Origin of the sequence: Luteolibacter algae, assembly GCF_042683045.1 — a bacterium.
GTDB classification, from domain to species: domain Bacteria; phylum Verrucomicrobiota; class Verrucomicrobiia; order Verrucomicrobiales; family Akkermansiaceae; genus Luteolibacter; species Luteolibacter algae.
Genome location: NZ_JBHUIT010000002.1, coordinates 115343 through 346028 on the forward strand (window position 1 = coordinate 115343; position 230686 = coordinate 346028).

At 54.3% G+C, this 230686-nt stretch carries 186 protein-coding genes, 4 tRNA genes and 1 pseudogene (2 of these 191 cut by a window edge); 99 read left to right on the top strand and 92 right to left on the bottom strand.

The genetic code is table 11. From position 1 onward, the window contains the following. The 9 genes from ACFSSA_RS01805 to ACFSSA_RS01845 form a co-directional block, all read right to left on the bottom strand. Nucleotides 1-358 carry the 5' end (the start) of a fumarate reductase/succinate dehydrogenase flavoprotein subunit gene (locus tag ACFSSA_RS01805; protein ID WP_386818058.1) on the bottom strand. It extends 1613 nt beyond the left edge of the window, so the window shows 358 of its 1971 coding nt (coding positions 1-358); the start codon lies at nucleotides 356-358; the stop codon falls past the left edge of the window. Nucleotides 359-376: 18 nt separating this feature from the next. Further along, nucleotides 377-1087, bottom strand: a complete 711-nt coding sequence (locus ACFSSA_RS01810) for a succinate dehydrogenase cytochrome b subunit (RefSeq protein ID WP_386818059.1) — start codon at nucleotides 1085-1087, stop codon at nucleotides 377-379. 245 nt (nucleotides 1088-1332) lie between these two features. After that, nucleotides 1333-2043, bottom strand: coding sequence for a phosphate signaling complex protein PhoU (gene phoU / locus ACFSSA_RS01815; RefSeq protein WP_386818060.1), 711 nt, complete (start codon nucleotides 2041-2043; stop codon nucleotides 1333-1335). A gap of 14 nt (nucleotides 2044-2057) precedes the next feature. After that, nucleotides 2058-2837 carry a phosphate ABC transporter ATP-binding protein PstB gene (gene pstB, locus ACFSSA_RS01820; RefSeq protein ID WP_386818061.1) on the bottom strand — a complete coding sequence of 260 codons (780 nt, stop codon included), beginning with the start codon at nucleotides 2835-2837 and terminating at the stop codon, nucleotides 2058-2060. 1 nt (nucleotide 2838) lies between these two features. Beyond that, on the bottom strand, nucleotides 2839-3630 hold the full coding sequence (gene pstB, locus ACFSSA_RS01825; RefSeq protein ID WP_386818062.1) for a phosphate ABC transporter ATP-binding protein PstB: 792 nt from the start codon (nucleotides 3628-3630) through the stop codon (nucleotides 2839-2841). Between the two features lie 40 nt (nucleotides 3631-3670). Continuing rightward, nucleotides 3671-5308 (bottom strand): phosphate ABC transporter permease PstA, encoded by a 1638-nt coding sequence (pstA, locus tag ACFSSA_RS01830; protein ID WP_386818063.1) that lies wholly within the window; start codon nucleotides 5306-5308, stop codon nucleotides 3671-3673. Nucleotides 5309-5311: 3 nt separating this feature from the next. Continuing rightward, the gene (locus ACFSSA_RS01835) at nucleotides 5312-7582 is read right to left on the bottom strand and encodes an ABC transporter permease subunit (protein WP_386818064.1); all 2271 of its coding nucleotides are present in this window, start codon (nucleotides 7580-7582) and stop codon (nucleotides 5312-5314) included. Nucleotides 7583-8266: 684 nt separating this feature from the next. Continuing rightward, nucleotides 8267-9229, bottom strand: a complete 963-nt coding sequence (locus ACFSSA_RS01840) for a PstS family phosphate ABC transporter substrate-binding protein (RefSeq protein WP_386818065.1) — start codon at nucleotides 9227-9229, stop codon at nucleotides 8267-8269. 214 nt (nucleotides 9230-9443) lie between these two features. Beyond that, nucleotides 9444-11393, bottom strand: a complete 1950-nt coding sequence (locus tag ACFSSA_RS01845; protein ID WP_386818066.1) for an ankyrin repeat domain-containing protein — start codon at nucleotides 11391-11393, stop codon at nucleotides 9444-9446. Between the two features lie 132 nt (nucleotides 11394-11525). Here ACFSSA_RS01845 and ACFSSA_RS01850 point away from each other — a divergent pair, with 132 nt between their 5' ends. From ACFSSA_RS01850 to recA, 3 genes are all read left to right on the top strand, one after another. Continuing rightward, the gene (locus ACFSSA_RS01850; RefSeq protein WP_386818067.1) at nucleotides 11526-12233 is read left to right on the top strand and encodes a pseudouridine synthase; all 708 of its coding nucleotides are present in this window, start codon (nucleotides 11526-11528) and stop codon (nucleotides 12231-12233) included. Between the two features lie 80 nt (nucleotides 12234-12313). After that, on the top strand, nucleotides 12314-12805 hold the full coding sequence (locus tag ACFSSA_RS01855) for a redoxin domain-containing protein (protein WP_386818068.1): 492 nt from the start codon (nucleotides 12314-12316) through the stop codon (nucleotides 12803-12805). Nucleotides 12806-13114: 309 nt separating this feature from the next. Then, nucleotides 13115-14170, top strand: coding sequence for a recombinase RecA (gene recA / locus ACFSSA_RS01860; RefSeq protein ID WP_386818069.1), 1056 nt, complete (start codon nucleotides 13115-13117; stop codon nucleotides 14168-14170). Between the two features lie 134 nt (nucleotides 14171-14304). Here the strand turns inward: recA and secA are convergent, their stop codons facing one another. Further along, entirely contained in the window at nucleotides 14305-17499 is a 3195-nt protein-coding gene (secA, locus tag ACFSSA_RS01865; protein ID WP_386818070.1) for a preprotein translocase subunit SecA, read from the bottom strand. Nucleotides 17500-17582: 83 nt separating this feature from the next. Between secA and ACFSSA_RS01870 the strand changes: the two genes are divergently transcribed. Continuing rightward, entirely contained in the window at nucleotides 17583-18416 is an 834-nt protein-coding gene (locus ACFSSA_RS01870) for a TatD family hydrolase (RefSeq protein WP_386818071.1), read from the top strand. Here ACFSSA_RS01870 and ACFSSA_RS01875 read toward each other — a convergent pair whose 3' ends face one another. The 5 genes from ACFSSA_RS01875 to ACFSSA_RS01895 are packed head-to-tail and all read right to left on the bottom strand — an operon-like array spanning nucleotide 18417 to nucleotide 23643. Continuing rightward, a complete protein-coding gene (locus tag ACFSSA_RS01875) occupies nucleotides 18417-19070 on the bottom strand; it encodes a hypothetical protein (RefSeq protein WP_386818072.1) in 654 nt (217 codons plus the stop codon). After that, a complete protein-coding gene (locus ACFSSA_RS01880; RefSeq protein ID WP_386818073.1) occupies nucleotides 19054-21615 on the bottom strand; it encodes a hypothetical protein in 2562 nt (853 codons plus the stop codon). Before ACFSSA_RS01880 ends, ACFSSA_RS01875 begins: the two co-directional genes overlap by 17 nt. 38 nt (nucleotides 21616-21653) lie before the next feature. Further along, complete coding sequence (locus ACFSSA_RS01885; RefSeq protein ID WP_386818074.1) at nucleotides 21654-22418, bottom strand: PilW family protein; 765 nt, start codon at nucleotides 22416-22418, stop codon at nucleotides 21654-21656. Beyond that, nucleotides 22415-22948 carry a type IV pilus modification PilV family protein gene (locus tag ACFSSA_RS01890; protein ID WP_386818075.1) on the bottom strand — a complete coding sequence of 178 codons (534 nt, stop codon included), beginning with the start codon at nucleotides 22946-22948 and terminating at the stop codon, nucleotides 22415-22417. The genes ACFSSA_RS01885 and ACFSSA_RS01890 overlap by 4 nt, the downstream gene beginning before the upstream one ends. A 5-nt stretch (nucleotides 22949-22953) precedes the next feature. Further along, nucleotides 22954-23643 carry a pilus assembly FimT family protein gene (locus tag ACFSSA_RS01895; protein WP_386818076.1) on the bottom strand — a complete coding sequence of 230 codons (690 nt, stop codon included), beginning with the start codon at nucleotides 23641-23643 and terminating at the stop codon, nucleotides 22954-22956. Nucleotides 23644-24138: 495 nt separating this feature from the next. Here ACFSSA_RS01895 and ACFSSA_RS01900 point away from each other — a divergent pair, with 495 nt between their 5' ends. The 3 genes from ACFSSA_RS01900 to ACFSSA_RS01910 all read left to right on the top strand — a co-directional run bounded on the left by ACFSSA_RS01900 (nucleotide 24139) and on the right by ACFSSA_RS01910 (nucleotide 25507). Then, nucleotides 24139-24291: a hypothetical protein gene (locus tag ACFSSA_RS01900; protein ID WP_386818077.1), complete on the top strand. Its 153-nt coding sequence runs from the start codon at nucleotides 24139-24141 to the stop codon at nucleotides 24289-24291. Nucleotides 24292-24400: 109 nt separating this feature from the next. Then, the gene (locus tag ACFSSA_RS01905) at nucleotides 24401-25255 is read left to right on the top strand and encodes a prephenate dehydratase domain-containing protein (RefSeq protein WP_386818078.1); all 855 of its coding nucleotides are present in this window, start codon (nucleotides 24401-24403) and stop codon (nucleotides 25253-25255) included. Nucleotides 25256-25306: 51 nt separating this feature from the next. Next, nucleotides 25307-25507 carry a hypothetical protein gene (locus ACFSSA_RS01910; protein ID WP_386818079.1) on the top strand — a complete coding sequence of 67 codons (201 nt, stop codon included), beginning with the start codon at nucleotides 25307-25309 and terminating at the stop codon, nucleotides 25505-25507. Between the two features lie 614 nt (nucleotides 25508-26121). Here ACFSSA_RS01910 and ACFSSA_RS01915 read toward each other — a convergent pair. The 3 genes from ACFSSA_RS01915 to ACFSSA_RS01925 all read right to left on the bottom strand — a co-directional run bounded on the left by ACFSSA_RS01915 (nucleotide 26122) and on the right by ACFSSA_RS01925 (nucleotide 28549). Then, nucleotides 26122-26209: transfer RNA gene (locus ACFSSA_RS01915), tRNA-Ser, on the bottom strand. A gap of 84 nt (nucleotides 26210-26293) precedes the next feature. Next, entirely contained in the window at nucleotides 26294-27412 is a 1119-nt protein-coding gene (locus ACFSSA_RS01920; RefSeq protein WP_386818080.1) for an aldo/keto reductase, read from the bottom strand. 126 nt (nucleotides 27413-27538) lie between these two features. Next, nucleotides 27539-28549, bottom strand: a complete 1011-nt coding sequence (locus ACFSSA_RS01925; RefSeq protein ID WP_386818081.1) for a phosphotransferase enzyme family protein — start codon at nucleotides 28547-28549, stop codon at nucleotides 27539-27541. Nucleotides 28550-28612: 63 nt separating this feature from the next. Between ACFSSA_RS01925 and ACFSSA_RS01930 the strand changes: the two genes are divergently transcribed. Then, complete coding sequence (locus tag ACFSSA_RS01930; protein ID WP_386818082.1) at nucleotides 28613-29458, top strand: metallophosphoesterase; 846 nt, start codon at nucleotides 28613-28615, stop codon at nucleotides 29456-29458. Nucleotides 29459-29474: 16 nt separating this feature from the next. Here the strand turns inward: ACFSSA_RS01930 and ACFSSA_RS01935 are convergent, their stop codons facing one another. Both ACFSSA_RS01935 and ACFSSA_RS01940 read right to left on the bottom strand, forming a co-directional pair. Beyond that, a complete protein-coding gene (locus ACFSSA_RS01935; RefSeq protein ID WP_386818083.1) occupies nucleotides 29475-30542 on the bottom strand; it encodes a hypothetical protein in 1068 nt (355 codons plus the stop codon). Nucleotides 30543-30750: 208 nt separating this feature from the next. Beyond that, nucleotides 30751-30996 carry an RNA-binding protein gene (locus ACFSSA_RS01940; RefSeq protein ID WP_386818084.1) on the bottom strand — a complete coding sequence of 82 codons (246 nt, stop codon included), beginning with the start codon at nucleotides 30994-30996 and terminating at the stop codon, nucleotides 30751-30753. Nucleotides 30997-31041: 45 nt separating this feature from the next. Here ACFSSA_RS01940 and ACFSSA_RS01945 point away from each other — a divergent pair, with 45 nt between their 5' ends. Beyond that, a complete protein-coding gene (locus tag ACFSSA_RS01945; protein WP_386818085.1) occupies nucleotides 31042-32073 on the top strand; it encodes a tRNA-dihydrouridine synthase family protein in 1032 nt (343 codons plus the stop codon). A 94-nt stretch (nucleotides 32074-32167) separates the two neighbouring features. Here ACFSSA_RS01945 and ACFSSA_RS01950 read toward each other — a convergent pair whose 3' ends face one another. Beyond that, the gene (locus tag ACFSSA_RS01950) at nucleotides 32168-33520 is read right to left on the bottom strand and encodes a dihydrolipoamide acetyltransferase family protein (protein WP_386818086.1); all 1353 of its coding nucleotides are present in this window, start codon (nucleotides 33518-33520) and stop codon (nucleotides 32168-32170) included. Between the two features lie 144 nt (nucleotides 33521-33664). After that, nucleotides 33665-34069, bottom strand: a complete 405-nt coding sequence (locus tag ACFSSA_RS01955; RefSeq protein ID WP_386818087.1) for a hypothetical protein — start codon at nucleotides 34067-34069, stop codon at nucleotides 33665-33667. A gap of 218 nt (nucleotides 34070-34287) precedes the next feature. On the opposite strand from ACFSSA_RS01955, the gene ribD reads away from it, so the two are divergent. Both ribD and ACFSSA_RS01965 read left to right on the top strand, forming a co-directional pair. Next, on the top strand, nucleotides 34288-35316 hold the full coding sequence (ribD, locus tag ACFSSA_RS01960; RefSeq protein ID WP_386818088.1) for a bifunctional diaminohydroxyphosphoribosylaminopyrimidine deaminase/5-amino-6-(5-phosphoribosylamino)uracil reductase RibD: 1029 nt from the start codon (nucleotides 34288-34290) through the stop codon (nucleotides 35314-35316). 9 nt (nucleotides 35317-35325) lie between these two features. Beyond that, nucleotides 35326-36111 (top strand): ABC transporter ATP-binding protein, encoded by a 786-nt coding sequence (locus ACFSSA_RS01965; protein ID WP_386818089.1) that lies wholly within the window; start codon nucleotides 35326-35328, stop codon nucleotides 36109-36111. A 1-nt stretch (nucleotide 36112) separates the two neighbouring features. Here the strand turns inward: ACFSSA_RS01965 and yidD are convergent, their stop codons facing one another. From yidD to ACFSSA_RS01980, 3 genes are read right to left on the bottom strand one after another with little or no spacing between them, the layout of a single operon-like run. Continuing rightward, nucleotides 36113-36373, bottom strand: a complete 261-nt coding sequence (gene yidD, locus ACFSSA_RS01970; protein WP_386818090.1) for a membrane protein insertion efficiency factor YidD — start codon at nucleotides 36371-36373, stop codon at nucleotides 36113-36115. A gap of 12 nt (nucleotides 36374-36385) precedes the next feature. Further along, a complete protein-coding gene (locus ACFSSA_RS01975; protein ID WP_386818091.1) occupies nucleotides 36386-37228 on the bottom strand; it encodes a universal stress protein in 843 nt (280 codons plus the stop codon). A gap of 41 nt (nucleotides 37229-37269) precedes the next feature. Next, nucleotides 37270-38763, bottom strand: coding sequence for a SulP family inorganic anion transporter (locus ACFSSA_RS01980; RefSeq protein ID WP_386818092.1), 1494 nt, complete (start codon nucleotides 38761-38763; stop codon nucleotides 37270-37272). A gap of 141 nt (nucleotides 38764-38904) precedes the next feature. Here ACFSSA_RS01980 and ileS point away from each other — a divergent pair, with 141 nt between their 5' ends. Beyond that, complete coding sequence (gene ileS / locus ACFSSA_RS01985) at nucleotides 38905-41625, top strand: isoleucine--tRNA ligase (protein ID WP_386818093.1); 2721 nt, start codon at nucleotides 38905-38907, stop codon at nucleotides 41623-41625. A 96-nt stretch (nucleotides 41626-41721) separates the two neighbouring features. Here the strand turns inward: ileS and ACFSSA_RS01990 are convergent, their stop codons facing one another. Beyond that, nucleotides 41722-42543 (bottom strand): PEP-CTERM sorting domain-containing protein, encoded by an 822-nt coding sequence (locus ACFSSA_RS01990; RefSeq protein ID WP_386818094.1) that lies wholly within the window; start codon nucleotides 42541-42543, stop codon nucleotides 41722-41724. 278 nt (nucleotides 42544-42821) lie between these two features. Between ACFSSA_RS01990 and ACFSSA_RS01995 the strand changes: the two genes are divergently transcribed. Both ACFSSA_RS01995 and ACFSSA_RS02000 read left to right on the top strand, forming a co-directional pair. Then, complete coding sequence (locus ACFSSA_RS01995) at nucleotides 42822-44015, top strand: hypothetical protein (RefSeq protein WP_386818095.1); 1194 nt, start codon at nucleotides 42822-42824, stop codon at nucleotides 44013-44015. A 32-nt stretch (nucleotides 44016-44047) separates the two neighbouring features. Then, entirely contained in the window at nucleotides 44048-44215 is a 168-nt protein-coding gene (locus ACFSSA_RS02000; protein WP_386818096.1) for a hypothetical protein, read from the top strand. Nucleotides 44216-44224: 9 nt separating this feature from the next. On the opposite strand, the gene ACFSSA_RS02005 is transcribed toward ACFSSA_RS02000, so the two are convergent. Further along, nucleotides 44225-44830: a hypothetical protein gene (locus ACFSSA_RS02005; protein WP_386818097.1), complete on the bottom strand. Its 606-nt coding sequence runs from the start codon at nucleotides 44828-44830 to the stop codon at nucleotides 44225-44227. 169 nt (nucleotides 44831-44999) lie between these two features. Beyond that, a complete protein-coding gene (locus tag ACFSSA_RS02010) occupies nucleotides 45000-46013 on the bottom strand; it encodes a mechanosensitive ion channel family protein (protein WP_386818098.1) in 1014 nt (337 codons plus the stop codon). A 232-nt stretch (nucleotides 46014-46245) separates the two neighbouring features. Between ACFSSA_RS02010 and accD the strand changes: the two genes are divergently transcribed. Then, nucleotides 46246-47073 carry an acetyl-CoA carboxylase, carboxyltransferase subunit beta gene (accD, locus tag ACFSSA_RS02015; RefSeq protein ID WP_386818099.1) on the top strand — a complete coding sequence of 276 codons (828 nt, stop codon included), beginning with the start codon at nucleotides 46246-46248 and terminating at the stop codon, nucleotides 47071-47073. Nucleotides 47074-47183: 110 nt separating this feature from the next. On the opposite strand, the gene ACFSSA_RS02020 is transcribed toward accD, so the two are convergent. The 8 genes from ACFSSA_RS02020 to ACFSSA_RS02055 all read right to left on the bottom strand — a co-directional run bounded on the left by ACFSSA_RS02020 (nucleotide 47184) and on the right by ACFSSA_RS02055 (nucleotide 59554). Beyond that, a complete protein-coding gene (locus ACFSSA_RS02020; RefSeq protein WP_386818100.1) occupies nucleotides 47184-50600 on the bottom strand; it encodes an SbcC/MukB-like Walker B domain-containing protein in 3417 nt (1138 codons plus the stop codon). Continuing rightward, the gene (locus tag ACFSSA_RS02025; RefSeq protein ID WP_386818101.1) at nucleotides 50597-51349 is read right to left on the bottom strand and encodes a DUF4194 domain-containing protein; all 753 of its coding nucleotides are present in this window, start codon (nucleotides 51347-51349) and stop codon (nucleotides 50597-50599) included. The genes ACFSSA_RS02020 and ACFSSA_RS02025 overlap by 4 nt, the downstream gene beginning before the upstream one ends. A 206-nt stretch (nucleotides 51350-51555) precedes the next feature. After that, nucleotides 51556-52314: a PEP-CTERM sorting domain-containing protein gene (locus tag ACFSSA_RS02030; protein WP_386818102.1), complete on the bottom strand. Its 759-nt coding sequence runs from the start codon at nucleotides 52312-52314 to the stop codon at nucleotides 51556-51558. 278 nt (nucleotides 52315-52592) lie between these two features. Next, nucleotides 52593-54053, bottom strand: coding sequence for a Wadjet anti-phage system protein JetA family protein (locus tag ACFSSA_RS02035; protein ID WP_386818103.1), 1461 nt, complete (start codon nucleotides 54051-54053; stop codon nucleotides 52593-52595). A 15-nt stretch (nucleotides 54054-54068) separates the two neighbouring features. Then, nucleotides 54069-54815: an NlpC/P60 family protein gene (locus ACFSSA_RS02040; protein WP_386818104.1), complete on the bottom strand. Its 747-nt coding sequence runs from the start codon at nucleotides 54813-54815 to the stop codon at nucleotides 54069-54071. Between the two features lie 15 nt (nucleotides 54816-54830). Then, nucleotides 54831-55751, bottom strand: coding sequence for a thioredoxin fold domain-containing protein (locus ACFSSA_RS02045; RefSeq protein ID WP_386818105.1), 921 nt, complete (start codon nucleotides 55749-55751; stop codon nucleotides 54831-54833). A 3-nt stretch (nucleotides 55752-55754) separates the two neighbouring features. After that, on the bottom strand, nucleotides 55755-56843 hold the full coding sequence (locus ACFSSA_RS02050; protein WP_386818106.1) for a DUF4332 domain-containing protein: 1089 nt from the start codon (nucleotides 56841-56843) through the stop codon (nucleotides 55755-55757). 26 nt (nucleotides 56844-56869) lie between these two features. Beyond that, on the bottom strand, nucleotides 56870-59554 hold the full coding sequence (locus ACFSSA_RS02055; RefSeq protein ID WP_386818107.1) for a valine--tRNA ligase: 2685 nt from the start codon (nucleotides 59552-59554) through the stop codon (nucleotides 56870-56872). Between the two features lie 296 nt (nucleotides 59555-59850). Between ACFSSA_RS02055 and ACFSSA_RS02060 the strand changes: the two genes are divergently transcribed. Together ACFSSA_RS02060 and ACFSSA_RS02065 are read left to right on the top strand one after the other, a co-directional pair. Then, the gene (locus ACFSSA_RS02060; protein ID WP_386818108.1) at nucleotides 59851-62874 is read left to right on the top strand and encodes a PSD1 and planctomycete cytochrome C domain-containing protein; all 3024 of its coding nucleotides are present in this window, start codon (nucleotides 59851-59853) and stop codon (nucleotides 62872-62874) included. Nucleotides 62875-62889: 15 nt separating this feature from the next. Continuing rightward, nucleotides 62890-64356, top strand: coding sequence for a DUF1501 domain-containing protein (locus ACFSSA_RS02065; RefSeq protein ID WP_386818109.1), 1467 nt, complete (start codon nucleotides 62890-62892; stop codon nucleotides 64354-64356). A gap of 33 nt (nucleotides 64357-64389) precedes the next feature. On the opposite strand, the gene ACFSSA_RS02070 is transcribed toward ACFSSA_RS02065, so the two are convergent. Further along, nucleotides 64390-65097: a Crp/Fnr family transcriptional regulator gene (locus tag ACFSSA_RS02070; protein WP_386818110.1), complete on the bottom strand. Its 708-nt coding sequence runs from the start codon at nucleotides 65095-65097 to the stop codon at nucleotides 64390-64392. Between the two features lie 89 nt (nucleotides 65098-65186). Between ACFSSA_RS02070 and hmpA the strand changes: the two genes are divergently transcribed. Together hmpA and ACFSSA_RS02080 are read left to right on the top strand one after the other, a co-directional pair. Then, the gene (gene hmpA / locus ACFSSA_RS02075; RefSeq protein ID WP_386818111.1) at nucleotides 65187-66416 is read left to right on the top strand and encodes an NO-inducible flavohemoprotein; all 1230 of its coding nucleotides are present in this window, start codon (nucleotides 65187-65189) and stop codon (nucleotides 66414-66416) included. Nucleotides 66417-66481: 65 nt separating this feature from the next. Beyond that, nucleotides 66482-66853 carry a Dabb family protein gene (locus ACFSSA_RS02080; protein WP_386818112.1) on the top strand — a complete coding sequence of 124 codons (372 nt, stop codon included), beginning with the start codon at nucleotides 66482-66484 and terminating at the stop codon, nucleotides 66851-66853. Between the two features lie 39 nt (nucleotides 66854-66892). Here ACFSSA_RS02080 and ACFSSA_RS02085 read toward each other — a convergent pair whose 3' ends face one another. The 5 genes from ACFSSA_RS02085 to ACFSSA_RS02105 form a co-directional block, all read right to left on the bottom strand. After that, a complete protein-coding gene (locus ACFSSA_RS02085) occupies nucleotides 66893-67489 on the bottom strand; it encodes a signal peptidase II (RefSeq protein ID WP_386818113.1) in 597 nt (198 codons plus the stop codon). Nucleotides 67490-67564: 75 nt separating this feature from the next. Beyond that, entirely contained in the window at nucleotides 67565-70282 is a 2718-nt protein-coding gene (locus tag ACFSSA_RS02090) for an AAA family ATPase (protein ID WP_386818114.1), read from the bottom strand. A gap of 15 nt (nucleotides 70283-70297) precedes the next feature. Further along, the gene (locus ACFSSA_RS02095) at nucleotides 70298-71479 is read right to left on the bottom strand and encodes a metallophosphoesterase family protein (protein ID WP_386818115.1); all 1182 of its coding nucleotides are present in this window, start codon (nucleotides 71477-71479) and stop codon (nucleotides 70298-70300) included. A gap of 27 nt (nucleotides 71480-71506) precedes the next feature. Continuing rightward, nucleotides 71507-72493, bottom strand: a complete 987-nt coding sequence (locus ACFSSA_RS02100; RefSeq protein WP_386818116.1) for a hypothetical protein — start codon at nucleotides 72491-72493, stop codon at nucleotides 71507-71509. Nucleotides 72494-72505: 12 nt separating this feature from the next. After that, on the bottom strand, nucleotides 72506-76114 hold the full coding sequence (locus ACFSSA_RS02105; protein WP_386818117.1) for an ATP-binding cassette domain-containing protein: 3609 nt from the start codon (nucleotides 76112-76114) through the stop codon (nucleotides 72506-72508). Nucleotides 76115-76292: 178 nt separating this feature from the next. Here ACFSSA_RS02105 and ACFSSA_RS02110 point away from each other — a divergent pair, with 178 nt between their 5' ends. The 17 genes from ACFSSA_RS02110 (at nucleotide 76293) to ACFSSA_RS02190 (ending at nucleotide 101450) form a co-directional block, all read left to right on the top strand. Next, on the top strand, nucleotides 76293-76850 hold the full coding sequence (locus ACFSSA_RS02110; protein ID WP_386818118.1) for a hypothetical protein: 558 nt from the start codon (nucleotides 76293-76295) through the stop codon (nucleotides 76848-76850). Nucleotides 76851-77057: 207 nt separating this feature from the next. After that, nucleotides 77058-79508 (top strand): hypothetical protein, encoded by a 2451-nt coding sequence (locus tag ACFSSA_RS02115; protein WP_386818119.1) that lies wholly within the window; start codon nucleotides 77058-77060, stop codon nucleotides 79506-79508. 15 nt (nucleotides 79509-79523) lie between these two features. Then, complete coding sequence (locus tag ACFSSA_RS02120) at nucleotides 79524-81074, top strand: alkaline phosphatase D family protein (RefSeq protein WP_386818120.1); 1551 nt, start codon at nucleotides 79524-79526, stop codon at nucleotides 81072-81074. 288 nt (nucleotides 81075-81362) lie between these two features. Then, complete coding sequence (locus ACFSSA_RS02125; protein ID WP_386818121.1) at nucleotides 81363-83018, top strand: sulfatase-like hydrolase/transferase; 1656 nt, start codon at nucleotides 81363-81365, stop codon at nucleotides 83016-83018. A 20-nt stretch (nucleotides 83019-83038) separates the two neighbouring features. Beyond that, entirely contained in the window at nucleotides 83039-85228 is a 2190-nt protein-coding gene (locus tag ACFSSA_RS02130; RefSeq protein WP_386818122.1) for a sensor histidine kinase, read from the top strand. After that, complete coding sequence (locus tag ACFSSA_RS02135) at nucleotides 85225-85857, top strand: response regulator (RefSeq protein ID WP_386818123.1); 633 nt, start codon at nucleotides 85225-85227, stop codon at nucleotides 85855-85857. Before ACFSSA_RS02130 ends, ACFSSA_RS02135 begins: the two co-directional genes overlap by 4 nt. Nucleotides 85858-85991: 134 nt before the next feature. After that, entirely contained in the window at nucleotides 85992-86726 is a 735-nt protein-coding gene (locus tag ACFSSA_RS02140) for a PEP-CTERM sorting domain-containing protein (RefSeq protein ID WP_386818124.1), read from the top strand. Between the two features lie 96 nt (nucleotides 86727-86822). Then, on the top strand, nucleotides 86823-88640 hold the full coding sequence (locus ACFSSA_RS02145) for a sulfatase-like hydrolase/transferase (RefSeq protein WP_386818125.1): 1818 nt from the start codon (nucleotides 86823-86825) through the stop codon (nucleotides 88638-88640). A gap of 129 nt (nucleotides 88641-88769) precedes the next feature. After that, the gene (locus tag ACFSSA_RS02150; RefSeq protein ID WP_386818126.1) at nucleotides 88770-89663 is read left to right on the top strand and encodes a c-type cytochrome; all 894 of its coding nucleotides are present in this window, start codon (nucleotides 88770-88772) and stop codon (nucleotides 89661-89663) included. Beyond that, the gene (locus ACFSSA_RS02155) at nucleotides 89660-91765 is read left to right on the top strand and encodes a 3-keto-alpha-glucoside-1,2-lyase-like domain-containing protein (RefSeq protein WP_386818127.1); all 2106 of its coding nucleotides are present in this window, start codon (nucleotides 89660-89662) and stop codon (nucleotides 91763-91765) included. Before ACFSSA_RS02150 ends, ACFSSA_RS02155 begins: the two co-directional genes overlap by 4 nt. A 21-nt stretch (nucleotides 91766-91786) precedes the next feature. Further along, on the top strand, nucleotides 91787-92797 hold the full coding sequence (locus ACFSSA_RS02160) for a sulfatase-like hydrolase/transferase (protein ID WP_386818128.1): 1011 nt from the start codon (nucleotides 91787-91789) through the stop codon (nucleotides 92795-92797). An 18-nt stretch (nucleotides 92798-92815) separates the two neighbouring features. Beyond that, a complete protein-coding gene (locus ACFSSA_RS02165) occupies nucleotides 92816-93271 on the top strand; it encodes a sulfatase/phosphatase domain-containing protein (RefSeq protein ID WP_386818675.1) in 456 nt (151 codons plus the stop codon). A gap of 6 nt (nucleotides 93272-93277) precedes the next feature. Further along, complete coding sequence (locus ACFSSA_RS02170; RefSeq protein WP_386818129.1) at nucleotides 93278-94972, top strand: c-type cytochrome; 1695 nt, start codon at nucleotides 93278-93280, stop codon at nucleotides 94970-94972. A gap of 41 nt (nucleotides 94973-95013) precedes the next feature. Next, a complete protein-coding gene (locus ACFSSA_RS02175) occupies nucleotides 95014-96498 on the top strand; it encodes a hypothetical protein (protein WP_386818130.1) in 1485 nt (494 codons plus the stop codon). Nucleotides 96499-96553: 55 nt separating this feature from the next. Next, nucleotides 96554-98086: a sulfatase family protein gene (locus tag ACFSSA_RS02180; protein ID WP_386818131.1), complete on the top strand. Its 1533-nt coding sequence runs from the start codon at nucleotides 96554-96556 to the stop codon at nucleotides 98084-98086. A gap of 263 nt (nucleotides 98087-98349) precedes the next feature. After that, nucleotides 98350-100167 (top strand): sulfatase-like hydrolase/transferase, encoded by a 1818-nt coding sequence (locus ACFSSA_RS02185; protein ID WP_386818132.1) that lies wholly within the window; start codon nucleotides 98350-98352, stop codon nucleotides 100165-100167. 20 nt (nucleotides 100168-100187) lie between these two features. Next, nucleotides 100188-101450: a glycoside hydrolase family 117 protein gene (locus ACFSSA_RS02190; RefSeq protein ID WP_386818133.1), complete on the top strand. Its 1263-nt coding sequence runs from the start codon at nucleotides 100188-100190 to the stop codon at nucleotides 101448-101450. Between the two features lie 163 nt (nucleotides 101451-101613). Here ACFSSA_RS02190 and ACFSSA_RS02195 read toward each other — a convergent pair whose 3' ends face one another. The 7 genes from ACFSSA_RS02195 to ACFSSA_RS02225 form a co-directional block, all read right to left on the bottom strand. Then, nucleotides 101614-102000 (bottom strand): hypothetical protein, encoded by a 387-nt coding sequence (locus ACFSSA_RS02195; RefSeq protein ID WP_386818134.1) that lies wholly within the window; start codon nucleotides 101998-102000, stop codon nucleotides 101614-101616. Nucleotides 102001-102051: 51 nt separating this feature from the next. Then, nucleotides 102052-103629 carry a glycoside hydrolase family protein gene (locus ACFSSA_RS02200; protein ID WP_386818135.1) on the bottom strand — a complete coding sequence of 526 codons (1578 nt, stop codon included), beginning with the start codon at nucleotides 103627-103629 and terminating at the stop codon, nucleotides 102052-102054. A gap of 142 nt (nucleotides 103630-103771) precedes the next feature. Beyond that, nucleotides 103772-104461 carry a hypothetical protein gene (locus tag ACFSSA_RS02205; protein WP_386818136.1) on the bottom strand — a complete coding sequence of 230 codons (690 nt, stop codon included), beginning with the start codon at nucleotides 104459-104461 and terminating at the stop codon, nucleotides 103772-103774. A gap of 105 nt (nucleotides 104462-104566) precedes the next feature. Beyond that, nucleotides 104567-107812 (bottom strand): discoidin domain-containing protein, encoded by a 3246-nt coding sequence (locus ACFSSA_RS02210; protein ID WP_386818137.1) that lies wholly within the window; start codon nucleotides 107810-107812, stop codon nucleotides 104567-104569. Further along, a complete protein-coding gene (locus ACFSSA_RS02215) occupies nucleotides 107793-110990 on the bottom strand; it encodes a DUF5107 domain-containing protein (RefSeq protein ID WP_386818138.1) in 3198 nt (1065 codons plus the stop codon). The genes ACFSSA_RS02210 and ACFSSA_RS02215 overlap by 20 nt, the downstream gene beginning before the upstream one ends. After that, complete coding sequence (locus ACFSSA_RS02220) at nucleotides 110987-113503, bottom strand: glycosyl hydrolase family 95 catalytic domain-containing protein (RefSeq protein WP_386818139.1); 2517 nt, start codon at nucleotides 113501-113503, stop codon at nucleotides 110987-110989. Before ACFSSA_RS02220 ends, ACFSSA_RS02215 begins: the two co-directional genes overlap by 4 nt. Then, nucleotides 113493-114920 carry a sugar porter family MFS transporter gene (locus ACFSSA_RS02225; RefSeq protein ID WP_386818140.1) on the bottom strand — a complete coding sequence of 476 codons (1428 nt, stop codon included), beginning with the start codon at nucleotides 114918-114920 and terminating at the stop codon, nucleotides 113493-113495. Before ACFSSA_RS02225 ends, ACFSSA_RS02220 begins: the two co-directional genes overlap by 11 nt. Before the next feature lie 136 nt (nucleotides 114921-115056). On the opposite strand from ACFSSA_RS02225, the gene ACFSSA_RS02230 reads away from it, so the two are divergent. Then, a complete protein-coding gene (locus tag ACFSSA_RS02230) occupies nucleotides 115057-115977 on the top strand; it encodes an AraC family transcriptional regulator (RefSeq protein WP_386818141.1) in 921 nt (306 codons plus the stop codon). A gap of 100 nt (nucleotides 115978-116077) precedes the next feature. On the opposite strand, the pseudogene ACFSSA_RS02235 reads toward ACFSSA_RS02230, so the two are convergent. Further along, nucleotides 116078-117400 (bottom strand): annotated as a pseudogene (locus ACFSSA_RS02235) (MBL fold metallo-hydrolase); the annotation flags it as partial. Between the two features lie 128 nt (nucleotides 117401-117528). On the opposite strand from ACFSSA_RS02235, the gene ACFSSA_RS02240 reads away from it, so the two are divergent. Further along, nucleotides 117529-119088: a trypsin-like serine peptidase gene (locus tag ACFSSA_RS02240; protein WP_386818142.1), complete on the top strand. Its 1560-nt coding sequence runs from the start codon at nucleotides 117529-117531 to the stop codon at nucleotides 119086-119088. 14 nt (nucleotides 119089-119102) lie between these two features. On the opposite strand, the gene rlmN is transcribed toward ACFSSA_RS02240, so the two are convergent. Continuing rightward, nucleotides 119103-120203, bottom strand: a complete 1101-nt coding sequence (gene rlmN, locus ACFSSA_RS02245) for a dual-specificity RNA methyltransferase RlmN (protein ID WP_386818143.1) — start codon at nucleotides 120201-120203, stop codon at nucleotides 119103-119105. 18 nt (nucleotides 120204-120221) lie between these two features. After that, nucleotides 120222-121409 carry a hypothetical protein gene (locus tag ACFSSA_RS02250; RefSeq protein ID WP_386818144.1) on the bottom strand — a complete coding sequence of 396 codons (1188 nt, stop codon included), beginning with the start codon at nucleotides 121407-121409 and terminating at the stop codon, nucleotides 120222-120224. Between the two features lie 107 nt (nucleotides 121410-121516). Between ACFSSA_RS02250 and ACFSSA_RS02255 the strand changes: the two genes are divergently transcribed. Continuing rightward, nucleotides 121517-122374, top strand: a complete 858-nt coding sequence (locus ACFSSA_RS02255; protein ID WP_386818145.1) for a sugar phosphate isomerase/epimerase family protein — start codon at nucleotides 121517-121519, stop codon at nucleotides 122372-122374. A 13-nt stretch (nucleotides 122375-122387) separates the two neighbouring features. On the opposite strand, the gene ACFSSA_RS02260 is transcribed toward ACFSSA_RS02255, so the two are convergent. Continuing rightward, complete coding sequence (locus ACFSSA_RS02260; RefSeq protein WP_386818146.1) at nucleotides 122388-122891, bottom strand: 8-oxo-dGTP diphosphatase; 504 nt, start codon at nucleotides 122889-122891, stop codon at nucleotides 122388-122390. Nucleotides 122892-123225: 334 nt separating this feature from the next. On the opposite strand from ACFSSA_RS02260, the gene ACFSSA_RS02265 reads away from it, so the two are divergent. The 3 genes from ACFSSA_RS02265 to ACFSSA_RS02275 all read left to right on the top strand — a co-directional run bounded on the left by ACFSSA_RS02265 (nucleotide 123226) and on the right by ACFSSA_RS02275 (nucleotide 125928). Beyond that, the gene (locus ACFSSA_RS02265) at nucleotides 123226-123921 is read left to right on the top strand and encodes a PEP-CTERM sorting domain-containing protein (RefSeq protein ID WP_386818147.1); all 696 of its coding nucleotides are present in this window, start codon (nucleotides 123226-123228) and stop codon (nucleotides 123919-123921) included. Between the two features lie 235 nt (nucleotides 123922-124156). Next, a complete protein-coding gene (locus ACFSSA_RS02270) occupies nucleotides 124157-125278 on the top strand; it encodes an acyl-CoA desaturase (RefSeq protein ID WP_386818148.1) in 1122 nt (373 codons plus the stop codon). Nucleotides 125279-125397: 119 nt separating this feature from the next. Continuing rightward, a complete protein-coding gene (locus tag ACFSSA_RS02275; protein WP_386818149.1) occupies nucleotides 125398-125928 on the top strand; it encodes a hypothetical protein in 531 nt (176 codons plus the stop codon). Nucleotides 125929-125936: 8 nt separating this feature from the next. Here ACFSSA_RS02275 and ACFSSA_RS02280 read toward each other — a convergent pair whose 3' ends face one another. Genes ACFSSA_RS02280 through ACFSSA_RS02290 form a run of 3 tightly spaced genes read right to left on the bottom strand, consistent with a single transcriptional unit; the run spans nucleotide 125937 to nucleotide 129444 of the window. Beyond that, nucleotides 125937-126413: an MEKHLA domain-containing protein gene (locus tag ACFSSA_RS02280; RefSeq protein WP_386818150.1), complete on the bottom strand. Its 477-nt coding sequence runs from the start codon at nucleotides 126411-126413 to the stop codon at nucleotides 125937-125939. Between the two features lie 3 nt (nucleotides 126414-126416). After that, a complete protein-coding gene (locus ACFSSA_RS02285; RefSeq protein ID WP_386818151.1) occupies nucleotides 126417-127718 on the bottom strand; it encodes a type II secretion system F family protein in 1302 nt (433 codons plus the stop codon). A 10-nt stretch (nucleotides 127719-127728) separates the two neighbouring features. Next, complete coding sequence (locus ACFSSA_RS02290; protein ID WP_386818152.1) at nucleotides 127729-129444, bottom strand: GspE/PulE family protein; 1716 nt, start codon at nucleotides 129442-129444, stop codon at nucleotides 127729-127731. Between the two features lie 124 nt (nucleotides 129445-129568). Here ACFSSA_RS02290 and ACFSSA_RS02295 point away from each other — a divergent pair, with 124 nt between their 5' ends. Further along, complete coding sequence (locus tag ACFSSA_RS02295) at nucleotides 129569-130402, top strand: ABC transporter ATP-binding protein (protein WP_386818153.1); 834 nt, start codon at nucleotides 129569-129571, stop codon at nucleotides 130400-130402. Between the two features lie 129 nt (nucleotides 130403-130531). Further along, a complete protein-coding gene (locus tag ACFSSA_RS02300; RefSeq protein ID WP_386818154.1) occupies nucleotides 130532-131788 on the top strand; it encodes a hypothetical protein in 1257 nt (418 codons plus the stop codon). A 51-nt stretch (nucleotides 131789-131839) separates the two neighbouring features. On the opposite strand, the gene ACFSSA_RS02305 is transcribed toward ACFSSA_RS02300, so the two are convergent. Further along, on the bottom strand, nucleotides 131840-132058 hold the full coding sequence (locus tag ACFSSA_RS02305; RefSeq protein WP_386818155.1) for a hypothetical protein: 219 nt from the start codon (nucleotides 132056-132058) through the stop codon (nucleotides 131840-131842). A gap of 28 nt (nucleotides 132059-132086) precedes the next feature. Next, nucleotides 132087-133316: a Na/Pi symporter gene (locus ACFSSA_RS02310; protein WP_386818156.1), complete on the bottom strand. Its 1230-nt coding sequence runs from the start codon at nucleotides 133314-133316 to the stop codon at nucleotides 132087-132089. Between the two features lie 97 nt (nucleotides 133317-133413). Here ACFSSA_RS02310 and ppk2 point away from each other — a divergent pair, with 97 nt between their 5' ends. Next, nucleotides 133414-134325, top strand: coding sequence for a polyphosphate kinase 2 (gene ppk2, locus ACFSSA_RS02315; RefSeq protein ID WP_386818157.1), 912 nt, complete (start codon nucleotides 133414-133416; stop codon nucleotides 134323-134325). A 13-nt stretch (nucleotides 134326-134338) separates the two neighbouring features. Here ppk2 and ACFSSA_RS02320 read toward each other — a convergent pair whose 3' ends face one another. Together ACFSSA_RS02320 and ACFSSA_RS02325 are read right to left on the bottom strand one after the other, a co-directional pair. Then, nucleotides 134339-135664, bottom strand: coding sequence for an OmpA family protein (locus tag ACFSSA_RS02320; protein WP_386818158.1), 1326 nt, complete (start codon nucleotides 135662-135664; stop codon nucleotides 134339-134341). Between the two features lie 32 nt (nucleotides 135665-135696). Further along, nucleotides 135697-137208: a trypsin-like peptidase domain-containing protein gene (locus ACFSSA_RS02325; protein ID WP_386818159.1), complete on the bottom strand. Its 1512-nt coding sequence runs from the start codon at nucleotides 137206-137208 to the stop codon at nucleotides 135697-135699. Nucleotides 137209-137548: 340 nt separating this feature from the next. Here ACFSSA_RS02325 and ACFSSA_RS02330 point away from each other — a divergent pair, with 340 nt between their 5' ends. The 3 genes from ACFSSA_RS02330 (at nucleotide 137549) to ACFSSA_RS02340 (ending at nucleotide 139728) form a co-directional block, all read left to right on the top strand. Then, on the top strand, nucleotides 137549-138190 hold the full coding sequence (locus ACFSSA_RS02330; protein ID WP_386818160.1) for an SDR family NAD(P)-dependent oxidoreductase: 642 nt from the start codon (nucleotides 137549-137551) through the stop codon (nucleotides 138188-138190). Nucleotides 138191-138269: 79 nt separating this feature from the next. Beyond that, nucleotides 138270-138343, top strand: a tRNA-Arg gene (locus tag ACFSSA_RS02335). Between the two features lie 293 nt (nucleotides 138344-138636). Continuing rightward, on the top strand, nucleotides 138637-139728 hold the full coding sequence (locus tag ACFSSA_RS02340; protein WP_386818161.1) for a coiled-coil domain-containing protein: 1092 nt from the start codon (nucleotides 138637-138639) through the stop codon (nucleotides 139726-139728). Between the two features lie 119 nt (nucleotides 139729-139847). Here ACFSSA_RS02340 and ACFSSA_RS02345 read toward each other — a convergent pair whose 3' ends face one another. The 10 genes from ACFSSA_RS02345 to ACFSSA_RS02390 form a co-directional block, all read right to left on the bottom strand. Continuing rightward, complete coding sequence (locus tag ACFSSA_RS02345) at nucleotides 139848-140558, bottom strand: pseudouridine synthase (protein ID WP_386818162.1); 711 nt, start codon at nucleotides 140556-140558, stop codon at nucleotides 139848-139850. Nucleotides 140559-140621: 63 nt separating this feature from the next. Continuing rightward, on the bottom strand, nucleotides 140622-140777 hold the full coding sequence (locus ACFSSA_RS02350) for a small basic protein (RefSeq protein ID WP_386818163.1): 156 nt from the start codon (nucleotides 140775-140777) through the stop codon (nucleotides 140622-140624). Between the two features lie 187 nt (nucleotides 140778-140964). Next, nucleotides 140965-141693 (bottom strand): DUF6498-containing protein, encoded by a 729-nt coding sequence (locus tag ACFSSA_RS02355; protein ID WP_386818164.1) that lies wholly within the window; start codon nucleotides 141691-141693, stop codon nucleotides 140965-140967. Nucleotides 141694-141751: 58 nt separating this feature from the next. Then, nucleotides 141752-144169, bottom strand: a complete 2418-nt coding sequence (locus ACFSSA_RS02360; RefSeq protein WP_386818165.1) for a hypothetical protein — start codon at nucleotides 144167-144169, stop codon at nucleotides 141752-141754. Continuing rightward, nucleotides 144166-146991, bottom strand: a complete 2826-nt coding sequence (locus ACFSSA_RS02365) for a BatA domain-containing protein (protein ID WP_386818166.1) — start codon at nucleotides 146989-146991, stop codon at nucleotides 144166-144168. Before ACFSSA_RS02365 ends, ACFSSA_RS02360 begins: the two co-directional genes overlap by 4 nt. Nucleotides 146992-147016: 25 nt before the next feature. Continuing rightward, complete coding sequence (locus tag ACFSSA_RS02370) at nucleotides 147017-147946, bottom strand: DUF58 domain-containing protein (protein WP_386818167.1); 930 nt, start codon at nucleotides 147944-147946, stop codon at nucleotides 147017-147019. 15 nt (nucleotides 147947-147961) lie between these two features. Beyond that, nucleotides 147962-148969, bottom strand: a complete 1008-nt coding sequence (locus tag ACFSSA_RS02375; protein ID WP_386818168.1) for an AAA family ATPase — start codon at nucleotides 148967-148969, stop codon at nucleotides 147962-147964. A gap of 71 nt (nucleotides 148970-149040) precedes the next feature. Next, nucleotides 149041-150915: a tRNA uridine-5-carboxymethylaminomethyl(34) synthesis enzyme MnmG gene (gene mnmG, locus ACFSSA_RS02380; RefSeq protein ID WP_386818169.1), complete on the bottom strand. Its 1875-nt coding sequence runs from the start codon at nucleotides 150913-150915 to the stop codon at nucleotides 149041-149043. 114 nt (nucleotides 150916-151029) lie between these two features. After that, complete coding sequence (gene argF, locus ACFSSA_RS02385) at nucleotides 151030-151929, bottom strand: ornithine carbamoyltransferase (RefSeq protein WP_386818170.1); 900 nt, start codon at nucleotides 151927-151929, stop codon at nucleotides 151030-151032. A 19-nt stretch (nucleotides 151930-151948) separates the two neighbouring features. Continuing rightward, on the bottom strand, nucleotides 151949-153199 hold the full coding sequence (locus ACFSSA_RS02390) for an aspartate aminotransferase family protein (protein ID WP_386818171.1): 1251 nt from the start codon (nucleotides 153197-153199) through the stop codon (nucleotides 151949-151951). Nucleotides 153200-153393: 194 nt separating this feature from the next. Here ACFSSA_RS02390 and ACFSSA_RS02395 point away from each other — a divergent pair, with 194 nt between their 5' ends. The 12 genes from ACFSSA_RS02395 (at nucleotide 153394) to carB (ending at nucleotide 169950) form a co-directional block, all read left to right on the top strand. Beyond that, the gene (locus ACFSSA_RS02395) at nucleotides 153394-153858 is read left to right on the top strand and encodes a MauE/DoxX family redox-associated membrane protein (protein WP_386818677.1); all 465 of its coding nucleotides are present in this window, start codon (nucleotides 153394-153396) and stop codon (nucleotides 153856-153858) included. 54 nt (nucleotides 153859-153912) lie between these two features. Then, nucleotides 153913-154692 (top strand): orotidine-5'-phosphate decarboxylase, encoded by a 780-nt coding sequence (gene pyrF / locus ACFSSA_RS02400; protein ID WP_386818172.1) that lies wholly within the window; start codon nucleotides 153913-153915, stop codon nucleotides 154690-154692. Nucleotides 154693-154710: 18 nt separating this feature from the next. Next, nucleotides 154711-155613, top strand: a complete 903-nt coding sequence (locus ACFSSA_RS02405; protein WP_386818173.1) for an MBL fold metallo-hydrolase — start codon at nucleotides 154711-154713, stop codon at nucleotides 155611-155613. A 136-nt stretch (nucleotides 155614-155749) separates the two neighbouring features. After that, nucleotides 155750-156109: a helix-turn-helix domain-containing protein gene (locus ACFSSA_RS02410; protein WP_386818174.1), complete on the top strand. Its 360-nt coding sequence runs from the start codon at nucleotides 155750-155752 to the stop codon at nucleotides 156107-156109. Between the two features lie 191 nt (nucleotides 156110-156300). Continuing rightward, complete coding sequence (locus ACFSSA_RS02415; protein ID WP_386818175.1) at nucleotides 156301-158163, top strand: cation:proton antiporter; 1863 nt, start codon at nucleotides 156301-156303, stop codon at nucleotides 158161-158163. Nucleotides 158164-158414: 251 nt separating this feature from the next. After that, nucleotides 158415-159704: a MotA/TolQ/ExbB proton channel family protein gene (locus ACFSSA_RS02420; protein WP_386818176.1), complete on the top strand. Its 1290-nt coding sequence runs from the start codon at nucleotides 158415-158417 to the stop codon at nucleotides 159702-159704. Between the two features lie 65 nt (nucleotides 159705-159769). Next, nucleotides 159770-160537, top strand: coding sequence for a hypothetical protein (locus ACFSSA_RS02425; RefSeq protein ID WP_386818177.1), 768 nt, complete (start codon nucleotides 159770-159772; stop codon nucleotides 160535-160537). 3 nt (nucleotides 160538-160540) lie between these two features. Further along, nucleotides 160541-161650, top strand: a complete 1110-nt coding sequence (locus tag ACFSSA_RS02430; RefSeq protein ID WP_386818178.1) for a hypothetical protein — start codon at nucleotides 160541-160543, stop codon at nucleotides 161648-161650. A gap of 108 nt (nucleotides 161651-161758) precedes the next feature. Further along, on the top strand, nucleotides 161759-163618 hold the full coding sequence (locus tag ACFSSA_RS02435) for a sulfatase-like hydrolase/transferase (RefSeq protein ID WP_386818179.1): 1860 nt from the start codon (nucleotides 161759-161761) through the stop codon (nucleotides 163616-163618). 74 nt (nucleotides 163619-163692) lie between these two features. Continuing rightward, nucleotides 163693-165669, top strand: a complete 1977-nt coding sequence (gene acs / locus ACFSSA_RS02440) for an acetate--CoA ligase (RefSeq protein ID WP_386818180.1) — start codon at nucleotides 163693-163695, stop codon at nucleotides 165667-165669. Between the two features lie 72 nt (nucleotides 165670-165741). Continuing rightward, complete coding sequence (locus ACFSSA_RS02445; RefSeq protein ID WP_386818181.1) at nucleotides 165742-166542, top strand: hypothetical protein; 801 nt, start codon at nucleotides 165742-165744, stop codon at nucleotides 166540-166542. A gap of 114 nt (nucleotides 166543-166656) precedes the next feature. Continuing rightward, entirely contained in the window at nucleotides 166657-169950 is a 3294-nt protein-coding gene (gene carB, locus ACFSSA_RS02450) for a carbamoyl-phosphate synthase large subunit (RefSeq protein WP_386818182.1), read from the top strand. A gap of 75 nt (nucleotides 169951-170025) precedes the next feature. Here carB and ACFSSA_RS02455 read toward each other — a convergent pair whose 3' ends face one another. Continuing rightward, nucleotides 170026-170622, bottom strand: coding sequence for a hypothetical protein (locus ACFSSA_RS02455; RefSeq protein WP_386818183.1), 597 nt, complete (start codon nucleotides 170620-170622; stop codon nucleotides 170026-170028). 198 nt (nucleotides 170623-170820) lie between these two features. On the opposite strand from ACFSSA_RS02455, the gene ACFSSA_RS02460 reads away from it, so the two are divergent. Beyond that, the gene (locus ACFSSA_RS02460) at nucleotides 170821-171708 is read left to right on the top strand and encodes a hypothetical protein (RefSeq protein WP_386818184.1); all 888 of its coding nucleotides are present in this window, start codon (nucleotides 170821-170823) and stop codon (nucleotides 171706-171708) included. Here ACFSSA_RS02460 and ACFSSA_RS02465 read toward each other — a convergent pair. Further along, nucleotides 171705-172646, bottom strand: a complete 942-nt coding sequence (locus ACFSSA_RS02465; RefSeq protein WP_386818185.1) for a LysR family transcriptional regulator — start codon at nucleotides 172644-172646, stop codon at nucleotides 171705-171707. The genes ACFSSA_RS02460 and ACFSSA_RS02465 overlap by 4 nt on opposite strands. Nucleotides 172647-172824: 178 nt before the next feature. Between ACFSSA_RS02465 and urtA the strand changes: the two genes are divergently transcribed. The 8 genes from urtA to ACFSSA_RS02505 all read left to right on the top strand — a co-directional run bounded on the left by urtA (nucleotide 172825) and on the right by ACFSSA_RS02505 (nucleotide 180211). Then, a complete protein-coding gene (gene urtA / locus ACFSSA_RS02470; RefSeq protein ID WP_386818186.1) occupies nucleotides 172825-174048 on the top strand; it encodes an urea ABC transporter substrate-binding protein in 1224 nt (407 codons plus the stop codon). Nucleotides 174049-174182: 134 nt separating this feature from the next. Next, entirely contained in the window at nucleotides 174183-175109 is a 927-nt protein-coding gene (gene urtB, locus ACFSSA_RS02475; protein WP_386818187.1) for an urea ABC transporter permease subunit UrtB, read from the top strand. A gap of 34 nt (nucleotides 175110-175143) precedes the next feature. Next, nucleotides 175144-176298 (top strand): urea ABC transporter permease subunit UrtC, encoded by a 1155-nt coding sequence (gene urtC, locus ACFSSA_RS02480; RefSeq protein ID WP_386818188.1) that lies wholly within the window; start codon nucleotides 175144-175146, stop codon nucleotides 176296-176298. Continuing rightward, nucleotides 176288-177034, top strand: coding sequence for an urea ABC transporter ATP-binding protein UrtD (gene urtD / locus ACFSSA_RS02485; RefSeq protein WP_386818189.1), 747 nt, complete (start codon nucleotides 176288-176290; stop codon nucleotides 177032-177034). The genes urtC and urtD overlap by 11 nt, the downstream gene beginning before the upstream one ends. 11 nt (nucleotides 177035-177045) lie before the next feature. Beyond that, the gene (gene urtE, locus ACFSSA_RS02490) at nucleotides 177046-177735 is read left to right on the top strand and encodes an urea ABC transporter ATP-binding subunit UrtE (RefSeq protein WP_386818190.1); all 690 of its coding nucleotides are present in this window, start codon (nucleotides 177046-177048) and stop codon (nucleotides 177733-177735) included. A 49-nt stretch (nucleotides 177736-177784) separates the two neighbouring features. After that, on the top strand, nucleotides 177785-179011 hold the full coding sequence (gene fmdA, locus ACFSSA_RS02495) for a formamidase (RefSeq protein WP_386818191.1): 1227 nt from the start codon (nucleotides 177785-177787) through the stop codon (nucleotides 179009-179011). Between the two features lie 24 nt (nucleotides 179012-179035). Next, entirely contained in the window at nucleotides 179036-179371 is a 336-nt protein-coding gene (locus tag ACFSSA_RS02500; protein WP_386818192.1) for an FmdB family zinc ribbon protein, read from the top strand. A 132-nt stretch (nucleotides 179372-179503) separates the two neighbouring features. After that, nucleotides 179504-180211 (top strand): hypothetical protein, encoded by a 708-nt coding sequence (locus ACFSSA_RS02505; RefSeq protein WP_386818193.1) that lies wholly within the window; start codon nucleotides 179504-179506, stop codon nucleotides 180209-180211. 13 nt (nucleotides 180212-180224) lie between these two features. Here ACFSSA_RS02505 and ACFSSA_RS02510 read toward each other — a convergent pair whose 3' ends face one another. Continuing rightward, a complete protein-coding gene (locus ACFSSA_RS02510) occupies nucleotides 180225-182051 on the bottom strand; it encodes a hypothetical protein (RefSeq protein ID WP_386818194.1) in 1827 nt (608 codons plus the stop codon). Between the two features lie 85 nt (nucleotides 182052-182136). Here ACFSSA_RS02510 and ACFSSA_RS02515 point away from each other — a divergent pair, with 85 nt between their 5' ends. Further along, entirely contained in the window at nucleotides 182137-182532 is a 396-nt protein-coding gene (locus ACFSSA_RS02515; protein ID WP_386818195.1) for an acyl-CoA thioesterase, read from the top strand. 23 nt (nucleotides 182533-182555) lie between these two features. On the opposite strand, the gene ACFSSA_RS02520 is transcribed toward ACFSSA_RS02515, so the two are convergent. Both ACFSSA_RS02520 and ACFSSA_RS02525 read right to left on the bottom strand, forming a co-directional pair. Further along, nucleotides 182556-184220 (bottom strand): serine/threonine-protein kinase, encoded by a 1665-nt coding sequence (locus tag ACFSSA_RS02520; protein WP_386818196.1) that lies wholly within the window; start codon nucleotides 184218-184220, stop codon nucleotides 182556-182558. Between the two features lie 122 nt (nucleotides 184221-184342). Further along, nucleotides 184343-185617, bottom strand: coding sequence for a CPBP family intramembrane glutamic endopeptidase (locus ACFSSA_RS02525; RefSeq protein ID WP_386818197.1), 1275 nt, complete (start codon nucleotides 185615-185617; stop codon nucleotides 184343-184345). Nucleotides 185618-185862: 245 nt separating this feature from the next. Between ACFSSA_RS02525 and ACFSSA_RS02530 the strand changes: the two genes are divergently transcribed. Together ACFSSA_RS02530 and ACFSSA_RS02535 are read left to right on the top strand one after the other, a co-directional pair. Further along, on the top strand, nucleotides 185863-186624 hold the full coding sequence (locus ACFSSA_RS02530; protein ID WP_386818198.1) for a heavy metal-binding domain-containing protein: 762 nt from the start codon (nucleotides 185863-185865) through the stop codon (nucleotides 186622-186624). Nucleotides 186625-186825: 201 nt separating this feature from the next. Then, complete coding sequence (locus tag ACFSSA_RS02535; RefSeq protein WP_386818199.1) at nucleotides 186826-187698, top strand: hypothetical protein; 873 nt, start codon at nucleotides 186826-186828, stop codon at nucleotides 187696-187698. A gap of 386 nt (nucleotides 187699-188084) precedes the next feature. Here ACFSSA_RS02535 and ACFSSA_RS02540 read toward each other — a convergent pair. The 4 genes from ACFSSA_RS02540 to ACFSSA_RS02555 form a co-directional block, all read right to left on the bottom strand. Beyond that, nucleotides 188085-188175 (bottom strand) — tRNA-Ser (locus tag ACFSSA_RS02540). A gap of 97 nt (nucleotides 188176-188272) precedes the next feature. After that, complete coding sequence (locus ACFSSA_RS02545) at nucleotides 188273-188731, bottom strand: dihydrofolate reductase (RefSeq protein ID WP_386818200.1); 459 nt, start codon at nucleotides 188729-188731, stop codon at nucleotides 188273-188275. 4 nt (nucleotides 188732-188735) lie between these two features. Beyond that, the gene (locus ACFSSA_RS02550; protein ID WP_386818201.1) at nucleotides 188736-189548 is read right to left on the bottom strand and encodes a thymidylate synthase; all 813 of its coding nucleotides are present in this window, start codon (nucleotides 189546-189548) and stop codon (nucleotides 188736-188738) included. Between the two features lie 109 nt (nucleotides 189549-189657). Beyond that, on the bottom strand, nucleotides 189658-190452 hold the full coding sequence (locus ACFSSA_RS02555) for a histidinol-phosphatase (protein ID WP_386818202.1): 795 nt from the start codon (nucleotides 190450-190452) through the stop codon (nucleotides 189658-189660). A gap of 293 nt (nucleotides 190453-190745) precedes the next feature. On the opposite strand from ACFSSA_RS02555, the gene leuA reads away from it, so the two are divergent. Continuing rightward, the gene (leuA, locus tag ACFSSA_RS02560) at nucleotides 190746-192422 is read left to right on the top strand and encodes a 2-isopropylmalate synthase (RefSeq protein ID WP_386818203.1); all 1677 of its coding nucleotides are present in this window, start codon (nucleotides 190746-190748) and stop codon (nucleotides 192420-192422) included. 101 nt (nucleotides 192423-192523) lie between these two features. On the opposite strand, the gene ACFSSA_RS02565 is transcribed toward leuA, so the two are convergent. Both ACFSSA_RS02565 and ACFSSA_RS02570 read right to left on the bottom strand, forming a co-directional pair. After that, complete coding sequence (locus ACFSSA_RS02565) at nucleotides 192524-193915, bottom strand: permuted SH3 domain-containing protein (RefSeq protein ID WP_386818204.1); 1392 nt, start codon at nucleotides 193913-193915, stop codon at nucleotides 192524-192526. Between the two features lie 36 nt (nucleotides 193916-193951). Continuing rightward, nucleotides 193952-194626 (bottom strand): hypothetical protein, encoded by a 675-nt coding sequence (locus ACFSSA_RS02570; RefSeq protein ID WP_386818205.1) that lies wholly within the window; start codon nucleotides 194624-194626, stop codon nucleotides 193952-193954. 50 nt (nucleotides 194627-194676) lie between these two features. On the opposite strand from ACFSSA_RS02570, the gene ACFSSA_RS02575 reads away from it, so the two are divergent. Further along, entirely contained in the window at nucleotides 194677-194967 is a 291-nt protein-coding gene (locus tag ACFSSA_RS02575; protein WP_386818206.1) for a TM2 domain-containing protein, read from the top strand. Nucleotides 194968-195074: 107 nt separating this feature from the next. On the opposite strand, the gene ACFSSA_RS02580 is transcribed toward ACFSSA_RS02575, so the two are convergent. Further along, nucleotides 195075-195350, bottom strand: a complete 276-nt coding sequence (locus ACFSSA_RS02580) for an HU family DNA-binding protein (protein WP_386818207.1) — start codon at nucleotides 195348-195350, stop codon at nucleotides 195075-195077. Nucleotides 195351-195740: 390 nt separating this feature from the next. Between ACFSSA_RS02580 and atpB the strand changes: the two genes are divergently transcribed. The 8 genes from atpB to atpC all read left to right on the top strand — a co-directional run bounded on the left by atpB (nucleotide 195741) and on the right by atpC (nucleotide 202535). Then, nucleotides 195741-196643 carry a F0F1 ATP synthase subunit A gene (gene atpB, locus ACFSSA_RS02585; protein ID WP_386818208.1) on the top strand — a complete coding sequence of 301 codons (903 nt, stop codon included), beginning with the start codon at nucleotides 195741-195743 and terminating at the stop codon, nucleotides 196641-196643. A gap of 82 nt (nucleotides 196644-196725) precedes the next feature. Further along, nucleotides 196726-196953, top strand: coding sequence for an ATP synthase F0 subunit C (locus ACFSSA_RS02590; RefSeq protein ID WP_386818209.1), 228 nt, complete (start codon nucleotides 196726-196728; stop codon nucleotides 196951-196953). Nucleotides 196954-197043: 90 nt separating this feature from the next. After that, entirely contained in the window at nucleotides 197044-197601 is a 558-nt protein-coding gene (locus tag ACFSSA_RS02595) for a F0F1 ATP synthase subunit B family protein (RefSeq protein WP_386818210.1), read from the top strand. A 29-nt stretch (nucleotides 197602-197630) separates the two neighbouring features. Next, nucleotides 197631-198023, top strand: a complete 393-nt coding sequence (locus ACFSSA_RS02600) for a F0F1 ATP synthase subunit delta (protein ID WP_386818211.1) — start codon at nucleotides 197631-197633, stop codon at nucleotides 198021-198023. Nucleotides 198024-198065: 42 nt separating this feature from the next. Beyond that, the gene (gene atpA / locus ACFSSA_RS02605; protein WP_386818212.1) at nucleotides 198066-199607 is read left to right on the top strand and encodes a F0F1 ATP synthase subunit alpha; all 1542 of its coding nucleotides are present in this window, start codon (nucleotides 198066-198068) and stop codon (nucleotides 199605-199607) included. A 43-nt stretch (nucleotides 199608-199650) separates the two neighbouring features. Then, a complete protein-coding gene (gene atpG / locus ACFSSA_RS02610; RefSeq protein WP_386818213.1) occupies nucleotides 199651-200511 on the top strand; it encodes an ATP synthase F1 subunit gamma in 861 nt (286 codons plus the stop codon). A gap of 120 nt (nucleotides 200512-200631) precedes the next feature. After that, entirely contained in the window at nucleotides 200632-202098 is a 1467-nt protein-coding gene (gene atpD / locus ACFSSA_RS02615) for a F0F1 ATP synthase subunit beta (RefSeq protein WP_386818214.1), read from the top strand. A gap of 23 nt (nucleotides 202099-202121) precedes the next feature. After that, a complete protein-coding gene (gene atpC / locus ACFSSA_RS02620; protein ID WP_386818215.1) occupies nucleotides 202122-202535 on the top strand; it encodes an ATP synthase F1 subunit epsilon in 414 nt (137 codons plus the stop codon). A 109-nt stretch (nucleotides 202536-202644) separates the two neighbouring features. On the opposite strand, the gene ACFSSA_RS02625 is transcribed toward atpC, so the two are convergent. Continuing rightward, entirely contained in the window at nucleotides 202645-205656 is a 3012-nt protein-coding gene (locus ACFSSA_RS02625; protein WP_386818216.1) for a UvrD-helicase domain-containing protein, read from the bottom strand. Nucleotides 205657-205822: 166 nt separating this feature from the next. Between ACFSSA_RS02625 and ACFSSA_RS02630 the strand changes: the two genes are divergently transcribed. The 7 genes from ACFSSA_RS02630 to ACFSSA_RS02660 all read left to right on the top strand — a co-directional run bounded on the left by ACFSSA_RS02630 (nucleotide 205823) and on the right by ACFSSA_RS02660 (nucleotide 211052). After that, nucleotides 205823-206467 carry a hypothetical protein gene (locus ACFSSA_RS02630; RefSeq protein ID WP_386818217.1) on the top strand — a complete coding sequence of 215 codons (645 nt, stop codon included), beginning with the start codon at nucleotides 205823-205825 and terminating at the stop codon, nucleotides 206465-206467. Nucleotides 206468-206539: 72 nt separating this feature from the next. Continuing rightward, entirely contained in the window at nucleotides 206540-207145 is a 606-nt protein-coding gene (rlmB, locus tag ACFSSA_RS02635; RefSeq protein WP_386818218.1) for a 23S rRNA (guanosine(2251)-2'-O)-methyltransferase RlmB, read from the top strand. Beyond that, nucleotides 207145-207963: a metallophosphoesterase family protein gene (locus ACFSSA_RS02640; RefSeq protein ID WP_386818219.1), complete on the top strand. Its 819-nt coding sequence runs from the start codon at nucleotides 207145-207147 to the stop codon at nucleotides 207961-207963. The genes rlmB and ACFSSA_RS02640 overlap by 1 nt, the downstream gene beginning before the upstream one ends. Nucleotides 207964-208050: 87 nt before the next feature. Next, nucleotides 208051-208374, top strand: coding sequence for a hypothetical protein (locus ACFSSA_RS02645; RefSeq protein WP_386818220.1), 324 nt, complete (start codon nucleotides 208051-208053; stop codon nucleotides 208372-208374). Between the two features lie 118 nt (nucleotides 208375-208492). Next, nucleotides 208493-208864, top strand: coding sequence for an NADH-quinone oxidoreductase subunit A (locus ACFSSA_RS02650; RefSeq protein WP_386818221.1), 372 nt, complete (start codon nucleotides 208493-208495; stop codon nucleotides 208862-208864). A 26-nt stretch (nucleotides 208865-208890) separates the two neighbouring features. Then, nucleotides 208891-209208, top strand: coding sequence for a Dabb family protein (locus ACFSSA_RS02655; RefSeq protein WP_386818222.1), 318 nt, complete (start codon nucleotides 208891-208893; stop codon nucleotides 209206-209208). Between the two features lie 110 nt (nucleotides 209209-209318). Further along, nucleotides 209319-211052, top strand: a complete 1734-nt coding sequence (locus ACFSSA_RS02660) for a sulfite reductase subunit alpha (protein ID WP_386818223.1) — start codon at nucleotides 209319-209321, stop codon at nucleotides 211050-211052. Nucleotides 211053-211177: 125 nt separating this feature from the next. Here ACFSSA_RS02660 and gcvH read toward each other — a convergent pair whose 3' ends face one another. Continuing rightward, entirely contained in the window at nucleotides 211178-211564 is a 387-nt protein-coding gene (gene gcvH, locus ACFSSA_RS02665) for a glycine cleavage system protein GcvH (protein ID WP_386818224.1), read from the bottom strand. 16 nt (nucleotides 211565-211580) lie between these two features. Beyond that, on the bottom strand, nucleotides 211581-212660 hold the full coding sequence (gcvT, locus tag ACFSSA_RS02670; protein WP_386818225.1) for a glycine cleavage system aminomethyltransferase GcvT: 1080 nt from the start codon (nucleotides 212658-212660) through the stop codon (nucleotides 211581-211583). 101 nt (nucleotides 212661-212761) lie between these two features. Between gcvT and ACFSSA_RS02675 the strand changes: the two genes are divergently transcribed. Genes ACFSSA_RS02675 through ACFSSA_RS02685 form a run of 3 tightly spaced genes read left to right on the top strand, consistent with a single transcriptional unit; the run spans nucleotide 212762 to nucleotide 216498 of the window. Beyond that, nucleotides 212762-213505, top strand: a complete 744-nt coding sequence (locus ACFSSA_RS02675; protein ID WP_386818226.1) for a hypothetical protein — start codon at nucleotides 212762-212764, stop codon at nucleotides 213503-213505. Nucleotides 213506-213552: 47 nt separating this feature from the next. Next, on the top strand, nucleotides 213553-214239 hold the full coding sequence (locus ACFSSA_RS02680) for a tetratricopeptide repeat protein (protein WP_386818227.1): 687 nt from the start codon (nucleotides 213553-213555) through the stop codon (nucleotides 214237-214239). Nucleotides 214240-214293: 54 nt separating this feature from the next. Then, nucleotides 214294-216498, top strand: a complete 2205-nt coding sequence (locus ACFSSA_RS02685; protein ID WP_386818228.1) for a ComEC/Rec2 family competence protein — start codon at nucleotides 214294-214296, stop codon at nucleotides 216496-216498. Between the two features lie 6 nt (nucleotides 216499-216504). On the opposite strand, the gene ACFSSA_RS02690 is transcribed toward ACFSSA_RS02685, so the two are convergent. The 3 genes from ACFSSA_RS02690 to ACFSSA_RS02700 form a co-directional block, all read right to left on the bottom strand. After that, nucleotides 216505-217122, bottom strand: a complete 618-nt coding sequence (locus ACFSSA_RS02690) for a hypothetical protein (RefSeq protein WP_386818229.1) — start codon at nucleotides 217120-217122, stop codon at nucleotides 216505-216507. Nucleotides 217123-217250: 128 nt separating this feature from the next. After that, nucleotides 217251-220367 carry a hypothetical protein gene (locus tag ACFSSA_RS02695; RefSeq protein WP_386818230.1) on the bottom strand — a complete coding sequence of 1039 codons (3117 nt, stop codon included), beginning with the start codon at nucleotides 220365-220367 and terminating at the stop codon, nucleotides 217251-217253. After that, nucleotides 220294-220866, bottom strand: coding sequence for a pilus assembly PilX family protein (locus ACFSSA_RS02700; RefSeq protein WP_386818231.1), 573 nt, complete (start codon nucleotides 220864-220866; stop codon nucleotides 220294-220296). The genes ACFSSA_RS02695 and ACFSSA_RS02700 overlap by 74 nt, the downstream gene beginning before the upstream one ends. Nucleotides 220867-221218: 352 nt before the next feature. Here ACFSSA_RS02700 and ACFSSA_RS02705 point away from each other — a divergent pair, with 352 nt between their 5' ends. Then, the gene (locus ACFSSA_RS02705; protein ID WP_386818232.1) at nucleotides 221219-222076 is read left to right on the top strand and encodes a PEP-CTERM sorting domain-containing protein; all 858 of its coding nucleotides are present in this window, start codon (nucleotides 221219-221221) and stop codon (nucleotides 222074-222076) included. 86 nt (nucleotides 222077-222162) lie between these two features. Here the strand turns inward: ACFSSA_RS02705 and trmB are convergent, their stop codons facing one another. Further along, nucleotides 222163-222792 carry a tRNA (guanosine(46)-N7)-methyltransferase TrmB gene (trmB, locus tag ACFSSA_RS02710; RefSeq protein ID WP_386818233.1) on the bottom strand — a complete coding sequence of 210 codons (630 nt, stop codon included), beginning with the start codon at nucleotides 222790-222792 and terminating at the stop codon, nucleotides 222163-222165. A 27-nt stretch (nucleotides 222793-222819) separates the two neighbouring features. Then, nucleotides 222820-225333 (bottom strand): M16 family metallopeptidase, encoded by a 2514-nt coding sequence (locus tag ACFSSA_RS02715; RefSeq protein ID WP_386818234.1) that lies wholly within the window; start codon nucleotides 225331-225333, stop codon nucleotides 222820-222822. Nucleotides 225334-225392: 59 nt separating this feature from the next. On the opposite strand from ACFSSA_RS02715, the gene ACFSSA_RS02720 reads away from it, so the two are divergent. Next, on the top strand, nucleotides 225393-225860 hold the full coding sequence (locus tag ACFSSA_RS02720; protein WP_386818235.1) for a hypothetical protein: 468 nt from the start codon (nucleotides 225393-225395) through the stop codon (nucleotides 225858-225860). 93 nt (nucleotides 225861-225953) lie between these two features. On the opposite strand, the gene fbaA is transcribed toward ACFSSA_RS02720, so the two are convergent. Beyond that, nucleotides 225954-226985 (bottom strand): class II fructose-bisphosphate aldolase, encoded by a 1032-nt coding sequence (gene fbaA / locus ACFSSA_RS02725; RefSeq protein WP_386818236.1) that lies wholly within the window; start codon nucleotides 226983-226985, stop codon nucleotides 225954-225956. 119 nt (nucleotides 226986-227104) lie between these two features. Between fbaA and ACFSSA_RS02730 the strand changes: the two genes are divergently transcribed. Continuing rightward, nucleotides 227105-227176: transfer RNA gene (locus ACFSSA_RS02730), tRNA-Arg, on the top strand. 161 nt (nucleotides 227177-227337) lie between these two features. Here the strand turns inward: ACFSSA_RS02730 and ACFSSA_RS02735 are convergent. Next, nucleotides 227338-228606, bottom strand: a complete 1269-nt coding sequence (locus ACFSSA_RS02735) for an RNA polymerase sigma factor (protein WP_386818237.1) — start codon at nucleotides 228604-228606, stop codon at nucleotides 227338-227340. Nucleotides 228607-228949: 343 nt separating this feature from the next. Here ACFSSA_RS02735 and ACFSSA_RS02740 point away from each other — a divergent pair, with 343 nt between their 5' ends. The 4 genes in view from ACFSSA_RS02740 to ACFSSA_RS02755 are tightly spaced (at most 5 nt apart) and all read left to right on the top strand, a layout consistent with a single transcriptional unit that may run on beyond the window. Beyond that, the gene (locus ACFSSA_RS02740; protein WP_386818238.1) at nucleotides 228950-229363 is read left to right on the top strand and encodes a YciI family protein; all 414 of its coding nucleotides are present in this window, start codon (nucleotides 228950-228952) and stop codon (nucleotides 229361-229363) included. Continuing rightward, entirely contained in the window at nucleotides 229360-230241 is an 882-nt protein-coding gene (locus ACFSSA_RS02745; RefSeq protein ID WP_386818239.1) for an SRPBCC domain-containing protein, read from the top strand. Before ACFSSA_RS02740 ends, ACFSSA_RS02745 begins: the two co-directional genes overlap by 4 nt. 5 nt (nucleotides 230242-230246) lie before the next feature. Next, nucleotides 230247-230624: a VOC family protein gene (locus ACFSSA_RS02750; protein WP_386818240.1), complete on the top strand. Its 378-nt coding sequence runs from the start codon at nucleotides 230247-230249 to the stop codon at nucleotides 230622-230624. Nucleotides 230625-230628: 4 nt separating this feature from the next. Then, nucleotides 230629-230686, top strand: partial view of an SRPBCC family protein gene (locus tag ACFSSA_RS02755; protein WP_386818241.1) — the 5' end (the start) only. 485 nt of this gene lie beyond the right edge of the window; only the first 58 of its 543 coding nucleotides appear in the window; it begins with the start codon at nucleotides 230629-230631; its stop codon lies beyond the right edge, outside the window.

Here is a 230686-nt window from a genome sequence, read left to right on the forward strand (position 1 = left end):
AAACCTCCGCCAAGCGATAAACATTAGCCTCGCGGGAGCGGAAATCGCCTCCCTTGATGGTGTCGTAGAAGAGCCGGTAGACGGAATCGCCGTCGTTCCGGTAATTTTTCGCGGCATTGATGCCACCCTGTGCTGCGATGGAATGTGCACGGCGTGGAGAATCCTGATAGCAGAAGCACTTCACCTGATACCCGAGTTCTGCGAGGGTCGCAGCTGCAGCACCGCCAGCCAGTCCGGAGCCAACGACGAGAATCGTAAATTTCCGTTTGTTCGCGGGGTTGATGAGCTTGGAGTCCATCTTGTGCTTCGTCCACTTTTGCTCAAGTGGACCGGCCGGGATTTTGCTATCGAGTGACATGATGGTGTTTTAGGAAATTTATTTTACGATACCGAAAAAGATCGCGAGCGGGATGGAGATGAAGCCAGCCCAAATGACGATCGCGAAACCGACGGAAATTTTATGGATGAGCTCCCGGCTCTTCTTCGAGCGAAGGCCGAGTGTTTGAAAGATGGAGCCCACTCCATGGCTGAGATGAGAACAGAGAAGCGTCATGGCGATGATATAGAAAAGCACCACGAAGAAATTCAGGAAACCCGCCTCGAATCCGCGGATGACCATTCCATAGGCATCGAAGCGCTCGGGATCGAGGGGATCGACAAGCTCCGCATCATTATAGGTGACACGCACGGTGAAGTGGAGGAGATGGAAAATGACGAAGGCGAGGATCGTCGAGCCACTCCAGATCATGATTCTCGATGATTTGGACGCCTGAATGGTGGACTGGCATTCGTATTTATACTTACGCGCTGCTTTGTTTTCCCGGACGAGAAGAATCGTAGCCCAAACATGAAGCACAATGGCGACCAACAAACCGATGCGAGCCACCCAGATGAGTGCGCCGTGTCCGGCATCATGGAGGAACTCCGCGTATTCATTAAAAGCACCCCTACCGACGTAGATCAGTAGGTTTCCGGTGAGATGCCCTGCGAGGAAAAGCACCATGATCAGGCCGGTGACGGCGACGATCAGCTTTTTTCCGATGGAAGATTGCCAATAGGCGGCGGCACTGCGGGTAAGAGCATTCATTGTTTGGGAAAAATGGAGACGAGCTATTGTTGAGCGAGAACGTCAAAACCTCAAACTCTAATCGACAAACATCAAGGATGAATACCGTTTCCAACGGCATCCCGCTGCTTTTTCCCGCAACGCGCCGACGCTATTGCATTGATGGGAAATTCCCTTTTCGGAAAAAGCCACCGGGCAAAAAAATCCCCCGTTCCGAATCACGGGACGGAGGACATAGGAAAGATTAATCGAAGTAACCGGAGTGCCTAATCCTCGTCATCATCCATCGGAACCTCACGGTCGCCACGGCTGAGATGACGGAGATCCTTTGCATGCTCCAGGTATACCGCATCTTCGCCGATGTTTGCCGCCAGATCGCCAACGCGCTCCAAAGAGCGGACAATGAGAATCAGGTGAAGATATTCCTGGCTGCGGCCATCGGTATCCTCAATGCGGGCACCGAATTGTGCGGTTGCCTCCTTGTGCATCTGATCGAGTTCTTTATCACGGACGTGGAGCGATGCGCCAAGCTGCCCGTTACCATCGCTGAAGGCGGAAATCGCATCCCGCAGAAGGTGATCGGCCAGAGTGTAGAGCGGCTCGACGAGGGTGACATCGCCAAGCTCCGGCGTGGCCATGATTTTTTTTGCACGCTTGGCAATATTTGTGGCGTGATCGGAAATCCGCTCCAGGTTCATCGAGATTTTCATCGAAGAGACCACGAGGCGGAGATCCGTGGCGAGCGGATGATATTTGACCAAAATATCCATGCCCAGCTGGTCGATGGAGCGCTCCAGATCATCCACATCATCGTCATCAGCGATGACGGAGTTTGCGAGTTCCCGGTTACGTTCGAGCAAAGCCTGGATGGCACGTTCTAGGTTGTGCCGTGATTTTCCAGCCATTTTGAGGACTTCACTTTTCAGTGTGGTGATGGCGTGTTCGAAGTCACGGAGGATGTGTGGTGAGCTGTTCATAGCGGTAATTTTATTTAGCCAAATCTGCCTGTGATATATTCTTCGGTCTGCTTTTTCCCAGGATTGGAGAACATCTTAACCGTAGAGTCGTATTCGATCAACTCACCCATGTAGAAAAATCCCGTCTTGTCAGAGACACGGGTGGCTTGCTGCATGTTGTGGGTGACAATGACGATGGTGTAATTTTGTTTCAGCTCGTGGATCAGCTCTTCGACACGCGCGGTGGCGATGGGATCAAGTGCGGAGCAGGGCTCATCCATGAGAATAATGGATGGATCCACCGCGCAGGTGCGGGCGATGCACAGGCGCTGCTGCTGTCCGCCGGAAAGGCCAAAGGCGCTATCGTTGAGGCGATCCTTCACTTCGTCCCAGAGGGCCGAGCCGCGCAGCGCTTTCTCAACAATCTCATCGAGCTTGTTTTTGTCCTTCTCGCCCAGGATACGGGGGCCGTAAGCGACATTTTCGTAAATCGTGCGGGGAAACGGATTGGACTTCTGGAATACCATGCCGACCCGTCGGCGCAGCTCCACTCCATCGACTTCCGGATCATGAATCTCCATGCCTTCGATGTGGATGGTGCCCTTGGTGACCTTCGCACCCGGAATGAAATCGTTCATCCGGTTGAAACAGCGCAACAGTGTCGATTTTCCACAGCCTGAGGGGCCAATGAAAGCGGTCACTTCGTTACGTGCGATCTCCATGTTCACGGACTTGATCGCACGGGATTTCCCGTAGCTGAAATCGACATCCACACATTCGATGGCGTTTGTGGATAAATTGTTTTGCTCGCTCATATTAGCTGAACCTCCCTGTGATATAGGCTTCCGTCTCCTCCTGCCGGGGAGACTCGAAAATTTGCCGTGTTTTCCCGTATTCGATCAGTTTCCCCATGTATAGGAAAGCTGTGTTATCGGAGCAGCGGGTGGCTTGCTCCATATTGTGTGTCACGATGACGATGGTGAATTGCTTTTTCAGCTCTGTGATGAGCTCTTCGATTTTTAATGTGGCCAATGGATCAAGCGCGGCACAGGGCTCATCCATGAGCAGAATTTCCGGTTGATTTGCGATAGCCCGGGCGATGCAGAGGCGCTGTTGCTGCCCGCCGGAAAGGCCAAACGCACTATCGTGCAAGCGGTCCTTCACCTCATCCCACAGAGCCGCGCTCTTCAGCGAACGCTCCACGGTCTCATCCAGTTCCGCTTTCTTCGAGCGCCCTGCCACCCGTAGGCTGAAGACGACATTCTCATAGATGGATTTGGCAAACGGGTTGTATTTTTGGAAAACCATTCCGACGCGCTTCCGTAGCGAAATCACTTCTACCGAGGGATCGTAGAGACTCACGCCATCGATCCGGATGTCACCCTTATGGTGGACCCCGTCGATGAGATCGTTCATCCGGTTCATGTTCCGCAGCAGCGTGGATTTCCCACAGCCGGACGGGCCGATGAGTGCGGTCACCTGCTTTTCAGGGATCTGCATATCGATGCCGAATATGGCCTGCTTCTCTCCGTAGAAGAAGTTGAATTTATCCACCCGGATGAAGTCCGGGCAGCCGATGGTTTCGGGATTGGCGCTGGAGGCAGGCATGGAAAAAATGATTGATAAAAACTCCGGAAAACTAGGCGCATTAGAAGCTGCTGACGGCGAAACGTTTTTTAAGACGATTCCGAATCATGATTGCTGCCAGATTCAACGTAACGACAACGACAATGAGCAACAGAGCCGTGGCATAGACGAATGGCTTGGCCGCCTCCGCATCGGGAGATTGAAAGCCCAGATCATAGATATGGAAGCCTAGGTGCATGAACTTGCGCTCCGCATGGATGAATGGCGCGACATCATCGATGGGTAGCGATGGGGCGAGCTTGACCACACCCACGAGCATCAGAGGGGCGACCTCTCCCGCACCACGTGCCATCGCGAGAATCACCCCTGTCAGAATACCCGGCAAGGAAGCGGGAAGAACCACCCGCTGAATTGCCTGCCACTTGGACGCTCCACATGCCAGGGCTGCCTCCCGAACGCCGCGTGGCACCGCGGACAATGCCTCTTCCGTAGCTACAATCACCACCGGCAACGTCAGCAATGCCAGCGTGAGGGAGGCCCACAGAATGCCGGGAGTTCCAAACGTCGGAGTAGGCAGTTTCTCAGCGAAAAACGCCTTATCGACACCCGCGCCCACGAAGTAGACGAAGAACGCCAGACCAAACACGCCGAAAACGATCGACGGCACACCGGCAAGATTGTTTACGCAGATCCGGACGATACGCACCATCATCCCCTGCTTTGCGTATTCACGGAGATAGATCGCTGCGATTACGCCGAAGGGAGTCACGAAAAGGCTCATCACCAACGTCATCACAACGGTTCCGAAAATCGCAGGAAAGACTCCTCCTTCGGTGTTTGCCTCACGCGGGTCTTCCTTGAGGAACTTCCACACACGGTGGAGGGACTCCCCCAGCCGGCCGAAGAAGCCAGCCTGATTGGGCGCGAAAACGTCAAGCAACTGGCTCGCTGGAAGGGTTTTCTCACGGCCATCCGCCACGGTGTAGACCAGGCTGCTGGCAGCCATTTTTTCGTCGAGCTTCTCAGCCTCGCTCTTGAGTTTGTCGAATTCCGCCTGAAGCTCCGCCCGCTGTTCCGCCGCCTGATCTGCAGGAATTCGCCCAGATCTCTCTCCAAGCGAGATCTTCTCCATCGCCATGCTGATTTTACCAATTTCCTTGCGCTCGATGTGGAGAACCTTTTCACGGGTTTCCGCACTCTCGCTTAGCATGGTTTCCAGCTGCTCGGAGAAATTTGGATCGCCTGCTTCGATGCGTTTTCCATCCACCTCCATCGCGACCGCGGTGCCGATTGCCGGACCGTAGGTAAGCCGCTCCAACAGTAGGACATTCTCCTGAATTTCCCGCGAGAGAATATCGGAGGAATCCACATAGACGAAGGTCTCGCCGCTCAGATCCTTGTTGCCTCGGAAAATTTGCACCTCCTCGATCAGCTTGTCATCGCTGCCCTTCCGGCTTCTCGTTTGTGTGACATACCCGGAAATCAGTTCCGTGCCGCCATCCGCCTTTTTTACTCCGAAAAGCTCGATGTCCCTCGGCCAGAACGACGCAGCGCCCTTTACGAGTATCAGGAAGAATAGACCGAGCGCCATGACAACACCGATCGCCAGGCCAGCCGCAGTAAGCCAGACAAGTGGCTCGCCTCTACGCGACCGACCTGTGGTAGCAAAATGTTTGTTTGTGTTTGAAGGAATCGCCATATTCTAGACCACTTTATTTTTCTCACGCAGACGCTGACGGAGTATTTCCGCGATGGTGTTCATCACGAATGTCATTGCAAAAAGGACGACAGCGCCAAGGAAGAGCGTGCGGTAATGGGTGGAGCCTACGGGAGCCTCCGGCAGCTCCACGGCGATGTTTGCAGCCAGCGTGCGCATTCCCGAGAAGAGATTCCACTCCATGATCGGCGTGTTTCCCGTGGCCATCACCATGACCATCGTCTCGCCCACCGCGCGCCCGAAGCCGATCATCAGAGCGGAGAAAATACCGGAGGAGGCGACAGGTAACATCACGGTCCAGACCACCTGCCAGCGGTTCGCGCCAAGAGCGGCGGCTGCGGCTGTAAGGTTTTTCGGAACATTGGAAAGCGCATCTTCCGCGATAGTGAAAATGACCGGAATTACTGCAAAACCCATAATAAAGCCCAGCACCAGCGAGTTGCGCTGCTCAAAGTTTGTGCCCGTCACCTGCGGCCACCAGAGGCTGAAGTCCGCAATCTTTTCACCCGTATTCGGGTCCGTGTAGACAAAGAAGATCCTCTCGATCATCGGTCCGCTCCACCAGGCAATGAATCCAGCCAAGGCGAGAAAAGGAATAACGATCATCCACTCCGCCCCACCCTCGAAGCGATTCCTGAAGGCCAGTGGCATACGGCACCACAAATAGCCCACCAGAAGCGCGGTGGATGGGACGATGAGGATGATCATCATCACCGATGGCACTCTGTCATCGAGAATCGGAGCCAGCCAAAGACCGGCGAGGAAGCCCAATACCACGGATGGCAGCGAAGACATAATCTCCATGGTAGGCTTCACGACCCGCTTTACATTCGGCGGGAGAAAAGCTGCCGAAAAGACGGCTGCGAGCAGCGCAATTGGTATGGAAAAAATCAGCGCATACGCCGTTCCTTTCAAGGAACCAAAAATCAGCGGAATCAGCGATAACTTCGCCTCGAAATCGTCGGTGCCACCTGTGGATTGCCATTGGTAAACAGGGCCGTCACCACCCTCATACCAGACCTTTCCGAAAAAGGCTTTGAAACCTGCGTCCGGGTGATGGTCCTTCACGGCAAACTTACGTGCCTCACCGCTCTCGGAGGCAATCCAGAACGATTCACCCTTTGCATCCAGAATCGCTTTTGCCGGATCGATATCCACTTCCCCCTCCCAGCGCACTGCTCCGGAAGTGCTGTGCCGGATGGATAACTCGCGTCCGGACCCAGCCAGGAAAGTGCGATTGCGTTGGCTTTTTGCAAAAACCTTATGCCCCTCACCCACATTGGGAAACTCCTGGGTCATCCCGAAAAGTCGCTCGGACTGGCCCTCCGCGCGGTAAAGGCTCCATTGCTGCTGAGTGCCATCCTCAGCGGTAAGAATGGCTGAGACACCACCGAACAGAAAGTCCATCTGCGCCAGCTTGCCGCCGGCAAATGGGGAGAAAGACTGGCGCTTACTCGCCCCATCCGAATTCACCAGAAAATAAGAAATCTCCCCGGCATCGCTCGCGATGAGGACCATTTCGCCATTTTGGGATGCACGCATGAGCGCGACCTCTCCATTGATTTGTGGAGTGACGTCAATTTCATCGAGAAGTGAGAGTTTTTTCCCTCCGATTAGCCCACCCTTGAGCCCCAGACGCAGCATCTCAACGGTCTGTGTCTCACCACTTCCGCGTTTCACGGCGATCACACGGGAGCCGCCGCCATCCCCGTAGCTGAGATCCATAATAGCGCCTTCGCCTGCTTTCATCTCGAACCATGGCTCGGCAGTGATCTTTGGCTCCACTCCTTTGGCTTCTCCGTTTTCGAAAGCTCTTTTGTATTCCACCAAAAAGGAGCCAACCCGCCCGTCTTCCAAACCAAGTGCGACACGACGACTGACGGGGTCATAAGATGTCGCGGTCACATTCAGCCCTTCGAGGCCCGGGATTTGAAGCTCGGAGCGGGCACCGCTTTCTCCATCAATGAAAATCACCGTTTGCCCGCCGGAATAGAAAAACGGAAGCTTACCCCACTCATCCACGCCCAGAATCAATGGGCGGGTGCCACTGCTTGCGGAAGTCGTCTCGATGACTTCGCCCGGTTTGAACAACGGCACGACTTCTTTGCCGATGAAGTAGAAGATCCCGAAAACGGCAAGGATCACGCCGATACCGCCAAAACGAATAGCCCAGCCCATAAACCGATCGAACCACAAAGTGGCCTTTGATACTTCGAACCGCTTCGGATCCGGGCTGGAGGATGTTTCAGGCTTCATTGGATAAATTGGAGAAAATCAAACGCAGGCGGCTTTCCCGCAACGACGCCCGGTATATGCTTCCGATCCGGCATGGCGGGCAAATTGCCGTATGTGACAGAATCGTCACATAACCCCGTCGCGGACTATGTAGAATCGTCACAGCTCCACCAAACAAGAACCATTTCCTGTGACTTTTTCGTCAATGACGCTCCCCCCTTCATCAACATCGCAAACCGCATTCCCGTCTTCGAAAGGACCAATCCTGAATGAATCCACCAACTATTCGCAATACAGAAACTCCAAATAATATTAATATATTTTATTAAATAATTCATCATACCTTACCCTGGGTAAGACCCATTACCAAAGCTCCGGGTTTGCTCGTTTGGGACGTCCGACTGGCAAAATCACCTCATGCCCAGCCCATCCAAGCTGGTCATAATTCTCTCGGACTTTTTGTGGATTCCCCATGCCGGGACGCTATAAATAGGCATACATGGCGGAGAAGGTATAACAATAACTTTGATCGTAAAGCCAACAGCCGATGGCTGAGTATCCGTATCCCACGAAGCAGTGAGGCAGTCCACGAAGCCCTGCGACGAAGCCCTTGAGAATGCCAGGATCCTGATTCCAAAAAAGGGCGGGAACCTCACGGTCCCGCCCTCTGCGTTTCTTAAATTAACCTAACAACAACGTAGATAATTACTTGGAAAGCGCTTCAATCGTTTCGCTAGCAAGCTCGGTTGGCACCGGGTAGTAGCCATCTTTTTCAACAACCATCTGACCTTCTTTGGAAAGTGCGTATTTGAGGAACTCGAGCGTAAGCGTATCGAGAGCTTCGCCCGGCTTTTTGTTCACATAGACGATGAGGAAACGGGCAAGCGGATAGTCGCCGGAAAGCGCGTTCTCATAGGTCGCATCAAAGAATTCATCGCCTTCGGTGGAAAGCGGCAGAGCGCGAACCCCGGAAGTCTTGTAGCCAATGCCGGAGTAACCGAGCGCATACTGGTCACCGCCAACGCCTTGAACCACTGCGGAAGAACCCGGTTGCTCTTTGACTGTGGACTTGTAGTCGCCCTTGGAAAGCGCATGCTCCTGGAAGAATCCGTAGGTGCCGGAGGCCGAGTTACGGCCGAAAAGAGAGATCGCGCGGCCCTTCCAAGCGTCGAGACCGAGCTGACCCCAATCGCTGATTTCCTCACCACCTTTTTTGCGGGTGGACGAGAAAATGCTGTCAATTTGCTTCATGGAAAGCCCTTTCAGCGGGTTGTCCTTATGGGCAAAAACCGCGAGGGCATCAATGGCCACATTGATCTGGGTCGGCTTGTAGCCATACTTCTTCTCGAAAGCGTCGATTTCTTCCGCCTTCATCGGACGGGACATCGGGCCGAGCTGAGCGGTGCCTTCGATGAGCGCCGGAGGAGCAGTGGAGCTACCCTTTCCTTCGATCTGGATATTAACATTTGGATAAGCTTTTTTGAAACCTTCCGCCCAAAGAGTCATCAGATTGTTAAGAGAGTCGGAACCAATCGAGTTCAGGTTTCCGGACACGCCGCTAACCGTTTCGTAAGCAGGCATCGCAGGATCGATGTGCGATTCTTCTGCATTTGCGTTCATGGTGGCGAAGAGCGCTCCAAACAACATCCAACTTAGTTTTCTTTTCATAAAGTGTTCGTGTTACGTTTTTCCCTTTTGGAAGATTCCCTCCCAAAAGCTGCGTGCTTCATCCTCTTTTGTGTGACGATCAGCAAAAGGCCTTTTGTGACAGAGTCGTCACAATTCACCGGTCTATGACGATGAACCCAGGGCAAATTCCGCGGAATCAAGCGGTTTCTCGCGATGCGGAAAGCCATGACTGCGGTGGAAATACCGTCTGCATTTATGGCTCGATTGTCACACGATCTCCCACCTTTGTCATCGCGAAGAGTTTTTTAGCAGCACCCATCGGGAGCCTGATACACCCGTGGGAAGCCGGATAACCGGGAACATATCCGTAATGGAAACCGAAGTCGCTGCAGCTCAAGCGCTGGAAATACGGCATGGACGAGCCGTAGATGGACGAATTGTGATGGCGGTGTTTGTCCGTGATCACAAACTCGCCCTGTCTGGTCCGATAACCACTTTTCCCAGAGGAAACCTTCGTGGAGAACACTTCTTCTCCATCGGAATTGTAGACCCGCGCTCTCTGCTCCTTGAGCGACAGCACGATATGCCTCTCGGATTTATCAGGATCTTGCCCGAGCAACAGCCGCATCATTGGGACATCGCTGCGGCGTGAGGCAAAATTGATCGGCCAAGTGTAATTGACCTTGGTGTAGGTATTTTTCTGCGCCCCCGCATCCAGCAAGTAGCGGGCGGAAGCAAGCACGCCGGTATTTGCCGCCAGCATGAGCGGAGTAATATTTCTATCCCGGGTTAGATACCATTTCATGTCCCTGGAGCGGACGTGACGGAGAAACGTCTCACTGACGGGACGGATGACGGCCTCATTCGGATCAGCTCCCGCGGCGAGCAGCTCCCGGACGGTTTCCGCATTCCCCGTGACCAAGGCAAGATGCAGAGGTTTTTGATTTTCAGGCAGCCGGAGATTTGCTTTTGCGCCATGCCTCAGGAGCATGGATGCAATGCGGTCATAACCCTTCCTCATTGCCACGGAGAGCGCGGTATCAAGATAGGGCAGCATCGTAAAATCCGCCGGACAGCCACTTTCCAGGAGGAAATCCACCGTCAGCGTATCACCGGAATAGCTCGCGTAAAAAATGGACTTACCAAGCGGGTGCCCGTAATCGAGCAAAAGCTTCAACCAGCCGACCCTTTGCGAGATGGTCGCGACTTCAGTGAGTAGAAGGCCGGACTCTCCGGGAGAAAAGGCCCGTGCTCCCTTGTTCAAAAGCATCCGTGCCAGTTCTTTGTTGTTCTGTCTATAAGCCAGCCAGAGAGCAGGTTCCCACTCAGGCCCGTCCAGACTTTCGCCCGGACGAAGAAGCGCACGCAATGTCGGCAGGTGACCTGTTGCAATCGCCGCTTCCAATGGCGTCACACCGCCCGGCACAGTGGGGATCCTTACCGGATCCGCGCCTATCTTCATCAGCACGGGGATCAGCTTCGTGTCGTGCGCGGCGATCGCTCGCTCCAGAAGGGTGTGCCCCCTGGGATCGGGCAGATTCGGGTCAGCTCCAGCCACGGCCAGCTCCGGCAAGAGATGCATCCAGCGGTTTTTCGCGGCCAAGGCGAGCACCCCGCGCCCTTTCGCATCCGTGGCTCCGGGATCAGCTCCCAGTGAAATCAGGGTGGTGACCAGATCCAGGTGCCCTGCATTGACGGCAATATGCAAAAGCGGGTTTCCGGCGTCATCCTTCATGTGCGGATCCGCACCTTCCTTGAACATTGACCGAACGTATGCCAGGCGCCCATTGCGTATCGCCCATGGTAGGATTTTTTCGCCATTGGCCATTCTACCCGCGGGATTCGCACCGGCCTTGATGAGCTTTTCCACTACCGCGGAGTCGTTTTTCTCGATGGCCACCCCGAGGATATCGACTCCGTCCGGGCCCTTCGCATTCGGATTAGCCCCTTCTCCCAGGAGCATCACAGCGATATCCGGCGAATCATTCTCAACGGCGATCCGCAGCGGCGTATACCCTCTGGCATCCCGCTGCTCTATGTGAACGCGAACATCCAGCAGCCAGCGGACATGCTGCTTTTCATCCAGGGTTACTGCGTCTACCAGAGCCCTGCCGGATGGCTGGATTCCGTCCCGCACCAGTTGCCGGAGACTGTGCTCCTCCGGACTATCACAACATGGCACCAGAAATAATGCGGAAATCATCAGAAACCGCCTGCTCAGACCGAGGATGGGGGAGGGTCGGGACACTCCCGCGCAGGCTAAGGAAAATTTTATAAAAATCAAGCTATCAAGAAAGTAGTTAGCCTTTCCCATTTGTCTGTTACCTTCGCGCGGATGAAATTGGTGAAACTTTTGGCAAATCTCGGATACGGCTCCAGGAAGGAAGTCGACAAACTGATACGCAGCGGCGTGGTCACGGATCACGAGGGAAATATCCTCGGTCAAAAAGACTTTCCTGGTGCGGAAAATGTGCGGGTCGCCGGTGAGGAGCTGGATCCGCAAGCGCCCTTGGTAATCGTGATGAACAAGCCGGAAGGTTTTACCTGCAGCACCGAGGATCCCGGAGAAACCATCTATGACTTGCTCCCCCCGCGCTTCTCCAAACGCAATCCCGGGCTCAATCCCGTAGGCAGACTGGACAAGGAAACCCGTGGCATGCTGCTAATGAGCGACGATGGAAAATTTCTCCACAAAGTCATCCACCCGAAATCCGGATGCCTGAAAGTCTACCATGTCATCCTGGATCGCCCACTTGATGGCAGCGAAGGCGAGCTCTTCGGCTCAGGCGAATTTATGCTGGAGAGCGAGACCAAACCCCTTCTTCCCGCTGGCTTTGAGGCGCTTGGAGAAAAGGAAGCCCGTGTGACCCTCCACGAAGGCCGTTACCATCAGGTGCGCAGAATGTTCGCAGCCACAGGGAACCATGTGCTGAAACTGAAGCGCATTTCCATCGGCGGCCTCACACTTCCGGCCGAGCTGGAGGAAGGCGAATGGCGCTTTGTGACCGAAGAGGAAAAATGCGCTCTTTTCGCAAATGACTGAGAACGCATTGACCCCAGCTTTCTCACCCATAGAATGGAGTCCTCTTTTTCAAATTCAACCCCACATACCAATCAGATACCATGTCTATCAAAACAGGAGATAAAGCCCCGGATTTCACACTCGTCACCAAAACCGCGGATGGCCCACAACTCGTCAAACTCAGCGACGAGATCGGCAAGGCAAACATCGTCTTGCTCTTCGTCCCAATGGCCTTCACCGGTGTCTGCACTACGGAACTCTGCGACATTTCCTCCGGCATCAAGGATTACGAGGCTCTCAATGCAAAGGTTTTCGCCATCTCCGGAGATAACCCCTTCGCCCAGGAAATCTGGGCTCAGAAAGAAGGCATCACCGTCCCGCTTCTCAGCGACTACGAGCATAATGTCGCCAAGGCATACGGTGTTGCCTACGAGCAATTCCTGCCAGATGCGAACCTTATCATGGGCGGCGTAGCCAAGCGGTCCGCATTCGTTATCGACAAAGAAGGCACCATCCGTTTTGTGGATATCAAAGATCATCCCAAGGATCTCCCTGACTTCGATGCAGTGAAAGAGACTCTCGGCAGCCTCTGAATACCCGAAGACACTTAAGAAAACTTTATTATTTACAATCGGCGATAAGTTCATAGCTTGTCGCTGTCCTCTGCGCGAGTCAGCGCGATTGAGTCTTCCGGGGGGAAAGCTCAATTGCCATGATACAGCGAGGTTACTGTAAGGCGCGAATCCGAAATGGATTCGCGCCTTCGCTGTTTTTACCGCTTCGCTGGACTGAATGAAGCCACTTACGCCGTGTTGACTAAGGCAGCACCAAACTCTATTTTTTGTTCTGGCGAACAGCTTTTTTAACTTGCTCAAAACAAATCCAAGGAGCATGGTGAACCCATGGCTAGCAAATCATCCGCGGAATCCGCAGCAACCGACAAACTTCAAGAAGCCCGTAAGAGAAACCTCGATCTCGCGATCTCCAATATCCAAAAGGAATTTGGCGAAGCCGCCATCATGCGTATGGGCGATGAGCACCGGGTGGACGTGGATGTCATCCCCACTGGCAACCTTCTGATTGATCGCGCTCTTGGCGTGGGCGGCTTTCCCCGTGGCCGTATCGTGGAAGTCTATGGCCCGGAATCTTCCGGTAAAACCACTCTTACCCTCACCGCCATCGCGCAGGCGCAAAAGCGCGGAGGCCTTGCCGCATTCATTGACGTGGAACATGCGCTAGACCCGCAGTATGCTCGTAAACTTGGAGTCAATCTGGATGACCTTCTTGTCTCCCAGCCCTCTTCCGGAGAGGAAGCTCTTCAGATTTGTGAAGCTCTCGTTCGCTCAAATGCGATTGACGTGATCGTTCTCGATTCCGTAGCAGCCCTCGTCACCAAACAGGAATTGGACGGTGAAATCGGCGATTCCACCGTAGGTGCCCAAGCCCGTCTTATGAGCGCGGCAATGCGGAAGCTCACCTCCCTTATCTCCAAGGCAAAGACTGTTTGTATTTTCACAAACCAGATCCGTGAGAAAATCGGAGTCATGTTTGGCAGCCCGGAAACCACACCCGGTGGGCGCGCACTCAAATTCTTCTCCTCTGTCCGGATTGATATCCGCCGGATCGGCCAGATCAAGTCCTCGGATGGCTCGGTTATCGGAAGCCGGACGAAAATCAAGGTCGTGAAAAACAAGGTGGCACCACCTTTCACGGAAGCCGAATTCGACATCATGTATGACGAAGGTATCTCTTCCACCGGCTCCTTGCTTGATCTCGCACTGGAGCTTGAAATCGTGCAGAAGCGCGGTTCCTGGTTCTCTTACGAGGGTGCCCAGCTCGCTCAAGGAAGAGATGCGGCGAAGGATGCGCTTAGGGCTGATCAAGCTCTCTACGATGATATCGAGACTAAAGTCAAAGATGGTATGGAGGCGGCAAAGCTTGCAAAGAAGAAGCGCTAGCCCGTCTTTCAACCTACAATTAATCCAAGAAAAAGCCGGTGGCCTCGCAGCTACCGGCTTTCTCATTTGAAATGACGGAAGATTTCCAGTGAACCCTTTGTGCGGATAGTAGAAATCTTAGAACCAGGGAGTTGTTATTCCTCTGGAAGAGTTTCCTTCCCACAGCATTGTTTGTATTTCTTGCCGGAACCACATGGGCACGGCGCATTTCGACCGGAGTTTTCGATTGAAAAGCTAGGTTTACGTTTCGGTAGGTTTAGCTTCAGCTCAGTGCCTCGCGGCGATTCGATCATTGAGGGATCAATGTTCTCAAGGCTTCCACTGGAAGCAACATTCGCATGGCTTAGCTCAGGCTCGCCGCCTTGCAATTCCTGAGGCTGGCTGTGAAGCTGCTGCAAGAACTCCTCCAGGTTCGAAGCCGAGCGGAAAAGGTTGGTAAGAGCTTCCTGTTTGATCTGATCCATCAAAGTCACGAAGAGGTTGTAGGCTTCGTTCTTATACTCGATGAGCGGATCCTTCTGGCCTTGAGCCCGGAGACCGACACCCTCCCGGAGCGCATCCATATTGTAAAGATGCGCTTGCCATTGCTTATCGATTGCCACGAGAACCATGCGACGCTCTTCCTGATCAAGCACTTCGTAAGGCAGGTTACCGACTTTGATCTCGTAGGTCTCTTTTACTTTACCTACGAGGAATTCTGAAATTTGATCAGGGGTCTTGTTGATATCCAGCTCTTCGATTGTCAGGCTGATTGGCAAGGTCGAGTTCACCCAACCGAGCAACTCGGCATAATCAGGCGCATCGTGGTCGCGCTCCTCAAGATATTCGTGAACTTTCGCGGGGATCGTTTCTTCGATGATCTCGTTCACCAAATCGCGGGGAGATTCTGTGCTCAGGACCTCGTTACGGTATCCGTAGACCACCTCCCGCTGCTGGTTCATCACGTCATCAAAATCGAGCACGCGCTTCCGCCAGGTGTAATTTCGCTGCTCTACGCGTTTCTGTGCGGTTTCCACAGATTTGTTGAGCCATGAGTGCTCCAAAGCTTCCCCATCTTTCATGCCGAAGCGCTCCATCATGGCGGTCATCTTGTCCGCCGCGGCGAAGTTCCGCATCAGGTCATCTTCGAAAGAGATAAAGAATTGCGAGCGCCCGGGGTCTCCCTGACGTGCGCAACGGCCACGCAGCTGGCGGTCGACCCGGCGCGATTCATAGCGCTCCGTGCCAATTACGAAAAGCCCGCCCAACTCGGCGACGCCTTTGCCCAGCTTGATATCCGTTCCGCGTCCGGCCATGTTTGTGGATACGGTGACAGCGCCCGGCTGACCGGCCTGGGAAATGATTTCAGCCTCTTGCTCGTGAAATTTGGCATTGAGAACCGAATGTGGGATTTTCGCCCGCTGCAGCATCCGGGCAAGTGTCTGGGAAGACTCTACGGACGCGGTTCCACAAAGCACAGGCTGGCCCTTATCGTGGGCTTCCTGAATCTTCGCAATGACTGCGTTGAATTTCTCACGGCGTGTTTTGAAAACCTGATCGTTTTCATCGACACGCTGATTCGGACGGTTCGTCGGCATTGGCAGAACATCCAGTCGATAGATGTCGTGGAACTCCGCAGCCTCGGTCTCAGCCGTGCCGGTCATACCGGCAAGTTTTTCGTAGAGGCGGAAGTAATTCTGAATCGTAATGGTTGCAAAGGTTTGGGTTTCCTTCTCGATGGCAACGCCTTCCTTCGCCTCGACAGCCTGGTGCAGGCCATCCGACCAGCGGCGCCCCGGCATCTCCCGGCCGGTATTGTCATCGACGATGATCACCTTTCCTTCTTTCACCACATACTGGACATCGCGCTCATACACGCAGAACGCCTTGAGCAACTGGGAAATATTGTGGATTTTCTCCGCCTGGGTATCCATCCGTTGCTGGCATTGCTCTTTCGTAGCGATTTTCTGCTCCGGTGTGAGACTGAGATCTGTATCGATATCGGCAAAAAGGGTTCCCAAGTCCGGCAGCGTAAATGACTCCGGATCACCGGGAGATAGAAACTCACGCCCCATTTCCATGAGATCCGCATCGTTACCCTTCTCGTCAATCGTGAAGTAGAGCTCTTCCTTGAGGGCGAAAAGTTCTTTCTTTTGCGCATCCTGATAGAAGGAAAGCTCCGTCTTCTCCATGAGGCGGCGATTTTCCGGCTCTTCCATGAAACGCATCAGCATTCTGTTACGTGGCTGGCCGAGCTTGATTTTGAAAAGCAAACGTCCTGCACCATCGAGATCGCCAGCTTCCGCCAGCTTCTTCGCTTCTGCCGCAAGGTCATTGCAAAGCTGGGTCTGCTTTTTCACGAGAGAGTCCACCAGCGGCTTATATCTGTCGAACTGGTGTGAAGATTGGGCAGTCGGCCCGGAGATGATCAAAGGTGTCCGTGCTTCATCGATCAGAATGGAATCCACCTCGTCGATAATCGCAAAATAGTGGCCACGCTGGACCTGATCGTCCTTGGATGAGGCCATGCCATTGTCCCTGAGATAATCGAAGCCGAATTCGGCATTTGTCCCGTAGGTGATGTCACAGGCGTATTCATTCCGGCGGTCCCATGGAGCCATCTGGTTCTGGATACAGCCAACACTCAACCCGAGGAAACGGAACAGGGAGCCCATCCAGTCCGAATCACGTTTTGCAAGGTAGTCATTGACCGTGATGACGTGAACTCCGAGGCCGGTAAGCGCGTTGAGATAGACCGGTAGAGTCGCAACAAGGGTTTTGCCCTCACCCGTTTGCATTTCCGCGATCATTCCGCGGTGAAGGGCCACACCACCGATAAGCTGCACATCAAAGTGAACCATTTCCCATGTCAGTGGGTGATCGTTTACCAGAATCTCCCTACCGGACATGCGTCGCGCGCCATTTTTCACTACGGCGTAGGCTTCCGGTAGGATTTGCTCGAGATATTTTGCCCGGGCTTTGATGAAATCCGGCTCAATTTCATGGAAAGCTATTTTGGCAGCCTCGATAGCCTCGGGAGTGGCGCGGATGCTTGTAGGGAGCACTGGAAACTCGTCGCTCAGCGCTTTAAACCGCTGCTCCAGATCTGCGGCGGTCCGCGCGAGCTCTTCCTCTGGCATTCTTGCGATTGCAGGTTTTGCCGGGACATCCAGCGCATGATAGCGGGCCAGGTGTGCCTGCCATTTTGCAGTCATTTCCCGGAGTTTCTCCTCAGGCTCACGCTGCAAAGCCTCTTCGATTTCGTTGATACGGGCGACTGTCGGGCGAATTCGGCGCACTTCGCGCGTGTTTTTGCTACCGACGATTTTTTGAAGAATCCACTTAATCATGAGAAATTGGGCTGCACCCTTATTGGGCTAGGAGTTGGGTGGATACACTGTGAACCGCTGCTGCGCAAGTGTTGGAATTCACGTTGAAACCACCGCTATCTTGCAATACGCGGGATCTTCCCGATGCTTTACAAATGTTGTTCGATTCCCACAACCATCTACAAAGTCCCCGTTTCGGCGGAAATGCCGATGAATTGATCCGTGAGATGAAGGCAGTGGGCATCCAAGGCTGTGTCGTAAATGCAACCCGGGAGAACGACTGGGCAGATGTGGCACGGCTTGCCGAACGTTTCGAAGGCTTTGTTTTTCCCGCTTTCGGTATCCATCCGTGGTTCGCCCACACGGCTAAGCCCGGCTGGCAGGAAAGACTGCGGCGGCAACTGGAGCGATACCAGAATGCCACTTTGGGTGAGGCCGGTGTGGATGGCTGGGTAGATTCACCCTCCATGGATTTACAAATCGAGGTATTCCGGGATCAGTGGGATCTTGCGGCAGAGCTGAAACTACCTCTAACTGTTCATTGTCTCAAAGCATGGGAAGAGCTCTTCCACATCATTGATAGCAGTCAAAAAGCGCCGGATAAAATCCTCATGCATTCCTTTGGCGGCTCGCTGGAGATCGCCCAGCGGCTGCTGAAATACGATACCTGGTTTTCATTTTCCGGTTACTTCCTCCAGCCTCGGAAACGAAAGGTTCTAGAGGTATACAAGCAACTCCCCGCCGACAGAATCCTCTTGGAAACCGACGCTCCCGACATGGCTCCCCCGGAGGATTTGATCAGCAAACCCACGACCGGAGCCGTGAATCATCCTGCAAACCTTCGCTCTATCGCCGAGGCATTTGAACGAGAATTCCCGGGAGGCATCCTGGAACAGATCCATAAGAACACGGTTGAGTTTTGGGGATTCTGGAAGTGATCACCGCCGGAAGCCAAGCTGGTCGCAATTTGCCTTCGCCGCGAAATAATTCCCATGTCCGGCTGGCGCAATAAAGACGTAATAATTCGATCGCTGTCTATTGTGACGGATCTCACCCACGGCACGTCCCTTGTATTTTATATGGAAGCCAGCCCCGGCCCACTTCGGCAGCTCCACGATATCTGCTGGCTGCAAAACAAAATCTCCACCGCCGATCTCAAAAATTTTTTCCGATTTACACAAGGAAACCGCCTTCATGCAGGACTCCTCGTTATCGTAGACAGGAAAGCGCTTCATTCGGATCATTGGAGCCGCCAGTTTCCCATCCTTCTTTCTCTGTCTCGAAAATTCGAGATAGATCGCCAAAACGATCCCCTCCCCTTCCTCCAATGTTAGACCAACGGAGAGGTCTCTCGCACCCTCATGCTCGAATTCCAGATTCTTTTCTCCCGCCGGAAGTAAGAACCAGCCCGTTTCCGCCCCCGCCATCATCCCGTCCGGCAGCAGCTTCACCCCATCAATTTTCACCATACACCGGGAGTTTCCGGGTATCATATTTACCAGGTTAATCATGCCTCGCCCGGCTTCCGCAGCAGCGTTTGCCGCCAAACCGAAAAGCAAAATTATCGCGATCAAACTAATGAGATTTCTCATAATGCTTTATGAAACGAACTGGCTGATCCGGCAGAACAACCCCATCGACATCCCGGGTCGATTCTACCGAAACATGATATTCACGCGTGGCCCTACCGACGACTTTCCCGCTCTCACTCAAAACCTCGCCGGCGACGATTACGCGGAAAATTTTTGAACCAAAGCCAACCCGCTCCATAACCTTCCTGAAGAGCTCTTCTCTGCCCGCATCATCCCATGTTTCCGAAGGTGCTTTGGTCTGCGGATACGCTTCGCGCGAGCCGAAGAAGGGGATCAGCGCTTCATCATCTTCATTTTCCGCTTTCAGGGGGTGGCTACGAATTTGGTTGAGATCTGAAAAGCTCCTCAGCGGAAAAATCTGCCTCTGCGCGATCACATAATCCGCAAACACATCGCCAGTCTCAATATCAGACGGAGCTTCCAAATCGGGATTGGCAGGATCCGCTTCAAGAACTCCGGATACCAGAGCCCTTAGCACTTCTCGCGGAGCCGTATTGATATTCACCGGGAAATGCCTGTCTCCGCTCGGATGAGTTACTGAAAAAATATCCAGCAGCTGTGCGGCGCGCCACCCATCTTGATCAAAAGCGGCAAACTCCGGCCGACCAATCGCCAAGGTCTGCCCGCCACCAGCCTTCTTTTCTGCTTGTTTCAGATCCGGATCCTCCACATCAGACCACTGGGCGGGATCAAAAATATTGCCCAGCTCTGCCACAGAATCGTAACGCCCGGAATTTGAGATGAATGCTGGAGCCATCTCAGGTTGAGTCACGGGAAATGGCGTCCCATCATCAAGCGTCCCGGAAATTTCACCCGGAGAGGCTGCCGGACGCACTTTGTCATTGTCCGGCAGGATACCTGACAGCGAGCTACTCCCTTTATCCGGCCAATCGGTAAGCTTCACTTCATACGTGTGAGCTGTCTGAATCCCTGTTTTCACACTCCTCCCGCCCCAGTTGCTTCTCCTGTAGTTGTGGTTTCGTATCGCAGAGTCCACATAGTAATTAGCTCTCGGATCACCAAACTGGCTTTCATTCAAGTTATGTGCCGGAGATGCATTGCCTTTCCAGTTGTAGGTAAATTCATCATTGCCTCCCGGACTTGGCGCCGCATCAAGGAAACCCGAAGGTCGCTGGACTCCCCGTCTTGCACGATCTACCACACGACCGTTCCATTTCAGTTCGAAATTATTTCCGCTGAATGCCGTGAACTCCAACCGCGCCGGTATTCCGAAACTATGTGGGAAACTGTATTCCTTTTTCCCCAAATAGATCACGCCAAAGCCATTTGCCGGAAGCTCGATCTCGATAGCTGGAAAACTAGCATTGGAAAACTGATGATAAACACCTGGGGGCATCTTGAACCGCATCTTATTGATGTTGGTAAATTCGATAGTCCCTGCGATGTCCAGCTGGCACGGATTCCATAGTTCAATATAAGTTTCCACTGAAATCTCCGTGGCCTCATCACTCTGGCTGGTGATTTCATACCGATCATACATCTCATTGACAAAAGGATAGGAATCCACTCCCCGATAACCTTCTCCCACGGATGCATCGCTATCCGCATCCGCATAATCAATCATCGATGCGCAAAGTGTTTTGAGATAGTTTTCATCCTCCGGAAAGCCTCCCTTCCGGCTCTCGAATTCAGGCAATTGTTCTGCAATGTATTCCGCAAGCTCGTCCACAGCCCCAGCCTCGATAAGCTCATTCAAATCTGCAGGTTCGGTTCCTGCCGCAGCGTATCCGAAGCCGTGGGGGATCAACTGTATACCCCGCTCGGAATGACGGCAGTAATGAACATATGGCTCAATCCGCGCCGCACTTTCCTTTTCCAAAAGTGTCCGCAAGGAACCGGAAGTTCTTAGCTCCTTGTTTTTGAGAATCAAGCCTTCCGGCAGACCGGCTTCGGGCGCGTGACCGGGCTCCAGAATCGTCCGGATATCTATGGTTGGCTCATCGATCACAGATGCAGTCGTATTGATCCTGATCGCCCGGCTATCGATTCGCCCAGATAGATCCTCGACCCAAAAAGCATATCTCAATCTCTGTTCCTTTTCTCCAACCTCGGATATATCAACCCATTTCGCCCTTGGCACATACTGATCATGCACCGAAGGCGCAGCTAACGTCACACTTTCTCTCGATATATCCTCCAGGCTCTCCGCAAGCCTGAGCGCCTCGATTTTCCTCTCGCCAAGAAGCATCTCATCTCCGCCGCTGAATAACGGCACGCACTTCCAATGTCCATCTTCATACACGGCTCCGAAGGTGAAGAAACGCTCACGGTCCCCTCGCGGACGAGACGGGCTCCCCACCTCTGGCAATTCCTGGTCTTCGATACGGAAAACAATGCTATCATCATGTCTCGCTATCTCAGCAATTTCGGAAAGTGCCAACTCCAGGCCCGACTCCAACGCCATTTCCGCGCGGGTGGAATTCGAGTAAGCGCGCGCAGTCTTTCTCTCCATTTCCATCACAGTAATCAGACCGATCAGTAGCAGCGTTAAACCAGAAACTGCGAGTATCGTAATTGGGAGCACAAAGCCGTCCCGCCGATTAGGATCTGTCCCCTCCCCTTTCATTTTGATAGATACAAAGAGTGTTCAAAAATCCGGATCAACGCCAGTTCATGACTTTCCGGATTTGTGCTGAGTCGTTTCCAATCCGACTTATCCCGAAATCGTGCTGCGGTGGATTCCTCCAGATATGCCAGCTTGAAGTCTAGTTGTGTGGGCTGGTCAGGCAGCATTTCCATCGTCCATTCCCTGAGCTCCCCGGAGCTTTCGTCCCGATACAAAAGCTCCATACTAAAACCAACCACGTGATGAATCATAGGCTCGCTACCAGACACCTCGTAAGCAGGAAAACCGGTTTCCATTTCCTTTTCGCCAAGCAATCCTGAAATGGCCGGAGCAGTTAGCCTTTTCCGGTAAAGCACCGGACCCGATACCCCGGCATCGTCGTGGGGCCAGTGCACAAAATAGACACATCCCATCAGATCACCCGGATTCGATTCATCCTCTTCATAAGCATTCATCACTTTCAGAAACGCAATTTTATCAGAGTGAGGATCGTCCTCGCTTGAAATAATCAATGAGCTATCCGGTAAGCGTGTTGATAATTCATTATCGAAGAAATCAGCAAACGATCGAATCTGCGCGATCGAGTTTACAGCCCGTTGCGCTCTCGTGTAATCGGAGGTCGATTGCCCGATCAGAGAAACCAACGCGAGAATCACCACAGAGCTAACCGCCATCGCACAAAGAAGCTCGATGAGAGTAAACCCTCTATCTCTGGGCGATGATACTACAAACGCAGTATATTTGTCACCCTCCGACCTCAAAACGCACCTCCTCTGGAGCGCACATATTGATAACGGTAAACGTCCCGCGCGGACACGGCGGACTTAGCCGGGTGCGCAACCTCAATCCGCATCAACGAAAATCCCCCTTTGGGATGAACTCGTCGGTTCTCAACCTGCCCATACCTTTCCGCCGAGACTTTTACGACATACACCGCTTCGGTATTCTCCAATGATTTTTCAAATGCCTGATCATTTCCTTCTTCCAAAAATTTCCCTTCCTTATCAAACAGCAGGATGGCAGAAGACGTTTCTCCGGCGCCTTCCGGAAACTTGAAATCCGCTGAAATAAAACTCTTATGCATCGGCTCCGCCCATTTTGCCGAAATCTCCTGTTGGATCTTTCTTACAATCCAAGCACTTCGGGTATCGGCTTCCGCTTGGGATCGCGACCGACTGGTAACCCCGGTAGCAGCAATGATTATCGGCACAACGAATGCTACAACCGCTATCGCAATAACCACCTCCATCAAGGTCATCCCCTGCGCCCTGATGGAAAGGTATTTACGCACGATTTTCATCTCTGGCTGATCGATCGTGTTCTGCCCGTAAGTCGATTTACCCGCAGCAAACTAAATACAGATTTGCCGTTACTCTGGTGAGTGAACTGCAATCCGGCCCCTTTTCGCACTGCCTCCGCAATTCCGATATCAAGTGATTCCCCTTGTTTTGGAAAAACGATCTGACCATTCGAAGCGAAAACCATCAGGTGACAGAGAAAGCTGCCGTTCCCGGTTTCGACGGTTACCTTTTCAGCGGCATCCATCATTGTGTTCCTCGGTGGATCAAGATCTGCTCCCGGAACGAAGTGTAAATTTTTCGGTAAGGTTCGCCACCTTTGCAATAAAACCGCTTTTCCGTCGGATCCAACCACGGGGACGTAACCACTTTCTTTCCTCACGACGGACAGCAGTGAAATAGCTCTAGCGCCCACATCATCCCCACTCTCCAAAGTAGGTATGATGACAGCTGTGGCTATCCCACTGGATACGGCTTTTGCACGCGCCTGTCGTAGGTGAGCTTTAATAAGTTCCCGCGCCGATGTGCCCGCTGCATAGGAACTGTCCGTGAAAATCGGGGCAGCTGCAAAAATCAAAATGGATAGTAATGAAATAACCGCCAGCAGCTCTACAAAGGTAAAACCCGTGGACTTATTCGTCCCGAACCTTCTGTATTTTTTCTCTTCTAACTGTCCAGAATGCTTCATCTCAACTCCACCTTGATCGTAGAGAATGCTAAAATCTAACAGTCGAGTAAATAAGAAAACCTTTCCATCGGCACGGTAAGGTTCTGTCTCTTACCTATCTCACAATCAAGATGCAGATCATCATCTCTCTATGGATTGGAAATTCTCTCAGTCTCCCACTACCCCGCGGAGCAGTTAGGAATGAGATGACGGAGAGTAGGGTTCACTCTCAATCTAGGTTTTCCCCGATGACCTGACAGAGCTTTGCGCTCAGAATATTGCAGTTATGAATTCCTTCTAAGACGTTTAACTGGAAGAATTATATATAGGAACACGCGATTGATATCGCAGAACAAATCCTGGTTTCAGTGGAATCCCGTATTCAGAATTGATTGGAACGAAAATGTTCCCGGATCTCCTCCGAAAATCCAGGACACCCCCAAAAAGCGTCGGCGCTGGTATGAGTGGTCGTATAAGAATCGGAGTCCTTCAAAAGAGACCCTTACAGAGCAAAGGATGGCGCCACGCAAGACTAAGAAGGGCGATTACGGAATGCTTCTCATGCAGCACGGCGATGGCACCGCCCACCTCAAGCCCGAGCATTTCCTCGCCACACTTTACGGCAGGCAGAACGAGCCGGACTTCGCGACTGGCTCCTCCCGATGCTGATGAACGGGCAGGTGCGGATGGGTTAAACACCAATGGCAGAGCAGACCTCAGCTGCGGTTCAGGCTTGTTATTGTGAGATTAAAAAAATAAAATTTTGTTTGAAAGACCAATGCCCACACCAACCCAATTGATCGCATGCCTAGGACCAGAAGGAAGCTTTAGTCATGAATTCGCGATGAAGCATTTCGGCGAAGATTACCAGTTTCGCTGTGTTGATGGAGATTTTTCTGAGGTTGTTTCCTTAGTTGGAGAAGGGACATGCTCTTACGCGGTGATTCCTTTTCTGAATTCCAATGGAGTTGATGTCAGACCTGCTCAAATAGCTATCGGGCAAAGCAGGGACTGGATCTGGATCGAGGGTTGTTATTCTCATTTGGTAACCCACAACGTAGTCGTAACTCCACATTTCAAGGAGCTGAAGAAGGTGATATCGAAGGAGCAAGTTTTCCCACAGTGCACGACTTGGCTCCAACAATGGCAAGGGCTTGTCTGCGAGAATGCTCCAAGCACCTCTGCTGCTCTTCGGAATTTATTGAAAGCACCAATAGAGGAACAGAGAGTTTCTGGCGCGATTTGCAACTTATTGGCATATAAGCTCTACGGAGGAAAAATGCTGCATCCAAAAATCGAAAACCCCCGGAACACCACACTTTTTTTAGTGATCGCTAAGGAGAAGGTTCCACGCGATCAAGAACAGGTGCTAATTTGCCTCACCTGCCCGACTGAGCAGTGCTACAAACAGGCAATTTCTGAATTTGCAATAGCCAGGTTTCCACTAAAGTTTTCAAGCTTGAAGGGTGAATTTTCAGAACATATGCCGTGTTTTTTGCAGTTCGAAAATACGGGATCTCCAGACGAATTGGAGTTACTTCTAGCTAAACCCCACCGACATTTGATTGGTGCCTATGCTACGAAAAACAGTTTATCAACTTGCATTGCATCCTTTTTTGACGAAGATTATTGACGGAACTGGCCGACATGATTACTTCGTCGCAGATTTCAAACACACTACCCCATGAGCAATCGTAGCCAATTTTCCCTTGAAGTTGCCCAAATGGGCAAGGTCTGGGTAGCCTCGTTGTCGCTATTCGGGATCTCCGTTATCGGAGCGACTCAAGCAGCAGCGATCGAAGCTGTCATGGAAGCCTTTAAAACACACGCTCTAGCTGGAGATCCCAGCGATTACATTAGAGAGTCGTGCGAAGCCTGTAATTGATGAGTCTAGAATAATTTCTAGCCATAGGCGATAGCAGCTTCTGTGTCTCCGTCGCAGGCAAACAAACCGCGCCTTTGATATTCTCAAACAGAAGTTCTTCGGCGCCGGAGGCCGGGAAAAAGTTGGAGAAAACTACGAGGAATGGGGAATCAAGATGCCTCGATAACTCGCAGTAGAGTCAAAACCTCGAAAGCCTTTTCCGCATCACCATCCGTCAATCCAAGAGTGGGATTAGTGAACACACACTGTCTGCTACCAAGTATCGATTCGATTGCCATTCGTTTCGCCGTCGATCACCACCCATCGCACTACGTCTGGATTTGAATCTAGCCACGCCTTGATTTCCAGCCCCCCGACGGTAGAGAGGAGAAACAGTTGGATCTGTGCGAGTGTCAGCAGTTACATCCAAAGCCAGCGATTCGGGGAAACCGTTTTGCGCTAATTGTCGATTCCAGACGCGATTGGGTGCGGGGAAGGCGAGAACCCCGACCGAGACGAGGTAACCAAAAGGTAACCAGCCAAGAACGGCTATTCCCGCTTCTCACTGGCGCACATCGGGAGATTCACAAAAGCAGGCCTAAATTGCTGCAAGTTCTTTAACTATAAGGGAAAGATGGCGGAGGGGGTGGGATTCGAACCCACGGAACCTTTCGGCTCTCCAGTTTTCAAGACTGGCGCAATCGACCACTCTACCACCCCTCCGTTGGGATGTTCCGTGTGGAATCGGGAACCGATATGCAACGGGATTTGACGCGTTTCAAGTCAAATCCCGTTACTTTGTAATTTTTACCAATCCGTGCCGAGTCCCTTTGCTGCGGCGAGCTCCAAGAGCTCCGGGCGCATTGGCCACTCGTCGCAGCGCTCGCTTACAGCGTGGCGGTTGCTTGCACCTTTTAGCGTCATGCAGCCAGTGTTATCACCGATCTGGCGAATCGACTCCACTTCCTCTACGGTAAAGCGAACGTCTGGCATTTTGCCGAAGGCGCGGATTTTGTCCTCGATGAGGCGGGCATTTTCACCGGCTTCTTGAATAAAGGTCGGGACAACGCACTCGACCGGATTCTGGCTAAGATTCCAGATGCTGGCGAATTCGATCAGACTGAGGTTGTATTTCTCGGCAAGCGGTCGCATTTTCTCGACCTTTTCCATACCACGTTTCACCCAGCCTTCCGGGCGGTAGGTGCGGTGGTCACCCGGCTTGAACACGTGGTCCGGCCCGCCTAGATCGTCGTGGAATACACCGCCATAATCGACAACCCGGGTAAGGACTTTGATGTCTTTCTCGATACAGGTATCAAGCAGCAGATTCGATGGCCATGGCTCAAGGGGATTGAGAATCAGCATCGACCAATCAATCACCTCGCCGAATTTTTCAAAGAAATGCAGAAGATCGAGTGTAAAGCCGTTGGCCGGGCCGGGAGCCATGCCGAGCTGCTTGGTCACGCCAGCCTCCTTCGCGCCAGCCATTGCCTCCCAGAGTGTCCCGGAGGTGTAGCCGATGTTGTCCGGGTTGTGCAGCATGAGTAGATCGAAGTGATCGGTGCCACACCGTTCCAGAGAAAGAGAGGTGGCACGTTTCACAAACTCCTCGTAGCCCTCGGGACCGCGGAGCTCCGGATCTGTGAAGCGCGGATAACCCTGGCTACCTTTGCGTTGACCCTCGTAAAAATCGTGCCCGATCATCCCGACGAGAGCGTATTCCGAGCGGTCTATCCCTTTCAGTGCGACTCCCAGGAGCTCATCCGCTTTTCCATTTCCATACACGTCAGAGGTGACGAAGGTGCGGATACCGGACTCGAATGCCGTTTGTATGCAGCCGATGAAGCGTTCCTCCGAAAGGGTTTCTCCAAAGTGCATGAAGCGGCCTCCGCTCCAGGTTCCGTAGGCTGTATTCGTGATTTCCATAATAAATAATAATTTCTTACGAGTTGTTTCTGCGGGAGCTTCCACTTCGGAAGCCTATTTCCGCAAGTAGGAATCCAAGGCAGAGCAAATGAGGCGAAGATAATGCGAAAACGCGCAATGTGCAGATCACATGGATTCGAATAGTGCGAGCTGGTTGCGGGCGCGAATGAGATTGTGATCCGGATAAGTGGTTTTGAAATAAATGTCTCCGGCCAGATAATCGGCAAGAAAACGGCATGCGAGCTCCAGCGTGATGACTTTTACAGAATCCGGCAGTAGCTCTTTTTCCTTATCTGTGAGGAAACTGGAGGCTGTGGAAAGGTAGCCGGCGGTCAGGGCCTCGTTGAGAGCGGGATCGAGGAAGATCTTGTCGGAATCACTTTCATCTTCATCCGCGCTTGCTGCCGCAGAGCGGACAAGATCGCCAAAATCAAAAAGAGCGAGTCCCGGCATGACGGTATCGAGATCAATCACCACAGGAGCCAGCCCCGGATTGATAGGGAAAAGGATGTTCGAGATTTTTGTGTCGTTGTGGGTGACGCGTAGTGGGAGATCCGCATCGGTGAGGCGATGTGCCAATGATTCGTTGGCGAGGATCTTATCGAGTTCCGCGCGAGCCGCGGTCAGGCGGTTGGCGGGATCCTCCTTTGCCACCTTGATGAGTTTGGCCAGATAGGTCGGCGTATGATGGAAGGCCGGGATCGTTTCATGAAGCCGGGACGCATCCAGATCCACGAGGTCTGCTTGAAACTTCCCGAAGGCGGCCGCGGCACGGAATGCCAGCTCTGGAGAGTTGATTTTCATATACGACTCTGTGTTTTCCAGAAAAGGATAACAGCGCCAGAGCGCACCATCGCTTGTCGTCAGCCAATCCCTGCCGTCCTTTGTGGGGATGAGTGAGAGCTGGGTGCCGGGGTCACCTTGCTTTCCAGAAAGGTGGCTTGTAACGAGCCGGATATTTTCCATGACCTGCCCGGGTTGTTTGAAAACAAACGGATTGATCGCCTGAAGGATGAACCGCTCGCCACCGGCACAGGTCAGCAAATGGGTCGCATTGATCAAGCCTGTGGGAATTTCCTCGTGGGTGGATAAGTGACTGGGCAAGGCAAAACGGGAGGCGATTTCCGGCAGGTTCATGTATCGGTGGGAGAAATGAGTGGTTGAGCGGTGGCGTCGCAAAGCTTAGGCATAGGCAACGATATGAAACGAAAACTTTTCACACGCAGACGCCTTTTGCAGCTAGGTATCGGCGCGGTCGCGGCCGGTGGAGCGACTCTTGGCCACACTTTTTTTGTGGAACCGTTTTGGCTGGAAATAGTGGAGAGAAAGCTGCCTGTGAAGCGTTTGCCTGAGAATCTGAAAGGGAGAACCCTGGTTCAAATCAGCGATATTCATGCGTCAGGAAGAGTGTCCGGGGAATTTCTGCTGGAAAGCTTCAAAAAGGTTTCTGAAATGAAGCCGGACATCGTCGTCTACACAGGGGATTTCGTTACTCTGGATGAAGAGACCGAAAGGCAGATGGAGCGTATTTTCCCTCATTTACCGGTAGGCAGCATGGGCACAGCCGCGATTCTGGGGAACCATGATTATGGGGTGAATTGGCAGGAAGAAGCGTGGGCCCGGAAGATCATTTCCGCATTGGAGGCAAGGAATATTCCTGTCTTGCGCAATCAGGTTCTGGAGATTGCCGGCTTGCAGATCGTGGGAATAGATGATGTCTGGGCAGGAAAATTCCAACCAGAGAAAGCTTTCGCCGAAATGGAAAAGTCCCGGGCAGCTATCGTTCTTTCGCATAATCCCGACACCGTGGATACGGACGGCTGGGGAGATTACAGCGGGTGGATCCTGAGCGGGCACACTCATGGAGGACAATGCAAGCCGCCCTTTTTGCCGCCGCCGTTGCTGCCTGTTCTGAACCGGCGCTACACGGCTGGACATATTCCACTCAACGACGGGCGCGATCTCTATATCAACCGGGCACTGGGCTACCTGCACCAGGTTCGCTTCAACGTGCGTCCGGAAGTGACGGTTTTCGAGCTCTGCTAAATGCCGCGGGCTCCAGCTAATGCCCACTGCGCTCTGCAAAAATCAGGACGCCGCTAGCGGTTTGGAGCGTGGTAATAACCACCACATCGACAGAATTCCCTATCTCCGCCACTGCCTGGTTTACTACGATCATCGTGCCGTCTGGCAAATAGCCGACCGCTTGATGATCTTCTTTTCCCGGCCTGACGAGAGCCACACGGAGCCGGTCGCCCACCCCGACAGTCGGGCGCAACGCGAGATCAAGATCGTGGAGGTTAAGCACCGAAACGCCTTGGAGCTTCGCGACCTTTGTCAAACTATCGTCGAGAGTGAGTAGTCTTGCTCCAAAGAACTTCGCGGTTTCGATAAGCCTTGCGTGCAGCGTCACGGCACCCGGAGAGGTTTTTCCCTCGTGCAGGGATATCTGGATCTCGGGAGAAGCCTGCATCTTTTCCAGGTTTGCCAGGCCTCGCTCAGCCCGCTGCCGCAAACCATTTCCACCCTCGTTTGCCATCGTTTGAATCTCCTCGAGGACAAACTGGGCAACGATCAGGCGGGCGCTCAGAAAGCCCGAGCTGATAAGGCTCGTCACCCGCCCATCCATTACAGTTTCCGCATCGAGCACAATCGGCTGGCCGGAGCTGGCATCCTCACGAAAGCGGACATAGGGAATGATAAACGCGAAGTCGTCACGGTTGCCGCGCAGGGCCAGCACCGTGCCAAGAAAGCCGAGGCTTGCGAAAAGCGTTACATCCAGAGCAAGGCGGAGAGAATTGACCAAGGTCTCGCCATACTCCGTGCGCTCCACCTTATCCCTGAAAGCGAGCTCCAGGAGATTGGAGATATCTACCCGGGTGAGCAGCCACGCACAGAAAAGACCGACACCCAGGCCGAAAGTCGCAGTTGAGAACCCACGCAAGGTGAAGCTCTCCATCGTTTTCTCGATCCCGATGAAAATCACTCCAATTGCCAAGCCCACAAGTAAGCCTGCCGTGAGTGATAACTCAATGGTGGTGCCCTTGGTGCTTAGCGCGATAGCCACGCCCGCAGCCTGGCATACAAGCAGATAGATCAGGCGGGCGACATTGACGGATGGATTGGTCATTGGGGTCTGGTTATGCTCCCAACGGCGAGCCCCCTCGACAAGCTGAAACGGCAAGTAACTCCAGTAAGCCTCCAAATACTCCTCTAACGATCCGATGGGCTGATAGATAATAGAAGCAATCCCGCAGCTACCAATCGTCGCTCTCGCCGGCCGATAGCTTCTCCCGGTATTTTATTAATGAATGGCTCCCGGCCAAAATTAATAAACACTAAGCATCCTGCTCATCCACCGTATCCTTGATGTCCGTAAGCGCAGCAATGAAGTCTCCGAGAATTTCAGCAGGAACCATGATTGTATCCCGGTTTCCATTCACATCTTCTGTGATTTTAACCACCATTCCCCGGGAATTTTGCTTTAAATCCAAAAAGAAGGTTTTTCTATCCGATAAAATCTTTTCCGTATGCAATAAATCACTTTCCACTAGACTAAATTGGTTGTTATTCGCTCCCAGCATTGATCCGTGTGTTTGATTGTCAAACCAATTCCTGAGCCCATATATATGCGTGATTTTCTACCAGCCGATATCCCCGCCCTAGTTCTAGCGCCCATGCAGGATGTGACCGATCTGCCTTTCATGCGTGTGCTCGGTAGGCGGAGTTTGCCGGACTGGTTTGTGACTGAATATTTCCGCGTTCATCCAGACTCAAAATTGAATAAGTATATCCTGAGGTCGATATGTGAAAATGAGACGGACCGCCCCATATTTGCACAAATGATCGGACGGGATATCCCTAATCTTGTGCGCTCGGCAAAGGAGCTCTCCCAATACCCGATCGCGGGAATCGACCTGAATCTCGGTTGCCCGGCTCCTGTGGTTTGCCGTAAGGACGCAGGCGGTGGGTTGTTACGGCAACCGGAAAAAATCCGGGAAATTCTTGGGGCGCTCCGCGAAGCGATTCCGGGGCGTTTCACGGTCAAAACCCGGTTAGGTTATTATGACGCAGAGGAATTCCAGTCTCTACTGGAGATTTTCAGAAGTCATGAAATCGACGGCTTGACGATCCATGGCCGCACTGTGCTGGATCGATACCAGACTCCCGTCAGGCCTCCCGGGGTGAAACTCGCCGTCGATACGATGGCGTGTCCGGTGATTGCCAATGGAAACGTGGTCGATGTGGAAACCGGGCTATCCTTTCATCGTAAAACCAATGCCGCCGGCTTGATGGTGGGCCGTGGAGCTATAAGAAATCCATGGATCTTCGGCCAGCTACAAGCTGCTTTCCGTGGCGAGACATTCAAAACGATCACCCATCAGGATCTATCGGAATACATTGCGGAACTTTCCGAAGAGCTCGCGCGGGAGTCGGTTTCCTATGATCCGGTGCTGCACATTCAGCGGATGAAAAAAACGCTGATTTATATCAGCGAAGGTATTGATCCGGAATTCGAGCACGGAGTGCGCAGGATGAAAACCCAAACCGAATTCCAAGCGCTTTGCGATCAATATCTCAGCAACAAAAATCCGCTACCGATACTTCCTTCCCGTGATTCCAGAATTTTCTGCGGGTTTGGAGATCTGATTGATCACTGAGCAGGTGGTCATTGCCGGACCATTCTACAAAAAACGCGCGAAGTGAAGCCTCACCGCGCGCGTTTTCTGATGAAAATTCCGAAAAACTCCGGGATTAAAGAAGCATGAGAGCCGGGTTCTCGATGAGCTTCTTGACTTCCGCAAGGAAAGTTGCAGCTACGGCTCCATCGACCACACGGTGATCTGCGGAGAGGCCGATGTTCATACGCAAGCCCGGGACAATCTGGCCGTTTTTGACGACTGGCTTCTCAATCGCGCCGCCGACAGACAAGATAGCTGCTTGTGGTGGATTGACGATCGCATCAAAGGACTCGATTCCCCACGCGCCCAGATTGGAAACGGTGATCGTTCCACCGTCGAATTCCGCTGGCTTGAGTTTCTTCTCCTTCGCACGTCCGGCAAAGTCTTTGACGGCACGCGAGATGGCGAGGAGGGATTTGCTTTCAGCCTCTTTGATTACCGGTGTAACAAGGCCGTCTTCCACAGCGATGGCGACAGAAAGACCGACGTGCTTGAACTTGACGATGTGATCACCCGCGAATGACGCGTTGATAGCCGGAACAGTCCCAGCAGCATTGATGGTGGCTTTGAGAATGAAATCGTTGACCGAGTATTTGTTGCCATGGGTTTTCTCGGCTTGGTCGTTGACCTGTTTGCGGAGAGCCATAAGCGGCGCCGCATCAACTTCCACATGGAGGTAGAAGTGCGGAATAGTCGTTTTGGAAGTCAGCAAGCGAGAGGCGATAACTTTACGCATGGAGGAAAGCTCGATGCGCTCGTCCCCTTCTTTGGCAACTGGCTGAATGGCGGCTGCTGGAGCGGCAGCGGCCGGCGTGGATGCGGCGGCGCCCGATGTGCGGGCTTTGACTGCCTCCGAGAGCTTTGCTGCCGCGGTTGCCGCAGGAGAAGGAGATTTCGTCGCCGGGGCGTCGGAAGCAGCCTGCTTGACATCAGCTTCCACGATGCGACCCGCAGGACCTGTGCCGGATACATTGGCGAGATCCACGCCCAATTCGGCGGCGACTTTGCGGGCCAATGGTGAAGATTTTATCCGGCTTCCATCGGAAGACGCAGACGCAGGTGCGGCCGATTCCGAACGGGCTTCCACCCGCTCTTCGGAAGCCTGCTCTTGTGCGGCGGCAGGTTTTTCAGATGTTTCCGCAGCCGGAGCGGAGGATGATGACGAGCCACCGGAAGCAGCACCACTGCTATCGCCATCGAGAACGGCAAGAACACCGCCGATTACTGCTTTATCGCCTTCCTGAACGCGGATTTCTGTAAGTGTGCCTTCATCGAAAGCTTCCATTTCCATGGTGGCCTTGTCGGTTTCGACTTCTGCGAGAATATCGCCGATTTCAACGGTATCTCCGACTTGTTTGTGCCATTTGATGAGGGTGCCCTCGGTCATTGTGTCCGAGAGCTTGGGCATTTCGATGTTTACTGACATGATATGGGAAAAAGGTGGTTCTACGGGGAGAGAATGGGAGATGAGCCGGGGATTTCCAGCCCTTTTTGCAATATAGGGAAAACAATAAGGCGCGGAGGGCATGAGCCGTCCGCGCCTGAGAGTAAAGAATATGAAGCAGCCGCTTTATTCAGCGAGCTTTCTCATGGTTGGAACGAGGCCGATGTTCGGGCTGCCAACAGGGCCTTGGGCAGTCGCCATTTTAAGGAAAGCGTCGGAACTGGTGCCACAGCAGTCTTTCTTCGGGCAGTAATAGCGCACGCACTGGTTGCAACGGACGCGGACTTTCTTGGTCACCGTCTTATAGCGCGGAACCTTTTTTTCGATGGTCTGAACCATCCCGCCTTTTCCGCTTTTGGAATCGCCGGGAGTATAGACTTCCTCCACTACAGTGTCATAGCCACAGGTTTTTACCTGCTTGGTCTCAGTGCGATAACCAGCTGTGGAGCTAGGCATGCCGAACATGGAGCAGCATGAGGAGAACCCGAGGGAAAGGGCAACAAGGGTCAGGAGGCTAAGGAGTTTTTTCATCAGTGTGTGTTTTTAATTTGATCGGTATTAGAATAAGCAGCAGCAGGAGGCAGCGGCAAATGAGGCAATGGTCAGGATGGCTAGTGTGGCTATGCGTCGCAACATGATTACAGACTATGAAAAGGTCCGGCCTTGGCAATAGAATTTTATACCGAAGCCTATGGAAATGCTTGGTTACGCGCTGGACTGGGAGCGTCCCGTCATACATTTTTTAAAAAATGACGGATGAGGAATGGATGGAGCTGGCCTTGGCAGAGGCATGGAAAGGCGTGGGTAAAACTGCTCCCAATCCACCCGTGGGGGCGGTGATCGTAAAAGAAGGCATTTTGCTCGGTGCGGGGTGGCATCGTAAAGCCGGCCTTCCGCACGCCGAGGTCGAGGCCATATCCGATGCCACCGCAAAACATGGTAAAGCCGCGCTCCGGGGGGCGACAGCCTACGTCACTTTGGAGCCATGTTCCACGGTCGGGCGCACCCCTGCCTGCACTTCCGGGCTTATCGATGCCGGCATCTCACGCGTGGTCTATGCTTGTGAGGATCCTAATCCCGCACATGCGGGGGCTGCCGATGGAGTGCTGCGCGCGGCAGGGATCCGGGTAACCTCCGGCATTCTCAGGGAGAAATGCGAAATTGTCCTCAGGCCGTTTTCCAAGGTCCAGCGCTACGGATTGCCCTGGGTGATGTGGAAATGTGCGATGTCACTCGACGGAAAAATCACCCGTCCCGAGGGAGAAGGCCAATGGTTGAGCGGTGAGGAATCCCGCGCAGACGTCCAGAGACTAAGAAGCGGCGTGGACGCGATCCTCACCAGCGGCCAAACCGTCAGACGCGATAATCCGGCGCTCACCATCCGGCAGCCAGAGCTGCTGGAAGGGCGCGACCAGCCCTGGCGGGTGGTGGTGACCGATCAACCGGAAACCATGCCAGCGCACGCCCCCCTTTTTTCCGATCAATGGAAACAACGGACATTGATCCGGAGCCGTGCGGATCGGGAAGGCATGCTCCGCAGGTTGGTTACCGAGCAGGGGGTGATGTCTGTTATGCTGGAGGCCGGAGGGAAGTTCTCGGCATCGATGTTTTATGCAGGATTGGTCGATGAGGTGGTCATTTATTATGCGCCAATGCTATGTGGGGGGACGATTCCCGCCTTGGCTGGCGAGAGTTTTCCGAAATCCATTGCCGTTACCGATATTACCATCGAGAGCTTTGGCAGCGATTTCAGATTACGCGGATTGGTTAAAAAATAGAGGAATGATATGAGTGAAACTTTTTTTAAAATAAAGCATGCCAATGTATGGCGAGGCGATGTGCTGGCACTGCGGGATCTTTCCCTCTCCCTGGCCACAGATCAAAGCGTGGCGATCCTAGGTGCGAATGGCGCGGGAAAAAGCAGCCTTCTCAAGCTAATGACCGGAGAAGTGCGGGCGGAGGCCAGGCCGCAAACCTCCTGCGAACTCTTCGGCGAGCGCCAGTGGAACCTGGAAGAGCTAAGGCATCGGATCGGGCTCGTGATGCCCGAAGAGGTCGCGCGCTTTCTGCCGGATGAAATCGCCGCAGATGTGGTGCTTTCGGCCTTCCGTGGCGCCTATGGGCGGACTGGTGACATGCGTTTCAAAGCTGCGGAGAAGGCACGCGCGTCCCAGGCAATGGAAGACGTGGGAGTCACCGAGCTTGCAGGCCGATGCTTCGGCCAACTCTCTTCCGGGGAGAAACGGCGGTTCCTGATCGCTCGTTCCCTGGTTCACAGCCCGGAAGTTCTCGTTCTTGATGAGCCATCGACGGCGCTCGATTTTGCGGCAAGGCTGGCCATGCTTGAGCGCCTCCGGACCGTCGCACAAGGCTCGGGCACGATCGTTCTCGTGACACACGACCCGGGCGAAATCATGCCGGAGATTGAGCGGGTCATTCTTCTGCGGGCCGGCGAAATCATTGCAGACGGGCCGAAGCGACAGGTGCTGAAATCCGATGTGCTCAGCGAGCTCTATGGGATGAAACTCCGCCTCACTTGGTCGAAGGGCTGGGGCATCGTGCGCCCGGCTTGATCTACTCCGGGATTCCGGAATTTTTCCGTTTCTTATCAGGAACGGGATCGTAGCCATGTGTGCCCCACGGATGGCAGCGCAATAGGCGCCTCAATGTGAGCCAGCTACCCCGGACTGCCCCGTGGATTCTGATCGCTTCGATGCCATAGTGGCTACAGGTCGGATCATGCCGGCAGACCCCGTGGCCACCACTCGCCATTCTCAACCAAGGTGAAATAGCGAGCTGGTAGAAGCGGATCAGCTTTGTCAAAAGCCAAGACACGGGATTCGGGATTTAGCGGAAAAGGAGCACAGGCACCTGGCACGTGCGGATGAGTGTTGTCGTAGTGCTTCCGAGCAGCATCTGGCGGACGCGGGAGTGCCCGTAGGCACCCATCACCAATAGATCGCTGGCGGTATCCTTTACTTTGGAGGAAATCAACTCATCGGGATCTCCGGGCAGCAGCTCTGCGGTTAAAGAAAAGCCGGAGCCTCTTAATGCATCCACTGCCGTATCCAGAGAACGGGAGATTTCGGAATCCGGCTTTCCGATTGCCAGGATATGGCATTCCGCATCTTTCAATAGTGGCTGTGTGCCCAGGAAATGCACCGCCTTCAAAGCGCTCGGCCCACCATCAAAAGCGATGAGAAACCGTTTTACCGGACGGAATTCCCGCGCGGCGACCAGGACGGGAATATTTACCGTGCGGACTACCCGCTCCAGATTGCTACCTAGATGACCCTTGGCAAAATCCGCATGCTCGCCTCTTTTTCCGATGACTACCAGATCCACTTCCTTCTCGAACCCGACGACAGAGTCCACCAGAGAACCGTGCTCATGACTCGTCATGACCGTATACCCCTCCAGCTGCCTTCCCGCATCTTCCAAAATTGCTTTGCCGCGCAACCGGGCCACCCGGGCATGGGATTCGTCCAGACGCGCTAGTTCTTCCAAAAGCTCCGCATTGGCATGGAACCCGATGTTCCCGCTCAGGTCATGATTGGCAGGTGTTTCATCACGCTCGATGACATGCAGGACCCGGATTGAGCCACCCAGGCGGGAAGCAGCCCATGCGGCATGTTGATAAATGCTTGGCGCGTAGAGGGAGCCATCGGTGCAGGCGAGAATATTGGGCATGATAATAGCGGATTGGGAAAAAATTGGGGACGGAGGGTTTTTCAGTGATCAAGCATACGCTCAAGAGCGCCCGGCTTATCGTGCGTGCCGAGCTTGCCGACAATGGTAGCACTTGCTTCGTTCATACCAAGGATTTCCACTTCAGTGCCTTCACGACGGTATTTCAGAACCACTTTGTCGAGAGCGCCGACCGATGTCAGATCCCAGAAATGCGCATGGGAAACGTCGATCACAATCTTCGAGAGCACCTCCTTGAAGTCGAAGGCAGCTGCGAAAGTATCGGCGGAGGCGAAGAAAATTTGCCCGCGGACCGTGTAGGTCCGGGTATCGCCGGAGAGCTCGCTGGAGATCCCGAAGACCTGCGATACCTTATGTGCGAAGAAAATGCCGCTGAGGAGAACTCCCACACCCACGCCAATCGCAAGGTTGTGTGTGCCGACCACGGTGCCGACTGTTGCAAGCATCACAATGCTGGTCATTTTCGGCTGGATCTTGAGGTTTTTGAAGGTCGCCCAATTGAACGTTCCGATGGAAACCATGATCATCACCGCCACCAGAGCCGCCATCGGGATGTTTCCGACCTGGGTATTCATGACAAGCAACAGGACAAGCAGCACAACCCCTGAGGTAAGCGTGGAGAGCCTCCCGCGTCCGCCGGATTTCACGTTGATGACAGACTGGCCGATCATCGCACAGCCGGCAATGCCACCGAAGAGACTCGACGCGATGTTTGCGATACCTTGACCGCGGGCTTCCTTGTTTTTATCACTGGGCGTATCGGTGAACTCATCCAGGATCTGGGCGGTCATCAGAGATTCCAGAAGTCCGACCACTGAGAAGCTCAGGGATACCGGAAGAATGATCCAAAGCGTTTCCAGGGTGAGAGGAAGGAGCTTCCAGTTCTCGAAATCAAGATACGGCAAACCGGTCGGGAGAATGCCGAGGTCTTTCACCCGGCGGACATCCATTTCGAAAAAATTCGCGATGATGGAAATTACGATGATCGCAATCAACGGGGAAGGGACTGCTTTCGTGATGAGAGGGAAGAGATAAATGATCGCCAGACCTCCGGCAACCAGCGGAAAGGTAATCCACGCCCCCATACTCCCCGCGAGAAGAAGCTCCTGCGCCTGGGTAATCATATAAAGGATCGCCAGAGCATTGACGAAGCCAGTCATCACGGAGGCCGAAACAAACCGCATAACGCCCGCCACATTCACAAACCCCAGAATGAGCTGGATGACGCCTGTGAGCATTGATGCCGCCAACAAGTAGGAGAGCCCGTGTTCGCTCACCAGATTTCCCACCAGAAGTGCAATCGCTCCGGTGGAAGCGGAGATCATCGCGGGCCGCCCGCCGACGAAAGCAATGGTAACGGCGATCACCACCGAGGCGTAAAGGCAAACCTGCGGATCAACCTTTGCGATGACAGAGAAAGCGATCGATTCCGGAATCAGGGCGAGAGCAACTACGAGACCCGCAAGAAGATCAGCGCGGATATTCGAAAACCATGAGGCAGGGAGACGTGTGAACATAAAATGACGAAGGTAAAAGGAAGGCGACCCAGAGAGGAAAGCGCGCACCCTTTGGGCTACAGCCTCGAAGAGCAAGCGATTTTTATGCCGAAGGCACGGGGTTGACCCGCAGGCGGGAGGTTGCTAGCTTCCGCGCCCGCCATGAGTGCCGCCCCTAATTACAAAGATACGCTGACCCTTCCGCAGACGAGTTTTCCGATGCGCGGAGACCTTGTGAAAAACGAGCCTCAGCGCCTCGATATTTGGGAGAAATCCGGTTTGTATCAAAAAATTGTCTCCGCTCGCAAAGCCGCTGGAGCTCCGGATTTCATCCTTCACGACGGCCCTCCTTTCGCCAACGGCGATGTTCACATGGGCACCGCTCTCAATAAATTGCTGAAGGACATGGTCGTGAAATCCAAGACCATGGCCGGATTCCATGCCCCTTTCGTCCCTGGCTGGGACTGCCACGGCCTGCCGATCGAATTCAAAGTGGTGAAACAAGCCGCAGGTCTTGAGCCAGGAGAAATCCGCCGCCGCTGCACGGAATTTGCCGCCGGTTTCATCGATATCCAGCGCAAATCCTTCCGCCGCCTGGGAGTTTTCGGAGACTGGGAAAACCCTTATCTCACGATGGATCCTGCCTATGAGGCAAACATCCTCCGGGTTTTCGCAAAACTGGTGGAAAACGGCGCGATCTATCAATCAAAGAAGCCAGTCCAATGGTCCTACGGCGCCCAAACCGCACTCGCCGAGGCGGAAGTGGAATACGCGGATAAAACCAGCCCCGCCATCTTCGTGAAGTTCCCCATCGTCTCCGGGCAGTATGCGGGAAAAGCCAATATGGCGATCTGGACGACGACTCCGTGGACCCTGCCCGCCAACCTCGGCATCGCCCTACATCCGGAGTTCACTTATCTCATCGGAAAGTTCTCCAATGGAGAAAACGAAGAAAACTTTGTCATCGTGCGAGAGCTCCTGGAAACTTTTGCGGAGAAAACCGGCTACGCCCTGAAGGAAACACTCTCGGAAGTCAAAGGCAGGGATCTCGAAGGCGCTGAAGCGCAGCACCCTTTCCTCCCCCGCACCTCCAAGGTAATCCTGGCCAATTTCGTCACGACAGATACAGGAACAGGCGCCGTTCACATCGCTCCCGGTCACGGCGCGGACGACTATGTCGCAGGCCAGCAGAACGGGCTTGGCGTGCTATCCCCGGTGGACGATGAAGGTCATTTCACCGAAGAAGTCGGACTGCCGGAGCTGATCGGGAAACACGTTTTCAAATCCAACAACCGCATTATCGAAATACTTTCGGAAAGCGAGCACCTCCTCGGACAGGAAGAATACCGCCACTCTTATCCACATTGCTGGCGCTCCAAAACGCCGATCATCTTCCGTGCCGTGGAGCAGTTCTTTATCTCGCTCGACAATCTCCGTGGCGAGGCACTGACCGAGATCGATAAGGCAAAATGGATGCCCGCCTGGGGCAGGAACCGGATTTATGGAACCGTCGAATCCCGCCCGGACTGGTGCATCTCACGCCAGCGCACATGGGGCGTGCCACTTCCGGTTTTCTTCGATGCTGATAACAAGGCGGTCCTCTCTGCGGAGCTCGCCCTGAAAGTCGCCGATCTCGTGGAAAAAGAAGGAACCAATGTCTGGTTTGAGACTCCGGACGAAGAACTCACGGCAAAGCTCGGCCTTCCTTCGGGATTGAAAAAAGGCAAGGACACTCTGGATGTCTGGATTGATTCCGGCTGTTCCCATGCCGCCGTGCTCGATACCCATCCAGAGCTCCATTCTCCCGCCGATCTATATCTGGAGGCGACCGATCAGCACCGTGGCTGGTTCCAGAGCTCCCTGATGCTCTCTACCGCTTTCCGAGGTCACGCTCCATACAAGACAGTGATGACCCACGGCTTCGTGGTCGATAAGGACAAGAAGAAGCTCTCAAAATCAGAAGCGGAAAAAGCGGGTAAGCCGATCGATGCTGCCCACTTCTACAACCAATACGGCGCGGATATCGTCCGGCTTTGGGCGTCCAGCGTGGATTGGCAGAATGAGGTCCCCTTTGGTGAGGAACTTTTCAAACAGGTTGCGGAGCCATATCGCCGCCTGCGCAACACGCTGCGTATTCTTCTGGGAAATCTGGACGGCTTTTCTCCGGATAGCTCCGCATCCTACCAATACACCTTACTTGATACATGGATTCTCGAAAGACTCCACGAGGTGGTCAATGAATGCACCAAAGCCTACGAAGCCTTCGAATTCCGCAAGGTATTCAACGCGATCAATCAATTCTGCACTGCGGATCTTTCCGCGATCTATGTCGATGCATTGAAAGACCGCATGTATTGTGATGCGCCGGACTCCCCTCGCCGCCTGGCATCCCAAGCAGCGATGCACGAGGTATTCAGCAGCATTTCCCGTCTACTTGCACCGATCCTCGCTTACACCGCGGACGAGGCCTGGGAACACGCGGCCTTCACTGAAGGAAGTGTGCACGAACAGGATTTCCCCGTCGCCAACCCGGCATTTGCACCGGGACAGGTCAGCAAGGACGTGGAGCGCCTCTTCCAGATCAAAGCAGTGATGCAAGGCGCGATCGAAGCGAAAATCCAGGCCAAGGAATTCACCCGTAACAATGAAGCCGCTGTCGAACTAACGCTTCCCTCCGCGGATGCCAACCTCCTGGAGAAGCTCAACGATAGGGATTTCGCCACAGAGTTTTTCATCATCGCGGAGCTGGCTGTGAAAGAAGGCGAAGAACTCAGTGCGACAGCAGAAAAGACCGGGCTTCCGCTTTGCCCACGTTGTCGCAAGCACGAGCCTGTCCTGGAATCGGGTCTCTGCCAACGTTGTGACGATGTGATCTCGAAGTAGTCTGGATCGCCTTTCCTAGAGAAATCTATAAATAGAGAAAGCCGTGCAGTGGATCCACCGCACGGCTTTTTTTTGAGAAACGATCAATCGGACGGGCTACTTCCTTCTACGCCGTGCGAGAAGGCCAAGCGAGCCGAGTCCGACCAGACAAAGACTGCTAGGCTCTGGAACGGAAACCGAAACATTATCGATCAAAATTTGATTGGCTGGATTACCAGCAGTCGAGCTCAGCCAGAAATTGAATCCTGAAATTCCAGTGGAACCTGCCGTCCCGCCAAGATTCATCGCCGCATCGTTGAGCTTGTTTGTGCCATTGACAAAAACATCGACCGTCCCGGTGGCGAGAGTGGATGAAATCGAGCCAAAATCATACGAAAAGGAGCCTCCGCTCAGGTTCGCGACGATATCGAAGTGCACTACTTGATCGAAATTGAAATCCGTGCCTTCCTGAAGACCGGTGGTGTTTCCGATGTCGATATAGCGCAGACTGGAAGATGTATTGCTACCTACGGTTCCGTTTACGTCCCCTTCAGCGACGATTCGCAGATATCCATCGGCAGTCCAGTCGCCCGTGCCGAAATAGGCATCGAACGATAACATCGCCACACCCGCCAGAGGATCGGGTTGAGTATTGCCCAGGAAGTTGAATCCGCCGGAGGTGCGGGAATATTGGTAATATTTATTGCCTGCTCCGAAGGCCGAAGAGGTGTTCTGGATAGAACCTACGGAGGTATTAGACGCAGCGGAATCAGTCCATGGCACACCTGTCGCTGTGTTCAATGTATTGATTGCCGCGCCCACCGTGCCGCCCTCAAAGTTCTCCGTATAGATCGGAACTAGGCTAACCGCACTTGCGGATTGGGAAATAACGAAACACACACCGAGTGAGAGCAGGGCTCCTTTTGCTTTTGTTTTCATAATTTTTTGAAATATTTGGCTAATTTGATATATCTCCAAACAGGCCATACACTATCAGTCCCCAAGACACGGAAACATCGTCATTCTTATTAAAAACTTGTCTGATATTATCCTTGGGAGAGCGGAAGTCCCAGCTGGGCAATCTCGCTTCCGGCGCATAGCACTTCACTGGCACCGGATTTCTCAAAACGGTTTACTCCACAATTTCTCGAAGGATGAGCTGCCCCGGATAAATCGCTGGCTTGACGAAAGGCACGGGACGGGACGATGTTTAGAACATGGCATGGAGGCTAGACGATGCAATTGAGCACGGGTTGATCGACAACACTGTGGAAGGCATCACCACAGGCAAAATCTGGTTGGCGGGCCGGGACGAGCCGCTAATCCTATCACTGAATGGAGATTGCTGGCGGGATCTTGCCGGAAGTGTTTTGGAGTTTGAAAATCCCACCCCTAGGTTCAGCGCCGAGGCCAATGCGCTGGATACCGAGCAGACTGGAATCATCGGCGATATAACTGCTTCGCGAAAAGCGCGGATTCCTTCCATCTCCGATGCCGAAATATCAGAATACCACCGTAGCGGAAAGGAAGTCCCCTGCCAGTGGCGAAACACGCTATATCTGGAATGGTTCAGTGAGATCAACGGCAGAGTCCTGGTCGAGGCAGTCGGCTACAAGATGGAAGTTTCCGAGCGGGAATGGGACATGGATGAGGATGCGGAAGAGGCTCAGAAACTCGCCAATCTCAGCACGATGCGGGACTTCATGGCTCAGGTCATCAGCCGAATGACGCCGGAGGATGACGGGCCAAACCCTGGTTCCACAACGGTGAAAGGCGAGCTCAACGAGTTCGAATGGGAAGAACGACTGAAGGAGTCTGACAGGCTCACTGATGCGTATCAGGAAGTTTTGGAGAAATATTTGGAAGATCCGGATAGCGAACAGAAAGAAGCCTTTGTGATGGGATGGGACGCCCTGCTCGGGGCAATGGCGGAGCGCGATGAAAATGGCGAGGATTTCGATGCGGAGTTTGAATTCGAGGAAACTGATTTCTCCAACGACTGGCAATCTGCTGACGATGACGAAGAGGTGGATGACAGCTGGCTGGAGGAATCCCATCCTTTGCAAATCAAAGCCCGCGAAGTCGCAATCAGAGCCTTCGATATTGTAAGTCGTGACGAGGATCCTGAAAGCCCTTCCCAGCGGCTCGTTTCGAATGTCATGCAAGTAAGCGCGAAGCTTGCCGGAGTGCTCCATGGGCGCGGCAGCGGCTACGAGCCGGAGGCAGGCTTTACCCTGGCAGTCCTCAAGCGCTGCCTTAACTGGATCAATGAGGCGGTAGGTGCTTGCAACGACCTCACGGAAGATGAATCGGATAGCGATCAACTGGCGGCATTGAATCATCTGAAAGCAGACATTTTCGAGATCCGGGACGGCATTATCGTGCTCCGTAAAGAGCTAAAGCAAAGTTGACAACTCCTGTCGGCCACAGACATTCTTTCCCTATGAAACTGATTCTACTCAGCATCGCTGTCATTACTGCTTTCACCTCATGCAACACCACCATCGGTCTTGGCCGGGATATGCGGATCTTGGGAGAGAATATGGAAAAATCCGCAGAACAGCAATACAGTGGCGGATCCGCGGACACATCCGGTGCGCCCGTTTACTAACAAACAGCTTCAATAGCCACGCCAGAAAGCCAATGCGCAGATCAGCGTGGCCAAGCCATACGCCAGGCCTCCGAAGGAAAGTATACGCCAGCGAGACTGATCCGCTGTAGCCCAGGTGACCGCATCACGGAAAAGGTATGGCATCCCTACCCAAAAAAGTGATTTCGTAAGTAACGCGTAGGCAAATATCGGGATCAGAAGACGGCTCGCGGGATCTTTGAGAAAAGCTGAAGCGAGCAACGGCGCGGCAACCATCAGACCGAGCAAGCCAAGCGCTCTTACCGCAAGGAAATCTCGCACGCTAATCGAGACTGCGACCAATGCCGCTGGCACGAGCAGACGCAGAAGCGGCTTGGCATTGTTGAACTCGCCGAGATCCATTTGCAATGCGCTTAGCTTACCCATGTTATCGGGAGCCACCAGCAACCAGAACCATGCGAGTCCGATACCGAGGATGATCTGACCCGCCAAAGGATTCCGGGGAAACTTTTTCAGCCATCCCTGGACGAGCGCCGGACGGGCGATCATCAGTGCGTGCGAGCCAATGAGCCAAAGGGCTAGAATGATGCCGGCGGTGAAGAGCGGAATCTGCTCATAAGGGTGACGTGCGTCCATGCGGCACAGGGATTAGAGCCGGAGAGCACGTTATTCAAGCGGTATCTACTTTCCGGTTTATTTGAAACCCTTCGTTTCTCCCATCCTCCGGCGGCTCTTTGGCTTTCATTCGCCCTCCGGTTTATTTGAAACCCTTCGTTTCTCCCATCCTCCGGCGGCTCTTTGGCTTTCATTCGCCCTCCGGTTTCCGGAATTGTGCGGCCTGCACCTCCGCCTGGGCCTTCCAGCGAGGCTTTGTCTTTTCACTCTCCGGCGCCGGCCAACCTTCGCGCTGGGAGCCGCGCACTCCGTCCTCGGATTCGGTCTGATCATGGAAAAGATGAACCCGGGTATCATAGGGCATATCGATTTTCGCTTCATCCAGGGCTTTTTTCACAGCCATGATAACTCTTGAATGAGTGTGTGAGACATTCGTCCTCCGGCTATCGGTCCACCAACGGCCCCGCACCGTTACCCAGCTGGCGGCAAGATCCCATGGCAGAGCCTCCGGCTCGGGATCGCTTTCGACACCCTCTACGGAAAGCAGAGTTTTCCTTATCACCTCGCATGCTCGCTCCACGTCGTCCCCGTAGCCAATGCCGATATCGTATTCCGAGCGTCGTTTCTCATGCGCTGTGCGGACGAGAACCGCGTTCGTGTAAATATCGCTGTTTGGCACGACGATGCGCTGCCCGTCATAGGTTTTGATAATCGTCGCACGGGTCTCTATGCGCTCCACGGTGCCCTCGTGGCCATTCACGGAAATCTGATCGTTCACCTGAAACGGCTGGCGTAGCAAAATCAACAAACCGGCGAGCCAGTTTTGTAGAATATCCTTGAAGGCAAAGCCGATTGCCACGGAGCTCACACCCAATCCGGCAATAAGATCCCCGGGCTTCAGTGAAGGAATCACAATCGTCGCACAGAGCAAAAAGCCGACGACGAGGATCATCCATTTCAAAAGCCCCCCAAGCACCTCTCCTAGATTCTCCCGATCGTGCCTGTCGAACTGCTTGTGGACAATGGATTTTACCAGCCTCGCCACGAACCAGAGAATCGCGAACAATACCAACGCCACAATGAGATTTGGCAGCAACCGCATAAATCCATCCAGCCAGCTATCCACTCTCTCCAACGCACTTCCGGGATTTAAATCGATTTTCTGGGGAACATCTTTTGGAGGCGGAGGGGTCTGGGCAAGCATTCGCCAGTATACCCCGATTTCATCAAAGCCTCAAACTCTCAGTCCCTGATCACTCCGGGAGCGTAAAAACTTCTGAAAGTCTTCAGGGTCCTGCTTTGTCCTTGCCCATGGCAAATTTACAGTTTGCCAGATCACAGAAGAGAGATAAATCGGGGTTGTCGTGATGGCCTCCCGTAGGTAGGATTTCAAACCGTCCTCACTCCACACCAAACTTCCAATTCAGACAAACTCCATGGGCATTTTCAGTAAACCCCTTCTCCGTAGCCAGCAAAAGCGCGATGACATGCCCGAGGGCCTGTGGTCGAAATGCCCGGACTGCGGGGCGATGGTTCATACCCTTGAGCTAAAGCAGAACCTACAGGTCTGCCCGAATTGCTCCCACCACTTTCTTCTCGATTCAATGGACAGGGTGTTCCTCCTCGCGGATCCGGGAACCTTTGAGGAAACCGAGGCAGAGCTCTTCTCCGCCAATCCACTGGCCTTCAAGGGTTATGAGGAAAAGATCCAGGGCCTTCGCAACAAAACGAAGATGAATGATGCCGTCGTTACCGGGAAACTCAGCATTGCCGGAAAGCCAGCCATGATTGCCGTGATGGATTTCAAGTTCTTCGCTGGCTCCATGGGCTCTGTGGTAGGGGAAAAAATCACCCGCGCGATCGAAACCGCCATCGCGGAAAAACGCGGAATGATTATTGTCTCCGCCTCCTCTGGTGCGCGGATGCAGGAAGGCATGCTTTCCCTCATGCAGATGGCGAAGACCTGCGGCGCACTTGCAAGGTTAGCAGAAGCGAATCTTCCATATATTTCAGTGCTCACCCATCCCACCACGGGTGGCGTCACAGCCTCCTTCGCGACCATCGGTGACATCAATATCGCGGAGCCGAAATGCATGATTGGTTTTGCAGGACCTCGTGTGGTCAAGGAAACCACTCACCAGAATCTGCCACCAGGCTTCCAGACCGCGGAATTCATGCTGGAGCACGGCCTTATCGACGCCATCGTGCCAAGGCATCAAATGCGTGACCGCCTTGGCAAGTTGCTCAATTTCATGATGAAATAAGAGCGTCCGGCGCAAGACAGGTTTCTCTACAAAAACAGCCCGCTGGATTCCAGCGGGCTGTTTCATTTTAGATGATGCCGGTTTCCCGGTGAAAGATTCCCTTTTGTGGATCACTGGACGCTCTCTGCGAGGCCCGTCTCTTCGATCCATTTTTTCCCTTCCGGAGAGTCCCGGAAAAGCACCACGGGAACATTACGCGTGCCTACACGAGTGCCGCGACGCACTTCCTTGCGCGTAATGATGATGAGCTCATCACATTGACTGAAAGCATAGGGAATATTGCCGCTCGACATGGAGAACATCCCTTGCAAATCCAACTCCGCCATCGCTTGAAGACAGTTTTGGATACGCTCACCGGAAAGCTTCGAGAAAGCCTCATCAATGGGCACCAGGGCAAGAGATGGCTCCTTGCGGCGGGTTTCATGACGGTTGTAGGCATGTAGATAACTTGCAAGAATCGCGACGAAATAGGGGCTCTGGTTCTCACCGCCGCTCATTTTTCCACTTTGTTTATCGACGCTGACATGCTTCCCGTCCGGATCACGGACATCGGTGACAAGGAGGTCGTAATCGAAATACTGCCGGTAATCCAAGAGCCTTGCAGCTTCCGGGCTATTGGCATTTTTCACCAGTGTTGTCAGGAAAAGCTCAAGGGCATCCTTCAGCTCTCCATCCATATGGGAGTAGAAAAGCTCATCCTCGTGATGGAGAGAATTCAGATCGATCAGAGAGCGGTAGATATTGAAATCAGGATTCGGGCGGCGATCAATCTTGTATCGGTCGTGGCCGATCGGTCGCTTGAGCTGCTGATTGAGAAGCGAGATGATGTTCTCCACATTCTTGATCGCCTGCTGCATGCGGCTGAGCACCTGGGTGCGGAAAAGCGACTCCCAACGTTTCCGCTCATTGGCGGATTTTTTCTCAAATTTCGGAATATCCGCATCCTCGATAAGTGCCAGAATCCGCTCGTAAGGTGCGGTATCCGTGCCGTCCTCGGGAAGGTCATCAAACTTCGGATGGAAGGTTTTTTTGAACTCCATCATCGCCACCTTGAGATCACCGATGGTTTGGGTGGCCATCAATTCAGCCGCTGCCGCCGCCTTGGAGAACTCCCTGGCACGGACATCCGCCGCAGGAGTGTATTCCTCCGCCTCCGCTTTCCAGGCCACATAGCGCTCATGGTGCTTATGGATATCGATTCGCAGCTTCGCCCGGGAAAATTCATCTTCCCGGCGGGAAGCATCTTCCGTGCGTGCTTTGAGTTCTTCCTCCGCCTGCTTGATTTCCTTGTGACCGCCTTTCCGGAGAATCTCTTTCTCCTCCACCGCCCACGAGGCCATTTGCTCTTTGAGTATATCGATTTTCTCCTCCAATGAGGCAAGCTCATCGGTGGAAATCGCGTGCAGCTGGGCCATGAGCTCTTCCTGATCCGCTTGCTTGCGGGGTAGGTCTTCCACCCGGATCAATTCCCGCGAAACTTCCGAGTGATCTGGAATCGCCTGCTCGCGGGCAGCCAGCAAGCGCTCGACTTCCCGCTCCAGCGGCTCCAGCCGGCGGAGCTTTGCGTCTATCTTGTCCAGGCGCGCGCGCTTGATTTCCAGCTGACGTTTCAAGCCGTTTTCACCGATGAACGGAACTCCATCGTAGGGGAAAGGACGGGAGATGATTCCGCCGCGTTTCATCAATCCATCGGCACGAATCGCAAACGGAGCTTCCGACATCCCATCAAGATCATCGGCACGTAGAATATGGCCAAACTCCCGATCGATATACGCACGGGCGATAGGATCGCTGGTTTCAAAGATATCCGCGAAGGAGTTTTTGATCCGATCGGTCTTTCCTGAAAGCAACTGATCCGGATCCACCAGGCTCTGTGGGCCGGCTTCGGCCATGTCACGCTCGCTGATCTGATCCAGGATTTTCGCCGCTTGTTCCTGATGCTGCGGCGGCACCACGACCGCGAATTTTTCAGAAAATGAAACCTCGGCCGCCGGACGCCAAGTTTCGTCTTTGATCTCGCAGAGCTCGCGCAAGGCACGCGGCTCGGCCTCCCCCGGAAGCTGCGGTAGCGCCTCGCGCAATGCGGTGAGGAATGGTTGTGAAACCGGTGGCAGGCCACGTCTCAAAGACTCGATCTGGCTTTCCAATTTCGTTCTTTCCTCACGCAAGTCCCGTAAATCCTCAGAGTCCTCGCGGAAACGATCGCGCAGCTGTCGGCAGAGCTTGTCTGCGGCATCCGCAAGCATGGAAAGACTGTGGGAGGTTTCCTCGCGTTCACAGGAATCGAGCACTCCGATTGCCTCTTCCATTGCCGTTGTGAAAACTTTCGGCTCCACCGGTGCTTTCGCCATTTCCTCTATCCAGCTCCGCGCGGACTTCAAACGCGCGGAAATACCGCTTTCGATCCTGCTGGCAATCGCCCGCAGCCGATCGATGTCTTCCTCCAGCTTACGCGTGCGCACGGCAAGATCGTTGTAAAGCCGCCCTTCGCTGGACTCGTTGAGCAATGCGCTGAGCTGGTCGCGCTGGGCTTCGGCATTTCCCAGAAGGCCGGAAAGCTCTTGGAGGCGGGCCTCGTCTTCCGCGAATTCATCCTGCAGCCGCTGCAGGTGTGCGCTGTGCTGCTCCACGGTTTCCTGGGCATGGCTATGGTGATTTTCGGCAGCGAGATAGCTCGCCACTTCTCCATCCCGCTGTGCCTCATGCAAGGTGGAGGCAAGCTTTCTAATCACCAGCAATCGATCCAGCTGGGCGCGCAATTCCCGTAGCTCCCGCTCGTAGGACTCGAAGTCGCGAAAGCTCGAAATCACATCATCGACAGGCACAGCCTCGCCCGGCAGAACGAATTGACGGCAGAAATCATCGAAGCTTTTTAGATTGGTGAACGACATCGCGCTCGGCAACAGGCGCTCGAGAACTTCTTTGTTGAAATTCAAGTGACTCGCATTCGCCATATCGCGGAGATACTCGCGGGAGGAGGTAAAGAGCCGACCGCCCCTGGACTCAATCATTGCCTTGAACTCCGCCAGGGAACTGGTGCGGAGCTTCCCGTCCTCCGGAGAGACCGAGAGGAAATCTTCGCGCTCAAGCGGCGCAGGGCAATAGAACGGAGTGTTGAAGCCGTCATTTTCCGAGCTATTGCGGAACTCGAAGCGAATCCCCCATGTCTCAATCCTGCGCCCGCCTGTATCATCCACTGAGCCTTCCGGCCATGTGAACTCTCCGCCAATATAGGTGGTAACCCCTTTGTCGTGAAAGTATTGTGGCTGTCCGTTTTCCTCCCGCTTTGTATCCAGCAGGCAGTAGCCTTTGATCGTCCGGTCACTGCGGCTACCTGTCGCACTGCGATTGAAATGGTGGCGGGCGCGTTCCGGCCCGACGAGAACCAGCATCAACAAATCCATAAGAATGGACTTTCCGGATCCTGTCACCCCGGCCAGCACAAGATTACCTTTTACCGGCAGGGAGTCACGATAACCATACCAGTTAAGCGCATGGATTTTAGTAAGTTGAATCGCGCGGCTCATACATTTTCCTCCTCATTTTCTTCATCTGAAATCGCTGCCGGAATATCCTCTGCCGGAGGCGATGCTATTCCCATATCCGCTGGTTCTTCATCCCCTGCGGCGCCCTCGGAAGTATCCGTGGGATCGGCATCAAGCTGCTCCGTGCTGAATTCCGCTGCGGATTCCGTCCATTCGGCAAGATCGCGAAACGGAACAATCCGGCGGATAGCCGGAAGAACCTCGATCCCGGATTGATCAAACGGTTCCGCATGTTCAAAGCGGATGAGATTGAAGCGTGCCGCTTGCCGGAGGATCTCCCGCATTCTACTCCGTGGAATCACTCCCAGACTATCGGGAAGTAGCTGATCCTGGATCAGCCCGTTGAGCTCGGCCACCGTTAGCAATGCTTGGTCCTGGCCTTCATCGCGCCAGCAGACATCGCCGGCATACCACAGCGCCAGCCATACAATCGTTGCATCCTTCTGCATCCGCAGCCGTAGCGCACCTGATTGTGGAATCGCCTGGATCAAACGCTCCTCATGAACCAGAAGAACATCCAGGCCAGCGAGGGCGGCAGCCTCTTTCACCCAATCAAAATATTGGCGGCACCAGTGGTAAAGCGCAGAGCGGGTCGTCCCCAGTCCACTGATGGATCCGGTGGAAAGCAGCTCTTGCAATGCTTCGCCCAGGCGGGCGCGCTCAGCATCTGGAATAGCGATCAAACCCTCCTGCTGCGGAGCTTCTAGCGTATGGGAATATTCTTCAGTCAAAGCGGATCGGGTTACTTTTATGGAAAATCGGGAATGCCCTCCGGTGAGGTGGCACGTGTCTTGAAGTCATACGCGCCAACCCCCGCCGCTTGCAAGCTTCTCCAGCCCCCATCAGCCCAAAACACCAAATCGGGTCACGGAATAAAAAAACCTCCAGCGTTTCCGCTGGAGGCCATGATCATGAAGCAAGTTTTCCACCAACAAAATTAGCGGCGGCGGCGACGCAGAGCGAGCATCCCAACACCTCCGAGCGTCAATACCGCGCTAGATGGCTCAGGAACCACGGAGAGCGAGACATTGTCTACCAGACTGCCGACAGCAGTCGTGCTGGCAGAGGCCGCCCCCATGTTGAGGCGGACACCGATATATTGGAATTTGCTGATATCGTTGTTTGCCTCGAGATATGCACTGAGATCAATGTTGGTAGAGAACGTTGTGTTCACTCCAGCGGTTCCAGTGAATACTCCGAAGTCGGCATTGTTATAGTTTCCGGTTCCGGACGAACCATCCAGGAGATCTACGACTGTGCCATTCAATCCGCCGACTCCGTTACTGCTACCATTGATAAATCTGAACATATCATCGTCTGCGGAAGGTGCGCTCGATCCACGCCACGCAACGATCTGATAATTCAGATTCAATTCTGTGCCGGTGGCTGTCGCGGATGGCACCCAATCCAGCTGGAACTTCAAAGAGGAGCCTGTTTCCGATCCGATGGAATTGATCTGAGCAAAAGCAAAGTTTCCATTTGATCCGGCTTTGGTTGCCGTGCCCGTCGTTCCGTCAATCGTCCAACCGCCCTTGAAAATCCATCCCTGGTCGACATCTCTGAATTCAGCGGTGTTGGTATCCACTCCGGTTCCACTTTTCGAGGATGTGGCAGTTGAGAAGTCGCCATTGACGATCAAGGCACCATTGGCAAATGAGGTAGCGAGTAATGCCACGGCCGGGAAAAGCAGCGACATACTGAGTGACTTAGTTTTATTAGTTGTCAGGAGGTTAGCATTTGAATCTCAATCAGTTGGAATCCACATCGACCGGGAAGAAATAAAATCCCCTGCCATGTATTTATTCCAATCGATTAGCTCAAACGGTAGCCTTTTCCAGACATCAGAATAGAGAGCTTTCCGTAAATTACATACGATATATTCACCGTCAAAACCACTTCAAATCCATTGCCGGTTTCTATGGAAATTCCATAAAACGGTTTAGCCAAATACGAAGTCGTGCCGCAGAATTTCTGCTACTTTTTGATAATCGAAAAGCGCTCGACCTTGCAGCCTTCCAGGGAATCCAGCGGAGGAGATGCGTCCTCCGAGAGGATACGCTCCGGTTCCAGGCGGTAACGCGCCTCTGCGGACTCCGCATGCAAGAGCAGTGAAATGAGATCGGTAAAACCACCTTCCCCCGTGATATCGAGATCCGCACTCTGGATACGGTCCCCTTTGGTGCCTTCCAAAGACTTCACAAAGGAGTTTGCCCGCTGGATGGAAAGGGAATCGCGCAAGGCCTTGCCCATACCGCTTAGACCAGCCTCCCGGTCGCCTTCCTCCGCGGAGTCTTCGAAGGCATCTTGCTCAATCGGAGCGCGGCGGGCAGGTGGATTGTAAAGGGAATCGAGCCCAGCCGGGAGTTTTACCGAAGGAACGCGGAATTCCGGAAGATCCGGAAGCTCAGATGCACTCTGGGTGATACGTTTTCCAGTAAGAAGACGGTTGAGCACCTCGAAGGTTGCTTTGATCTCCGTGCGTCGCTCACCGCTGACATCCTGGAGATATCGGAATCTGGAGAGTGAACGCCGGGTGAAATCCGCAGTCCGGCGGTCGATCTCATCCGCCATCGGCAACACGCGCTCTACCAGCGATATAAGCTCGTCGAGAGAGTTCAAAACCGTTGCACGGGCCAGGGAGGATGTGATCTCAGGATGACGGCGGAGGACCTCGGTTTGCATTTCCGCCAATGCGTCGGCATCCGCCATCAATCGCTCACTGATACGTCGGACAGCCTCCGGCAGACGCAGCGGCAGCCGGGCACGAACCATCTCCGCATAACAAGCGTGCGAAACCTGCTCGGAGTAATCATCGAAAACAACCTCCAGATTGCCTCGCAGGGTTTCCTCTTCGAGCTGGCGGCGTGTAAAGCGCTGGACGGACTTCTGCATTGCGCGGAGTTCATTCAGGCCCTCGCGGACGTTTGCCAGGCAGCTCTCCACCATTTGCCACGGCCGCTCCGTCAGTTCGGTTTCGTCATTCAACATCCCACAGACGGCGACCAGCTTGTCGGTGAAAACCGCCGCCTCGGGCCACGCAATTTTCCGCAGGGCGGTAATCAGCGTGGCGCCATGGGCGTCAAAATGGATCATACGCCTCCAGTCGCGGCGCGGCGGCTCATCAAGCCAATGATTTTTCAGGAGAAAATCCAGCAAGGCCCTGGCCTTTTCCCTGGGTTGTGATTGGCCGTCCGTTTCCCCCGCTTCCGTCTCGTGAACCTCATCTTCCAGGACGAAATCCGGATGACGCTCAAGGGTCTCGATAATCAGTAGAATCACCTCTTCACGCGACATTCCATCCGGTCGGTCCGAGGACTCCTGCTCGAGCGCACTAAGAACATCGATATAAAACGATGCATTGCCACCGGTGAGAACCCGGAAAAATCCGGCTCCCCGGGTTTCACGGAACAAAGCTGTGGAAAGGTTTTCGGTCATTTTATCTACGCAGGCCTAATACGGGCCCATCCTCCATTGCTCTCTGCTGAAGTCGATATCGTAATACTTCGTTTCCGCATCGGCGGCGGGCTCATCCATCAGGCGATAACGCCACGGGGCGTAATCATTTTTTTTCAGATAGTCGACATGGATTGCGCAGATACGGGCCCGCCAGGTCGGGATGGGGCCGGCTTCGTAACCGATGACAAAGCTATCCTGGTAGGTAAGAAACATCAGCACGTGACCATTTTTTAGGAGAATATCCCCCTTCCGGAGCTCGCCCCAGCCCACTGGCTCGCAAATACCGGGCAAATCCTTTGTGGAAACATGCCGGTCCAGCCCCCAGCAGCGCGAAACGAAGCCTGAGCAATCAATCCCGACACTCTCCTCACTCACCACGGCGTTATCATTGCGCACTTTATAGCTATTGGCCACATCGCCGGCTTTTTTACCGGCCTTCAAGCCCGCCAAAAAACTCTCCGGAGTATCGAATCCACCCCACTTGTAGGCCATCCCGGTGGCTGGTTTCCCCGGCTGCCACCAGCCGCGTTTATCATCGGTATGCGCGGACAGGGATTTGTCCGGAGTGTGAACGATAATCCCTTTCGAGTCTTTACCGTGGCGGATATGGCGCGCCTCCGGCATCCACTCCAGCTCAGCATAGCTTTTGGCGACAAGAACCGCATCTTCCGGGCTCCTCTTCTGTGGTGCGCAGGAGACAAGGCATGCCCCCGCGATGGCAATCAGCGAAAAAAATCTCATCTTACAGGAAAAACCTTATTCAATCCCCCGCAATGCTTTTTGCTCGTCGATCCACTTGCGATCTTTGCGGGAGAGCTTGGACTCGTGGGTCTTGTAGCGCTCCCCGCCGGGCTCGATCAATACGAGAGTGCCTTTGGAATAGGATACCAGCTTCGCAAACACCTTGCGGCCGCCTTTCCCTTCCCAATCACGGTATCCTTTATCTTCCAGCCCCTTGCGCCAGCTCTTGTAGGCCGTGGAGGAAGCCACTTCCCCCTGCTTGATGAGCCCCCAGAAATAATCCGCCTCGCCGCGTTTGTAGCCACGGTAACGTCCGATGACTTCTCCGCTTGGATTGAGCATCAGCACAAAAGGATGCCCCAGAACTTTGTAACGCTTCTTCAAGCGCTTTACATAATCCTTCATCTCGACTTGCCGGTTGACCTTTTCATCCAATGAAAGATCCGGATCATCTACGGATACATTCGAGTCGATACGGAGCCGGACAACCTTATCCTCCGCCCATTTGCCGAATTCTTTGGTCGCGAACAGCTCGGCGCTCAACGCCTTACACATCGGGCTGCGTGCGGAATCCGTAAACCAGATAAGGATAGGCTTCCCCTCCCGTGCGGCCGTCTGTCGGGCGATGGTGATGCTTTCCTCCCAGGGACCTTTTTTTGGTGCCGCCATGAGAGACTCAAGCTCTGGAATGCCTGCATCCGGATTATCGGGATCCGTGAAAACGATATCTTCCTGGGGAGTTACGGCAATAGGGTTGGTCTTCGCATTGCCGCCGGGAATGATGGCTGTGCCTCCGTCAGTGCCGGAGCTGGCGCGCAAAGCCGGGGGAATACCTGTCGGGCCAAACGGCTCCGGCTTTTTCTCGTCATTTTTCGCACAGGCAGCAAGCAATACGCCCGTCGCTCCCGCGAGCATGAGTTTTCCGGAAATCGACATATTTTACTTTTTCAAACGCACAGGCGTTCCGCAAGAGGAACATCGGAACCAGCTGAAGAGCAGCAGGTGGAGGCTCAGCGGAACGACGTAGCCCATGCCCAGCAAGCTATGTGCCTTCACGTGCTTCAGCGCCGCCTTGTGAACGAAGAGCTTCTGGGTGCATATCCTGCACTTCCCTGTGAATCCCCAGATAAAATATAAAAGGCCGAGAACCGGTAGAGCCACCGGGAAAACGAGAATCCACTTCGGCACCCACGTGATCGTTTCCGGCATCTGGTCGGAAAGCAGAAGCAGGATCGCCGAGATAATGGCCAGCGGTAAATCGATGATCAGCAGCAAGCTCGCCACCGCGCCAAAACGCAGGCTCCACGGATGCGTGTGAAGCACTCCGCGGATGTATCGCCGGGAGTTGGGATCTTTCCCCCGATTGGTCTTCTCGCGCGGCGCACGGATCAATGCCACCCGATCTTCCTCGTGCCCGGATTTCGAGACCGGAACGCGCACTGCGGGCGAGGCAATCGCGCTCATGGGTTTTACCTGGGTAGGATCAAAAGGGCGTTTCGCGCCTGGTCTGAGGCGCTCCGCTTTGGATTTCGAGGCATTGACAACCAGCGGCTCTTTTTCCACGCCATCGCTATCAGCGATCCGCACATCAAGATCCCCTGAATATCGGTTGAGCAGAATGCCCGCAGGCACATCGGAAACCTTCAGATTCTGTTCCATCATTTTTTTTCCAGGCATGGGCACGGCATACGGAGCTTCCGCCAGCATTGCCGCGACTTCTGCGTTCCCCTCGTAATTGACCGGCTCCTGATCGCTTTTCTCCACTTTCCGCGGAGCCCTCGCAGGTGCCGGAGCTGCCACCACCTCCCCGCCACCGGTCAATGTGCCTGCGGCGGAAATCCATTCCGCGACCTCCGCCCGGCCCGGCGTGTGTTCCGTAATCTCCAGCACCTCATTTGCCTTCTCCAGCTCAGAGACCAGAAAATCGGTATCCTGCTTCGCTAAATTCTCTGCGTTGCGGATACCTACAGCCTCCAAAAGCTCTAGCGACGAAGGATCGATTCCGGAAATTTCATTCAGGGTTGGCATAGGGTTTTTAGAGGCTATTAAGCGGTTTATTTCAGAGCTTCCAGCATTTCTCCGAGTTGGGCGAGCTTCGTTTTCCAATCTTCGAGCCGTTCTTTTTCCTGCGCGACGACTTCCGAGGGAGCGCGGTCGACGAAACTTGCATTACCCAGTTTTCCCTCGGATTTTTTCACTTCGATCAGCATTTTCTCGATCTCCTTGGAGATACGGATTCTCTCCGCCTCGACATCGACCATGCCTTCCATCGGGAGATATGCCTCACCCACAGGAGTCACGGCAGCCGGTGTGCCCTTCGGAGCCTCGTAGGAATCATCCGTCGAAATCTCCGCCGCTCCTGCGAGAAGAGCGAGGACATTGAGCTCTCCGGAAAGCCATTCCGCCGCGCCTTTTATCACGAAGCGGACATCCTTGCGTGAGCCCAGATTATACTCCGCCTTCAGATTCCGCAGCCTTCCCGCGGCATCATAAATCGCTTGTGCCTGCTTCTGCGCGGCCTCGATTTCCGCTGGGGAAAGCTCGTGCAGCAAGGCGGTTTCCGGTAGGACTTTGTTCATGACAAACTCACCTTCGGAAACGTAGTTCATCCGCTCGGAAAGTTCCTCGGTGACGTGCGGCATATATGGATGAAGCAGCTGGAGATACCGGCTCATCACCGCATCAAAAGTGCCCAGAGCGGCAGCCCGCGCTTCCGCGGTGGCAGACTCGCGGAGATCCGCCTTCACGGCCTCCAGCCATTTATCGCAAAAGTCGTTCCACAGGAATTCATAGAGCCGCTGGGCGATTTCGCCAAAACGGTATTCCCCATAGATGGCATCCAAATCCGCTGTGAGCTGATCGAGCTTCGCCATGACCTGGATGTGATAGACCGGCAGACCTTTCGCGGAAGGAAGCGGAGCAAACTCATTGCCATCCATCTGGCGGAAACGGCAGGCATTATAAATCTTGTTCGCAAAGTTCCTTCCGGCTTCCACCGAGCCTTCGTCGAAACGGACGTCGGAGCCCACCGGCGCGATCCGCATGAGTCCGAATCGCAGTCCGTCAGCGCCGAACTTGTCCATCAGGTCGATCGGATCGGGCGAATTCCCCAGGGATTTACTCATTTTGCGGCCCTTGAGATCGCGGATGATTGAGGTGAAGTAGACATTTTTGAATGGCAGCTCTCCCGTGAAACGGTAGCCGGCCATGATCATCCGGGCGACCCAGAAGAAGATGATATCGGGCCCGGTCACAAGATCCGTTGTCGGATAGAACTTTTTCAATGTCTCGGAATTCTCGTCGACGTCCGTCATCGTCGCGAAAGGCCAGAGCCATGAGGAAAACCAAGTATCCATGACATCTTCATCGCGCACCCAATCCCCTTCGGAAGGAGCCTCGATGCCGACGTAAATATCGCCGGCCTCGGCATCCCTGGTCTCCAGGGATTCGGCGTTTTTCAGGGTCTCCAGCTTATCTTTCCGATACCACACAGGGATCTGATGTCCCCACCAGAGCTGGCGGCTGATGCACCAATCCTGAAGATTTTCCATCCAGTGGGCATAGGTCTTTGCCCAACGTTCCGGGCGGAACTTGATCTCGCCCGAGGCAACGGCTTGCGTGGATCTCTCGATCTCCGGATAGCGCAGGAACCATTGCATGGAAATGCGTGGCTCGATCGGCACATCGGCACGCTCGGAGTAGCCAACGTTGTTTTCATATTCTTCCACACCAATCAGTAGGCCCATTTCCTCCAGCTTTGCGGCTGCGGCACGCCGCGCGACAAAGCGATCCAGTCCGTCGAACTCGGGAACCGCCGGGCAATTGATACGACCGTCCGGATGCAAGGTATCGATGATTTCAAGATCGTGTTTGAGGCCGATTTCAAAATCGACCTTGTCGTGAGCCGGAGTGATTTTCAACGCACCGGTGCCGAACTCCAGGTCCACAGCTTCGTCCGCGATGATCGGAATCTCTGCAGCCGGGAACGGGCGACGGACTTTCTTTCCGATCCATTTCGACCATTTCGGATGCTTCGGATGCACCGCCACGGCCACATCCCCCATGATGGTTTCCGGCCGGGTCGTGGAAATCTCGATATACTCCCCGGGGCTGTCGACGAGCTCATATTTCATCGTAAACAGCTTGGAACGGGAGGGCTTCATGACCACCTCTTCATCGGAGAGAGCGGTGAGCGAAACGGGGCACCAGTTCACCATCCGCTTCCCACGATAGATGAGACCTTCATTGAATAAATCGACGAAAACCTTGCTCACCCACTTGGTGTAGCCCGGATCCATGGTGAAACGCTCGCGATCCCAGTCGCAGGAACAACCGAGCCGTTTCAGCTGCTTGATGATAATATCTCCGTGCGTGTCCTTGAAATCCCATACCCGCTTGAGAAACTCGTCACGGCCGAGATCGCGGCGGGTTTTGCCTTCCTTCTCGCGCAGCTCGCGTTCGACCTTTGCCTGAGTGGCGATACCGGCGTGATCGGTGCCCGGAAGCCAAAGGACCGCTTTACCCTTCTGGCGTGCGCGGCGGGCAAGAATATCCTGGATGGAATTGTTCAGCACATGGCCGAGGTGAAGAATGCCTGTGACGTTCGGCGGAGGTATGACGATGGAATACGCCTCTTTCCCGGAGGACTCATCACCCTTGAAACACCCGGCAGCCAGCCACGCGGCATACCATTTCTCTTCCACGGCTTGTGGCTCATACGCTTTCGCTAACTCAGACATCGGGCGCGGATGCTCGCCGAGTCAATTTCGTTTGTCCAGCATGGAGCAACGGCAGGACTGACATCCCCGGAAGCGCCCAATCCCCGGTCTCACGGGACCCGGTCTCACGGGAGACTTTGATAGACCCATGTTATCACAGACGTATTTCCTACTCCGTCATCACATTCAAAATATGATACAAATAAAACAAAAATGTATCATTTTTCTCGCAAAATTATCCAATTTTTAGACATCTACCCATCGTCCTGCCGTTTGCGACAAGCCGATCAGGCCCGTCAAACAGGGTAAAACTACCCATGGGCAGCCTTTCCATCTTCTCATATTCTACCAAATCCCAGACCGTAGTTTCTCCCGGCACCCCAGACAAAAAACCTCAGGAACCTCTCGCCACCATGCTCCCGACATCCTTCCACACACTCCGCAGCCGCTCGATCCCGCAGCTTTGCTGGATATTGCTCGGCGCGTTTCCCGCTGCCAGCGCACTCGGCGGGATCGGCTTCAACGAAGAGATCAGACCGATCATTTCCAAGAACTGTATCGGCTGCCACGGCCCGGATGACGGCGACCGCAAGGCGGATTTCCGGATCGATACCTTCGAGGGTGCCACTTACGATAATGATGGAGTTATCGGCATCGTCCCGGGTGACGCAGAAGCAAGCGAGGTTTTCAAGCGTATCGCCACCGCAGATCCGGACGACGTGATGCCACCGCCGGAACATGGCCACGCCCTGTCCGTGGACGAGATAGAAACCATACGCCAGTGGATCAACGAAGGCGCCCGCTATGAGACCCATTGGTCGTTTGTAAAACCTACGAAATCCTCCGTGCCTACCGCGGGCGGAGCATGGGCCCGGAACGAGATCGATGGATTCATTGCTGAAAAGCACGCGAAGCTCGGCCTCAGCCATTCTCCCCAGGCAGATGCATACGAGCTCCTCCGCCGCGTTTCCCTGGATCTGACAGGCATCCCGCCCACCTACAACCAGGCACAGGCCTTCGCGGCGGATCCCAGCCTGGAGAATTACGAAAAACAAGTTGATGCACTTCTCTCCTCCCCACACTTCGGCGAGCACTGGGCAGCAATGTGGCTGGACCTCGCCCGTTATGCGGACTCCGTCGGCTACTCCGGGGATGAGCACAGGGATATCTGGCCGTGGCGCGATTGGGTGATCAATGCGTTCAACAAAAACATGCCCTTCGATCAATTCACGATCGAGCAACTCGCAGGCGATCTACTGCCGGATCCCACACCGGATCAAATTCTCGCCACCGCTTTCAACCGCAATACCCTCTCCAACAACGAAGGCGGCACCAACGATGAGGAATTCCGCGTCATCGCAGTCAAAGACCGCATCAATACCACGGTGAATGTCTGGATGGGTCTCACCATGCGCTGCGCTGAGTGCCATACTCACAAATACGATCCGATCCGCCATGAGGAATACTATTCCTTTTACGATCTTTTCAATCAAACCGAGGATAACGACCGCAAGGACGATAAACCCAAGCTGGAAATCAGGCCCCGCGGCCGGGAAAAAGAGATTTCCCAAGCGCTCGCGGAAATCAAAAAGCTGGAAGCCAAACGGCCGGAACTGCCCGATCCCTGGATCGTCCCGGCACAGGCTGGCAAATCCCGTGATGGAGCGAAGCTGAAGACCCTGCCCGACCAATCCATCGAAGCCTCCGGAAAAAACCCGCTGCATGACGAGTATACGACCACCTTCAAAGCGAAGGCGGGCAAACTGACAGGAATTCGCCTGGAATTGCTCCCCAGCCAGGCAAATGGCGAGAGCATCGGCCGCACCCCTGATGGTGCCACCTTGATCACCAAGGTATCGATGTTCCTCAAATCCGGCGAAAGCCTCACCCCGGTCATGTTTTCCGATGCCGCGGCGGAATATATTCACCCGAACCTCAAGATCACCAATCTGATTGATGGAGTCGATGACGATAAAGTCCGCTTCGGATGGGGCGTCAACCATCCTCGCGAGGGCTATCGATCCCGCCGCGAGGGCGTCTTCAGCCTCGCCGAACCCCTTGATCTGGCGGAAGACAGTGAACTGGTTTTCGTCATAAACCACGACTCGCCCTACACAACCTTGAACACCGCACGCTACCGGATTTCCTACACCTCCGCTCCGCAGCCGGCGGATCAATACAGGAAAAATACCCTGGATCCCAATGAGCGCAAAATCAGGGAGCTGGCCAAAAAGGCGGGCGAGCCAATCCGGGTTCCAATCATGGCGGAGCTCCCGCAAAACCGCAAGCGGGAGTCCCACATCATGATCCGCGGCAGCTTTATGCAGCCAGGAGAAAAGGTGAACGCGGCAGTCCTCGGCTCCTTCAACCCACTCCCCGAAGGCGCTCCATTGAACCGCCTCGGCGTCGCCAAATGGCTGGTCGATCCCGAAAATCCGCTCACCGCCCGCGTTACGGTCAATCGCTTCTGGGCTAGAATTTTCGGCTATGGGATCGTCGAAACCGAAGAAGATTTCGGCATGCAGGGCCTCCCGCCCACCCATCCGAAATTGCTGGATTGGCTGGCTGTCGATTTCATCGAAAGCGGCTGGGATACGAAAGCCATTTTGAAGAAAATGGTCATGTCGGCAACCTACCGGCAGTCATCAGTCGCCTCGGAAGCCCAGCTTGAGCTGGATCCCCGGAATCTGTTTCTCTCCCATGGTCCACGTGTCCGCCTGCCCGCGGAAGTCGTCCGGGATCAGGCACTTGCCGTTTCCGGCCTGCTGACAGACCGCCAGTTTGGAAAACCTGTCTATCCGCCCAGCCCGGTAAAGCGCATCGCATCAGCCTTCACCGGGGGTATGACTTGGGTGGAAAACACAGATGACGATCGCTATCGACGCGCCATTTACACATACCTGAAACGAACCTCTCCCCACCCGCTTTTCGATACCTTCGATATGGCTTCCCGGGATGTCTGCAATCTCCGCCGCCTAAGGACCAACACTCCTCTGCAATCGTTCATGACGCTCAATGACGCGGTCTTCATCGAGGCAGCCCAGTCCCTCGCAAGAAAGATGTTGCTCCACTCTCCACAAGCACCAGCGGAAGCTATTTCCCACGGGCTGGAGCTGGCGATGAATACCCCGGCCGCCGCAGCACAGATTCCACCGCTGCTGGCACTCTACGAGGATTCCCTGGCCAATTACCAGGCAGACGCTAAAGCGGCGATGGCAATGGCCGGAGAAAACAAGATCCCCTCTGATCTGAAAGTTACCGAGACAAACGCCGCGCAGCTCGCCGCGCTCAGCGTGGTCGCAAACGTCATCCTCAACCTCGACGGTTTCCTCACAAATTAAATCCCAATTTTCCGAATGAATCCTTTCAACGAATTCCAAACCGCCCGGGGACAAGCCCAAACCCGCCGCCATTTCCTCGGAAACACCGGTTACGGCCTCGGTGCGATCGCACTCAACGCGCTTTTCCCCGGCAAAGGCCACGCCGCCACCGAGGCACCGGTGGACAACCCGATGCGCGCCCTGATTCCAATGATCGCGCCGAAAGCCAAGCGGGTCATCTACCTCCACATGGAGGGCGCTCCGCCACAACAGGAACTTTTTGATTTTAAACCAAAGCTCAATGAATTCCACATGAAGGAATGCCCGGCGGAGCTTTTGGAAGGGAAAAGCTTTGCCTTCATCAAGGGCACGCCAAAGCTCCTGGGATCCATCTACAAGTTCAACAAACATGGAAAAAGCGGCGCGGAAATCAGTGAAATGCTGCCGAACATTGCCAAGCATGCGGACGATCTTTGCATCGTGAAATCCATGCATACGGATCAGTTCAATCATGCACCTGCACAGCTGCTGATGCACACCGGCAGCCAGCAATTCGGCGGCGCGTCCATTGGCTCATGGGTCACCTATGGCTTGGGCTCATTCAATGAAGACCTTCCCGGCTATATGGTGTTGCTTTCGGGCGACAGCCTACCATCGGGTGGAAAAAGTCTGTGGGGAAGCAGCTTCCTGCCCTCCGTTTATCAAGGTGTCCAATGCCGCTCCGAGGGCGATCCCGTGCTCTATGTGAGCAATCCGGAAGGGCTCTCCCGTGATATTCGCCGCCGTAGTCTCGATGCCCTCAACGAGCTGAACCGCAAGGAGCTGGAGCAGTTCAAGGATCCCGAGACACTGACCCGTATCAACCAATACGAACTGGCCTTCCGCATGCAGGCAGCCGTGCCGGGCGTGATGGATATTTCCAAAGAGCCGGCAAGCATCCTGGAAGAATATGGCGCCCAGCCGGGTAAAGCCTCCTTCGCCAACAACTGCCTACTCGCGCGCCGTCTGGTGGAAAAAGGTGTGCGTTTCGTCCAGCTATTCGACTGGGGCTGGGACATTCACGGCACAACCGATAATGACGATCTAAAGACCCAGTTCCCTAAAAAGTGCAAGCAGACGGATCAGCCCGTTGGCGCACTTCTCACCGATCTAAAACGCCGCGGACTCCTAGAAGACACCCTTGTCATCTGGGGTGGAGAATTCGGCCGCACGCCGATGAACGAGGGGCGGAACGGCTCAAAATTACTCGGCCGCGATCATCATCCAGACGCATTCACCATCTGGATGGCCGGTGCGGGCGTGAAGCCGGGCACCTACGGGGAAACCGATGAGCTAGGCTACAGCGTGGTCAAAGACGGCGTTCATGTCCGTGATTTCCACGCAACCATCCTCCACGCCTGCGGCCTGGATCCTTTCAAGCTGAATTATCCCTACCAAGGGCTCAACCAGCGCCTCATCGGCCCGGCAAACACACCGAAGGTAAAGCACGATCTCTTTGCCTGAGGAAACCATCTCTCCGGGCGAATCCGCATTTTGTCACGAATGCAGCTGTTGCTCGAAGAGCCTGCGCAGCCGCCCGGTATCCGGAATCACGATCTCGCGTCCTTCTACCCGGATCTCGCCTGCGGCTCTCAGCTTTGCGAAAATGCGGGAAAGCGTCTCCTGCCGGGTGCCTAGCTCGGAGGCGAGGACTCCTTTTGAAATGCCTAATTTGATCACCGTCCGCTCTTCCCCGCCGCAGCGCCTGACCAGCCAGTGTAAAAGCCGTGTTTCCGCATCACGGAGCTTGTAGTTTTCGATCGTGGAGACCAGATCGTGCAAATGTCTGCTGAGCGATGCCAACATGCGCAGGGCGAGATCGGATTGCTCTCGCAAATGGGCTAGAAACTCCGCCGCCGGGATCAGGATCACCTCGGTTTTTCCCAGTGCCCTGGTATGCGCGGGATAGCCAGGCAGTCCGGCGACAGCGGGCTCGGCAAATGATTCGTCAGGATGCACGAGATGGATCAGCTGCTCGCGCCCTCCTTCACCGATGCGGTAGGCTTTGATCAATCCCTTGGTGACGATATAAAATCCTTTCACCTCGCCGCCTTCCTCGAAAAGAATTTCTCCTTTTTCCAAGCTTTGTCGCGAAGCATAGCCGGCGATTCTTTCCACATCCTCCGCCGGCAGCCCCTGGAAGATCGGCACACGTTTCAAGGCCGAGGCCAATGCGGCGCGCTTGATGATTTCCGGACGATTCATTGCACGGATGCTGACGTTTTTTGACCCCCGTCAAAAGGCAGAAACCGCGGCTCTTGCCGTTTCCTCCACGCGGGACATTGATCGCTCCCATGAAAACACCGCCCGCGCCCCTTGCCCTGAGTGAAAACACCATCGCCACCGTCAAGAGCACCTCACCAGTCCTGCAGGAAAACGGCGAACTCCTCACCCGCCATTTCTATGAGCGCATGTTCCGGGAAAATCCGGAGGTCTCCTCCCTTTTCAACGCATCCAACCAGGCAGGCGGCACCCAGCAGCGGGCATTGGCCGGAGCCATTTGTGCCTTCGCCGCAAACGTCGATAATCTGGAAGTCCTTGCCTCCGCCGTGGAGCGGATCGCCCAAAAACACGCCGGCCTGCGCATTCTTCCGGAACATTACCCTATCGTCGGCTCCAACCTCCTTGCCGCCATCCAGGAGGTGCTCTCCCTACCCGCCGATCATGAAATCGTGACCGCATGGGCCGAAGCCTACGGCTTCCTCGCCAGCATCCTCATCGGCCGCGAGCATCAGATCTACACCGAACAGGAGAACAAAGAGAACGGCTGGAGCGGCTTCAAAAACTTCAGAATCGTCCGGAAAGTCCGCGAAAGCGATGTCATCACCTCCTTCTACCTCTCTCCCGAAGACGGCTCCAATGTCCCTGGATATAAGCCAGGCCAATACATCACCGTCCGCGTTCCAGACCCGAAAAGCGGCACCACCATGCGGAACTACAGCCTCTCATGTGCTCCGAATCCCGGGCACTTCCGCATCAGTGTGAAGGCTGAGCCAAACGGTGCGGTATCCAATTTTCTCCATGGGAAAGCCGAGGGGGAAACCCTCGAAATTGGCCCGCCCTGCGGGGAGTTTTTCCTCGATCTCTCGGAACATCACGAGCGTCCACTGGTGCTGCTTTCCGCAGGTGTCGGCATCACGCCACTGCTCGCTATGCTTGAGAGCGCGACAAACGCCCGCCCGGAGCGCGAGATCTATTTTATCCACGGCTCCCTCCATGGAAAAACCCACAGCTTTGCCTCCCACGTCCGGGAAATCTCCGCAAAGAACGATAACGTCACCTCCCACATCCGCTACAGCGAGCCGACAGAGGAGGACCGGGCGGCGAACCGCTTTGACAGCACCGGTTATATCGATGCGGAACTGATCGGGAATCTGCTCCCAACGCGGGATTGTGACTACTATTTCTGCGGTCCCAAGCCATTCATGAGTTCCATCTACCGGCAGCTTCTCGCATGGGGTATTCCCGGCACACAGGTCCATTTCGAATTCTTCGGCCCACGCGAAGAACTCGAAACCGCGTGAGATGCCGTGCTGCGGAAGCCTCTTGTTTGACAGAAGCTTCCGCTAGCTCTCAAGTGGAGCTTGTTATGCGAAAATTCCTCGTCTCCACTCTCGTCATGTCCACAACCGCGCTTTCACTCGCCGGTGGCGAATTCCGCCACATCGTCCTTTTCAAATTCAAAGACTCCGCGACGCCGGAGGAAGTAAAAGCCGTTGAAAAGGCTTTCGCCGAGCTTCCTTCAAAAATTGATACAATCGTCGATTATGAATGGGGCCTGAGCGAGAGCGTGGAGCAGAAGAACGACGGTCTCACCCACTGCTTCCTTGTGACGTTCAAAGACAAAGCCGGCCTCGAGACCTACATCCCGCATCCGGATCACCTGGAGTTCAAAAAGCTTCTCGGTCCCATTCTGGAAAAAGCCTTGGTCTTCGATTACACCGCAAAAAACGAGAAGTAGGGACGGCTCGCCGGGGGTCGTCTGACTTTATCACAGCAGCTAGGCAGCTTTGGACTTTTCCAGCTTTGCCTTGGCTTTTTCATCCATCACTCCGCCGATGAAGAGGAAAATCGCCGCCACGCAGATGCAGGAATCAGCCACATTAAAGGTCGGCCACCAGCCTCGGCTTTCCGGGACGATTTTCTCGTATAGCGGGAGTTTTACGGAGATGAAATCAACCACGTATCCTTGGGAGAGGCGCCCCCAGAAGCTACCGTTTTTCACCTCATCGAGCAGGAAGCCCTGAACGAGACGGTCCGTGAGATTCCCGAGAATCCCGCAGAGAAGCAGCGCAACAGCTATTTTGGAAAGCGCGTGCTCGAAGACACCCTTCTTCCAGAAAATACGGATCATCACCATTGCGATGATTGGAACGAGCAGAAATACGATCGGCGCCCATTCCGTTCCATTGCCCAAACCGAAAGCCACTCCCTGATTGTGAACCCGGATCCAATGGAAAATATCAGGAATGATCTTCCACTGTGAAGCCTCCGGAGACCACGGCGGAGCAAAATTGCTCACGGTCCAAGCCTTCGTCGCCTGATCGAGTAGGTAGAGCGGGAGGCTGAGGAAGAGCAGTAGTTTCGGAAGCGACATGGCGTTAATTAAGGGCAATAGCCTGTGGATTCAAGCGGCTAAAGAAAGCGATTTCCCGCTCGGAAATCTCTGCACTCAGCGGGTGGGCCTTGCCTGCGGGCTCAAGTGGCATTCCTTCGCTGCTAAAGCCGCATAATCCGCCGGGGAGCAGGAAAGAACAATAATCTGCAGGCCCCGTGTTGCGGCGAGATCCAGCATGCGTTGTAGCGCTTGGACCCGCGTGGGATCGGTGAAGGCAAAGGCATCGTCAAAAAGGATCGGAAGACTCCCGTCATGGTCTGCGGCAAGGATTTCCGCCATCGCCAGGCGCAATGCCGCAGCCAGCTGCTCCTTCGCGCCTCCGCTCAGATTTTCGAACGAAAAACTCGGCTCGCCGGGCCGCGTCAAGGTCAGCTCATGCTCTTTATCGCCAAAGACCAACTCCGCCCGGGTTCCTCTTCCATGGAGCGCTTCCAAATACCCGCTGACTCTTTCGGCAATCGGCTGCGTGATCTGCGTGCGGATGGTCGCCTGGGATTCCGAGAAAAGCTTCTCCAAAAGCGCGATCGAATCCGCGCGGCGCTTTTCCGAGAGGTAAGTGATCTCAGTCCTTTCCATGTGGGCCTGTGCCCGCAGAATATCGGCTTCCGGGTCATGGCTGCCATCAAGCGTAAGCTTCGCGCGGCAGGCTGCGATGGTCTCGCGAGCCTCGGAAATTTTGTCCGCATTCACCTGCAGGCTGCGCTCAAAACGCGCCCGATCCCGCTCCAGAGCCTCCGGATCCAGTTCTGCGAGCGCTTCCCGGGTCCCGGTGGTGATGGCATCAAGCCTGGTTACTTTTTCCTCCGCCAGATGGATTGCGGCAGTGCGCTTTGCCGCATCGCCATAACTCTGGCTGAGAGTCTCCGCCTGAATTTTCAATTCCGTATGTGTTTGAAGCGAGCTCTCGATGGACGACCGATGACTGGTCTTCGCAGCGCTCGCTTTCTGATGGACCTTTCGGCTTTCCTCGCGTTCTGCCAGACACTCCCGCTCTTTCGAGCCGATTTCTTCCAGATTCTCACCGGTAAGTCTCACGAGCTTTTCGGCTGCCGCCAAATCCTCTGGAGGTGCGAGACCAGCCCCGGCTTCCAATGCTTGGTAGCGGCGCTTCATCTCTGCAGCAGAAGCATCGCGGGCAGCTTCTGCTGCGGCGAGACGCGAAACGATTTGCTCCGCCCCAAGAGCCTGGAGCCTCGCGGAAGTCGTCGCGATTTTTTGCTCCAAAAGCTGGCGGTTCGATTGAATCCGCGTCGCTTCCTCCAATGATGAAACCGTGAGCCGGTCCAAAGTCTCCCGGAGCTTTTGGCGGGTTCCCGCCTCGGTTTCACGGGCTGCGGTGAGCGAACTCCCGCCGCCAGGGTGGATGCGGATACGGGTGCCGGCACCGATGAGAAGCTCCGCCGGGCTAGTGATCGTGCGCTGCGTGGCAACATCCAAGGTCCGGCCATCCAGGCTCACTGGAACATCGCTGGCGAGCAGCTCGATGCCGGATGCGATCGCGGCGAGCGCCACCTCCTGCTCGCGGATCCAGGCCTCCAGTCCCCGCAGATCCACCAGATCTTCCGGGCTGATTTCCGGCAGAGCCGAAAGCGCTTTTCTATCCTCGTCCAGTGCTGCCGCGATCCCACTGATTTCTTCTGCCTTACGGCTACATTCCTGGAATACCTCGACCTTCTCGAAATGAGTGACCGCCGCCAGCGAAAAATCGTGGGCCAGCCGTGCGGAGCGGGTTTTCGAGGTAAGTTCTTCAAGCTTTGCTTCAGCTGCCGCCGCCGCCTTTGCAGCCGCTTGTTCCTGATCCTCCAGAATGGATAGCTTCGCCTCCAATGGTGATAGTTTCTCCGCGGCAGCCGTCATCGCCACGAGCAGATCATTGATTTTTTTATCGTTCCGGACGAGATCCGCATGCTCCGCAATTGCGGCTTTCAGATTGGCTTTTTCATTCTCCAAACGGGACTCGAGCTGCTTTGCGCTGGCCAAGCCTGTCTGTGCAATCTCAAGGTTTCTCTTCGCTTCCGGCAGAGCTTTTTCAGCATTTTCCAAAGCGATCACCGCATTCCGCTGGGCGTTGACTGCCTGATCCAGCTCGGACGACTTCGCCTTCGCGTCCGCCAATTTTTCACGAGCCTTTTCGAGTGCTTTCTCCGCCTCATCCAGTGCCGAGTTCGCTTTTACCCGTCCTTGCGAAGTGAAAATTTCCGCGTGCGCCGCGCCTATTCTCTCACGCACCGATTGATCGAGATCCGATTGCATTACAGCGGCCAGACCATCGCGCTGGAGCCTCTTGATCAGCTGATCCTTTTGATCAACGGCAAGGGTAGCGCCATCGTTTCCCGAGGTGCCCTGCCAGACCCAGAGATGCGCCCAGCAGCTTTCGAGATCTTTTTCCTTTCTGGCACTTCCATCCGCATTGCGCAGCAATTCTGCGAGTTTCTTCTCCGCCTCCTCGTCCTTCAGCGCTGCCCCCCTGGAGGAACTGAGCGAGGCCGTCCCGCTGGTGCCGGAGAAGCGCTTTTCCACAGTCCAGATTTCCCCGTTTTCCTCGAACCGCAGCGCCACCTCCGGAGCTCCCGGGTGTAGTGAGGACACCATTGACTTCTGGATCTTCCCGCCGGTTTTTGCCCGCAGGAAAAGAACGCGGTGCATCGCCTCCGCCAGAGTGGATTTGCCGCTTTCATTGTCGCCGCCGATCAGATTTCTAGCGGGATCGAAGTCCACGGTCGTTTCTCCGTGGATGCGGTAATTGCGGACGGTGAGGGAAAGGATTCTCATAAAATTTCCAGCGTATCAGTGGGTGGCGGTAAAAAGCTCGCGAAGGGCGAGGATGGCGATCTCCGCCTCTTCGGGGGAGCTGGAGCCGCTTTGCTCTATCAATTGCCTGGCGACATGGCTGATCAACGGATCCGCGGATCTTCCGGCAAGTTCCCGCACCTCCGCTTCCGTGGGCGCGATGCTAGTATGATTGTAGAGTTTCAGCCTCAGAAGGCGTGCCTCCAGTGCTTCCAGCGTCGCCTCCAGCTCTGCTGCCGCGGTAATACCCAGGGAGCCTCTGAGAGTGAGCAACAGAAGCTTTTCCGAACCACTCGTTCCGATCAAATCATCGAGCTCGCTCTTCAATCGATCGAGACTTTCGTCTCCGGAAAAATGGAAGTCCGTTGCCTGCCACTGGAAGCCCGCAGTGCGGATGATTTCCACCCCAGCCGCCTCTCCCCGCCCGGCTGTTACCGCCAGGACGTGCCCCGGCTGATTCCGCTCGCCTCGCGGAAAACGATCGATCTCATGGGTCCCGGAATACCAGGCTTTCCCCTCGCCGATTTTCTTCGTTCCGTGCCAATCACCGAGCGCGATGTAATCGATTTCCCCCAGGGGAAGCCTTGAAATATCGATCAGATTCGGGCTCGCCGAGGAATCCTCCTCATCATCCGATACCGCGGAAAACCCTTGGATGCTGCCGTGCGCGAGAACAATTCTAGGGAGATTCTCCGGGAAATTCCGGTCTCCGTCTTCATCGAACGCCGCGCGGATCCATGCGGTGCTATCGGAATTGGTATGGCGCTGCAGCAAAGGCGCGGGAAAAAGAATCGCTTGCTCCAGGATGACCGGCTCCGGCTTCAATAGGATGTGCAAATTCGGCGCGAGTTGCTCTTTTTCCCGAAGAAAAAATGCTTGCTCCCAGATGCTTCCGGGCCCGCCGAAATCATGGTTCCCCGGAATGACCAAAACCGGGATTTTCATGTTTCCAATCGCGCCACAAGCTGCGGAAACCGTTGCTTTATCCGGTGTTTGACTATCGAAAAGATCTCCTGCGACAAGAATGAACGCCGCCTTTGCTGCATCTGCAGCGGTTTTGATACGTTGCAACGCCTCGATCCGCTCGTGCTGAAGCCGACCGCGCTTCAACGGATCCGATACGCGGGCATATGGTTTGCCGATTTGCCAATCAGCGGTGTGGATAAAGGTGACAGGCATGGGAAAGCTTCTATATAAAAATAAGTATTACGCAATTGGCAGATCAGAGGTCGATTTACAGAGTTCATCGTGCCATTCCACGACCGGGCGAACTTCAGAATGGATAAAGCTTTGCCCTTTGCTGCCAACATACAAACAGGCTGCGAATAATTTTTCGGCTTCGGAATAGCGGCGGATCCACTCGGCCCGCAACGGTAGATATTCTGGCTTTACAGGCCATACACCGGGACGCGGCCGGATGTGATCGTCCATACCGATCCTCCACGGTTTCGGGCTGACCCGCGCCCGAAAGCAATGCTGCCTCAGGCACATGATCCGGTAAGTCATATCGCTACCAAGCTCCTCGAAGGCGCTGGAAACCTCGGGCTCGGACGGCATAAAGGGCCGATGTGTCACCAATAACCGAAATCCCGCCGGTGTGCGGTAAACCCGCAGGCTCCAATCCTTATGATTTTCCAGGAAAGCATCTATTCTTCTGGTGGCATATTGCTCCGGACCACCGCGGGCTTTCAGGAAAGATCTTTTGAGCATCCTTCCAAGCACCGGCGGGAAAATGAGGGCGCCGACAAAAGCCAAAACCACGGATGCACCTACGATATATCCCGTGGAAACCATTGCAACCGCGATGGCAAAACCCACAAGATAGAGCCAGAAGGTCATGCCAGCGAACGGCTTGATATCGGCAAAATCTATATCGATGAAAAATACATTGGGTGTATTCAAGCAGAGTGCTCCGTAGGAATTGCGCGTCAGGACAGCCTCCCCACGTGTATCGACGATTTCCTCACGAATGGGAACTCCCTCCGCTCCATTGTAGGGGATGCGCGGCTCCCTGCGGCGAGTGCTCGACTCTCCTGAGAGAACCCGCTGCAGGGCTTCTTCAGCGCGCTCGTCAGCCATACACTGCGCGGCTTGTTCACTTTCATCGGACCAGCCGAACCGACGGATTGTGACCTGTTTCCCCTTTTTCCGGTGGCGGACAGAGCCTTCAGCCCAATATTTTGGAACGATCATCGGCATAATCAATCACTTCACGCTTTTGTTCTGGCGGCCGATGACAAATGCCGTGATACCCGCACAACCAAGACTGACCGCCAGAAGCAGCCAGCCGCAAAACTTCATGGTTTCGATCTGTCCGGGCAGCTTGTGGGAGAGATCATTCCCGCCCGCTCCGCTCTCATCGGGATGGAGAAATTTCAGCCGGTTGTAGAACGGAATCGGCTTTTCCAAGGCGAGAAAGACGTGCTTCGGCTTCTTATTCCGATAATCATTCCGGAAGGTTTCCGCCTCGCGGACCAGCAGCTCGATCCGCTCATTGACGAAGTAAGTATAGGTCGGCTTCACATCATCTCCCTCCGGCCAGACTTTCATGGTGGCGACCTCGATCGGCGTGCCACCCGCTACCATACGGCGAATTCTGGAAACCAAATCCGCGGCTTCCTTCTGATCGCGCGCGCCGGAAGCGACGAGACGCCGGAGGCCTTCCTTCACCATCTCAAACCGCTCAATCTCTTCCTTGTCCATCTCACTGCCCTGATCGCGGGCGCGATCGATTTTCCGCTGCATCCGGATGCGCTCCAGCTCGAAGGGGTTGCGGGTTGCCTGGGCGACAAGCATGCCCTCGAAAGCGTAACGAAGCGGCATCACCATCGCCGGCACGGGCACTCCCCCGTGATCCCGTTCCAGTTTCACCTCATTGAAAAGGCCTCGGTTCATTTCCTTGAAAGGGACCAGCGCCCCTGCCAGAAGCATCTGCGGAACAAGCAGTAGCGGCACCGCCGTAAGTGCCGCTCGTTCGGTTTTCACCAATGACGAGACCACCAGCGCCATGCCGGTGCCGGTCAATGCGGTGAGTGTCATCCAGATCCAGTGGTAAAGCAGCACTCCCTCGATCTCCAGGAAATGGTTGCCCACCACCAGATAGGTGAAGCACTGCATCGCCGCCACAAGGCCCAAGGCGAGAAACTTTGCGCTGACATAGGTGACTCCACCCGGCTGGCAGTTCCGCTCCCGCCGCAGCACTGCCCGATCCCGCAGAATTTCCGTAGCGGAATTTGTCAATCCAAGGAACATCGCCACCGTCACGCTCAGGAAAAGGTATGCCGGGATATGCAAAGCCGTGGAAAACTGGTAGCTGCCAGTCGGCGATGAGCGGAGCGTGATCGCGATAAGCGCCGCCAGGATAGGAGCCTCCAGGAACGTGCTGTAAAGTGTGCCGCGGCTCCGGATTTTCGAAAGTAGCGAGCGCTCGAAATGGGTCGCAAAAATCAGCAGCACAGCCCGCCAACGGCGTGTCGGTGTAGGCGGAACGGGCAGCCTCTCGATCCCGGCGTTGCTGAGTCGGCTCGGCGGAGACGCATCCCGCTGCAGCGATCGGAGCAGCGATTGGCTTTCGAAGCGCTCTTGCCAAAAAGTCGGCGGGAAGCGCCGCACCGCACCGGTATTGCCTCCATCCCCGATGGAACTGAGAGGCGTCTCCAGCACATCAAAGACGAAATCCGCGCCGAGTGGTGTTTTCGCCACCATCGAAGGATGGGAAATGCCCAGTTCCTCGCAGGCATCCCGATAGTAGCTGACCATCTGCGCAGGAGTGCCGAAAAATGCCATTTTGCCGCCGCTATCGATAAGCAGAACTTTATCAAAAAGCCTTAAAACACTGGCTCCCGGGCGGTGCAGGGAGGCGATCACGATTTTTTCCCGCGCCAAGGCCCGCAAGGTCTCGGCAACATGCTCGGAGTCTTTTGAAGACAGCCCTGAGATAGGCTCGTCAAAAAGGAAAAGCTCCGCCCGGCTACCGAGATCCACGCCCAGGTTCAGCCGGCTTCGCTCGCCGCCGGAGATCGTTTTTTCCCCTTGAGAGCCCACCCGCCGCCGCGCGATCCGTTGCAGCCCGAGCTCCGCAAGCATGCTGTCCACACGCCTGTCGTGCTCCGCGAGTGCAAGACCCGGCCGCCGCACCATCACTCCATGCCGCAAGTGCTCCCGCACCGTTAGCTGGGGATTCAGAGCTTCCTCCTGAGGCATATGGGCGATGAATGGCACCAGCCTTTCGCGGTGTTCGTAGAGCGAGATGCCATTCAGCTTCACCTTGCCACGAGTCGGCTTCCGCTGGCCGGAGAGAACTGCCAGCAAGGTGCTTTTTCCGCTGCCGCTGGGCCCGATGATGCAAAGCATTTCCCCCCGCCGGACCTCAAAGTTGATTTGATCGAGCGCCCGCGAGTCCTTCCCGAAATCGTGGATCAGGCCATCGACCTCAAGCGATTCGATCTGGGTCCTTTCCTCATCGAGGAAGCCTTCGGAAAAGCGGCACCGCACGGCTTGGCTGCCGGAAAGACGAATTAGCGATCCATCGCGTAAGGTTGCCCGCTGGCGAACCGGAAGGCCATCCACCAGCACCGGTCCGTTCGCCTCGCGGATTTCAAGCTTTCCGGTTGCGCTTTCGCTGTCGAACCGAATGAAAAGCACCGTGCGCGGAGCCAGCTTCGCCCCGAGCAAAAGATCCCCACTACTCAGCGCTCCCGCATCATTGGAAACCATGTATTCCTGACGCTCGGTGACCAGGCGGAAGCGACGGCCGGATTGCAATGCGCGCTTCCGCAAATCGTTCATCGTCAAGCTGAAGCCTGCAGCTCCTCCGACCCGCTCATGGTTGCGACAATAGACGATATCGCCCACCTTGAGAGCGCCTTTGCTGCCGACGTGGAGGCTCGTCTCCGAAAGCACTTCCACTTCTGCTTCGAGGCCGAATTTTACCCTCAATTCACTGCCTCTGGCCCGCGTCCGCTCCGCTACGAGGCCTTCCTCGCCCGCCTCCAGATACAGCGATGGCATATTTCCCATCCGCCGCACATCGAGGAAAAAGCGCAAATCGTCATAGCCCAGAATCCAGCCCGGGACTACCAGCTCCTGGCGCTCCCGCACTCGAAGAAATGCCCCTGTGGAAAGCGATTTTCCACGCACCCAGAGAGGCGGCGTGCCGGTGTTCCGGAGAAGGATGAGATCCCCCACACGGTAGATCCGGAATTCCTGCTCCCCCGCAGCCGGAGGGAGGGTGACATCCGCATCCGCCCCGCCGAAGATCAGCCGCTCAAAAGGCAAGTCAGACGCCGCCACCTCCTCCTCGCCTCCACGCATTTCCCGCAAGATCGCTGCGCCAACCTCCGGCTTGCCCAGCCTGCGCATGAAAATCTCAAACGTGGCGCGGCTCCGCTCCGAGCGCCCCGCAGCATCGACCAACGTGTAAAGCTGGAGACCTATCGCAAGCTTCCCCACATCGTCCAAAGCGGTTCGCAGATCAGCAGCCAGACCTTGCAGCGGCTTCGGGCTTTTCACCGCCCTACGCAGTCTTCTCGTCAGCCATGAGTGATCCACTTCCGGAAAGGCACTGCGCAGCATGTCGAGAATGAGATCCGCCTCTACCGCACTTAGCACGTCATCCAGTGTCGCAAATGCCGCGAAGGCGTCCACCAGTGCGCCGACCTGCCCTTCGGATCGTTTCCCCAGCCTCCCAAACCGCCCGAAGCCAGGCACCCAGCCTAGCGCATCTTTCCCGGTGATCGTTTTTTTCCAGAAGGAAACCTCACTCCCGCCACGCTCCTCATTATTCTCGCCATCACCTTCCATCGCTCTGCCCATTTCCACCTATGCGACAGCCCTTGGCAATCCGCTTTCTCGACCCATCGCTCATAAATCCAGTCGATTCCGCGTAAATACAGGGGAGCCGATTTCCAAAGCGGCTCGACATCCGTGCGATTTACGCTCTTTTCGTCTTATGGAACAACCACCGCCATTATCGCCCGAAGATGCAGTGTATATGGAGCAACATTCTCTCGGACAGCCACAACCGGTGAAAATCTTCGGCATCCTGCATATCGTGTTCGGGGCTTTCGGTAGCATCAGTCTGATATGGACTGCGATTGTCCTAGCGATGGGAAACCCCGCCCAAAAATTGACGCCTCCCACTCCCGAATTGACGGCCCAGTTCGAGTCACAGGAAGCCTTACAAGCGCAGATGATGCCTATTACGCTCGTTTCCACGGTGATCGCGATCATTGTGACGGTTTTGATAATTACCGCAGGGATAAAACTTCTTAAAAAGCGTGCTTCCGGTCTGAAGTGGTCCAACCGCTACGCCTGGACCTCACTGGCGGTGAAAGGAATTTCCCTTGTTCTCACACTGCTCTACACCCTTCCCGTGGTTGCGGATGCCACAGAGGCCAGCCTACCTGCTTCTATGCCCATTTCGCCGCGCCAGCTTATCATGATCACCACGGTGCTTGGCACACTTCTTAGCTGTATTTATCCGATCCTTACGCTCGCACTTCTGAATCGCCCGAAGATCAAATCATGGTTCGCGGCGCAGGCCGATTGATCGGCCAAAGAACATCGCACCGCAGCCAATCCGCATTCTCCGGGCCCCACAAACCTGCGATTCCATCCCGAAATTCCACACACCTGCTGAAAACACAGCGGCCCGGCCCGCGTATCCGGAACGAACAAGTTCCTTAGACATCCCTTCCACTCGAAATCCTGCGGACGGGATCTCCTCAATTTCGCATCCTTTCCTCTCTCCAGCATTATGTTCCTCTACCTGTTTCGCCAGTGGGCCCTAACCTCGTCCTTGCTTCTATCTGCCACCTCCATCGCCCAAGCAGACATTCCCCTTCTCGGAAAAAATCTGCCTAACCCGAGCCTGAATGACGGCGACTTCGACCAGGTCCGCGCTCACTGGCGCCAGTTCGTTCAATCGCCTTGTTGGAAGCCGGAATACATCGACGGCAAAGGGAACAGGCCCGTCGGTCTGGATCTGGGGAAAATCCATGGAGGGGGCAACGCCGCCGTGGATTTCGCCTCCGTGGCGCTGACCGGAGAGGATTCCGCCTACCCCAAACCCATCGCCGGCGACGTCCTGGAGTGGACGTTTGCCGCTCGGGCCGAGTATCCTTGTGATGCCGGAGTCAGCATGGGGCTCGTATTCGGGGAAAAGCTCCATCTCGTCGCCGATCAAAAATCCGTCCCTGGCGGCAATGTCGAAAACGCCGTTTTCAGTGGTTCCTATACCGTCTCGGAGGAAGATGCGAAGCAAGGCGATCTCTCCGTCAAGCTCACCCTCTATTCATCGGACGACACCAAGGTCTACGTCGATTACGTCGATCTGAAAGTCCTACGCGCGGAGAGCGCCGGGCCAGCCACCCTGACCGCGGAGCCGGTCGATTCCGGCATCGGGCTGCATTGGCCGGCTTCATCGCCCGGCACCCGTTACCACGTCTATCGCAGTTCTTCCCCGAGAAAGGATTTCCAGCGTATCGCTACCAGTATCCCTGCCAATCGATTCACCGATTCGAAGGTCATCAATGGCCTGACCAATTATTACTTCGTCACCCGCGCAGGAGACAAGGAATCCTCTGCTTCCCCGTTTGCAAGCGCCCGGAAAGTGGACACTGTCCCTCCCCACGCGCCTCATGCCGTGACAGCCCGCGGCGAGGATACCGTGATTCAGCTCCGCTGGAAATCCGACGATGACGACATCGCCAGTTACAACATCTTCCGCGGAGATGCCGAGGGAAACCACCTGTCCCGGATCGGAAAGGCAGGCAAACAGCAATCGTTTCAGGACATGCTGCCGGTCAAGGGCGTCCAGAACACTTATGTGATCCAGGCCATCGACCACAGCGGCAACGTCAGTGAGTTTTCCGAGAAAGTCACCGCCACGGTTAAAGCCGTGCCAGGCGCCTCGTTCAGCGATCTCATCCTACCGATTCCGATCCAGAGTCAGCTGCGCTCCGACCTCTGGGGAACGGAGGATGTCCTGCCCCGGGATCCCAAAGACGGAGTCGAAAGCCCGGACTGGACCTACTGGGGCGGCAGAGTCGTCAAGGACAAGCACGACGGCAAATACCATATCATCAACACCCGCTGGCCGGAATCCGCCCGCAAGGGACACTGGGAATGGCCGAACTCCACTGTGGCCCACCTGGTCTCCGAGCATCCGATCGGTCCCTACTCGGTGAAAGACGAGATCGCCTACACCTATCACAATGGACTCGGGCACAATCCGACGGTAACCCTTCTGAACGACGGTCGTTACATGCTCTATACGCTCGTCCAGTTCAAACCGATGATTTTCACCTCGGAGTCCATGAACGGCCCGTGGAATCTGGAGGGTGAGCTCACTGTCGAGCCGAACGATATCAACTATGACCACCAGCGCGACTACCAATACACCCGTAATCTCGGGTTCGTGCAGCGGGCGGATGGCTCCATGCTGGTTGTCAGCAAATTCGGCGCCATGATGCTCAGCGAGACCGGTCTGCTGGGCCCTTACAAGGTCCTCACAAAAACGGTAAATCACAACACGACCATCCCCGAGCTCTATCGAAAATCAAACTACGAGGATCCGGCGCTCTGGTATGATGGAGTGCAGTATCATATGCTGATCAATGCGTTTCTCGACTACCGTGCCATCCATCTCCGCTCCCCGGATGGCATCGATTGGAAATATGAATGCGGCCTCGCCTTCACTCCCACTTCCGCCGTTTATGCCGATGGCACCCGCAATCTTTGGGACAAGGTGGAACGCCCGCATGTCCTAGTCGATGATTTCGGCCGCGCCACCCACCTCTCGCTCGCCGCCAGCGATGCCCCGAAGGAAGATGACTACGGAAACGACAACCACAGCGCCAAAAATCTCATCCTTCCCCTTGTCGTCTACAAGCGCATGGAAATTCTCAACCCGGAGCCCATCGGCTCCTCCACCCAATCCATCCGCCTCCTTGTGCGCTCCGAGCCTGGCTTCGACGCGCAGAAAGACATGGATCCTGACTCCCTCCGCCTCGGAGGATGTGACGAGGTAAACTTCGGTGCAGGCTGTAAGGTCATCAACACCACCCGGCACAAGGATGGGGTTATCCTCGAGTTTGACTCCCACGGACATGGCCTCACGGAGCAAGACTTCACCTGCAAACTCATCGGAAGATCCACCGGGGGCGAACTCATCGTCGGCTATGCGAAATTGCCGGCAGGAAACTAAAAACCTAAAAGAAACATGATTATCTCTCCACTGGGCACCCGCTCTCTTTCCTCCCGGAACCGCATGAACTGGCAGCCGTTTGGCCTCGGTTTGATCTTCATTCACATGAGCCTTGCCGGATCAATGAGTGCGGCAGAGAAACCTCCCGGCTCGCTTGACCTCAAGGCAGCCCACCGGGGCACTCCCGAAATTGACATAGCTCTACTCGACCTCTCGGAGCCGCCGGAATCGATCCGCAGCTTCTTCAGTGAAGCCCGGCAGGCGTTCGCGGCCAATCCCATGGCCACCTTCGCGCAGCTACCGACAATCCGCGAAGCCGCCGAAAAATACGAGATCTCCATACTCGGGGGGCCGATGCTCGGAGCGGTTTCCGCCGAAGGTGCCCGCGTCTGGATCCGCACCCGGAAGCCGGCTCAAGTCACCGTCCAGGTGCAGATCAACGGAGAGGAAAAACAATTCGGCCCCGTTGCAAGCACTCCGGAAAGCGATTTTACCGCAGTCGTTCCCGTGACGGGATTGCAGGCGAACACCTCCCACGCCTACCGGGTATTGGTCGATGGAAAACCCATCCCCATGCCTGCGGACTCCACCCTTACCACCACGCCCGGACCTGACGCGGCGATTCCTACAACCATCGCCTTTGGAGCGGATTTCCATAAGACCGGACTGTGGAACCAGGCGTTACTAGAGCGCATCCATCAGCAGAAAAGCTCCGCGCTACTCCTTTTGGGCGATGGAGCCGTGGATGACCGGGAAAATCGTGTCGGTCTGCACAGATCGGATTACCTCCTGCGGGATCTTTCACCCGGCTGGCGCAAACTGGTCGCTTCCACTCCTGTCTACGCGACATGGGATGATCATGATTATTTCAACAACGATCTTTCGGGAGTCCCCAAGGGCTTCACCGCGGAGGATCGCTCCGCCGTCCGGAAAGTCTGGACACAGTCGTGGAATAATCCCTCCTACGGCTTCGAGGATCGGAACGAAGGAATTTTTTTCCGCACCCGCATCGGTCCCTGCGATGTGATCATGCTGGACACCCGTTATTTTCGCACCGCGAAGGGCAAGCCGGATAACTTTTTGGGCGAGGCACAGCTCCAGTGGCTGGAGAAAGAACTGGCCGCCTGCACCGGGCCTTTCATCTTCCTCAGCAGCGGCACCATGTGGAGCGACAATATCACAGCGGGAAAAGACTCCTGGGGGACCTGGGATCCGGAGACGCGTGAACGCATCTTTTCCTTCATCGAGGAAAAGAGAATCGGCGGAGTGATGTTACTTTCCGGAGACCGCCATGGAGCAAGGGTTGTCCGCATTCCGCGGGCCTCGGGTTTCGACTTCTGGGAGTTCGAGCTCGGCAGCCTGGGCGCACACCCCGGGCCGCCGGCGATCGGGAAGCCTGCGGAAGACCAGCCCTTCGGTATGATCGGCAAATCACTTTTCGGCGTTTGCTCCTTCGATACCACTTTGCCGGATCCCACCGCGACCATCCGCATTCTGGACGCCAAGGGCCAATCCCATTACGAAGTCTCGCTGACACGGAGCCAACTGACTCCTCCGGCCCGGTAATCATTGGGATTGCTACACCGGCCAGTGAATGGGATCGATCGATATCCCATGCGGATGAAGTAGTGCTGCACTGTGTCCCAAACCTCCGCCTTCTTCCGGAAGGCTTTCGCCGGCTATTGGCGGACTAGGTAAAAACTTCGGCAGGTCACCCGCATCAGCCAAATAGTAGGATGAACCTGCCTGCTCCGGAGATCTATGAGGGTTATTTTCCGTGAACCGAAAAATCCACACTCCGGCCCGCCAAAGGTCCGCAACCTCCTCTGGCTTCAATCGACAACCCAAGATAAAATGAAACTCGCACTCAGCCTCACCATTGCGCTCGGCACCGGAACTCTTGCCCTTGCCGCCCCCCTAGAAAAACCGAACATCATCATGGTCTTTGCGGACGATATCAGCGCCCGTGAGCTCCCTGTTTATGGCTCCAGCGTATGGACCGGTCCCTGGCGCAACGATACCAGCGATCCGCAATATCGGGCCAAAACGCCGGTCCTTGATCAGCTGGCCAGCGAGGGCTGCTGGGTCACCACGCCCTGGGCCGCCACCGTCTGCTCTCCCAGCCGTGCCATGATGATGACCGGCCGCTATGCCCACCTTCACAAGTGGTGGGACAACAAGCTCAAGGGCAAGTATCTCGACTCCTCGGGAAAAGCCTCCGTCTGGCCGCTTTATGAAAGCTCCCCGCTGCAGCTAGGTCACCTCGCCCAGAAAGCCGGTTACGCCACCTACTGGGCTGGCAAAACCCAGATGGCCGGAGATCTCACCCGCTATGGCTACGATGAAGGCTGCTTCACTCCGGGGAATCTCGAGGACAAAGACAATCCCTACACCGATTTCAAACTTGAATACCGCAAAATCAACGGCGAGCGCACCGTCGTCAATGTCGACACCGGGAAACCCGCCGACACCTATCTCCAGCACGGCTGGTATTGGTTTCCCCATGTCCGGTTGATGAATCATCCCGGAGAAAAGACGTTCTCGTGGTGGCCGAACGATGAGGAATCAAAGAAAGAGTTCGGCCTGGCGACCTACGGCCCCGATGTCGAGCTGGATTTCATCTTCGACTACATGGAGCGCCAACATGAGGCAAAGAAACCATTCTTCATCTATCACACCACCCACCTCGGCCACGATGGTTTTGACTGGCTCCACCCGGAGTCCGATAGCAGCTGGCCCGGCACTCCGGTCATCTCCTGGGATGGAGAAAAATATACGCGCACCGAGCCAAAGGTAACCGGCGACGATGGTATCTATGATACCCACGGAACCGTGACCGAGCCCGGCATGCACCGCCATATCAATTATCTCGATTATCAGATGTGGCTCTATCGGCAGAAGCTCGAAAAGATGGGCATCGCTGACAATACCGTGATCATCTTTTGCGCGGACAACGGCACCGGAGGCTATGGGAAAAACAGCCCGGATCGCCAGAAGGGAGTCCATGTGCCACTGATCATTTACGCACCGGGAATGACCAAGCACGGCCGCCAGGACGTTCTCGTCAACCTATCCGATTTTTTCCCCACCATCGCCGATCTCACTGGAGCGGAAATACCGGCAAATTATGAGCAAAACGGCGAAAGCCTCCTCCCATTTCTCTTCACCGACAAGCCGGCTCACCGGGAATGGGTCTACGGCTACCGTGGATATATGCAGTTGATTCGCGGCAGCCATGTCATGCGCGACGGTTTCGGCAAATGGTGGGATGTCTCGGAGACACCTGCGGATCTTATCAGCTTCACCGAGATTACCGATTGGGATGCCGTCTCGGAAGTTCACCGTGCGGAGCGTGCCAAGCTCGAGGCCGTTTTGCCAAAATTTGGCGTGAAGACCAATGGACCGAACGCTCCAGGCACTCCGGATTCACCTGAGAAAACGAAGACCAAGAAGAAGTCCAAGGAAGAGAAAAAGCAGAAAAAGGCCAAACCGGCCGCTGATAGCAAATAGCCGGACAGTCCCCCATTTCGATGAATCATCCGGTCCCCAAATGTCTAGCTCTCATCGGAGTGTGTCTGCTCGGGACGATGGCTCTAGCCCAAGAGGCCTGCGACTCGATATTGGAAATCCGCCAACTCGGTCGCAAGGAAGCCGCAAAGTCCCACCCTGTCGATCTTACCGCTCAAGTCCTTCGACTTAGCACCCGCGGTGGCGGATTTTTCGCTCACGACGGCGAGTCTGGAATCTACGTCCGCGGCCTCGCCAGGTCAAAATCCCAGATCGACCCCGTGCCCGGAGATATCGTCCATATCCGGGGAATCACCTCGGCATCGGATTTCTCCCCCTCAATCCAAGGCAGCCAATTCGAAATCACCGGCCATGCCACGCTCCCGAAACCCACGCAGTTGTCCGCGAGCGAATATCACCTTCCTGCTCTCGACTGTTCGTGGGTTTCCATCCGCGGTGCCATCGTTTCCATCACCCCCGTCCGGTCGCACAACGCGATCATGCTGGAATTGAAAAAGAATGAAATTCTGGCCCAAGTCCAGGTTCCTTACTCGCATGATGCCATGGCTCTGTTAGCGGAATTGGCGCTCAACCGCGTCAGCATCACGGCCGTGGCAGGCACGGTCTTCAATGATCGAGGCCAGGCAACCGATCGCATCTTCTTCGCCAACTCCCCCGCCGACTTCGAGATCCTCCGCAGGAACACACCCTCTCCCACATCCCAGGTTGTGCCGATCTCAGCACTCATGACCTATGGCTTCGAGCCACGCACACCAGTCAAAACCCGGGGGACCATCACTCATATCAACGGGCAGGATATCTATCTCGTGGACGAAGGTGCCACCCTCATGGCCACCATTCCTTCCAACAGCAAAATCACGATCGGCGACGTGGTCGAGCTGGATGGGTTTGTCTGGTCCCAGCCGATCGGCCCGGCATTTCTCGCCCAGGCGTTACGTGTGACTGGGAGCTCCCCGCCCCCGTATCCCATCCATTTCAACCCTGCGGAGCCCATCAGCAGTAGTTTGCACGGCGCCTTGGTCGAACTCGACGCCAAACTCCTCGAGACCATCGATAATATCGACTTCCGGGAAACAGACGCAACATCCCAGGGATTCCGCACGCTTCTGTGCCAATCCGGTGACAAGCTTTTCAAGGCACAGTTTTCCCCTTCGAATTTCACAGCTCCACCGCCTGCCCCCGGCTCCATTTTGCGCCTTACCGGCATTTGCAAACTGTTCCGCAACCAAGAGATCCCATGGCAAATGAGTATCGATAGCTTCGAGATCGACTTGCTCGCCGAGGGAGGCGTCTCGGTGGTGAGGCCCTCACCATGGTGGACCACCAACCGGCTCCTCTGGGGACTAGCTCTCACCTTCGGACTCCTGGCTCTGGTTTTCGGATGGGGCATCCTACTCCGACGCACGGTCGACCGTCAAACCCGCGTCATCGCTGCCAAGATCGAACGCGAGTCGACCTTGGAGGAACGCCAGCGCATCGCCCGGGAGTTCCACGACAGCCTGGAACAAGGACTTGCAGGCATGGCAATTCAGCTACGGTCCTGTATGAAACTCATGAATCGCCACGCGGAAAGAGCCATGAACTCGCTCCGTCACTCGCTTTCCCTGAGCAATCCCGCCGATAGAGCTTTGAGGTCCCATCTGGAAACCCGCAGGGAAGCAATGCAGCAAGAGCAGGCGAAAACTCTCGGCTCCCTCACCATTCTGCAGAACATGTTGAGCTACTGCAGTCTGGAAGCCCGCTCATCAATCCTTGATCTGCGTGGCGGGCTCCTGGAGTCCATGGACCTCACGACAGCTCTGCGCGCCACGCTTGAGCCTCTTTTCAACGACAGCGGAATCACCCTGCGGATCGCTTCCCAAGGCTCGCCGCCCCGTCTCCAAAGACGTATCGAAAACCACCTGTTCCGGATTGCAAAGGAAGCTGCTACAAATTCCCTACGGCATGCCAGGCCCGAACATGTCGCGATCCGTTTCTCGATCCGATCGCACCGTCTTGAGCTTGAAATTAGCGACGACGGCTGCGGTTTCGATCCGAAAATGGCCGAGCCTGTCGGACACTTCGGTCTGCAGGGCATGAAGGAACGTGCGCAAAAGATAGGCGCGACACTCGAAATCGATAGCTCCAGCACCGAGGGAACCCGGGTGCGGCTAAACCTCGATATGAAGCCTGAAGATCTCCTCCATTTATGAACTCCTCCCTGAAAATCTTCGTCGTCGACGACAATGCCATCATGAGGCTCGGCCTCTCGCAGGCGATCAACCATGAGGATGATCTCGAGCTTGTGGGCGCTGCGGCCACGGGTGAGGAAGGCATTGGACGCCTTGCAGATCTAGCTCCCGATATTGTGATTCTCGATTATCACATGCCGGGCATGGACGGCATCACCTGCGCCCGGCGGATTCTCGCCGGACAACCTTCCATTCGCATCATCCTGCTCAGTGTTTTCGATTCCGAGGAAGATATCTGGAAAGCCACCCAAGCTGGTGTCAGCGGCTACTTAACCAAAAAGGCAGGTGAGATCGAGGACGTCATCGCCGCCGTTCATGAAGTCGCTTCAGGCGGCACCTACTTTCCCGCGACCATTGCCGCCAAGCTGCGGGAGCGTCGTCAACAGGCGGAGCTGACTCCCCGTGAACTGGAGGTTCTCAAACTTCTCGCCAATGGTTTCAGTAACAAGGATATCGTCGATGCTCTCGGGATTTCTCTCGCCACGGTTAAACTCCACATCACCAACCTGCGGGAAAAACTTGGAGCTGTGGACCGCACCCAAGCGGTGGTCACCGCTTATAAAAAAGGAATTCTCCGTCTCGAGGACTAGTTTGCAGCGCCGCCTACCTCGCCTTTTGGCTAGATTGACCGACTCGTGGCCCCGCTGCAATCTCCGCTAATTCCTGAGTAGGGCTTATCCTGCCTTTCTCAATCGAAAACCAAATCCATCCAGTCATTACCACTATGAAAAAGACCTTCAAACAATCCCTCCCTGTCATCGCCGGAATCGGAGCGATTTTCCTCTTCAATGGTGAATCCCAGGCCGCGACCCTCATCACCGCCAACGTCGATGGCGCCGCAGAGCAAAGCACCTCACTCGGCTCCATTTCCGCAGCCACCGTCGTTGGAACCCCCGGCACCGACTCGACGATCAGCACCACCTACACCATCTCCGGCCTGGATCTTTCGGCAGAGGAGGCGGGCGCCACCAACGTCAGTTTTAAATTCACCGTCACCTACGTGGGCAGCAACAGCAACAACAGCAATCCACTGGACGTAAGTTTCAGCGATTTGGGCAACGTCGGCGTCGGCGGCAACCAGTTCAACGGTGCCGAGTTGCTGACGATCTCCGTCTCTGCACCCACCGACGTCATCGGCTTCGGCGGCACCATCAAATTCGACGGCTTCACCAGTTGGACCGCGGGCAACTTCGGCAACACCCCCGACAGCCAGAGCCTGACCTATGGCACAAACATCATTGAGTTCCAAAACTCGACTGACACCTCGGGCTCCACTTACACGGTTGGCTCCGGCTTTAGCGGCACCCTTCAGGCGGTGAATACCTTCACAGCCCAAGCGATCAATGGCTCCAACTCAATGCTAAATCAGGATCTGCAGTTTTCCGCTGTTCCTGAGCCTTCCTCCGCTTTCCTGCTCAGCCTGGGACTAAGCGGCCTCTTGCTCCGCCGCCGCAAGTAAAACACTACCCAGAAAAATTCTTCCAAAGGGTGCGCTGGAACTTCCGGCGCACCCTTCCCTTTCATGCCATTGCAGATTCCGTAGAACATCTCCTTTATGAAACGCATCATTCCCTCCTTGCTGCTACTGCTCGGTCCCGCTCTAGCTGCCCAGAAGCCAAACATCCTGTGGGTAATCACGGATGACCAACGGCTCGACTCGATCAGCGCCTTCAATCGCATGACCCGCGATCGCGATGACAGCCCCTTGGGCAAAGTGCTCTCCCCCAATGTCGACCGTCTTGCAGCGATGGGCACCACTTTCATCAATAGCTACAACCAAAATCCCAGCTGTGCCCCGAGCCGCACCATCATGCACTCGGGCCGCTACTCACACCGCACCGGGGTGTATGGGTTCGAATACTATTATCCGACCTCTGAGCTGGAGCACTGGCGGCCAATGATCCCGGAAGTGATGGCTGCCGATGCCGGATACCAGACGGTAAGCGTCGGTAAAGGTGGCCTCTACTATCGTCAGCCCGCGACCACTCCGAAAGGGAAACCCCAGGATTCCAACATCTATCAGGTCAATCTCGGCTACCGCCGCGAGTATGCCCCAAAAGGACTATACGATTGGGACAAGCAGACCGACTGGAAAAGCACGCCGAAACAGGTTTTCGAGGTTTTCCAGTTCTCTGACGGAGAGAAGCTCTCATGGCCCGTCACCAAGGGTGCCACCCCGGATGATCGTCCGGAAATCCGGGACCGTCTTGATATACTCCGCGCCTATTCCGCCGGGGACGACGAACACACCGGCATGGTGATCGGCGGGGTCAACCCCCAATCCGGCGATAAAACCCGCGATGGCTGGTTCCTGACGGAGCTGAGCCAATATCTCGACAATTGCGACCAACCCCACACCACCGTATACGGCAGCAAGCTCCAAGGCCCGAAATCAGCGGCACCGCTTTTCGTCCACCTCGGCTTCGAGGCCCCTCACACGCCGGTTCTTCCTCCACAGGAGTTCCGGGACAAGTTCAAGGGCATCACCTACGAGATCCCAGAGTTCACCAAGGAAGAACTCGCCGGCTTTCCGCCGCAAATCCAGAAACTCTACTCGCATAGCGCCAGCGACCACTACACCACAGCCGAGAAGCAGCAGATGGTCTCCGACTACTTCGCCTACTGCGCCTATGTCGATGATCTCGTTGGCAAGGCGGTCGATAAATTCATCGGCTACTCCGAGAAAAACCAACAACCGTGGATGGTCCTCTACGTCTGTGGCGATCACGGCTGGCGCCTCAACGAGCACGGCATGATCAGCAAGTTCGGCCCCTTTGATACCGATCTTCAGAACCCCATCATCGTCGCCTCCTCCGATAAAACGAGATTCCCGGCAGACAAGGTGGTCACGGATTTCACTACTTTCCTCGATATGGCTCCCACATTCTACGCTGCTGCGGGAATTGATCTGAACCAGCCAAGCTATGCCTATCTGGACGGAGAGGATCTCGCAAAAGTCGCCGGCGGCGCTCTGCCTCCGCGGGACTACATCATTGCGGAGCCCACGCACGTCATCGGCCCCCGCGCCGTGATCCGCACGAAGGAATACAAATTCAGCATGCGCATCCGCCCCGGCCGGATCGACGGGAAAAAAATCGATTGGGCCATCAAAGCCCCTCTGGAAGAGGTGGAACCGATGTTTTTCGACCTCCGTTCCGATCCCGAGGAGATTCACAACCTGGCCTCCGAGTCCCATTACCGTCCGGTCATCGACGTGCTGCGTAAAAAGCTTCAGGACATCGTTCTCGGCGATGGTCGGGTGGAGTGCAAATGGGATGCAAAGGGCGATACCACCGTCGTCACCAGCAACTTCGCACCCGGAGCCGACGATGGAAAAATCAGCCTGCCCGGGATCACCCCACTCGCCCGCTGATGCCCGTGGAAATTTCCCGCCGGATCGGGCAAGCTCGATTCCGCAGTGGAATTCTGAAACAGTGGTGCCGGATTCACCGGCTTTGTTAATGTTTCAATTTTTCAACCCCTACTCCAAGCTCCAGACCCCATGATACGTTATCTGTCTTTTCCCGTCATTTTCGTCACGCAGTTTGCCGCCCATGCTTCTGCTCAGGAACCACCGGACGAGGCACTGGGAAAGGAGGCCTATCAAGCCAATTGCATGGCATGCCATCAGGCGGACCTCCGTCTGGTCGGCCCGTCATTGGTCGCCATCGCGGAAACCTATCCTCTGGAAAAGGAGGCGGAGTTCATCCAATGGGCGAAGGCTCCCGGTAAAAAGGATCCGAAACTCCTGCAAATGCCACCCATGTCCCATCTCCCGGATGAAACCCTTGCAGCGATTCACAAGTTCATGCTCGGGGAGGCAAAGGGAAAAACAGAGCAAAAGGCGGGAAGCCAGTATGATACCTACAAGGAGCCTGTGAGGGAGCTGCCATACGTTGTCCGGGCATTTTTACCGGATGCCAGCCCGGCATCGGTAGCGGTGGTTTTGAAAGACGGCATTAGTCTCTGCTGGGATACGGAAGCCTGCCGCTTCCGCTATGCCTGGGCGGGCGATAAGACCCGGCTACGCCAGGGACATACCGTGGTGAACCTCCGGCAAAAGCCCTTTTACCGCGAGAGCGCACCCGCGCTATGGTCCTTCGCCGGAGATGACGAGCCGCAGTTTCATGGATATCGTCTGCACGAAGATGGCACGCCCGAGTTTGCCTATTCTTTCGGCGATATTGAAATCCGGGAGCGAATCAGCAACGGCGCGGAAGCAGGCAGCTTTGTCCGCCATTTCACCCTGTCGAAACCCTTGGAAAAACTGAGCCTGAATCTTGAGCAGGATTCCTCCGCACGGGTTTCCGCCGACAAGGGTGAGCTCAATAACCATACGCTGACGCTTACCGCCGGCGACACAAAGTCCTTCACCCTCACCATTTCAAAACCATGAAGTTTACCCGTTCACTTTGGATCCATTTCCTCGGCTGCACCTTACTGGCCGCCCCACTGTCGGTGGCTCAGCAATCCGATTGGTCACCTTACTATTCCTTTGAAAAAGTGGCCTTGCCTAAGACGGTCGACCATCAGGTCGGCGGCTTGACCACCCTCAGCGACGGCCGGATCGCAGCCTGCTTCGACAGCGGCGAGGTTCTTTTTTACGAGCCGGAAACGGGAACCTGGAGCGAGTTCGCCCGTGGCCTGATGAGCCCTCTCGGACTCCTTGAGGAACCTTCCGGCTCCCTGCTTGTCATGCAGTGGGCAGAGCTGACGCGGCTCACCGACACCAATTCCGATGGCAAGGCGGACTTTTATGAAACCGTCTGCGACGACTTCGGCATCAGCGGAAACTATCACGAGTTCGCCTACGGCCCCGCCCGTGACAAGGACGGCAATCTCTACATCGCGCTCAACGTCGCATCCAACAATGGCGGCGTGTTTGAGCACGTCCGCGGTCCCTGGTCACCAATCGGGCTCGCGAAAGAACATATGGACGCCTCCAACGGCAAAAAAATCACTGACAAATACAAGAAGGATGCCGGCCGCATGTTTTCCCGAGTTCCCCTGCGCGGCTGGGTGCTCAAGATCACACCCGAAGGCAAAATGGAACCCTTTGCCAGCGGTTTCCGCTCTCCGGACGGCATCGGCTTTGATGATGAGGGACGCCTTTGGGTTACCGACAACCAAGGCGACTGGAAAGCGACCAATCCTCTCTATCACGTGGAGCAGGGGAATTTTTACGGCCATCCGGCCTCGCTGATCTGGCAGGATGGCTGGGACGGGCGGAATCCTCTCGATGTGCCTGTCGAGGAGCTGGAGACCATGCGCACCAGAGAGGCGGCACTCATCCCCTACGGAGACATGGCAAACTCTTTGACACAACCCATCCCGACGATTGATCCGGAGCTTTTCGGCCTGCCGCGGGGCGAGTTGCTCATTGGCGATATGAACCAGCCGAATCTGATTCGTTTCCTCAGCGAGGAGGTCGGAGGCACCGTGCAGGGAGCGGCAATTCCGTTTCTCTTTACCACCAGGCTGGGAATCGGCAACCACCGCTTCACCTTCGGCAAAGACGGCGCACTCTGGATCGGCAAAACCCACCTGAAATGGGCGGGTGACGAGGGACTGCTGAAAGTCACTTGGAATCAGAAGCCGATGTTCCTCGTGGAAAAAGTCCAGCTTCTCGAAAACGGCTTTGAGATTCACTTCAACAAGCCACTCTCAACCGATGCCCCGGCCTGGAAAATCTCGCGACACACCTACCACTATCATGCCGATTACGGCTCGCCGCGCGTTGACCTGCAAAAGGTGGAGCCTTCGGAAATCTCCGTCAGCGAGGACCGCCGGTCGGTCCGGCTCGTCCTCCCCGAGATCAAGACAAACTACCTCTACTCCATCACTGCGGACCACGCCACCAGCGCGGATAAGGAAGCCCTGATGGGCCATGTGATGCACTACTTCGTGAACAAAGCCGCCACGGCGGAAGCGGAGTTCGAGGATCTCTTGGGCAGTGGCGATTTGTCGAAATTTTCCACCGGGGCGCAAGGCAAGTCATGGACGCTGAAGGATGGAGTTCTCTCGCGGGGTGCCAAAAAGGTTGGCAGCCTGAGAACCAAACAGAAATACAAGAATTTCGAGCTGAAATTTGATTGGAAAATCAGCGCTGGCGGTAACAGCGGCGTAATTTACCGCAGCCAGAAGGGCAAGGGACTGGAATACCAGGTGCTCGACGATGCTGGCCACATCCGTGGAAAAACTCCCGCTACCTCTGCCTCCGCACTGTATGACCTCGCGGAACCCTCGGCGGAGAAAAACTGCCACCCGGCGGGCGAATGGAACAGCGCCCGCATCGTCTCAAACGGGAATCACATCGAGCACTGGCTCAATGGCACCAAGGTTCTTGAGATCGAAATCGGAAGCGATGAGTGGAAGCGGAGTTTTACAAAAAGCAAATTCAAGGATCTCGAAAACTTTGCTGAAACGGAAAGCCCCATCGAATTCCAGGATCACGGCGCCGATGTCTTCTACCGGAACATCCTGATCCGCGACCTTTAACCCTCCGACCTCTCTTCCACTGTGTCTCGATCTCTTCACCTAGCCTGCGTGCTGGCTTCGCTTCTGACCTCTGTGTCCCAGGCGGCGGTTGCTGCGAAAACCAATGTGCTCTTCATCTGCATCGATGATATGCGGCCCCAAACCGCCGCCTATGGGCAGAAGCACATGCTCACTCCGAACCTCGACAAAATCGCCTCCGAGGGGCGTTTGTTCCGCCGTCACTACGTGCAGGTGCCGACCTGTGGGCCTTCACGCGCTAGCATGCTGACAGGCAGGACACCACGCTCCGGTGATGAGATCAATCACCACGCCCTGTCGAAAAAGCTCGCCGGGACGACCGAACCGGAGCAGCCCGAAACCCTGGTGCATCATTTCCGGCAGCATGGCTATCACACCGTCGGCATGGGAAAGATCAGCCACAGCGAGAACGGCTATCGATATGACAAGGAAACCAAAACCGGAGGCCCCGAGCTTCCCCACAGCTGGAGCGAGTTCGTAAAGCTGGAAATGCCGGAATGGAAGGGCTCGCTCCTCCACGGATTTGTTTCCGGAAAGGATCGGAAAAAAGGCGGGGTCGCCCCCTTCGAATCCGCGGAGGTGGAAGACATCGCCTATCCGGATGGCATGCTCGCAGAGCTTGCGAAAACCAAGCTGACGGAGCTCTCGGAGCACCAACAGCCCTTCTTTATGGCCGTAGGTTTCTACAAGCCTCATCTCCCTTTTACCGCACCCCGGAAATACTGGGATCTCTACGATCGCTCGGAGCTTCCCCTCTCGACCAACCCCGAACTCCCCGCCGCTGTCGATGCGGAATTTCTGCACAATAGCAACGAGTTCAGGAGCTATCGCGACCAACCCGAGCAGGCGGCCGCAGGGACACCGCTGTCCGATGACTATGCACGCCAAATCATCCACGCCCATTGCGCGGCCGTCTCCTTCGTGGATGCCCAGGTGGGCAAGGTGCTCGATCATTTACGTGAAACCGGTCTGGACAAAAACACCATCGTCGTCCTCTGGGGTGACCACGGTTGACACCTCGGTGACCACACAATCTGGGGAAAGCACAGCACCTTCGAGCGAGCCTTGAACAGCCTCCTGATCGTGCGGACCCCGGAGCTGGAAAAGCCCGGCATTCCCACCAATGGGCTGGTGGCCTCAATCGATCTCTATCCAACGCTCTGTGAACTAACCAAACTCCCGCTACCCGACGGTCTCGACGGCGAAAGCTTCGCCAAACTCGTCCGCGATCCCGATCAATCCGGCAAAGATTTCGTCGCCAGCTTCTGGAACGACATCATCAGTCTACGGACCGATCGCTACCGCATGGCGCTCTTTCACAATGATCAGAAGGAAGAGATCATGCTTTTTGATCACCAGACAGACCCCGACGAAACCACGAACATCGCCTCGCAGCACCCCGATGTCATTGGACGACTCAAGGCCATGGCAAAAGAGGCGAACCATGGCTTTCTCCCCCGTTTTCAAACCCAAAGCACCGCCCACTGATCTTTCATGAAATACGCCTCCTTCCGCTCTCTCCTGATTGCCACCTCAATTCCTGTTCTCACCTCCGCGCTAGCAGCCCAGGACGAGAAAGTCCTGCAATTCGGCAGGGAAACTTTCACATCCTGCTCGCTTTGCCACGGTGCTGACGGACGTGGAGGCAAAGCTGGGGACATTGTCATGGCGCCGAGCCTTCACGACTCGGCTTTCGTCGGATCAAGCCCGGAAGCTCTCGTCGCGATTATTCTGAAAGGCATTCACAAAGAGGATGACAAATATCTTCAGGTGATGGTTCCGCTGGAAGAGGCGCTCAATGACGAGCAAATCGCCGCAGTCAGCACCTATATCAGGAACGATTTCGCGGGGAAAAAAGGAGTTATCACTCCCAGGTTCGTGAAGAAGGTCCGCTCGGAGTTCAAATCGCGGACAACGGCATGGAAACGCAAGGAACTGGAGCAACTCCTGGCACGTCTGGAGGCCGGATCGCTGATCTCCAACCTCAGATACTCGATTTACGAGGGGCATTGGGAAGAACTCCCGGACTTTTCCACCCTCAAGCCATCCCAAACCGGAAAAATCGCAGGCAACAAGCTCACTCTCAATGTCGTTGAGAACTCCCAGCGTGCCTTCGCGGCGGTTTTCGAGGGGGATCTCACTCTCAAGCATTCGGACGACTACGAGTTCGCCCTTTGGGCGCTCAACCAGGGAGCCCTCATCGTGGATGGGGAAAACATGCTCGTCACAAAGGGCGAAAATGCCGCGAGCATCACCACTGCCACGGAGAAACTCGAGGCAGGTGAACATACTTTCAAAGTCCATTATCTCTTCAATGGCGGCAAAGCCCGGCTAGCCCTCTCAATGACGAGCAAAACTCTCGGAGAGATCAATCTCGGCGACCGTCCCATCAGCAACGGCAAGAATAAAAAAGAAACCGATTACCCACCGATCGTGCTGCAGCCGGAACACGGCGAGGCCATCGTCCACCGGGCCTTTTTACCCGATGAAAAGCCGCGTGCCATCGCGGTCGGCTATCCGGGCGGCATCAACCTCTCCTGGAATGCCGGCACGCTGAACCTCGCCCAGATATGGCGGGGTCCGTTTCTGGATGTCGCACCCCACTGGAATCACCGCGGATCCGGCAGCCAACCCCTCGGCGGCCCGCGGCTGGCTCCGGCAAACGGCATGCCTTTCCAGATCCTCGAGAGCCTGGAAACACCTTGGGTGGCCTTCTCCGAAGCGAAAATCAAATATGAACGGGACACCGCGAACCCGCAGAAACAGATCACCTTCGACATCGAGCACCCCGACTACCAGTTCGTCGGTTACCGCCTCGATGAAAAACGTTTCCCGACATTTATCTACCGCTACCGGAGCCTGGAAATCACCGATACGTTTGCTCCAGCGACACTGGAAGGGCAGGATGCCATTGTGCGCACGCTGAAACTCCAGGGGGAACCTGAAGCCAATCTCTATCTCCGCATCTGCGATACGTATTCTTCCGACAAGGAAGTTAAAGAAAACGAATGGATCACCACTGACAAGCTATCCATCAAACTGGAAGGAGCGCTGCCTCTCGCCCGAAAATCCACAGAGCAGTCCGAAATCCTCGCCCGCATCGAAAAGCCGGGCGAAATCAAGATCACCTATCGCTGGTTGGCACCCCGCAAAACCTCAAGCCCGGACACGAAACCGTCCAAACCGTAAGCCGCGAATCATCGGTAGAACTCCATTTCAGAAAACAGCCCATGAATACCCGATTTTCCCCATCTCTGATCACCGCGCTCGCCGCAGCCGCTCTGCACGGCACTGCCTTTTGCGAGGAGCCGAAAGAGTCGGACTACTACACCATTACCTCCTTCCAAGCCCCCGAAGGAGTCTCCGCGGAAGTGACCGGCATCACCCTGATGCCTGAAGACAAGGTCGCCGTCTGCACCCGGCGGGGGCAGGTCTGGACGATCGAGAATGCCTTCGCCCATCCCAGAACCCCTGCGAAGTGGAACCTTTTCGCGGAATATCTCCACGAGCCACTCGGACTTGCCTATAGGGACGGATGGCTCTACGCGGTGCAACGCCCCGAGGTCACCCGCATCAAGGATGAGGACGGAGATGGCCGCGCCGACTACTTCGAATGCGTCAGCGACGACTGGGGCATCAACGGAACGAACCATGAATACACCTTCGGTTCCCGTTTCGACAAGGAAGGCAATCTTTGGTGCGCTCTTTGCCTCACCGGCTCATTCACCTCGGATTCCATGTATCGCGGCTGGATCCTACGCGTCAATGAAGACGGCACCATGACTCCCACCGCCTCCGGCGTGCGCTCGCCGGGCGGTGTCGGATTCAATGCCGAAGGAGACGCGTTCTACACAGACAACCAGGGCGCGTGGAACGGGTCGAGTTCCCTGAAATGGATCAAGCCGGGCTCCTATCAAGGCAACCCCAATGGCAACATCTGGTATGAATACGCCGGTGATGTGATGGGAGAAAAGCCTCCACATCCCGACTACGAGACCGACGATCGCATCGAAGCGGTGCGCGAGCGGACACCCACCTTCATCCCGCCGGCCGTCATCTTTCCCCACCAGACTGTCGGGAACTCTCCCACCGGTATAGAACCCGATCTGAGCGAGGGAAAATTCGGCCCCTTTGGCGGTCAAGTCTTCGTCGCGGAACAAACACTTTCCCGGGTTCACCGCGTTTTCCTCGAGAAGGTCAACGGCTTTTACCAAGGCGCGATGTTCCCGTTTCTCGAAGGATTCAGCAGCGGCAACATCGGCCTTCTTCTAACGGAAAGTGGCGTAATGTTCACCGGCGGATCGAATCGTGGCTGGGGTGCCAAGGGCGGTAAACCCTACAGCTTCGAACGGGTCGACTGGACCGGCAAGACGCCTTTCGAAGTCCATGAAATGCGTGTCCGTGCCGATGGATTCGAGCTCACCTTCACCCAGCCCATTGACAGACAAAGCGCCACAGCGGACGCCTTGGAAATGGAAGCTTTCACCTACGGCTATGGAAAGAAATACGGGAGCCCGGAGCTGGATATCGTCCACCCGCAGCTGAGTATCTCTTCCGTGGCCGATGATGGCAAAAGCCTCGTCATCAAAGTCGACCCGATGACCAAGGGCCATGTGCATGCCTTGAGCCTTGCCGGTCTCCGGAATGAGGCAGGACAGCCTCTGCTCCACGCCGATGCCTACTATACGCTCAACGAAATCCCCTCGGAAAAATAGTAGCCTCCAATAACTCCAGCCAAACGCTTCAAAACACACCAACCCTCCCCGAAGGATGAAACTCAAACCTCTCACATTCCTATTTCTCGGCATCTTTGCCGCCGCATCACCGGCCATGGCCGAGAACGAGCGCCCACCCAACATCATTTTCATCATGACCGATGACCATGATCGGGAAACCATGGGAAGCTTCGGCGGCGAAGTGAAAACCCCGCACATCGACCAGCTCGCCGCAGATGGATTGCGTTTTTCCCAATTCACCACCACCTCTCCGGTCTGCACGCCTACCCGCTACACCACGCTCTCCGGACGCTACGCCGGCAAAGCCCAAAAAATGGTCCAGGAGGGCAAAAAAGCGAAGCCCAACGAGCCCGTATCACTCGGGTGGAACACCTCCTTGGAGATCGACCGCCCCAACCTCCCGAAGACTCTCCAGGCCGCAGGCTACCGCACCGGCATGGTCGGCAAATGGCATTTGGGAGGAGTGGATTCCAAGAGCCTGGATGTCCCTGCGGGCTTCGGAGCCAAGAGCAAACTCACCGATCCAGCCATCGACAGCTACCTCAAGCAGCGGCAGGAAAAATGGTGCGAGGCCATGAAGGAAAACTTCGGCTTCGACTACGCTTCCCGCGTCTACAAAAGCAACATCAACACCAAGGGCAAGGAGCCAAAGGCCAAGGAATTCCACAACATGGAGTGGATCGTCGAAGGAGCCCAGGAGTTCATCCGCCAGAGCAAGGATCAGCCATTTTTCCTCTACATGGCAACCACCGTGCCCCACGGCCCCCAGCCGACTCCATCGCTCTACCAGGATTCCCGCATCACCGTCGCGGGGCTCCTCGATGAGGCACCGGAAACCGGCATGCCCAGCCGCACAAGCGTCCTGGAACGTGCAAAAGAGGCAGGCATTCCCAAGGATCTCGCGTGGACCATCTGGCTTGATGACGGCATCGGCGCGGTCCGTCGCACCGTGGAGGAACTCGGCCTGTTGGAAAATACGATCATTATCGTCATGAGCGACCAGGAGGCGGTCGGAAAAGGCTCGCTCTACGACCGTGGAGTCGGCGCCCCATGCATCGCTTCGTGGAAAGGCAGCAAGTCCGCCGGGACCACCTCCGACGTGATGGCCCAGAATGTGGATTGGGCACCGACCCTACTGGAGATTGCCAGCATTCCTCTCCCTCCGAGAATCGAGGCGGACGGGAAAAGCTTCGCTCCGCTACTCCGGGGCGAGACGCTTCCGGCGGATTGGCGGACATCCGCCTACTACGAGATCGGCCTCATGCGGGGCGTGCGCACCGATAAGTTCAAATACGTCGCCGTTCGTTTTCCGGAGGGCACCAAAGTCGATGCCAGTGCCGAGTTCGGCACCAGCGAGATCCCGATGTTCAATCAGTTCAAGCGCCGGGAGGCGGAGTTTCCACACTGGTGGGACGCTGATCAGCTCTACGATCTGGAGAAAGATCCCGAGGAAAAGAACAACCTGGCGACCAATCCCGAATATGCGGAAGTCCTGGCTGAAATGAAAAGAGAACTCAGCCAACATTTAAAGGAACTGCCATATGGCTACGCGGAATTCACCCGCTGATCCACGACTCAAGAGAGAGCCATAGATCTGACGATTTCCGCTCCTGGCCAGCACTGCCCCGCTGTTCACCCGGGGCACGAATACTTCTTTCCGGCGAGTGGGAATGACCGCGCCGCAGGCCGTGGGACGGCCCCCCGATCATTCCACCTCCTGACGCGCTCGAAACGAGAGCAAGCTCCCAAAAATCCCTGCAATGCGTAATATCCCTCGTCAACCAACGTATTGTATACAATCTTCAATGAAGACCCCCGGAGCTCTCTCACATGAAACCACGTATTTTCTTTCTCTTCCTAGCCTTCCAGTCCCTTGCGATGGCGAAAAAACCGAACATTCTTTGGATTGTCACCGACGACCAACGGCCCGATTCGGTCGCAGCCTATAACCGTCTGGTTTTCGGAAAGGACGAGAGCCCGATCGGATACGTGGAATCGCCAAATATCGACAAGCTCGCAGCCGAGGGCGTGATGTTCACCCGCGCGATGTGCAACTCACCCGTCTGTGGACCATCGCGTGGTTCGATGCACTCGGGACGCTATCCCTTCCGCATCGGTCATTACGGTTTCCAACTGACACACCAGGCACCGGATTTCGTGCGGCCGGTCGTTCCACAGCTTTTGCGCGAGCAGGGCTATGCCACCGCCGCTTTCGGGAAAGACGATCCCTACATCTATAAATGGGGACCGGGTCAGGGCTACAACGACCCGGGATTTTACGATATCAAGGTTCACGATAAAAACGGCCTGCAGGTGAACGGCGTGGGTGATGTGGCGACTTTGGAAGCTTTTGGAAAAGGCGGAATAGAAGTGGTGTTTTATCCGGACGGCCGCAAGCGAACCTATTTCCTCAATCGCAAGGATGGTGACATCACCGACGAAGACCGCGCGGAAATGGCGAAGACCGACGAGGAGTTCGACATCCTGCGCTCCTACACGAACGCCCATAACAAAGTTTTGATCCTTGGCGGCGTGAATCCCAAGCCTGCGGACGATACCGCCGATGCGCACATCGCCACGGAAATGATGAACTACCTGGCGAACGCCGGGAAAAGCTACAAAACGCTGTGGGGCAAGGAACTCAAAGGCGCGGATCCATCGAAGCCGCAGTTCATCCATCTCGGTTTCCACTTCCCGCACACACCGGTGCTGCCGCCGAAGTCGGTGCGCGAGCGCTTCCAATCGAAGACGTATCGCGTCCCGGACTTCGATGATGAGGAGCTGGCGAAGTTCCCGCCGCAGCTCATGAAACTCTATAACAGCTGCAAGATCGAAGGCATGAGCGATGCCGAAAAGCAGCAGGCGATCCAGGACTACTACGCCTTCTGCGCCCATGGCGACGCGCAAATCGGCAAGGCCGTCGAGGCTTTCAAAAATTACTGCAAGGCGAACGGGCAGGAATACCTGATTCTCTACACCATTGGTGATCACAGCTGGCACCTCGGCGAGCAGGGCATCATGGCGAAGTTCGGCCCCTGGCGCCAGTCCGTGGACAATGCCGCGATCCTCGTCTCCTCGGACAAGAAGCTCGTCCCGGCCGGTGATCGCTGCGATACGATGGTCGAGTTCGTCGATTTCGCGCCGACTCTTCTGGCAGCCGGCGGCATGGATCTCAAGGACCCGAAGCTCGACTTCCTCGACGGCGTGAGCCTCTTCGATGTGAGAGATGGCAGCGCACCGAAGCGCGATTACACACTGGGCGAAATCCACCTTGTCACCGGCCCGCGGGCCTACCTGCACACCGAGCGCTTCCGCTTCTCGATGCGCAGCCGACCGTTTTCCGGACAGGTGAATCCGCAGAATATGGGTGAAAACATCGACTGGGCACTGAAGGCCCCGGTGGAGAAAGTCGACCTCGCGCTCTACGACCTGAAATACGATCCCCTCGAGCGCAACAACGTCGCCAACGATCCCGCCTACAGCGGACTCGCCGCGTGGTTCCGTAACAAACTTGGCAACATCGTGCTCGGTGATCGCCGCATCGAGTGCGACTGGACGCAGGAAAACCGCTATTCGCTCAGTGAATTCGCCAAGGGTGCCGACGACAAGAAGGCGGATATCCCTGCGGAGCTGATTCCCTCGCTCTGAGAAACGCAACTTTGAGATTTATGAAAAATGCCCCAATCCTGATCACTCTCGCGCTTGCACAGCTGGCCACGGTTTGCCTGTCGGCGGAGGAACAAGCGCCCTTCCCCTACCAACTGCCCAAGGAGAAGCCGGATCGCAAGTTGAGCGAGGCGATGGAACGGATCTACGATAACTACCCGGCTCCGCAACCCGAGGACAACGAGCTTTTCAGCCAGTTCAAATACACCGAACTGAAGGGCTTCGACTATCGCGACGGAGATGGGACGGTGTCGCGTCGCGATCCATCAAAGATCATTTTCGAAAACGGGAAATACTACGTCTGGTATACCAAGCGGGACACCAAGGTGCCGCCGGTCGGCATGCATCGTGCGGCTGAGGCGACGGATGAGATTCCTTCCGCTGACTGGGATCTTTCCGAAATCTGGTATGCTACTTCCGCCGACGGTTTCACCTGGGAGGAGCAGGGCGTGGCAATCAAGCGGCCGGAGAAACCTCTGGTCGGCTGGCGCTCGGTAACAACCACCGATATCCTGAAGTGGAAGGGAAAATACTATCTCTACTATCAGGGATTCATGGAGGCCAGCGGCACTCGCGGTGATGATTGCCCGGTGGCGGTTTCCTATGCGGATTCGCCGGAAGGTCCGTGGACGGCGGCCAACAAGGTTGTGATTCCGAACGGTCCGGAAGGCGCATGGGACCAGTATTCAATCCACGATCCCTACCCCTTGGTCAGAGACGGGAAAATTTACATCTATTATAAATCCGATTTCGGTCGGGACCCGCACAAAGTGCGGATGCAGGGTCTCGCGATCGCAGAGGATCCGCTGGGTCCGTTTACAAAACATCCGTTGAATCCGGTGATCACTTCCGGTCATGAGACCTCTCTGTTCCCTTTCAAGGAAGGTGTTGCAGCGCTGGTTTATAAGGATGGGCCCGAACATAATACCATCCAGTATGCCGAGGACGGCGTAAACTTCTCGATCGCCTCGATCACTGAGCTGATGCCCTACGCTGCAGCGCCATATATCCCGGATGCCTTCACCGACACCAAGGACGGTCGCGGTATCACCTGGGGACTCGCCCATTTCATCAATCAGGGAGGGAAAGGCAGGAACCACTCGATCCTGGTCCGCTTCGACTGCGATCTGAGCCTGGATGTGAATGATCCCCAGATGAAGGAGCACCGCGTGAATCATCGTCCGGATGTCTACTACCGCCAGGGCCTGAGCAAGGAGCAGCGCGAGCGGATCGAATCAGAAAGCCGCGCCCACCAAAGTCAATAAGCCGGGAGTCTTCTGCGGGTTCGTGCATCTTTACTCCGCCCGGTAGGCCTAGGTACATGGGAACAGGAAAATCCGTTGATACTGATTGAGCCAACAGGCCACTAACAACAGATTTTCATCCTCCGAACGGGTTGAAACGTCACAAACCGATCGGACAAAGCCATCAGTAGATTTCCTCGATGACCACTGTGGAGCTATCGATCTGCTGTTTCCAATCCCCGTCTTTCGGCACCATCTGAAGAATGAACTGGTAGCTTGATTCCGGGTTCAAACCACCTTCCGCCTGATACTCGATCTCCACCGAACCGAGACCATCGACGCTTTTCCGGACCGAATTCAATCCGGTCCAGTGTTCGGTATTCTGGATACCGACGATGATATCCCTCGGCTGGGAGGTCTCGAAGTTGACATGAAAGGTGACCTTTCCGGAAGCCGGCATCCGCATCGGCAGATCGTGCGTCAGCATGCGGTCCTCACTGCCCACGGCGTGAACATCGAGTTTCTTGAATCTCGCCAGACCTTCCCTTCCATTGCTAGAGGTAGCCACCACCCCGGCATGAAACTCATCGCCGAGATCGAAATCGACCGAACCAAGTTCCCTTCAATTATGCCGATCGGTTTGAGAGATCCACGTTTCGATCCGTCCATCGCGCTTGATCATTTTCAGGAAATACGGCGCCCGGAGTTTCTCGATCACCCCGACCTGATTCATCTCACCATCCCGGCTTCGAAGATACTGCACCAGACCCTTTCCGGGAACAATCATTGTCGCAATCGAGGCTGATGCCTGGTCGAGACTCTTGCGGAACATGATGCCAGCAGAGGCTGCGTCCGGCGTGTAATCCTGCGACAGCACCTGGGCGGTCAAAACAACGTCACCACTTTGCTTTTGATTCAGGAAACGGATCGTATCTGCAGACTCCGCTCCAAGGCCTCCCCCGGCACGCAGCCGCACCGTTTTCACTTTCGCATCGAAACCGCTGTTTCCGCCCGCATTTCCGATATCATCCGTCACCCACGGGACCGGAGGCGCTGTTTGATCGGCGATCTCGTTTTCCCGTGAGACCAGCGCCCGCATGTCGCGACCGAAGGCCTCACCATCGAAGGGCACCAACACCACTTTACTGCCATGTTTGTCATTGCCGTCATCCTTTCCCTTATGGACGTCGATGACGGAAAAGTTGAACAGTCTTACCGTTCCATCTTCCACATACACCGTCGGCCTCTGGACCGTATACCACTCATTCCGGACACCGTTCGTGTAGCGAAAGATCCCCCCATCTTCCTTGCTCATCGCGATGCCTCGGTTTTTCCAATCATGAATCCCGTCCTCCGATGTCAGGTGATACGAAAGATCCGTCGTCGCATAGTGATTGACCACCACATGGAACAAGCCATCGCTCCTCCAGATCGTCGGATCCTCCATATATTTCTGGGGCACACCATCAAGGTCTTTCCAGATTTGATCGCCCATCATCCTGTAGGGACCGGTGACACCATCATCACTGATCATCACCGCACAGTTCCGGCCCATGAGCATGTAGCGCTTATTCTCGATGGGCAGAATCATCACATTCGCCATCTTGTAAGGCGCAAAGTTGTAACGCGCGAGGCCTGGATGAAACCCGTTGTAATCCACCTTGATGCGGCCCAAACACTCGAAAGGCCCGGCGGGATCCTTCGCAGCAAACACCTCGCCCATGGTGATCTCGCTGGTGACCATGGCATAGCGACCATCGTGCATCCGGAGCCCCACGGTGTTGTGGCCGGATCCCATGTCGCCATTCCAGTTTTTCCACTCCGGCCACGCTTCGCCGAGATCGGCATACGGCCCCATCATTTTGTCGCTCACCGAGATCATGGCCTTGGAGTTCTCCGTCCATCCCGTGCCATGATGAAACTTCTGATCCCACCTGCTTGCATACATGAAATAGCGGCCGTCATCCGCCTTCACGATACTACCATCCCAGTAACACCATTGGTCCATGTCCGGATCCTCGAGGCCATTGCGGATATCACGCGGCAGCACATTGCCGTCTCCCCAGATGCCTTCTGAGACCAGTGGCTCGACAGGCTCAGCTGCCAGAAAGTAGTTAACCAAGGTCTTTTCAGGAACAATCGCGAGGAGAGGAAGACTGGAAGCCAAAAGCATCGCGGAGCAAAGATGGGGAAAATACATAAGAAACAAAAGTTGGTGGGTCGAAACCATGGGAACTGATTTGGCGACACGTCACCTCCCACCACCTCTCTCTAAAAGAGTGAGAAATAACGCAGGAATTCAATCCGCGTGGAATTCCTGCGAAATGATTTGTTGAAAGGAGCTATTTCCGGCGGCGATTCAGGAAAAACATTATTCCGAAAACACCCAGCAGGGTCGGGACGGTAGGCTCGGGAATTAACGCGACAGAAAGATCGTCCACCCCGGGAGCAATACTTCCTCCGACACCTTTGTTTGAACCAATTCTAAGCCAGATCTCGGTGCCCGCGGATAGGCTGGAGACATCGAACGCGGAGCTGGAAAACGCAGACTCCGCAAAGGTGCCCTGCGGTATGCCAGCGAATACCGAATTATCGATCACGAAGGATCCCAGCGAACTCACGCCCGTCAGAGGAGTTCCATCGGCGGCACTGGCGAAGGTTCCAGAAAACGCTTCGATCGTTACGTCATCCGCATACGCCCGCCCGGCGCGTTTTACAGCCGTCCCCGAGATCTTGAACGAACCTGCGGCAATATCAGTCATGTCGAGCGTTCCCAGGCTTTGGTAAATAAAGCCGCCGCTACTCTCGAATAGTAGCGCGGTATCGCCGCCTACCGAGGAGTCGTTCAAGACATAGTCAGCGAAGTTGAAAGTCGTTGATGATTCAAACCAACTGGTGACGGCGTTGCTGTTACCACTAGCAGGTTGAGCCTGAAAATCACCGTTGGTGATCGACAAAGCAGCCTGGGTTGTGGCGAGACAGGAGAGGAGGATTCCGGTAACGGAAACGAGCATAATGTTGTAGGTTTTCATGGGTATATTTAGTAGCTCTTTGCTGGACTGGAGCATCTGCGATCCTAACAGGTGGATCTCCCCGGTGAATGGACGATCAATCACCGGATGATGGATTATTCGCTTCTACATGATAACGAAGATGACATCCATTTCGTTGAAATCGATGATCCCTCCATGGATCGCCTTGATATCAATTTTCAGATACCGACCCGCGGCCTCTTTCTCGAAGCCGATTTTCTGGGAGGATTTCATCTTCTCTTCATCGAGAACTAGCGAACTGACGACTTTCCCCTCGGAGTTCCTGAGTGAGACGGGCTGGAGGTTCTCCAAGTCATTCCCCATCCGGACTTCGAACTCCTTCACTGTCGTATTGGTCAGCAGAATCCCTTGGAGCGTCTGCTCCCGACCGAGATCGATGATTATATAGTCCTCAACGCCAGTAAACTTACCCTGCCAACCGGTGACATCATCACCATCGATGGCTTGACCTCCGGTGTTGGACCAGGCGCGGCTAACTTCTTTAACAGAGGCTCCCAGATCAAGCATGGTCGACTTGTTACTCGCATATTTGAGAGCATCCGCTAGGTCAGATAGACTCGCTTGCGTGGCGGGAGCGAACTCGCTGCTGTTCATGTAGGTGAGCATTGAGCTCAGCAATTGCTTTGCCGCAGGATCGCTGTCTTGCTGCGCAAAAAGGTCGGCCATGCTGACAAGCAGTTTCCCCGTGCCGACCCGATACTCAAAGATGAAGCCAAGTTGCCGGTTGCGGTTCCAGTCATCAATGGGCTGAACGATCATGCCACCGGCAGGAAGTTTCTCCATGGCGAGACCGTAGGAGCTGTTCAGAATCGCCTCCCAGTTCCAAGTGGTATGCCCCTTGGTTGGAAAATTCCGGAAAAGCGGATGTTGATCCCGGATCAAGGTCCCAAGCGTTACCCGGTCTTTGTTATGGGAGAACAAAAACTTGTTCCAATAAACCGGAGCAAAACTCATTTTGGGATGGGCCCGGCTGAACTCGCCGGGAATGAAGAGCACCGATTTCCCCTTGGCCAAATCCTCCTCCATGGACTTGCCGATCTCACGATGAACCAGGACATCGCCTTGATCCATGGAAGGATCATCCTGGCACACCATGAACTCCCAATGATTCGAGATTTCCGTCCCTTTGAGCCGGAGAGTCAGGGTGTAGTTGGCTGGCGCGGCAACTTCCTTCAAAGGGATCGAGAGGGATCCAATCGTGTTCCTACCATTTCTAATCGTGAGGTTTTCGAAATGGTTCGTGACTAAAACCTTCCCGTCCGAGCTGGAAACTTCCCAAATGAGCGTTTGGTCGATGAGATCCCTATCGCCGAAGTAGGCATAAAGAACCGGTGCCGTCAGAACATCGGAGTTTTTATATACATAGGACTTCATCCGCGCCAGGGGAACGCTTGGATTCCAGAACTTTGAAAACTCCTCTTTGGTGAAGTAGCCCTTCTCATCGTAGAAGGCATCGAGGTAGCCGACCAGTGAAGTCCCTTGTCCGGAAAAATCCGAGATTCCTAGTAGCTGAGTGCCCGAGACGCCCTCGGATGCGAGCGCGGCCTCGCAGTCCTCCTTGTAGCAGGCTGCCTGAAGTTTTCCCGATGCCTGCACGAAATCCTTCCACTGGTGGAGCACACCATTCTCCTCCGCCTGTTCGAAAAAGATCTCGAAGTTCTTCGGCTTGAGCGGACCGGTGTATTTCTTCATTTCATCGAAATTCGGATAAGCGCACCACTGGCCGACTTCATGTTGGAGGTAGGGATTGTGATAGGGCGATGTGAAGCTCTTTCCTTTCCAGCCGCTGGGACCTCTCGGAAAGGCGGAGCAGGTGAACTCGTCCTCGGTCGTCTGAATCGTATTGGCGGCTCCCGTGTGAAGCATGCGCGAGTCGTAGGCTTTCATCTCGCGGGTGAGCTCGGTGAGAAACGCCGCATTGGTTTCATTCTCCCCTGGCTCATTGCCGTGAGTGAAGAACGACAGCGACGGATGATTGCCGTAGGTGTCTAGAATCCGTTTACCTTCCCTCTCGACCCAGCCGTCGAATTTTGGATTGGAGGGATCACCCCAAATATGGGTTTCAGGCATCAAATACATGCCCAGTCGATCACCGGCGATAAAGGCAGCTCTTGGCGGGCACCACGAGTGGAAACGGACATGATTGATGCCAGAATCCCGCATCTTGCCAAGGTGCTTCATCCAAAAGTCCACATCGGTCGGCGGGTAGCCGGTCAGAGGGAAAATGCAGCAATCCAGCGTGCCTCGCATAAAGGTCTCCTTGCCATTGAGCAGCAGCTTCTGGCCTTCTGTTTCCCAGTTGCGGAGCCCGACGTGGACTACCTCCGACTCAACTCCCTGATCCGAATGCAGGGAAACATTCAAGTCGTGCAACACGGGTGTGAACTCGCTCCAAAGCTCCGCATCGTTTCCGAAATGGACGGTATAGCGATGGCTGGAGATCCCTGTCTCAAGATCGAGGACATGCTTTTCGTCTGCAACTTCGAGCTCCACCTTCGACGTCTTTCCACTGGTATTTTCGATCCGGATTTCCACCTCGGCTGAACGGGACTTGTAGTCCGTTGAGACCTTGATCCTCTCGAGAAAAATCATATTCCTCCAATCGAGACGCATCTCACCGATGATCCCATTCCACGCACCCTGGGTTTCGTCTGAAACACTGTGCGCCCGATCGCCGACCGGCAGAAGCAGGGTGTTGTTCACTTTGACAACGAGATTGTAAGTCCCGGCTTTTGGGTTTCTCCCCAAATTGAACACATGTGGCACTCCCAGGGAATCGTCACTCCCCACCAATTCCCCATTCAGCCAAACAGTCGACGACCAATGAGGCCTTTCCAGCGTGAGAATCAGGTCCTTATCCTTCGGAACATCCTCCCCGATCACGATGCTCTTCTGATACCACGCCTCACCGATGAAGCGGCGTTCCGGCTGGAGGAAAAATGGAACTTTGATGTTTCCGGGTTGCCTGTATTTCTCGTATTTTTTGGTAAACCAAAGGTGGTGTCCCGAAACCCCCATCCACTTCGTATCCAGCGTGACGGGGCTCCCGAAGCCCGCGTTCTGCAAGGCATCCGGCAGTATGATCTTCTCCGTGAAATCCGTTTTTTCGAACCACCGTTCGCTTGTTCCCCGTGGAGTCTTTTCATCATCCAGCCTGATATTCCACGCGCCGGATAGATCAGCACCCTCGCCGCCGACTGTCACCTTCGCCTCGCCCGCTGCGACCGGTGGTTGATAAACGGGTGCGTATTCAGGTTTGGTAAATCCTAACGCTCCTGTGATCAGGGCGCAGGATGCGGCAATCGAAATTTTAATAAGTGATAGTTTCATAATTTAATTTTTCCAGTCCTCTGGTCGCCAAATCGATGAGATGGTTCATTTCCTTCCGGCGTGACTGTTCAAGGTCATCTTCGAATACAAGCAGGAGCGGCAGCGAAGTCGCGAAGTAGTCGATCTTCGCCGGACGAGTCAGCTCATTCTCGGCAAACAGCTTTAGGTCAGCGAAAAGCGCATTGGCCTCGTCGCTCCGCCCAAGCTCCAGCAATGACAATCCGCGGTAATATGAGAGCGCGGAGTGCTCGGTCACTTCCATTCCTTGGAAATCGCCTGCTTCCCCGGCACTGGATTCGAAACATTTCTGAGCCTCGCGTTCGTTACCGAGCGCACGCAGTGCTCTACCGGTCCAGTAGTTTACATCCGTCTTGGCCTGCAAAAGATGATAAGCCTCTCCCAGGTTTTCCGGCGGCTGCATCGCTTTTGTGAAATGATCCAAGGCACGCGCTGCGTCACCTCCATCCAACGCCTTTTGTCCAAGTAACAAGTGAGCGACCGTAAACTGACGGAGAACCTTCCCCTCACCTCCTTCCCATGGATGGAAACGACGATTGAGCAACAATTCCAGCGCGTTCTCTGGCTGATCCGTCAAGTTATACAACTCCACCAAAGCCACCGAGCAATCATCGCGATCGTCCACCAATTGCCGCTTCGAGAGAAGGGCAAGCAGTCGCTCTTCAACGGGATCACCCAACTTCGCACGGAGTTGATCATACTCGGCAAACAAACGCGCGTCGGACGGAGCAAGTTCAAGTGCCTTCTGATAGTAAGCACGAGCCGCGTCTTCATCGCGGCGGACATTGTAGTAAGCGATTCCGAGGTTTCGACAAACAGTTGCGCTGGCGGGAAATCGTTCCCATGTGGCAATCGCGTCTTCGTGCCGTTTACGGTCGAAATAGTAGTTCCCCAGGCCGAAGGCGGCGTTGCAATCATCCCCTTCCTGGGCCAGCGTCCATTCCAGCACCAACTGGTCATGCAATCGTGACGGGAAGAAATAGTCCGGGTCCAGTGCCCGGGCCTTTTCGAGGAGAGCCTGATCCTCCTGCAACCAGGCCAAGGCATAGTGGCTCAGCTGGGATTTTCCAAGTGGGTTTGGCACCGCGACCTCAACGACCTCACGCTCATGATGTAGTTTCAGCAGTTGAATCGCCTCGGCTCTAAATCCGGAATCAGCAAAGTCGTAGGCGATATCCAGAACCGTTTGCGCATCGTTGCGGCTCTTCGCCAGAAACCCTTCGATATCTCCGGAGACATATCGCGCCCAGTGATCGAGCGGATCGGCAGCCAACACGCCTTCAAGAACGGCGGACGCATCCAGGCCGAGTTGCTTCATGACGAGTGCTTTGAGGACCAGGGCCTTGTTGTTCTGTCGATTGGTATCAAGCGCTGCCTCGCAATGCGTTAGCGCCCTGTGCCAATCGGCTCTTCGCGAATCAATCATCGCCAGTTCGTAGTAGGCCGCCGCCCGCCATTCGAAATTCCAGGTGGCCTTGTAAAATGCTGCGTAAGCATCCTCAAGGCGTCCTTGGAAACGGCGGGTCAGGCCAAGGAAGTAGTGCGCCTCTCCGGTATTTGGATTCGGGTGACGACAGGTCAGGCTCTTGATGGCGACTTCAAAATGAAGCGCTGCATCAGCGAGGCGCCCTTGTTTGAGCTTCTTTCGACCGAAAGCGAGATTGGAGCGCAAGTCCGTCGGTTCCCGGCGCAGAGCTTCCTCCCAATACAACTCGGGATAGCGGGTCGGGTGCCTGACATGCTCCAAATGATCTGCGGTTAGATATAGCTCCTCGATGCTCTCGATATCCTCCGGCATGGGTGGTTCCGTGGCGACCTCACGGCTCCTCTCAAGCGAGGCGGAATTTAACGGACGATAGGACACAAGCCCTTCCACTGAAAGTTCGAGCGACGTGACATCCTCCCCATCGAACCGGAGATCCTGATTCTGCCAGGGCTCCTCGGGCGAAAGGTCCACCCGTTCATCAAGCAGAACCCGGTCACCATCCCGCAACACGATGCGAGCGTCTGCGAAGCGCCGCGAAACAACCGCTCCCAGATCCAGCGAACGGTCGTCATTTAGAACCAAACGAACCGCGGCATCTTCGGTGGCATTCTGGACGGGACCGATCTTTTTGTAGGGCCACCAGAACTGGGAGAAGGTCTTGGTTTCATAGGGCAACAGATAGCTGAAATCCGGTTGATTATCCGTGTAGACCCCGGCCATCAGTTCCACATAGGGGCCGTTTTCGTCAGTGAGTTCACGGTCCCATGCCTTGCCAAACTCATGATTCCCCCAGGTCCACTGCTTCTTCCCGGGGGAAATGTGCCGATTGGCGACATGAATAAATCCTCCCCCGGCATCGAAGTCGTAGCCGCCAAAAAAGTCGAAGTTCGTATCACAAACCATGTAACTGGTCGGCACAGGGATGTTTTTATAGAGGCTAAGATCATTCGCGCCCTTTCGCGCCGCGTAATCGACCCCGTAATAGGCATTTTCCGCGATAGGAAATGAACTCTGGGCCCGCACGGCGTGATCTGCGACATAGTGAACATCTGGTGGAAAGAAGCTCTGATAGTTCTCATGCACCAGGGCCGCGACATTCGCCCACCACAGAAAGGTTCGGGTAAAGGGAGTCCGGTTGAACAAGCGAGCCCGCAGCTCGATCAGCGAGGAATCGGGCCGAATCCGAATCCCGTGCATGCCCTTGAGCCTGTCGATCGGATCGTGCTCCGACAGCCAAAGCGTCTTCGCTCCATCCGCCTCTTCCTCGATGTGGGTATCGGTGGGCATGTAAGTGCCCGGGCGATGGTGCTGCGGCCAGTTGAACTCCACTCCCCCGGAAATCCACGGGCCTGCCAGCCCAACCAGAGCAGGCTTGATGACATCATTTCGATAAAAGAAATCATAGTCGTTGTTGACCTTGTCCTGTCCGAGATAGATGCGCCCGCCAATTTCCGGCAGCATCACCAGCCTCACAAAGTCGTTCTCCAACAGCACGGAATCATAATCCCGGTTCTCCGGTGAATCATAGACTTTGTCGATGAATGGCACAGGATACACCTTGCCGCTGGATCCCTGATAGACCCGTTTCTCGAAGAAAAGCGGGTGCTTCTCCGGAGTTCCCAAACCATAGGTCGGGATGGTGATTTTTTTGCGAATCGCGCTTACTTTACTCATTTTCCCTTTTGCTTGTTGGCTTTCCGCTCGGCATGAATTCTCTCCGCCTCTTCCAGCGGAAAAGCCGGAGGATTGATCCCGTAGTCGTTGATCTTTTTCTCCAGCTGAATCTCCAAGCGGACCGGCTCTCCTTTCTTCAAATGAACCATCCGCGCGATATTCTGAGGTTCCGCAGGCTTCATCTCGGCATCGGTCTTGATCGATGCGATGCCTTGACGGACATACAACGTGATCCACTGGTCTGTGAGGGAGGTGATCACGGTCGTGACCCTCTTCTTTTCCAAATCCCACACGAGCGAATCGATGCTCGCCTGGCTGCGACTGCGGATGCCGTGAATTGACCCATTGGGTAAATCGGGAGACCAGGCAGGAAGGAGCTCGATCACGCCGGGTTTGGAGTAGACCAAGGCTTCCGAGATCATTGCGGGCAATCCGCAGAGGACATCCGTGTTCGGGCTCCAGCCCGGATTATGGAGAGTGACCAGATTTGGACTGATGAGATCGAAGCGCATCAGTGAAAACAGATTCTGGTAGAACAACTGGGGATACTTCGTTCGTGCGGCACAGAACGCGCGGATCGCGAAGTTATGGCCGGACCAGTCCTGGGGCAGTTTCAGTTCCAGCGCGACTCTCATCGCCTTCATCATTTCCATGTGCTCCTCCCAGTCTAACTCGTGGGCGGGCCAGACGGGGTAGCTGTGCGACATGTGCCGATGGTTGTAAGCATCCGAGTAGGGCGCATACGCCCACTCCTTGAACGCCCCGCTCTCATTGATCAGATAGGGAGGAAATTTTTTCAGCATTTCCCGGAGGCTTGCGACCCGGTCCGGATTAATCTCGAGTGCCTGATAGGAATCGATTAGGTTCTGGATCGCTTGTTTCGCTGCGGCAATGTCCTGGACTGCGTTTATCGAAAGGTTCGCCCCTTGCTCCGGCGAATATGACGGAACAAACAGATACCTTCCATCTTGGTCATATTCCGTTAGAAAATCCTCATAGAATAACACGCTCTTCTCCATGAGCGGCAGGACCCGATCCTTCAGAAACTCCTTGTCCCCTGTCACCTGGTAATACTCGTAGAGCGGATAGATCAGCCACGATGCGCCTGCCGTCCAACAATGCCCCGGCCATTTGTCGAAATGGGTGTGGTAGTTTTCCCGACCAGCGGTTCGCACGCCAGATAGGTATCCGCGGCAACCATAGATATTCATGGCGTTCACCTCCCATGACGGAGCGATTTCCTCGATCAACTCCAGATAGGACATCAGAGCCTCAGGCAAGGCGCAGGTATTGGCTCCGGCGATTTGCTGGTTCAAATTGGTATCCAAGGTGAAATCCCCCGACCACGCCGGCGTGTGAGATCCGTTCCAAATGCCGGTTAGCGGCGGAGGATAGTTGCCGCTGGATGACAGCAACGCATAGCGCCCCATATAAAACATCTTCTGAAGCAGCGCCGGGACAATGGAACGCCTGCCGGGCTCACTTTGTTTCGCGATCAGTTCCTCCGAGGACAGATATCGATCATCTGATTGGTCCAGATCGATCGCCATCCGCTCCATCACCGGACGGTGGAGTTTGACATGCCGCTCCAGTAGCTGCTCGTAGTCCGCAGGAAGCTTGGACAAACTCGCCTGCATTTCACCGATCTGTGAGTGCTCAAAATCTTCAAGATCCGTGATCCGGGTCAGCAGCAATACGCGCTTTGCATCCAGACAACGCAGCATGTCCCCGCTTTGCTCTACCCTTCCGCTGTCGCAAATGACCCGCGTGGTCCCCTCGTATCCTCTCGCCGTCTTCTTGTATTTGCATCGCGCGGTCATCCACTCGCCGGATAGATCGGTGGTGATGCGCGCCATCCCTTCGCCGAGCCCCTGCCATTGATCGACCAATCGAAGATCCAATTGGAGCGGCTTGCCATCCGGCGACTCGAACACCTGCACGATGACATTGTCCTCGCGGGAAACAAAGGTCCTGTTGAGCCACGCCCCAGCCTCATTGCGGAAGCGGACCACCACCTCTCCGCTCATGAAATCAAGGGTCCGAAGATAGTCGGTCACATCCCCGGAATCCTTGCGGGTGACCTCCATCGTGTAGGCCGGATGATAGGATGGCGTATTGATGATTTCAGTATGACCTTCCTCCGCCATCACCTTCTGCCAGTAGGCATGTGCCGGGCCGGATTTTCCTTCTTTCATCAAGCGGCGGACTTCGGGAAGGGCTCGGGAGATCTTCGGCGGTAAAGGGCGCTCGTCCAGAATCGGGCGGAAAAGCCGTTCATGGTTGAAGATGATCTTTTCCTTGTAGGGCTGCCCGAGAACCGACGCACCCATGATGCCGTTCCCAGTGACAAGGCCGCTGTCCCAACGCCCCGCCGGCTGGGTGCTGCACATGCCCGGAAGGAAATCCAGGGCCTTGCGCTGCTCCAGCGGGATGGCTTCAATCTTCGCCGCCCAGAGGTTTCCGCAGGTCGCGAATGCCGCAATCAGAATCGAGGTAAATGGTTTATTTATCATGGTGAATTTCGACGTTTCGATCAACGAGCTCGCGTTCGATCTCTTCCAATGACTTGCCCTTGGTTTCCGGAATCCAGCGGTGGATCACCCAGAAGCCAACCATGCAAATCAGCCCGTAGAGCCAGAAAGTTCCAGAAGCACCCAATGCCACATTCATCGGCTTGAAGGTGACGGTCAGGGCGAAGCAGGCGATCCACAGTGCGGAGACGCAAAGGCTCATCGCCGCACCGCGAATGCGATTGGGAAAAATCTCGGATAGAAGAACCCAGGTGATTGGGGCGAGGGTCATGGCGTAACACGCAATCGCCACCAGGACCGCGACCAACACGAAGATCCCCTTGAGCTCGAAATAGAAGCAGGCACCAAGAATCCCATACGTCACCATCAAGCCACCGGAGCCCAGCAACATCAGCGGACGGCGTCCCCAGCGGTCCACGGTTTTGATCGCGACAAAAGTGAAAACCAGATTTACGACTCCGGTGATTACAATATTGAACATCATCCCGCTAACGTCGTAGCCAGCCGCCTCAAAGATCTCCTGGGCGTAGTTGAAAATTACGTTGATCCCGCACCACTGTTGGAAGACTGCGATAAAGACTCCAAGGCATAAAATTCTGATAAACCGTGGTGTTAGAATTTCCCTGATACGTGGCTTCCCTTGCTCGCCAGCAAGGCTTGCATGAATCCCGGCCACCTCCGCATCAGCAAAGCTTGAGCCGCCGATCTTTGCCAGAACCCCGCGTGCCCGTTCCATTCGGGATTGCGTGAGCAACCAGCGCGGAGATTCCGGCACAAGCAAAGCCATCAGAAAAAAGAGCCCCGCCGGGATCGCTTCCGCAGCAAACATCCATCGCCAACCGTATTGTCCGGCCCAGGAATTGAGGATGATCTCCGCCGTGGCATCGTCCGCCACGGGATTCGCGTTGTAGATGCCCAGATTGACCAGTTGAGCCGCTAGCACACCGACCACGATGGTTAACTGGTTGATCGAGACAAACTTGCCCCGCATCTCCGGCGGCGAGATCTCCGCGATGTACATCGGTGAAACATTCGATGCGAGCCCGATGCCAATCCCGCCGATGATCCGTGCAATGATGAAGCTGTCAAAATTCCCTGCCAGCGCCGTCCAGATGGCCGAAACCGTGAATAAAACCGCAGCCCCCACTAGAATCTTCTTTCGACCAAACCGATCGGAAACCGCTCCTGACAACAGCGCGCCGCCAAGGCAACCAGCCAGCGCCGAACTCATCGCCCACCCCGCCAACCAGGCATTGTCGGAGCCGGTTAGCCCGAAATACACCTCATAGAACGGCTTGGCCCCACCGATCACCACCCAGTCGTAACCAAACAACAAACCACCCATCGCCGCCACCAGACTGATCATCCAGATGTATTTCAGGTTATAGGTCGTTTTCATTGAGGATTGGGTTTCCGAAGATTTCCGAACAAAATGCTCTTGATAAGAAATATAAAATCACAGGCAGGATGTAATTAAAATGGTGTATTCGATCCTCAAGGATGGACTATCTTATCTCATCAAGTATACTGACCACATGACGCCAAATGTCACGGAATCCGCCGAAACACGCATCCGCGAAGGGTTTCCCGAGCAGCGCTTGGTCGTGCTACCCGCTAACGCGATCGAACGAAGCCGCATTTTACCACTCGTAAGCCAATTGCACATCACGCATATCGGCTCCTTCCTCACGGCGCCCCACCACTACGTCGAGCGCAAGGACGGGGCCCCGCAAGCCATCCTCATTTACTGCCTCACCGGAAGCGGCTCGCTCTATCTGGGAGACGATCATTACACGATCAAGCCCGGCCATGTCGCAATCATCCCGCCCCACACCCCGCATATTTACCACGCGGATGACAAATACCCGTGGTCCATTTTTTGGATCCATTTCAGCGGCCACCAAATCAGGGAAGTCCTGACCAGCTTCGATATCGATCGATCCGGTCCCCGGCTCTACGTCCCCGATACGCACCTGATGCGTGACGCCTTCGAGAACATCTACGCCTCCCTGAACTACTACTTCAGCGACGCCGGACTCCTCTCCATGACCAGCGAGCTAATGGTGCTCTTCAGTAAAATCAAACTCCACCAAGCCCATATCGAGCCACAGAAGCAATCCGCTCAAAACCGCATGATGGAAACGCTGCAATTCATGGGCAGGCATCTCAACATGCCGCTAACGCTGAAAGATTTGGCGACCCACGCCAACCAGTCCGTCCCTTACTACAGCAAACTTTTCAAAGCGCACCACAACCAATCGCCAATGACCTATTTCATCCAGCTCAAGATCCGCAAAGCCTGTGAACTGCTGGATCAGACCGAAATGAATATCCAGGAAGTCGCGCACAAAATCGGTTATGAAGACGCCTATTATTTCAGCAGGCTGTTCAAAAAGGTCCAGGGAACCTCTCCGACCTCCTACCGGGAAAACTTGAGAAAACTTTTCAAAGCCTAGACTACCCCGCGCCACCGGGAACGGGCTTCACTTTGCTCCGGACGGCCTACGCCGGAAGATCTTACAGCTCGAACTCCACGCCCGGCTCCGGGATGATGACCTCCGCATTCGGGAGGCGTGTCTGCAGCTCCTGCTTGAACCAGGCCATCGCTCCTTCGTCACCATGAACGAGAAATACTTTCTTCGGATTCACGCTGACTGCGAAGTCCGCGATCGCATCGCGGGTGGAATGCCCGCTGAAGTCAAAAGACCTCACTTCACAATTAAGAGGAACCGGCGGAAAGGCTGGATCCAGCTCAACTTTATCGCCAGGCGATGCCGCTTTGATTTTTCCGCCCGGAGTCTCGGAATCCGCATACCCCACGAAGAACAAGCCATGCTTTTTATTTTCCAGCAGACCTTGGCGGGCGAAATTATTCGAGACGGTTTTCTCCGACATCATTCCGCTGGAAAGCGCATAGATGCAGCCATTGTTGAACGGAATTGGCCCGACCCGCTTTTTGTTTCCTCCCGCCAGTTCCATATCGGTAAGGAACTTGAAACCAGGGCGGTTGCGGCGGGAAACATCGCTGAATTTGTCATAGATGGTCGTCATCTTCGTGCTGAGGCCGCCGATGTAGACGGGGGTCTTCGCATTGACCAAACCATCCTCCTTGAAGCGCTGAAGCATGGCCAGGACCTCTTGTGTCTTACCCATCGCAAAAACGGGAAGCAGAACGGAGCCGCCTCGCTTGAGGACACCATTGATGGCTTCCGCCAACTCATTTTCCTCGGTTTTCCGTGAGTAATCCTCCCGCCGTGGCTGCTCTCCACGGGTGGTTTCCACGATCAGAACATCGACTTCTTCCTTGGGAAAGACTGCCCCTTTCTGGAGCGTGCTGTCTTCGAAATTCACGTCGCCGGTGTAGAAAACCTTCTTTCCCTCCGCCTCGAACATCACGCCGACAGAGCCCATGATATGGCCCGCATCGAAAAACTCCGCGCGGATCTTCCCTCCCTCATCGACATCGAATTTACGGCCAACATTACGACGCTCGAAAATTCCCTTCATCCTGTCCAGCTGACCGTGGCGGAAAAACGGGTAATCTGTAATTCCGAGCTCCACACGTTTGGATTCCATCACATTGACGGAGTTGTGAAGCATCGCGCAGGCAAGCTCCGCGGTTTCCTGCGATAGAAAGATCCTGGCATTTTTCTGGCGTTCCACGCAGACAGGGAGGGTGCCGACGTGATCCAAATGTGAATGAGTGACAAAAATCGCCTCCGCGGAGTTATCGCGGACAAGCTCATAACGTGGAATCGCCATCCGGCCTTCTTCCTTCGGGTGCATCCCGGCATCCAAAATCACGTTCACTCCTCCGGACTGAAGCAAATACGAATTTGCCCCAATTCCCACATCCCTGCACAAACTTTTGAAAACCATCTGCCGCAGACTCCCCAATCCACGGCAAACTGTCAACCCACAGGCCACATACCCATCGACTTACAAAAAAATCCGAAAATAAAGCCGGACAACCCCGCAGGAGGCGGTGTATACAATGAATCTACTATATGATGCGCAAGGCTTTGGTTCTTCTTTTGTTCGGTTCCACTTTCAGTCAGGGGCTGGAGATCCGCAATTACTCTGCCAGCCGGCATGATCGCTTTGTGACCGAAGGCCAGGAACTAGCTCTCAATCATGCCGCCTATTACAATTCCAGCCTTTATACCGGTGTCGGCTTCGCCACAAATCCCGGAGACAACCGCCAGTTCGCCCTGGTCACGCCGGAGCACGTGATTTTTGCCCGACATTTTTCCGGAGGCGGAAATCTCCGCTTCATTTCCTCCCGCGGAACGGCAATCGATCGATCACTGGCCACCAATATCACGGTGCCTAATGATACCGGCGGCACCTCAGATGTGATCATCATCAGGCTCAACGAACCAATCGATGAGGCAGAGGGAGTCGCCCCAATGGCCTATCTCAACCTAGCCACCGAGGCGGCTTACAATAATACCGTGCTCACAGTCTTCGGCCAGACTCAGCGGGCGGGACGGGGCAGGATTTCCAGTTTTTACAATTTTGTTGGCTCGGGCATTGAGCAGACGCGAGCGTTCCGCTTCTTCTATACAAATCTTGCGGGAGATCAGGACGATTCCTATCTTGTCACCGGAGATTCCGGCAGCCCGAGCTTTGCCATCGCGAACAATCAGCCAGCCCTCGTCGGCGTGCATCTGGCCGCCGGCACAACGGTCGGCTCCCGGGTCAGCGTAGATAGTTTTATCCCCCACTATGCGGCAACGATCAATGATCTGCTCGCGCCGGAAGGCTACCAGCTGATCCCCGCCTACCCGACTCCGGTCACCCTGGCGATCGCATCCAGCCATTCCACACTCCGCCAAACCGAGCCGGGTGGGCTCGAGATCTCCCTCGGCAACACATCATCATCAGTGGCGACGAATCCGCGTTTGACTCTCATTTTCCCCGCGAATGCCATCCCGGATACGCTCAGTGCGCCGGGTTGGATTATCGAAAATCCTAGCGTGGGCACCTATCACATGCGCAGAGCGGAGCTTCCCGGCAGCAGTTCTTCCACAGCGACAGTTGGCTTCGATGAAATTCCCGTCCTTCCGGAGTTCTCGGTTTCTGTCATTCATCGCTCCGATGGCAGCCCGGAGCTGAACGAGACCCTGACGATGCCGATTTCAGAGACCTTTGCCGGCTTCGTATCGGAACTGGCGGAAAAAGGTGAACTGGACGATCCAGATTCTGATGGTTTTCCCAATCTCATGGAATTCGCCCTTGGAGGGGATCCCGCGGTTTCCTCCCAGTTGACCGCTGCAGGCATACCTCTCGCCCCGCAAAGCTCGGAAACTTCCGGAGAAATCAGCTACACCTTTCCGCAGCGTATCGATCCCGCAGCCTACAATCTGAGCTACGTGCTGCAATTTTCTGAAACTCTTGAGGCTGGCTCCTTCAGTAGCACCCCCCCAAGCGGCTATGCGATCAGCACCGCGCCATACGATCCGGCAATCCCGGGCTTCGAGAAAGTCACCGCGACATTTCCCGGTGGATCACCGGAAAAGCTTTTTGTGCGCCTGAAGATCGAGAGCCTACACCCGGCGCCATAACTCAACGAAATGCTTCAGACAATGCCTTCCGCCGTCTCTTGCTTGAGACGTAGCTGACCGCAGGCAGCATCAATATCGTGGCCTTTTTCGATGCGTAGAGTTGCCGTGACTCCTGCCTTTTTCAGCACATCCTGGAAGGCACGACAGTGCGAAATCGCCGGACGCTTCCACACCAGACCATCGACTGTGTTGTAGGGGATTAGGTTTACCTTCGCTCCGATATTTCTGGCGTGCCGGGCCAGAATCGCTGCCTGATCCAAGCCATCGTTCACGCCCTGGATCAGGATATACTCAAGGGTCAGCTTCTGCTTCTTCGTGGAATTCCAATGCGCCAGCGCGTCCATCAGCTCGGCAACAGGATATTTTTTGTTCACCGGCATGATCTGGCTGCGAACCTCATCCGTCGCGCCGTGGAACGAGATCGCTAGGCGGATCTGTTGCGGGTGATCCGCGAGCTTGCGGATCTGTGGCGCAAGACCGGAGGTGGAAATCGTCAGATGCCGCGCACCCAGGTGCAATGTCTCCGGCCCCGTGATCAACGCGATCGCTTCCATGAGGTTTTTAAAATTCGCCATTGGCTCGCCCATCCCCATGAAGACGAGGCTATCGACCCGCTCACCGGCGATTTGCTCGGCCGCAAGAACTTGCCCGGCGATCTCCGAGGCATCGAGGTTACGGGTGAATCCGGCAAGCCCCGAAGCACAGAATTTGCAGCCATAGGCACAGCCGACCTGGGAGGAAACGCAAAGCGTCCTACGGTCTGATTTTTCACCATACAGCGCGGGATTTGCAGGTATCAGCACGGACTCGACATAGCGTCCATCATGGAGCTTGAAGAGAAACTTGCGGGTCGTGTCCTCGCTGCCCTGTGTCTTTGAGTGGGTCAACGCCGTCAGCCGGAAGGAGCGTGCCAGCTTCTCACGCAGAGCGGCTGGCAGATTGGTCATTTGCTCGTAGGAGGTGACCTTCTTTTTCCACACCCACTCCAAGATTTGCTTCGCCCGGAACGAGGGCTCACCCTGCTCTGCCAACCACGCCGCAATAGCCTCTGGCGACTGGCCTGGAAGAGCGGGTAGGATTTCTCCACGGGGTGTTGGAAGGATTTCTGTAGCCATGCTGCGCTGCAAGGAAACTCACTTGGAGAAGATGAAGTCAACGCCCTTTCGAGAATAGGCTTTGCCGATTTCCTCCTCAAGCTCTTCAAACGTCTGGCCATCGAGCAAAACCTCGAGCGCTTCCTCGCCCTCTTTTCCCGCATTGAGTGCCTGCAGGAATTTTTTGATGCGGGCCCCATCGCCGTCGCGATCCATATGGAAAAAGTAATTGGCCAATAGCAAAGAACATCCGTAGTTGATCTGGGCGTCGTCGAGAAAGGTGCTGTAGTCCTGCAACATGAAGGTCTTGAGGCTACCAATTTCGATTTCATCGCCAAGTGCCCTTCCGCCCCGCCCTTTTTCGCCATATCCCGTCGCGTATTCCAAAATCGGTTTGAAATTGCTCCGGACATTGAACGATCCACTGCGATATGGAGTAAGTGCCACGTATTCCGCGATCCCTTCGCTAAACCATCCGCGGGCTCCAATGTTGAAATATTGGTTGGGGGTTAGCTGATGGACCATCTCGTGCGGAAGTGTTTTGCTGGATTTATCCCGATCCAGCATGTAGCCGCTTCCAACCTTCTGGACCCCCAGACTCGTCAGTGGAACGAGGATGATGTTCTTCCCGCCGATGAAGACACCCGCGCTGTTCGGCGGCCCCCCTGCCTCCAGATAATCTTCCGCAGTCTCAAAAAGGTAAATCTGATATTTTCCGTCCTTTTTTTTCCCTCCGCTCACCGCCAGCGGCAACTCGCGGACATACTGGTGGGTCGCTTCGAACATTACGGCGAAGCCCTTCACTACTGTTTTGGAAAGCCGGACATCACAATTGTAACGATAGTTGGCAGATTCATAGATGAACGTTTTGGCATCCGCATCCTCTTCCACCACATTGATCTCCGGATCCCCCTCAAAGGTCACACGCTCCGGCCACGGCGAGTCAAAATTCGGCGCCTCCCGTTGCTCGCTCTCTTCCGGGTCTTCATCATGCCCGTCCAGACCGAACTTTTCGATGAATGCCTGGTCTACCTTTGAAAGCTTTTCCAGGGGAAACGGAGCCTCGCGCCCATCCGGCAGCTTCAGGATCGCACAATTGTTTTCCACCTTGAGAAGGATAGCCTTCGTGCTACGGCCCCGCTCATCCGTCCAGACACGATCAATATGATGTGCCGCCAGATGACTCGCGGTAGCTAGCAGAAGTAGAAGTGACCGAGTTTTCATCATTTCAGCGATGAATATGTATAGTTCGGCAAACGAAGTCGATCGGGTATTTCCGCCAGGGAAAACTATTGAAAGAGAGTTCCCCACCGGAGCCGTTTAATGATATGTCTATGAAACGCCGCTCCCTACTTGCCATGATTCCTGCCGCTTCCGCCATGCTTGCACTCCGGGCAAACGGCGCTCCGATTCCCGGGAAATCCGCTACATCCGCGGGCTTCGGAATTGCCGTGCAGTGCTGGAGTTTCCGGGAATTTACGCTTTTCGAGGCAATCGAGCTTGCCGCGGGAGCAGGGCTGGATGGCCTGGAAGTCTATGCAAAACAGAAGATTGGCGGAGACTTCGGCAATGCGATCTTCGGACCTGGTATGACTGATGAGCAGACGGAGGCCGTCATCGCAAAACTCGCCGAGCACAAGCTTGTCATTTATAACATGGGAGTCCTGCCTGTCCCGGCGGATGAAGCCAAAGCGCGGGTGATATTCGATCTCGCGAAAAGGTTGAACTCCTACGGAATCACTACCGAATCGATCGATTCAATTGATACTTTGGAAAAGCTCGCAGCAGAATATGATATCAAAGTCTGCTTTCACAACCATCCAAAGCCGACGAAAATGTGGAATCCCGATACCACGCTCAAAGCCCTGGAAGGACGCCACGAAAATCTCGGCTTCTGTGCCGATATCGGCCACTGGGCGACCTCGGGGCTGGATCCGCTGGAGGTGGTTCAAAAAGTCGCGCCCCGCATCCACTCGTTCCATTTCAAGGACCGCGCGGTCATCGGCGAATGGAGCCGGGACCTGCCATTTGGCACGGGAATCATCAATCTTTCCGCAATCCTCGACGAGGTCCGGAAACATGGTTTTGCCGGAAATGTCTCAATCGAATATGAGCATAACTGGAGTGCCAATCAGTGCGAGATCGCCCAATGTGCCGGCTATTTGCGTGGCTACTCCGGAGCTCGCGGCTAACTGCCCCGGCAGGTCAAAATCTGGCCGGAGCGATTTCCATCGAGATCATCTTTTCTCCTTCAAAGAGGAATTTTCCGGTCAGTATTTCGCCCTTGAGTATCCGAGGCAACCAGTGCCGATCGTCTTCCCACATCCTTTCGTAGGGGATGTCGGCAAGATCCGCCCAGAATGGGACCGCCTCTTCGGTCTCCGTGGGCTCGCCTACGTATTCCCCACCCATGAAAACATGGCAGCAGATGCTCGGATAGTCAGACATCTGGAACCATAGCTCAGCGACTTTTCTGGCATCACTCACCTCAATGAGCAGTTCCTCCCGGGTTTCGCGGATCGCACAGGCCAAGGGGCTCTCGCCTTCGTCGAGTTTACCGCCCGGGCCATTGACCTTCCCTGCGCCATGTCCGCGTTTCTTCTCGATCAGGAGGATCTTATCCCCTTGCACGACAAAAAGCAGAGTTGCGATAATCTCACCTTGCCAGCCTGCCCAATCGTATTCCTTCACAGCGGGGAACTTGCGCAAGCGGCGCGTCTTTTGTCCAGCGTCGGCCGAAGTAATCAACTTCTATCCATTTGCGGGAGTAAAACGGCCGGTTCAGGATTTCTCCAAAAGTTTAAAATTTTTGTGAGATCGCCCGTAGAGAGTCTGGAAAATCCCGTAATCACTTAAACATAAGTAGGTTAGGAGACTTCCAAGATATCATTGCGACAACTTTATCGAGGTTACATGACTATCAATTCCTTCTGATTTTCAACTAATTTGACTTGATTGTTATTTAGTTTTTATAAAAGACTCCCCCCGTCTCCGCCACCCCAGGCGAGGACAACACCCCCACCCCCAAAATCACCCCCCTTACATGAAAACATTTGCACTGCTTGCGGTGGCCTGTGTCGCATTCTCAGGCCGCGCCCTCTCCCAGACCATTATCACCCAAACCAAGAGTTTCAGTGATGTCCCGGATTTTTCACACTCCCTCGTTTTCGATAAATATGATGGAAATCTTTCGGACATCTCCAAAATCACCATCAGCTACGAACTCGTCATCAATGGCGGCAGATTCGGTGTCGATAACGATGCAGTGAACCCTCCGCCTTCAAAAATCGAAGCTAGTTTCGGCGCGAGCCTGACAGCCAGATCCAGCGACGTGAAGTTGCTGGACTCCGGATACAACAGTATTATCGACGAGGTCCGGGCTGTTAATGTAGCAAGTTTCTCCGGCCTCACGGGCAACGACGGAGATGCCTCGGATCAATACGACGCCGGCGGAACGGACTGGGCTGAGCTAGTTGGGGCAGAAATCACCAAGTCCGGCAGCGGTGATATTTCCTCCACGTTTTTCAGCCAATATGTCGGTAACAACACCTTCACCATTACCGCAAACTCCAGCCAGATCGGCAGTCTCAGCTACAACAGCGGGATTTCCACGACCACCACTCCGGTAAATGCCAAAGGCTATATCACGGTGACCTACGAGATCGTTCCGGAGCCAAGCACCACTGCCCTCTCCGGACTTGCCGCGATGGCTCTCATCCTTCGCCGCCGCCGCCGGTAAAGCTCCAGCCAAGGACACTTTCCCAAAGAACCGCAGTTCGTCCTCCGAGCTGCGGTTCTTTTGCGTTGGACTACCGGAAACCGCATAATTTGCCGGTGATCACAAAATATGCGGAGTTTTTCAAAAAAATCGTTCCTTGCTTGTAAGTTGATACTGAGTTATATGGGCGGCGCATGCCGTAGCATTCCTGGATTTCACAGGAATCCGGCGCCCGTTATTTGCAACCCACTCCATTATGTTTCGAATCCCTTTTGAACGCGTGAACTGGATAACCTCCAGCTTCCTGATCGGCACCGCGCTGATCGCCCTAATCGGTGCGCCGATCTATCTCTTTAATTTTGGCCTGAACTGGTTCCAGTTCGGCATGTTTTTCTTCTACCTTTGTGCGACGATGATGAGCATTACCGTGGGCTACCACCGCTTGTTCTCCCATCTCTCTTTCAAAGCGAAAAAACCTGTAAAGCTTTTCACGCTTATCTTCGGGGCATGTGCATTCGAAAACTCGTGCTTGAACTGGTCTTCCGATCACCGCCACCACCACAAGCATGTCGATCACGATGACGATCCCTACGATATCTCCAAAGGATTTTTCTGGGCACACATCGGCTGGCTCCTTTTCAAGCTTGATCCGGAACCCCCGATGGACAACGTGGCCGATCTCCGCAAGGACAAGCTCGTCATGTGGCAGCATAAATACACCCACTGGATCGGCTTCGTAGTCGGCCTGGTGATTCCAGCGGCCCTTGGCTATGGCTATAACTCCCTCGTCGGTGCGGATCCAATGAACGGCGCCCTCGGCGGCTTCCTGATTGCGGGCGTCACTCGTATCGTCATCGCCCAGCATCTTACATTCTTTATCAACTCACTCTGCCACACAGTCGGCAGACAGCCCTACTCCACAAAACATTCCGCCCGCGATAGCGCAATCATGGCCATACTTACCTTCGGAGAAGGATATCACAATTACCACCATGAGTTCCAACATGACTACCGCAATGGTGTGAAACCATGGCAGTGGGATCCTTCCAAATGGACGATCTGGACACTTTCCAAGCTGGGTCTTGTGGAAGGACTCCGCCGCGTCCCTGACGGCAAAATCCTCCTCGCGGAAATGGGAGAAGCCCGCCGCCGTGTCGAAGACCGCATCAATGAAATCAAAGCGACGCCTGGCTATACCCAACGCAGTGCCGAGATGCTCACCCAAGTTTCCGAAAAGCTGGCCGCAAATTATCACGAACTCGAAAAGGCTGTCGCAGACCGCGTCCAGCTCTCCCGTGAGGCACTTCAGACCTGGCAAAATGAAACCCGCGAGCTGATGCGTCAGCTCCCCCGGATTTCAAAGCCGACGATCGCCTAGTCGTTGGACCAATATTCTCAGAAAAGGAGGCAGCAATGCCTCCTTTTTTTGTGGAGTATCGTCCTGCTTTCCGCTCTCCTGCGTCTGCGGCCAAAGAGTCTCGTAATTCCCCGTTTTCCATGGCAAATCCTCTCATGAAAGCCATCGTTCGCTCCCGGCTCCAGCTGACCAGCTCGGATACGGCAGAAAAGCAATCGATGGCTATCCTCAAGACCTATCTCCAGCTTGCCCAAGGCTTGGACGAGAACAATGGCTCCCTTCCCATTAGGGTCGCCCCCATGGCCGGTCTGGACGATGATATGCGCGGATGGTCATTTTTCATGCTCCTGCGGCATAACACGATCGTGAACCATGAGATCACCGCAACCGTCCGCCGTCTGGTAAATGGGGATCCCACACCAACCAAAAAGTTCGATCTGAAGAAAGACGTTATGCCATCCGAGGATGCTGGAATCGAGCAAATCGCTCTCTTCAAATCCTCGGTGCTATCGCATTTCAAAACTGTCCGTAGCCTCGGAAACCTTAAAGATACCGGGACGGCGAACCATCCGCGATTCGGCCCACTTGATGCGCTGATGTGGAACGCGATGTTCCCTTTCCATCTGAAGCTCCATTTGAAACAGGCCCAGCTCATACGCGCGGCGGTTTGAGCCTCTGACTACAGTTTCTCCCAGTCACAGAAAGTCGCTGCCTGTCCCGTCGGCTTCCCGGTTGCCGCGGAGAGATTCCAGACAGTTGCCTGTCGGATGATGAAACGGCTTCCATCCGCAGAGACACGCACTCCGGAATAATCATCGATGAAACCTCTCGCTGAAACCGCATCCAAAAGCCTCTGCCGCTCTTCTCTCTCCGGAGTCTCGGCGGTGAAACGGGAAGGTGTGCGGACGATCTCCTCCCAGTTCATGGAAAAAAGCTGCTGAGCGGCGAGATTCCCGTAAGTCAGAATCGGATCTACGGAACCATCATGTGAAAGCACGATGAAAGGCGCCTCGTAGAGCGCCTGAGCTGTCTCGCACCGGTTTTTTCCTGTTGCGATCAAGCGCCGGCCTGTGAGCGCCAGGTAGCTTTCCAGGAGCACGTCCACATGTGGCGCGAGAAAGTCGTTTTCCGACGATGGCTCTGCGGGCACTTCCATAACTCAATGTCCGAGGTTTGAGATCGTCTGGAAGATGGCGGTAATCATCAGATAGGCAAAGGAACCAATGAGAAGAGCCATCAGGATGAGAACCGTTGGCATGATGAGCGCCATGATCCGTTGCAAATCCTTGTCCAGCTCCTTATCGTAGCGCTCAGCGGCCCGCCGCAATGACTGATCGATCTTGCCGGTTTGCTCTCCTACGGAAATCATGTCGATCAGCAGCGGAGGGAACGTGCCACTGCGGATCATCGCTTTGGAAAATGCCCGGCCATCACCGACCTGATCGATCACTCCATTGAGCTTTTTCCGAAGTGAAAGGTTCTGGGTGGCATCCCGTGAAAGCTCCAGAGCGCGAAGCAATGGCAAGCCATTCCCTACCAAATTCGCCATCGTCTCGAGGAATTGGACGTAGAAACGCGATGAGATCACCGCTCCGATCAATGGCATGGTGAGTTTCATCTCATCCCACTTCGGTTTGTTCGCTTCGTTATCCTTCCACGCCTTGAAAAAAAGAAATCCGCCAATCACCGCCAGCGTGATTACGATCCACCAGCTTTTCACAAAATCCGCAAACGCCATCATCATGGAGATAGCAAACGGGATCTTCCCGCCCGGCGTGCTTTTGATCAGTTCCGTCAGCTGCGGAATAAGAGTCGTCACGAAAACCACTCCTACCCCCACTCCTACCAGCACCAGGAAGGCAGGGTAGATCATTGCCAGAATGAGACGGCTCTGCAGCTCCGCGAGTGTCTTCAGATAGTGTGCCTGGCGCTTCAAGATCGTATCAAGTGCGCCGGATGCCTCTCCGGCGGCGGCCAATGAGCAATACAAGGGGCCAAAGCTGGGGCTGACTTTCTTCAAGGCTACAGAGAAGTTCACGCCATCCCGCACAATTGTCCGGATTCTTTGGGAAACCGCTTTCAAGCTCCCGAGCTCCTGACGATTTTCCATCGATCTCAGTGCCGGCTCCAGTTGCAAGCCGGCACCGAGCATGTCGGAAAGTTCTTCGGTAAACAGGATGACCTCCGCACGTTTCAACTTCAGCGGACCGTCGGGAATTTCCTCTTCTTTGGAGATCTCGCTGCTCTTTTCCTTACGTTTTGGCGGAGCGGCTGTCTCCTTTTTCCTGGCATTCTTTCCGGCTTTTGCCGGGCTTGCTTGTTTGGAAGATTCCTTGAGATTCACTGGCTGAAGTCCGCGCTTATCGAGAACGCGCAGCGCTTCTGGCCGATCCGAGGCTTCGATCTCTCCGGTGGCAACTGTTCCGCCGGAAGAAAGTGCTTTGTAGGTGAAAAGAGGCATAAATTCCTGATTATTCAGCTCCACCCATATCCGAGGAAGTTACGGAAATGACTTCTTCTATCGTCGTGAGCCCCTGCATCACCTTATGCCATCCGTAGGTCCGCATCTTTACATAACCATCCTTGTGCGCCTGTGCCTTCATTTCCGCGAGAGGCCGGGAGTGGGCCACCAATTCCTGCATCGCCTGTGAAAGGACGACCACTTCATAAATTGCAAGGCGACCGGAAAATCCAGTCTCACGGCAGCGATCGCAGCCTACGGGATTATAAGCCTGGCCCTCGAGGTTAGGCGGAATCTCAAGATCGATGTAGTCTTGCGGCGAAAGCTCCCGCGGCACCTTGCAATGCGGGCAAAGACGGCGCACCAGGCGCTGGGCCAGGAAAGCGCGCACGGCTGCAGAAACGAGGAAAGGCTCCACGCCCATATCCACGAGACGTGAGATCCCTCCCATCGCATCATTCGTATGCAGCGTGGAGAAAACCAAGTGACCGGTCAGCGAGGCCCGGATCGCAATCTCCGCAGTCTCCAGGTCCCGGATCTCCCCGATCATCACGACATTCGGATCCGCCCGCAGAATCGAGCGCAGCGCGGTCGCAAAAGTCAGGCCGATCTCCGACTTCACAGCGATCTGCATAACGCCCGGGAGCTTGTTCTCCACCGGATCCTCCACGGTGACGATCCGCTGATCCGGCCGGTTTACTTCACTTAGGAATGAATAAAGACTGGTGGATTTACCGGAGCCGGTTGGTCCTGTAATCAGGATGATTCCATTCGGCAGGTGGAGAAGATTCTCAATGATTTTCCGCACGAAAGGCTCCATCCCCAGCTTCTCAAGATTGAACTTTTCCTGGTTGAGGAGACGCAGGGAAACGCTTTCCCCCTCCACGGTCGGCACCGTCGCCACCCGGACATCGATGGTCTGACCTTCAAACTGCAGGTTGATCCGGCCGTCCTGCGGCACACGGCGCTCAGCGATATCGAGCCGGGCCATGATTTTCAAACGTGCTATCACCGAGCTTTGCAAAGCCTTGATGTTCTCCGGAACCGCGATTTCCAGCAGCCGACCATCAATCCGGTAGCGAATCCGGAGGTTGTTTGCCAGTGGCTCGACATGAATATCCGTCGCACGCTGATCCAGAGCCTCACGAATGATCTGGTTGACGAATTTCACCACGCTGGCTTCCTCATCTTCATCCGCGTCGATTACATTTGCCTCGTCTTCGGAATCCGAGAGCTGGTCATAGTCGAGATCGCGCCCATCGAGAATTTGCTCGAAGGTATCGGCACCTACGCCGTAGAGACGCCTCAGTGCCTCGTGGATGCGCTTACGGGAAGCCATACACCACTCGAAGGGAATGCTCAGCTCCTGGGCCGCGGCTTGGTGAGCGACGAGGTTGAAAGGATCAAAAGTGGCCAGAATCAGCTTCCGCTCATCGCCTTCACCTTCGAAGGCAACTGGCAGAAGCCGGTGCTTCAGCGCGATCCTCGGCCCACAGGCCTCCCGCAATGGCAAGGTGTTTTCGTCCGAAGGTATACTTGCTAGCCAGGGAAGATCGAGGTCCGTTGCGAGCTCGTGGAGGTATTTTTCCTCATCCACTACCGCCGCGTCCAGAAGGTCGTCGATCGGGGAGCGCTGGCGCTGTGCAGCCTCCTTGAGCACCTCGCTGACAGCAGGCAAATTTTCACAACCGGATCTCCGGGCTGGTTCAAGTAAAAGTTGGGTCATCCGTTCGCGTTGAGTCTCATCCTAAATGCCCTCCGCTGGCAACATTGTCGGTGAAAAGCAGTGAGATTCCTGTTCTTTTCCCGGAACCCGCCATTTTTCCCGCTCTCTCCCGCTTCAAACATCATTGCCGCCATCCTCCGCCAGTGCTTTACTCCGCACCGTGTCCTATCTGGAAATCAACGATCTCGAAAAGCACTTCGTCAAAAAGACGGGAGGCATGCTCACATCCCGTCTGGAGACAGTGAAGGCCGTGGATGGCGTGAATCTGCGGATCGAAAAAGGTGAAATCCTCGGGCTGGTCGGTGAATCAGGATGCGGTAAATCAACCCTTTCACGAACGCTGATGCAGCTCATCCCGCCAACTTCCGGCTCGATCGTTCTCAACGGGGAAAATTACTCCACATTGAGTCCGGCGGAAGTGCGGAAGCGACGCCTGGACTTTCAGATGGTTTTTCAGGATCCCTACGCCTCGCTGAACCCCCGGATGACCGTTTTTTCTACTCTTGCCGAGGCCGTCAAACAGCGACACAAAGGCATGAAGGGTGATGCGCTCGAAGCAAAGGTCATCGAGCTTATGTCCACCGTAGGGCTTGATGCGGCACAGATGAAACGCTACCCGCACGAATTTTCCGGCGGTCAACGGCAGCGCATTGCCATCGCACGGGCTCTCGCCCCAGAGCCAAAACTGATCATCGCGGACGAGCCTGTCTCCGCGCTGGACGTTTCCATCCAATCACAAATTCTAAATCTGCTGAAAGACCTCCAACGGGATCTCGGGCTCACTCTGATCTTTATCTCCCACGATCTGGGTGTCGTCCACTACATCGCAGACCGTATCGCTGTGATGTATCGCGGGAAAATCGTGGAAACCGGCACGGCCGAGGAGGTTTTCAACTCCCCCCAAGATGATTATACCAAACGCCTGCTCGCCTCCATCCCGAAGCTGAATGTTTCCTAAAAAAGAACGCAATGCCCCTTCCACCAAAAGCCTCTCCAGCGGGTTGGCCGATTACCGCCGAGAGCTTGCCGTTTTTTAGACAAAATCGGAGATTGTGAACGTTATAGGTTAGGCATTAAACTAAATGCTATGAAATGGAATATAACTAGTGTCGCCGCCGCATGCATTGTCGTGGGAGTGGCAGGTTTTCTCGCTGGAAAAATGACCCGGGGCACCGTTGTGAAATCGGAAGCCGATCTACTGATAGAACGTTCCAGAGTAGTCATGAACCAGCGCGGAGATTCCAGCGATAGCCGCTCCGCCACCTCTGCGCGGCCCATCCGCCCCGGCTCCCGATCCATCGCCACCTTCGAAGAGCGCCTGGATAATATGGAGGAAATCATCCGGGGGGAAAATCCATTGGATCGCGGGCGCGCGATGCTTTCATGGATCGATTCGCTTGCGCCCGATGAGTTTGAATCCGCGGTGGAACGTTTCCGGGAACTGGGTCCCACCCAGAACCGTATGGGTGAATACGCTATGCTGCTCACCGCCTGGGCAGAGCTAGATCCCACCGCCGCGCTTGCCTATACCACGGAGAAAACCCGTGGCGGGATGGCTACCGGCACCGTGCTTACGGCGTGGGCGAGCCGCGATCCTGAGGCTGCCATCGCTTGGGCAAAGGCAAATCACGAAGGTGATGAGGCCAACCCATACATGATCGGAATTATCCGCGGCATGGTAGAGACGGATCCTGCTCGTGCAACAGAACTCCTACAGGATCTCCCCTTCAGCGGAGAGCGCGGCAGGGCACTCCAGGCTATGATTCCACATCTCATGGAGATGGGCACCGAAGGTGCCAAAAATTGGATTGCTGGACTGACCGACGAGAAGCTCCGGGATGGTGCGACCGCGCGGCTTGCCGAGGAAATGGCAAAGAAAGATCCCTCCGGCACGGCCGAATGGTTGCTATCGAACTTAGGCGAGAATTCCACGCGTAGCGTGGACGAGGTTTTTTCAGAATGGGCGAAAACCGATAAGGCTGCAGCGCTTGATAGTTTTGAAAAGCTCCCTGAGGGCGATGCAAGAAGCCGTGCGTTCCGGGGTCTGGTGATCAGCGACGCCCGCGAGAATCCCCAGGCGGCCATTGCCCTGATGGACAGCTATCCGCAGGATGTGACAGATCGCACGGTGCAGCATGTAATCTGGAGTTCTTTCGATAAGAACCCTGATGTGGCTGCCAGCCAGATCGGCAAGATCCAGGACGAAGGCAGTCGCAACCGTATGTATGACCGGGCTCTGAACGCATGGTTGAGCCGTGATCCTGCGGGTGCGAAAACCTGGATCAACTCTGCAAATCTACCACCAGACGTGGTTCAGAAGCTTGATTTTGGCAATCAGCCGTAGGGCTTTTTCGGGTTCTTCGGGAAAATATGATTTGGGAGCGGCAAGGGACGCTCAATGTCCCGAAACGATGCTTTTCCAAAACTCGCGCAGCCCCTTGAAGCGGTTTTCGACGGCGTCGAAGTATTCCTCTAGGTTTTCCACTTCCTCGTGTTGTTCTTGTTCCAAAACTTTTTGCAGCTCCTTTTCCAAGCGGCTGACGTCCTCCCGAACTCTTCCTAGCTCGGCTTCCAAATTTTCGCGGCGGAGTGTATTCATCTTATGAATTTTCATGGTTTGAACTTGCGGTTGGAAGCGATGGTCAGTGCCCGCTGTTTGTTTCAATGGCTGCCGGAGATTTTGGATGGGATTTATCGAAAGCCGCGCTAACTCCGATCAAGCATGCAGGCACCACGAAAAAGGTCCCGACGACGTAAGCCAACGCGTAGATTTTCTTCCTCTCCGCCAATCCCGCCAGCCACTCGGCCGCGTGAATCGGGATATGGCGTAAAACCGGGATCCCGTAGATGATCACGACTCCCAATACGTTATAAATGAGGTGAACCATCGCAATCTGCATTGCAAACGTCGCGCTAGTGCCAGTGACCGCGGTTGCTGCCAGGAGGGCCGTGATGCATGTCCCGATATTGGCACCCAGGCAGAAAGGGTAGATCTGCCTTAGTGTGAATACGCCCGTGCCGGCCAACGGCACCACCAGACTCGTTGTGGTCGAGCTGGACTGAACCAAAGTCGTCACGAGCGTGCCGGAAGCAATTCCGGAGAGCGGACCGCGCCCGATCGCCGTGTGAAGAATCGCCTTCGCCCGGCCCACCATGAGTTTGCGCAGAAGCTTGCCGATGAAGGTGATCACAACGAAAATTAGCCCGATTCCCAGAACCGCCATCACGATGCCCGCAGCGGTGCTCCCCATACCCATGAGCATGTTTTTGAAAGCGGAAACCGGGGGCTTGGTGATGGCACCCATGAAATTCAGCCCGCCCATATCCATACTCCCACCACCGATCAATGGCGTGACAACCCATGCGGACATTTTCTCCAGGGGATGGAAAACCATTTCCAATGGGAGAAAGATCACCACTCCGATGAGATTGAAAAAATCGTGGACCGTAGCAGCTGCAAATGCGCGGCGGAATTCCTCGTTGTTGCGCACGTGTCCCAGACTTACCAATGTGTTGGTGATCGTGGTGCCGATATTTGCGCCCATAATCATCGGGATTGCGATCCCGACCGGTAGTCCGCCGGCAACCAAGGCCACGATGATCGAGGTAACCGTGGAGGAGGACTGAATGAGAGCCGTTGCGATTGTGCCGATGACCAACCCGGCAAAAGGATTGCTAGCAAAATCAAAAAGCGTCTTTGCCTGGTCACCAGCTGCGGTTTTGAATCCGGTTCCGATCATTCCCACCGCAAGAAGCAGACCGTAGACAAGGACGACAACCATTGCCCATCGGAGAGCCTGATTGCTTTCCTGGCTGGTGGTATTCTCGCGGACTGGCTGATCCACGCCTTCGGTGATAGTGGCTGATGACATGCCACATGACTACTTTCCGGACAGAATTTCAAAAAACCTCGGGAAGTGACGATAATGTCACCCCCTGGTTGCAGCTTCTCTGATACCTTTGCCGCGCATGAATTCAGAACAGATGAGAGAAAATTTCGATCGTATCCGTGAGGATTATATCGATCAGTTCGATGAAGAACTCGAAATGGAATTCGGCGAATACGACGAAGAAAATCGCCCTCACGGTGATGGACAGGATAACAGTGCGGAATTTCGGAAAGCTTATTTCAAGGAGTTGTATAGGTTACAGGTGGAGCTGGTGAAGCTTCAGGACTGGGTTGTGGAAAGCGGCCACAAGCTCGTCGTCATCTTTGAAGGGCGGGATTCCGCGGGAAAAGGCGGGGTGATCAAGCGCATCACCCAGCGTCTCAATCCACGGATCTGCCGTGTGGCCGCGCTCCCGGCTCCAAACAGCAGAGAACGGACCCAGTGGTATTTCCAGCGCTATGTGGAGCATCTGCCTGCCGCCGGGGAAATCGTCCTCTTTGATCGAAGCTGGTATAATAGGGCCGGAGTGGAACGAGTGATGAACTTTTGCTCGGAAGAGGAATATCAGGAGTTCTTCCGCTCGGTCCCGGAGTTTGAGAAAATGCTTATCCGCTCAGGGATTCAGATCATAAAATACTGGTTTTCGATCAGCGATGAGGAACAGGCATTTCGCTTCGAGTGCCGCAACCATGATCCGCTCAAACAGTGGAAATTAAGCCCGATGGATCTGGAGTCCCGCAAGCGCTGGGAAGATTACACCAAGGCAAAGGAGGTCATGTTCAAACACACCCACATAAGCCAGGCTCCGTGGCATGTTGTCCCTGCGGATGATAAGAAAAAAGCCCGTTTGAACTGTATTTCTCACTTTCTTGAGCAAGTGCCATATCAATTTGTCGGACGAAAAATCGTGGAACTCCCGGAGCGGATTCACCACGAGGATTACAAACGCGAGCCCGTGCCGGAAGAAATTGTCATCCCACAACGTTTCTGACACCGGGCAATCGTTAGAAATCGAGATAAATTTCTGTCCTGCGGTTCGCACGTCTGCCTTCCGGATCATCTTCTCCGGATTCTGTGACATTCGGGCGCCGCGGCTGGCTGGCGCCCTTCGCAACCGTGATGATCTGTTCTTCGGCAACACCCGCATTAGCGAGGAAATCCCTCACCACCCGGGCCCGGCTGGCGGAAAGCTGATTATTGTAATTGTCGGTCCCCAAGGCATCGGTATGGCCGCTGAGCGTGATCTTTTTTGCCGCATCGCTCTTCAGCATAGAGGCTACGATCTCAAGCTGGCGACGGGTTCTGGGGCTCATGGAATCTTCATCAAAATCAAAATACAAAGCGAGAGTTTCACCCCCGGATGGATTTTCCACCAAAGGCGAGTAATAGACATCCCCGCCGGCAACCCTGCTAGAGTATTCCGCAAGCAACTCATCGAGATTGATCTCTGAGACGATCCAATTGGACTTACCTTCCGGCTGACGCAAATTCAGGGAAAATTGGGCGCTCTGGGTGCCATCCTTCGTTTCAACATTTGCGATGTATCCCACGGTATCTCTGCGGCTGAACATTGCACGAAGCGGCTTGGACGAGCGCATCTTGTATTCACCTTCCTCAAACAAAATGCACAAAGCTGCAATCTTTGTCTCGGACACCGAGTTCAGATCCACGAAGCTGAGGGCGAATTCAAAGTCCTGCTGCAAAACGGCCTGTAAAAAAGCATCGGAAACGCCCAGGGAATCCGCAAATGGAGCTTTCGGAATTTCCTGATCCGTAGCGGGCGGAAGCGTCATTTTATCCACCATCCATTTTCCGCCTTCCCGGCGTAGATCAAAGAAAATGCGGTCACGGCCAGATTCTCTGTCTTCGAGCTGGATCGACCAGCGTGCCAGACGATTAAGCTCCAGCTCACCCACCTCCCTCACCGCTCCGGGCTGAAGTAACTTCAACGGGCCTTCTTTCGAGAGCTCAATCAATCTTGCCAGGCTTTCCTCATCCAAAGCTCCCTTTCCAATGAGTTTCGAAGCGATGGACATGTCTCCTTCTTCAAGAGCTTTTCCGATGCGGTTGAGAAGATCCGAGGGATCTGCGGATGCATACCCGATATCGAGATTTTTCAGGATTTCCTCCGAGGTCTCGGGAACCATCGGTTCATCTGTCCCTTCAATGATTTTTGGCTCGGCAGCGGCGGCGCTTTCCTGGAGCTCCTTTTGAGGAACCTGCGGGGCTGCCTTTTTCGCACCCGGTTTGAAAATCAGCAACGCAATCGCCACGGCGGACAGAACCGCTGCCAGACCGAGGAAGAAATAGGGAACTTTATTGGAATTCATCGGATGAAAAATTAGATTTGAGAGTCATGTGGTTATTTTCCCAATGCCGGAAGGTGCATGCGGAGCGGCTTTCCGTCACGGATCAAATGGAGGCTGGTTGCCTGGACAGCGGCCGATGCGGCAAGGTGGAGATAAAACTCGTTCGCGGTGGATATTTGAGAATTATTCAATGCAATGATCAGATCTCCGGGAAGCAGGTATTCACTTGCTTTCCCCGTCTCCGAAAGCGCGGTGACAACCACCCCCCGGAAGCCACGCAATTGCTCTTTTGCGGAAAGATCACGAACATTGATGCCCATCGCACGGAGCACCGCCAAATTGTCCTGGATCTCCTTGTCCTTACTGATCTCCGGGACCTGTCCGGTAGACTGGGGAGTGCCCGTGCTCTCGGAAATGGTGGCTTCCAGCTCCACCACTTTTCCCTCTCTCCACACGTGAAGTTTCATTTTTGTCCCAATTTTGGTTCTCTGGACCAATGAAATCAGCTGCCGGGTATCGGTGATCGTAGTCCCACCAAAGGACTCCACCACATCTCTCGGCTTCAAGCCTGCCTTCTCCGCAGGTGAATTCGGGGTAATACCGACAACCGCAGAGCCGGCGGACTTCGTGTAACCCAGATCAGCCCGCGCCATTTCATCCAGATCCCGCATCTGCACGCCGAGGAAACCACGGATTGGACGGCCGCGCTTGATGATTTGTTCCAAGGCCTCTTTCACCTCATTGGACGGGATTGAAAATCCAACTCCCTGGAAGCTGGGATTCTCTTTATCCACACTGAAGATCGCCGCATTAATGCCGATGATTTCTCCGGTCAAATTCACCAAAGGCCCGCCGGAATTCCCCGGATTGATCGCTGCATCCGTCTGGAAAAGATCCCGCTGGTTGTCTGAGAGCGATCTCTCCTTCGCGGAGATAATTCCCTGAGTGACCGTTTCACCCAACCCGAAAGGATTACCCACCGCAAAAACGAGCTGTCCGACCTCCGCTTTGGAAGAATCACCCAGCTTCAAAGGGACAAAAGTCTCGTCGGAATCTATTTTTACCACCGCGATATCCAGCAGGGAATCCTCTCCCACCATAGTCGCATTGTAGGTCTTGCCTCCGTGCAGGGTGATACGGATCTGCTGTTGCCCGGCGATCACATGGTGGTTTGTGATCACATGGCCCTCCCTGCTTACAATCACTCCGGAGCCCTGTCCTTGCGTCGGGTAACTGCGGATGCGTGATCTACCCCAAAAATCCATTAAGCGCTCCGTGCGCACCCCTGCCGTGTCAATGCTGACCACCGAGGGGACCACCGCTCTGGTCAAGCGAGCATATTCTTCGTTGAGTCTGGAGATAATCTCCACGTCGCTCAGATTCAGCGCAGGCTTATCGGAAGGAGTAAAAGCTTCCGGCCGGACAACTTCCGCCCGACGCAGAAAGCTGGGAATGAGCATGCTGAAATCCCCACCGGTGCGCCAGGTTTTGAGAGCCGTCACCAACAGGAAAAAACTGACGAAAACAATGAGTAGTGCAAAAAAACGTTTGAGAGCGGAAACCATAAGGGATGGAACTGGCGAAAAGATGGCAGAGCCAAGGCGAGAAACCAAGTGCCAATGGATCGCGGGATCAGCAGGCTGTTCGCAATCCGAAGAGCTCTCTCTTTATGAATATGCTATTTTTTGACCTCGTAAGATCATCATCTTAATCGTGTGGATAACTCCCGAAATGGGCTGTTCCGCACTGCAAACAATTGAGTTCCACGGGAATGATAACTTGGGAAGTTCTCTCGGCCATAGCGGAACAAGTGAACTTTTCCAAATTGGCCAGATGAGTTGCGCTCACTTTATCACAAGTTTTTGGTGCTTTATTCACGACTTGTTAACAGGCCTAATAACGGCATTGAAACGGGTAATTATTACAGGAGGAACCGGCGGATTGGGCTCCGCAATCGCGAAGTGCTTTAAAAGCGAAAACTGGGAAGTCATTGCTTTGGGCAGACAGGATCTAGATTTGTTGGATGAGACGGCGCTAGCAGCATATTTTGAAAAAAATCCATGCGATCTATTGATTTGTGCGGCAGGAATCATCCGCGATGAACCTATCAAGCGTATGACCGAAGATCACTGGGACAAAGTATTTTCTGTAAACTTCCGCGCTGCTACGAACTGCGCCATCGCCGCACTGCCGGGAATGGTGAAACGGGGGATCGGGCACATCATTTTCATTTCGAGCTACGCAGCAGAAAGGCCGACCGTTGGTCAGGCGGCATACGCGACCGCCAAGGCTTCGTTAACCGGCCTGACCAAAGATTTGGCGGAATGCTACGGCAGCAAGGGGATCAGAGTGAACGCGATATCGCCAGGCTTTCTCGAAACTCCCATGACCGATGCTGTTTTACCCCGGCGGAAAGAGATTGTGAGGGATCTTCATTTCCTGGGCCAATTCAATACGGCCGAAATCGCCGCCAAGTTTATCGGATTTCTACACGAGCACCTACCGTTTACCTCCGGGCAAGTCTTTCATCTGGATAGCCGTCCTTAAAAATTGAAAAAACCTTCCTGAATTTCTTGACTCATGAGGACGGAAATGCTTTTTTGCCCGCCCGCACTACGCGGCTAACGCACTCATAGCTCAATTGGATAGAGCGTCTGACTACGAATCAGAAGGTTAGGGGTTCAAGTCCCTTTGAGTGTATTTTCCTTTTTGCCTCACAATCTTTCTTCAAAGGTTGTGAGGCTTTTTTGGTCGGAATCGGCCTTTTTAAGGAAAATAGTCGAGCTTACTAATTTTCGTATACCGCATACGCCGATTTTCTATTTGGAAGCTTAATCAGAGGATTGGCGCTAATTTATACGTGTTTTATGAGTTCGGAGACGATCTTATCCAATTAGTTAAGATAGATAGAATATCAGATATACTGTCAAACAAGTTTGCTTTTTCAGAATGTTCTGCTATTGGTCGGATGCTTTAGAAAACTTAATGAATTTATGAAAAATCCTTCAAGATATCTTTCTTTGCTAGGCGTAACCTTAGCACTTTCCTCTCCGTTGCATGCACAGACAGCCGCCAAACCAGCTGAAGCGCCTGCGACCCAGAATGCGGCCACCCAGCTGGATGCAAGCTTTGAAGCAATTGCGACAACAATTCGGAATGCCCGCGCACAAGCTAGTGAAGCAGTAAAACAACGTAATCAAGCGCTGGCGGAGCTGGAAGCTGCTCGCAAAAGTCAAGAGGCCACTGCCAGAGAACTAGCGGCATCTCGTAAAGCACAGGTAGCAACGGCTCGTGAACTTGCCGATACGAAAAAGCTATTGGCGGAGTCCCAAGCCGCTCAGCAGAAAGCACAAAAGGAAGCTGAAATTCTTGCGACTCATCTGAAAACCGGCGACGAGGCTCGGCAAAAGCTGATAGCTCTGAAGACCCAAATGGAAGAATCGCTCAAAAGCTTCGATCAGATTCAGAAGAATTTGGTTAGCGTGAATGCGGAATTCCAGAAACCGACCGCAGTTAAGACACTTCAGGACGAGATTGCCGAGCTGAAACAAAGTGATGCGGATCTCCGGAAGCAGCGTGAGCTCCGGGATAGCAAGCTTGCTCAGGAAAAAGCTCAAGCCACGGAGGCTCTCAAGACAGCAGCCCAGAAGGAACGGGATCTCCAACAGCAGCTGGCAGAAGAAAAAGAAGCGCGCAAAAAGGTGGCAATGAAGGTTTCGGAAATTGAGAAGACCAAAGCTGAAGCTCTTGCAAACCTGGAAACTACCAAGGAGCAGCTCAAAAAAGCCCGTGAGAATATGGCTGCAAACGAGAGAAAAGTCGAGCAAGCCAACAAGGACAAAAATGCGGTAGCGGCCGAGCTCGAGAAGGCGAGAAAGCACACAGCATCTCTGGAGAAGGAATATTCCGAACTGAAATCCCAAGCACAACAGGCCGATAACCGCCTCAATCAAGCGAAGAAACAAACGAGCAAGATGGAGAACGAAATCAAAGAGCGCGATAGCCGTATCCAGGATTTGGAAACTCGCATGAAAGAAGTCTCCAAGAATACAGAGCAGCCATCCCAAGCGAAAGTTGATTCCTGATCAAACTTTTCCTGCATTGCTCTCGGAAGTTTTCCCAGGTCACAGCACCATTCAAAGAACCGCTGATGCTTCGGTATCAGCGGTTTTTCAATTTTACTGATCTACCGCTCAGGCTGTTATCAGTCCTTTTTCGTAGCGAGCAGCATCTCAATCTCCTTTGGAGTGAGAACCGCGTAACGGCTAGGCTCAAGATCGCCGAGCCAAAGGTTTCCGATGCGGACTCTCAAGAGTTTGGTAACCTGATATCCTAGCGAATCAAACATGACACGGATCTGACGTTTGGCTCCATGATCAAGGACGACCTTGATACGGCGGGCGGAGATGCGCTCAATGTGTTTGGCCTTCAATTTTCCTTCATCCGTATAAACACCGGCAAGGAACTGATCCAGATGGGAGTTTTCGAAAGCTTGGTTGGAAGTCACCAGATATTCTTTCTCCACCGATTTCGACGGATGCATCAATCTTTGGGAAAGATCGCCATCATTGGTGAGGATCAGCATTCCTTCGGAATCCGTATCCAGGCGACCTACGTGGTGCAGTGATTGCAGCGCCGGAGGGAGAAGATCATAGATCGTTTTCCTTCCAAGCTCATCACTCCGTGTGCAGACGAAACCACGTGGCTTGTGGAAAATGATGACGACTTCTTCCTTCGGAATAACGCGCTTCCCATCAACGCGAACGTGATCTGAAGGAGTTACTCGTGTGGCGAGTTTTACGCAGGGTGCGCCATTAACTTCCACACGCCCGGAGGCAATAAGCTCATCACATGCACGCCGGGAACCGACTGCACAGGATGCCAAATATTTATTGAGACGAACTCCCTCTGACATGATCTTACGTGGCTACCACGTTGGAATACGCGGAGAAATTGGGAGCAAGCAGAAACAGAAGGATTAACCTTCGTGCTTGGTCTTAGGCAGGCCAATTGGAGAATTGCCTTTTTTCCATTCGCCACGCTCCTTGAGAAGTTTGACGCGCTCAAAGCGTTTGAGGACGGAGCGTTTGCCGCCGACGGTGGCGTTTGACTTGAGTGAGTTGTGCTTGGACATCTTTTGAGCGGGGTTGGACGGTTGGGGCGCGGAAACTAATGGGAGCGTGGTCGGGTGGCAATGCGAAAATGGGAAATTTTTAGAAAAATTTGGAGAAGCTTGCCCGGATTTAGTGGATTCGGGACTTCGGAAGGTTTCAAAGCGCCCCGGGTGCGGACATTTTGGGGCCTTCAAGGAGCATTATAAGCTAAGCTTTGCTTTCAGATTTGGTTAAAGTGAAATGCGCTTTCTGGGGAAGCTTTGTATCGAGGGCGGTTTTCCCGAGGATGAGAAGGATTAGAAGATAGACGGGACCTCCGAGCGCTGTGATCACAAATGCTCCGAAGAGAATGGCGATATGGAGCACGACGATCCTGCCATAGGGTGCGATCATGAGCTCTGGAGCGGAGGTTTTCCGATACTCGCCTTTTCCGATAAAATTATGGAAATACGCGATCAAATGGCTGAGCACGATGCCCAGCACGAACCATTTTCCACCTGTATCGAAGATCTCTTCCACCATTCTGCTGGTCCCATTGAAAAGACCCCCGGAGCCAAAGCCATTGTTTTTTTCCCCGAGAAGGGAGAATACAAAGAGGCCATGCACGAAGCAAAACATGCCGTAGTGGAAGGTGAAAAATGGAATGAGAAAGAGCTTTATCCCATGGTGGACCTTGGAGACTGCCGCAGGATTACGCAGATATTCCGGCATGTTGTCGGGAACGGTCTTGAAGGCTTTGTCCTCGGCATCGATCGGACTTGCAACGAGCATTTTCAGGATATTTATACCACCTAGAACCACATTCTCGAACCAATATAAGGAAACGATCTCGAAGATATTCCAGCCCCAGAATAAAACTCCGACGATTGGCAGGAGATTGACCAGAACTAAAAAAATCGTTGAGAAACTGTCTGAGACCGAGTCGTTTTTTTCCACTGCGGGATGTAGCCAAGAATTTCCTCAATTTGCAATACTTTGGGGTAATGCCTAGGGGCTAAGGGAGCCCTGAAGAACGTCTGAGAATCCATTCACCTGAAAGTAATATGGCAAATGTGATAAAGAGCCAGAGATTGTCCCAAAGCTTAATCTCCCTTATTTCAGTATCCCGCGAGTTTTTATTGATGAACAGGCTGGCGAGGCTGGAAATTTGCTCCGGGCGGACGACCTTGCCTCCGGAAAGATCGGCCACTGCGTGCATAAGCGGGAGATTCAGCTCGGTTTCTGCGAGTTCCACAGGGCCTCGTGAGGAAATGACGCGGAAGCCTACGCTAACATCAGATGCGTCGCTTGGTAGTTTACCCAAATCCGGTCCGGCTAGCCGGATGTGATAATGACCGGTGTTTTCGAATTGGCGGAGCTCTGCCTCATAGAGTCCGTTGGAATTTTCCACGTATTTCAGGGGAACGCTGTCGATGATTTGATCCTGATCATCCCGGATCTCTGCTTTCATTGCTGCATTATGGATCGGGCTCAAATCAGCATTCCTGAGTCTTGCCATCACAATCGGCTTATCGCTACGGGTATAGCTGAGACGGTCTGTTCCGAGCCTCAACGAATCATTTCCCGCGCGCAAGATCGGCCCGGAGCCCCATTTGATGAGGTTACCCCAGAAGCGGTGGTGAAAAACATCGCCAGCTCCTTCACGGAGACGCCAAGTGCGATCCGTCAGGAGTAGTGCCACTTTGCCACTCCCTGTCTGGCGGGTGACGAGGAGTGCGTTCTTTGTCTCGCGTTCCTTTTTTTCCGCGAGGGCAAGCAATGCTTCTTCCAGATCTCCGGGATTGGTGGCGGGTCCCAATTCATCAGGCGGGATGGCGGTAAGTAACACCTCCGCCCCTTCCCTGATGTCGGTGAGCGGATGGCGCCACTTGATCTGTGGGAAACCTTTCCAGACATCTTCCACGGAAGAGGAAATTCCAGATTCTTGCTGGGTAATCGGGTGATTCCGACCTGCGGAGGTAACTGCGAATTTGAAAGGTGTGGTGTTGTTCTGGAAGTAGGTGCGTTTCCCCCATTCCATTTCCACCGGGCTCAAGGACCTTGCGGAGCCTTCTGCAAGATCGTGGGGCATGAAGCGTTGCCCGGATACAAGAATCAGTGCCGCCGCCCGGTCCTTCACACATCTCGAAATGATATCCCAATCACTTGGTCTGAGGGCGTCCGAACCGACATCTCCAATGATGATCACGTCGAATTTTTTCCACTCTTCTTCGTTGGCTGGGAGACGGCTTGCCATTGCGTCGCCGAAAGGCCTGTCCGCTGAAGCCGGGATTGCTGGAGTGATCTGATCGGCGATCTTATCTGGATTTAGCAGCAAATACTGAAGATGTATGGATTTGTCCCTGCCGTAGAAAAGATTCCGAAGGTATCGGAACTCCCATCGTGGATAGCTATCGATGAGCAAGACGTGGGTGCGGGCATCTGTGATGGACGTTTCAAAATTCCAGATATTGTTTTCCGGAAAACGCTCATTCTCCAAGCCTGTGATTTCCACCCGGTAATTATTGATTCCACCTTCCTCAGGAATTTGCGCGAACCGGATTTCCTCCCGGTGGTTATCCTGCGGGATTTCGATGAGTTTGCTTTCCAAAAGCTTTTCCCCCTGGAACAGGCCGACGGTGGCCTTCTGACCCGCATATCCGTGGAATAATGTTTGAACGCTCAACCGCATCCGGTCTCCCAGATGGATCGCATCCGGAGAGCTAACAGAGAGAATGGCGGCATCTTTCGGCGGCGTATCGGAGCCCAGTGCCACGATGCCGATTGGCGCTTCGATGATCCCAAAGCGTCTGGCATAGTCCTCGACTCTTCCCGGGCCATTGTGTCTGCCATCGGTGAGCATCACCACGCCGGCAAGTTCCTGGGAGGGAATCTGGTCTAGGACCGCATCAAGGGCCGCTGCCAGGTCTGTGGAAGCTTCGGGGCTTTCTCCCTCACTGGAGGAGGCGGCGCGGTCATTCGGCGAGCGTCCGGTGTATAGCGTGCGGACCGAAAGTTTCTGCCTGAGGATCTGCTCGAGCCTGGAGCTTCGCAAAGCCCGCGCACCGATTTCATACCGGCTCTGCTCCTGCCCTTCGTCGATCAGGCCCATTGAGGCGGAATCGTCGATGAGAATTACCACCTCCTGTTCGATCTCGTGTGGCACTTCCCGCACGAGGGTCGGATCTATCAAAATAAAAGCCAGGAGGGAACACGCGGCAATTCTCAGGGTAAGGAGAACCCTCGCACGCTCCACGGGAATCGCCCGTGATTCATACCGATAGAGACGCACAATGGCCTCGATAAGCAGCGAAGCTATGATGGCCATCGCCCAGAAGGGAATGAATCGGGAAATTCCAAGAAACCGGGAGAGCAGATTCAGGAAACCGAAAACCGCGAGGCCGAGCACCAATGGGCGTAATAGGAGTTTCAACGGAATCCTCCTTTCCCACGGCTATTTTGGTCGAATTCCACCCGCACGTTGTCAGACAGGCCTCGCGCTCCGGATACCCACCGTGCAAGAATACTTTCCAGGAAAAAGAAGCCTAGTGTGGCAGTAGCTAAAAGCTTCCAGAGCTCCCTGCCAAACCCTTTTCCTTCCATTACGGCAAGGATGTCCTCCACCGAGCCAGGCTGTACAAGATCGATATTTTTCCGTATCATCTCCAGATCGTTCTCGGACATAGGAGAAAACGTTGACTCCCTCGCATTACGATTCACCACCACCGGCATTCGCCCGCCCGGTAGTTCGGGGAAATGCCTTCTTAGGAAATCATTCTGGTAAATGGAATATACGCCGGGAATTGCCGAGCCATCGATGACAAGCTGGCGGCCATGCTGTCCCTGTCTCAGACGGGCGACTTTCTGGGCTCCACGAGGATCGGTTACAGCCAGCGGCTCGCTGGAATTGGCTATGATGCCGGGGATGAAGGCGATGGATGGTATAATCTCCTTTAGGTTCTGTGGAGTAGTCCAATATAAGCGGATATCGGCCTCTCCGGCGCCGTCTGTGTAAAGCGCCTGAAAATCAAGCGGCTTTCCGGATTCCAGATGGATGGTGCCGAGATCATGCTCTCCATTGCTAGTGCGCATTTCCTCGTAGCCGCCGATCCGGACGGAGATGGAGCCGTTTACTTTTGTGGAAATCAAATAGTCCCCGGTTTCGTGTGCGACGATCTTGCCTGTCCAGCGGATGGAAAACCGATCCTGCGAAATGTTTTCCAAAGGGGGCACACCTTTCCAGTTGAAATTGATCACAGGATCTATCCTAACGGCAGACTTATCGTTCTCCGAAATACGCCTGCCACTGAAATATTCCGCAGAAAGACCGCTGCGTGAGCGGGTAAGGGATATCACCGGCTGCCAGGTCGAATCGACATTGAGCTCCGGGCCACGGCCGGCAGCCCACATTGTCAGCTCGTGGATCAGTGGGACGAAGGCATTCTTCGCGGCAAGGCCTCCCGAGCGGGCATCAAGACCACTGGTGATCAACAAGCTACGGCCGTTCCCGTATTTTTTGGCGGCAAGAAAGGTATCCCCGTTGGTAAATGCGGCGGCTTGCGTCTCGCTTCCGGGATACGGAGTGACAGACCGCCACCGCATGATTTGTGCGTTGGCGAGGTCGCTGTCTGGGGTGAAAAGCTTTAAAGACTCATGATTGAAAGTCGCAAGAGCTGGCCGGGTTCCATTTTCTTCGACGATCTCCTCACCCAGCTTCATGGGCATTAGCTTTCCCTCGGTCCCTTCCCAGGAATTATAAAACGAGGCATTGATGCTTGGGCCCGCTATGGTGACCAAGCCAGTGCCCTGCAAGACCTGAAATGCAAACTCCCGCGATAACCATTGAGGGATGGACTCCACATCGGCCAGTATGATGACATCCACCCCGTCGAAATCTTCTTTGACCAGGTGTTTGAGGGAAATAACTTCAGGATCCATCAGGGATTGCTGCCGTGACCCAAGTGATGGATCGGGAGCGAGCGCGAGTGCCAGATACCCCGCCGCGCGATCGAAGTAGGCTGCGTCCGGCCGACCTTCGATGATCAGCACACGAATCTTCGATTTGACATTCACTACATGATTTAGGGTGTCGTCATCCGCAAGGTCATCCTTTGCATCCACACGCAACTGGACAAGCTGGGGACCGGATTGCTGGAATAGGTGCCTGAATTCCAGAGTTTCCTTCTGCCCGGCTGTCAGTAGGCCAACGCTGACCTCCCCCACCCTCTCGCCGTTGATTTCCACGGTCACGGGCCCGGGAGTAAGTGCTTCGGATCCTGTGTTCTCGATGCTGGCACGAATCAGAACTTCCCTGTCGGTGCCGACTACTCCTCTCGAGAGCTCCAGATTGTTCAATGCCACGTTTTTGAACTTTTCCGGTGCATCGAATACCCGGAGAAGCAGCTTCGGAGCATTTGGCATGGAGTCCCAAGTCTTTCTGAGATTATTCCACGAACCTGGGTTATCGAATCTCCAACCGGTTCTCTGGGCGTCTGTAAAAACGATAATCTCTTTGTTGGCATTGGTGCCCCGATGCAATGCCAGGGTCGCCATTCCCAAAGCGTCTTGAGCGTGGAACGATCCCCCGCCTACAGGTTGCAGCGCATCCAGAACGCCCAGAACATCCGTCCGATGGGTGAGCGGCGAGGCTGTGATGGCTTCCGGTGCCGAGCCGCTGAGAACTACGGTAAACGCAGTTCCGCGCGGTGAATCCAGCACCACCTGCTTTGCTTCTGCAATAGCTCTTTGGAAAACGGTGGAACCATTGCGACTTACTTTCATTGAGGAGGATGCATCGATCACCAGTGCCACATCCCGGTGTCCACTTGCCTCAAATCGCTTCAGATTGAATTTTTTTTCGAAAATCACTAATGCGATTGTTACTACTATAATTACAGTAGAGATGCTTCTGATGATCCAGCGGATCTTCCTGCGAGCTATCACAAAAGAGCTACCAAAGGCTGCAACGGCAGCTAAAGCCGCAGGGAGAACGATCATCCATGGAACCGCTGAATCCGGCGTGATAAGAGGTCTTGCAAGAGTTAGGACGATTAGAGTGATCAAAAGACAGCGGCTGGCCATCAACAACAGATCCTCCCATTCCATTTTTTTCCGCCGCACGGAAATGGTATCGATAAGGAAACGCATTGCTCCCCAGGGCACGGGCTTTGCCACCTGCTGACGGACAAGATGAATCAGGATGGGGATCAAAATACCGGCAAGACCGAGAAGAAGCCATGGATTGAGAAAAAGCATTATAAGATACTAAGTATATAGTATTTCATTTTCGGTTTGCGAGATAGCTGAGAAGCGAGGTTTCCAGCGGGGTGCTGGTATTGACGGACACATAGTCAGCCCGCATGCGTCCACAGGCAGCGTCGATCTGTGCAATAAAGGTCCGGAGTTTTTCCAGATAAGCATTCCGAACAGCCTGGGGATCGATCTTGAGCAATGGTTCAATTCCCTCCAGATCCTGGAAACGCTGGAAGCTTTTGAAAGGGAACGTCAGCTCTTCCTCTGCCAGAAGATGAATCACGACGAGTTCATGATTGCGGAAATCGAAATGATGAAGCGCTTCGACGATGTTCTTGGGATCATCAAAAAAATCACTTATCAGGATGACCAAACCCCGGCCCGGAATTCGTTCTGCGACCGAGTGCAGCACAGAGGATAGCTCGCTTTCTTCACCAGGCGCGGCATTATAGAGCTCTTCCAAAATGCGCTGAATTTGGCTTGGGCGGCTAGCGCTTTGGATGAATGACCGGATGGTTTTATCAAACGTAATTAGCCCCGCTCCATCACCTTGTTTGATGAATAGATAAGCGATGGCCGCAGCCAAATGCTTTGCATAATTGAGTTTCGATAGAGGCTGGCCATTGATGGTGGCAGCATGATCTCCGGTAAAGTCCATAGAGCCCGAGACATCCACCGCAATCGTTGCCCGGAGGTTTGTTTCCTCCACATACTGGCGAATGATCTGGCGGTCACTTTTTCCCATCACCTTCCAATCCAGATTCTTGGGATCATCGCCGGGTGAATACTGCCGATGTTCTGCAAACTCCACAGAAGATCCTTTTTCCGGGGATCGATGCCGGCCGGTAAGACTTCCGCTTTTCCTTTTGCGCGCATACCACTCCAAGCGCTTTATGACCCCCATCGTTTCGACGGGCAGCAAACGCATGCATTCGGGCAGCTTCAAATCATCGGTCATCGAGTTATGGGAAGACTAAACTACAATCTCTGATTTCGGGGCAAGCATGTGAACAAGACGGCCGATCACATCATCGCTGGTGATACCCGCAGCTTCCGCCGTGAACGTCGTGATGACCCGATGTCGGAGCACCGGTTTCGCTACTGCAATAACATCGGCAGTGGTTGCGTGAAATCGTCCACGCAGAATTGCATGGGCTTTTGCGGCAGAAATCAAGGAAATGCCGGCCCTTGGTCCCGCACCCCAGCCCACCATTTCTTTCACAAAGTCAGGTGCTTCGGCACCTTTCGGCCTGGTTGCCCGCGCAAGATCCGCGGCAAAGTCAATCACGTGATCGCCCACAGGCACACGTTTCACGATCTCTTGAAGCTTCACGATCTCTTGAGCGTTAAGAAAAGCACTGACTTCAGTCTGGCTTGGACTTGTGACCCGTCGGATAATCTCCCGCTCGTCTTCCGATGTTGGGTAGTCCACGGTAATATTGAACAAAAATCTGTCCAATTGCGCCTCTGGTAGTGGGTAAGTTCCCTCCTGCTCGATCGGGTTCTGGGTAGCGAGCACGAAGAATGGATCAGGAAGATTCAAGGTATGTTCGCCCACTGTGACATGATGTTCCTGCATGGCTTCGAGCAGCGCAGCCTGCGTCTTGGGTGGGGTCCTATTGATCTCATCCGCTAGAACAAGATTCGCGAAGAGAGGTCCATGAACAAAACGAAAGCTCCTGTGACCAGTATCCGGATCGACTTCTAAGACGTCTGTTCCCGTGATATCGGATGGCATCAAATCGGGCGTAAACTGAACACGTTTGAAGCTGAGGTCCAAGGCTTTGGACAATGTCGATACAAGCAAGGTCTTCGCCAATCCAGGCACCCCTACCAGTAAGGCGTGGCCTCGGCAGAAAATTGCCATCAGAGTCTGCTCCACTACCTCCTCCTGGCCAACAATGACCCGGCCAATCTCTTCTTTCATTCGTGAGTAGACCTTCTGTAGGTGCTCTACAGCTTGTTGATCATCATTCGCCATAGAGGAAATATACACACCCAGGGCCGTTCTACTTACAGTCTTTTCGAGAAAAGACGGGATTCTCTTCGAATCTAGATCGCAGACTTCAAGTCTTGTTTCTCAAGCCAAATAATAAGGATGGCAAGGTCCGCGGGAGTGATTCCAGGGATCCTACCAGCTTGGCCAATTGTCTGTGGTCGGATCTCGGAAAATCTTACCTGCGCTTCTTTCTTAAGGGCAGTGATCGCGGAAAAATTGATATCGATTGGGATACGTTTTCCCTCCTGCCTGGCCATCCGGTCGATCTGCTGCTGCTGGCGCCCCAAATGGCCCTCATACTTAAAGTCTGTTTCAATTAGAGGCCATACATCCTGCGAGAACTCGCTGATGATTTCGGTGGGCAGTTGCTCCCATCGGTTGTCTGCTCTGCGCAACCACTGATCGAGTTTGATGCCCTCATAGTTTGTCTTGCGTATCCACGAATCCGCTTTTTTTAGCTCGGTAAGCTTTTTGGTTACCCGTTTAACTCTTTCGCCCTTTGCCAACCCTATGGCTTCCGCACGGGGTGTGAGGCGCAAGTCGGCATTATCCTGCCGTAGGAGCAAGCGATACTCCGCACGACTGGTGAACATGCGGTATGGCTCGGTGCAGCCTTTTGTGACCAAGTCATCGACCATTACGCCTAGATAGGCTTCTTCGCGGCCAAGAATGAAATCCGGCTTGCCTTGAACCTTCAGAGCGGCATTTGTTCCTGCTATTAAGCCCTGACCGGCAGCCTCCTCATACCCCGATGTGCCATTTATTTGCCCGGCAAAATATAATCCCTCGATCCGTTTCGTCTCTAAAGTGGGTTTTAATTGAGTTGGCGGACAGTAATCATACTCCACCGCATATCCAGGGCGGAGAATTTCGCAGCGCTCGAGTCCAGGTATGGTCCGCAGGAAAGCCAATTGAACTTCGTAGGGTAAAGATGTTGAAACTCCATTTACATAATATTCCAATGTGTGGCGGCCCTCGGGCTCCAGGAAGACTTGGTGCCTTGGTTTTTCTGAAAACCGGACCACTTTATCTTCGATCGATGGGCAATATCTGGGTCCAACGCCCTCAATGACTCCACAATACATCGGAGATTGGTCGAGGTTGTTAGCGATAATTTCGTGGGTTTGTGGATTTGTATAAGTGATCCAACAGGGCATTTGTTCCACGTGGAACGTTTTATCGGCCCAAGGATTAAGCGTGAAAAGGTCATTTTCCTCCTTTGAAATGTTGTCAGCCATAAAGCTGAATTTGGGGATTGGGTTGTCTCCAGCTTGGATTTCACATTTAGAAAAATCTACTGAACGGCCATTAAGGCGGCACGGTGTGCCTGTCTTAAAGCGTTCCACGTGGAACCCCAGATGTTTCAGGGAATCTGAAACTGTCGAGGTCGCATCCCCCATTCTCCCACCTTTTTCGTTTTTTAGTCCCACGTGCATCAGGCCGCGCATGAAGGTGCCTGCGCTTAGGATCACAGATTGACTCATGATTTCCATCCCTAGAGAGGTGCGGATACCAATAATACGATCCTCGTTGTCGACCATTAACTCGGCGACATTCCCCTGATGCAGTTCAATTCCTTCGGTTTTTTCCAACTCCATTTTCATTCGGAATTGGTAGGCCTTCTTATCGCATTGAGCCCGAGGAGCGCGCACCGATGGCCCTTTGGATGCATTCAACATGCGCCATTGGATCCCGGTTGCATCGGTATTTATGCCCATCGCACCACCGAGCGCATCGATTTCCCGCACCATGTGACCCTTTGCTAAGCCCCCGATCGCAGGATTGCAGGACATCTGCCCTATCGTGTCCAGGTTTTGGGTGAGGACTGCGACGCGGGCTCCGAGGCGAGCCGCAGCTAGAGCTGCCTCCACTCCGGCATGGCCAGCTCCGATGACGAGGATATCATATTCTGTAGGGTATCGAAACATTGGATAGAACGCGAGCCTACCACAAAGGGGCCGCGCTGCAATCTCTGACTCGGTAAAGAAAAAGGGATGTTCCACGTGGAACATCCCTCACTTGCTCGGTCTTTAGAGCGGCTTCTAGTCCGAGGCCAACTCCACGAGCACGGCCTTTTGAGCATGTAATCGATTCTCCGCCTGGGTGAAGATCACATCAGCCTGTTTCTCCAATAGTTCCTCGCTAATTTCTTTCCCTCTATATGCAGGAAGGCAATGAAGTATGATGTGCCCGGCGGAAGCATTTGCCAAGAGTTTGGAATTTAGCTGGTATCCCGAAAACTCCGCTTCCTTTTCCTTCTGGTCCTCTTGGCCCATTGAGAGCCAGACATCGGTATTAATCGCGTGAGCACCTGCGACCGCTTCCTTGGGATCGGTGCAGATTTTGACATTATCGGCACCGAGATCCCGGATAAAATCGGCAGGTGGCTTGCAGCTATCCGGAGAGGCTACGCAGAGCTCGAAGCCAAGAATCTTCGCGGCCCACATCCAAGAGCGTGTCATATTGGAAAAGCCGTCTCCAACAAAAGCGAATTTCTTTCCTTCCCAGCCGCCAATCTTTTCCTGGACCGTCAGCAAATCGGCCAGAATTTGGCAAGGGTGCTCGTCATCGGTAAGCGCATTAATAACAGGTAGTTTCGAATAGTCCGCGAAATCGACGACGTCCTGCTGTGCAAAAGTCCGGATCACCACTCCATGAACCATTCGTCCTAGCACACGGGCAGTGTCTTTGACCGGCTCTCCCCGTCCGAGTTGGATATCGTTCCCCGAAAGAAACATCGGAAAACCGCCAAGTTCCCGAATCCCGACTTCAAAGGAAACCCGGGTTCTCGTAGACGATTTGGTAAAAATCATCGCCCAGGTTTGGCCGCGCAGAGGTTGATCGGCATGGTTACCGCGTTCCTTTTTTAGTTCTGCAGCTTTGTTCACCAGGTGTGTGAGCTCGGACTTTGTAAGTTGTTCGATGGATAAAAGACTTTTCATAAATGAGTTTGGTAGGATTTTAATATTCCGAAAGTGTCGAATAGATGAGTGCAAGAGCCTCATCGATTTCAGAGCGTGTGACGTTGAGCGGGGGAAGCAAGCGAACAGTCTCTGGGCCTGCGGGAACCAATAGAAGTCCACGCTGGATTAGTTGTCTTACCACCTTCAACGCAGGGGTTTCACCGTCCTCAGTTTTAACAAGGTTAGCGTTGAGGCTGATCCCGAGTAACAAACCCTTCCCACGTATTTCCGTGATTACGGGTAGACCCCAGGATGTTATTGTTTCCCGGATATATTTCTCATGCTCCTTTGCTTGATAAGGAAGGTTCTGTTCGCGGATTTCGCGCAGTGTTTCCAGTGCAGCGGAGCAAACCAGTGGATTGCCTCCGTAGGTGGAGCCATGGGAGCCTGCGCCCATGAGGGATGAGAACTTGGTCTTGCCATCACTCGCGATGCGATCAGAAAGCCAGAATGCACCAATTGGAACTCCCCCACCCATCCCTTTCGCCCAGGAAATGGCGTCCGGATTGATTTCTGGCGAGATAGTTCTCCAAGCCATACTTTCGCCGCAGCGACCAAAGCCCGCCTGAACTTCATCGAACATCAGCAGAAGGTCGTGCTTCTCACAGAGTTGCGCCAATGCATCGAGAAATTCCTTGGTAGCTGTATTCACACCGCCTTCTCCTTGAATCGGTTCCAAGAGAAAAGCAACCGTTTCGGGAGAGATGGCACTCTCAAGTCCCTCGATGTCATTATATGGCAGATACCGAAAGCCAGGCAGCATGGGATCAAATCCTTGCTGGATTTTTTCTTGGCCGGTGGCAGCCATACTGCCGAGGGTTCTCCCATGAAAGGATTGTTTGAAGGTAATCACTTCAAAGCGGGGCTTTCCGTCTTGTTGTGGCCTCAAGTGGCCATATCGACGTGCTGATTTGATCAGACCATCGTTGGCTTCGGCACCTGAGTTGGAAAAAAATATTTTGCCCGGTAGCCCGATATGGTTCTCATTCATTTCTTGAGCCAGAAGTCCCTGAGGCTCAGTGAAATACAGATTAGAAACATGAGTTAGTTTGGCTGCTTGTGCCTGAATGGCTGAAACAACACGTGGATGACAGTGTCCAAGCGAGCACACTGCAATTCCCATACAGAAATCCAAATATTCGCGACCAGCATCATCTCGCACCCGCGCTCCCTGTCCTTCGACCAATGTGAGCGGGAAGCGTCCGTATGTCTGCATGACATGATCTTCAAATATTTGTGATATATTCATTAGAAACGTTATTTATGGAAAAAGGGGGAGGCTATCGGGAATCGGAAAAATAGCAAACCACTTTCCTGACCGGGTAGAACACCTGGAAGTCCGTGATCCGCATCACGTTTTTCGAACGATCATAGGCAGCCAGGCGAGAGGAAATCCGTGACATTTCACGGGGATGTGCGAGTTATTTTCCCCTGATGCGCCCGATGCGACTCCAAAACAAAGAGAGAGTTGTCCTTGCCCTACGAGTGATTATGGGCGCCTGGTTTGTCTACGCTGGAGGTTTGAAAATTTTCGCCAGCGGTTTGGATCGGTTCGCAACAGATGTGGAGAATTACAAGCTGGTGAGCGGCGGTTTTGCTCTGGCTATCGCTTATTTCGTCCCATGGTTGGAAGTCATCGGCGGCCTATGTTTTATTTTGGGACTATGCCGCAAGGGAGCTCTGTGGACGATGTTCGGGTTGGTCCTTGTATTCAGTCTAGCGGTCGGCTCCGCGTGGATCCGGGGTTTGGACATCAGCTGCGGATGTCTGGGCGGGACAGAAAAAATATCCTATTGGAGAAAGGCTTTGGAGTTCGGGTTCTATTTTCTGATTCTCGGATATATCGCGGTCGCGGAAAGAAAGAGCACCGAGCCGACAGAGCTGACCGAGGAGAGGCAAAAACCCTAACTCCGGGATAGGAGTTTTCTTTGCCTATTTCAATTTTTAGGGGAAAGCTAGTTCATGCGCTACGCGGAGAAATTACAGCAACGGATCAAAAGCAGTGGATCGAGATTATGTGTCGGCTTGGACCCCAGACCCGGCGAGCATGGTGCAAGCTATGCGAAAGATTTTCTCTTGCGAGTAATCGAGGAAACTGCCGTTTGGGCGGCTGCATTTAAGCCCAATATGGCATACTTCGAAGCTATGGGAATAGAAGGTATCCGCATTCTCGAGGAGATCCTGGCGTCTGTCCCGGAAGATATTCCGGTTATTTTGGATGCGAAACGCAGCGATATCGGGGAGACGCAAAAATACTACGCCCAAGGGTATTTCAATGGATGGAATGTAGATGCAGTGACCTTGAACCCTTTCCTTGGCTATGATTCCATTGAGCCGTTCCTGAACTTTGAGGGAAAAGCGGTCTATTTGCTTGCTGTCACCTCCAATCCGGGGTCAGCCGATTTCCAGCAACAGGTTCTGCAGGATGGTCGGCAGGTTTTCGAGCTGGTTACAGCACTCGGCGACCGGGCGAAGGAAGAAGAGCGCGCGACCGATGTGGGCTATGTCGTGGGCTTAACCAACGCTGAAAGCGTTTTGTCCAAGATGCCGGATTCACCTCTGCTGGTGCCCGGATTGGGAGCACAGGGCGGAGATCTTACCGCTTTGGCGGCCGCGAAGCGGACAGCGCCGGATGTGATCAACGTTTCCCGCGGTATTCTTTATGCCCAGGATGAAAAGGGTTTCCGGGCCCGGGCAGAATATTGGATGGAGAAAATTGCTTCGGGCTATGGCTCGGTGTAGTGTCTGACGGATTATACGATGAAAGACCCACTTGGAAACCAATACTCTGGACTGGCGCCTCAAAAAGGTTGGCCGGGTCGTAATGCAAAGTTTCTGAGACACAGAATCGTCCCCGGCATGTTCAAGAAGATGGCTGGAGCGATGTTGGAGCCGGTTTTAACTCCTCCGGAAGATGGTAGGGTCCGGATCACCTGGATAGGACACGCTTCGTTTTTTCTGCAGTTCGCGGGCAATTCCGTAGTCGTGGATCCGAATTGGGCGAAATGGCACGGGCCGGTAAAGCGACAGCGCCAGCCGGGCCTGAGATTGGAAGGGGTGCCGGAAGTGGATCTGGTGCTCGTCACACATGCCCACTTTGATCATCTGCACAAGCCCAGCTTGAAAATTCTGCAATCCAGCGATGGGATCGTCGTTCCTCGTGGAAGCGCTTCCCTTGTCCAAAAGCTCGGTTTCCCAACAGTCCATGAGGTAAAGATCTGGGATCAATTACAGATCAACGGCATGGAGATCATTCATACCCCCTGCCATCATTGGGGAGCCAGGTATGTGCATGACACCCATCGGGATTATGGCGGATATATCGTCAAAGCGAGTGGAAAAAGCGTTTTCCATTGTGGCGATAGCACCTATTTCAATGGCTTCTCGGAGATCGGTAAAAGGCATTCGATCGATATCGCCCTGATGCCGATCGGTGCCTACGAATCGCCAAGCGGGCGGGACGTCCACATGAATCCGGAACAGGCGGTAAGAGCCTTCGCGGATCTGGAGGCGAAAGTTCTCATTCCCATGCATTATGGGACGTTTCCTCTGGGGAACGAGGCGTTGGAAGAGCCGGTGGAGAGATTGCTGACCGAAGCGGATCGTCTCGGGATAAGCGAAAAAATCCTAATTCCTGAGGAAGGAGTCGGAATTGAGTGGTGAGTCTCTAACAAATCCATCTCCAACGAACTGGCCGGAATAGCTGGACCCACCCGCCTTGATGGACGGAGGGAGGTTTACCGATTTCTCTTGAAAAAGGATGAAAGAGAGAATAGGCCTGATAAGTAAACCCCCTAATATGAAAACTTTGCAGGAAAATAGCGCAGATTTTATAGTCGTCCCGCCAGAATTGCATGACCGGATCGCAAAAATCGCCGATGTCCGTGATTGCGACTTTCAAGAGGCTGTGGCGCACGTCTTGGAAAGAGGTCTCATCGATATCGACAACCGAATCACTAATTTCGAGAATTCCGATCAAATCTCCGAGCTGTCATCCCGACAGCTTTCTGTTTTAAAGGCTCTCCGGAAAGGCCTGGCAGTAAAAGAAGTCGCGGACTCACTGAAAGTCTCCGAAGTAACCGTTAGAACTCATATCCTGCGTATCCGGCAGCGGTTGGGATGTTCGGATCTTTTGAAACTCAGGATCCCCGGCGATTGATTCTGCATCAGGTTGTTTTTCTACAGTAGAAACAGCGGATGATTCGCCGCTCCGTGCGCTCTTACAGCGCGGACCTGAATTTTTTTCTTCGATTTTCTCCGGATTTTTACTCCGGCACGACACTCCCTTCCGGCAGATGGGTAGCAATAACACTTTGCGGCTGGCCCACTGTGAGCTACTGAGAAGGATAAATGTCACCTCTCTTATATCTGACCCTCATCCTGGTGCTTGGGGTTGCCGCCCAATGGCTTGCCTGGAAGTTCAAGCTCCCTTCTATTCTGCTTCTTCTTGGATTCGGATTTGCTCTAGGTCATTTTTCCGGGGTCAGGATCGATGACTACCTGGCCAGTGGGAACGGCCATTCCAGCCCTCTTCTTTCCGCAGTCGGGCTATTAGTGGCGATTATTCTTTTCGAGGGCGGACTCACTCTGAAGTTCAATGAACTGAAAGAATCCGGCCTACCGATCTTGCGACTCTGCACCGTGGCGGTCGCGCTGTCGTTTGGCCTGACGACGACCTTCATGACCATGGCACTCGGTTATGATCTGCGGATTTCCGCGCTCATCGGCTCGATTCTCACAGTAACGGGTCCGACGGTGATTGCGCCTTTGCTCAGGCATGTGAATCCCACGAAGAAAATTGCTTCCATCGTGAAATGGGAAGGCATTGTGGTGGATCCCATCGGGGCGATTTTAGCGGTATTGGTCTTCAAGATCGCGATCGCCGGGGATTTCATGACCGCTCACACCGAGATCTGGCAAGCTATTGGAATTATGCTGGGCGTTGGCGTCGTGGGCGCATTGATTCTCGCCAAGGGGGTCGAAATACTTCTTCGCAAGCATCTGGTGCCAGACTATTTGCAGCCCGTTTTTCTGCTTGCTGTGGTTGCCTTGGCTTTTACGGGCTCCAACATGGTGGAGAAGGAGGCAGGTCTTTTGACAGTGACCGTGCTGGGCATCGCCTTGGCGAACCAGCGTTCTGTCTCAGTGAGACATATCCTCGAGTTCAAAGAAAATCTGCGCATTCTTATCATCTCGCTCCTATTCATCGTTCTATCAGGTAGGATTTATGCGGAAGAGCTGGGAGAAGCTCTGCCAAAGGGCTTGGCCCTGCTTGCCTTTGTCGTCGTGATCGGGCGGCCGCTCTCCGTATATCTTTCTCTGCAATTTTCAAAGAATACCTCGATGAAAGAGCGGGCGTTTCTGGCATTTCTCGCTCCGCGCGGGATTGTGGCGGCAGCAGTGACATCCATTTTTGCCCTGGAGTTTGAGGAAGCTGCGGCACACGGGAGATTCGGGGAGCTTTCGCCTGTGATTGCCGTCCAGTCCAGAGAGTTGGTCGCGCTCGTGTTCCTGATTATAGTCGGGACAGTCCTGATTTATGGGCTCTCCGCGTCGCCTCTAGCCCGGAGATTGGGTCTTGCCGCGAAAAGTGTAACGGGAGTTCTCTTTGCGGGCTCGAACCCCTGGACCCGGGCTGCCGGAAAAATCCTGCATGACGACGGGCACCGGGTGCTGCTGCTTGATACAAACTATCAGAATGTCTCAGCTGCAAAGATGCTCGGGTTGGAGGCCATGCGGGCAAACATTCTCTCTGAATTTGCCGAGGAAGAGCTAGATCTCAATGGGTTGGGCACATTGATCGCAGGCACACCCAATGATGATGTGAACTCAATGGCCGCCAAGCGGTTTACCCATCAATTCGGACGCGCCGGAGTTTGGCAGATCGCTCCCACGGATCGGGAGAATCACCACAAAAAGTCGACTGCGGAGGACATCCGGAGCCAGAACCCATTCACGGAGCGTCCGGATCATGCCCTGCTTACCAAAATGGTAGCCGCTGGCGCACAGATGAAGAAAACGCAGATGACCGAAGTGTTCGATTTCGAGAATTTCAAACGGACCTATCCTGCGGCGATTGTGATGTTTCTGGCGGATTCCAGGGGCCTGCGGCCAGCCCCCACAGAACTAACCAAAGTGGCGGAAGGAACGACAGTTTATGCTTTGATCCCCAAGGACGAAATCCCGCTTTCGGTCCCGGAAGAAGTAAGCTGATCTCTTATCCGGATGGTTTTCTTCTAAGGAAAGTTCCCGGTTCCACGTTTGGTAGGAAAGCGTGGAACAGAGCGAAAGTATCGGAATTTTTCTTACCGGATTCTTGCATTTTCGCGGAATCCGTTCCAAGATCTCTTCCCCCCTGCTCCCTCTCACGTTTTACCAAAATATCGAGAATGTCTCTTGTATTGAGGCACTTGCGCATTTACCAATCCCGCAGATTTCCACCATTTTAATATATTATAGAAACCATGTTAGTTTCCTGCCCCCATTGCCAAACCGACCTTGACGCCACCCCGGAACTGTATGGCCAAACCGTCCAATGCCCAGCATGCAACGGGAGGCTCGAGATACCTACAGTCGAGACCACCACAGACACTGCCGTTCGCAACAAACCGCAGCGTTCCGGCTGGCCGGAAAAAGATCATGCCAATGTTAATTTTGGAAAGAGTCTTCTCATCGGAAGTGCCCTTACCGTCGGGTTTCTAGCATGTTTGATCCCTTTTGCGGATACGGGCGTGGGTGGAATCTTTCTGAAACGTGGCTGGGTCAACTATGCCGAGACTTTCCTGTTTATCTGGGGCATGACGATTCTTTTCATGAAATACAAGCTGAACCAGCACCAGGGGCGGGCTGCGCTTCTGGAGCTTTTCCCTGCGAGATTGGGGCGTGAGATCAACAGCGACAATGTGGGCGATTTCATCGACAATATTTACAAGACACCCCTCTCCCTGCGCGACAGTCTCATCGTCAACCGTATCCGCAAGGCGCTGGAGCTCTTTGAAGCCCGCACAGACAATGGCGAGGTCGCTGGATTTCTTTCCACTCAATCAGATATCGATGCAAACCGTTCCAGTGGTTCCTATTCCTTGTTGAAAGTTTTCCTGTGGGCGATCCCTATTCTTGGTTTCATCGGCACGGTGATGGGTCTCTCGGTCGCGGTTGGCTCCCTATCCATGGGAGATAACGCGGATCCAGAGGCACTCAAAGCTTCCATCAACAGCCTGACGGGCGGGTTGGGAGTCGCCTTCGATACCACCCTCCTCGGGCTCATCCTGAGTATGCTCATGAGCTTCCCAATGGCGGCTGTGCAGAAGAAAGAGGATGAAACCCTCACTCTCATCGATGCCTACTGCACCGAGAAGCTGCTTCCCAAACTCAATGACAGCCGCAATTCAGCTTCCGATGGCCTCCTTGAGCAAGCTGAGAGCATCCCGCAACTGGTAGCCTCCCTGGCGCGTGCCCATGAGACTTTCCTTGTGAATCTAAACGATTCCACCCGCATGCTCCGGGACACCGGTGAAACGCTTCAAACAAGGCTTGCAGCACATCAAAACACTGTGGAAACCGCTTTCCAGGAGTCTATCACAAAGCTTACGGAAACCAGTGGAGAGGTCTTCATCCGCTCCCATGTGGAACTGACGAAAACCTTCGATAAGATCGCCAATGGTATTGATCTCATCAACCATGCCCTACGCGACCTGGGAGAGAATAAGATACCAAACGAGGCGAAGAGAAAACGCGGCTTTTTCCGTAGATAACCTATTCAGTTCCAGTGGCCAAGCGACGCAAACGTAGCGACGAAGGGGTTTCTCTTTTCCCTTTCATGAGCATTTTGGCATGCCTTATCGGCATCCTGACGCTCATGATCAGTGTGAGCATGCAGCTGAAGCAGATGGATCAGCAAGGCCGCACGGAAGAGGAAACCCAGCGTGCGCTGGAAAACAGGGACTTGAAGAAACAGGCGGCAGAGCTTGAGCAGCAGCTCGTTCAGGCAGAGCAGAAGTTGAAAAAGGAGAATGCATCCGCAGCCGAGATGGCCGAACTCCGGGATCGGAAAATCGTGCTCAAAATGAAGCTCGATGAGCTCAACAAGGACAAGGATCCTGAGCAAACTGATGCGGAGCTCCAGAAAATCATCGAGAATATGAAGCGGGAGATTGTCGCGTTCAAAAAGGAACGGCCGCCTCTCAGTAAGAAACTTGAGAAGCTGAAGGAGGAGCTAGCCAAGCGGAAGGACGTGCCGGAGGAAGTCGAGTCCGTGGTGATCCGTCCAAGCGGAAGCGGCATCCGTGCGGCGAGTCGACTGTTTTTCGTGGAATGCAATTCCACCGGCATCGTTCTCATCGGTGAAGACGGGCAGGAGACAGTGGTTTCCACCGCTACCATTGACGAGAGTGCGGAATACAATGCCTATCTGGACAAAGTGAAACAAACCAGGGACTCGATGATCCTGTTCCTCATCCGCAAGGGCGGCAATGATTCCTACGCTTGGGCTGCCGGGTGGGCGGAATCACAATACAACCTTACAACCGGTAAATTGCCCGTTCCGAACGACGGGAAGATCGATTTGTCCCTTTTTCAGAAAAAATAGACTGTGGCTAATAAACGAAAATCTGGAGGCGATGGAGAAGGTATTAACCTCGACTCCCTCATGGACGCACTCACCAACGTGGTGGCAGTGCTCATTCTCGTGCTTATTCTTGTGCAAGCGGATGTGACCCAGAAGGTGCAGAAGTTCATGGATGATTTGCAACCGGCCACCCCGGAAGAGGTGGAACTGGCGAAGGCGAAAGTGGAGGAACTCAAGGAGAAGAAAGAACTTCTTGAGGAGCGGATGAAGGAGGAGCCGGCAACTCCCGAGGATATTCAGAAAGAGAAGCTTCAGCTGGCTTTGCTGGAAAAAAGCCTGAAGGAGAACGAAAATCTCCTGGCGGATATCAACGAGCTGCGGGAGCTGGAGAAAAAGACCCGTGAGGAGAGGGATACGGAGCGCGAGCAAACCGTGGCCGTGCAGGAGGAAATCGCAAAGCTCGAGGCACTTCTTGACGAGACACCCGTGATCAAGCCCACCGGTCCGACCGTGGTAACGATCCCGAATAGCCGACCGATTCCGGATGATGCCCAGGTGTATTATGCCCTCGCGATCAAAGATAGAATCCACATCATCGATCCATTTACCCCGGTGGAAATGTTCGAAAGGGAGTTCGAGCGAAACAGGAAAGACTGGTTGCTTGAACGAGTCCGTCAAAAGGGCGCGGATCGATATATCTACGATGGGGTCAAAATCGCCGAGTATTTCAAAACCTTTGATTGGAAGAACTCACGGATGCAAAAGCTGGAGATCTTCTCGTGGCCGACCTCGAACCGTCTCCAGCTTGTCATCACTCCGGATGCGGAGAAAGGTGGCACACCTCTCGAGGACTTGGGAAAGCCCGGCAACGCTTATGCGAAAGCGCTTTCAGTGCTTTCCCAGAATTTCAAATCCGTGCTCATTTTCCAGGTCAATCCGGATTCCTTCAACGCCTATCTGAAGGCAAGGGAACTGGCGGATGCTGCAAACATCGCCGCAGGCTGGGAGATGAGCTGGCAGAAAAAATATGTGATCAATTTCCCGGACATCGAGGTCAAGCGTTTGGAGGAGCCGAAGCCGAAGCCTGATCAGAAGAAGCCGACGCCGCCAAAGCTTAAGACGAAACTGGATTGATTTCTCGAGAGATCTTCGCGGGGCCGGTAATTTCAGCTCGTGAAAAAATTGTCACCCGCGTAGCGTAGGGAAAAGGCTGAAAATCATTGCCCGTCCTTGACCCAAACCGTGAAAAAATTTCTTTCCCACTCGCTTTGCTGTTCCCTATTTATCGCAGGTATTTCGATTGCCGGCGCCACTGCACCAAACGTGGTGATCATCGTTCCAGACGATGTGAGCTACAATGATTTCAGCTTTTACAATAAAAGTGAGAAGGCACCGCAGACCCCGCATGTGGATGCCTTTGCGGAGGAAAGCGTCCGCCTGACAGACTTCCATGTGGCGCCGACTTGCTCCCCTACCCGGGCGGCGATCATGACAGGGCGGAACAACGACGGAACCGGCGTGTGGCATACCATCATGGGGCGGTATTTCCTACGGCCCAACGAAGTGACCATGGCGGATATTTTCAAAGAAAATGGTTTTGCGACGGGACTTTTCGGAAAATGGCATCTGGGAGATAGCTATCCCTTCCGGCCGAAGGATCGGGGCTTCCAACATACCGTGATGATCCATGGCGGTGGTGTGGATCAGCAGCCGCAACATTGGGGGGATCGCGATGCTCCACCATGCGTGATTTACGTCGATGGCAAGCCCTTGGAGCTCAATGATGAGAATGCTTCCATCCCCGGTGAGATGCCTGCCAGCGGAGCATATACGACGAATTTTTTCACCACGAAGGCGATTGAGTTCATGCGTAGGAAGCAGGAGAAGAAAATGCCCTTCTTTGCTTATATTCCCTACAACGTGGCACATGGCCCCAATGATATGCCACCTGATGCACGCGAGGGTGTGGGTGCACATACCGCTGTAGTCGAGAATATGGACAAAAATGTGGGCCGTATCCTGGAATTCCTGGATGTCTCCGGTCTTGCCGATGACACCATCGTATTCTTTTTCACAGATAACGGGATGAACAATTCCCTGCTGCGTGGAGGAAAAGGCTCGGAATACGAAGGGGGTCACCGTGTGCCATGCTTTGTCCGCTGGAAAAAGGGTGGTTACGTTTCTGCGGAAGTGCCCCGTATGACTGGCGCCATTGATCTTCTCCCCACTTTGATGGATGTGCTCCGATTGAAGGATTCCGAAAAGCGGTCACAACCCATGGAGGGTAAGAGCTTGCGCACATTGCTGGATACCGACCCTCAGAACGATGATCTGTATTTCAATGAGCGGGTGATGGTAGTTGATAACCAGCGCCTGGATGAACTGACAAAATACAAGCAGGCCAGTGTGATGCTGGATACGATCGGAAACGGTGGTGAGATCACGCACAAATGGCGTTTGATGCGCGTTTCCGGGAAACATTCATGGGAACTTTACGATGTCTTGAGCGATCCCAAACAAAAGGAGGATCTCTCAAGTGAACCTGAAAACAAAGAAATCATGGCTTCTCTTGAGCAGGCTTATGAAAAATGGTGGGAGCAGGTAAGCTCGCAATCGGAAGAGTTTGTGCGGCTGGTGCTTGGCTCAAAGGAGCAGGAGGAAACCTGTCTCTACGCCCATGACTGGCATACCTCGGACCCTGTGCCTTGGAACGATACCCACATTGCCGAGGCATTGATATCCAATGGATACCATGCCGTGAGCTTCGCCAGGGACGGGAAATTTACGTTCGATCTGCGCCGCTGGCCCAAGGAGATCGGCAACGAGACGGCTGTCGCTTCGAAGTTGGCTACACCTATCCGCGTCGGAAATTCCGGGAAAATGAGTGATGGAGTCCCACTTCCGATCCGTTCTGCAAGAATACGTATCTGGCAGGGTGAGGAAACCATTGCCGACGAGCGTGCCGAGGTGGCTCCGGCTTCGAATGGAGCGGTGTTCAAATTGGATCTCCCGGCTGGCCCGGCAATGGTTCAGACATGGTTCTACGATGAAGAGGGCAAGGAAATTTGCGGTGCCTACTATGTCTATGTGACGGGAAAGTGAGGTGATTGACACAATTATTTTCTAATATTGCAGGCCGAGGGGCGGTTCTCTAATTTTTCGGACTAATAAAGCCAATGAGTTCAAAAAAGACCAAAAAATCAAATCCGTCGGAGTCCGATCATGCCGCCGCTCTGGAGGCCGTTTACAAGCCCTCAAAAGATTTTTCGAAAAAGGCCCGGGTCGCTTCCATGGCCCAATATGAGAAGCTCTATAAGCATTCCATTGAGAAGCCGGAGAAATTTTGGGCGTCCGAGGCGAAGGAACTCACTTGGCAGAAACCATTCAAGAAAACTCTCGAGTGGAAAGCCCCGGATGCGAAATGGTTTATTGGCGGGAAAATCAATGTCGCCGAGAACTGTGTGGACCGCCATGCGCTGGGAGCCCGGGCGAATAAGGCGGCGATCATCTGGGAGGGAGAGCCCGGCGATCAGCGGACGCTGACCTACTCCCAGCTGCACAGGGAAGTTTGTAAATTTGCCAATGTGCTTCTCGCCCGTGGCGTGAAGTCAAAGGACCGCGTGCTGATCTACATGCCGATGATCCCGGAGGCGGCGATTGCGATGCTTGCTTGTGCGCGGATTGGTGCGGTGCATAATGTGGTTTTCGGAGGGTTCGCGGCGGATTCCATCGTGGATCGTCTGGAAGATTCCGGAGCGACGGTGATCGTAACCGCGGACGGAGGCTGGAGGCGCGGGAAAATCGTCGCACTCAAGCCTGTGGTCGATGAGGCGCTGAAAAAGTATGACAAGATAGAGAATATTTTCGTCGTCCGGCGCACAGGGAACGAGATTGCCATGCAAAGTGGACGGGATCACTGGTGGCATGAGGAGACCGCGCAAGCATCCGCGAAGCACCAGCCAAAGGGGTTCGGTTCCGAGCATCCTCTCTTCATTCTCTATACGTCCGGCTCCACGGGAAAACCGAAAGGGATTTTACATACCTCAGGCGGATATCTCACGGGCACTTACTCAACCTGCAAATATATCTTCGATATGCGGGATGAGGATGTCTATTGGTGCACTGCGGATGTCGGCTGGATCACCGGTCACTCCTATATCGTTTATGGGCCGCTAGCCAACGGTGTGACCCAGGTGATGTATGAAGGAGCGCCAAACGAGCCGGATTTCGGACGATTTTGGAAAATCATCGAAGAGCACCGCGTCAGTATTTTCTACACCGCACCGACGGCGATCCGGGCATTTATCAAGGCGGGCGACCATTTCCCGGAGAAATACGATCTTTCCTCACTGCGCTTGCTCGGCTCCGTCGGAGAGCCAATCAATCCGGAGGCCTGGAGCTGGTATCGCGAGAAAATCGGCGGAGGAAAATGTCCGATTGTCGATACGTGGTGGCAAACGGAAACGGGCGCGATTCTAATCTCCCCTCTCCCTGGTGCCACCCCATGCATCCCCGGCACGGCGACACGACCTTTCTTTGGCATCGACGCGGCAATTTTGGACGAATACGGCAACGAATGCCCGCCGGATGTCCAGGGCAGGCTGGTGATCCGTCATCCTTGGCCATCCATGACACGCACGATCTATGGCGATAAGGCCCGTTTCAAGAATACCTACTTTGCCGATTACCCGGGTATCTATCTGGCGGGGGATGGTGCCAAGCGTGACAAGAAGGGAAATTTCTGGATCATTGGTCGCCTGGACGATGTGCTGAATGTTTCCGGACATCGCCTTGGCACCGCGGAGATCGAAAGCGCTCTTGTCGCCCACCAGGCGGTAGCGGAAGCAGCCGTGGTAGGCCGTCCGCATGAGCTAAAAGGTCAGGCCGTTGCCGCTTTCGTGACGCTCAAGACGGGCTCCGAGCCTTCTGAGGAGCTACGCAAGGAGCTTCGCGATCACGTGGGAAAGGTCATCGGCGCAATCGCCAAACCGGACGACATTCATTTCACTCCCGCCTTGCCAAAAACCCGCTCGGGAAAAATCATCCGGCGTCTCCTCAAGGAACTGGTCACCACGGGAACTATTTCCGGTAGTGTGACGACTCTGGAGGACATGAACGTTATCGATCAATTGAAAGTTTTACTCTCGGAATAACGAATGACACCTTCCAGATATTTCATCTGTCGGCTTGCTTTGACTTTTGGCTATGCGCGTAAAAATCAGCGTATGAGCGAAGCGGCAAATGAAATGCAGCTTCTCAAGGAGGCAGAGGCGCATCTGGGCGCCGCAGTTTGGCCAAAACTCGATCAAGTCGAGGAGCTGAGTATCGAGTATTGGAAGCTCCGCAAGCTGACGAAGGAGCGTGAAAAGATCGCCACGGAGTTGGAAAAATGTCAGGAAGAGCTTACGGAGGCACATGCGGAGCGAGCCAGCCTTCTTGGCTCTACCGCGGAGCCATTCCAGGACCTTCTCGATGAACGTCGGGAAATCATCGCCGCCTTGGAAGATCTCGCCCGTGAGCGGGATGAGCTCGTCGCAAAGGCGCGGGAAGTGAAACGGGCCTATGATGGTTTGAAACTCAAACAAGAGGTGCTCCGCAGGGAAGCGGTGATCCCGGATGATTTGGAAAGAACCGCAGCGAAATTGAGCGCATTGAAGACGGAATTTACCGGGATGAAGCAGCAAAGACAGCTTCTCGCGGAGAAAATTACCGCCAAAGAAAATCTCATCGACGATATCGAAGCCCGGATCGACAAACGAAAAGCGGCGCGCCGTATTGATGCGTCACTAAGCTCGCAAAAAGTAGGCGATGCCAACCAGAGAATGTCACCATATCGCGCGGAACTCGGCCTGCTGGACACGCAGATGCATCAGCTCTACTCGGAGGTAGGACGTTTCGTCAGCCGTCATTCACAAGTTCACCCCGGTTGTCGGGATGCCGTAAAATCGCACAAAGGCCTCGTGGAGGTGATGGCGGCGCTCCGGGAATCAATCGCTCTGAACCATAAGCTCGCAGAGATTTCCTAGCCAACGCAGCAGAAAAAATAAGTGGTGGGATGTTCAGTTTTTCTGCGACACGCCTTTACAAAGCGGCAAATCCCTGCCACACCCCTGAAAGTTTAACCACCTCGCACGCGCACCATGCCTAAAGACACCTCGATTAAGAAAATTCTCGTCATCGGCTCAGGCCCAATCGTCATCGGCCAAGGCTGTGAGTTTGACTACTCCGGAGTCCAAGCTTGTAAGGCATTGAAAGAAGAAGGCTACGAAGTCATTCTCGTAAATTCCAATCCGGCGACCATTATGACGGATCCGGAGTTTGCCCATCGCACCTACATCGAGCCAATCACCCCGGAGGTCGTCGAAAAAATCATCATCCGTGAGAAGCCAGACGCCCTTCTGCCGACTCTTGGCGGGCAGACCGCTCTGAACACGTCGATGTCACTTTTCAAATCCGGCACTCTTGAAAAACATGGGGTCCGTATGATCGGTGCCAATGCCGAGGCGATCGATAAAGGTGAGGACAGACACCTTTTCAAGGAGGCAATGGAAAAAATCGGTCTCGATATGCCGCGCTCCGGCATCGCCCGGACGATGAATGAGGCTAAGCAAGTCGCCGATGAGATCGGCACGCTTCCACTGATCGTCCGCCCGGCATTCACACTCGGCGGACAAGGCGGAGGCATTGCTTACAACCGCGAGGAATTTGAAGAGATCGTCCACCGTGGTTTGGATCTTTCGCCCGTATCCGAGGTTCTTATCGATGAATCTCTGCTCGGCTGGAAAGAGTTCGAAATGGAAGTCATGCGGGACCGCGCGGACAATTGCGTGGTCATTTGCTCCATCGAAAACCTCGATCCCATGGGCGTGCATACCGGAGATTCCATCACGGTTGCACCGATCCAAACCCTCACCGACCGCGAATACCAAATCATGCGCGACGCTTCATTCGCCGTGATTCGTGAAATCGGCGTGGAAACTGGTGGCTCGAACATTCAGTTCGCCACTTGTCCGAAAACCGGCCGCATGATCGTCATCGAGATGAACCCGCGCGTGTCCCGCTCCTCCGCACTCGCGTCAAAAGCGACAGGTTTCCCGATCGCCAAAATCGCCGCGAAACTTGCCGTTGGCTACACACTCGACGAGCTGCCGAACGATATCACCCGTGAGACGCCGGCGTCCTTCGAGCCTACGATCGACTACGTGGTCACCAAGATTCCCCGTTTCACTTTCGAGAAATTCCCTACGGCGAATTCCGTTCTCACCACTTCGATGAAGTCAGTCGGTGAGGCGATGTCCATCGGCCGCACGTTCAAGGAATCCATGCAGAAATGCTTGCGCTCTCTGGAAACAGGACGCTGGGGCTTTGGCTTCGATAAAAACGATCCCGCCGCGCCCACCAAGGATGAGATCCTCCGGAAGCTTCAGATTCCAAATGCCGAGCGCATTTTCTGGCTCCAAACCGCTTTTGTCAGTGGCTGGACGCTGGATGAAGTCCACGCCGCCACCCAGATTGATCCGTGGTTCCTGCGTCATCTGGAGCAGATAGCGGAAGAAGGGAAAAACCTCGCAACGCTTGATCTCAAAACCGCGAAAAAGCTCGGCTTCTCGGATCGCCAGATCGCCAAAGCACGTGCCGCGGCACCCGCCATCCATGACGCCTCCATCCATGGGGAAAAAGACCAACCGGCAGGCGCCCCACCCCGTGCCGAGCCCGAAGGAGCCGTCGCCGATGTGCCTACGGAAGATACCGTTCGCGCGGAGCGCAAGGCGAAGGGAATTATCCCTACCTATCGCTTGGTGGACACCTGCTCCGCGGAGTTCGAAGCCTACACACCGTATTTCTACTCCACCTACGGGGACGAAAACGAGGCCCGCAAATCCGATAAGAAAAAAATCATCATTTTGGGCGGTGGACCGAACCGAATCGGCCAGGGCATCGAGTTCGATTACTGCTGCGTCCACGCGGCGTTCGCGCTTAAAGAGCTCGGCTACGAGACCATCATGGTAAACTCCAACCCGGAGACCGTCTCAACGGATTACGACACTTCGGACAAACTCTTCTTCGAGCCGCTCACCCTGGAGGATGTGCTCAATATCTGTGATCAGGAGCAGCCATACGGCGTAATCGTCCAGTTCGGAGGTCAGACACCGCTCAACCTCGCCGCGGATCTTGAGCGCCATGGCGTGCCGATCATCGGCACCTCGCCGAAGAACATCGAGCTTGCCGAAGACCGGAAATTCTTCTCCAGCCTTCTTGATAAATTGGGTCTCAAACAAGCGGAGGCCGGCACTGCCACGAATGAGGCGGAAGCCATCGAGGTGGCAAACCGTATCGGCTATCCGGTTCTTGTCCGTCCGTCCTTTGTCCTTGGTGGACGTGCCATGATGATCGTTTACAGCGATTCAGAGCTTTCCACCTACATGCGCGAGGCTGTCACCGCCTCACCGGAACGGCCTGTGCTCGTGGATCGCTTCCTCGATAATGCGACTGAAATTGATGTGGATTGCATCAGTGACGGGGAGACTTCTGTCGTCGGTGCAATCATGCAGCACATCGAGCAGGCCGGTATCCATTCCGGAGACTCCGCCTGTGTGATTCCAGCCTTTTCCATCTCGGAAAACATCAAGCAGAAGATCGACAAGGCGGCCAAAGACCTCGCCAGAGAGCTGGAAGTCCGCGGCCTGATGAACATCCAGTTTGCAGTGAAGGACGAGGAGCTTTACGTCATCGAAGTAAATCCGCGCGCCTCTCGCACGGTGCCTTTTGTCAGCAAGGCTACAGGCATTTCGCTTGCGAAGCTCGCGGCAAAAATCATGGTCGGCGAGAAACTCGCGGATATGGGTTACACGGAAACCATTCATCCGGAGCATTTCTCCGTCAAGGAAGCGGTTTTCCCATGGAATCGCTTCCCGGGTATCGATATCGTTCTGGGTCCTGAAATGAAATCCACCGGCGAGGTAATGGGGATCGATAAGGACTGGGGCATGGCCTACGCGAAGTCCCAAATGGCGGCCTTCAATACCCTGCCTCATTCAGGCAAGGTATTCCTTTCTGTTGCGGACCGGGACAAAGACCGTGCAGTGGCAGTCGCCCGAGATCTTCACGAGTTAGGTTTCACCATCTGCTCGACAGGTGGCACTCTTGCAAAACTCGGGGAAGCAGGTATTCCTGCGGATCGGGTTTACAAGGTGCTGGAGCAGGCCCGTCCGAACGTGATCGACATGATGAAGAACAATGAAATCCATTTCCTCATCAACACTCCGTCTTCCCACGAATCACGTGCGGATGAAATTCTGATCCGCTCCACGGCGATCGCTCAGAAGATCTCCTACGCGACCAATATGGCAGCCGCGGAGGCTACGGTGAAAGCGATCCGATCTCTCAAGGAGAATGAGTTCACCGTGAAGAGCATCCAGGAATATCACGTCTAATCCTTCGGCTTTCCACGCCGGCTTCCGATTACATCAAATCGGAGGCCGGCGTTTTTTTTTTATATTCAACCAAGCCTATTTTTTGACCGCCAAACGCGCAAAAAGCGTTGACACCTGGGAGGAATCCGTGAGCTCGACGCTGGCGCGGTAGGATGCACTTCCTACAGTGAAAATCTCCGTGGCCCACTGGTCATGGGTATCTCCCGCTGCCAGATTGATCAGATAATAACGGATGTTTTTCTTCAGTGCGGGGACATAAACGGTCTTCCACTCGCGGGGCTCCTCTCCGCTGGTGCCGGGAGAGGGCATGGAGAAGACCGAGGGAGCTTCCTTGAGTGCTGGGCCGTTCCCGGGGCTTGCAAGAATGCTAAGCGCAGTTCTGGAAGTGCCGCGGTTTTGGGCTTGATACATCGAGTAAGCTCCGGCTGGCGAGACTTCCCATTCGGGTTCTGAAAAGCCGGCGCCGGGATTTTTGAAGATGACGATGGGTATCGGGATCCGGGCAGGCGATTGGACGGCGGTTAGCCCGGCATTGGCCTGCTTTTCCCATGCGTCTACCAGTATCCTGCTCTCGGACCCTGTGACCGGGGGAGCATCAGCCGGGAGCTTTGTGCCGCAGGAACTAAGAAGAAAGACCGCAGGTAACGAAACGGAGAGAAGTTTATTGCGCATAGACCATTTCATTAGGGGCGTAAAGGTGGCTTGTAAAGCAGTGGAAAATGGCATCCACAGAGATCTGTTGAAACGCAGGGGGCGGAGGCTTGGTATGGAAGCTGCTATCTTTCCAGCATTCTGATTTGCAAAGTGGGCTGTCAGTCGAAAACCCCTCCCTGTTCTGTGTCTGTTTTGTCGAAAGAAAGCATTGGTTTTGTGCCATCTCTGGAAGCATTGCCATTTTTTGACGATCATCTTGGTAAACCCGCCGATTGCGAATTTTCCGCACGCTCCAGCTACGGCAGTATTGCCCGGGATATGTTGGTTGGGACCCTGGGAGGCGGCATTCTTCCCTGGGAAATTTTTGCCCACGAAATATTGGCTCTCCCCGGACAAAGGAACCAATGGAACATTCCGCTCTTTCCGAGTGTTTGTCCCATTGAGCTCGTCCTGCAGGCGGCGCTGTACAAAGGACTTTACTCGAGAAAGAGTGCTACGGCCAAAAAGCTGCCGCCGAGGTTGGTCATTGGCATCGAAAGCCGTAGTTCCCTAACACGTAGCCAGTTTTTTGCCTGGTTGATGGAACTTCCCGTTCCGATGCGGCCAAAGATCGCTTTCCAGGCATTGCCGATGGATCTGATGCTTCAGGCGATGGCCTCTGAAGTGATCGATGGATTTGTTGCGCCTGCTCCATGGGGACTAGTTGCGGAAGGGATGGAGCTTGGTATCGTCGATGGGACCTTCACGGCAGGAGCCTATGCGCAGGATCTGGTGCTCGTCTCCCGCAATGAGCTGGAGCTGGGAAAGCATTTCAAAAATCCGGGAATCCCGGAGGAGCTCACCCTCGCGCGAAGGAAGCTGGAGACCGATGCGGACTTTCTGAAAAAATGTGCATTGCGTATGCAGGAGTGCGGGAAGCCATTGCTCTCTGCGGACTACCTGGAGCGCGCGATCCGGCGCTATAAGACGGAGCCACTGGCACCCGCACAAACTGCGGATACTGCGAAGATCGGGCTGGCACTGCGGCGTCTCGAAGAGCTCTCCAGTCTGCCGCCGCAGATCGCGGCAAATGACCGCACCGCCAGGCTGCTGGTCTCGCTCTAGCCGTTTTCCTCGAACTCGCCGGCGAGGAGGCTGAGAAAAACCTCGGCGATCCAGATAAGCGGCTGGCTGGGGCTCCACCACGCGTAGCAAGGGCGGCGGATTGCTTGTCCGGAAGCGTGGCGTAGGAGCGTGAGAGAACCGTCCGCGACACAATCTTTCCCGATCCAATCCGGCAGAAGAGCAAGACATTGGCCTTGCTTCGCCAGATCCCGGGCGGATTCCGCGTCAGGTAAAATCCACTTTCTGAGTCCGTTTCCAGTATCTTGGAGAAACTCCTGCCGGAAGTGATCGTAGGTCTCGCTGCCGGGAAAAACGAGGCAATGGCGGAGTAGTTCCTGGGAAGTGATTTTCCCTTGTAGTCCCAGCGGGTGGAAAGGTGCCGCATACACTCCCAAAGTCTCATCGAGAAGTTTCCGCTGAACCGAATCGGCAGGGATCTCAGGCGAATAACCGATTTCAAAATCCGGGGTGATCCCGCTTCCGGAAAAGTGGGAATGGCAGGTTTGGATATTCAGGTCCGCATTGGGAAAGCATTCACGGAACGAGGAAAGGACAGCGGAGGTCAGAATTCCCCGTGCACTGGGGCTGACGCGAAGACAGAGTTTTTCCGCCCGGCTATCGTGGCGGAGCAGCTCGGTTTTCAGAGCGGACATCCGCGAGAGCAGATCCTCCACCAGCGGTAGCAGACGGATCGCTGCGCCGGTGATGATGACACGCGGCCCGCTGCGCTTGAAGAGCGACCGACCCAGGTCCTCTTCCAGCCCCTTGAGTGCATGGCTGATGGCGGAAGGGCTTACCCCGAGCCGCTGGGCAGCAGCCGCAAATGATCCTTCCACGGCTGCCACGTAGAACATCTGCAGCCGTTTCGAATCGACGATCGCCAGATCCACCCCGGGCGCGGCGCTCTGCGCGGGGTTATCGTGAATTTTGCTCAACATGGCCATGGCTTATGCTGAGCACCGATCGTGCCAGTGAGAGTGTTTCCAGCGATGTGGCATAGATTCATGATGAATCGATTTCACCGTGCCGCCGTGCCAACGGCATGTCCGTTGCTAAATCCATGATGCGGGAATGAGCCAGATGTTCTTCCCGGAACTGAAACAAAGCTTGCACTACATGAAACCAAGAAACACCTCCCATCAATTTCCGCTAAAGGCGGCTCTCCTCGCTTTGGCAGTCGCCACGGCGCAGGCAGCACCGCCTACCTCGGAAGTGAATACCACAGGACTGGCCGTAACGGATGATACCGTCACCGTCGGGCAGCTGCACTCATCCACCGGCACCATGGCCATCAGTGAAACCGGATCGATCCAGGCCGAGCAGCTGGCGATCGATCAGATCAACGCCATGGGCGGCGTCCTCGGGCGCCAGATCAAAGTGATCAAGGAAGACGGCGCAAGTGACTGGCCCACCTTTGCCGAGAAGGCCAAGAAACTTTTGGTAAGTGATAAAGTGGGCACCGTCTTCGGCTGCTGGACCTCAGCTTCGCGGAAGGCCGTTCTCCCGGTTTTTGAAAAGGAAAACGGGATGCTCTATTACCCGACTTTCTATGAAGGTCTCGAGCAATCCAAAAACGTGATCTACACCGGCCAGGAAGCCACGCAGCAGATTCTTGCCGGGCTTGATTGGATCGCCAAAGAAAAGAAGGCGAAGACCTATTACCTTGTGGGCTCCGATTATATCTGGCCGCGCACCTCGATGAAAATCGCACGCAAGCACATCGAGAACGTGCTCAAAGGAAAAGTGGTCGGCGAGGAGTTTTACGCTCTGGGCACGACTCAATTCGGCTCCCTGATCAACAAGATCAAGCTCAAGAAGCCGGACGTGATTTACGCGGCCGTGGTAGGTGGCTCCAATGTCTCCTTCTACAAGCAGCTCAAGGCGGCAGGCATCACCAGTAAAAAGCAAACTCTTCTTACCATCTCTGTCACGGAAGACGAAGTGCTGGGCATCGGCGGGGAAAACCTCGAGGGCTTTTACTCTGCGATGAAATATTTCCAGAGCCTCGATAACGAGAACAACAAGAAATTCGTTGCCGCATTCAAGGAAAAATACGGTGAGGACAGTGTCATCGGCGACGTGACACAAGCCGGCTATCTTGGTCCATGGTTGTGGAAAGCAGCTGTTGAAAAGGCGGGTAGCTTCGATATCGATAAAATTGCCGCCGCATCCCCGGGTATTGAGCTGGATATCGCCCCGGAAGGCTATGTGAAAATCCATCCGAACCATCACCTCTGGAGCAAACTCCGCATCGGCCAATGGCAGAAGGACGGACAGGCCAAGGTCCTTTATGAATCCGAGCTCATCGAGCCCGATCCATTCCCGAAAGGCTATCAGTAAGCATTGCTGTTGATTCGCGCTCCATATCGGACGCGCACTCAATCTGAAACGAAGGGTCGGGCTACGGCCCGGCCCTTCGGCAGATGACCCGGATTTTCCAGAATAAAAGTTTTATCTCTAACCACCAGTTTCCCATGGGAGAATATACTACAGAAGAATTACAAAGCATCTTTATCATGCAGGGCTTTTCCGGCCTTAGCTTGTTCAGCGTGCTGCTATTGATGGGCCTAGGTCTTGCCCTCATTTTCGGACAGATGGGTGTCATCAATATGGCTCATGGCGAGTTCATGGCCATGGGGGCATATACCGTCTATCTCTGCTCCAATCTTACCGAGCAATACGCTCCGACTTTCGGACCCTACTATTTCATCGTTTCCATCGTCTTTGCATTCTTCATCTGCGCCATGGTCGGTGCCTTGGTCGAGTGGCTGCTGATACGACATCTTTACCACCGGCCCTTGGACACGCTGCTGGCCACATGGGGTCTCAGTCTCATCATGCAACAGGGCTACCGCTCCACCTTCGGGGCACGCGAGGTCAGCCCGACCTTGCCGGAGTGGCTCATGGGCTCCTACAGCTTCAGTGAAATGCTGGATATCCCGATCAATGGTGTTTTCGTCCTGATTCTATCGGTCCTCGTAACTGCAGCGCTCATGCTCTTCATGTATCGCTCGAAGTTCGGCCTGCGCCTGAGGGCCACTGTGCAAAACCGTAAAATGAGCGCCGCCGTCGGCATCAACACCGGACGCGTGGACCGCCTCGCATTCGCACTCGGTTGCGGGATAGCCGGGATCGCTGGAGCGGCGTTTACGACTATCGGATCGACTGGGCCGGACAGTGGTAGCCGCTACATCGTGGACGCTTTCCTCGTCGTGGTCTCGGGTGGCACAGCCAGCCTACTCGGCTGCCTCGCATCCGCATTCGGCATCGCCCAGGCGCAATCCATTCTCGAATTCTTCCTGAACGGGACCCAGGGGAAAGTGGCCACCCTGCTGGTGATCGTCATCGCGCTGATGATCCGTCCGCAAGGCCTCTTCCCTGGCAAAGTCCGCGGAAACTAATCCCTGTCCGAAACTCGAAACCAAATTTTTCATTATGAATTCACGAATATTCCGGACACTTTTCAAAACCAAAGCGGAGGCAATCGCCTTCCTGAGTTTTATTGTCCTCGTCCTAATCATCCTGCCGCTGGCGCTTCCTGTCTTCCGGCTCAATCTTGTCGGGAAATACCTGAGCTTTGGCTTCGTCGCCATCGGGCTGGTATTGCTCTGGGGGAAATGTGGCGTCCTCAGTCTGGGGCAAGGCGTTTTCTTCGGGCTGGGCGGTTATTGCATGGCGATGTTTCTGAAGCTTGAGGCTTCGGATCCGGTCAGCACGGCGATCCAAACCACGCCTGGGATTCCAGACTTCATGGACTGGAATCAAATTACCGAGCTGCCAGCATTCTGGGAGCCGTTCAAGAGCCTGCCTTTCACAGCAGCTGCGGTGATGATTGTGCCGGCGATTATCGCGTTCATCATCGGCTGGGCATTGTTCAAGCGCAGAGTTGGTGGTGTTTACTTCGCCATTATCACCCAGGCGATGGCCTTGATCTTTTCCCTGGGAATCGATGGCAACCAGGGGCTGACAGGCGGGCGCAACGGAATCACGGATTTACGGACTCTCTGGGGCTGGGACATCCGCACGGAAAGTGCCCAGCAGATCCTCTACTTCGTATCCTGCACCTTGCTTTTCGTCTGCGCACTGGGAGCGAAATACATCACCAATACACGGCTGGGCCGCGTGCTTGTAGCCATCCGGGACCGGGAGGAACGCGTTAGATTCTCCGGCTACGATGTCGCCATGGTGCGGACGGTGATCTTCACCTTCGCTGCCATCCTCAGTGGCATTGGCGGGGCGATGTTTGTTCTTCAGGTGGGTTTCATGTCGCCTTCCATCGTCGGGATCGTTCCTTCCATTGAAATGGTGATCTTCACCGCAGTAGGAGGCAGACTTTCAGTGCTCGGCGCCATCCTCGGCTGCCTGATCGTGAACTTCGGCAAGACGACCTTCTCGGAAGCTTATCCGGATCTTTGGCTTTACCTGATGGGCAGCACTTTCATCGCTGTCGTGATGTTCTTCCCGAATGGCCTGGCAGGCATCCTGGACAAGATTCCGGACCTGAAAACCAAGATCGGCAATCTGGTCAAACGCTCCTCAAAACCATCCACCCCACCAACCGCTCCTACCCCTATTTCCGATGAAAACTGATAACGAAGATGTGCTGGTAGTGGAAGATCTCGGAGTTTCCTTCGATGGCTTCAAAGCAGTGGACGGATTTAATTTCTACCTGGCGAAAAACCATGTCCACGTCATCATCGGGCCGAACGGTGCCGGAAAAACAACCGTGCTGGATCTCATCTGCGGGAAAACCAAAGCCACCTCCGGTAGCGTAAAGTTCAAGGGAAAAGAGCTCCGCAAACAGCAGGAATTCAAGATCGTCCGCGCTGGAATCGGTAGAAAATTTCAAACTCCATCCACCTACGAGAACCTTACGGTCTTTGAGAATCTGGAGCTCTCGCACCCGGCCGGGAGAGGAGTTTTCGGCTGCCTGACTTTCCGCCGCACCCCCGAGATTCTCGAGCGGTGTCATAGCGTCGCAAGACAGATCGGCCTGTCGGATAAAATGAATACGGAAGCCGGCATCCTAAGCCATGGTCAAAAGCAATGGTTGGAGATCGGTATGCTTCTTATGCAGGATCCGGAGATCATCATGCTTGATGAACCTGTGGCCGGTATGAGCGTCCGGGAAAGAGCCCAGACCGCTGAGCTTATCCGCTCCATCTCGGATCATCGCTCCGTCATCGTCATCGAGCACGATATGGAATTCGTCCGGGAAATCGCAGACCGCGTCACCGTCATGCACATGGGCAAAATCCTCGCGGAAGGCTCCATGGATACCGTCAGCAAGGATCCAAAAGTCATCGAAGTCTACATCGGACACTAATCTATTCTACTATGATCGCAGTAAAAAATCTAGAAGTAGCCTATGGGCAGAGCCTCGTTATTCCTGAAATGAATTTTTCCGCCTCCAAAGGGGAAATACTGGGGATTGTCGGGCGCAACGGCATGGGTAAAAGCACGCTCTTCCGCTCCCTCATCGGTATGATTCCCTGCCGCTCCGGGGAAATTTCCCTCGACGGGAAAAATATCACCAAGGCTCCTTCCCATAAACGTGTCTCCAAGGGCATAGCCTTCGTGCCACAGGGACGGATGATTTTCCCCTATCTCAGCGTCTACGAGAACCTTATCTCCGGTGTGCAGGGCCGTGTGAGGCGGGAAGATGTGGAGGAAGTCTACACTCTGTTTCCCGTTCTCCAGGAAATGCGAAATCGAAAGGGAGGCAATCTTTCCGGCGGGCAGCAGCAGCAACTTGCCATCGGCCGGGCGCTGATGACGAAGCCAAGTGTGCTGCTTCTCGATGAACCGACGGAGGGCATCCAGCCCTCCATCATCAAAGACATCTCCCGGAGCCTCAGGGAGATCCGGGATTTGAAAGATCTCACGATCGTCGTCAGCGAGCAGGTGCTGAGCTTCGTCCTCGATACCTGCGATCGGATCATGGTGATCGATAAAGGAAAAATCGTCCGTGAGGACGATCGTGAGGATGTCGATGCTGAGAAGATCAAAGCCATGCTGGCCGTTTAACCACCAAAACAAAATTTCCAACCAAACCAACCCCAAGAACACACATTCTATGAAAACGCTAATCAAAGTAGATCTCGATGCCACGCCGGAGTCCCAGGATTATTTGCACAACCGCTGGCACCCGGATATCCCGATGGTAGCCCATGTGAAGCCGGGCGATGAATTCCGCGTCGAGTGTATCGATTGGACAGGAGGGCAGATCAAAAACGACGATACTGCCAACGACATCGATGAGGTGGACCTCACCAAAGTGCATTACCTTTCCGGACCGATCGGCGTGGAAGGTGCGGAGCCGGGTGATCTCATGGTCGTGGATATTCTCGATGTGGGCGTTTTCGAAGAGTCCAACTGGGGATTCACAGGGCTGTTTGCAAAGACCAACGGCGGTGGTTTCCTTACGGATCATTACCCGGATGCGCGGAAGGCTTGCTGGGATTTTTCCGGCATTTATACCTCCTCCCGGCATATCCCGAATGTCGAGTTTGCAGGGATCATGCACCCGGGGCTCATCGGCTGCCTCCCTTCCAGGGAAATGCTCAATGAGTGGAACAAGCGGGAGAAGGAACTCTACGATACGGAGCCAGGCCGCGTGCCGGCGCTCTGCACCCTGCCATACGCGGATACCGCTCACATGGGTAGGATGAAAGGGGCTGACCGGGATCGGGCAGCGGCGGAAGGTGCACGCACAGTTCCGCCCCGTGAGCACGGCGGCAATTGCGATATCAAGAACCTCACCCGTGGCTCGAAGGTCTATTTCCCGGTCTACGTGAAGGACGGCGGCCTCTCCATGGGCGATCTCCATTTCTCCCAGGGCGATGGCGAAATCACCTTCTGCGGCGCAATCGAAATGGCTGGCTATCTCGATATCCGTGTAAGCCTGATCAAAGGCGGGATGGACAAATACGCCATCAGAAATCCACTGTTCCTGCCTAGTCCGCTGACTCCGAACTACAAGCGGCATATCATTTTCGAAGGGATTTCCGTCGATGAGAGCGGCAAGCAGCACTATCTGGATCCGTTCGTTGCTTACAAAATGGCATGTCTCAATGCCATTGAGTATATGAAGAAATTCGGCTACACGGGAGAGCAGGCCTACGCCATCCTGGGCACGGCTCCCGTTGAGGGACATATCAGCGGGATTGTCGATATTCCGAATGCGTGCGCCACTCTGTGGTTACCGACGGAGATTTTCGACTTCGATATCATGCCAAACGCGGATGGGCCGAAGATCATGGTCGACAGCGGCGGTGTGGATCTGGCGAAGGTGACAAAGTAACATCCATTCCAACCAGCCAATCCCATGCCTGTATATGATTTCAGCTGTGAGTTCTGCGGAGACTTCCGCGAGTTGCTCACCATCGCGGAGCGGAACGATCCGATCCCCTGCCCTTCATGCAGCAGAATCTCGCAGCGATTGATACTCGCTCCGAATCTGGCGCTGATGAACCCGATCACCCGGAAAGCTTCTGCGGTGAATGAGAAAAGCCGCCACGAGCCGCGTGTCAGCACCGCTCATTCCTGCGGCACTGGCTGCGGATGCGGCACAAAGATCCGCTCGAACCGGGTAAAGGAGACGAAGCTCGGCAAGCTGCAATCACAGAAAACCACCGCACGGCCCTGGATGTTGGGCCATTGATCTCCCGGCGCGCCGGATGATTCCAGCACATCCCCACCGTGGTAATTCAACGGGCGGGGATGTGCTATTTTATTTCCCGGCGGGTCTATCTTCCGGGTTGTGAAAGGCGGGAGCCGTGCGCACATTCCGCGCGTGAGTTCCGGTATCCCAGAGACCCAGAAGAGAATAGCGCCATGGTCCGCGGGACTGCGTGCCGCACGGGCAAATCTCGTCCCGGGGCTGATCATCCAGCTGGTCATGCTCGCATTGCTCCTGGGTTACCATTTTTACCCCCCCACCCGTTTCTGGCTGGATCAACTCGCTGCTCTGAAGGAGAGCTGGGGCTATGGCTACTCGGTCCTAGCGGCGATCATCGCGGGAGCGATTATTCCGGAGATCATGCGCATTATCGTCTTCCAAAGAGGCAAAGCGGACTCACGAAATCTGCGGAATCTTCTCTTCTCGCTGCTGTTTTGGAGTTTTATGGGATTTATCGTAGATGCGTTTTACCGCAGCCAGGCATTGTGGTTTGGCGATGAGTCGAATGTTCGCACGGTCACCATCAAGGTGTTGGTAGACCAGTTTATTTACAATCCGGTCTTCGCCGCGCCATTTACCGCATGCATGTATGACTGGAAAAATTCCGGCTACCGCCGCCGGGTGATTCCACACTATTTTTCCTGGCATTATTATCGGGACGCGGTGATTCCCACTCTCTTTGCCACCTGGGGAGTCTGGATACCGATTGTGACGATTCTTTATTCTTTGCCTTCGCTACTGCAGATCCCGTTGTTCGCTCTCGCTTTATCGCTTTGGGTAATGATCTACACCTGGATGAGCGAGCAACGCTCCGGCAAATGAGACATCCGGCTGGCTAGCGGCGGCGGCCCTTACGGTTTTTGACACGGGGATCCGTCTTCAGCTCTTCAGGCAGGGGATCTCCGGTGAGCTCGGAAAGAGTGCTGCGCAGCTCGGCATCGGCAAGAATGAGATCACTGTGCGAAGCGCCTATCGCCTGATAGCGCTCCGCGACATCGCCCCGGCTTCCTAGAGCCCGCGTGAAGGTGCGGACGCTGGCCACCAGGTTTTTCCCTTCTGTCAGGAGGTCTCTGTCATGGATATCCGTGTAACGGTCCAAGCGATCAATCGCCGCCTTGGCGTCCTCATAGGTCTGCTCGATTTTCTCGATTTCTTCTTCGTTTACCGAGATGGGATTGAAGGTGCTGTAGGCGTGCACCGGAGAAATGATTCTCCATATCTCCGCCGCGAGAACTTCCCGTGACAGACTGCCGGGCCGTTCTCCGGCACCCTGGATTGCCAGCAATTTTGCGGAAAGATGATACGGAGCGGTATCAGTGATCTCCTGCAAGCGCTGCCGGACAAAGCGGTTTGTCAGATACGTGCCGGTGGGCGAGCCGACGGATTTTGCCTGGATCTCTGAAAACTGGGCGAAAACCGCACGATGGTTTTCGTCCGGAGCCTTTGCGCTGAGTGCGATCATTTCCTCAGGCGTGGAAGCCAGCAGCACCTCGTATTTCAGGAAAAACTCCGGGACTTCCAATGCCAGAAGATTGATGAAAAATTCCTCGGCTGCGGCGGGAACGATCAATCTACCCCCGTTTCCATGTTCCATGCTCAGGACAAAGTTCCAAAAGTAATGGGGAAGGAGAAGCTCGCCCTCCTCATCGAGTTGGGCGATCACAGTCGCCTTCGGCTCGATTCCGGTGATGGCGGAGCTCGCAAGAATGAGACCCGGTCCGGAAAGGTTGAGGTGATTCTGCGCGAAACTATAGGAGCCGTTCTCCCCTGCCAGTAATGTGACTGTGCCGCCATTGGGCAGTGCCACACGACTCTTCTCCAGCGCCTTCTTGATTGGCGCGGTGATGAAGGTCCTGATGTTTTCCTCGTCCTCGGGAGGGCTGGGGATCGCTATATCAAGCGCTCCGTTTTCCCCATCCGGAGGTGCCGCCTCCGCCTTCATGCGGACGATTGCCGGTCCGAGGGACCATTCCTTGCTCACGGTATCGAGCTGATACATCACGGAGGTAATTTCCGCTTCTTCCAGGCTGATGGTTGCAGACTCCTTGTCTGCCGTGTTTTCCTTGTCCTCCGGTTTGCTTTTCTTTTCCGGGGTCTTTGCGACAGTCTCCTCCACTACAGGACTTTCTTCGAAGGCGGAGAGCGGAGCCACCCAGTCATCCCAGTTTCCCTGCTCCGGTTTTTTCCCAAGCTCCTTCGCCGTGGGATTTTTCGCATCCAAAGCGACCGCGGCATCTGAGAGATATCCCGCGAGGATATTGCCGTCCTTTCCGGCTTCCGGTGTCGCCAGCCAGGCGCGGATCTGCCAGAGACGGGCTTTTGCACGGGTGACCTCCTCCCCTTTAGGCTTTGGGAGGGACTTTTCGGCGCCTATCGCGGAAAGCGTATCCCGGGCTGTCTGGTTTGCGGGATCCAGCGCGAGAGCGAGAGCAAGCGCCTGCGCGGCTGCCCGTCTTTGTGAAGCGGTTTCCAGGGAAAGGTGACGGGTTAGAAGCGTAAGCTCCGCGGACAGGACCGTCATGGAATCGGTATCAATCGGGAGCAGATCCCGGCGGAAAGGTGGATTCTCCTCGGCGGGCTGAACGAAGGGTCCCGCGTGGGCAATGGCGGAGACGGCGAGCAATAAAAGCCCGCTAAGAAAGCATTGTTTTTGATAGGACATATTTCTTGATTACAAACCTGCCATTTCCTCGCGATGGGACAAGAGAACATTGCGGAAACAGGATTATTGCGGCATTGCTTTTGCCATGGAAGAGACTCGGAAAGAGATGGTTACGCGGGAGGAAGTGATGTTTTTCGACACCGATTGCGGAGGCGTGGTGCATAATCTCGCTTACTTGCGGATGATTGAGACCTGCCGCACGAGGCTTGCCGCAAAGCTCGGGATGGAGTTGCGGGATATGGCTGAGAGCCAGGTTTTTCCGGTTTTGACACGCACAGAGGTGGATTACCGTCGGCCGGCCAAGCTCGGGGATTGGCTGGAGATCCGCGGTTGGCTGGGAAAAGTCAGTGCGGCGAGATTCTGGTGTGAGTTTGAGATGCGGCGCGAGTCGGACGGGGAATTGCTTGTAACGGCGAAACAGGCGCTCGCGCTTGTGAAAATGCCGGAAGGAAAGCCGATGCGGCTCAATTTCAAAGATTGAGCCACCGGCCGGCCGCTTCAGGGTCATTTCATGATCAACGCACGATAGAAATCGGGGCTGGCCTTCACCTTGGCGATCTGGCGGTTGAAGAGTTCGATCGCACCAGGATCATTTTCACCTTCCAGGCGCTCGATCTGTTTTTCGAGACCCACGATGTAGACAGCAGCCTCTTCATCGAGCTTTTTGTAGAGAATTTCCTGAAGGACTGTCTGTTTTTCGAGGTATTGCGAGTGGATTTCCTCCGCATCGGCGACGGCGGCCAAGGCCTCCGGCAGCTCCGCAGGTAGCTCGTTGCCAGCCTCTGTCCATTCCTCGCGGTTTTCATCCAGGCTGTTTTCCGCCGCAGCTCTCACAGTTGGATCGGCTTTGCGGATGAGCCGGTCCAGGGTATCGGCGAACTCTGTGGTATTATCGGACACGGAGCTCTTGTAGCTAGAGAGCTCGGAGCTAACCCGCTTGACCATGATCCCTTTCGCCTTATCCAAAAATTCCACCACGTTGAACTTTGCTGGCACGGATGGCTCCGGCTCTGGTTCCAATGCGGCGGGTTCCGGTTTTGGCTTCGGCTTCGGCTTCTCGATTACTGCCGCAGGTTCCGGCTCCGGCTCTTCTACAATTTCCGGCTCGGGTTCCGGCTCTTCCACAACCTTTGGGGCGGGGATTTCGATCACGCGTTCCCTGGGTTTTTCCTCGGCCACCGGAGTGGCTTCGGGCGCTTTCCTATTGGTCACAAAGTAAGCGATACCTGCGGCGATCACGAGAAGGGCGACAAGTGCGCCGAGCCCTGAGGAGGAGGATTGCTTGACCGGCTTTGGAGCGACGAACGGGCGTCCCGCTGCGGCGGCAGCTCCCGTGGTGAGGATGGCCTTGGCCGGAGAGCTGGCGATTTTTTCCAACTCCGCGGCCAGTTCTTCCGCCGTGTGATAACGGGAATTCGGATCCGGATGGGTTGCCTTCTTGATGACCGCATCCAGCCGGGGGTTACAGGCGCTGATGTGGGATGGCGGGCGTGGATCGGCCGCAGGCAGTTTCCCGGTCAAAAGCTCATGGAGCATTACACCGACAGAGAAAATATCCGCGCGGTGATCAATGGTGTAGGGTGGCTCGATGACTTCCGGCGCGGTATAGCCCGGGGTTCCAAAAATCTGCTCCCCTTCCTGAATCTGGTTTTCCAGAGGACGCGCCAGGCCGAAGTCTCCGATCTTTGGGTTCAGATTCCCATCCAACAGGATATTTGCCGGTTTGATATCGCGGTGCAGGATGCCTGCCTGATGCGCGTGGTGAAGGCCGTGACAAACTGCGGAAACAATGCGCAGCGCCTCCGATTGCTCCACAGCCTGCCCATCTGCGGCTTGATACAATGAGCTGCCTGCCACGTATTCCATGACGATGTAGAGCATCCCGTCCACCTCGCCGAAGTCGTAGACACCAATGAGGTTCGGGTGATTGAGCTTTGCCATCGCTTTGGCTTCTGCCTCGAAGCCGGCGGTGAATTCCGCATCCCGTGAGAACTCCCGTGGTAGGATCTTGATCGCCACGCCCCGCTCCAGGGAGCGCTGGGATGCTTGATAAACCGCACCCATGCCGCCACAGGCAATGAGCGAATGCACATCGTATGAAGGGAATAATTGCGCGACCTCCTCGAGGCTTGGCGCTTCAAAAGCAGCTTGGTGTTCGTGTTCGCTCATTTTGGGAAATAGATGGGGAAAGGAATGTCAGATGGGGATCGAAAAGTCTGCTCGGAAATTTATGTCCGGCATATATTGGTAGGACAGTATAGCCGGGCGTCTGCTGGCGCTACGCTTTGTTATTACATGGGGGCGTGATAAATTGTCCATTCCGGAAGTGTGATGGAGGCGTTATAAAGCATATGCAGGGCCACTACGTTGATTAATGAGCCGGTCGATTGATATAATAGCGCGCAGACAAATCCAAAGGTGGCGACACTTACCAGTCCGTAAATATCGTAAAAATGCAGCGAGGAGAAAATGACTGATGAAACGAGAGCTGCCGCCAGCACACCGAGCTTGTTCGCCAGCGAGCGATACAGCACCCCGCGGTAAAGAATTTCCTCTGCAATCGGAGCGATGATACATGCGGATATCAGCAAGAAACCCAGTCCGAAAAGCCCCGGGTCCGCAAAGGAGAGCCCGCCTGTGGGATCGTCGGTGGTAAAACGCGCCAGCGCCCAGCGCATCGGCTGATCAACGAACACCAGCAGCGCGAATAGGCCGATGATCAAAGGCGGATGCAAGTGCCCGTTAAGGCCGATGCTGCGTGGGATGTGCCGTGCTTTTTTGAATAGCAAAGCCAGCGCGATCAGGGTCGGAAGGATGCGGACCAGGCTATCGAGGAAAATGGCTACCGCCGGATGCAGGGGCGGAAGCGTCATCACACCCAGCTCCACCATCAGCGTGAAGCCGATCCATGCCAGAGTCGCCACCAGAAAAACGGTCAATCCCAGCGAAGGGCTCCAAGCGGATGAATAGCCTTTAGGCTCCGTCGTAAACGCTTCCCCAAGGCACCGCAAAGCCATTGGCAGAAAGGCCAGACCTACGATCGCCAGCGTCCAAATGATGGAGCCGACCATGATCGCCCGGCTGCGCAAGCTGGCTGTATCCGCGTTTTCCGGAAAGCTGAAATTCTCCGTGCGTAGCTTCGTGTTCCACCAGGTGGGAGAGTCCGGATCCTCCGATGGCATGGAAAGCTGGCTTAGATATTGCCGGATTGGAGCCTGCTCCTTCGTGGCCAGTAGCGCGGCATAGGCATGGTAGCCTGTGGGGCCCAGCGCGTCAGCCTCCGCCAGAAGCCGTAGTGAGTGCACGCCATTTTCCACCGCATCCTCCACGGTATGACCGTGGGCGAGCCAGCGCAATAATGGCGGGTCCTCGGACATCGCCTCCGCCAGCTGTAAATCGCGATCAATTTTCACTAGAGCAATCTGCTCCGTGCCCGGCGCATAACCGGCTGTCTCACCGAAATAATGGTCCCACAGCCAGATCCCCAGCACAAAGCACAGCAGTGCAATCAAAGGCTCTGGAATCTCCCTCCGCAAAATCGCGCGATACGGATTCGCCTCATACATGTTGGACTTCTTTCTGATGAAAAGAGAATCGAAGTTTTCCCGGAATAAGCAAGCCAGTCCTGATTATAATGACTTCCGAAGGATTGGCTGGCGGCCGTGGATGCTCATTGAGAGTGCCGATTTTTATGATAAGTATAAATAGAAATAGCTTGATCGACCCAATCTAATCGGGTGCCTAGTAGTTCTGTCCTTTGGAAAGATGTAGGAACTTGACAGAACCATCGGAATTTTTGGAAAAGGTGGAAATGATAGATATAACATGTCCGATATGTTCTGATGGAATCAAAATTCCGGATCAGTATATCAATCGAACAATAAAGTGCGTCAGCTGTGGGGCGCGGTTTGAAGCTGTAGAAGGCGATGAACCACGCCACGCTAAAAGTAAGGTATGCTACGACTGCGGTGAAAATACAGAGAACATAGGTTACGGTTCAAACCTGCTTCTTACCTCGGAAAAAAACGCAGTCATCAACGAATATCACTCTGAAAAGGTAGCCCAACGCTGTAAGAAATGTGGGGAAGAACTCTATGAGAGATACAGAGAACAACTGATCACGGAGCGCGAGAACCTTGCTGAAAGGTTCCGTGAGGAATTACAATTTATCCCAATCGTCTCCCTACACTCTCCTATCAACTGGGATTATTCCGTTCTTGAATTGGTCACGGCGCAGTCAACAACGGGAACCGGAGTATTTTCTGAGATAACATCGGCTGTGACTGATTTATTTGGAACCCAATCGAAAGCGTATAACCGGAAAATCAAAGCAGGTGAGAATACCTGTAAAAGCATACTTAGGAAAGAAACGTTCGATCTCGGTGGTAATGCAATTCTGGCAGCTGATGTTGATTATAGTGAAGTAGGTGGAAGTAAAGGTATGCTTATGGTGACGATGACTGGAACCGCAGTTTTATTGAACAATCCGGAAATCCTGACAAAAGACGCAGCACGGGCATTTTCCGTAAAATGCTGGTCTGAAGGAGAGACTCGATCATTTAGAACAGTATAATATCAATTATTAATATTATATAATATTCGTCTTTTTTACTGCAAATAGTGATTGTGCTATTTCATAGTAATATCTGCTACGCAGGCTTCCAATCGAAGATCTAACGCTTTGAGGAGATAAGCTGTGGGTCTGATGCATGGGAACACCTCTGTTCGATTTCGAACTTTCCACCGCCGCGTAATTTCTCAAACATCATCGAATATGAAATTTTTCGGTCTGGTTCTATGTCTCGTTGCATCCGCCATCACGGCCTCAGGTTATGAAAATTCCTGGGGGTATAAGGAGAACCGGATCGCCATTAGTTTCGATGGCAACAGCGCGCCGGATCACCAATACAAATGGGCGACGGGCGATCCAGACGATTGGGGAGCGCTCCCGGCATCCTGTGCGATTATTGCGAAGCTTGGATTGCAGGAGAAGCTGGTGCATTGCTCCTACAATAATTTCATCAATGCGCCACCTGGGCCGGATGCGGAGAATCAGCTGAAAATCGGTGCGGATGGAGCGATAGAGCGCTGGGACTTCCGCAAAGAGGTATTCTTTGACGTGACGCGCCAGCTTGATGCGGCGGTGACGAATTTGGCGGATGAGATGGCAAAATCCTCAGAGGCGGACCCTCTTTATTTTATCCACGCTGGCCTGTCGGAGTTCGTCTACCTCGCTGTGGAAAAGGTGGTTGGGGAAGGAAAGGCCGGGTCGCTCTCGCATGTGTATTTCCTTTCGCACAGCAAATTCAATGAAGATGAGAAGCGCAGATCCACCCACCGCGATTGGAGCGATATCCAGGATTTGTCCGGGAATCGGATTCAATATAGGAAAATCAAGGATCAGAACGGGAAGGATCATCCGGATCGACTGTGGAACAGTGGGAAGGATTTTTCCGTATGGTATTGGATGCGTGACCATCCGAATGCTGATGTCCGCTGGATGTATTCGAGGCTGAAGGCGCACTCCGGGAAGGTGGCGGACATATCTGATTGCGGGATGTTGTTCTACCTGCTGCTCGGGGACGAAGACGGTAGCCCGGAAAAATTCCGCAAATTTATCGGAGAAGGGATCTCTCAAGGGGGATGACGACCAGGAGATCAAAGGATGACAGCCGTTCTTTATGCCATTTCCACGGGGAAATCCGAGACCTTTGAGCTATTCGAATTTCTCTCTGAGTAGTCCATTGATCCACTGGTGAAGCGGGTTGTTATCGGAGCGGGCATATGACCATAAAGCAAGGGGCGGAGATCGCCGCATTCGGCGACAAGCCTGCATTTTGAAAGAGAGTCTCAATGGAACTCCGGTAGTTGGCGGAGGAGGATGTCCCGGGAGAAATGAAAGAGGTGTCCTTCGGTGATGGAAAATCGCGGCCGGGAAGCCTCAGCATCCTCTTGTTAAAAAGGAGTCGGTGTAAACTTTGATACTGCTGAGCCGAATCCACAAAAAAGCCGCCCATAGATGAGCGGCTAGGATGGCGGAACGGGAGGGATTCGAACCCTCGGTAACCTTTTGGGCTACGTTCCCTTAGCAAGGGAGTGCTTTAGACCTCTCAGCCACCGTTCCGTTAAGTGATCTTGGTCGAGGGGATTTGGAACACAATGGGGAGTTCCAGTCAAGTATCTCGTTTCCCTGGAGTGATGTTTTTTTCTCCGGTGGAAATTCAGCCGCGGAGATATTTTTTTACCGTGAAGTCTCCGTGCTCTTCCACGGTATGAACGGTCGGAAAATCCTGCTCGAACTCCGCCAGATAGGTATCGCCCTCGTGAATGCTTTTCACGTGGCTTACGAGCCATTCATCGATTTTTTCCGAAAGCGAGCGGTAGATCTGGCCGCCGCCGATCACGTAGACCGGACCTTCGATGGTCTCGATTTCCGCCGGAGTGTGGATGACATCCACGCCGGGGTGCTGCCAGGAGGTATCGCGCGTGAGAACGATGTTGCGGCGTTTCGGAAGGGGGCGGCCGATGGATTCAAACGTCTTGCGGCCCATGAGGATGGGGCTGCCGAGGGTTGTTTTCTTGAAGAAGGCAAGATCGGCCGGGATGTGCCACGGCAAGCCGCCGTTCCGGCCGATGAGGCGGTTGGGATCCATGGCGACGACTGCAATGAGGTGCGGCATAGGGCTAGATGGCGATAGGGGCTTTAATGGTCGGGTGGGGATCGTAGTTATCGAGGCGGATGTCCTCGAAGCAGAAGCCGTCTATGGTTTTCACCTCCGGATTGATCCAAAGGTCCGGAAGCGGACGAGGCTCGCGGCTTAGCTGGAGCTTTGCCTGATCCAGATGATTTTGATAAAGGTGGAGATCGCCGAAGGTGTGGACGAACTCCCGGACTTCATAGTCGCAGACCCGGGCGACCAGATGCGTGAGCAGCGCGTAGGAGGCGATGTTGAAAGGAACGCCCAGGAAAAGATCCGCACTGCGCTGATAAAGCTGGCAGGAAAGGCCGGGCTTTCCTCCGTCGATGGGTTCATGGACGTAAAATTGGAAGAGTAGATGACATGGGGGGAGAGCCATGTTTGGCACATCGCCGACGTTCCACGCGGAAACGATATGGCGGCGTGATTGGGGGTTGTTTTTCAGGCCGGCGATAAGCTCGTTGATTTGATCGATCGTCCGGCCGTCCCCGGTTTCCCAGTGGCGCCATTGTTTTCCATAAACCGGGCCGAGCTCGCCATTTTCATCCGCCCACTCGTCCCAGATTGTGACGCCGTTTTCCCGCAGGTAGGCGATGTTTGTCTCTCCTTTCAGGAACCAGAGGAGCTCATGGATGATGGAGCGCAGGTGAAGCTTTTTCGTAGTGAGGCAGGGAAAGCCTTTGCGGAGATCGAAGCGTGCCTGGCGGCCAAAGACCGAGAGGGTGCCTGTGCCAGTGCGGTCTCCGCGTGTCTCGCCGTTCTCGAGAACATCGGCGAGAAGATCGTGGTAAGCTTTCATGGGTGGGACTCTAATTTTTAAACTCCAAAGCTCAAGGAAGATGAGAAGAACCTGATCTGGGATTCACGGCTGAGATTTGGAGGGAGCGTTGCAGAGTCTTCCGTAAATTTTAAATGGCTGCTCCTTTACGCTTTCTCTGCTCGAAAAGCTGGGTTTCGCGGTATCCGGCGGCCATGGCAAGCTCCCGGGCTTTCGGGAAATCCCGGGCTATCTCGCCGGGGGCGTGGGCGTCTGAAGAAATGATCAGCCCGATGCCTGCGGAAGCCGCGAGCTCAAGAAATCGCGGTGCCGGGTAAGCCTCGGCGCATGGCTTGTGGAGGCCGGCGGTATTCAACTCGATGACAGAGCCGCTGGCGGCAATGGCATCGATGACCGGCTCGTAGAAGCGGTCCAAATCACCCGCAGGGGCGTAGGAGAATTTTTTGATTAGATCAGGATGACCGAGGATATCAAATAGCCCACTATCCGCCATGGCGGTGTAGGTTTTCCAATATTCCGTCCACACTGCCTCAACATCGGTTTCCGCCCATTTGCCGAGCCATTTGGGGTTGTCGAAATCCCAGTCACCCAGGTAATGAACCGAGCCGATGAGGTAATCCCAAGGGTATTTCCCGTTGAGTTCCTCGATGAATGGTTCGCAGCCTTTGATCCAATCGCACTCCATGCCGGTGCGGATTTTCACCTTGTCTGCGGCGGCGGTTTTCGCGCGTTCGATCCACTCGAAATACTCTGGCAGCTCGCTCTCCAGCATACGCCAGTCATCGAAGGGCTCCGGGCGGCACGGTGCGTGATCCGAGATCCCGTATTCTGCAAGGCCGGCGGTGATCGCTGCGGAAACATATTCTTCCGGGCTGCCGGTGGCATGTTTGCAGAGAGGTGTGTGGGTGTGGTAATCGGCTGGCATCTCGACAGGGAACTTATTCGGAAAAGCGCTGGTGAAAACCCTGAAAAGTCCCCTTCCCGTGTTGAAATTTCTCTCCACGGACCAGCGGATGCCGATTCGCGGTTGACCCACCCCACTCTGCTTTCCTAGGATCCGCGCCGTGAAACTTCTCCCAACACGGTGTTCGACGGACCGCTCCCTATCACTAGGGCTGGCACTCCTCTGATTTTTTGCTCCGTTTTTTGCCCTTATTTTTCCTGCTCCGGGCGCAGGCTTTTTTCCGAGAAAATCCTTTCACCTATATTGCCACCATTATGAATCCGAATTCCCTTTCGAAATACAGGCCATTCCCAGCTGTCTCACTGCCGGACCGCACCTGGCCGGACAAGACGATCACCAAAGCCCCGATCTGGTGCTCTGTGGATCTCCGCGATGGCAATCAAGCGCTCCCCCAGCCGATGTCGATCGAGGAGAAAATCGATTTTTTCGAGTTATTGGTGCGCATCGGCTTCAAACAGATCGAGGTGGGTTTCCCATCGGCAGCGGATACAGAATTCAATTTCCTGCGCCGTTTGATCGATGAAAACCGCATCCCGGACGATGTGACAATTCAAGTGCTGGTGCAGACACGCGAGCATCTGATCCGCCGTAGCTTTGAGGCGATTGATGGAGCGAAGAGGGCAATCGTGCACATTTATAACTCGACCTCACCATTGCAGCGCCGGGTGACCTTTGGCGATGCCACGCGGGAATCGATCAAACAAGTCGCCATTGATGGGGCGAAGCTTGTCAAGGAGCTGGTGCCCACCATCCCGCGGACAGAGGTGGTCCTGCAATACTCGCCGGAATCCTTTTCCGATACCGAACTGGATTACTCGCTGGAGGTTTGCAACGCGGTAATTGATGTCTGGCAGCCGACTCCGGAAAACAAGATGATCATCAACCTGCCGGATACCGTCCAGTGGACGACACCGAATGTCCATGCCGATATGATCGAGTGGATGAGCCGGAATCTCGATAAACGCGACAGCCTCGTCGTTTCTCTGCATACCCACAATGATCGTGGGACTGGCGTCGCCGCGACAGAACTCGGCCTGATGGCCGGAGCGGACCGTGTGGAAGGCACGCTTTTCGGCAATGGCGAACGCACCGGGAATCTCGATATCGTCACGGTGGCGCTCAATATGAACAGCCATGGCATTGCCACCGGACTGGATTTCTCCGAGCTGACGGATATCCGCCAGAAGTATGAAAAATTTACCCGTTTGATGGTTCCGGAGCGGCAGCCCTATGCCGGGGAGCTGGTCTTTACCGCTTTTTCCGGTTCTCATCAGGATGCGATCAAAAAAGGGCTCGACCGGCGTGAGAAGGAAACCGCCGAGGCACCCGATACGCTCTGGGGCGTGCCCTACCTGACGATAGACCCACAGGACATCGGCCGCTCTTACGAGGCGATTATCCGCATCAATTCCCAGTCCGGGAAAGGTGGAGTCGCCTACGTGTTGGACCGCGAGCACGGCTTTGATTTGCCGAAGTCGATGCATCCGCTTGTCGGCAAACGGATTTACGATCTGGCGGACGAGCATGGGCGCGAGTTAACGGTAGACGAGATCCGGGACGCGTTTTTCGAGTTTTTTGTAAATGTGGAGAGTCACCTGAACCTTGTCGAATATGAGCTGATTCACAAAGCTGGTGGCCAGGTCCATTGCAAGGCGACCATCAGCATTGATGGGGAGACGCGAATGATCGAGGGAGATGGAAACGGGCCGATCAATTCCTTCGTTCACGCGCTGGAAACCGCGGGGCTGAAAAACTTCAAGGTCACCGATTACCGCTCGCACGCTGTGCAGGGTGGCTCGGACGCTAGTGCGGCTGCCTATGTGCAGCTACAGCATGATGACGGGCGTCTGCTGTGGGGCACGGGAGTTGATTCCTCCATCGAAATGGCAGGTTTGAAGGCTCTGGTGACCGGCTGGAATCTCCTGCACTGAGGGCATTCTCCGGACGGAATCTTTATGAAAAGCGGCGACCGGCGCTGCCGCTTTTCTCTCGGCGGCTCGCACAAGCACTGACGGAAAGGCCAAGGAAGAATTCAGGGAATGATAATCACCTGCCCTGCCTCCAGACCAGCCGTGATCTCGGTGTTGCCCGCGGAGGTCTTGCCCAGTGATACCGGACGCATCTCTGTTTTTCCATCCGCTAGCTTCACCTCGACAGCCCAGCCCTTTGTTCCAAACTCGATCGCCTTGGAAGGGACGGAGATGACCTTTTCCGCCTGATAGCTGACGATGCGGACCTGCATGGACTGGCCTGGGTAAACATTGAAGCCAGCGGGCCATGCGGGGGTGAAGACAGCCGGGTAGGTCTCGTCTGGGTGGGGCATTTGCTCCAGCCGGGAAAGTGTGACGGGGATGAGCGTTTCTTCCGTCCCATCGAGCGTCGCGCTTCCGGCGGCACCCAGGGTCAGCGCCCGGGCGGTATCCTGGTCCGGGAAGGCCTGCACGATGAGCTTGGCATTCGTCGGGATAAAGGTTGCGAAGGTTTTGCCCAATGGAGCGCTATGGGTGGCCGAGAGATTTTTGATCAAATCTCCGGTGATCCATTTTCCATTTTCGATGGCACCAAAGTAGAAAATACCGTCCGCGGGCGCTTTAATCTCAAATAATTTGCGGTCTTTCTCCAGGCTGGCGAGATCTTGTTCGGTCTCTCCCAGGGATTTCCTCAAACCGGCCAGTTCCAGCTTTTTCAGCTCAATGTCACGGGGATATTGTTTTTTCGCCTCCTCAAAGCGGAAGGTCGCATCCTGGTCCCTTTCGGTCAGAGCTGTCAGCTGCTGGGGAATTGCCAGTTCCAATGTCCGTTTGTGATCGAGAACCTCCATGCGCAACGCGAACTCCGCAGAAGCCACCGCGTCACGCTGCTTTTGAAGAATGATCTCCTCTGTATCTTCTGTGATATCATCAGCTTCATACATCTGAAGCAGCTGCCGTAGCTCTTCCTTGTAGGAGGCGAGAATTTGTTCCTGGCGCTTGAGGGATTGATCCGCGCCTTCCTCAAGGTTTTTCCGACGGGTGGATTTGAAGTAGGCGAGCTCTTCCTTGGCTTTGTCCGCGCCGCGTTTCAATCGTGCAAGGTGCTCTGGCAGAGTCGCTTCCAAGCCTGCCAGCTCCTGCTCGGCTTCCGCGATTTCCAGGGTTTCCTCCGCGATGGATTCGCGGAGCTGGGCGATGGTTTTGTCGATCTCCTTGGTGTCAAAGACGAGAAGAGGCTGATCCATCTTTATCGTGCTGCCATGGGCTGCGATGCTGACGATCTCAAAATCCCCCCATTTCTCCGGATCAAGCCTTACCGGAACGCTTTCCGCTGGCAATGCCACTGCGGAAAATTGATGCAGGACGTGGAAAGGCTTCGGCTCCAGGGTCAGCTCTCCGGCATGCGCGCCGAGAATAAAGAGAGCTGGAGCGAGGTATTTGAAACAGATCATGATGATGATTCAGAAAAGCATAGCTCATGAGGGGACTCAAGCGAGACCTCGGGACTTGCGGGCAAGCCAGATTGGCAGCAGGCGTTGCTTTTTCGCATGTGGGACGGCGGGAACCAGATGCTGGATGACCTCGTAGCCTTCGCGTTCGAGATTGCGGGTGAGATTCGGGACCTTTTGTGAAGAGGCGATCGCGAGCAATCCGCCGGGCTGCAGAGCCTCGTAGGTGGCGGAGAGCCATTTTTTGTCGTTGATGAGGAGGCGCTGCTTGGAAGCCAGCGGTGCGGAATCCAGATGGATCATGATGGCGTGGAGGCAGCCGGAATTTTTATTGAGGGCTCCGGCGCTGCAATCCGGCTCGATAACGACCCGTGGGTCGGATAGCGGGGTTTCCGGGAAAAACTCCCGGTTCCAATCAATGAGATCGCTGCGGTTTTCCGCGACTGTGTAAACGGCGCGTTTTTGCGGGAGCTCCGCAATGATGGATCTGAGCATGTGGCCCAGCCCGAGGCCTACCAGCCAAATACGGGGCTGGCGTGCCGGCCGGAAAGGTGCCGCAGCGAGCTTGGCGATCTCTTCTTCCGCCGCGCGGGACGCCGGACCGCAGATCTGCTGGCCGTGGACGAGTAGGTAGCGGCGCTCGTCGTGTTCTTGTAAAATGAGTGGGCTGCCATCGTCTAGGGTGGTCTCTGCGAGTGTGATGCGTGGTTTCATGTTGCTTGCTTCTTGATAGGTTGGAGGAAATTCGGTATTCGACAATCACCATGTCTGAAGAAACGACAAATCAATCAGTGCCTCCTACGCCTCCGGCTTATACTAAAGAGCAGAAAGACAAAAAGCTTCTTGCTGGAATTCTTGGTATCCTTCTTGGCTGGACGGGTGCGCACAAGTTTATCCTTGGCTATACCAAAGAAGGAATGATCCAGCTTGTGATCAGTTTGGTCACCTGCGGGCTATTCGGCATTGTCGGGCTTATCGAAGGAATCATTTATCTTACGAAATCCGATGACGAATTTGTAGCGACCTATCTCGTCGGCCGCAGAGGTTGGTTCTAAAGGCTTTTTCAGAAACAACGGATTTCACCCCCAAAAAAAACCCCGGCCACCAAAACGGCCGGGGTTTTTTAATAATCTGTTACCAGCGGCGGTTTCCCGCAGAGGTATTAGAGGCTTCCTTTGAGAACGGAGGAAGGCTTGAAACCAACCGATTTGGATGCGGCGATTTTGAGAGCTTCTCCGGTCTTCGGGTTGCGGCCGAGACGGGCTGCGCGTTGTTTTACCTCAAATGTGCCGAATCCGATGATCTGGACTTTCTTGTCTTTCTTTACGCCTTTGGCGATGGAGGAAAGAACTGCTTCGAGGGATTCTTCTGCGGAACGCTTCGTCGCGTCGTTACCGAGGGCTTTCTGGATGGCTTCTACAAGTTCTGCTTTGTTCATGGCAAGAGGGTTTGTGCTAATGGTGCGGAAGTTTGGCAAGATAAAAGCTGAACTAGGTGGTAGGAATTTTCAAAGCGGTTGCTTGAGTTGACACGGATTTTCGGGGTCCCGGCCAGCACTTCCGGAGGGCGGTTTCGGGCGCTTCGCTATAATAAGAAGAGGCCCCCGGAATGGGGTCGATCCGGGAAGGTTTTTCCTGATCGATTTTTGATAATCAATGGCTCGGTATTTTTTCCCGGGAGAAAACTCGCGCTGGGGATCGATTGCATGAAATAAAATCCCTAAACCTCCCGTAAAATGGGGCTTGTGAAATTTTTCACAAATAGCTCTTGCGGTAATTCATGAGCATTGCTTAAACAGGCGCGGCTACGTCTTCAAGCCAGTCTACCAATGCGCTCCTTCCTATCCATTCTTACATTCTTGTTCCTAGGGGTGATGTCGGCTTCTGCTGAAAGCAGTGGTCACGATCATCTTCCACTCCACGCAGAGGAGCTCATCGCCTTCGGTCCATTTGTGATCACGAACTCCATGGTCATGGTCTGGATCGTGGCAGCTGTGGTGATTCTGGTCGCCCAGATGGCTACACGGGACATGAAATTGATCCCCTCCGGATTGCAGAATACCGTCGAGTGGCTGGTGGAAAGCCTCTACACATTCCTCGAGGGGATTCTCGGCGCGGATCTGGTTAAGAAGACTTTCTGGTTTTTTGGAACGATTTTCATCCTCATTCTCTTTGTGAACTGGGCTGGCCTGGTTCCCGGTGTCGGCACGGTAGGTCTTGAGCTCTCCGGTCCGGGTGTCGATCCGCACGATAAGTTCCGTCCATTCCTGCGTGGCGGTAACGCCGACTTGAACATGACGGTGGCCATGTCGGTTACTTTCGCGGTTCTCTGGTTCTACTGGGCGATCCGTGAGAATTCCCTCAAAGGCTTTTTCGCGCACATTTTCGCGCCGAAAGGTAAGTTTGTCGGATTTATTCTGGTTCCCATGATCCTGGTCTTCGGCTTTGTCGGTATTCTGGAAGTGGTCTCCATTCTCTTCCGTCCGGTAGCTCTTTCCTTCCGTCTCTACGGTAACGTTTACGCCGGTGAGAATATTCTGGAGAATATGATGCTTCTTCTCGGAAACGAAAGCTGGCGCCCATGGCTCGGCTGGCTTCCCTCCATTCCGTTCTACTTCCTTGAGCTTCTCGTCGGTCTTATCCAGGCACTCGTCTTCATGCTTCTCACTTCCGTTTTCCTCAAGCTTATCTGTGATCATGGCGATCATGGTGATGAAGAGCACGCGCACTAGAATTTCCCTAATACTTTTCCAGTTTGACCATGGCATAGCGATCGTGGGAGCTGGTAAACCAACACAATAACCAAACACTACAATGCCATTCGAACTCCTTGCACAAGCAACCAGCAACTTCAACACCTGGCACTTCGCCGTAGCTGCAGCAGCATTCGCAGCAGCGATCGGTATCGGTATCCTCGGCTCCAAAGCAGCTGAAGCTACTGGCCGTAACCCAGGTGCAGCAGGTAACATCCTTACCCTTTCCATCATTCTTGCAGCGCTTATCGAAGGTATCGTGTTCTTCGCGATCTTCCTTGCTAAGTAATTTTTCAAAAGCAGGGATCGGCACAGACTGATCCCTGCTTTGCTCTCACAGCATTTCCCTCTCTCCATCCACCAACCAGTTTTTCCTCAGATGTTCTCGATGTTCGATATCCTTGCCGCTGTTCCCGTTGCCGAATCCGAAGGCGTGGTGGGAGACATCGCAAAATCCTTCAAAGTTTTCTGGCCGCAGCTGTTCTCTCAGTTTATCAGCTTTGCGATCGTCATTTTCCTTCTGAAGAAATTCGCATTCGGTCCTATTCAGGCAATGCTTGAGCAGCGCCGGACACGTATCATGGAAGGTGAAGAGAAACTCAAGCGCATCGAAAAGCAGCTGGCCGAGTCCGAGGCGACGACTGCTGCGGCAATCGCCAAGGCGAATGAAGAATCCCTCCGTCTCATTTCCGAGGCCAAGGAAGGTGCCGCTGCCTTCACCGAGCAAAAGGCTCAGGAGGCCATCGCAAGCGCCCAGCAAATTCTCGCAAAGGCCGAAGTCGCTGCAAATGCGGACCGCGAGCGTATTTCCACAGAGCTCAAGCGTGAGTTCGGCCGTCTGGTGGCGAGCACAACTTCCCAGGTTACCGGTAAGGTCCTGACCGCAGAAGATCAAAGCCGCATCAATGAAGAGGCCCTTTCCAAAGTCGGAAACTAACTTTCCATCTCCTTTCTCCCTTTTTAACGATGAAAATTTCCAAAATCGCCGCCGCCACCGCCCGCCGTCTTTTCGGGCTCTGTCAGGTGAACGGACAGCTTGATGATAATAAGCTGCGCGATCTGGTATCGAAGCTGATCGAGACAAAACCGCGCGATTATCGTGCGATCCTTGCGTCCATCCAGCGCCTCGCTCGTTTGGAGGCTGCCCGCCGCGCGGTGGTAGTCGAAAGCGCCGCCGAGCTCGATTACGCTTCCCAGCAACGCGTTGTCGCCGGTCTATCACAGGACTATGGCGATAACCTCACCATCGAATACAAGATCAACCCGGCACTGCTCGGCGGTCTCCGTATCAGGGTTGGCGATGACGTTTTGGACGGTTCCGTCCAAGGCCGTCTCGACCGCCTTTCCAAAGCCTTTTAAATCATTTTCAGAACCAACTTTCCCAAACCTCCATCCATTCCCATGAGCAGCATCCTCCAGGACATCGAACAACAAATCGCCGGCATCAGCTCGAGCGTCGAGAAAACCAATACCGGCACAGTCCGCAAAGTCGGTGACGGAGTCGCCATCGTCGAAGGACTTTCCGACGTAATGCTCAACGAGATGATTGAGTTCGATGGCGGTGTAACAGGTATGGCGTTGAACCTTGAGGAGAGCGAAGTAGGCATCGTTCTTCTGGGAGACTACACAGCGGTCACCCAGGGCTCAAGCTGCCGAACAACGGGCAAGCTACTCTCGGTTCCTGTGGGTGAAGCTCTTCTCGGACGCGTGGTCAATGCGCTCGGAGCCCCTATCGATGGCAAGGGCGAGATCGCCGCTTCCGCCTACTACCCGATGGAGAAAATCGCTCCTGGTATCATCAAACGGAAGTCTGTTTCCGTTCCTGTTCAAACAGGGATCATGGCGATCGATGCGATGGTGCCGATCGGCCGCGGCCAGCGTGAGTTGATCATCGGTGACCGCGCCACTGGAAAATCCACCATCGCAGTGGACACCATCATTTCGCAGGCGAAGCAAAACAAAGCAGCGGAGCAAGGTAAGCTTCAGAACCACAAGCCGATGTATTGCATTTACGTTGCAATCGGGCAGAAGCTTTCCAACGTGGCCCGTATCCAGAAGACTCTGGAAGATTCCGGTGCAATGGAATACACCACGATCGTTTCGGCTTCGGCTTCTGATGCTGCCGCGATGCAGTTCCTCGCTCCATACGCTGGCTGTTCCATCGCTGAATACCTCATGGACAAAGGTCAGGACTGCCTCATCGTCTTTGATGACCTTTCCAAACACGCTGTTGCCTATCGTCAGGTTTCCCTGATCCTCCGCCGTCCTTCGGGCCGTGAGGCGTATCCGGGTGACGTTTTCTACCTTCACTCCCGTCTTCTGGAGCGTTCCGCACGTCTGTCAGAAGGTGCAGGCGGTGGCTCCCTTACCGCTCTCCCTATCATTGAGACCCAGGCAGGTGACGTTTCCGCATACATCCCTACCAACGTGATCTCCATTACTGACGGACAGATCTATCTCGAGACAGACCTTTTCTATCAGGGTATCCGTCCTGCGATCTCGGTAGGTCTTTCGGTTTCCCGGGTTGGCTCCGCTGCGCAAACCAAAACCATCAAGTCGGTGGCGGGCACCACGAAGCTCGATCTCGCACAGTATCGCGAGCTCCAGGCCTTCGCCCAGTTCGGCTCCGATCTGGATGCTTCCACCAAGAAGAAACTCGAGCGCGGTGCGCGTATCGTTGAGCTCTTCAAGCAGAACCAATACTCCCCTGTCAGCATGGAAGTGGAGGCGATCTACCTTTTCGCGATGCAGAACGGTTTCTTCGATGACGTTGAAGTCAAGGATATCGGCCGCTGTCAGGACGCGATGGGTGAGTTCTTCAATACTCGCAAAAGCGAAATCCTCGACAAAATCCGTAATGAAAAACCGGATCTCAAAAAGGACGCAGCGATGGTTGATGCCGTTAAGCAAGCCCTCGACGATTTCAAAAAATCCTGGAAGTAATTTCCCTCTTTCCCCTGTTTCAAGCTACTAGCTACAAGCTCCTATGGCCAACCTCCGAGATATCCGCCGCCGAATCAAATCGGTTAAGAACACCGCCCAAATTACCCGGGCGATGCAACTCGTTGCGGCCGCGAAGATGAAAAAAGCCCAGGATCAGGCAATGGCAGGCCGGGATTACTCCAGCCAGCTCAATGCCGTCCTGAGTGACATCAGTGCGAACTTTTCCGATGAGGTCTCCCATCCGCTTCTCGAAGTGCGTGAGGGCAACCGCGAGCTTGTGCTCGTAATCTCCACGGACAAGGGCCTTTGCGGACCACTCAATACCAACCTCGCGAAGAAGCTACGGGCTGAAACTTCCGACACCGCGGACTATGTTACCGTGGGACGCAAGCTGCGGGTGATGCTTGAAAAACTTCAGAAAACGATCCTTGCGGATTACTCTGTGAATGATCCGGTTCCATTCGCGGATGCCCGCTCGATCGCGGCGTTTCTGACCAAGCAATTTGTAGAAGGTAAATATGACAAGGTATCCATCGCCTATACCCGCTTTGTCAATACGCTGACTCAGGTGCCTGAGGTCATCCAACTTCTACCGGTTCTGCCGCCGGCCCAAACCTCGGACTCCGGCGCGATTTCCGGTGACTGCTCTGACTCGCTTTTCGAGCCCTCCGCTGAGGCTGTCCTGGCGTCCATTCTGCCGCTTTATGTGAATTTCCAGGTCTACCAGGCGTTGCTTGAGTCCCGCGCGACAGAGCATTCAGCACGTATGGTAGCGATGAAAGCAGCTACCGATAACGCCAAGAAATTCATCAAGGAACTTACTTTGGAATACAACAAAGTCCGTCAGGCAGCGATCACCGCCGAGCTCCTCGAAATCACCACCGCCATGAAGGCGATGGAATAAAGTGCATTGTGAGCAGCGATCAACCATCAATGCTCACATGATTGAAACCTCTTCTTATAGTCCCCACTCCGAAATACGACCCACTGATCATCGATCACTGACCACTAGCCACTTTTCACCATGAGCAACCAAGGAACCATCGTCCAAATCATCGGCGCCGTTATTGACGCCGATTTCTCCAAAGCCGACAAACTGCCGGAAATCTACAACGCCCTTGAGATCCAATACGTTCTCAACGATGTGCAAACCAAGCTGGTCCTCGAGGTTCAGCAACACCTTGGTGATGGCTGGGTGCGTGCGGTTGCGATGTCCACGACAGACGGCCTTAAGCGTGGTATGACCCTTGTGGATACCGGGAAGGCGATCGCGGTTCCTGTTGGCAAGCAGGTTCTTGGCCGTATTTTCAATGTTACCGGAGATCTCGTGGATGAAAACGTTCCTCTGGCGGATGCGAATCATCGCTCGCCGATCCATCGTCCGGCTCCTTCTCTCACAGACCAGTCCGCGGCTACTGAAATTCTTGTAACCGGGATCAAGGTGATCGATCTCATTTGCCCGCTTCTCAAAGGTGGTAAAGGTGGAATGTTCGGTGGTGCGGGTGTGGGCAAGACCGTGGTGATCATGGAGCTCATCAACAACATCGCCAAAGCGCACGGTGGTTTCTCCGTGTTCGCTGGTGTTGGCGAGCGGACCCGTGAAGGTAACGACCTCTACTGGGAAATGATCGAGTCCGGCGTTATCGCTACTGAAAAGGACGAAAATGGTCATCCGAAACTCGATGGCAGCGGTAATCCTGTTCTCTCCGCCGAGGGCTCAAAAGTAGCACTTTGCTACGGCCAGATGAACGAGCCTCCGGGTGCCCGCCTTCGCGTGGCGCTCTCCGCGCTGACCATGGCGGAATACTTCCGTGATGAGGAAGGCCAGGACGTTCTTCTCTTCGTCGATAATATTTTCCGTTTCTCACAAGCAGGTTCAGAGGTTTCCGCGCTTCTTGGCCGGACACCTTCCGCTGTGGGTTACCAGCCTACTCTTTCCGAGGAGATGTCCGTTCTCCAGGAGCGGATCACTTCCACCAACAAAGGCTCGATCACATCGATCCAGGCGGTTTACGTTCCTGCGGACGACCTTACCGACCCCGCTCCCGCGAACACCTTCGCTCACCTTGACGCGACCGTGGTTCTCGAGCGTTCCCTTGCTGAGCAGGCACTCTTCCCTGCCGTCGACCCTCTGGCTTCCACTTCCAAGGCGCTTGCTCCTGAGGTTGTGGGCGAGGAGCACTACAAGGTTGCTCGCGGTGTTCAGCTCGTGCTCCAGCGTTACAAGGATCTTCAGGACATCATCGCGATTCTCGGTATGGACGAGCTGAGCGATGACGACAAGATGACTGTTTTCCGCGCCCGGAAAATCCAGCGTTTCCTTACCCAGCCTTTCCACGTTGCGGAAATCTTCACCAACGTTCCGGGTGCACTCGTTTCCATGGAAGACACTGTCAAAGGCTTCGCTGAAATCCTCGACGGTAAATGGGACGATGTTTCCGAAGGTAACTTCTACATGAAGGCCGGTATCGATACCGTTTCCCGCGACTAATCCCTAGCCAAAATTATCTACCCATGCCTCTCCACCTCGAAATCGTTACGCCTGAGAAAAAAATCTTCTCAGATACCGTCGAGAACGTCTATCTGCCAGGTGCGGATGGAGAAATGGGTATCCTGTCAAGCCACGCCGGCCTTGTCACCGCCTTGGCTCCAGGGGAGCTCCGTTATCTCCGTGAGGGTCAAGTGGTGACACTTGCGATTGGTTCTGGCTTTGCCGAAGTCGGCAAGGACAAGGTTGTTGTTTTGACCGATATGGCACTCGGCGAAGCCGAGATCGACGAGCAGGCAACCGAAGAAGCCATCAAGCGGGCCGAGGAAAAACTGCTTACGGTCAATCACAGCTCGGACGCCGAAGAGGTGGCATATCTGCAAGGCATCATCGCGAAGCAGACGGCTGCCCTCAGCTTCAAGCGCAAACACCAGCGGTAGGAAGATAAGACAGGATCCCCTTCCGGTTTGCCCAAGGGAAAAGCTTGGGCAAATCTTTGATCTTTATAAAAAAGCATCGGCTACTACAGCCGGTGCTTTTTTCTTTAGGTCAGACATTGAGTGCTGTGAGCAATGCGGTCGAAACCAGGATACACGAAACCCTGGCTTCCGGATAAATACTGGCTACGATTTTACGATAGGCTTCCATTTGCCCTGAGTAACGCATTCGTAACTCCGCAGCATCGTTAACCCGGTCGGTCTTGTAATCGATGATTTCTACCGAGGTGACCGTATGGTTCCCATCATAATGGACATGTAAGCGATCGATAACCCCACTGATCCATTTATCATCGATGACTGCTTCCACGCCCTGCTCCCGGTAAAGGCGGACATTCCGATCGCCCTTGGTGAACAGGCATGCCACTTCAGGAACCGCCAGGCAATCGTCGATGATTTTCTCTATTTCAGGTTCAAGCACCGGTTGCGTCCCAAGATCGATCCATTCGATACTTTCGAGAGCACGATGAACTTCCGAACCAAAGCTCCGGCCATAGGATGACACGATCGAGGGGATGTGATCATTGGATTTGTCACCACTCGGTGTGCTACGGGAGCGTTTGATTTCAGCTTTGCCGAGCTGGAGCATCGGGCGGGGGGCGGAAACTGGCAGGAGCTCGATCTCCTCCGCCCAACCCTCATGGCCGATCTCGATACTCTCACCAGGACTTCCATTCAAGAGTAGTGAATCCATGAGCCAATTGACCAGACTGGCCTTCTGTGGATCGGCCGTTTTCGAGGGCGTATCGATGAAAACGTAGAGACCGCGTTTTGCCCGCGTTAGGGCGACGTAGAGCTTGCAGAACGCCTCGTAGGTTTGTTGCTCCGACCATTTTTCTTCGGCAGCTCTAAGCTCCGGAATCAAAGATCTGGCCCAGGCGGCGGGAGCTTCGGATACCCAGTTTTCTCCGATGATTGTATTGAAATGCGACAGCGAGGGAATTTTTTCGCTGCAGATTTCCGGTAGAATCACGACGTCAAATCCAAGGCCCTTGGATTTATGGATTGTCATTACTTGGACTGCCGCAACGCCGGGACTTTGTGAAATTTTAAGCCGGCTGATCCAATCGGCGGCCTCTCTTGGTGAGGCGGCACCTGATCTGTCGAGCTCTCGAAGTGCATGGAGTAAATCGGCAATCCTTCGCTGTCCAAAGTTCTCCAAGGTCGGACGGAGTGACGAAGTTATCTCCTCAATCATTCCGGCGTATCCGGACTCCGAAATCATCGCGGTCAGGCTCTCCCAGGCTTTCTGCCAAGCGGGTCCGTATTGCTGTTCCAGAAAATCTTGAAGCGGTGACATTCGCACGGTATTCCAAGCAAAGCTATCGGATGGATCCGCCAGCCAGCGAAGCAATTGCCAGATCAATATGCCTACCGGATGATCTTTCGCCGGCTCTCTTGCTCCTTCTTCGACAACCTGGAAGCCTTCGCTGCGAAGGGTATCCGCCCAATCGCGCACCTCGGTGTTGGTCTCGACCAATACACCGCAGGAAAGTTTTTTCGAGCCAATGCCTAGCTGGCGGAGTCTGGCGACAACTTGTTCAGTTTTCTCGTCTTTCTCGACGATTTCAACCCTACCATAGCCCGCTTTTTCCGGCCGGGCCAGCTGAGGGGCGGAAACGTGCTTTTCCCACTCCCAGCGAGTGGCTGCGGCACCGAATAGCGAGAACATCACCTGTTTGTCTCCACAGACTTTATTTACCAATTCAAGGATTTCCGGAGACGAGCGCCAAGAAGTTGCCATTGTCGCTGTTTTCAAGCCCGGGCTGTAGTGATCGGTCAACTCGTCAAACAAACCGACTTCGCCACCACGCCAGGCGTAGATCGCCTGCTTCTTGTCCCCCACGATGAAAACCGTAGAGTCATTATCGGTAATGCCTTCATCGATAAGCGGAAGAAGAGCGTTCCACTCATCGCGGCTGGTGTCCTGGAATTCATCCAGCAGCCAGTGGCTGTAGCTGGAATCGAGACGAAAATCCACCGCCTCGCGTCTCAAACGTGCCTCCTCACCCTGCATCCAGTTTCCCATTAGACGTTTGACGTCGTCGAAGCCCAGCTTTCCCTTCAGGCGGAGATCCCGCTCAATGAGCGAATCATATGCCGAGATCACCCCGTGCATACCGCGGGTTCGGGAGAGTGCTGCGGCAAACTCGCTGCGGGCGGCGAGGTGCGCCAGATCCCGTAGCGCTTGCGCAGCAAACCCGGTGATGCTCAGCGGCTGATAATAGGAAATATCGATGGTGCCATCGCCCTCGCGGACGGCTTCCAAAATCTTCGGAACCAAACCTGTGGCTTTGCCAAGAAGGCCACTACCGACGGTATGTTCACGGAAGGCCTTCACCATTGGTTCGAATGCGCTTTCGTGGCGCTTCTTCTTGTCCGGCACGTTCGGCCAATCCCGCACGAGCTGATCCAAGAGCGGGCCTTTGCCTTTCTCCCAGTCTTCCTCTGCTGCATTCGCCAATACAGCCAGGCCCCATTCCCTGGGAAATGGAGAAACAAAGATCTGGTGCCAAATGGAAATGAATTTCCGCAGTTCCTCGAGAACCCTTGCGCTTTCCTTCCCGTAACTAGCCCGCCGGAAAATCTCGATAAAACGTTCTTCCATTGCCTCATCCAGCTCTCCGTCAATGAGTCCTTCCAGGAGCTCGTCACGAATACTTTCCGCAGCCTCGCCTTCAAGCAGGTCAAACTTTCCTCCGGTGATTCCGAGTTCGTATTGGAAACCGCGAACAACTTTGGCGAAGAATCCATCCATGGTGCCAAGTGTTAGCCTGGGGAGATTTCTGACAGTTTTTTCCAGAATCCCGGGAAAATCCGTTTCAGGCTGCGAAAACTTGGATCTGAGTTCGGATGCGATTTCTTCGCTTTCAGCCGCGCTCGCCAGTTTACGCAGGATTGCATCGGCGAACTCTCCGGCGGCTTTCCTGGTAAACGTGAGAGCTACAATCTTCTCTGGTTCCACCCCGTGAGCCATGAGACCGATGATGCGATCGCTGAGCGTGTAGGTTTTTCCGGAGCCTGCGGAAGCTAAAACCAGAAGGTTGTTCTCTAGGACATTCATGATTGGGGGCTTTTGGAGGGAAAGATCGCGAATAAGGAATATTGCCTGATGGTATCGGACGGAAAGAGATCGGACTGGGTTTTCTCGGCGGGATCGTATGGGGTTTTGATGCCCGCTGAAATGAATATTGACAGAAATTAAATCGATTTGTTTAACTAACAGTTAGATGAAAAAACTGAATTCTTATGGAGTGAAGCCCCACAAACAATTTGTTTCTTTATTTCTGGTTGCTGCTGGAATGGCAAATGGAGCGGTATTGTTTTCAAATGCTATCGAAGGTGCGGATCCAAATGATTTTGATCCCTACACGACTGGGCAGATCGTTTTGGAGGGGCTCACTGTCTCAGGAATCGGCAGAGGAGCGGGCATTGCATCCTCCAATGCGGATGACCGCTATAATGCCCGTGGCTTCAATGAAACCAGTGCGGGTGAGTCGATTGCGGACGATGCTTATTTTACTCTCAGCCTCATACCGGATGCAGGGAAATACATCGATTTCACAGACTTTGTGTTCACCGGACAGGCTTCCGACACCGGACCCACCAGCATCTTTGTCCGGAGCAGTTTGGATATGTTTGCCGCAGATCTGGGAAGCCCGACGACTGATGGGGGAACGATCAATTTGAGCGCGAGCACTTTCCAGGGTGTTTCATCAGCGGTTGAGTTCCGGATCTACGGATACGGGGGAACCTCCGCGCAAGGAACTTTCAGCATCAACGACTTTGTCTTCAATGGGGAAGTGGTCCCGGAGCCGAGTGTGGCATTGCTCGGAGCAGCGGGCGGTTTGCTTTTGCTGAGACGCAGACGTTAGCGGTAATAACCGTTCGATTGGCAGCGATCATTCGCTGTTGAACTTTTCCGCCAAAAGGTTTCCTCTGGCTGGGTGAAGCAAAGAAAGTTCGGCGAGAGAAGTCATGGCGACAAGGGACGGCAGGCGCGGGAAAACCGGCATGTGAAGCCGATAGAGGAGAAAAGCACGCCTTCGCTCGATGAGCATGATCTTATGAGAATTATTGCGGATACGGAAGTTCCGTTCCTCTTGGTCCTGGATTGTGTGCAGGATCCCCATAATCTAGGAGCCATTTTGCGAACTGCGGACGGTGCGGGAGTTCACGCCGTGATTGCACCGAAAGACAAGGCGGTCGGGATCACGGAAACTGTGAGGCGTATTTCCGTTGGGGCCGCGGATTATGTTCCGTTTGTGCAAGTTACGAATCTTGCCCGGACCATGGAGCAGCTGAAGGAAGCCGGGGTATGGTTCGTTGGCACATCGGATCGTGCGGAAAAAACTCTTTACGATCTGGATTTGAAGGGACCGCTGGCGCTGGTGCTCGGAGCGGAAGAGAAAGGGATGCGTAGGCTGACCGAGGAAAACTGCGATTTCCTGGCAAAGCTGCCGATGGCTGGCCAAGTGGAGTGTTTGAACGTCTCCGTGGCAGCGGGCATTTGCTTGTTTGAGGCGGTGAGACAGCGTAACGCGGGAATCTGATGAAGTTGCCGGTCCGGATATTTTCCGATCTTCATCTGGGTCACAAGGCATCCCGCATTTCTGACGTCGAGATGCTTCGGCCACTCTTTCGTGGGGCTGGCACGGTGGTTTTCAATGGTGACACATGGGAGGAAAAAGTCCCCCCGTGGCGTGAAAAATCCGCCGCCTATCTGACTCGGATGAGAAAAGTGATCGAAGAGGAGAACTGCGAGGCTATTTTCTTGCGCGGGAACCATGACCCGGGGTTCGAAGGAAGTCCGTTTTTGGAATTGGCCGAGGGGCGGATCGTAATTTCCCACGGGGATGGATTGCTGCGTTCATCCTCTCCCTGGAAGCACGAGATTCTTGCTGGAGCCGACGTGGTCGAGGAAATCTGGAGCCGGTATCCCCGTGCGGGCACGGATGTGAACGACCGGCTAGAGATAGCCCGGGAAATCGCTTGCAAACTGGTCACCCGGAATCATCCGGAAGGTAGAAGCCTCATCGCGCGAGCGATGGATGCCGCCTTCCCTCCCCAGCGTGCGCTGGCAATGCTTTCCGCATGGGCAACCCAGTGGAAATATGCCGCGGAGTTCTGCGAAACCTATTTTCCTCAATCTGAGGTTTTCATCATGGGACATTTCCACCGCAGCGGAATTCAAACGTTGGGCCGGAGATCCATCGTCAATACCGGTTCATTCGTGGTCCCCAGTCAGGCGAAGATTGCGGAATGGGACGGCGAATTACTGTCGATTCATAAAATTATCGAAAAAAAATCTGCCGCTGAGATTGCCACACGCGAGGCAATTTGGAGAATTCCGCCTAAATCAAAAAATTAGTATTTGCAAAATAACCCTGCCTGTTTTGATACTTCTTTAAAATTATGGGTCGCTTTTGTCACTTTCTAGTGCTACAATCGTCGCGTTATGGCAACACCCACAAAACGAACCCGGTTTTCCCGGAGACTTCCTGACCATGTGACCGATGAACTGTGCAACGTTCTTTCTGAGAAGAAAGTGTTCGGGTTCAACGATCTTTTTGAAAGAGTGTTCGAAAACTTGAAACAGCGAAACGCAGTGAGCGGCGGCGAAGAAATGCTTCGTTTACGTTCCTACGAAAAGCTCCAGAATCTGGTTAACAGAGGCTTGGTCGAAAAAATTGGCAAGGAATACAAGGGCACTGCCCGGGTTCACGAAGCATCCAGCGCCTACGCAGCAGCCCAAGAGGCGGCAGCCGAAGCAGACGCTTGATCTTTTTATACATTTCCTGACGAAACCCGTGTCTGAAACATGACACGGGTTTTTTTTCTACCCAAATACGAGCAGAGGGACTAGGAAACCTCAGCGACTTTCCCAATCACCCCAAACCATGCCAGAAAATTATCTTCCCGTTCTTTTTCAAGTCCTCATCGCATGTGGATTTGCCGTGACGACCCTAATTCTCAGCGTCGTTTTCGGGCGTTCGGGACGCCGCAGCGCGACCAAGGATAGCGCATACGAATGTGGTATGTTGCCGATCGGTGATGGCGCACCGCGCTTTTCCGTAAAGTTTTATTTGGTCGCGATGCTCTTCGTGATTTTCGATATCGAGGTGGTGTTCATGTATCCGTGGGCAGTGCAGTTCCGCGATCTTGTCGCCCACAGCCCTACGGCACTCGTCAGCATGGCAGGCTTCGCCGGAACCTTGGCCATCGCCTACGTTTATGCTCTTAAAAAGGGCGCGCTCAATTGGAAGAGCTAAAGCTGTTGTAACTTGATTTTTCCCAAATGGTTCATCACGTCGTCTACCTAGAGCTTAACGAATCTGTTGCGGCTGCGACGTTGGAGGAAATGGTTCGTGCCAGCCGGACGTGGCTGTTGAAGATCCCGGAGGTTTTATCCGTCCGATCCGGTAGAAATCTCGATCCAGAGTCCCAGTGGCAGTTTTTCTACGCCATCGAAGTGGACTCCCGGGAAAAATTGAAGTTTGTCATCGCAGACGCTTTCTATTTGAAATTCCTCCAACAGTTTATCGCGCCAAACACAGGCAACAGGTTCAGCATGGACTTCGAATTGGATCCGTCACGTGAGTTGAAATACTCATGAAGATGAATCGAAGTCAGAGCCTGTTTCCGAAATTGGTATGATACACGCTTGAAACATCATCGGCTTGTGGGCACGTTCCGCAGCCCGGCAACCACCGCCTACTTAGAGAAATGGCCTCACCAATCCAGATACCAGACAACGCCCCGTTTTCACCAGAGCAACGCCAGTGGCTCAGCGAATTCCTTGGACAAATGCTCGCCCAGGCACCAGGTGCCGCGCAGCCCGCCGGTCCTGCCGTCCCTGTGACGGTGCTTTTCGGCTCACAAACTGGCACAGCTGAAGGCTTGGCCAAAAAGCTGGTCAAAGCTCTCAAGAAAGGAAATTTCGAGCCAAATATCCAGGATATGGCGACCTATGACAAGGAGCGCCTGGCAAAGGAAAAGAATCTATTGGTTATCACTTCTACCTATGGTGACGGGGAGCCGCCGGACAGTGCTCTTGAGCTCCACACCTGGCTGATGAGCGATTCCGCTCCCGCTCTTACCGGGGTTAACTTCTCCGTTCTATCGCTTGGTGATAGCTCGTATCCCGACTACTGCCAGTGTGGTATTGAGTTTGACTCCCGTCTGGAGGCTCTCGGGGCGAACCGAATTTACCAACGGGTGGATGTGGATGTGGATCCCGATGAGCCTTATGCGATCTGGTCTAAAGCCGTTATTGATATTTTAGCTCCAGCAGCAACTGCGCTTGTAGATAGCTCGACTAGCGACGAGATCGAAGAAGTCGGTTTCTCTAAAAAGAATCCATTCCCTTCCAGAGTTCTCAAAAACTACAATCTCAATGCACCGGGGCCGAAACAGACCAACCATATCGAGTTTTCGCTCGAAGGGTCGGAGCTGGAGTATGAGGTAGGCGACGCTCTTGGCGTATACCCTGAGAATCCGGAAAACGTGGTGGATGAGATTATTGCAGCACTTCCATTCCGTGCTGGTGAAGTCCCGACCTCCACCGGGGAGGAAGTGCCGCTTAGGGAAGCGTTGATCCGTCATTACGATATCGGAAATATCAACAAATCACTCATCCAGAAATGGCAGAAGCGGAGTGGCTCGCCTTATCTGCGTGCGCTGGTGGAAGCGGACGACAAAACCGAGTGGGAGAATTTTTGCTGGGGTCGCGATCTCATCGATCTGGTTCTCAATTTCCCTGCCGATTTCACAGATGGTGAAGATTTTGTCTCGGTGTTGAAAAAGCTGCAACCGCGGCTCTACTCCATCGCATCCAGTCCGAAGGCTCACCCGGGTGAAGTTCATCTTTGTGTAGGTATTGTCCGGTATGACAGCCATGGTAGAAAGCGCGGGGGAATTTGCTCCACGTATCTTTCGGATCGGATCAAAGACGATTCCTGCCCCGGTGTTTATGTCCATCACAATCCTGCCTTCAGATTACCGGCGGATGGAAATGTCCCGGTTATCATGGTCGGCCCGGGAACGGGAATTGCTCCTTTCCGTGCATTCCTGGAAGAGCGCAAGGCGACAGCCTCGAAAGGCCGTAACTGGTTATTCTTTGGCAATCCTTATCAGGCTAGCGACTTCCTTTACCGGGATGAGCTGGAAGCCTTCCAGAAAGATGGTGTTCTCAGCCGTATGGATCTTGCCTGGTCCCGCGATCAGAAGGAAAAAATCTATGTCCAGAACCTGATGATCAAAGAAGGCGCTGAGCTTTGGAAATGGTTCCAGGAAGGGGCGTCTTTTTATGTCTGTGGCGATGCCTCCCGCATGGCCAAAGATGTGGATGCGGCGCTTCTAAGTATCGCAAAAGAGCATGGTAAGCTTTCCGATGATGAGGCTGCGGCTTATATTGCACAGCTGAAGAAGGACAAGCACTACCTGCGCGATGTCTACTAGCGCATTCTGATGGAGAGTTGCTGCCTCTCCTCGATCATCCCGTATGTTTCCCCACAAAAAGGCCTGCTTCAGATCGGAAGCAGGCCTTTTTTGAATAACTGGCTTAACGGTGGCCGGGATAAAAATCAACCAATCAGCTCAGCGTATGCTTCCGGATGAAGTAAATCGGCGGCTTGCTCCGGCTTGGAGAGCTTGATTTTAAAAATCCATCCCTCTGCATAAGGCGCGGTATTGACCAGGGAAGGATCGCCTTCCACGGCGGGATTTACCTCGATAACCTCACCGGAGAGCGGAGAATAGATATCCGAGGCCGCTTTGACGGACTCCACAACAGCCGTCGGATCACCGGCATCCACGGTTTTCCCGATAGGTGGAAGCTCGACGAAGACCACATCGGTGAGTTCTTCCTGGGCATGATCCGAGATTCCTACAGTGGCGACATCGCCGTCGATGCGGGCCCATTCGTGGGACGATTGAAAAAGTAAATCAGCGGGAATATTGGAAGAGCTCATGGCGGAAATTTGTGACTTATTTAGATTTCTTTAGGAAGGGTTTTTTCACGACGACAGCTTTGAACCGGCGACCGCGGACATCAATGAGCAGCTCTGTGCCAACCTTTGCCGAAGCGGCTGGTAGGTAAGCCAGACCGATGCCTTGTGCGAGCGTGGGCGAGAGCGCACCACTGGACAGCTCGCCAAGAGCCTTTCCATCTGAGCTCAAAACCGGGTAATGAGGCCGGGGCGGCGGGCCTTTTTCGGTCATCTGGATGGCAGCCAATTTATAATCAACGCCGTTCTGTTTTTCCGCGAGAAGCGCCTCCCGGCCAATGAACACGGGCTTTTCAAGATCGCAGAAGTATTCGAGCCCGGCTGCGATCGGCGAGCGGTCTTTCGACAGATCATTCCCATTGAGGGGATAGCACATCTCCAGGCGCAATGTGTCCCGGGCGCCGAGACCACATGGTGTGGCTCCCGCATCGATGAAATCCTGAAACCATCTAGCTCCCTCCTTGGCCGGACAGAAAAATTCATAGCCATCCTCGCCCGTGTAGCCGGTGCGGCACACGATGTCGCCCGCGGCGGTTTTAGAAATGCAATTCCTGGGGGGGAGTGACTCTTCAGGGAACAATTTTGAAAAAATCGTGGAAGATTCCGGTCCTTGGATTGCCAGGCCTGCCCAAGCGTCGGATTCATTTCGTAAAGAAACGCCTTGATCGAGATGTTTTTGTAGCCAAGCGACGTCTTCGGCAATCATCGAGGCGTTGACCACCAGTAATGTTTCTTCCGTGGAGATGCGGTAAGCAATGAGGTCATCGATGATCCCACCTTTTTCATCGAGCATGAGGGTGTATTGACCTTGTCCGGGAGATAGCTTCGAAAGATTGTTGGTCAGGATTTTATCCAGCCAGGCGAGATGATCTATGCCGGAGACAAAGAGCTGTCCCATATGGGAAATATCAAAAATACCGGCTTTTTGGCGAACGGCCGCGTGCTCGCTGAGGATGGAGGAATATTGGACTGGCATAGACCAGCCGCCGAAGGGGATAAGACGCGCCCCGAGGGCGATATGAGCGGCTTCGAGTGGTGAGTGCAGGACAGGTTCGGACACGGATGTAGACTGCTGGTGCGGGAGGGGCTTGTCAATCGGGTGTGGGTGGCAGAGAGTCTGCAATGCAGTTTTTGGATAAATGGGAGAGAAAACTTGGCTGGATGTCATTTCCAGGTTTGTTGAGATATTACGCACTGTTTCACGTGCTGGTTTTCGTACTGCAATTCGTCAATCCATATATAGGCAAGGTTCTGGAATTCGATCGCGATAAAATTCTATCCGGTGAGCTATGGAGGATGGTGACGTTTCTCGTGGCCGACAGCGGCTTCAGGGGTCAGGGCGGGTTTGCCATACTATTCCTCATTTTCATGGTGATGATCGCATTCATGATGAGCGATGCACTGGAGGGCGCCTGGGGCACCTTTAAAACAAGTTTCTTCTACTACACCGGTTTTCTCGGGCTATTGATCGCAAATTTTATTTATGAAACTCCGATGCCGGGTAGTGGCTTTTTTGTATATACCTCCGCATTTTTCGCATTTGCCACCCTGTTTCCCAAGGTGGAATTTCTGATGTTTTTCATTTTGCCCGTTCAAGTGCGTTGGTTGGCAATAGTCATAGGTGCTGTGCAATTGCTGGCGCTCTTGTCCCAGCCGCTCTACATAGGATTTTTGGTTCTGGGGTTTGGGAATTACCTGCTGTGGGCGGGGATCCCGGCGATGCGTGGCCATGCGAAAGTGAGGGAAAATGCGACGCGTCGCAAAAAGTTCGAAGGAGGCTTGTCCAAAGGGACGGAAGCTTTTCACCGCTGTGCTGTGTGCAAAAGAACGGAAATTTCCAACCCTGAACTCGAATTCCGCATGGCCGGCGACGGCGAAGAATATTGTCTGGAGCACCTTGACTAGTGAAATTTTTCTTTTCCTAAGTCACGGTATGTTCAAATTAGAAGAATATGACGAAGTTTATCAGCATTCTTATTCTTGCGGCGTTGGTCGCAGGGAGTTGGTTTATGTTTTATAAAGCCGGAGAGGAAGTGAGGATCCTTAACGAGCAGATTGACGTTGCATATAACCAAGGGGACCCGGAAGAGATTGTTCCGGAGCTGAAAACGAAAGCCCAGGGGCTCGAAAATCAACGGGTGCTCAATGGAGTGCTGCTTGCTTTCCTGAGTGCGGGCCTGGCAGGAATCGTTGTCGTATCATGGTTGGTGCCAATGTTTGCCAACAAACTCACCCACGCGGTCTACGACAGTGGGGAAGAAGTCGAGGCGGACCCGTTTCATGATGCGAGATCGTTTATGGCGCAGGGAGAGTATGATGCCGCTATCGAATCATTCAAGCTGGCCGCCGAGCAAGATCCACTCAATCGGATGCCATGGGTGGAAATTGCCAAGATCCAACGGGTGCATCTGGAGAATCCTCCGGCAGCCATTGAAACTCTCAGAACGGCAATCGAAGGCCAGGCATGGGAAGAAAACGATGCTGCCTTTCTCATGTTCCGTCTGGCGGAGTTATATGATGAGGATATGGGTGACAGAATGTCCGCGAGTATGATTATGGAGCAGGTTATCCAGCAGTTTCCGGATTCACGGCATGCCGGTAACGCGAGAAACAAGCTCCGCGATTGGAGTGCCGTTTAGTGGTTGATGGTCACCACGTTGAGATCATTCTGGGTCAAAAGGCCCTTGTTTGTGATGGCTGCCATCTTGGTGGCCATCATTTGTATCGGCGAGTGGAATACTGCCTGGCAGTGGGTGGGTATCATTGGATTCCCGCTTTTTATCGGTAGTTTCGGAGGCTGGCGCTCCGCGGTTTTCATCGGATTGACGGCTATACTTCTGAGCCAGAGCCTGAAGTGGCGGGATGGCGTGCAAGCGCGTGATGAGGCTAGGTTTGCCAAACTCGGGATCGCTACGGCGGAAGCAGTTTTATTGGAAGATGCGGTGGGCTCGGAGGGCAGTTGGAGCGCGACTGCCCGACTCAACGGAGCAGGGGACAGGGGTGAGAAAGTGCGCTGGTCCGGCAGTGGCACCCCACCTCCGGCGGGAACATTTCTAAAAGCGGCAGGTGAGTTCCATCCATTCACGGAGGAGAGGAATCCTGGAACTTTGGATCGTGCGAAGAGGCTTCGGAATGAGGGAGTCGTCGCCATTTTCCGGGCCAATGGAATGCGCTCCGAACAATGGGTGGGGCCGATTTCCGGCTGGGGCGCTAGGATCAAAGGCACATTTAGGAAAGGAATCGTGGCCGGTCTCGATGAAGACGGCTCCAAAGCGAAATTGATCCGGGCGGTCGTATTGGGTGAGAAATCGCCGGATTCGGTGGAGCTTATGAGAAATTTCCGCGAAAGCGGCACCCTCCATGTCTTCACCGTGAGTGGTCTCCACGTGGCGATGGTGGGTGGCATGATATGGTTTCTGCTCAAGTGGATCGGGCTGCCATTGCGGTGGGCGGTGCCGGTGATCTGTGCGGGCATGTTCGGCTACGTCTGGCTGACAGGGAGCGGTGCTGCGGCCACCCGTGCGGCGTGGATGGGCACGGTTTTCCTCGGCGCCTTTGTATTCAGGCGAAAAGCGGATCTTCTCAATTCTCTCGGACTGGTGATGCTGTTGATGTTGGTATGGGATCCGCGGATGATCCGTATGCCCGGAGTGCAGTTATCCTACGGTGTGGTTTCGGCTATTGGCTTGGGGACAGTGGCCGCGAGGCGTTTCTTTTCCTGGATAGCCGAAGAGGAGGATCTTCTGCCGAAAAGTGAAATGACGTGGTGGCAGCGGAAGTGGCTGACCTTGCGGCAGAAACTCGCAGGGGGGCTGGCGGTATCACTTGCCGCATCCATTGGATCAGCACCTTTGACGATATTTCATTTCGGGATCGTCACGCCGATTTCCGTCATAGCTACTGTTGTGCTAGTAGTTCAAGTGCACGTTATGCTGGCGGTGGCGCTAGGCTCGGCAATGATTTATCCAATCTGGGATGGCGGCGCAAAATACCTGAATACGGGGAACGCGGTTATTGCCACGCTTTGTGGGAAAACCGCCGGGATGTTCGCCAGTATACCGGGGGCGTGGGCTTCGACAGATTTTCCAGAGCGTGATACCCTGGTGATCTATGATCTCGATTTCGGGGCTTCTGCGGCATGCTTTGCATCCACTACCAGAAATGCAGTATTGATCGATTCAGGCGGGAATTTCAATCTCCGTCGTGAGATTGGCAGCTCGCTACGGAGACTGGGCCTGGAGCCGGATTCCGTGATTTTTACCCATGCGGATTCCGGACATATCGCTGGTATTGAGCCGATGCTGGAGATGTTCCCCCTCAAGCAGGTGGCTCTCGGTGTGGAGCGCAGCGGCCGCTCTGTGGCTGAAGAATGGGCACAGGCTGATCCTGCGGATCCGGTAGTGATTCTCCCAAGGACCGGAGATAGGATTGAGCTCGGGGGAAATGTCCGGGCCGATGTTTTGCTCTCTCCCCACGATAAAACTCTGGGATCATTGGCGGATGATCGCGTAATGGTGCTGATGCTACATTGGCATGAATGGAAATTGCTATGGATGAGCGATGCCGGGCGGCTCAGTGAGCGGGAGCTTTTGGGGAAAAAGCTTGATCTGAAAGCGGATCTTATCATCTCCGGCCTCCATGAGAGCGATCTCAGTTTGGGCTCGGAGTTCGTAGCTGCTGTCGATCCTGCAGCTATCGTGATAGCCCGTCCGGCCGGAAGTGAAATGGATCGCTTGAGGGAATCCCAAGTCACCGGGTGGGTCCAGAGCGGGCGGCTGGTGATCGATCAGAAATCAACCGGAGGATTGACTATCAGCCGGACTAGAACAGGCGGGCTATTGATCGAGGGATATCTGGATGGTTCCCAAATTGTCCTGAGAGATCCCTCATCCCGCTAAGTGCGATCAGGGAGTTACTGGTTCAGGCATTTCAAAATCCGCGACTGCGTTTACAGCCGGGATGTCCGTATCGGGCATACTGGTGACGAAGATGAACTGTCGGGAATTTGGATCATGCCTCCACATTGTATTCACAAGCATTTTTTGTTCCCGGGATTTTGGTGCCTGATAGTCCAATCTCACGGAGTATCCACCTTTCTCCTTACTTGGCGCTTTCGTCCTGACGATCGCTCCGGGCTTGAGGAGCAGGGTTTCCGTCCCGATCTTTCCACCGACAAGATTGCGCGTGGTATTGATCCACATCATACTTCCCAGTGGGAAGGAGGAATCAATGGTGACTTTTGAAACGGTGATCGGCAGCCCCTTTTGCTTGGGGTTGGGATAGACCAGGAGGATGAATTTGCGATCGTTTTCGGTGAGTTTGAGATTCACTGTATCGCCGGCGGGAGTCTCGGGAGGAAGCACTCTCTTATCGGAAAAACGAACGACATACTCGCCACTTGGCGGGTCGAGAGGAGTGGACAGGTTCATGCTGGGCATCGGGACCTCGATAACCTTGTCGGCGACATGGGCGAACATTACGTCCGGCGCTCCTGCGGGAGGATTAAAGTAAACGCAACGCATGATTTTCTCCGCACAGTAGGATGTGGCACTGCTTAGAAAAAGGAGGGTGAATAGGAGTGGGAGTCTTCTGGAAAACATGAAGGGTCGGGTTTTGGATTTTGGATACTGATTTATAAAAATGGGGTGAATCAGATTTCCTTGGAGCTTAGCCACCGGAAGGAAACAATTTCGAATTTCCTCCCGAAACGCTGGTTCACCTCGTTCAATGATTGGGAAGGATTGAAGTCATTTGCATCATCCGCCGCTGCGGCCGGATCCGTTTCATCCACAAAATTGGGCGATCTGGTTACGATCACTTCGCACCAGGCGGTCGCGGAGATTTGGTTATTCTCATCACGGGCATCACCGTAGGCCCGTATCACAAAGGTATCGTCCCGGACTGTGAGTAATGGTGCGATGGGAGTTAGAACATCCGCTTGTCGGGTCCAGCCCGGAAGGCCTTCGGTGATCCATCCTTCCGCGGCTTCCTGAAATGCGTAATCTGCGGATGAGCCTGGGAAGGCTGTGATCTCACGGCCAGTTTGAAGATTTCTGAAAGGGTTGAGAGCGCCCGACTCTTTGGCGAGATTATTGAGTGCGGCTTGGATGGTCCCTCCCAGGGCGAGCTCTTTCTCCGAGCTGCTGGAGGTTAGTTTCCGGTTGATAAACTCAGATAGGGAGAGAAAGGGGCCGCGCTCTTTTACCTGAGCGACAATATACTCGGCGAGAGCATCAATCTGCTGATCCGAAAAGCTCCGATAGCCAGAGAACTCGTTGGCTCCCGAGAAGCCGGAACGGCCGCTTTTCGAGCTCTCACTGTCGCCGGCCACAGAGGTGCGGGTGAATGGGAACTGATCATCGTTGTCATCGAGGGAAACTGACCAGTTACTGTCGGTGCCATTGATGTGAGGAATTTCCGCGCCACGGCGGTTGCGCAAAAAAGCTTTCCACGCGGTGAGCGAAGTGGAATTTACATTGAACATGCCGTCTACGCTGATCCGGGAGGCAATTGTAAGGTAGGACTCATCTCCAGTCACATCGTCGGAAGTATTCTGGGGATCTACGAGCACTGAAGGCTTGTATTGGGCATTTGGCAGCGGATCGGTGCCTTTGGCGAATCGCTCGTAGACTGCCGAAGGGGAGCTTGTGGAGCTGGAGTTCCAATCTCCCAGCTTCGGAGCAATGGAAGAGACAAACCAGTCATCGAAGAGGATGTTGTTCATCACATAGGATTCATCATACTGGGTGGCTTTCGCGTCGGGAAAGAGCACGGTCTGGTTTGCAGGGATCAGCGGTTGGGCGGAACTGTTTGCAATGGGATTGGAAGCAAAAGGAGCCTGGTAATTATCGTAATGAATGTGCAGGTGCTTCAGCTCCGCCAAAGATTGCAAGGGCTGCAGGGGGAGCTCTGCGATGACGGCGTGTGTGAGGCCGGTCAGAGGGGTGGAACCCGTCACGATAAAGCTGTTGTGGGATGCTGTCTCGGAAGGGAAATAGCTATCGATAGGCGTTAGCGGTGTGATAGCGATATTATATGGAGCATTGACAGGATTGTTCATGCCCTTGTAGGTGCCGCCGTATCGGTTCTCAAAGAAAGTCCCGACAGACGAGTGGAGGGCCAAAGGATTGTTCATGATCAATCCACGTGTCTGGTAACCTCCCTTGGTTTTTCCGATATATCTTTCTGAGGTTCGTAATGAGATTTCGGATGCCATGAAAGCATTGGGGCTACTCTCCGCAGCTCCCAGAGTCGTGGCAGTGAGCTCTCCCGCAGCAAAGCTTTTATAAACATCCGTATCCTGGACATCATTGGTGGAAAACTGGAATCGCTGGCTTCCGATCCAGGCGGTTCTATCCTGGCCGTCCTGGTCGTCTGACGTGTTCTCAGTCTTTGCCAGGATGTAGAAGAGATTGTTGAATTTGGAAGTGCCATTGGTCAAAGTCGCCGTGGCGGAAAAAGTATCACTGGGCTCGCCGGTTACTTTTTCCACAGTCGTTCCATTATCTCTGAAAAACGGGATATTGATCCCCCCATCTGTCCGGACACCGGGTTGCAGCGTGATGTACTGAACCTTGTTCCAGCGCGAGGGTTTGATCGGTGTGTTATCTGCCGGGCTGAAAATCCGGCTTTCACCGGCGCCCATCGGCCCGCCTATATCGATCTCAAGCGAGGTGGACTCGACAATATTTTTATTGTTGTTCGCGGGATAATCGGGATCGAGTGTCATGAGATCCTCCATCGTCATTTCCGGGAGATTTGTGGTTCCGATGGTGAATTTGAATTTATAGTTGGTAAAGTTTGTGAGCCGGATCCCGAGTTTGTCCCGTTCCAAGGTCACATTGTATGGATTCCAAAGCGTGATCACGGGAGTGGCAAGAATATGAGGATGATATTTACCGAATGCCGGGTCTGCCGGATCGGTGATACGCTCTGCAGAGTAGCTGAGGATCCAGTAGATCCGGGCGGCAAGTGGCATACGGGTCACGCGGTCCCGTCCGGCGGAGGCAAAGGGAGCTTCGTGAAAATCCTCGTGAAACGAGGGCATGCGGACGTTGCCGCTACCGTTCGAGCCGCTGATGTATTTGTATTGTGTCGCAAAATCGACCAGCGAGCTCCATGTGGTGACAGGATTAGACGTGCCAGCTCCGGAGGACACCAGAGTTTCCGCCCAAGGGTATAGCAAGGAACCGTTCGCAAGTGTATCGTTGCTCGTCACCTTCTTCACCGAAGAATGCTGACCCGGTTTGATATGAAGTAGAGGCAGATTACTGCTCGGAAGTGAGTTCCAGTTCTCGGTAAACAGCGAGAGATCTTTTCTCCAGCCACCGGTCGCCGTATTGGTCAGGAGACCTTTGGAATAAGCAGAAAGATGGTGGAAGTTTTTATAGGACGGGCGGTCGGATTGGCCAGCCGCTGTGGTGATCAGATCCAATGTGCCATTCGTGAGAGCAAGATTGATCCTGGCTGGCTCGTCATCGGGAAATTCCAAGTATTCCAGGTCAGGAAAGCCATCGCTTTTGACATGTTTCACCGCAGTGATCACATCGCTATCAGTATTCTGTCTACTGTGTATTCTAACCTTCTGGTTCTCGCCGGAGACCCACCAGCCAAAAGCTCCATTGGTTTTGTCCTCGCTGTCTTTGGTGAATGTCGGGTTCACATACACATGCTGTGATTTCAGATTTGGGATTTTATTCTTGGATACCGTTTTCGGAAGGGAGTCTGCCGAAGGCTGGTCCGGCGTGCTGCCTGGGCCGACAAGCATAATTTTTCCCGAGGAGCCCTTGCTCAGATTCGGGGCTTCGTCGGGATCGGACGATCTCAGTATCGTCAAGGCCGGAGACCAGCCAGCCGAGAAACCGGCCATCACTTGACGAAGCGTCCTCAGGCAGGACGGTAGCATCGCCTTTCTGGAATTTCGTGGAATATTCCGGAGAAATGGGAAGGCCATCATCTTGGCGATCGGTTCCTTCCCAACTTTTCCAAACTCCGGTGGCAGGGTAGGAGTCGCTGGTGGAATTTGCCAACGAAGCGGGCGCGGTTACCTGGGTGTCACTTCCGGCCAGTCGCTGTAATTCGTTGATGGCGAGCATGGCCGCGAGCCTCGCGTTTGCCCTGGCGATGAGCATGTCATTGCCCTTGCTCTGCTTGCGGAGCTCGATCGTGGAGAGACTGAGAAGCCCGAGTGCTATAATGGTTAGAAGAACCATCAGGGTTAGTGTCACAACTAACGCAAAGCCGTGCTTATGTTTGGTGTTTCTCATGAATAAATGTTAAGGTTTTTTATTTGAATTCATGTAAATATATATGACCTCTCCCAATTGCGATTTCGGGAAGTAACCGAATTTTTACATGTTAATATCGCGATCAACGTATCGGGAAAGCAGGAACAAGTAATAGATGTGATTCCGTAATATTTATTCGCTTTTACGCAATTGAGGGCGTCAAATTGTTAACAAAATATAAATCTCCCGCAGTGTTCTGGCGAATCTGCGAACATTAAATACGGATCTGTTGGTAGACATCCTCGTAGTCGCGCCTGAATATCAGGGTTCATCCTAGGTTTTGGATCCAGGAGAGTCTTGAAATGCAAAATATTAAAATTAAATGCAAAATATGAAAATTCATACAATCGTGAAAAATATCGGCTGGCTGGCGGTTCTACCCATCATGGGCGTATCTACGGCCGGAGCAGTAGTCGTCTATAGTGCGGACTTTACTGATACTAATACTTTTACAAATGGAGCCCTGAACGGGCAGGACGGCTGGGCGACATCGAACAGCGGCGCAGTCATCGGTGTTACGGGTGCCACAGTAGATGGCTTCAAGGATCATGTAAATGGCAGCGGCGCCACGGTCGTTAGCGGAGCAACTTACACTTCCACTGTCACGTTCACCTATACCGACAACTCCGGCGGAGTGGGAAACGGCCCGCATTTCGGAGCCTCTATCTACAATGGCTCCTCCGCGGATGCAGAGGAGATCAATATTATGCTGAAGCGTTCCGGTAACAATAGCTACAGGCTTGGGCTTTACACAAACTGGGGGAATACGAATGCCTCTGTGGGCTTCCAGCAATCCGGCACATTCAGCGGGGTAGATATCGGATTTGTCCCCGACGCGAATGATCCGATGCTTAATGATGTTTTCAGCGATGTTCTGAGACTCAGTATTACACTCACAGCGGGCGCTGACGCAAACAGCTGGAATGCCACTGGAAGACTCTTCAACGTGACCACAAATACCGAAGTTCAAACGTGGAATTCCACCCCCGCCAACAATCTGGTCTTCGCTGCTGCGGATGGGACCTCGATCTACGGTGGTTTCGGTGGGGGCCAGAGCAATTCCAACCAGAATATCCAGGATAGGACGGCGCTGGAATATAGTTTCGAAAGCAGTGTGCCGGAGCCATCTTCACTCGTCCTGGTTAGCCTTGGCGCCCTAGGATTTACCATGCGCCGCCGGAGAAATTAAAGAGATCGCGGAAAGACCGATCGTTACGCCTTTCTCCCGCCGGTTCCGACTGGCGGGAGTTTTTTTAACGTTCCGGGGAAAATGCCTCAGAGCGGCGATGCATCCGCTGCTTTCAGGCAACGGATGCGATGCATGGATTTCCCTTCAGCTTCCCATTGCTGTTGGAAATCGGTCTTTGGGTAAAAGAAAGACTCCTCTGTCCACGGTAGTATCTCGAAGAGTGCGCTATCCCGGATTTTCTCGCAGGCATACTCGAAGTATTCCTCGTGATCTGTCATGAAGAGAAACTCTCCGCCAGGGACGAGAGCGGTTTTCACGGCTCCGAGGAATGGGATCTGAATCAAGCGCCGGCGGTGATGGCGGACTTTCGGCCACGGATCCGGGCAGAGCAGGTGAATACGCGAGACGGATGCCGCAGGCAGCAGCCATTCGACGACGTATTTGCTATCCAGGCGTAGAATTCGCGAGTTTTCGAGTTTTGCCCGGGCAATCCGTTTTGCGACCTTTTTGCAACGTCCCAATAGACGCTCCACACCCAGGAAGTCTCGTTCCGGATATTGTTTCGAAAGATCGATGAGGAACGAGCCATCGCCACTGCCGAGATCGATTTCCAGTGGGCGATCTCCATCGCGGATCTCCTCCACCGGAAGCTTCCGGAAGTAATGGGACGGGACGAACTCAAATTCAGAGATCGGAGGGCGTGGAAGCGTGTTCATACAATTTTGGATACAGGGAAGGAATGATCATGCTTTCTCGCCAAGGACAGTGGAAACAGTGGGCGGCACCGCGAAAATTCTGCGGGCTGTTTCACGGACCGTCTCCACACGGAGGTTCTGGTAGATTTCCGGCAGGAGGAGGTAGCTATCGGCCGGGTTGCCAAAGAGCAAATCCAAAGCTGCGTGACGTGCGTTGGAGGAGCTTGACTGTTGCTGGATGGCCGCACCGCTGAGCACCGTGGAGCGGACGCGCTCGAAGGCTTCATCGGGAATCCCTTGAGAGGCGATTTTTCCGATTTCTTTCTGTAGCTCCTCGGTGGCGAGCCCGATCTGCTCCGGGGATGTCGCCATGTAGAAGGTGAAAAGCCCTTGATCGTAGCCAAGAAATTGTGTGGCGCCGACTCGATAGGCGAGGCCTAGCTCTTCCCGGATGCGTCCAAAAAGCGGGCCGGCCATATCCGAGGCATATTCATTGATAAAGGCCAGAGCGTGCTTGTCATCGCTGCTGACATCCGCGCCCGGGTAGGCAATGGCCAGCACGGCCTGCTTTTTCGGCAGGGTGGTTTCGGCACTTTTCCCCGGATTTACCTTCGATGCGGGCGGTGCCCATTTCTCACCTTCCGGCAGCGTGGAGAAGTGGGTTTCGAGTAGCTCGATGAGCTCGGTGGAATTGAAATCCCCTGAGATCGCGAGTGTCGTGTTCGACGCATTGAAATGCAGTGCATGATGTGCGGAAAGGTCCAGGCGGCTGATTTCCGGGAGGGTTTGCAAGCTGCCAAGGGGATCGAGACCGTATCCGGTGCCGGCAAAATGTGTCTTGCGGACCTGATGGAAGCAGGTGTGTAGTGGATCCGTCTGAGCTTCTTTCAGAGAGGCTAACTGGGACGTCTTTTCCCGCTCTATCGCGTCTGACGGGAATGAGGGGTTTATGATGACATCCGCGAAGATATCGATAATGGAGACGAGGTCCGCCGCCAATCCGGATGCGGAAACGAGCAGTGCGTTGTTGCCCGTGCTTGCGCCGATTGATGCGCCCAGGGTCTCCAGGGAGAGGGCGATATCTGCGGCCGAGCGGCTCAAGGTGCCTTTGGTGAGCGTGGAGGCTAGAAGCTGATTGAGGCCGTTGCTCACCGGTGTTTCTGAAAGCAAGCCCGCCCCTACAGCGGCCTGCAAATGAATCAGTGGCACGCGGTGATCAGGTAGTAAGGCGATACGCAGGCCGTTGGAAAGTGTGTGCGTGGTGACCGGCTCGACAGTTGTCGTTTTTTCCTCCACGGCAGCGGTATGGGCGAAGTTTTCCGGATCTAGCGAGGTGAATGTGAGTCTACGTTCCGTAAGAAGCTGGGATACACGGCGGATATCGGCGGCTGTGACGGCATTGATCTCCGCGAGGTAGGCGCGGGTGTAGTTCAGATCGCGGGCCTCGTGCCAGTTTGAAGCCAGATCGGAGGCGCGGCCGGAGGCGGAGGTAAGAGTGCGGAATTGGCTGATGGCGATTTGGCGTTTCGCCTTGGCGATTTCTTCATCCAGAGGGCTTGCGGGAAGGTCTGCCAGTTCGGCAAGTATCGCTGCCTTCAGTTCTCCGCGCTTTTCGGGCTCTGCCTCTGCGGAGATGGCAAAAAGCCCTTCTTCATCGGGGCCGTTCCATGTCCATGCGGAAATCTCCAGAGCCAGCTCGCGACGATCACGTAGAGCCGTATAAAGCCGCGATGAGCGACCGCGGCCGAGGATCGCAGCGAGGATATCATAAGCCGGAGTATCCGGGTGATCGAGAGCGGGGGTTTTCCAGGAGAGGCAGAGACGGCTTGTCGGGATATCAAAGGTAGCGGTATTTTCCCGTGGGCCGATCTGTCTCGGATCTCGCTGGATGTGTGGCTCTGGGCCAGAAACGATTTTGCAATCCGCTGTCATGGCGATGACCAAAGCGCGTGCCTCCGCGGCATCGAAATCTCCGGAAATCACAATATGCGTGTGATCCGGTGTGTATCGGGAGCGATGGTAGGAAACCAGGTCCGCATGGCTGATTTCATCGAAGAGATGACGGTGGCCGATGACCGGATGGCGGCGTGCATCCACAGTGAAGGCTGTGGAGAGTAACAGCCGGATGGAGGCGTTATCCGGATCGTCCAGGCCCATATCGATTTCCCGGCGGATGACATCCTGCTCGTTGCCGAAATCCGCCTCGGGGAGTGTCGGGAAAAACACCAGGCCCGTGAGACATTTCAAGAAGGTCTCCAGCGAGTGCGATGGGCCATCGATATAATAGACGGTGCGGTCGAAGGTGGTATAGGCATTCCAGTGGCCTCCACCGGCCTGGACCGCCTGAGCGAGCTCATCGGAGGAAAAGTCACGGGTCCCCTTGAAAACCATGTGCTCCAGGAAATGGGATAAACCCGTGCCAAGCATTTTATCCTCATGGATGCTGCCGGTTGCTACCCACGCCTGGACGCTGATCACTGGTGCGGATGGATCAGGATCGAGAATGAGGGTCAATCCGTTCGGGAGGGTGTGTCGGGTGGCTTTTGTGAGGGGGTAATCCATGGAATTTCCAGCTTGGCTGCAAAGGAGATGCCGCATAAACGTCACTCATGCAACGATGGATGTTATATGCAGGCTTAGCGCTCCTCGGATTGGCATTGCTGGGCGGCGGTGGCATCTATGGCTACCGTGAGTATTTGCGGGGAAAACCTTCCCCCATTTGGGTGCCTCTGGCGCTCAGGGCGGATCTTTCCATGGAAGATCAGAACAAGCTGGCGGAAACCATTGAACAAGAGCTCCGCAAAGAAAATATCCTCCGTCAGGTGGCCATTGACGCGGATCTGCAGAAGGGATTTTCGCTTCCGGATCAGGAGGCAACGGTCAAGGAGCTGGATAAGCGCCTTTTCGTCAAAGTAGGCAGTGCCGATACCCCTGATGGATTGATGCCTTCGATCAATGTCGGATTGAACGGCACAGGGCATGAAAAAAAGGTTTTGGAGGCTGGCGCTACGCGGATGATCCGGGAGGTCTGGAAGTTGATCGGGATGGATCCGGAGACAGGCCGGCCCCGCAAACCAAGCGAGGATTGATTTCCATGCGGTAAGGTATTACCGAGGTAGCCACAAAAAAAGCCGACGCTCCGCAAAGAGCGCCGGCTTTTTAATGAAATGCTGGTTACAGATCTACGCTTTGCCGAAGATCGTTTTGCCAGTGGAGCGGAGCTCATCGCAGGCTTGCTTCATGCGATCGCAAAGACCTTGTTCGCCTTTTTTGAGGAAAGAGCGTGGATCGTAGGCTTTCTTATTGCCGACTTCGCCGTCAATTTTGAGCACGCCTTCGATGTTTTCACAAATGTGGGTCACGATAGGACGGGTGAACGCATACTGGGTATCCGTATCGATGTTCATTTTTACCACACCGTAGTCGAGAGTTTCCTGAAGATCTTCGCTGGATGTGCCAGACCCGCCGTGGAAGACGAGATCCATTTCCGCATCCGCGCCATGCTTGTCCATGACTGCTTTTTGCCCGTCCTTGAGGATGGATGGCTTGAGCTTTACAGAACCGGGCTTGTAAGCGCCGTGCACGTTGCCAAAGGTAGCTGCGAAAAGGAAACGACCGATAGGCTGAAGAGCCTCATAGACCTGCACCATGTCTTCTGGAGTGGTGTAGAGCTTTTCGATTGGGAGGCCGGAAGTATCGTGACCGTCCTCCTCGCCGCCTACGCAACCGGCTTCCACTTCAAGAATGATACCAAGCTCGGCACATTCCTTGAGGAGCTCTTTGGAGATTTTCAGGTTCTCATCCAGATCGACGACAGAGCCATCGAACATGTGGGATTGGAAAAGAGGTCCCTTGCCAGCTGCGATCCGCTCACGGGAAGCTTGGAGGAGGGGCTTGAGGAAGCCTTCGACCTTCTCCGGGTGGCAATGATCTGTGTGAAGAGCGATAAGCACATCATGCTTCTCGGCGAGAAGATGGCAGGCTTCTGCGAGAACGATGGCACCGAAGGCCGCATCTTTCACAGATGTGCCGGACGCGAACTCGCCGCCGCCGGTGGAAACCTGGATGATACCGTCCGATTTCGCTTCGGAAAAGGCTTTGAGCGCACCGTTGATGGTGGTGAGCGAAGTAACGTTGATCGCTGGGTAAGCGTAGCCACCTTTTTGGGCGGCATCAAGCATAGCGGCGTATTGTGCAGGAGTTGCGATTGGCATAACGGGGGCTGATTATCCTAGAAAACCAACGGGGGCAAGGGTGAAGAATTCTCCAAGACGGGTTATTCTTGCCAAAATCCATCCCGTTGGCTACATCCTTGCCCCTCGCACCAAAATAAGGTCCCGTGGTCCAATGGATAGGACGATGGTCTCCGAAGCCGTAGGTGGTGGTTCGATTCCACCCGGGACCACTTGGTGTAACTTCCTTTGAAGTAGTGGGTTAGACGATTTTTTCCTTTCCAGGAGGATGTCTCGTGCAGCGAAAGCGAAATAAAACCGGATTCAGGTGCGTTCCTAGCGGATCACAGCCAGCAGGAGAGCCGACCTAGAACGCACACCTCTTCTCCATTCCTTAGTGCGATGAACATTCTTTAAGGCGTTTGGCAAGGAAGAGCCGCTCGGGCGTGGTCTCGGCTAGCTCAAGGGCACGGCTGAAATGCCTGGCTGCGTTATCCGACTGCTTTCGTTGCATTTCCAACTCTCCAAGAACAGCGTGCATCAGATGATAATTCGCCAAACTCACGGGGATGTCCGATTGCTCGATCTCCGATAACGCTTTCTCACAGCCATAAATTTCCGAGATCACGATTGCGCGGTTAAGGCGGACTAGCGCTGATGGCAGGAGCTCATTGAGCCCGTCGTAGAGCGCAAGAATCCGCCGCCAATTCGTGTTTTCGTAGCTATCCGCGAGACTGTGACAGGAGGCGATGCCTGCGAGGAAATGGTATTCGCTGAGCTCATTCCCGGAGGCCGATCTATCCAAGTGATACAGGCCTTTTGCGATGCTTTTTTTATCCCATGAATTTCTATCCTGGTCCTTGAGTTGAACCGGGATGCCGGAGGTGCCCATGCGGCTGGGAAAACGAGCCGCCGTAAGGTGGATCATTGCAAGAAGAGCGTGTGTGCGCGGCCGATCACCAGCAGGATGGCGTGAAAGGATGGTAGCCAAGCGGGCGGATTCTTCGCAAAGTTCAGGCCGGAGAATGGTATCTCCATAGGAGGCTTTATAACCTTCGTTAAAAAGCAAATAGAGGATTTTCAAGACTCCGTCCAATCGCTCCGGAAGGAGGTTTGTATCGGGTATTTCGAAGGGAATGTTTTCCTGCTGGATTTTGGCCCGGGCCCGGGAGAGCCGCTTTGCAACTGCTGCTTCAGAGATGAGGAAGGCTTTTGCAATTTCCGCGGGATTGAAGCCGCACAGAGTTTTCAAGGCTAGCGCGGATTGTGTCTCGGGAGGAAGGAGAGGATGGCAGCAAACAAACATCAGCCTCAGTTGATCGTCGTGAACCTTTTCCGGATCAATGTCCGGGGAATGGATGTCTGGAATTGTCGCGGCGATCTGTGCTTGTTTCGACTGGAAGTTTTTCTCCCGCCGGAGGTGATCGATCGCAAGATTCTTGGCGGTTTGTAAAAGCCATGCATTCGGGTTCGGCGGGATGCCGCCTGTAGGCCAGGTCCGAAGAGCACGGATCATCGCCTCTTGTACGACGTCCTCGGCGAGTTGCAGGTTTCTCAGCCCGTATATTCCGGTAAGGACAGAGACCATTTTCCCGGATTCGTGCCGGAAAAGGTGATCTGCAAGATCATTGACGATGGGCTGTTGATCACCTGAGGGGCTCATGAAGCTGTTGATGGTTGGAGAATAATTGGTAGTGAATCGCTTCCTTGCATAGACCGGTTTCGATTTGAGTTCTAGCTTGGGTGGATTGAGGGGAGACGGAAATTTGTAAAATTTTTCTAACACTGTCCTGAAACGGAATTCCCGTTCGTTGTAAGATTGAGCCGACGAACTATGACTACCGGTAACGATCATCCCTATTTACACTATCCTGTTATTTTGGCGAGGACCCAACCGGGATTCATTAATGTGAAGATAAAGTGATAAATTATAGGGTGATGTCCGGACTTTTAACTATTAACTCATCCCTGTTCTAGGTCTCGAATATAAAATCATATCCAAAGTCATGAATGAATCAAAAGCCGATGAATCAAAAGCTGATTACCTGCTCCTTTTCCGCAATAACTCCTGGTATAAGGATCTATCGCCCGATGAAATCCAGCGGGTGATGACCGATTGGATGAGCTGGGTCGACGGTCTGGTGGCGGAAGGGCGCTGCCTCGGTGGCCAGTCACTTGAACAAGACGGCCATGTCATTCGTGGAGCCGAGCGCTTTGTTACCGATGGGCCGTATGCAGAGTCCAAGGAGTCAGTGGCGGGATATATTATCCTGCGTGTGGATAGCGAGGACGAGGCTCTGGAGCTCGCGAAGCTCTGTCCCGGATTGCCCTACGGGGCGACTGTCGAAGTCCGGAAGCTCATGGAGCGCTGCGGAGCAAGCCAGATGGCCGAGAACCCGGAAATCGCAAAGGAACGATGAACGAGCCTTTCACCTTCAGGAACTCACGAGTTCTCTCCGCCACCCCGGAGCAGATCCACCGAGCTTTCCAGAATAGAGATATACTTGCCGGGTGGTGGGGGCCAGAAGGTTTCAGCAGCGTGATCCACGAGTTTGATTTCAGTCCCCGCGGTATTTTGAAAATGGATATGCGTGGCCCGGATGGGACAATTTATCCAAATATCTACCGTTTCGAATCCATTGGACGGGAGCGTATAGTCTTCGTTCATCCGGAGGCGCCGCATTCCTTCACTGCAGAAATTTTGTTGGAGCCCTTGGATGGTAAAACAAAGCTGACCCGGAGCCAGACCTTCGACGATCCGGATGAATTCGAGAAGGTCAGCAGTTTCATTCCTGCCTGTAACGAGCAGCTCCTTGATCGTCTTTCCCTACAGTTGGCTTGCCATTTTCCCGGTGAACTGGATCTCGTCTTTTCCCGCATCATCGATGCTCCCGCCGAGAAGGTTTTCCGGGCCTGGACGGATCCGGAGATGATTGTGAAGTGGTTCACCCCACCGCCTTGGAAGACCGTCTCCGCTGAGCTTGATGTACGTCCAGGAGGGAGAATGTTCCTCATGATGCAGGGACCGGATGGAGTCCTGATGCCTAACGCAGGCGTCTATCTGGAAGTAGTTCCGTCAAGACGATTGGTCTCCACGGATGCTTACACAGAGGGGTGGATTCCTTCTCCCAAGCCATTTGTCACCATTGATCTCAACTTCGAAGATTTGGGAGGGCAGACCAAATACATTGCCATCGCCCGTCATTGGACAAAGGAGGATTTGGAAACTCACAGGAAAATGGGTTTTCACACAGGGTGGAGCACTGCCACCGACCAACTTGAAACTCTCATTAAATAAATCACATGAATACGAAAAGAAATCCCGTTGGCTGGTTCGAAATCTATGTCGGAGACATGGAGCGTGCCAAAGCATTCTACGAAAAAACCTTCGATCAATCACTGGAAAGAATCCCCAGCCCTCAGTTGGAAATGTGGGCTTTTCCCGGTGAATGCGATGGCGGCGGCGCTGCCGGGGCATTGTGTAAAATGGAGGGCAAGGAAGCCGGTGTCGGCGGTGTCATCATTTATTTTTCCTGCGAGGACTGCGCGATCACCTCCCGGAAAGCCATTGCCGCCGGAGGCACGATGCAGCTTGAGAAGATGAATATAGGCGATTACGGATTTATCTCTCTCGTCCTCGATACCGAGGGAAATATGATCGGCCTTCATTCGATGAATTGATAGTATGATTAAGAAAATTCTTTTCCTGATCGTTGTCGCCATCGTCGCGCTTTTGGTCGCGG

Excerpts from the sequence above, each read along its gene's own strand:
- ACFSSA_RS02515 (WP_386818195.1), top strand. The coding sequence starts at position 182,137 with ATGGAAGAGACTCGGAAAGAGATGGTTACGCGGGAGGAAGTGATGTTT.
- acs (WP_386818180.1), top strand. The coding sequence starts at position 163,693 with ATGAGTTCAAAAAAGACCAAAAAATCAAATCCGTCGGAGTCCGATCAT.
- ACFSSA_RS02445 (WP_386818181.1), top strand. The coding sequence starts at position 165,742 with ATGAGCGAAGCGGCAAATGAAATGCAGCTTCTCAAGGAGGCAGAGGCG.
- ACFSSA_RS02660 (WP_386818223.1), top strand. The coding sequence starts at position 209,319 with ATGGCCTCACCAATCCAGATACCAGACAACGCCCCGTTTTCACCAGAG.
- ACFSSA_RS02580 (WP_386818207.1), bottom strand. The coding sequence starts at position 195,350 with ATGAACAAAGCAGAACTTGTAGAAGCCATCCAGAAAGCCCTCGGTAAC.
- ACFSSA_RS01940 (WP_386818084.1), bottom strand. The coding sequence starts at position 30,996 with ATGCTGGGAGCGAATAACAACCAATTTAGTCTAGTGGAAAGTGATTTA.
- ACFSSA_RS01975 (WP_386818091.1), bottom strand. The coding sequence starts at position 37,228 with ATGCCCAATATTCTCGCCTGCACCGATGGCTCCCTCTACGCGCCAAGC.
- gcvH (WP_386818224.1), bottom strand. The coding sequence starts at position 211,564 with ATGAGCTCTTCCAATATTCCCGCTGATTTACTTTTTCAATCGTCCCAC.
- ACFSSA_RS02185 (WP_386818132.1), top strand. The coding sequence starts at position 98,350 with ATGAAACCACGTATTTTCTTTCTCTTCCTAGCCTTCCAGTCCCTTGCG.
- ACFSSA_RS02125 (WP_386818121.1), top strand. The coding sequence starts at position 81,363 with ATGAAACTCGCACTCAGCCTCACCATTGCGCTCGGCACCGGAACTCTT.
- ACFSSA_RS02720 (WP_386818235.1), top strand. The coding sequence starts at position 225,393 with ATGTTATATGCAGGCTTAGCGCTCCTCGGATTGGCATTGCTGGGCGGC.
- ACFSSA_RS01835 (WP_386818064.1), bottom strand. The coding sequence starts at position 7,582 with ATGAAGCCTGAAACATCCTCCAGCCCGGATCCGAAGCGGTTCGAAGTA.
- ACFSSA_RS02750 (WP_386818240.1), top strand. The coding sequence starts at position 230,247 with ATGAATACGAAAAGAAATCCCGTTGGCTGGTTCGAAATCTATGTCGGA.
- ACFSSA_RS02325 (WP_386818159.1), bottom strand. The coding sequence starts at position 137,208 with ATGGTTTCCGCTCTCAAACGTTTTTTTGCACTACTCATTGTTTTCGTC.
- fmdA (WP_386818191.1), top strand. The coding sequence starts at position 177,785 with ATGAAAACGCTAATCAAAGTAGATCTCGATGCCACGCCGGAGTCCCAG.
- ACFSSA_RS02630 (WP_386818217.1), top strand. The coding sequence starts at position 205,823 with ATGAAAAAACTGAATTCTTATGGAGTGAAGCCCCACAAACAATTTGTT.
- ACFSSA_RS02405 (WP_386818173.1), top strand. The coding sequence starts at position 154,711 with ATGAAAGACCCACTTGGAAACCAATACTCTGGACTGGCGCCTCAAAAA.
- ACFSSA_RS02530 (WP_386818198.1), top strand. The coding sequence starts at position 185,863 with ATGATAGATATAACATGTCCGATATGTTCTGATGGAATCAAAATTCCG.
- ACFSSA_RS02510 (WP_386818194.1), bottom strand. The coding sequence starts at position 182,051 with ATGTCCTATCAAAAACAATGCTTTCTTAGCGGGCTTTTATTGCTCGCC.
- ACFSSA_RS02100 (WP_386818116.1), bottom strand. The coding sequence starts at position 72,493 with ATGATCGTTCCAAAATATTGGGCTGAAGGCTCTGTCCGCCACCGGAAA.
- atpB (WP_386818208.1), top strand. The coding sequence starts at position 195,741 with ATGCGCTCCTTCCTATCCATTCTTACATTCTTGTTCCTAGGGGTGATG.
- ACFSSA_RS02050 (WP_386818106.1), bottom strand. The coding sequence starts at position 56,843 with ATGCCAACCCTGAATGAAATTTCCGGAATCGATCCTTCGTCGCTAGAG.
- ACFSSA_RS02565 (WP_386818204.1), bottom strand. The coding sequence starts at position 193,915 with ATGATCTGTTTCAAATACCTCGCTCCAGCTCTCTTTATTCTCGGCGCG.
- ACFSSA_RS02685 (WP_386818228.1), top strand. The coding sequence starts at position 214,294 with ATGGCTGCCATCTTGGTGGCCATCATTTGTATCGGCGAGTGGAATACT.
- ACFSSA_RS01840 (WP_386818065.1), bottom strand. The coding sequence starts at position 9,229 with ATGAAAAGAAAACTAAGTTGGATGTTGTTTGGAGCGCTCTTCGCCACC.
- ACFSSA_RS01980 (WP_386818092.1), bottom strand. The coding sequence starts at position 38,763 with ATGTTCACACGTCTCCCTGCCTCATGGTTTTCGAATATCCGCGCTGAT.
- ACFSSA_RS02255 (WP_386818145.1), top strand. The coding sequence starts at position 121,517 with ATGAAACGCCGCTCCCTACTTGCCATGATTCCTGCCGCTTCCGCCATG.
- ACFSSA_RS01930 (WP_386818082.1), top strand. The coding sequence starts at position 28,613 with ATGAAACGAAAACTTTTCACACGCAGACGCCTTTTGCAGCTAGGTATC.
- ACFSSA_RS02590 (WP_386818209.1), top strand. The coding sequence starts at position 196,726 with ATGCCATTCGAACTCCTTGCACAAGCAACCAGCAACTTCAACACCTGG.
- urtA (WP_386818186.1), top strand. The coding sequence starts at position 172,825 with ATGAAACCAAGAAACACCTCCCATCAATTTCCGCTAAAGGCGGCTCTC.
- ACFSSA_RS02285 (WP_386818151.1), bottom strand. The coding sequence starts at position 127,718 with ATGCCTCTTTTCACCTACAAAGCACTTTCTTCCGGCGGAACAGTTGCC.
- ACFSSA_RS02705 (WP_386818232.1), top strand. The coding sequence starts at position 221,219 with ATGAAAATTCATACAATCGTGAAAAATATCGGCTGGCTGGCGGTTCTA.
- ACFSSA_RS02575 (WP_386818206.1), top strand. The coding sequence starts at position 194,677 with ATGTCTGAAGAAACGACAAATCAATCAGTGCCTCCTACGCCTCCGGCT.
- ACFSSA_RS02390 (WP_386818171.1), bottom strand. The coding sequence starts at position 153,199 with ATGAATATATCACAAATATTTGAAGATCATGTCATGCAGACATACGGA.
- ACFSSA_RS02425 (WP_386818177.1), top strand. The coding sequence starts at position 159,770 with ATGAGCATTTTGGCATGCCTTATCGGCATCCTGACGCTCATGATCAGT.
- ACFSSA_RS01845 (WP_386818066.1), bottom strand. The coding sequence starts at position 11,393 with ATGATTTCCGCATTATTTCTGGTGCCATGTTGTGATAGTCCGGAGGAG.
- ribD (WP_386818088.1), top strand. The coding sequence starts at position 34,288 with ATGACGGATGAGGAATGGATGGAGCTGGCCTTGGCAGAGGCATGGAAA.
- ACFSSA_RS01875 (WP_386818072.1), bottom strand. The coding sequence starts at position 19,070 with ATGAGAAATCTCATTAGTTTGATCGCGATAATTTTGCTTTTCGGTTTG.
- urtB (WP_386818187.1), top strand. The coding sequence starts at position 174,183 with ATGGGAGAATATACTACAGAAGAATTACAAAGCATCTTTATCATGCAG.
- rlmN (WP_386818143.1), bottom strand. The coding sequence starts at position 120,203 with ATGGCTACAGAAATCCTTCCAACACCCCGTGGAGAAATCCTACCCGCT.
- ileS (WP_386818093.1), top strand. The coding sequence starts at position 38,905 with ATGAGTGCCGCCCCTAATTACAAAGATACGCTGACCCTTCCGCAGACG.
- ACFSSA_RS01950 (WP_386818086.1), bottom strand. The coding sequence starts at position 33,520 with ATGTCAGTAAACATCGAAATGCCCAAGCTCTCGGACACAATGACCGAG.
- ACFSSA_RS02375 (WP_386818168.1), bottom strand. The coding sequence starts at position 148,969 with ATGGCGAATGATGATCAACAAGCTGTAGAGCACCTACAGAAGGTCTAC.
- ACFSSA_RS02715 (WP_386818234.1), bottom strand. The coding sequence starts at position 225,333 with ATGGATTACCCCCTCACAAAAGCCACCCGACACACCCTCCCGAACGGA.
- ACFSSA_RS02320 (WP_386818158.1), bottom strand. The coding sequence starts at position 135,664 with ATGAATTCCAATAAAGTTCCCTATTTCTTCCTCGGTCTGGCAGCGGTT.
- ACFSSA_RS01995 (WP_386818095.1), top strand. The coding sequence starts at position 42,822 with ATGGCATGGAGGCTAGACGATGCAATTGAGCACGGGTTGATCGACAAC.
- ACFSSA_RS02040 (WP_386818104.1), bottom strand. The coding sequence starts at position 54,815 with ATGAGATTTTTTTCGCTGATTGCCATCGCGGGGGCATGCCTTGTCTCC.
- ACFSSA_RS02500 (WP_386818192.1), top strand. The coding sequence starts at position 179,036 with ATGCCTGTATATGATTTCAGCTGTGAGTTCTGCGGAGACTTCCGCGAG.
- ACFSSA_RS02640 (WP_386818219.1), top strand. The coding sequence starts at position 207,145 with ATGAAGTTGCCGGTCCGGATATTTTCCGATCTTCATCTGGGTCACAAG.
- ACFSSA_RS01855 (WP_386818068.1), top strand. The coding sequence starts at position 12,314 with ATGTCTATCAAAACAGGAGATAAAGCCCCGGATTTCACACTCGTCACC.
- atpG (WP_386818213.1), top strand. The coding sequence starts at position 199,651 with ATGGCCAACCTCCGAGATATCCGCCGCCGAATCAAATCGGTTAAGAAC.
- ACFSSA_RS02365 (WP_386818166.1), bottom strand. The coding sequence starts at position 146,991 with ATGCTTTTTCTCAATCCATGGCTTCTTCTCGGTCTTGCCGGTATTTTG.
- ACFSSA_RS02180 (WP_386818131.1), top strand. The coding sequence starts at position 96,554 with ATGAAACTCAAACCTCTCACATTCCTATTTCTCGGCATCTTTGCCGCC.
- atpC (WP_386818215.1), top strand. The coding sequence starts at position 202,122 with ATGCCTCTCCACCTCGAAATCGTTACGCCTGAGAAAAAAATCTTCTCA.
- ACFSSA_RS02525 (WP_386818197.1), bottom strand. The coding sequence starts at position 185,617 with ATGTATGAGGCGAATCCGTATCGCGCGATTTTGCGGAGGGAGATTCCA.
- ACFSSA_RS02555 (WP_386818202.1), bottom strand. The coding sequence starts at position 190,452 with ATGCCAGCCGATTACCACACCCACACACCTCTCTGCAAACATGCCACC.
- ACFSSA_RS01955 (WP_386818087.1), bottom strand. The coding sequence starts at position 34,069 with ATGAAAAAACTCCTTAGCCTCCTGACCCTTGTTGCCCTTTCCCTCGGG.
- ACFSSA_RS02310 (WP_386818156.1), bottom strand. The coding sequence starts at position 133,316 with ATGTCATCAGCCACTATCACCGAAGGCGTGGATCAGCCAGTCCGCGAG.
- ACFSSA_RS02090 (WP_386818114.1), bottom strand. The coding sequence starts at position 70,282 with ATGAGAATCCTTTCCCTCACCGTCCGCAATTACCGCATCCACGGAGAA.
- ACFSSA_RS02735 (WP_386818237.1), bottom strand. The coding sequence starts at position 228,606 with ATGAGCCCCTCAGGTGATCAACAGCCCATCGTCAATGATCTTGCAGAT.
- pstB (WP_386818061.1), bottom strand. The coding sequence starts at position 2,837 with ATGAGCGAGCAAAACAATTTATCCACAAACGCCATCGAATGTGTGGAT.
- ACFSSA_RS02030 (WP_386818102.1), bottom strand. The coding sequence starts at position 52,314 with ATGTCGCTGCTTTTCCCGGCCGTGGCATTACTCGCTACCTCATTTGCC.
- ppk2 (WP_386818157.1), top strand. The coding sequence starts at position 133,414 with ATGAATTCAGAACAGATGAGAGAAAATTTCGATCGTATCCGTGAGGAT.
- ACFSSA_RS02170 (WP_386818129.1), top strand. The coding sequence starts at position 93,278 with ATGAAATACGCCTCCTTCCGCTCTCTCCTGATTGCCACCTCAATTCCT.
- ACFSSA_RS02700 (WP_386818231.1), bottom strand. The coding sequence starts at position 220,866 with ATGAGAAACACCAAACATAAGCACGGCTTTGCGTTAGTTGTGACACTA.
- ACFSSA_RS02340 (WP_386818161.1), top strand. The coding sequence starts at position 138,637 with ATGAAAAATCCTTCAAGATATCTTTCTTTGCTAGGCGTAACCTTAGCA.
- ACFSSA_RS02080 (WP_386818112.1), top strand. The coding sequence starts at position 66,482 with ATGCGAAAATTCCTCGTCTCCACTCTCGTCATGTCCACAACCGCGCTT.
- ACFSSA_RS02290 (WP_386818152.1), bottom strand. The coding sequence starts at position 129,444 with ATGACCCAACTTTTACTTGAACCAGCCCGGAGATCCGGTTGTGAAAAT.
- pyrF (WP_386818172.1), top strand. The coding sequence starts at position 153,913 with ATGCGCTACGCGGAGAAATTACAGCAACGGATCAAAAGCAGTGGATCG.
- ACFSSA_RS02570 (WP_386818205.1), bottom strand. The coding sequence starts at position 194,626 with ATGAAACCACGCATCACACTCGCAGAGACCACCCTAGACGATGGCAGC.
- ACFSSA_RS02145 (WP_386818125.1), top strand. The coding sequence starts at position 86,823 with ATGAAACGCATCATTCCCTCCTTGCTGCTACTGCTCGGTCCCGCTCTA.
- ACFSSA_RS02740 (WP_386818238.1), top strand. The coding sequence starts at position 228,950 with ATGAATGAATCAAAAGCCGATGAATCAAAAGCTGATTACCTGCTCCTT.
- mnmG (WP_386818169.1), bottom strand. The coding sequence starts at position 150,915 with ATGTTTCGATACCCTACAGAATATGATATCCTCGTCATCGGAGCTGGC.
- ACFSSA_RS02005 (WP_386818097.1), bottom strand. The coding sequence starts at position 44,830 with ATGGACGCACGTCACCCTTATGAGCAGATTCCGCTCTTCACCGCCGGC.
- accD (WP_386818099.1), top strand. The coding sequence starts at position 46,246 with ATGGGCATTTTCAGTAAACCCCTTCTCCGTAGCCAGCAAAAGCGCGAT.
- ACFSSA_RS01850 (WP_386818067.1), top strand. The coding sequence starts at position 11,526 with ATGAAATTGGTGAAACTTTTGGCAAATCTCGGATACGGCTCCAGGAAG.
- ACFSSA_RS02130 (WP_386818122.1), top strand. The coding sequence starts at position 83,039 with ATGAATCATCCGGTCCCCAAATGTCTAGCTCTCATCGGAGTGTGTCTG.
- ACFSSA_RS02225 (WP_386818140.1), bottom strand. The coding sequence starts at position 114,920 with ATGAAAACGACCTATAACCTGAAATACATCTGGATGATCAGTCTGGTG.
- ACFSSA_RS02675 (WP_386818226.1), top strand. The coding sequence starts at position 212,762 with ATGTCATTTCCAGGTTTGTTGAGATATTACGCACTGTTTCACGTGCTG.
- ACFSSA_RS01910 (WP_386818079.1), top strand. The coding sequence starts at position 25,307 with ATGAGCAATCGTAGCCAATTTTCCCTTGAAGTTGCCCAAATGGGCAAG.
- ACFSSA_RS02270 (WP_386818148.1), top strand. The coding sequence starts at position 124,157 with ATGTTTCGAATCCCTTTTGAACGCGTGAACTGGATAACCTCCAGCTTC.
- ACFSSA_RS02535 (WP_386818199.1), top strand. The coding sequence starts at position 186,826 with ATGAAATTTTTCGGTCTGGTTCTATGTCTCGTTGCATCCGCCATCACG.
- ACFSSA_RS01965 (WP_386818089.1), top strand. The coding sequence starts at position 35,326 with ATGAGTGAAACTTTTTTTAAAATAAAGCATGCCAATGTATGGCGAGGC.
- ACFSSA_RS02045 (WP_386818105.1), bottom strand. The coding sequence starts at position 55,751 with ATGTCGATTTCCGGAAAACTCATGCTCGCGGGAGCGACGGGCGTATTG.
- ACFSSA_RS02595 (WP_386818210.1), top strand. The coding sequence starts at position 197,044 with ATGTTCTCGATGTTCGATATCCTTGCCGCTGTTCCCGTTGCCGAATCC.
- ACFSSA_RS02105 (WP_386818117.1), bottom strand. The coding sequence starts at position 76,114 with ATGGGCAGAGCGATGGAAGGTGATGGCGAGAATAATGAGGAGCGTGGC.
- ACFSSA_RS02110 (WP_386818118.1), top strand. The coding sequence starts at position 76,293 with ATGGAGCAACATTCTCTCGGACAGCCACAACCGGTGAAAATCTTCGGC.
- ACFSSA_RS02650 (WP_386818221.1), top strand. The coding sequence starts at position 208,493 with ATGCCAGAAAATTATCTTCCCGTTCTTTTTCAAGTCCTCATCGCATGT.
- ACFSSA_RS02150 (WP_386818126.1), top strand. The coding sequence starts at position 88,770 with ATGATACGTTATCTGTCTTTTCCCGTCATTTTCGTCACGCAGTTTGCC.
- ACFSSA_RS02690 (WP_386818229.1), bottom strand. The coding sequence starts at position 217,122 with ATGCGTTGCGTTTACTTTAATCCTCCCGCAGGAGCGCCGGACGTAATG.
- ACFSSA_RS02230 (WP_386818141.1), top strand. The coding sequence starts at position 115,057 with ATGACGCCAAATGTCACGGAATCCGCCGAAACACGCATCCGCGAAGGG.
- ACFSSA_RS02265 (WP_386818147.1), top strand. The coding sequence starts at position 123,226 with ATGAAAACATTTGCACTGCTTGCGGTGGCCTGTGTCGCATTCTCAGGC.
- ACFSSA_RS02115 (WP_386818119.1), top strand. The coding sequence starts at position 77,058 with ATGTTCCTCTACCTGTTTCGCCAGTGGGCCCTAACCTCGTCCTTGCTT.
- ACFSSA_RS02300 (WP_386818154.1), top strand. The coding sequence starts at position 130,532 with ATGAAATGGAATATAACTAGTGTCGCCGCCGCATGCATTGTCGTGGGA.
- ACFSSA_RS02745 (WP_386818239.1), top strand. The coding sequence starts at position 229,360 with ATGAACGAGCCTTTCACCTTCAGGAACTCACGAGTTCTCTCCGCCACC.
- ACFSSA_RS02055 (WP_386818107.1), bottom strand. The coding sequence starts at position 59,554 with ATGTCTGAGTTAGCGAAAGCGTATGAGCCACAAGCCGTGGAAGAGAAA.
- argF (WP_386818170.1), bottom strand. The coding sequence starts at position 151,929 with ATGAAAAGTCTTTTATCCATCGAACAACTTACAAAGTCCGAGCTCACA.
- ACFSSA_RS02035 (WP_386818103.1), bottom strand. The coding sequence starts at position 54,053 with ATGACCGAAAACCTTTCCACAGCTTTGTTCCGTGAAACCCGGGGAGCC.
- ACFSSA_RS02600 (WP_386818211.1), top strand. The coding sequence starts at position 197,631 with ATGAAAATTTCCAAAATCGCCGCCGCCACCGCCCGCCGTCTTTTCGGG.
- carB (WP_386818182.1), top strand. The coding sequence starts at position 166,657 with ATGCCTAAAGACACCTCGATTAAGAAAATTCTCGTCATCGGCTCAGGC.
- ACFSSA_RS01920 (WP_386818080.1), bottom strand. The coding sequence starts at position 27,412 with ATGGAAATCACGAATACAGCCTACGGAACCTGGAGCGGAGGCCGCTTC.
- ACFSSA_RS02010 (WP_386818098.1), bottom strand. The coding sequence starts at position 46,013 with ATGCTTGCCCAGACCCCTCCGCCTCCAAAAGATGTTCCCCAGAAAATC.
- ACFSSA_RS02280 (WP_386818150.1), bottom strand. The coding sequence starts at position 126,413 with ATGGAAGTGCCCGCAGAGCCATCGTCGGAAAACGACTTTCTCGCGCCA.
- ACFSSA_RS01905 (WP_386818078.1), top strand. The coding sequence starts at position 24,401 with ATGCCCACACCAACCCAATTGATCGCATGCCTAGGACCAGAAGGAAGC.
- ACFSSA_RS02250 (WP_386818144.1), bottom strand. The coding sequence starts at position 121,409 with ATGATGAAAACTCGGTCACTTCTACTTCTGCTAGCTACCGCGAGTCAT.
- ACFSSA_RS02395 (WP_386818677.1), top strand. The coding sequence starts at position 153,394 with ATGCGACTCCAAAACAAAGAGAGAGTTGTCCTTGCCCTACGAGTGATT.
- ACFSSA_RS02000 (WP_386818096.1), top strand. The coding sequence starts at position 44,048 with ATGAAACTGATTCTACTCAGCATCGCTGTCATTACTGCTTTCACCTCA.
- ACFSSA_RS02345 (WP_386818162.1), bottom strand. The coding sequence starts at position 140,558 with ATGTCAGAGGGAGTTCGTCTCAATAAATATTTGGCATCCTGTGCAGTC.
- ACFSSA_RS01810 (WP_386818059.1), bottom strand. The coding sequence starts at position 1,087 with ATGAATGCTCTTACCCGCAGTGCCGCCGCCTATTGGCAATCTTCCATC.
- ACFSSA_RS02095 (WP_386818115.1), bottom strand. The coding sequence starts at position 71,479 with ATGCCTGTCACCTTTATCCACACCGCTGATTGGCAAATCGGCAAACCA.
- ACFSSA_RS02060 (WP_386818108.1), top strand. The coding sequence starts at position 59,851 with ATGGGCAGCCTTTCCATCTTCTCATATTCTACCAAATCCCAGACCGTA.
- ACFSSA_RS02545 (WP_386818200.1), bottom strand. The coding sequence starts at position 188,731 with ATGCCGCACCTCATTGCAGTCGTCGCCATGGATCCCAACCGCCTCATC.
- fbaA (WP_386818236.1), bottom strand. The coding sequence starts at position 226,985 with ATGCCAATCGCAACTCCTGCACAATACGCCGCTATGCTTGATGCCGCC.
- ACFSSA_RS01895 (WP_386818076.1), bottom strand. The coding sequence starts at position 23,643 with ATGAAGCATTCTGGACAGTTAGAAGAGAAAAAATACAGAAGGTTCGGG.
- urtE (WP_386818190.1), top strand. The coding sequence starts at position 177,046 with ATGATCGCAGTAAAAAATCTAGAAGTAGCCTATGGGCAGAGCCTCGTT.
- ACFSSA_RS02520 (WP_386818196.1), bottom strand. The coding sequence starts at position 184,220 with ATGAGCGAACACGAACACCAAGCTGCTTTTGAAGCGCCAAGCCTCGAG.
- secA (WP_386818070.1), bottom strand. The coding sequence starts at position 17,499 with ATGATTAAGTGGATTCTTCAAAAAATCGTCGGTAGCAAAAACACGCGC.
- ACFSSA_RS02190 (WP_386818133.1), top strand. The coding sequence starts at position 100,188 with ATGAAAAATGCCCCAATCCTGATCACTCTCGCGCTTGCACAGCTGGCC.
- ACFSSA_RS02680 (WP_386818227.1), top strand. The coding sequence starts at position 213,553 with ATGACGAAGTTTATCAGCATTCTTATTCTTGCGGCGTTGGTCGCAGGG.
- ACFSSA_RS02625 (WP_386818216.1), bottom strand. The coding sequence starts at position 205,656 with ATGAATGTCCTAGAGAACAACCTTCTGGTTTTAGCTTCCGCAGGCTCC.
- ACFSSA_RS02220 (WP_386818139.1), bottom strand. The coding sequence starts at position 113,503 with ATGATAAATAAACCATTTACCTCGATTCTGATTGCGGCATTCGCGACC.
- ACFSSA_RS02465 (WP_386818185.1), bottom strand. The coding sequence starts at position 172,646 with ATGTTGAGCAAAATTCACGATAACCCCGCGCAGAGCGCCGCGCCCGGG.
- hmpA (WP_386818111.1), top strand. The coding sequence starts at position 65,187 with ATGAAAACACCGCCCGCGCCCCTTGCCCTGAGTGAAAACACCATCGCC.
- ACFSSA_RS01935 (WP_386818083.1), bottom strand. The coding sequence starts at position 30,542 with ATGACCAATCCATCCGTCAATGTCGCCCGCCTGATCTATCTGCTTGTA.
- ACFSSA_RS02210 (WP_386818137.1), bottom strand. The coding sequence starts at position 107,812 with ATGAAACTATCACTTATTAAAATTTCGATTGCCGCATCCTGCGCCCTG.
- ACFSSA_RS02070 (WP_386818110.1), bottom strand. The coding sequence starts at position 65,097 with ATGAATCGTCCGGAAATCATCAAGCGCGCCGCATTGGCCTCGGCCTTG.
- leuA (WP_386818203.1), top strand. The coding sequence starts at position 190,746 with ATGAATCCGAATTCCCTTTCGAAATACAGGCCATTCCCAGCTGTCTCA.
- ACFSSA_RS01900 (WP_386818077.1), top strand. The coding sequence starts at position 24,139 with ATGGCGCCACGCAAGACTAAGAAGGGCGATTACGGAATGCTTCTCATG.
- ACFSSA_RS02205 (WP_386818136.1), bottom strand. The coding sequence starts at position 104,461 with ATGAAAACCTACAACATTATGCTCGTTTCCGTTACCGGAATCCTCCTC.
- pstB (WP_386818062.1), bottom strand. The coding sequence starts at position 3,630 with ATGCCTGCCTCCAGCGCCAATCCCGAAACCATCGGCTGCCCGGACTTC.
- ACFSSA_RS02135 (WP_386818123.1), top strand. The coding sequence starts at position 85,225 with ATGAACTCCTCCCTGAAAATCTTCGTCGTCGACGACAATGCCATCATG.
- ACFSSA_RS02550 (WP_386818201.1), bottom strand. The coding sequence starts at position 189,548 with ATGAAAGCTTACCACGATCTTCTCGCCGATGTTCTCGAGAACGGCGAG.
- phoU (WP_386818060.1), bottom strand. The coding sequence starts at position 2,043 with ATGAACAGCTCACCACACATCCTCCGTGACTTCGAACACGCCATCACC.
- ACFSSA_RS02350 (WP_386818163.1), bottom strand. The coding sequence starts at position 140,777 with ATGTCCAAGCACAACTCACTCAAGTCAAACGCCACCGTCGGCGGCAAA.
- ACFSSA_RS02140 (WP_386818124.1), top strand. The coding sequence starts at position 85,992 with ATGAAAAAGACCTTCAAACAATCCCTCCCTGTCATCGCCGGAATCGGA.
- ACFSSA_RS02215 (WP_386818138.1), bottom strand. The coding sequence starts at position 110,990 with ATGAGTAAAGTAAGCGCGATTCGCAAAAAAATCACCATCCCGACCTAT.
- ACFSSA_RS02655 (WP_386818222.1), top strand. The coding sequence starts at position 208,891 with ATGGTTCATCACGTCGTCTACCTAGAGCTTAACGAATCTGTTGCGGCT.
- ACFSSA_RS01990 (WP_386818094.1), bottom strand. The coding sequence starts at position 42,543 with ATGAAAACAAAAGCAAAAGGAGCCCTGCTCTCACTCGGTGTGTGTTTC.
- ACFSSA_RS02455 (WP_386818183.1), bottom strand. The coding sequence starts at position 170,622 with ATGCGCAATAAACTTCTCTCCGTTTCGTTACCTGCGGTCTTTCTTCTT.
- ACFSSA_RS02175 (WP_386818130.1), top strand. The coding sequence starts at position 95,014 with ATGAATACCCGATTTTCCCCATCTCTGATCACCGCGCTCGCCGCAGCC.
- ACFSSA_RS02275 (WP_386818149.1), top strand. The coding sequence starts at position 125,398 with ATGGCAAATCCTCTCATGAAAGCCATCGTTCGCTCCCGGCTCCAGCTG.
- recA (WP_386818069.1), top strand. The coding sequence starts at position 13,115 with ATGGCTAGCAAATCATCCGCGGAATCCGCAGCAACCGACAAACTTCAA.
- ACFSSA_RS02065 (WP_386818109.1), top strand. The coding sequence starts at position 62,890 with ATGAATCCTTTCAACGAATTCCAAACCGCCCGGGGACAAGCCCAAACC.
- atpD (WP_386818214.1), top strand. The coding sequence starts at position 200,632 with ATGAGCAACCAAGGAACCATCGTCCAAATCATCGGCGCCGTTATTGAC.
- ACFSSA_RS02370 (WP_386818167.1), bottom strand. The coding sequence starts at position 147,946 with ATGACCGATGATTTGAAGCTGCCCGAATGCATGCGTTTGCTGCCCGTC.
- atpA (WP_386818212.1), top strand. The coding sequence starts at position 198,066 with ATGAGCAGCATCCTCCAGGACATCGAACAACAAATCGCCGGCATCAGC.
- ACFSSA_RS01925 (WP_386818081.1), bottom strand. The coding sequence starts at position 28,549 with ATGAACCTGCCGGAAATCGCCTCCCGTTTTGCCTTGCCCAGTCACTTA.
- ACFSSA_RS02305 (WP_386818155.1), bottom strand. The coding sequence starts at position 132,058 with ATGAAAATTCATAAGATGAATACACTCCGCCGCGAAAATTTGGAAGCC.
- ACFSSA_RS02695 (WP_386818230.1), bottom strand. The coding sequence starts at position 220,367 with ATGCTTGTCGGCCCAGGCAGCACGCCGGACCAGCCTTCGGCAGACTCC.
- ACFSSA_RS02020 (WP_386818100.1), bottom strand. The coding sequence starts at position 50,600 with ATGAGCCGCGCGATTCAACTTACTAAAATCCATGCGCTTAACTGGTAT.
- ACFSSA_RS02085 (WP_386818113.1), bottom strand. The coding sequence starts at position 67,489 with ATGTCGCTTCCGAAACTACTGCTCTTCCTCAGCCTCCCGCTCTACCTA.
- ACFSSA_RS02415 (WP_386818175.1), top strand. The coding sequence starts at position 156,301 with ATGTCACCTCTCTTATATCTGACCCTCATCCTGGTGCTTGGGGTTGCC.
- urtD (WP_386818189.1), top strand. The coding sequence starts at position 176,288 with ATGAAAACTGATAACGAAGATGTGCTGGTAGTGGAAGATCTCGGAGTT.
- ACFSSA_RS02200 (WP_386818135.1), bottom strand. The coding sequence starts at position 103,629 with ATGTATTTTCCCCATCTTTGCTCCGCGATGCTTTTGGCTTCCAGTCTT.
- urtC (WP_386818188.1), top strand. The coding sequence starts at position 175,144 with ATGAATTCACGAATATTCCGGACACTTTTCAAAACCAAAGCGGAGGCA.
- ACFSSA_RS02645 (WP_386818220.1), top strand. The coding sequence starts at position 208,051 with ATGGCAACACCCACAAAACGAACCCGGTTTTCCCGGAGACTTCCTGAC.
- ACFSSA_RS02420 (WP_386818176.1), top strand. The coding sequence starts at position 158,415 with ATGTTAGTTTCCTGCCCCCATTGCCAAACCGACCTTGACGCCACCCCG.
- ACFSSA_RS02410 (WP_386818174.1), top strand. The coding sequence starts at position 155,750 with ATGAAAACTTTGCAGGAAAATAGCGCAGATTTTATAGTCGTCCCGCCA.
- ACFSSA_RS02120 (WP_386818120.1), top strand. The coding sequence starts at position 79,524 with ATGATTATCTCTCCACTGGGCACCCGCTCTCTTTCCTCCCGGAACCGC.
- ACFSSA_RS01945 (WP_386818085.1), top strand. The coding sequence starts at position 31,042 with ATGCGTGATTTTCTACCAGCCGATATCCCCGCCCTAGTTCTAGCGCCC.
- ACFSSA_RS02240 (WP_386818142.1), top strand. The coding sequence starts at position 117,529 with ATGATGCGCAAGGCTTTGGTTCTTCTTTTGTTCGGTTCCACTTTCAGT.
- ACFSSA_RS02155 (WP_386818127.1), top strand. The coding sequence starts at position 89,660 with ATGAAGTTTACCCGTTCACTTTGGATCCATTTCCTCGGCTGCACCTTA.
- pstA (WP_386818063.1), bottom strand. The coding sequence starts at position 5,308 with ATGGCGATTCCTTCAAACACAAACAAACATTTTGCTACCACAGGTCGG.
- trmB (WP_386818233.1), bottom strand. The coding sequence starts at position 222,792 with ATGAACACGCTTCCACGCCCTCCGATCTCTGAATTTGAGTTCGTCCCG.